The following is a 230,686-nucleotide window of genomic DNA, read 5'->3' on the forward strand; positions in this document are numbered from 1 at the left end:
TTGGCGCCTAGGGTAGCGGGGTCGAGCGTGCCATTCGCCTTCGCTTCCAGGACCCTGAACACTGGACTGACCACGGGCGCGCTGGATGTGATGCGCAATGACATCGGACTGGAGGGGACGGCCGTGCCCGTTCCTGCTTTTTGATAGGTGTAGGAAACCTGTACCGTCTTGCCGATATTTTCCGTCGCCCAGGATTTGGGCACGGCGAAGTCCACCGGTGCGGCGCGATCGACCACTGGTTTGATCTCGGTATTGCGTGAAGGTGACCCACCCCAAGTCACGCGCAAGGTATCGTCCAGTGCCATCCCCGGGTGCAGCACCTGAACCGTGGCAGTGGCGCCCAAGGTATCGGCGTCGAGCGTGCCATCTGTCCCGGCCTCCACCACGCTGAAGACTGGGCTCACCGCGCCTCCAGCGATTCTCAACGTCAAAGGTGCCGAACTGACCTCGGGTCCGGCGCCAGCCGTTTGGTACCAGTAGGTCAGCGTCACGGTTTGCCCCGCGTTCTCCTCGATCCACTGCTTGGGCAAGTCGAACTTCAGGACCTTGGCGATCAGCACCGTTTGTACCGCCGTGCTGTGGGTCTGGCTGCCTAGCCATTCAACGCGCACCTTGTCGCGCGGGCCCATTGGGTAATACACCTCGACTGTCGCTTTATCGGTGATTACYTCGGGATCCAGAACGCCCTCCGGCGCTTCCACCACCGAAAAACGTGACTCGATGGCGCGAGCGCCGAACGTGAAGCGCTCGGACTGCACAGCTTGCGGTTCAGGAGTACGGCTTTCGCAGGCAACCAAACYCAACATCACGCTCAACAGCAGAACCGGCAGCTTTTYGATAGACATATCGACCTCACATCCTTCYCGGTAGCATCGACCTTCATTGAGTGACTTGGTCCAGGCGCTCGTGCGCCTCGTCACTGGTTTCGTGGGGGCCGCGGCCCCTCAACRTTCGCTTTGCATGGCAACGCCAAACCCCATTGCAGACGCGCGCAACTCACTCATCTGCTTTCCTTCGCACGGCATGCGGCCTGGTCCGGTACGGACGTTGCAGTGACACCTTGATCCGCTGCGGCAAATCCTGAAAGACCATCAGCAAAGGNTTCGCTTTGCATGGCAACGCCAAACCCCATTGCAGACGCGCGCAACTCACTCATCTGCTTTCCTTCGCACGGCATGCGGCCTGGTCCGGTACGGACGTTGCAGTGACACCTTGATCCGCTGCGGCAAAGCTGAACGCCGAGGCTGCACCGTCACCCAGGAACAAGCGCAGGATGGGCAGGACACTGCCGGTGCAATTGAAGTAGTCGCGCTGAATGACCTTGGCGCTGGCCAGGCCCGAGGCAGGGTTGCGTTGGGTGCGGTAGAACAGGGCCTCAAGCGGCAATTGCCGGTGCAGGTTCTGCCCCCATACCTGNATCAGTGCCGAATGCCGGTCGCTGGCAAACAATGACCTTGGCGCTGGCCAGGCCCGAGGCAGGGTTGCGTTGGGTGCGGTAGAACAGGGCCTCAAGCGGCAATTGCCGGTGCAGGTTCTGCCCCCATACCTGAAGCATAATTTCGTTGTGATACTGGCGATCGACAGCCGCTGTCTGGAAGTCAGGCCCAAAGTCAGGCTCAACAGCAACATCGACAACTTATTGATGACCATGATCACATTCCTTTGATGTCGGGCAGCTCGGAGCGCAATTGCCCCACCTTCCGGATGAAAATCGAACGCCAACGCCCTATCAGTCGCCCAGGTGCGTATCCCCATCTCGTGGCGATACGAACGTTGACGGCCAAAGGCGGCGGTGAAGAGTTCAAGGCGTGGGCAGGCAGCACCAGGGCCGCCTGCCCAGTGCACACTCAGGCGATGGTGAATCGCCATACCCGCGAGAACAGGAAAGGCTCACCTGACACACGTCGGTAGACGCTGTAGTTGACCAATACCTTGGTACCACGGCTTTCCGTCACCCACTGCGAAGGAATGCTCACCGACACTGGCGTACCTGTGGCACTTACATTGATCTCTGCACCGAAGCGCTCCACTACCCCGCCCCAACGCAGACGTACCGTGTGCCCGCTACGCAAGTTGGTGGTAGGAATACTTGCGGTCCGCGAGTCGCCGCTGACTCGCGGTGCAGGCAGGTCGACGGGATTCGGGCTGACGCGCAAGGTCATCGGGTCTGACCGATCGAGTTGCTGTTGCCCCAGATAAACCGTGTACTCGATCTCGGCCTGGCGGCCAATGATGTCCACCACCTCCATGCGCGGGATGGCTACGTCGATCGGCGCAACGCGTGTCACCGGAATGGCTGCAGAACGCCATACGATCGAGTCATGCTGCCAGCGCACCATGACCGACTGCCCAAGGTCCATGCCGGTGTATTGCGGGATCCGCGCAGTGATCGAAGAGGCTTCGTAGATGTCAGCAAAATTGAGGTAATCGCCAGGCGCCTGGGGGATCCGCAATCGTTGCGCAATAACAGCATTGGCGGCCTTGATGCGCAGCCGACGCAACAAGAACTCAGTGGCGTTGCTGGCCACGCTGCTGCCATCGAAGCTGACCTTCAAGCGCACTACGATTTCGCTGCCTGGTGAGAAGCGTTGCAGTTCGGTCCGCAACAACGGCACGTTGAGGCCGCTTGTCACTTCTTGAGGTGTAATCAGCCGGGCACTGGCCAATGTAAGCGTCAGCGGTCCTTGGGCTGTGACACCTTCTACGGTCAGCCAGATCTTCTGGCCTGCACCGATCAGAGGCCATTCACCGCGAACCACCTGGGCGTCTCCAGTAAAACTGGTCAGGTCCAGTTCAGACTGGGCATTGCCCGCCTGCGGTACGGTTGGCGCATCCAAGGCACTCTGCGGCATCGGACTGACGTTCAGGGACAATTCGAACGGGCCGAACTGCTCGATACCTCTGACCACGAAGTAGGCCAGCTCGACCGTTTTGCCTAGATTGGCGGCAACGGCGGAGGCGGGCACGGAGAACGCGACCACACCCGAGGTACTGCCGTTCTGGGTCTCAATGTCAGGAGTGCCTGGCCCGGCAGTGCCTTGCCATACCAACGCAATCAGATCGTTCGGCGACATTGGAGTGTAGGCGACCCGGACGGTAACACCGTTCTCAGCCAGTACCGGATTCAGCACGTTAGGAGGACTGGCGCCTACGACGACCGGTGGCGGAAAGTCTGTGGAGACGGGGGCCCCGATCCGTACTGGCACTTTGGAAGAAATCGCACTGCCGCCTGCCTCATGCGCCACTCCATACCAGACGTTCACAACCGTACCCAGGTTGGGCACCACGTTGTTGGCCTTGTTGATCAAAAAATCCAAGTCTCTGTTGACGTTGTTATCGGTGACCTTTTTCGAGGAAACGAAAGGGCTGCTGACCGAGCTGTCCCAATGCAACGTCACACGATCACCGACCAGCTTGCCTTGGTACTGGAGAACCTTGACCTGCACCGGCTCGGTGGCCGTCTGGGGATTCAGCACTCCGGCGACCGCACCCACGACCTCAGGAGGTATCAGTCCCCCACCACCGCCACCGCCCACCACAGCCAGCGACAAACGCGGCGACTTGAGTACTGTACCAGGCCGGTTGATCGGCTTGACGCTGTAATACACCTCCAGCGAACCACCAGCGAGTAGGGTCACGTGGCCTTGAGGCACTGGGAACGGCACATCATGATCCAGGTCAGTGTCGGCCAAGTCGTATTCGAAACTGTCATAGAACGACGTGCCGGCTTCTGTAAGACCGTCCCACTCCAGAAGCAGATAGTCACCCTCGGCCATGACATCCCATGCGGGCACATACACGGTGGTGCCACTGGCCGGTACGCTGGCGGGGTCTAGTCGATCGCCTACAGCATGCAACACTCGGGGGGGCTCCAACCCCTTTAGCTGGCCGATGACCGTCAACGACTTGACCAGCGATGTACGCGGTGGCCTCAGACTGGAGGTGACCCTGTAGGAGACTGTCACACTGCCACCAGCCAGACCGACAACTGCGCTATTGGGCACATTGAGTCTGACACCGAAGCCGATGTCTTCGGTCTTCACTGGGTAAGGTGGCGAGATATACTCGACTTGCGGGCCTTGCGCCGGCTGGCCGCGCCATACCAGCACGATCTGCTCCAACGCCACAAGAGCACCCGTAGGGATGATGATCTCGACGTCGGCGGTGCCGACCTCGTTCAAGTCCAGCACGCCGGCTACCGATTTGGGTACCTGCGGTGCCGGCAGAGCATTGGGATCCGGCACCTGGACCAACGCGCTGGGGCTCCACCGCGACCAGTTGTTGACCGTATCGCGCACTTCGTAGCGCACCACCAGATCATCACCCGATTGCTGGCCCACGATGGACGCACTGACAATGATTGTCACTGGGCTGTCCACCTCCTCTTCCTGCACCGTGCGGGTGATCAATATCCCACCCCAGGACAGGGTGATCTTATCGAAGGCGTACATGTTCTCGTACACCGGGATCGTCACGGTTACAGGCATACCGGAAGAGATTGCCCCAACCACCGGAGCCAGAAGCCGATCGTTGACATCGGCAGATTCGGGGTCGGGATCGAAGCCTCCGGGGACGCTACGCTTGACCTTGACCTTGATCGGGTGCGAAGCCTCATCGCTATCGGAGAGCAACCCGTAGACGTGGTAATGGAAGTTTATATCGCCATCGGGAATATCGAGAGGGTAAACACGAAATGTCAGAAGCTCCATTCCCTCCTCGACCGGGAGGCTCTGCAACGCTACGTCATCGCGAAACAGCGCGACCGTGTCGCCGGGAATTATGTCACCGGTGATGAATAGCTGTACCAGTACCCCGCGGGTAGGGTCGACCAGGTGCGAATAGTTGAGTCCACCATCGACTCTGATGGCGGGGATGTCAGGCGGTGGGAGCGAAGCAGGCTCGCCGACGTGACTGGCGAGCACAGCGCTTCGCTGCAGCGATTTGTAGTAATAAGCACTCATAAGGCACCTCGATGCAAAGGGCAAAGGTGCACACAGCCGCTTGCGCAACTGTGTGCTTGTGCAAAACGCTCGACTGTTTCTGGCGAAAACCTTATTCGAGCTGCTTCATATGAGCCTTGAGCTGAGAGTGACTACCGTCGTCAAGCGAGGTTGCAGAAAAGCCGCTGGTACCCGTCCCACTCGTCGCGTTTGAACCTGCTGTAGGATTCTGCAAATCCACCGGTGTCCTGGCAGTCGGCGGCAGCGGCAATGTATTGCCTGTGCCGCCAGCATCGTTGACGATTTGATGGCTGTGATCCAGGTAATGGGTGCGTGGCAGGTTCGTCAACGTGAAATACGTCTGCGGTACCCGGAACCGGTACGTACCGCGCGCAATTTCGGTGGGGGTGAGCGGATCACTGGTTACCTCGTACGCCGTACCAGGCGTTGGCGTTGCGTTCGTACGAGGTTTGTAACCTGCTAATTTGAGAGTGATTTTATCACCCCGAGAGACGTTGATGTAGTCGAGTTTGATCTCATACTCCGCGCCGCCACGGGTATTCTCAAAGGTAAGCGCGCCCCTGTCGGTGAGCGTAACCCACCGGCCACTGGGCAGACCGTTACCACCTCCAGGTACTTCGTCGGCGCCGATGACATCCACATCGACAGTCTTGGATTTGGCGACATTGGTGAACTCAGGGAGCGACCCTGCCGCAGCAAAAACGCGAGCAACGGTGTACTTCAGCTTCAACGTTCCGGTACCTTCGTCGGACATCTGGCTACCCAACAAGGTGAACTTCAAATCTGTCTTATTTGCTACATCCGTCGCTGAGAGCCGGTAGGGTGTGAGATCAAGCGTGCCGTACGTAATCTGTATGATATCGTCCTTGAGCCACCGATTTGCAGCAGCACCCGGTGGCCAAGGCACTGTTATCTGGGCAGGCTCGCCATACTGAAATGCGTAAATCACGTTCTTGACAGCACCGTCTTTGCCCAAGATCCAAGGATCCAGCAAGGCTTCGTCTTCCGGAGTCTCTGGATCAGGGTCCGGGCCGCCCGGCAGCGTGATGTCGAACAGTACGTCGCGCAAGATGGGCGAGGAGGCCATCTGGTGACCGGTACGGGAGACGGTGTATTCGAAGTCGCTGGAAAAGCGAGATACCCCCTTACTGGCGGTTATGACCTGCGCGTAGGTAATGGAAAAAGTCAGAATGGGCTCAGCGTTCTTATCGGAAATTATCGTAGTGCCGACCAGAACACCGTCCAAGAACAAGTCCACCGAATCGCCATTGTTGGCATGGGCAAATTTGGGAATGATGACGGTCAGATTTCGCGCGTCGGCCTCATCGATGATCGAATCGGCGTACAAGGGAATGACCGGTGCGAACAGATCAGGATCGGTAGGCACATCGCTCAGCAGCAGCGTCACCGGCCGGGGCTCACCGTTCACCGTGGAACGGTTGCCCGCGCGATCAGTGATGAAGTAGCCCAGCTTGCGTGGCCCATCGCCCTGAGCCAGAAGGTCGGGGGCAGGAAAGTAGATGGAGACATCGGTGACTTCCGATGCTCCTGGCGGAAGTGTGACTGAATTGCTGGGGAGCGGGATCCAGATAGGGTCACCGTTTGCCTCATCGGCAACCGATATCATCGGCACGATGACATCGCCTGCATGCTGGCCCCCGTATGTGGGCACCCTTGCGAGCAGCCCTTTGATGGGGTCCAAGTCGACAGGGTTGATCACATAGTCGGCGCCCACACCGGGCAGCTCCAACTCCCCAAGCAACGAGCCACCGGGCGCTGTGCGGTCGATATAGATATTGAAATTGATCAGGCATTTGGTAATCGCTTCGCTGTAGTAGCCCTCGAGCTGGTATGAGAGCTTGGCGGGCGATTTAGGCCCCGTCTCAAATCCATCCGCTGGTCCAAGCGGCAACTCGAGGGTAAGTGGGCCTTCAGCCGCGACATCGTCGTCGCTAATCTCGTATTCAGTCTCCTCCAGGACCCTGCCATTCCAGCTCAATTTCAGAAGGTCTTGAGCGTCAAATTTTTCATTCCAGGGAATGATCACATTTACCGGCGCCATAGAAGCCGGCGCTGACACCAAGCCCTCTTCGTAGCCATTCCCCGGCAGGGTGATCGGAACATCCAATGCAGCCAGGACAATGTCATCGTCCGCCAATACGCCAGGTGTCGCTTTTAACTGAGCCATGAAACCCAACTCCTTTGAAGTGCAAGCGGACCTATATATCCAGCCGACACGTCTTAATTAGTGATTCGGGAAGACCCCGACTCAACGACGTCACCGGGCATTCACTTGATCCCTGGCGACACCCTTGAAAAACTAGCAGAGCTTTTGCGACACCACCACGAGATGCATAGATCATTTGGTCTTTATAAAACACGGGATAATCGTGAATAAAACATACCATTAACATTCGAACTGAAAATATAGAGACACTTCTACACTCATTAAACCCCCCTGTGTACGCCGCCTTCCAGACCACATCGAAAAGAATATAAATTTTCATAAGTAACCAACTACTGTGCTTGAACGCCCCGCCTATTTTCCAGAGGGCGCTGGAGAATATGATGACTCTATTATTTGCGGTGAAGCATCCGATAGCGATACTGGTTGCAATGCCATTCGTGTCGATTGGAAGCTTCGATGCACTGGCTGGAAATGTTACAGGTCCGGGCAACGTCAACGTTTATGCGAGTAGTCCGGCGGATTTCTGGACACTGACCAATGGCGCGGTGCTAACCGTCAACCCCGGGGCACAAACGTTGGCCATCAGGTTGCAGAACTCAAGTGGCACGGTGACTGGAGCAACGATCAATGGTGCAGCACAGTCGGCTATGCAGACCAGCGGTCTGGGCGCAGTCAGCAGTGTGATTGACAGCACGTTGAGCAGCAGTAACGGCGGCTATGTGGTCGCGCTCGGCGGCCAGGGCAGCATCAGCGACAGCACTATTGTGACGGCGGGCCGAGGATTGAGTGTCTCGACCGGGAGCCAGCTGACCGCGTCCAATACCCAGGTTACCGCCTCGAGCAATGGCGCTGGGTCATTTCTGGGAGGGGGTCATGGTGTGACCGTGGTTGGGGGTACCGCGACGATCGCCAACGGCAGTGCACTGGCCGGGGTCGATCATGGGGCACTGCTGACACCGGACGGGCCGGCTACAGGTGAACCGGGCCGGATCGCCACCTTGACCGTCGACGATTCGAGTCTTCAAGGGCAGACCGGGAGCGCCTTGATCATTGGCCGCACCAGAGTGGACAGGTCGGCCATTGCGATGATAGATCTGCGTAACGGTGCGGCCTTGACGGGAGGCAACGGCCTGGCTGTGGAGCTGGTCGGCGCATCTGCCGCAACCTTGACAGCAGCGGACACTCAATTCAATGGAGGCATCCTGGCTACAGGGGCATCCACACTTGATGCAACGCTGCTCGACAGTCGCATCATCGGCAATCTGCAGGCCAGCGAACAGTCGCGTTTGGAGTTGAACGCCCAGGCAGGCTCTCTGTCCGGCGACATCAATGTGCTGGATACCTCCACTGCCATTCTGGCGTTTCGTAACGGCGCCAATCTTGCCGGCTCGCTTTACGCCGAGGCCGGCAGCACAGCATCCTTGGGTCTGGATGCCAGCACCATGACCGGCAATATCGCTGCCACCGGCGCTACGACGACGGTGGCCCTGGGCGATGGCTCGACGCTGACCGGTCGAATTACCAATGCCAGCCTGCTGAGCATGCGCGCAGGGTCGGTATGGAACATGACCCAGGATTCACAGGTCGAGGCGTTGGACATCGATGCCAGCCAGATAAACCTCGGGGGCACTGTCGGGGCCTTTCGCACCTTGACCTTGGGTAGACTGGCGGGTGCTGGCGCCTTTGCCCTCAATACCGATATTGCCAATCTGCAAGGTGACAAAGTGGCGGTAACGGGTGAAGCAGAAGGGAACCATGTCTTGGCCGTGGCCAATACCGGGATCGAGCCGCCGTCAGGCAATGACGGCCTGGTGCTGGTCAGTACCGCTGGTGTAGGGGCGGCAGCCTTCGCCTTGCGCGGCGGACAAGTGGACGCCGGTACCTTCGTCTACAACTTGGCGCACGTGGGAAATGACTGGGTTCTGGTGCGCAGAGGTGACCCCATCGACCCCGTAGAACCTGGCGGCCCTGACGAGCCGGGTACGCCTGGAGAACCCGGTGGCCCCGTTGTCACCCCCAGCGCGCGCGCCGTGTTGGGCCTTTTCAGTGCTGCACCCACCGTCTGGTACGGCGAGCTGACCACGTGGCGCAGCCGCATGGGCGACATTCGGGCAAGTAATGGCATCAGCGGGCCTTGGGTACGCGCGTACGGTGGCCGGTCGAACATGTCGGCGGCTGGAGGGGTGGAGTACGGGCAACAGCAACAAGGCATCACATTCGGCATCGACACACCTCTGCCAGCCGGGGACGATCAATGGACACTCGGTGTAATGGCTGGCTACAGTCGCTCGAACCTGGACCTCAAGGCCGGCACTGACGGCCACGTCGACAGCTACTATGCTGGTTTGTACAGCACTTGGTTGAACCAGTCGGGCTATTACCTGGATGCCGTAGTCAAAGTCAATCGCTTCAAAAACAGCTCTGACGTCACCATGAGCGACGGTCAGCGCGCCAAAGGCGACTACACCAACCACGGTGTAGGTGCGTCAGTGGAAGTCGGCAAACGCATTACTGTTGCCAACGACTGGTTCATTGAACCCTACCTGCAAGGCTCGGCACTTTGGGTGCAGGGTGAAGGTTACGGCTTGGATAACGGTATGCAGGCCCATAGCAATAATGCCCACTCGTGGCTGGGCAAAGTAGGCTCCCATGTAGGTCGCACCCTGAAGTTGGAAAAGGGAGGAACGGTACAGCCCTATGTAAAACTAGCGGTGGCGCATGAGTTTGCCAATGCCAATCGAGTACGCGTCAATGACAACTCATTCAACAATGATTTGTCAGGCAACCGAGTGGAACTGGGCGTGGGTATCGCTGCCCAATTGGCCTCCAACTTGCAGCTGCATGCCGATTACGGTTATAGCCGCGGTAAAAACATCGAAGTACCTGCTGAAGTGAGCGTGGGATTACGCTATGCATGGTAAGTCAGATATTTTTTAGATAGCCTTTTTAACAGAGTGACGCTTCCTACAAGTATGTAGGAAGCGTCCTACATAGCGACTGCGAGCAACTACCTTACACTGCGCCGCTTAATGAGCAGGACTCCACTGCCGTTCGATCCGCGCAAACCAAGGTAATAAACCCGTGCCTCACGCTATCACTGTTTCCAACTTATCACGCCTTACATGGGCCATCGCCTTCGCCATGGTGACCGGACCCACGTCCATGGCCAGAGAACTGAACGGCGATACCGCCACGGTCGGCCTCGGTGCTCCGGTGGAGAGCTGGAAGCTGAGCGATGGCGCGGTGTTAACTGTCGAATCTGGCGGAATCACCCAGGGCATCGTCAGTGGCGATTCCACGGTAATCATGAATGGCGCTGCGGCGAACTCCAACTCCACCTTTGCAGTGCATCTGACGCAATCCCAGGCCAGTATCGACGGGAGCCGCCTGACCAGTAGCGCCCGTTCCGCCCTAAATGTGACGCGCAGTAGCACGGTATCGGTTTCCAACAGCGTCATCGAAGGTATCGCACGGGGCGTCAATGTGGCTTGGAATTCCACGGCGGTTCTTAGCAATACCACAGTCTATGGACGAGATGATGGCCAGGACAACACAATGAGCGGTGGCTTCGGCCTCACGTTGGTCAACGGCAATGCACAGCTCGACAACAATACTCAGGTGACGGGTGACAAGCATGGCGTGATGATCATCGCTGATCGCATTGCGGGTCGCGAATCCAACCTGCTGCTCGACAACGCTCACCTCCTTGGGCTCAAAGACAGCGCAATCAGGGTCGATGCGCCCGCAGGCGCAGGTATCGCCCACGCCAACATCAGGATTACCAATGGTTCCACATTGACCGGGGGCAACGGTGTAATCCTCGAAGTGAACGGTGGTACCAGTGCCGATGTCACCGTGGACAATAGCTCCCTGGTAGGCAACGTCGTGGTAGGCGCAGATTCGGTGGTGTCCTTGAATCTGGATGACCAGGCCCGTCTTACTGGGGGCATCGGCAACTTGACCGAGATGAGCGTGAACAACGGCAGCCTGTGGAGGCTCACTCAAGACTCCAACGTGAAAAACCTGACCTTGAACAATGGCCGCGTCGATCTCGGTGGTAGTGATGGCGCTTTTCATCAGCTCGAGCTCGACACCCTCCAGGGCAAGGGCATATTTGGCCTGAACACCGACCTGGCCGCCGGGCAGGGTGACAAACTGGTGATCAGCGGTGAGGCCGCCGGTAATCACCAATTGGCGATCAGGAACACCGGCACTGACGTCGCCGAGGGGCAGGCCCCACATGAAGTGGTCAGAACGGGCGGCGGCACTGCTCAGTTCGATCTCGTGGGGGGCCAAGTGGATCTGGGTACTTACGTCTACGACCTGCAAAAGCAAGGTAACGATTGGTTTCTGGTACAGCGCCCAGGCGAAGTGGTCGCGCCCGGCACGCGCTCGGTGCTGGGCTTGTTCAGCGCCGCACCAACCGTGTGGTACGGCGAAGCCTCGACGCTGCGCTCACGCATGGGTGAATTGCGAATGGGCAGTGGCGAAGGCGGCGTATGGAGCCGCGCATATGGCAATCGCTACGATGTGTCCGCTGGAGGCGGTGTCGACTACCAACAGACCCAACAGGGCGTAAGCGTGGGTGCCGACGGTGCACTGGCTCTGGACAACGGTCGAATGCTGTTGGGTGTGACGGGGGGCTATAGCCGTTCCGATCTGGACCTGGCAGCCGGCACCACCGGCAGCGTCGACAGCTATTACCTGGGGCTTTATGGCACGTGGCTGGCCGATGACGGTTACTACGTCGATGCCCTGATGAAGCTCAACCGCTTCCAGAACGAAGCGGACGTCAGCATGAGCGACGGCCAGCGCAGTGCTGGCAATTACAACAACCACGGTGTAGGTGTATCGGTGGAAGCGGGCAAGCGCTTCGAGCTGGACGATGGTGTGTTCGTCAGTCCTTTCGCGCAAGTATCGGCGCTGTGGGTGCAGGGCGAAAAGTACAGCCTGGATAACGGCATGCAGGCGCGCAGCAACAAGGCTGATTCGCTGCTTGGCAAGGTGGGTACCCAAGTGGGGCAAACCCACCAGATAGACAGTGGAGGCCGCTTCGACTACTACGCCAAGGCAGCCCTGGCCCACGAGTTTGCCGACAACAATCAGGTAAAGATCAACGGCAATCGGTTTTCCAACGACCTGTCCGGCTCCCGGGCGGAGCTTGGCATCGGTGCGGCAGTCCAGCTTTCCGATCGACTGCAACTGCACACCGATCTGGAGTACGCCAAGGGTCGCAACATGGAGCAGCCATGGGGCCTGAGCCTGGGCGCGCGCTATGACTTCTGAAGCCATCACGCATCGGTATTGCCACCTTCGTGCGCCCGGCCCCTCCACTTCGCCCTTCTGAACAGCCAGGCCTGATCAGCGTGTGGAGGTCCAGGAGTGCAGATTCCCGACCTCCACCTCCAGCCTGCCTGCAAACGGAAAGTAATGCTCCACGCAGGCGGTCAGCTGGCGCTCGTAAGCCTGCGAGCTGATGCCCAATGATTGTTTGAGGTCGGCGCGCAGCAGCAGGTCGTAGTAGTCCGGACGGGTTTCGCGCAGGACGTCGTCGAGCAGTTGCGGGCCGGTCATTTCGAAGGTGTCTTTGACGTAGCGCCAGAAGGTCAGGGTTTCGCGGGTACTGGCGTCCTTTTTCAGAACGGGCCGGGGTTTGGCGTAGAAATCGGGCTTGGCCTTGAACCGCGTCTGCATGGCGCGGGTCACGGACTTGAGCACCGGGTTGTTGGCGTGGCTGGCAAACACGTGGCTGTTGTAGCCACTGTAGGGCACGTCGGCCAGCACCACGGCGTCGTCGAGCAGTACATCCTCGGGGCCGGCGTGGAGTTGCAGGTCGGCATGGACGGTGGTGAACCTGTTGTCCACGTCCATGTACAGCCCACCGTGGGCATCGATCAACGGGTAGCGCAGCACGTCGCTGGCGGCGGCATAGTTCCTGGCTTGGCCGTTGCGGCAGGCGCGGTACTGAGGGCCGCTGTCGCCCGCCAGCAGGGTCTGGAAGAAGTCCTGATCGGCCAGAGGCGTGATCGCCACGTCAGGCTTGTCGGCAAAGATGCCCTTGAGTTGCGTCAGCAGTGTTTCGCTTTCCAGGTCCACATGCAGGACCGTGCGCCAGCCTTGCATCGCTGCGGCGTTGCCCACCACATTGTCCAACAGGGCCTGGCTGGGCAGCTCGTGGCCTACCCAGATGTAATGCACCACCCGCGGGATCGCCGACGCGCCGGCAGGCGGTATGGGCAGAGGTGGCAGAACGATGCTCTTGGTGGCGCGGGTCGCCGGTGCATCCTTCGCAGCGGCCTGCCATTGCAGGCGGTCGCCGCTGCGCCAATCGCCATCGGCGCTCAGCCACAGGTAGTCAGTGTTGCCCAGGTGGTTTAGGCGCCAGGTCTGTTCGTCGGCGTCGTACAGGGCCAGCAACGAGCCTCGGCTGGGGATACGGACCATGTAGCGATCGAGGATTTTCTCCACGCCGTCCAGTGGCACGGTCACGCGAATCTGCGTGGCCAACGGCGGTACGTGGACGTCGCTGGCGAGGTCGGTGCGCAGTACATCCCAGGCCGTCACTCGCTGGGCCTCGGCTACCGACGCTGCGGCGATGCGTTCACCTGGATGCCAAACACCTTTGGCGTCCAGGGTCAGCGGGATGCATTCCTCAGCGGCATAGGGGTTGAGCGGATCGACCACCGCCCATTGCTTGAGCGCGACCCTGTAGCGCACGCGATACAGCACATTCTGTACCTGGGCATAGATCTGGTTGCCCTGACGCACGTAGAGCCCGGCCATGGGACCGCGGGTCTGGACCTGCAGGTCGCGGCCGCGGACCACGGCCGGGCGCCATTCGAGCAAGCGATTGGCGACGGACCCATGGCTGGGCGAAGGCGAGTCGCTGGAGGTGGAGGTGCTGGAACGGTCCTCGTCGCTGCCCAGATAGAGCGGATCGAAATCGTCGCCACTGCTGCTGCCACCGCTGGACGTATCACCGGTGTCCTCGACCACGCCGCCCCAGACGCTTTCGCCATCGGTTTCCAGCTCCAGTTGCATGCCGGCTTCGTCATAGTCGCCGATGGCCGTGAGGTCGCCCAGCAAGGGCAGCGTGAGAAACACGTTCAAGGCTTGCAGCACCGCACCGCGGATGGCCTCGGAGCGCTCGCGTTCGTTCACCGCGTTGATGGCCTTGTCGGCGTACAGCCCCACCGCGCCCAGGCCGGCAGCGATGGACAAGGCTGCAATCGGCCAGCCCATCATGCTGAAAATACTGTACAGCTTGAATGAGGCTTCCAGATAACCCAGCCACATGCCTTTGCTGAGCTGATTATTGGAAATCAGCAGGTAACTGGCATCGTTCTCCATGTCGGTTTTCAGGCAATCGGTCAGGAAGGTGAAGGCATAGCCGTCCAGCGTTTGTTCCTCTGCGTTGAGCCGGGTCTTGCGCAGGTTCCAGGGCGTGCTGGCGATGTCGCGCAGATGACCCTGCAGGGTATTCCACAGGCCGTGTCTGTCGTGTTCGGGCCGTGCGAACTGCAAGCCGAAACGGCGCCGGCCCTCTTCGGTCAGCAGGTAGCTTCGTACCCACTCATACATTTGCCGGGCGTTGGCAAAGACCACGAAGGCTGGGTCCTGCATGGCGCAGTAGATGATCTCGCGGCCCGACGCCGTGCGAAAGCGCAACATGGTGTGGCTGACGATGCCTTCGATATCGAAGCTGTGCACCGTAGTGCTGGATGACATCGCCACATCGCCCATGAGCTTTTCCGGCCGGAAAGGCGTGCTGGAATCATTCACCACGGCGGCATACACCTCGATGAAATCTTCGATGCGCAACAGGCCTTTCTGGCAGTTGAGGATGGCGTTGCACAGCATGCTGAGCTTGGACACCATGCAGTACAGGCCATGGTTGTTGATCCAGAAGCCGCGTACCTTGGAGGCGTAGTAGGCGGCGAAGTCGATGCGCCAGAAATACGCATGCACCTGGCGCGGGTCCAGGCGGATTTCGTTATGTTCGTTGAAGGCGTGGGCCGACTGATCGACACGATAGAAACCGCCCATCTGCGCCAGCAGATCGCTGTTGCGTTGCTGGTCCAGGTCAAAGCGGCGCATCACCAGCTCGACCAGGGTCATCGATTGCTTGGGCGTGCCGTAGTGCTCCCAGCCAGTGTAGGTGCGCGAGCTGGAGTTGGCCGAGTCGAACCAGTGCCAATGCACCTGGTAGGGGTCCAGATCGAACAGCCCTGCCCTGGCCAGCACCTGTCGGGCGATCTGCAGCGCGGCACGTTCGATGTCAGGGTACTGTTGCATCAGCTCGGCGATCTTGCGTTCCCAGAAGAGAATGTTGGAGACGATGGGGTCAGGCTGAACGGTGTTGTTGTCGGTAACGGTCGCTGAAGGGGCGGAGGTGGATTCCGGTTCGCTCATGGTCTTGCCTCACAGGTTCGGGAGGCCTAGCTTAAGCAGCCGCGCAAGCAGGGCTGCCTACATGGTTGGCACCCGCAGCGGGGACGAGGCCGAAGCATGAGCCGACGCGCCGGACTGTCGCAGACGTGAGCCGCAGCGATGCTCGCGCCTGCCTGCGCCCCAAGCGTGCTGGTCGGCGGCGAGAATCACGTTGAGCAGCGCCTTGCCCGTCACGACGCCTTCGGGATGGCGCTTGTAGAGCTCCACGCCGATATTGATCGCCAGGCGATCGGCGGGAGTGCGCCAGTGGCGCAAGGTGCGGCGCTGCTCCAGGGGGGTGTGCTCATCGATACCGTCGACCAGCTCGCCGGGACGAAGCCCCACTGCCATGCCCAGGTAGCCGTAGTGGATGCCCGCCCAAAGACCGACGTGATAGAGGTAGCGGCCTTGCTTGTGCCAGGTGGAGCCTTGCAAGTGCGCAACCTTGGCGCGGTAATTCCACTCGCGGTTGTCGTCCATCTGCTCGACCCACAGGGCCACGGCTTCGTCCCTGCAAGCCTTGGCCACTACCTGAGGGTCGCGCGCCCACAAGCGTGCGTGCCAGGGCAGCGCCTTGTAGGTGCGCGTGTCCTGAGTGGCATCGTAGCAATTGAGCTGGCCGATCTTGACGATGGTTGGGTGGCGGACGTTGCTGTTGATTTCGCTCGCCAGGTAGGTGGTGATCGACAGCAATTGGTCTGGATGGCCACAGTTCAACGCCGTGTCTGGCCGCGGCAAGGCGGCCGGCCGGTGTTTGACCTTGCGTACGGACTCGTACTGGGTGCTGAACGACGACGGGATCAGCAGCGCATTGCACTGGCAACTACTGGTGCTGTCGAGACTGCCAGCGACGCGCCGACCGTTGCTCTTGAGCTGGTCGACGCCGCCAACGATGTGAAATTCGCCAGTGCTCTTTCCGCACGACACGCGATCACCTTCGCGCGAGCGCGGAACGCCGAGCAAGGTGACGCCTCGCTCACCACCCAGCACTGTGCCGCCGCACGATGTCTTGTCACCCAAGCGGATGAAGTAGCCTACAGTCATGTCCAAGTCCCCTGCTGTGCCCATGGCCCGCGAGGGACCGCAAAGCGAAAGGAGTTTCCGGGAGTGATGGACACACGTCTGTAGGACTAGTCCGACGTAGATGCAGGAAGAGTCCTGATTTCCCGGAAGGGGCTACACCGCGGCGCGAGGCCTCAGGGCAAACGCTGATCCAGCAGGGTACGCAAGGCGCTGCCTTCGGGCCAGTTGCGCAGCAACCTTTCGCGGTCGCGTTGGTGGGCAGGGGCGAAGCTGCTGTCACTGCCGTGCTGCTGCACGGCGTCCAGGTCGATCAGCGCCCAGCGGCCGTTGTGCCAGAACAGGTTGTGACCCTTGAGGTCGCCATGGCTGATGCGCTCGCGGATCAGATCGGCGAACAGTTGGTCCAGGGCCAGCAGTTGGGCTTCGGGCAGGTCGCCTGTGTCGACATGGGGGGCGAAGGCCTCGAGCAGGTCTGGGCCACTCAAGTGCTCGGTCACCAGGTAGGCCTCGCGGCGTAGCCACAGCACACGTTTTTCCAGCACGCCCAGGGGCTTGGGCGTGGCGATGCCGAGGAACAGCAGGCGGTTGCCCTCGACCCAGGAGTGCCAGGCACGGCTGGGGCGCCAGAAGCGCTTGCCCCAGTGCAGCAGGTTCTTGATGTTGTAGCGCTTGATCAGCAGGTCGCGGCCCTGGCTGTGAACACGGCCGACCGTGGCGGCGCCGCCAGTCTTGTAGATGTGGCCTTGTTCGAGCAGGGCGTCGGCACGCTCCAGCACGGGCAGCATGGCGGCCTCTTCTTCGCGGCGAACGGCACGCAGGCTGGAGGCATTGTCCTGGACACTGAACAGGCTGCAGTCGCGGCCGACTTTGCCCAGATAGTCCTTGAGGCGCCAGGCGCGGACCTTGTCGATCTGCTTCTGCAGCGCTTCCATGGGCAGGCCGTGCTCGCCATTGGCCAGCAGGTAGTAGACCAGCAGCTCTTCGGTGAAGGGTTCCAAGTGCTTGGGTAACTGAGCGAAGAACACACCGAGGTTTTCCAGCACCTTTTGCCGCGACAGGGGCTTGCCCGCCTCTTCGACCTGGATGCCGGCGCCGTCGATCAGGTACACCTGGCCGTTGTGGCGCAACAGGTTGTCCAGGTGCAGGTCCTGTTGCCACAGGCCTTTGCCGTGCATCTGGCCGATGACGCCGAGGGCTTCGCCGAGCACGGCGGTCTGTTCGTCGGCCAAGGGCGGCAGGGCCTCCACGCGGGCCCATTCGTCGGCCAGGCTGTGGGCGTTTTCCAGGTATTCGAACAGTAGCCAGCCGCCCTCGCCTTCCTGCAGGCCGTCGGCGAGCAGCTGGGGAGTGGTCAGGCCCTGTTCGGCGAGCAGGCGCACGCCGGCCAGTTCGCGCTGGAAATGCCGGGCGGCTTTGCTGCCGACCAGAAGTTTGGCGAGCACGGTGCGGCCCCGCCAGATGCCGGCGCCGACGTAGCGCTGACCGGGCAGAACGCGCAGCAGGGTCAGCAGTTGCAGCTCGGCAGGGCCGGCGGCGTCTGCCAAGGTGATGCTCAATGGCAGGGCTGGGGTGCGGCCGGCTTGGGTCAGTTCAGACAGGCGCATCGGCGGGCCTCTTGTTGTAGGTAAGGTGGGGCGCTGGATGGGTGGCTGGCAGGAAGGGCCTCTTCGCGGGCAGAGGGGACTGCGTTGCAGCAGGTATTACTCGGTGTGCCTCTTCGCGGGCAGAGCCCGCTCCCACAGAGTTGATAGTGCGCCTGATATTTATGTGGGACCGGGGCGGGCGGCCGAGCCCTCTGCCCGCGAAGAGGCCAGTTGCAGCGAGATACATCTACCGCCCTTCCTTGTGACTGCGACGGCGGCTCAAGCGTTGAAGCCAGGCGTCGACCAAAGGGCTGGCTTCAGGCTGGGCCAGATACGCGGCGAGCAACACACGAATATCCGCCGCCTGCCAGCGCGGCGCGCGGCGCAGCAGCGGTTCCAGGTCCTTGGCGCGGTCGCGCTGGCCGAACAGCAATGGCCGGGTTTTTTCCAGGTCGATCAACTGCGCCTGGTACCCGCTCGCCGTGGCGCGCAGGAAAATGTGCTTGGGGTAGAAACAGCCATGCACCTGCCCTGCCGAATGCAGGATGCGCCCCAGCTCGCCGACCGCTACCAGCACCGCGCGGCGCGTATCGGGGGCCAAGGTCGGCCATTGCTGCAATACCGCGTCAAGGTCGGACCAGCCGTCCAGCGCGCGGGTCATGAGCATGGCGCGGGTATCGCCCTGAACCTGCCGTTGACCGTAGAACACCGCCTGCAAGGCCGGAATCCCCTGCTTGCGATAGCGGCTGATGTTGCGAAACTCGCGGGCAAAGGTCGGCTCGCCAAACGGTCGGGCCAGGGTCCGGGTCAGGTAGTTGCTCTGGCGCTTGAGGTAGAAGCCACGGCCTTCCAGATCCAGGCGGTACACGCTGCTCCAGCCGCCACGACCGGTGTTGGGTTCATCCACGGCGTCCAGTTGCAGGTTCCACAATGCGTCGAACGCGGCCAGCCCGTGGCGCTCGAGCAAGGCGCGCTCCTCGCTGGCGATGAAGTCGCTCATTCGCGGCCCTCGAAGAATTTGACGATTTTGCGCACGCGCAGCTTGTCCGACGCATTGAGCCTTTCGCGGCGGCGGTACTGCAGGTAGAAGCGCAAACGCTGGGTGTTGGACAGCTCGCGCTTGCCCAGTTTGTCCAGGCAGGCGAGGTCCTTGATGATGCGATAGCGCAGCATGAAGCTGCGCCAGAACGCACCATTGGGACAGTCGATGAAGTACAGCACGTCCTTGTCGTCGACCAGCAGGTTGCGCCACTTCAGATCGTTGTGCGTGAAGTGGTTGTCGTGCAGGGTACGGGTATGTTGCGCCAGCTGGCGGCTGATGTGGTCGACCCAGGCACGGTTGCGCAGGCGTGGATCACCGCTCTGCGCCAGGTGATGCAGATCCTGGGTGTTGGGCAGTTCGCGGGTGATCAGCGCGCCGCGGTCATAGCTGGCGCCATTGCGCTCCAGGCCCCAGGCCACCACCTCGGCGGTCGGGATGCCCCACTTGGCGAAACGCTTGAGGTTCTGCCATTCGGCCTTCACCCGGGGCTTGCCCAGGTGCGCGCGCAAGCCTTTGCCTGCGCCCACGTAGCGCTTGACGTAATAGGTGACGCCGCCGCGCTGGACGCGAATCACTTCGGACAACGGGTCGCGGGTCAGACGCTCGCCGGTCAGGGCGAACACCGCTTCCAGGCTGCCGAAGTCGGTCTGCAGGTGTTCATAGCCCGCCTCCAGATTCCAGCCGGCCATTAGAGCGCATCCCCATAGCGTTGCTTGCGGTCGTACAACTTGTTCGCCTTGCCGTCGAGCCAGCCGAGCAGCTGCGCTTCGTCCTTGAGCACGCGGCGTAGCGGCTGCTGGAAATAGTCACGCAGAAAACGCAGCTTGTCGCGGCGCGTCAGGCCGATGTCCAGCGCCGAGAAATACAGCGCGGCCAGGTCCTTGTCGCGCCAGCGACGAGTGATGCGCGGCCGTACCTGCGCGCGGTGCAGATCGATCACCGACAACTTGAAATCCGTGGCCGTGACCGGCTTGTCGGTGTGCAGCAGAAAGTGGCAGATGTAGCAGTCGCGGTGATTCACCCCGGCGCGGTGCATCATGCCGACCAGGCGCGCCACCTCGGCGATCAGCGCGCGCTTGAGCGCAGGCGCAGGCGGCTGTTTGACCCAGTTCAGGCTCAGCACTTCCAGGTCGATGGTCGGCGCCAGCTCCTGGGTGATGATGAACGAATGCTGATCGGCCGGGTTGCTGCCGCGCTCGCCGTAGGCCACCGCCGTCATGCTCGGCACGCCGGCTTCGCGCAGACGCTGGATGGCCTTCCATTCCTGGCCAGCGCCGAGCACCGGGAGCTTGGCGGTGAACAGGTTCTTGGCGATCTCCGCCCAGCCGATGCCGCGGTGGATCTTGACGAAATAGCCCTTGCCATCGACTTCGGTGCGCAGCGTACGACGCGCTTCGAGTTCACGGAACACTTCGCCTTGCAGCGCTTCGACGGCGACGAACGGATCGCGCCCGGCCCACAGCGTCTTGAACGGCTCGTCGAGCACCAGCTTCATGGTCGCGCCTCCAGAATAACGTCGGCGGCGTGCTCGGGCATGCTGTAGATGTCGGCGCTGTCGGCGAATGCCAGGCCATTTGCCGACCAGGCGGCGCGCGCGTCGTCGTCTTCGAGCATGCGCTGCAGGTAGCGGTTGAGCTCTTCCTGCTCGAAGGGTTCGCTGAGCACCAGCCCGGCGTCGGCCTCGGCGATGTAATGGGCATAGCCACACACCGCCGACACCAGCACCGGCAGGCCGGCCACGGCGGCTTCGAGCAGCACGGTGCCGGTGTTCTCGTTGTACGCCGGGTGGATCAGCACGTCGGCGCCGAGCAGAAAACGCGGGATGTCGCTGCGGCCCTTGAGGAACTGCACCCGGTCGCCCAGGCCGAGCGCTGCGCTCTGCACCTGGAACAGCTTGGGGTCGTCCTGGCCGATGACCATCAGCCGCACGCGCTTGCGCAACGCCGCCGGCAAGGCCGCCATGGCCTTGAGGCTACGATCCACGCCCTTGGTCTTGAACCCCGAGCCGATCTGCACCAGCAGCAGCTCGTCGTCTTCGAGCATGAATTCACCGCGGAACTCGGCGCGGATCAAGGCCGCATCCGGCGGCGCACGGCGGTCCTGGGCAATGCCCGGCGGCAGCAGGTGGAAGCGCGCCAGCGGGGTGTCGTAATGCTTGATGAACAGCGGTTGCTGGACTTCGGAAATCATCAGGATTTCGGTCTTGGCGTCGCGCCCGAACACCGCGCGTTCGTAGTCGGCGAAATGCTTGTAGCGACCCCAGTAGCGGTACAGCGAATGGCGCAGGTTCTGCGCCTTGTCTTCATAGCAGCCATCGGCGGCGTAGTAGACATCCAGGCCGGGCATCTTGTTGAAACCGATCAGGCGGTCGACCGGACGCTTGGCCAGGTCGGCCTGCATCCAGCTCAGCAGTTTCTCGTTGCGCCGATGGTTGAAGAACGCCTTGACCGGCGCGACCTGCACCTCGAAGCCTTCGGGCACCTCGCCCTCCCAGATCAGCGTATAGACGCGGATGCTGTGGCCACGGCGCTGGCATTCCAGGGCAATGCGCATGAAGTCGCGCTGCAGGCCACCGAAGGGAAAATATTTGTAGAGCACGAATGCCAGTTGCATCAACGAAGATCCTCGGCCAGTAACACGGCGCTCAATCGGCTTGCCACGCGCTCGGGATTGAGCCGGGTGAAACACAGCGGCCACTCGCGTTTGAGATCGAACCGACGCTGGTCATCCGGCGTCGGCTGGTAGGTACATTTTTTCTGCATGCAGGGTGCGCATGACGGGTAATCGCTGGCCAGGTGGACCTGGCTGCGACCGTAGGCGCCGGTCAGGCCGACGTTGGTCGGCCCGAACAGGGAGATGGTCGGCACGTCCAGGGCTGCGGCCAGATGACCAAGGCCGGTGTCGACCGCCACGCAGGCACGGGCCTCGGCCAGGGTCTGCGCCATCCCGGCCAGATTCAATCTGGGCAGCACCACGCAATTCTTCAGGCCGGCGGCAATGCGTTGCGCGCGCGCCTGTTCGGCTTCGTTGCCCCACGGCAAGCGCACCTGGATATGGGCATGGCCAAGGCGTTCGGCCAGCTCGCGCCAGTAGATTTCCGGCCAGTGCTTGGTGTCCCAGGTGGTGCCGTGCAGGAACACCACGAACGCCGGGCCGGGAATCAGATCGCGCCATTGCAGGCGATTCAGGCCATAGTCGCCGGTGCCTTCGGGCAGGTCGTAGCCCAACGCCAGGGCGAACAGCTGGCGCACGCGTTCAACCGCATGCTGGCCGCGCGCGACCGCCAGACGCCGGTGATAGAAACGGGCGGCCAGGCCTTCGCGCGCCGAGCCCTTGTCGAGGCCGGCCACCGGGGCCTTGACCAGGCGTGTGAGCCAGGCGCTCTTGAGCAATCCCTGGGCATCGATCACCAGGTCGTAGCGGTTGGCGCGCAGGCGCTGACGCAGTTGCTTGAACTCGCCACTCTTGTAGGCCTGCCAGAGGTTCTTGCGCCAGCGACGGATGGCCACCGGGATGACCGTGTCCACGGCCGGATGCCATTTCGGAATCTCGGCGAAGCCCTCCTCCACCACCCAGTCGAAACGGATGCCCGGCACGGCTCGGGCCGCATCGGTCAGGGCCGGGAGGGTATGAATGACATCGCCCATGGACGAGGTCTTGATCAGCAGTACCCGCAATTCATTCCGCCTTGACTGTCAGTTCGACCGTGGCCGGCCCTTCCACCTGCTGCAACGCATCGGCAACCCGCTGGGGTTCCAGCAGGCGCAGGCAATTGTAGTGGCCGAAGCGGCAGGTGCGGTCGAAACACGGGCTGCAGTCCAGGCCCAGGCGCACCACTTCGACCTTTTCCGCCAAGGGTGGCGTGAAGCCGGGCGAGGTCGAGCCGTACACCGCCACCAGCGGTCGGTTGAGCGCGGCGGCCACGTGCATCAGGCCCGAATCGTTGGAAACCACGGCGTCGGCGCAGGACATCAGGTCGATGGCCTCGGCCAGCGCGGTCTCGCCGGACAGGTTATAGGCTTCCTCGCGCAGGCCCGGAATCAGCCGCTCGCGAATGGCTTCGCCTACCGGGAAATCTTTCTTGGAACCGAACAGCCAGACCTGCCAGCCTTCGCGGATCTTGATCTCGGCCACTTCGGCGTAGTGCTCGGACGGCCAGCGCTTGGCCTCGCCGAACTCGGCGCCGGGGCACAGGGCCAGTACCGGACGGTCCAGGGCCAGGCCGAACTTGGCCAGCGCGGCGTCGCGGCTGGCCGGGTCGATGCGCAGCTCGGGGCGTGGATACGGCTGCGGCAGCAGGGCGCCGGGCTCGAAGGCCAAGGCCATGAAGCGTTCGATCATCAACGGGTAGCGTTGCTTGTCCAGCGTGCGCACGTCGTTGAGCAGGCCATAGCGAAACTCGCCGCGCCAGCCGGTGCGCTTGGGGATGCCGGCGAAGAACGGCACCAGCGCCGATTTCAGCGAGTTGGGCAGCAGGATAGCCTGGTCGTACTGACCCTTGAGGCTTTTGCCGATGCGTCGGCGCGTGGCCAGTTCGAGCGCGCCGTGGCCGAGCGGAAAGCTCAAGGCCGCGCGCACTTGCGGCATGCGCTCCAGGATCGGGCGGCTCCATTCGGGTGCCAGCACATCGATCAGGCAATCGGGGTGCCGTTGCTTGAGGCTCTGGAACAGGGTCTGTGCCATTACCATGTCACCGACCCAGCTAGGCCCAATGATCAGAATTCTCATAGTTTTCCAGAACAGTCAGTCGGGTGGTGCTGGTTTGCAGGTCGGGGTGTTCATGAGGGCCTCTTCGCGGGCAGAGCCCGCTCCCACCAAAGCCCGCGCCACATGAGGTCAACTGTGGAGCAGGCTCTATTGTGGGAGCGGGCTCTGCCCGCGAAGAGGCCCGCACAGGCACCATCGAATTCAGCTCAACCCCAGCTCACCCCAGATCCGCATCACCTCGCGCCGTTCATCGATGAACTGGTCGCCCGGGATCACCCCGGCCTGCTTCTGCAGGGCCTGGCGATGGGCGGCCGAGCGGTAGGCTTTATAGGCTTCGCGCAGCAATCCGGCATCGGCGGCGGGCAACAATCCGGCCTCTTCCAGGCCTTCGAGAATGCGAATGTTGTCGGTATAACGCAGCAGGTCCGGGTGTTTGCCCGACCACGCCAGAGCCGCGTATTGCACCATAAATTCGATATCGACGATACCACCGGCGTCCTGCTTGACGTCAAAGCGCTGGCCAGCGTCGAAGGCATTGGCGCCTCGCCCTGCCGCGGTCTGACGCGTGCCGAGGTTATCGCGCATCTTCGCACGCATGTCGCTGACCTCGGCACGCAAGGTGTCCAGGTCGCGTGGCTTGGCCAGCACGGCGCCGCGCACCTGCTCGAACGCTGCACCGGTCTGGCGACAGCCCACCAGCACCCGGGCGCGCACCAGGGCCTGGTGCTCCCAGGTCCAGGCCTCGGTCTGCTGATAGCGCGAGAACGCCGCCACCGAGCTGACCAGCAGCCCCGCCGCACCGGAGGGGCGCAGGCGCATGTCGACCTCGTACAGCTGGCCGGAGTTGGTCTGCGCGGTCAGCAGGTGGATGATGCGCTGTCCCAGGCGGGTGAAGAACTGGGCGCTGTCGATCGGCTTGGCGCCATCGGTTTCCAGGCTCGGGTCGCCGTCGTGGATGAACACCAGGTCCAGGTCCGAGCCGTGCCCCAGCTCGATGCCACCGACCTTGCCATAGCCGACAATGACGAAGGCCGGATCGCAGTCGCTGCCATCGGGCCGCTTGGGTACCCCGTGGCGGGCCACGGTCTGACGCCAGGCCAGCGCCAGCACCTGCTCCAGAATCGCTTCGGCCAGCCAGGTCAGGTAATCGCTGACCTTCATCAGCGGCAACCCACCGGCAATTTCCGAGGCCGCCACGCGCAGGTTGTGCGCCAGCTTGAAATGACGCAGCGCTTCCATCTGCTGTTCCAGGTCGTCCTCGGGGATGCGGGTGAGCCGTTCACGCAGCTCGGCCGCCAACTCCGGTGCCAATGGCGGGTTGAACAGGCGCGCCTCGTTGAGCAATTCGTCGAGCAGCAAGGGGAAGCGGGCGATCTGCTCGGCGATCCACGGGCTGGCTGCGCAAAGAGTCAGCAAGCGACGCAGCGCATCGGGGTTTTCCGTCAGCAGCACTAGGTACGCCGAACGCCGTGCCACGGCTTCCACCAGCGGTAAGACCCGCTCCAGGATCAGGTCCGGGTCGGCGTGTTCCACCGCCTGGGCCAGCAGCCGCGGGATGAAGGCATCCAGACGTTCGCGGCTCAGGCGCTGCATGGCGCGCAGTTGCGGGCTGGCGCGCAAATCTTCGAGGCGCTTGAGGGCCTGGCGTGCGTCGCTGAAACCGGCTTCCTGCAGTTGTCGGCAGGCCGAATCGGCGTCGTGGGTTTCTTCCCACAACGGCAGCCATTCGCCGCCGATGACCAGAGCATCGCTGGCCTCGGCGTCTTCATCCGGGTCGGCGATCACCTGCGCGAAATGCCAGGCGGTGCGGCTGCGCCAGTGCATCAGGCGCTCATGGAAGGCTGACCAGTCGGCAAAGCCCATCATGAAGGCGATGCGCGCACGGTCCAGCTCGTCATCGGGCAGCATCTGTGTCTGCCGATCGGCGATGGCCTGGATGGCGTGCTCGGTGTAACGCAGGAATTCATAGCCCTCGCGCAACTCATCGACCACCGCAGCCGGCAGGTAGCCCTGCCCCTCCAGGGTCGCCAGCACCTTGAGCAAGGGTCGCTGCTGCAGGCTCAGGTCACGCCCGCCGTGGATCAGTTGGAACGCCTGGGCGATGAACTCGATTTCACGGATGCCACCGGAGCCCAGCTTGATGTTGTCGGCCATGCCCTTGCGTCGCACTTCCTGCTGGATCAGCTGCTTCATGGTGCGCAACGCGTCGATGGCCGAAAAGTCCAGGTAGCGGCGGTAGACGAACGGTCGCAGCAGGTCGAGCAACTGCGCACCGGCCTGCTGGTCACCGGCCACCACGCGCGCCTTGATCATGGCGTAGCGTTCCCAGTCGCGCCCTTGGTCCTGGTAATACTGTTCCAGCGCGTTGAAGCTGAGCACCAGAGCGCCGGACGAGCCATAGGGGCGCAGGCGCATGTCGACGCGGAAGACGAAACCGTCGACGGTGATCGGGTCCAGGGCCTTGATCAGGCGCTGGCCGAGCCGGATGAAGAACTCCTGATTGTCGAGCGGACGCTTGACCCCTTGGGTTTCGCCGCCTTCAGGGTAACCGAAGATCAGGTCGATGTCGGACGACAGGTTCAGCTCCACCGCGCCCAGCTTGCCCATGCCCAGCACGACCATGTGCTGTTGCTCGCCGCTGCGCCGGCCCATCGGCGTACCGAACTGCTGGCAGTGGCGCGGGTACAGCCATTGGTAGGCCTGGTCGATGCAGGCGTCGGCCATGTCCGACAGGTCGCGGCAGGTCTGTACCAGGTCGGCCAGGCGGTTGAGGTCACGCCAGATGATGCGCACCTGTTGCCGCGCACGCTGGCGGCGCAGGGTGCGCGCCAGTTCGTCTTCACTGTCTGCCTGGGCCAGGGCCTGGGCGATCTGTTCGCGCAGTTCACCAGGCTTGAAGGGCCGGTCCAGATCGCCGCTGGCGATGAGGTCGAGCAGCATGGCGGGGTTCTGGATGGCTTGCTGCAGGACGAAGTCGCTGGCGGCGGTGACGCGGTCCCATTGTTGCCAGCGGTCGGTGGGCCAGTCCAAATGTGTGGTGACTGGGGGGGCCTCTTCGCGGGCAGAGCCCGCTCCCACATGAATCCCAGTAGTGCCATGGAGAGTGTGGGAGCGGGCTCTGCCCGCGAAGAGGCCCTCAGCCCCCACCACAGCAGCCTGGAACGACTCGCGATTGCGCGGCACCAAAGGCATGAGAACGGCCGGAATTTCGACCAGCAAAGGCAGGTTCATGGTCTATCCTTGTGCAGCGTGAAGAGCCCAGTAAAGGTCTGTATAGACAGGTTCATCTGTCCCTGAACTGTCGAACAAAGGTGATAAATAGCTAAATCCCGACTGAACTTGGCAGAATTATCTCCAGCACAGCCTGCAGACGAATACATTCGATCACAGGTTGCGATGCAAGCCACAACCGGACAGGGGGCCAAAAGCCTGTATCCTGTGTTTCCCCCGCTGCCCTCCACCCGCAAGGGCATGAAAAGGGCAGGGATTTGTAGTAAAACTACAGCGCGCCGGAAAAGCTGCCGGTAATCCAAGAATTCAATATCGTCTGCCCACAAGGCCAGTCGCAAACTCAGGCTTCGATTCTGGAAGCCTTTCCGCCCTGGAGCAAGCCATGCAAGACCTCGATCCCGTCGAAACCCAGGAATGGCTGGATGCCCTGGAGTCGGTCCTCGACAAAGAAGGCGAAGACCGCGCTCACTACCTGATGACCCGCATGGGTGAGTTGGCCACCCGCAGTGGTTCACAACTCCCTTACGCCATCACCACGCCGTACCGCAACACCATCCCCGTCACCCACGAAGCACGCATGCCTGGCGACCTGTTCATGGAACGCCGCATTCGCTCGTTGGTGCGTTGGAACGCACTGGCGATGGTGGTCCGGACCAACCTGCGCGACCCGGATCTGGGCGGCCACATTTCCAGCTTCGCCTCCAGCGCGACCCTGTACGACATCGGCTTCAACTACTTCTTCCAGGCCCCGACCGACGAACACGGCGGCGACCTCATCTACTTCCAGGGCCACGCCTCGCCTGGTGTCTACGCACGCGCCTTCATGGAAGGCCGCATCAGCGAAGACCAGATGAACAACTTCCGCCAGGAAGTGGACGGCAAAGGCCTGTCCTCGTACCCGCACCCTTGGCTGATGCCTGATTTCTGGCAGTTCCCGACCGTTTCCATGGGTCTGGGTCCGATCCAGGCGATCTACCAGGCACGCTTCATGAAATACATGGAAGCGCGCGGCTACATCCCGGCCGGCAAGCAGAAGATCTGGTGCTTCATGGGCGACGGCGAGTGCGACGAGCCCGAATCCCTGGGCGCGATCTCCCTGGCAGGCCGCGAGAAGCTGGACAACCTGATCTTCGTCATCAACTGCAACCTGCAGCGCCTCGACGGCCCGGTTCGCGGCAACGGCAAGATCATCCAGGAACTTGAAGGCGTGTTCCGCGGCGGTGGCTGGAACGTCAACAAAGTGGTGTGGGGCCGTTTCTGGGACCCATTGCTGGCCAAGGACGTCGACGGCATCCTGCAGCGTCGCATGGACGAAGTCATCGACGGCGAGTACCAGAACTACAAGGCCAAGGACGGCGCGTTCGTCCGTGAGCACTTCTTCAATACCCCGGAACTCAAGGCCATGGTCGCCGACCTGTCCGACGACGAGATATGGAAGCTCAACCGTGGTGGCCACGACCCGTACAAGGTCTATGCGGCCTATCATCAGGCGGTGAACCACAAGGAACAGCCGACCGTCATCCTGGCCAAGACCATCAAGGGCTACGGCACCGGTGCAGGCGAAGCCAAGAATACCGCGCACAACACCAAGAAGGTCGACGTCGACAGCCTGCGCAAATTCCGCGACCGCTTCGACATCCCGGTCAAGGACCAGGATCTGGAAAGCCTGCCGTTCTACAAGCCTGAAGAAGGCAGCGCCGAAGCGCGCTACCTGAGCGAGCGCCGTGCTGCCCTGGGCGGTTTCGTGCCGCAGCGCCGGGCCAAGAGCTTCAGCGTTCCGACCCCGCCACTGGAAACCCTCAAGGCGATCCTGGACGGTTCGGGCGACCGTGAAATCTCCACCACCATGGCCTTCGTGCGGATCCTGTCGCAGCTGGTCAAGGACAAGGAAATCGGTCAGCGCATCGTCCCGATCATCCCGGACGAAGCCCGTACCTTCGGTATGGAAGGCATGTTCCGCCAACTGGGCATCTACTCTTCCGTCGGCCAGCTGTACGATCCCGTCGACAAAGACCAGGTGATGTTCTACCGCGAGGACAAGAAGGGCCAGATCCTCGAGGAAGGCATCAACGAAGCCGGCGCCATGTCGTCGTTCATCGCTGCCGGTACTTCGTACAGCAACCATAACCAGCCGATGCTGCCGTTCTACATCTTCTACTCGATGTTCGGTTTCCAGCGTATCGGCGACCTGGCCTGGGCCGCCGGCGACAGCCGTACCCGTGGCTTCCTGATCGGCGGTACCGCCGGCCGGACCACTCTGAACGGCGAAGGCCTGCAGCACGAAGACGGCCACAGCCATCTGCTTGCCGCGACCATCCCGAACTGCCGCACCTATGACCCTACCTACGGCTACGAGCTGGCGGTGATCATCCAGGACGGCATGAAGAAGATGACCGAAGAGCAACAGGACATCTTCTACTACATCACCGTGATGAACGAAGCCTACACCCAGCCTGCCATTCCGGCCGGCGCCGAGGAAGGCATCATCAAGGGCATGTACCTGCTCGAGGAAGACACCAAGGAAGCGGCGCACCACGTCCAGTTGCTGGGTTCGGGCACCATCCTGCGTGAAGTCCGCGAAGCGGCGAAGATCCTGCGCGAAGAGTTCAACGTCGCCGCCGACGTGTGGAGCGTCACCAGCTTCAACGAACTGCGCCGCGACGGCCTGGCCGTGGAACGCTCGAACCGCCTGCACCCTGGGCAGAAGCCGCAGACCACCTACGTCGAAGAATGCCTGAGCGGCCGTAAAGGTCCGGTCATCGCGTCGACCGACTACATGAAACTGTTCGCCGAGCAGATTCGTCAGTGGGTTCCTTCCAAGGAATTCAAAGTCCTGGGTACCGATGGCTTCGGTCGCAGCGACAGCCGCAAGAAGCTGCGTCACTTCTTCGAAGTGGACCGCAACTTCGTCGTGCTGGCTGCCCTGGAAGCCTTGGCAGATCGCGGCGATATCGAAGCCAAGGTGGTGGCCGAGGCCATCGTCAAGTTCGGTATCGACCCTGACAAACGCAACCCACTGGACTGCTGAGGAGATTTTTTGTGAGCGAACTCATTCGCGTACCTGACATCGGCAGCGGTGAAGGTGAAGTCATTGAATTGCTGGTCAAGGTCGGCGACCGCATCGAGGCAGAGCAGAGCCTGCTGACCCTCGAGTCGGACAAGGCCAGCATGGAAGTGCCGGCGCCCAAGGCGGGCGTCGTGAAAAGTATCAAGGTCAAGCTGGGCGACCGCCTGAAAGAAGGCGACGAACTGCTGGAGCTGGACGTCGAGGGTGCTGAAGAAGCGCCCCAGGCTTCCGAGCCTGCCGCCGAGCCAAAGCTGGAAGAAAAAGCCGAAGCCAAACCAGCCGAGGCACCCGCTTCGGCCCCGGCTGCTGCTTCGAGCCAGGATATCCACGTGCCGGACATCGGTTCGTCGGGCAAGGCGCAGATCATCGAGATTTCGGTGAAGGTGGGTGACACCGTCACCGCCGATCAGTCCTTGATCACTCTGGAATCGGACAAGGCGAGCATGGAGATCCCTTCGCCTGCCGCAGGCGTGGTGGAGAGCATCAGCGTCAACCTGAACGACGAAGTCGGCACCGGTGACCTGATCCTCAAGCTGACGGTCGAAGGCGCAGCCCCCGCTGCTGCCCCGGCCGCCGCCGCTCCCGCGCCTGCCGCGGCGGCGCCTGCACCGGCTGAAAAGCCGGCCGCAGCGCCTGCCGGCGACAGCGTGCAGGACATCCATGTGCCGGACATCGGTTCGGCTGGCAAAGCCAAGATCATCGAAGTACTGGTCAAGGCCGGCGACACGGTCGAGGCCGACCAATCGCTGATCACTCTGGAATCGGACAAGGCCAGCATGGAGATTCCTTCTCCGGCTGCCGGCGTGGTCGAAAGCATCAGCGTCAAGCTGGAAGACGAAGTCGGTACCGGCGATCTGATCCTCAAGCTGAAAGTGGCTGGCGCTGCACCTGCTGCGCCTGCCCAGGCGGCAGCCCCTGCCCCTGCACCCGCTGAATCGAAACCAGCTGCCGCACCTGCACCTGCTGCTGCCGCTGAAAAGCCTGCTGCCGCACCGGCCAAGCCCGCCGGCGCCAAGGTCCATGCCGGCCCGGCCGTTCGCCAGTTGGCGCGCGAGTTCGGCGTCGAATTGAGCGCGGTGAGCCCGACCGGCCCACACGGCCGCATCCTCAAGGAAGACGTGCAGGTCTACGTCAAGGCGATGATGCAGAAGGCCAAGGAAGCACCGGCCGCTGCGGCCGGCGCTACCGGTGGTGCGGGCATTCCGCCGATTCCAGTCGTCGACTTCAGCCGCTTCGGTGAAACCGAAGAGGTGCCGATGACCCGCCTGATGCAGGCCGGTGCCACCAACCTGCACCGCAGCTGGCTGAACGTGCCGCACGTGACCCAGTTCGACCAGGCCGATATCACCGAGCTGGAAGCGTTCCGCGTGGCGCAGAAAGCCGTGGCGGAAAAGGCCGGCGTCAAGCTGACCGTGCTGCCGTTGCTGCTCAAGGCCTGCGCGCACCTGCTCAAGGAACTGCCGGACTTCAATGCTTCGCTGGCCCCCAGCGGCAAGGCGATCATCCGCAAGAAGTACGTCAACGTCGGCTTCGCGGTCGATACGCCGGATGGCCTGCTGGTACCGGTGATCAAGAACGTCGACCAGAAGAGCCTGCTGCAACTGGCAGCTGAAGCCGCGGCCCTGGCTGAAAAAGCCCGGACCAAGAAGCTCTCGGCCGACGACATGCAAGGCGCCTGCTTCACCATTTCCAGCCTCGGGCACATTGGCGGCACCGGCTTCACGCCGATCGTCAACGCGCCGGAAGTGGCGATCCTGGGTGTTTCCAAGGCCACCATCCAGCCTGTTTGGGATGGCAAGGCGTTCCAGCCCAAGCTGATGCTGCCGCTGTCGCTGTCCTACGATCACCGCGTGATCAACGGCGCCGCCGCTGCCCGCTTCACCAAGCGTCTGGGCGAGCTGCTGACCGACATCCGTACCATGCTGCTGTAAGGCTGGCCGGATAAGAAAAACCCACCTCGCGGTGGGTTTTTTTTGCCCCGGATTTGACCCCGAAGTTCATTATTCGCACGCAACCCATACGGTAGATGCCTTCATCACCGGGTATTTTCGGATCCAATTCCAGAATTTTGTGCGCCTGCCGACAACATGGAAGCACCGAGCCACTGTATCGCTTGTAAGCCCGAGCGCCATGATGCAACCTTGCCCCACGCGCGAGCCTGTAGGGACACCAGCCTGTAGGGATTGTTGTCTCTGCGCGACCAGTACTCTTGAAGCGAGTGTTCAATGAAAAGCCAGCCCGATGCCGCCAACCGCATGGTGGCCGAGGTAGTGACGCAGCTGCCGGTGCCCTCGCGCCTGGGCATGCTGCGTTTCGAGCGGCTGAACGAGCCCAGTTGGGCCCTGCTTTTCCTGGATCCGAACTGCGAGCGCGTCTTTGGCCTGCCGGCGGCGGAGCTGTGCTCCCTGACCGGCTCGCCGTATGCGTGCCTGATGGAGCCGGCGGCCCGTCATCGTCTGCACGATGCCATTCAGGCGCAATTGGTCGACAGCACCCATTACGTCGTGCGCTATACCCTGCACAGCAACCAAGGCAGCTTGCACCTGATGGAGTTGGGCGAGGCGTTTCGCCAACGCAATCGACAGCTGTTGCGCGGCTACCTGGTGGTCGTCGACGACGCCGTCGATAGCGTGCTCGACAGCGCTGTGGAGCCGACCGGCGTGAGCAGTCCACTGCAAATGGCGCTTGAACTGAACCAGCTGGCGCAACGCGAACAACTGCAGCATCTGGAGCGCGCCAGCGCCCAGCAGGCCTTGATCCTGAGCCTGGCCCAGCAGCGCTACGGCACTCACAAGCCTTTGCTCGAAGCCGCGGAGCTGATCACGCGCAACGCCTGTGACATCTATGCCGTGGATTGCGCCAGCCTGTGGAATTTGCAGGGTCAGCAATTGCTGCCCATCACTGCTTATTATCGCGAGCGCCAGGCCCATGGCTGCCCGCAGGCGGTAGACCTGAGCGACTACCCGGACTATTTGACGGCGCTGCACACCAGTCGCGCTATCGACGCCAGCGATGTAGCCACCGATCGGCGCACGTGCCAGCTGGCGCCGTTGCTGGCGCTGCGCGACGTTCGCTCCGTGCTCGATGCCAGTATCCGCATCGACGGCCAAGTGGTCGGTGTCCTGTGCCTTGAGCAGAGTGGCGGCGGACGTGCCTGGCGCGCCGACGAGATTGCCTTTGCCGGCGAGCTCGCCGACCACTTCGCCCAGGTGATCAACAACCATGACCGCCGTGCGGCCACCAGTGCCTTGAACCTGTTTCAACGTGCGGTGGAACAAAGTGCCAATGCCTTTCTGCTGGTCAATTGCGATGGCGTGGTGGAGTACGTCAACCCCAGCTTCACCGCGATCACCCAGTACAGCACCGAGGAAGTCCACGGCAAGCGCCTGGCGGATCTACCCGCTCTGGAGAACCTCAGCGAACTGCTGTTCGACGCGCCATCGAGCCTGGCCAACGGCAACAGCTGGCAAGGCGAATTCAAGAGCCGGCGCAAGAACCTGGAGCCCTACTGGGGCCAGCTGTCGATCTCCAAGGTCTACGGCGATGACCGTGAGCTGACCCACTACATCGGTATCTATGAGGACATCACCCAAAGCAAGCTGGCCCAGCAGCGCATCGAGCGCCTGGCTTATACCGACAACCTGACCAATCTGGGCAACCGCCCGGCGTTCATCCGCAGCCTGGACGAAAGCTTCGCTCACGACAGCGACCGGCCGATCAGCCTGATGCTGGTGGACATCGATAATTTCAAGCGGATCAACGACAGCCTCGGCCACCAGACCGGCGACAAGCTGTTGGTCAGCCTGTCGCGTCGCCTGCGCAACAGCCTGAGCCCGGCCGGCAGCCTGGCACGCTTTGCCAGCAACGAGTTCGCCGTGCTGCTGCACGACACCGATCTGGAGGCCGGCCAGCGTATCGCCCAACAGGTGCTGCTGACCCTCGACAAGCCGATGTTCGTGGACAACCAATTGATCAACGTTACAGGCTCCGTGGGCCTGGCCTGTGCGCCGCTACACGGGCGTGACCCGCAGACCTTGATGAAAAACGCCGGCCTTGCCCTGCACAAGGCCAAGGCCAACGGCAAGCATCAAGTGCAGGTGTTCACCGAGGCGCTGAACGCCGAGGCCAGCTACAAGCTGTTCGTGGAGAACAACCTGCGGCGCGCCTTGACCCAGAATGAACTGGATGTGTTCTACCAGCCCAAACTGTGCCTGCGCTCGGGTCGCCTGTTGGGCATGGAGGCGCTGCTGCGCTGGAACCACCCGGAAAAAGGCATGATCCGGCCCGATCAGTTCATCAGCGTGGCCGAAGAGACCGGCTTGATCATCCCCATCGGCAAGTGGATCGCCCGGCAGGCCTGTCGCATGAGCAAGGCCATGACCGCCGCTGGCCTCGGTCGCCTGCAGGTGGCGATCAACCTGTCGCCCAAGCAGTTTTCCGACCCCGATCTGGTCGCTTCCATCGCCAATATTCTGCAAGAAGAAGCGCTGGACGCCTCGTTGCTGGAGCTGGAGCTGACCGAAGGCTTGCTGCTGGAAGCCACCGTGGACACCCATCAGCAACTCGACCAGCTCAAGCGCCTGGGCCTCACCTTGGCCATGGACGACTTCGGCACCGGCTATTCTTCGCTCAGCTACCTGAAGAAATTCCCCATCGATGTGATCAAGATCGATCGCAGCTTCATCCACGAGATCCCGGACAACCAGGACGACATGGAGATCACGTCGGCCGTGATCGCCATGGCGCACAACCTCAAACTCAAGGTGGTGGCCGAGGGCATCGAGACCGCCGAGCAACTGGCATTCCTGCGCCGTCAGCGCTGCGATGTGGGCCAGGGCTATCTGTTCGACAAGCCGATTCCCGGCGCCGAGCTGATCGAACGGCTCAAACGCTACCCCCGCGGCCCGGCGGTCTGACGTTCTCGGCGAATTCGGGCAAACTGCAGGTCTGAGGGTTTGCCCGCACACGAGAGAGGAACAGCACGATGGTCCTGCGTTCGGAAATTCTGGTGAAGAAACAAGACTTGCCCACCGCTCAACAGGCCCTGCCCGGCCGGGACACCGCGATCAGCGTACCGGAGGCGCACTTCGTCAACGGCAAGCCGCTGCAGGGTCCCTTTCCCGAGGGACTGGAAACGGCAATTTTCGGCCTCGGATGTTTCTGGGGCGCGGAACGTCGCCTCTGGCAGCAGCCTGGCGTGTACACCACGGCGGCCGGTTACGCCGGCGGCATGACGCCCAACCCGACCTACGAGGAAACCTGCTCGGGACTGACCGGGCACAGTGAGGTGGTGCTGGTGGTGTTCGACCCGCAGGTGACGTCCTACGAAGCGTTGCTGAAGGTGTTCTGGGAGTCGCACAACCCGACCCAGGGCATGCGCCAGGGCAACGACATCGGAACGCAGTACCGCTCGGTGATCTACTGCACAAGCCCGCAGCAACTGGCCGCTGCCGAGGCGACCCGCGAGGCTTTCCAGGCCGAGCTGACCGCAGCCGGCCACGGCGAGATCACCACACAAATCGAACCGGCGCCGACCTTCTACTACGCCGAGGCGTATCACCAGCAGTACCTGGCCAAGAACCCGCAAGGCTATTGCGGGCTGGGCGGAACTGGGGTGTGCCTCACACTCTGAGGGTCATTCGGCGATCAGCCAGTCCATCTTCCAGCCACCCTGGCTCTGGCCGAGCAGATTGGCCAACCAGGGCATCAGCGTGTTGAGTTCTTCTTCCAGCCCCCATGGTGGGTTGGAAATGACCAGGCCCGAGCCGTTCAGGCTCTGTGGCGTGTCCAGCGGGTGCACCAGCAGCTCCACGCGCAGAAGCTTGGGCGCGCCGCTGCTGGTGAGCTCCTGGTAGAAACGCTTGAGGGCGCGCGCATCGTCCTTGATCGGGTACCAGATGGCGGCCACGGTCTGGCGCATGCGGCCGATGGTTTCCTTCATGGCCTTGGCGCAGCGCTGCAACTCGTCCAGCTGTTCGAACGGCGGATCGATCAGCATCACCGCGCGCTTTTCGGCCACGGGCAGCAAGGCTCGCGGCACGTGCCAGCCCTCGCCCAGGTGCACCGCAACGCGTGGGTCCTTCTTCATGTTGTCCTTGAGCAGCTGGCCATCGTCCGGGTGCTTTTCGTTGAGCAGCACGCGGTCCTGCTGGCGCATCAGCCGCCGCGCCAGCTCGGGCGACCCTGGGTAGTAACGCAGCTCGCCTTCGGCGTTGAGGCGGTTGATCACCTTGACGTAGTCGTCGGTCAGCGCGGGGCGGTCGGTGGCCTGCCACAGGCGGGCGATGCCTTCGAGCCATTCACCGGTGCGGGTCGCCTGGTCGCCGCTCAGGTCGTACAGGCCGAGGCCGGCATGGGTGTCGATATAGGCGAACGGTTGTTCTTTGCGCGACATCAGCGCAATCAACCGGGTGAGGACGATATGTTTGAACACGTCGGCGTGATTGCCGGCGTGGAAGGCATGACGATAGTTCATGGGGACTCCTGCAGATGGGCAGGAGTCTAGCATTTCGGATGGGATTTTTGCGGTGGCTGGACGGGCCCTTTCGCGGCCGATGACCGCTCCTACGGAGGAGACGGTAGCCAGCACTGCATCACTTGCCTTGGTGGAAAGCCGCCTCGGCGCGTTCGAAGCGGCTGATCATGGCCGGTGACGGACCACGGCCCAGCTTGCTGACGATCACGATGGCCAGGCTGGCAAACGCGAAGCCCGGAATGATCTCGTACAACCCCAGCAGCTCGAAGTGTTTCCACAGGATCACCGTCGCCGCGCCGACCAGAATGCCGGCCAGGGCGCCGTTGCGGCTCATGCCTTTCCAGACCACCGAAATCAGCACCACCGGCCCGAATGCCGCGCCGAATCCTGCCCAGGCGTAGCTGACCAGACCCAGCACGCGATTCTCGGGATTGGACGCCAGCCAGATCGCGACCAGCGCCACCAGCAACACCATCATGCGACCGACCCAGACCAACTCGCGCTGAGACGCGCCCTTGCGCAGGAACGCTTTGTAGAAGTCCTCGGTCAGGGCGCTGGAGCACACCAGCAACTGGCAGCTGAGGGTGCTCATCACTGCCGCCAGGATGGCCGACAGCAACACGCCGGCAATCCACGGATTGAAGAGGATCTTGGCCAGTTCGATGAACACCCGCTCGTGGTTTTCATTCACTGCACCTGCCAGCCCGGGGTTGGCCGAGAAATAGGCGATGCCGAAAAAGCCCACGGCCACGGTGCCGCCCAGGCAGAGGATCATCCAGGTCATGGAAATGCGCCGGGCCTTGGCAATGGATTTCACCGATTCGGCGGCCATGAAGCGGGCGAGTATGTGCGGTTGGCCAAAGTAGCCAAGCCCCCAGCCCAACAGCGAAACGATCCCGATGAAAGTCGTGCCGCGCAGCATGTCGAAATTGGCCGGGTTCTGCGCCTCGATGGCCAGGAACGCCGTGTCGACACCGCCGGTGGCCAGCACCACGACGATGGGCGTGAGGATCAAGGCGAAGATCATCAGCGTGGCCTGCACGGTGTCGGTCCAGCTGACCGCCAGGAAGCCGCCGACGAAGGTGTAGGCGATGGTCGCCGCGGCGCCAGCCCACAAGGCCGATTCATAGGACATGCCGAAGGTGCTTTCGAACAACCGCGCGCCGGCGACGATGCCGGATGCGCAATAGATGGTGAAGAACACCAGGATCACGACCGCAGAGATGATCCGCAACAGGCCGCTGGTGTCTTCGAAGCGCCCGGCAAAATAGTCCGGCAAGGTCAGCGCGTCGCCGTTGTGTTCGGTCTGCACGCGCAGCCGGCCCGCGACGAACAACCAGTTCAGGTAGGCGCCGATGATCAGGCCGATGGCGATCCAGACCTCCGAAAGACCCGACAGGTAGATCGCGCCCGGCAGGCCCATGAGCAGCCAGCCGCTCATGTCCGAGGCACCGGCCGACAATGCGGTGACCACGCTGCCAAGGCTGCGACCGCCGAGAATGTAGTCGGAAAGATTGTTGGTGGAACGGTAGGCGAACAGGCCGATCAGGACCATGGCAGCGATGTAGATCACGAAGGTGATCAGAGTGGGGTTGCTGACACTCATGGGGTGTCTCCTTGCTTTGTTTTTATGAGCCTGCGAGCGCGCTTCGGCGTTCATGACGCAGGTCGGCAGATTGCAAAACGTGCGGGTTGACCTGAGGGGGCCGAACTTTAGGCCGGCATTACGGACAGGCGCAACCCTTTTGGCAAGCAAGTTGCACCTTTGGAAACATCTGGATAAACACGACGCATCTGCTTCCTTTCGGAGCATTTGCCTGTTCACGGCTACACACCCGCACCGGATTTGTGCAGATTCAACCCATGCAAAAAGGTTTTCCGTCGAGCGGTGCAACTTTCATCCAGATCAAGGTTGCACCTAGTTGCACCCCGCAAAGCGCACGGCTAATCTTGCCGCCGGCTTTATTGCCACGCACCGTGGCCCTGATGAGGACAAGAAATGGCAACCACTACCCTGGGCGTCAAGCTGGACGACCCGACCCGCGAACGCCTCAAGGCTTGCGCGCAGTCCATCGACCGTACGCCGCACTGGTTGATCAAGCAGGCGATCTTCAACTATCTGGAGAAGCTTGAAGGGGGCGCAACGCTGACCGAGCTATCCGGGGCCGGGGTGAGTGGCAATGACGACGCGGGCGATATTCTGCCGGACCACGCGCACCAGTGCTTCCTAGAATTTGCCGAAAGCATCCTGCCGCAGTCGGTACTGCGCGCTGCAATCACTGGCGCCTATCGTCGTCCCGAGCCCGAAGTGGTACCGATGCTGCTGGAGCAGGCGCGTCTGCCGGCCGACATGGCCGACGCCACCAACAAGCTGGCCGCGCGCATCGCCGAGAAGCTGCGCAACCAGAAGAGCGCCGGTGGTCGTGCCGGGATCGTTCAAGGCCTGCTGCAGGAATTCTCGCTCAGCTCCCAGGAAGGCGTAGCCTTGATGTGCCTCGCCGAAGCACTGCTGCGCATCCCCGACAAGGGTACGCGCGATGCGCTGATCCGCGACAAGATCAGCACCGGCAACTGGCACCCGCACCTGGGCAACAGCCCATCGCTGTTCGTCAACGCCGCGACCTGGGGTCTGCTGCTGACCGGCAAGCTGGTGTCCACGCACAACGAATCAGGCCTGTCGTCTTCGCTCAGCCGCATCATCGGCAAGAGCGGCGAGCCGATGATTCGCAAGGGCGTCGACATGGCCATGCGCCTGATGGGCGAGCAGTTCGTCACCGGCGAAACCATCGGCGAAGCCCTGGCCAACGCCAGCAAATTCGAGAGCAAGGGTTTCCGCTACTCCTACGACATGCTGGGTGAGGCGGCGCTGACCGAGCACGACGCGCAGAAATACCTGGCTTCCTACGAGCAGGCGATCCATTCGATCGGCAAGGCCTCCCACGGCCGCGGTATCTATGAAGGTCCCGGCATTTCGATCAAGCTGTCGGCGCTGCATCCGCGCTACAGCCGAGCCCAGTACGAGCGCGTGATGGAAGAGCTGTACCCGCGCCTGCTGTCGCTGACCCTGCTGGCCAAGCAATACGACATCGGCCTGAACATCGACGCCGAGGAGGCCGACCGCCTGGAGCTGTCGCTGGACCTGCTCGAACGCCTGTGCTTCGAGCCGCAGCTGACCGGCTGGAACGGTATCGGCTTCGTCATCCAGGCCTACCAGAAGCGCTGCCCGTATGTGATCGACTACGTCATCGACCTGGCTCGTCGCAGCCGTCATCGCCTGATGATCCGCCTGGTGAAAGGCGCCTACTGGGACAGCGAGATCAAGCGCGCCCAGGTCGAGGGCCTGGAAGGCTACCCGGTGTACACTCGCAAGGTGTACACCGACGTGTCCTATGTGGCCTGCGCACGCAAGCTGCTGTCGGTGCCGGAAGTCATCTACCCGCAGTTCGCGACCCACAACGCCCATACCCTGGCTGCCATCTACCACATTGCCGGTCAGAACTATTACCCGGGCCAGTACGAATTCCAGTGCCTGCACGGCATGGGCGAACCGCTGTACGAGCAGGTCGTGGGCAAGGTGGCCGATGGCAAGCTGAACCGTCCATGCCGCGTGTATGCACCGGTCGGTACCCATGAAACGCTGCTGGCCTACCTGGTTCGCCGCTTGCTGGAGAACGGCGCCAACACCTCGTTCGTCAACCGTATTGCCGATCAGTCCATCTCCATTCAGGAACTGGTCGCCGACCCGGTGGCCACCATCGAGCGGATGGCGACCCAGGAAGGTCAGTTCGGCTTGCCGCACCCGCGCATTCCCCTGCCGCGCGATCTGTACGGCAGCGACCGGGCCAACTCGGCCGGCATCGACATGGCCAACGAACATCGCCTCGCATCGCTGTCGTCCGCCCTGCTGGCCACGGCTCACAACGACTGGAAAGCCCTGCCGCTGCTGGGCTGCGAGGCCAGCAACGAACCGGCCCAGCCGGTGCTGAACCCGTCCGACCTGCGCGACGTGGTCGGCCATGTCCAGGAGGCTACGGTCACCGACGTCGACAACGCCATTCAGTGCGCGCTGATCAACGGCCCGATCTGGCAGGCCACCCCGCCGGCCGAGCGTGCTGCGGTGCTGGAGCGTGCCGCGGACCTGATGGAAGCCGAGATCCAGCCGCTGATGGGCCTGCTCGCCCGCGAGGCCGGCAAGACCTTCGCCAACGCCATTGCCGAGGTGCGTGAAGCCGTGGACTTCCTGCGCTACTACGCGGTGCAGGCGCGCAATGACTTCAACAACGACGCCCATCGCCCATTGGGGCCAGTGGTGTGCATCAGCCCGTGGAACTTCCCGTTGGCGATCTTCACCGGCCAGGTGGCTGCGGCGCTGGCCGCGGGCAACCCGGTGCTGGCCAAGCCTGCGGAGCAAACCCCGTTGGTGGCCGCTCAGGCCGTACGCCTGCTGCTCGACGCCGGCATTCCGGAAGGCGTGCTGCAACTGCTGCCGGGCCGCGGTGAAACCGTCGGCGCACGGCTGGTGGGCGATGAGCGGGTCAAAGGCGTGATGTTCACCGGTTCCACCGAGGTGGCGCGACTGCTGCAGCGCAACATCGCCGGGCGCCTGGATTCGCAGGGTCGACCGATTCCGCTGATCGCCGAAACCGGTGGCCAGAACGCGATGATCGTCGATTCCTCGGCGCTCACCGAACAGGTGGTGATCGATGTGGTGTCCTCGGCATTCGACTCCGCCGGCCAGCGTTGCTCGGCCCTGCGCGTGCTCTGCCTGCAGGAAGATTCCGCCGACCGCGTGATCGAAATGCTCAAAGGTGCCATGGCCGAAGCACGCCTGGGCAACCCCGAGCGCCTGAGCGTGGACATTGGCCCGGTGATCGACGCCGAAGCCAAGACCGGCATCGAGAAGCACATCCAGGGCATGCGCGACAAAGGCCGTGACGTCTACCAGATGGCCATTGCCGACAGCGCCGAGATCAAGCGCGGCACCTTCGTCATGCCGACCCTGATCGAACTGGAAAGCTTCGATGAGCTGCAACGCGAGATCTTCGGTCCCGTGCTGCACGTGGTGCGCTACAAGCGTCGCGATCTGGATCAGTTGATCGCTCAGATCAACGCTTCCGGCTACGGCCTGACCTTGGGCGTGCACACGCGCATCGACGAGACCATCGCCAAGGTGATCGACAACGTCCATGCCGGCAACGTCTACGTCAACCGCAACATCGTGGGCGCTGTGGTGGGTGTGCAGCCGTTCGGTGGCGAAGGGCTGTCGGGCACAGGTCCCAAGGCCGGTGGCCCGCTGTACCTGTACCGTCTGCTGTCGACCCGACCCAACGATGCCATCGCCCAGTCGTTCCAGCGCAGTGACGCCGGGCTCGCCCCCGACGTGCGCCTGCGCGATGCCCTGGGCAAGCCGTTGCAGGCGCTGCAAGCCTGGGCCGCGAGCACCCAGCAGGCCGAGTTGGCACAACTGTGCGGCGAATTTGCCATTCAGTCGCAGAGCGGCGTGACCCGTCTGCTCGATGGCCCGACCGGTGAACGCAACAGCTACACCATCCTGCCGCGCGAGCACGTACTGTGCCTGGCCGAGGTGGAAGCCGACCTGTTGGTGCAACTGGCAGCGGTGATGGCCGTGGGCTCCAGCGCAGTGCTGCCGGACAATGCCTTGAGCAAGGCCGTGCGCGCCCGTCTGCCCAAGGAAGTCCAGGCACGGGTCAAGCTGGTACCGGAGTGGAACAAGGACGAGGTGCTGTTCGACGCAGTGCTGCATCACGGTGATTCCGATCAGTTGCGCGCGGTCTGCGAGCAGATCGCCAAGCGCGGCGGTGCCATCGTCGGCGTACACGGCCTGTCCCAGGGTGAAACCGGGATCTGCCTGGAGCGTCTGGTGATCGAGCGGGCACTGAGCGTCAACACCGCAGCGGCCGGTGGCAACGCCAGCCTGATGAGCATCGGCTGATGCTGACCGATTGAAGCTGATCGGTTCGACACAACGGGCGCCTCAGGGCGCCCGTTGTGTTTGTGGGCCGCGGACCCTGCGCGCTTGCCTGCGACGTATGGGCGGCGCCGGGCAAATCCTTTGACATACATGTGTTTACACGGGTTAGAATCCGTTGGCACGAGGCCTGCATGTTGCCGGTTCTGCCACTGCTTACGGAGTACTGCCCTTGGACGCCACCTTCATCAACAGCCTGTTCTTGATCGGCGCGTTGCTGGTGGGTGCAAGTATTCTGGTCAGCTCTCTGTCCTCTCGCCTGGGCATTCCCATTCTGGTGATCATCCTCGCCGTCGGCATGGCCGCCGGTGTGGATGGTGGCGGCATCATCTTCAACAACTACCCGACGGCCTATCTGGTCGGCAACCTGGCGCTGGCAGTGATTTTGCTCGACGGCGGCTTGCGCACGCGGGTTTCGAGTTTTCGCGTGGCGTTGTGGCCGGCGCTGTCGCTGGCCACGGTCGGGGTGCTGATCACCACTGCGCTGACCGGTGCGGTGGCGGCCTGGCTGTTCGACCTGAGCATGATTCAGGGGCTGTTGATCGGCGCCATCGTCGGCTCCACCGACGCCGCAGCGGTGTTCTCGCTGCTGGGTGGCAAGGGCCTGAACGAGCGAGTGACCGCAACGCTCGAAATCGAATCGGGCAGCAACGACCCCATGGCGGTGTTTCTCACCGTGACCCTGATCGACATGATCGCCAGCGGCCAGACCGGCCTGCATTGGGGCCTGCTGGGCCATCTGCTGCGCGAGTTCGGCATCGGCGGCGTGATTGGTCTGGGCGGCGGCTGGGTCATGCTGCAACTGGTCAACCGCATCAACCTGGCCACCGGCCTGTACCCGATCCTGGTGGTGGCCGGCGGCCTGCTGGTGTTCGCCTTGACCAACGCCCTGCACGGCAGCGGCTTCCTCGCCGTGTACCTGTGCGGCCTGGTCATGGGCAACAAACCGATCCGCAGCCGCCACGGCATTCTGCACATGCTCGACGGCATGGCCTGGCTGGCACAGATCGGCATGTTCCTGGTATTGGGCCTGCTGGTCACGCCCCACGACCTGCTGCCCATCGCCCTGCCCGCCCTCGCCTTGGCGCTGTGGATGATCCTGGTCGCGCGGCCGCTGTCGGTGATGGTCGGGCTGCTGCCGTTCAAGGCCTTCCACGGCCGCGAAAAGGCGTTCATTTCCTGGGTGGGCCTGCGCGGCGCGGTGCCGATCATTCTAGCGGTGTTCCCATTGATGGCCGGGCTGCCGGATGCGCAGCTGTTCTTCAATCTGGCCTTCTTTATCGTGCTGGTGTCGCTGCTGGTGCAAGGCACCAGCCTGCCGTGGGTGGCCAAGCTGCTCAAGGTCACCGTGCCGCCGGACCCGGCGCCGATCTCCCGCTCGGCCCTCGAAGTGCACATCACCAGCGAGTGGGAGTTGTTCGTCTATCGCCTGGGCGCTGAAAAATGGTGCATCGGCGCTGCTCTGCGCGAACTCAAGATGCCCGAAGGCACGCGCATCGCCGCGCTGTTTCGCGGCCAGCAACTGCTCCACCCCTCAGGCAGTACGGTGCTGGAAGTGGACGACCTGCTGTGCGTGATCGGCCATGAGCACAACCTGCCCGCCCTGGGCAAACTGTTCAGCCGCGCACCACAACGCGGTCTGGACCTGCGTTTCTTCGGCGACTTCGTGCTCGAAGGCGACGCCGAACTGGGCGCTGTCTCGGCGCTCTACGGCCTCAAGCTCGACGGTCTGGATCCGCAGATGCCGCTCAGCCGCTTCATCATGCAGCGTGTCGGCGGCGCACCGATCGTCGGCGACCACGTGGAGTGGAATGGCACGCTGTGGACGGTCGCGGTCATGGACGGGAACCGGATCATGAAAGTGGGCGTCAAATTCCCCGAAGGAAGTCGTCCAGCGCCTGGGCTCTTCCTCTAAACTGCCCATCTCTCTTCGAGCTGTACGACTCTTAACCTATGCGCAATTTTCTTTCCGCAGCCCTGCTGGGGCTGTGCATGGCTGTCGCCAGCGTTCAGGCTGCCGACCCGCTGAACCGCGAAACGGTACAGCAGAACCTCGACAAGATCGCCGAACGCAAGCTGCCAGAAGCCGACCAGAAGGCTCTGCAGCAAGTGTTCGAACAGACCCTGGGCCTGATCGGCAACCAGGAAGACAACGAACGCAAGCTGGCTGATCTCAAGCAGCAACTCACCGATGCACCCAAGCAGACCCTGGAGGCGCAGCGCGAGCTGAGCCGCCTCAAGGGCGCGCCGGTCATCCCGGTGACTCAGCGCTACGCGACCTTGAGTGTGCCGCAGCTGGAGCAGATCTTCAGCGAGCGCACCACCGAACAAGGCGAGCTGCAAAAGGCGCTGTCCGATGCCAACAGCCTGATCATTACCGCGCAGACCCGCCCGGAACGCGCGCAGACCGAGATCAGCGCCAGCCAGAACCGCATCCAGCAGATCAACGGCATCCTCAAGCTGGGCAAGAACGACGGCAAGGCGCTGACGCCCGACACCCGCAACCAACTGGTGGCCGAACAGGCCTCCATCGGTGCCTTGATCAACCTGCGCCGCCAGGAACTGGCCGGTAACAGCACCCTGCAAGACCTGGGTAATGCCCGGCACGATCTGGTGCTGGAGAAAACCACTCGGCTGGATCAGGAAATCCAGGACCTGCAGACGCTGATCAATCAGAAGCGTCTGGCGCAGTCCCAGGAAACGGTCACCAAACAGTCGCTGGAAGCACAGAAAGCCGGCGGCAGCAGCGTGCTGGCCACTGAAAGTGCGACCAACGTCAAACTTTCCGACTACCTGCTGCGCAGCACCGACCGCCTCAACGAACTGACCCAGCAGAACCTCAGGACCCGCCAGCAGCTCGACAGCGTGACCCAGAGCGACCAGGCCCTGGATGAGCAGATCAGCGTGCTCAAGGGCAGCCTGCTGCTGTCCAAGATTCTCTACAAGCAGAAGCAGGCGCTGCCCCACCTGAAGGTCGACCGCGACCTGGCCGACGAGATCGCCGACATCCGTTTGTACCAGTTCGAAGTCAACCAACAGCGGGAAGCCATCAGCAATCCGGCAGCCTATGTGGATAACTTGCTGGCCAATCAGGCACAGGACCAGAACACGCCGCAGTTGCGCAAAAGCCTGCTGGAGCTGGCGGTCACCCGCAGCGACCTGCTCGAACGCTTGAATCGGGAACTCAGCGCGCTTCTCAACGAATCGATCACCCTGCAGCTCAACCAGAAACAGCTGCTCAGCACCGCCCAAAGCCTGCGTGCCACGCTGGACGAGCAGATGTTCTGGATCCCCAGCAACAAGCCGCTGGATGACGAGTGGTTCAAAGCGGTGCCGCGGCGCCTGGAAAACCAGGTCACCACCCTGCCCTGGGCGTCCAGCGTGAGCGAGCTGACCGACGGTCTGGTGCAGCGACCCTTGCTGTTCCTGCCGCTGCTGCTGGTGATCGGCCTGCTGCAGTGGAAGCGCGCGTTTCTCTACCAGAAACTCAATGCGGTGCATCAGGACATCGGCCACTTCAAGCGCGACCGCCAGTGGCATACGCCTGCCGCCATCCTGATCAACATTCTGCTGGCCATGCCTGTGGCCCTGGGCCTGGCCCTGTGCGGCTATGCCCTGTTGATCGATGCCCGCGGGCAGAATGCCGGGTTGGGCGCGGCCATGTTGCAGATCGCCCAGGCGTGGCTGGTGTTCTATACCGCGTACCGCATCCTCGCCCCCGGCGGCGTGGCCGAGCTGCATTTCCGCTGGGAGCGGGCGCAGGTGGCCTTTCTGCAAGGCTGGGTGCGCCGCCTGGGCTTCGTCGTGCTGGCTTTGGTCTCAGTGGTGGCGGTGGCCGAACTGCAACCCTCGGCGCTGGCCGATGACGTGCTCGGCATCGCCGTGGTGCTCACCTGTTATGCATTGATGGCCTGGCTGCTGGGACGGTTGCTGATCAGCAGCCCGACGCACAAGAGCGCTTCACTGTTTCGCCGCGCCATCGGCCTGCTGTTCACCGCGTTGCCGATCGCGCTGTTCGTGGCAGTCTGCTTCGGCTACTACTACACCGCGCTCAAGCTCACCGACCGGCTGATCGACACCCTGTACCTGCTGATGATCTGGCTGGTCATCGAAGCCGCGTTCGTGCGAGGGCTGAGCGTTGCCGCCCGGCGACTGGCCTACCAGCGGGCGCTGGCCAAGCGACAGCTGGCCAAGGACAGCGGCGAAGGTGAACCGGTGGCCGAAGAGCCGACCCTGGACATCGAACAGGTCAACCAGCAATCCCTGCGCCTGGTGCGCCTGGCCTTGCTGGCCGGTTTCATCGGCGCGCTGTATTGGGTCTGGAGCGACCTGATCAGCGTGTTCGCCTACCTGGACAACATCACCCTGTACGAATACACCAGCGGCACCGGCGCCGCCATGAGCATGGTGCCGATCAGCCTGAGCGACTTCATCGGCGCGGCCATGATCATCGGTATCACCATCGTACTGGCCGGCAACCTGCCGGGGCTGCTGGAAGTGCTGGTGCTGTCCAAGCTGAACCTGGCCCAAGGCAGCGCCTACGCCACCACTACCTTGCTGTCCTACGTGATTGCCGGTGTCGGTTTCGTGTCCACGCTGTCGACCCTGGGGGTGAGCTGGGACAAGCTGCAATGGCTGGTCGCGGCCTTGTCGCTGGGCATCGGCTTCGGCATGCAGGAGATTTTCGCCAACTTCATCTCCGGCATCATGATCCTGTTCGAGCGCCCGGTGCGTATCGGTGACACCATCACCATCGGCAACCTGTCGGGCACGGTGAGCAAGATCCGTATCCGCGCGACCACGATCACCGATTTCGACCGCAAGGACATCATCGTCCCCAACAAGACCTTCATCACCGGACAACTGATCAACTGGTCGCTGACCGACACCATCACCCGGGTGACCTTGAAGCTGGGCGTGGACTACGGCTCGGACCTGGACCTGGTGCGGACCCTGCTGCTCAAGGCGGCGCGGGACAATCCACGGGTGCTCAAGGAGCCGGAGCCGCTGGTGTATTTCCTCAACTTCGGCGAGAGCACCCTGGACCACGAGCTGCGCATGCACGTGCGTGACCTGGGCGACCGCAACCCGGTGCTGGACGAAATCAATCGGTTCATCAACAAGGAATTCAAACGCCAGAACATCAATATTTCGTTCCGGCAGATGGAGATCTACCTGAAGAACACCACCGGCAAAGAGTACAAGCTGGTGCCCGCCGAGCCAGGCGAGAGCACCGGCACCCTGCAGCCGGCCGCTATGCCTGCACAGGCGGAGCCGCCGAGCACGCCTCGGGTCGTCGACGCACCCCAGCCGCCCCCCTCGAAACTTGACTGAGCGCACTACGCCCACGGAGAACGCACATGAAAGGCCTCGACGAACTGATCTTCGACAACCGCTTCGCCCGCCTGGGCGACGTCTTTTCCACTCACGTTCTGCCGGAGCCCATCGACAACCCACGGCTGGTGGTGGCCAGCGATGCAGCCATGAGCCTGCTGGACCTGGACCCTGCGTGTGCCCAGACGCCGCTGTTCGCCGAGCTGTTCAGCGGCCACAAATTGTGGAGCGAAACCGAGCCGCGGGCGATGATCTATTCAGGTCATCAGTTCGGCGGCTACACCCCTCAGTTGGGCGACGGCCGCGGCGTACTGCTCGGCGAGGTGTACAACGACGCCGGCGAACACTGGGACCTGCATCTCAAGGGCGCCGGGCCCACGCCCTACTCGCGCCGAGGCGATGGCCGCGCGGTGCTGCGCTCCTCGATTCGCGAATTCCTGGCGTCCGAAGCCTTGCACACCCTGGGCATTCCCAGCAGCCGCGCCCTGTGCGTGATCGCGTCGGACACCCCGGTATGGCGTGAAAAGCAGGAACGCGCCGCCATGCTCCTGCGCCTTGCGCCGAGCCACGTGCGTTTCGGTCATTTCGAATACTTCTACTACACCCGCCAACCCGAACTGCAGAAACAGTTGGTCGACCACGTGCTGGCGGCGCACTTCCCTGGGTGTGCGACCCAGCCCGAACCCTACTTGGACATGTTCCGCGAAATCGTCGAGCGCAACGCCGAGCTGATCGCGCAATGGCAGGCCTACGGCTTCTGTCACGGGGTGATGAACACCGACAACATGTCGATTCTGGGCATCACCTTCGACTTCGGACCGTTCGCCTTCCTGGATGACTTCGACGCGAACTTCATCTGCAACCACTCCGACCACGAAGGCCGCTACAGCTTCAGCAACCAGGTGCCGGTGGCACACTGGAACCTGAGCGCTTTGGCTCAGTCATTGACACCCTTGATCGAGGTGCCGGCGCTGCAGGAAGCATTGGGGTTGTTCCTGCCACTGTACGAGGCTGCCTATCTGGACATCATGCGGCGGCGACTGGGCTTCACCCTGGCCGAAGACGGCGACAAGCTGCTGCTGGAGCGTCTGCTGGGCCTGATGCAGAACAGCGGCGTGGATTACAACCTGTTCTTCCGGCGCCTGGGCGAAGCCGGCGCGCTGTCCGTGCTGCGCGATGACTTCGTCGATATCCAGGGCTTCGATGCCTGGGCGGCCGATTATCAGGCGCGCATGGATCGTGATGTGATCGACGGCCGTACCGAGCGCATGAATCAGGTCAATCCGTTGTACATCCTGCGCAATTACCTGGCGCAGAAAGCCATCGATGCCGCCGAAGACGGCGACTACTCCGAGGTGCGGCGACTGCACCAGGTGCTCTCGAATCCGTTCGAAGCGCAACCGGGCATGGAGCGCTACGCGGAACGGCCACCGGAGTGGGGCAAGCATCTGGAGATCAGTTGTTCGTCGTGAGGGGTGGCTGACTCTCTATTATCAACGGCATGCATCGGACACCGCCTACATCGCTTTCAAGCCTGTCCGACTGCCGTTTCGTTGCAATCAGCCCATCATCGTGTGCCCCGAAACCCATATCTGAAGCGGTACCTTTTTTTGGTACCATTTTAGAGTACGGAGCGCTACGATGAACCCTTCGAAGCTCAAACACATTGACGTGCTTGAGGCGATCTACGCTCGCCCTGTGTCAGGAACGATCCGCTGGTCACGCATCGAGCGATTGTTCATCGAATTGGGTGGCAAGGTGCAAGAGCGAGAAGGCTCCCGAGTGGCGGTAGTCCTTTTCGGGACCGTGCGGGTGTTCCATCGCCCTCATCCGTCCCCGGAAACCGACAAGGCCGCAGTGGCGAGCATCCGCAATTGGCTGGCAGTCAACGGAATCGAACCATGAACAACATCATGATCATCGACGGCCATCGGGCCGTCATCCAGTACGACCCGGAGGTCGGGACTTTTCGCGGGGAGTTCATCAATCTGAATGGCGGTGCGGACTTTCACGCCGACAGCGTCAGCGCATTGAAGACCGAAGGCGCCGAGTCGTTGCGAGTATTTCTGCAAGTGTGCGCAGAGGAAGGGATCGAGCCAGTCAAATGCTACTCGGGGAAATTTCAGCTCCGGCTGCCTGAAACGTTGCATGCCCAGGTCACTGAAGCGGCGGCTGCGCTGGGCGTCAGCATCAATCAGTTCGTGCAGCGCAGCCTTGAGCATGAGCTCAAGACGGTGAAGCCATGATCGACCCGAGCGCTATCGAGCAGTGGCATGATCGATTGAACCTTCAATGTTACAAGCCCTGCTTGGATGCAGCTCGACGAAACGCCACCCCATACCCGATTCACCTGTGCAACCGGAGCCCGGCATGAGCGACTCACTGGTAATCCCCTGCCCGCATTGCAACGGGCTCAACCGCATTCCTGCTTCGCGCCTGACGGACCAGCCCAAGTGCGGGCGATGCAAGGCGGCGGTGTTGCTCGATACACCCTTCGAGCTGACTCAAGGCGACTATGCCAGCCAGATCAAAGGCGATTTGCCGTTGCTGGTGGACGTCTGGGCCGACTGGTGCGGGCCGTGCAAATCCTTCGCCCCGGTGTTCGAACAGGCGGCAAATCAACTGCAGGGCCACTGCCGGCTGGCCAAGCTGGACAGCCAGGCCAACCCGCAGCTGTCCACGCAGCTCGGCATTCGCTCGATACCGAGCCTGATCCTGTTCAAAAACGGTCGAGAGGTCGCGCGACAGAGCGGTGCAATGCCGCTGCCCCAGTTAGTGGGATGGCTACGCGCCCAAGGGATTGTTGATCGGTAGGAACCTGAAGAATCGCATAGCGGCCCTGACGCGGCTTGCACCGCTGCTACAGGGGATCGCGCTTGTGTAGCAGCGGCGCGAGCCGCGTCAGGTCTCACCGCTTGGTATCAGACAGCTCACCTTGTCCGCCGACGCGGCTTGCGCCGCTGCTACAGGGGATCGCGGTTGTGTAGCAGCGGCGCGCGGATTCAGACTTTTTCGAGCAGGTCGTGCAATTCCACGAATTGCTGGGTCAGCTTGTGCCGCGGATCCAAGTGGATCAGCGGGATGTTCAGCTCATGGGACTCGCGCATCTTGACCGAGCTGTTCAGGTACACAGGCAAGACGGGCAAGCCCTCCGCGATGAGCTCGTCGAGCATCTGCTGAGGCAGGCTGGCGCGAGGCTGGAACTGGTTGACCACAATGCCCTCCACTTCCAGGCCTTCGTTGTGGTCTTCCTTCAATTCTGCGATCTCGTCGAGCAGACCATAGAGCGCATGCCTGGAAAAGCTGTCGCAGTCGAAGGGAATCAACACACGGTCCGCCGCGATCAAGGCTGATACCGCATAGAAATTCAGCGCCGGTGGTGTGTCGATATAGATCCGATCGTACTCTTCGCTGAGCTCGTCGAGCAGTTTGCGCAGCTTGTTGATCTTGTGCTTGGCTTCCAGCTTGGGCTGCAGGTCTGCGAGCTCTGCAGAAGCCGTGATGACATGCAGGTTATCGAAAGGCGTCTCGTGAATGTCCACCTTGCCTTTCTTGCTCGCTGGTCCGGACGACAGGATCTGCTTGAAGAAATCCGCGATGCCCATCGGAATGTCGTCACCGGTGAGCCCGGTAAGGTATTGGGTCGAGTTGGCCTGGGCATCGAGGTCGATCAATAACGTGCGAAAGCCCTCGTTGGCACTAACGGCCGCCAGGTTGCAGGCAATGCTGGATTTGCCCACGCCGCCTTTCTGATTGAACACCACGCGCCGCATCGATACCTCTCCATGACAGGCAAAGCCTCGAGTGTAGTGACCAGAGTATTACAGTTGCTAGCGCGCTGGGGCGTTCATTCTCGGATTTCTCCTACAATTTGCTGCAACGAGCGCAGGATGTTGGCAGAAATCATTAGCCAGCTATATAGTTTTCCAACTCCTGCCGCCCCGACTCCGAGGTCACCGTGAAGACTGCTGTCGCGCCTCCTGCGCAAGCTGTTGATACCCCTCATCAAAACGCCAATTCCTTCAACGAACAGTACATCGAAAAAGGCACCCCGCAGTTCCTGCGAACGGTCCTGGCCTTGTTCAGCGGCGGCTTCGCCACCTTTGCCCTGCTCTACTGCGTGCAGCCCATGATGCCGATCCTGTCCCATGAGTTCGGCATCAATGCCGCCCAGAGCAGCCTGGTGCTGTCGGTGGCGACCGGGATGCTGGCCATCGGATTGTTGATCACCGGGCCGATCTCCGACAGCATCGGACGCAAGCCGGTCATGGTGGCGGCCTTGTTCTGCGCTGCAGCATGCACGATCGGCAGCGCCTTGATGCCGAGCTGGGACGGTGTCCTGTTACTGCGCGCGCTCACCGGGCTCAGCCTGAGCGGCCTGGCGGCGGTGGCCATGACCTACCTCAGCGAAGAGATACACCCCCAGCACATCGGCCTGGCCATGGGCTTGTACATTGGCGGCAACGCCATCGGTGGCATGAGCGGACGCCTGATCACCGGCGTGCTGATCGACTTCGTCAGCTGGCACACCGCCCTGCTGGTGGTGGGTGGTCTGGCGCTGATCGCGGCAGCGGTGTTCGTTAAAATCCTGCCCGAATCGCGCAACTTCCGCGCACGCAGAATGAATCCGCGCGGTTTGATCGAAGGCTTCACCATGCACTTCAAGGACGCCGGATTGCCGTGGCTGTTCCTCGAAGCGTTCCTGCTGATGGGCAGCTTCGTCACCCTGTTCAACTATATCGGCTATCGCCTGCTGGCCGAGCCATACAGCCTGAGCCAGGCCTTGGTGGGATTGCTGTCGGTAGTGTACCTGGCTGGCATCTACAGCTCGGCACAGGTCGGTTCCCTGGCTGACAAGCATGGGCGGCGCAAGGTGTTCTGGATGAGCATCGGGCTGATGTTCACAGGTCTGCTGGTGACCCTGTTCAACCCGGTGCCGGTGATTCTGCTGGGGATGCTGATGTTCACCTTCGGCTTTTTCGGCGCGCATTCGGTGGCCAGCAGCTGGATCGGTCGCCGAGCGTTGACGGCCAAGGGGCAGGCTTCTTCGCTGTATCTGTTCAGCTACTATGCAGGGTCTAGCGTAGCCGGCACTGCGGGCGGGATGGCTTGGCACTACGGGGGCTGGACGGGTGTGGGCGGGTTTATCGCGGGGTTGTTGACGGTGGCGTTGGTGGTGGCGGCAAAGTTGGCGAAGTTGCAGCCTGTGGGGATGTCGAAGCTCTAGAGCGGAGGCAACGCGTCAGGCCTCGACGCGGGCCGTCCGGATGCACCGCATACACCGCCGACGCGGCTTGCGCCGCTGCTACAGGGTGTGCGGTGTTTCTGTGGCAGCGGTGCAGGCCGCGTCAAGATTCGACACGGCAGGATGTCAGCCGTGGTATTGCGCCGAAAACTCGTGCACGGCTCTGATGAAGGCACCGGCATGCTCGGGGTCCACTTCCGGCGTGATGCCATGGCCGAGGTTGAACACATGGCCGGTGCCCTGGCCATAACTGGCAAGGATCCGTGCCACTTCGGCGCGGATCGCTTCGGGCTTGGCGTACAGCACGGTGGGGTCCATGTTGCCCTGCAGCGCGACCTTGTGACCCACGCGGCGGCGGGCTTCGCCGATGTCGCAGGTCCAGTCCAGACCCAACGCGTCGGCGCCGGCGTCGGCAATGCTTTCCAGCCACAGGCCACCGTTCTTGGTGAACAGAATGACCGGCACCTTGCGCCCTTCGTGCTCGCGGATCAGGCCGCTGACGATCTTGCGCATGTAGGCCAGGGAGAATTCCTGGTACGCCGCGGCGGACAGGTTGCCGCCCCAGGTATCGAAGATCTGCACCGCCTGGGCACCGGCCAGGATCTGACCGTTGAGGTAGCTGGTGACCGACTGCGCGAGCTTGTCCAGCAGCAGGTGCATGGCCTGGGGCTGGTCGTAGAGCATGGCCTTGGTCTTGCGGAAGTCCTTGGACGAGCCGCCTTCGACCATATAGGTGGCCAGGGTCCAGGGGCTGCCGGAGAAGCCGATCAGCGGCACCCGGCCGTTGAGTTCGCGGCGGATGGTGCTGACCGCGTCCATGACGTAGCCCAGATCCTGCTGCGCGTCGGGGATCGGCAGCGCTTCGATGTCGGCCAGGGTGCTGACGACTTTCTTGAAGCGCGGGCCTTCGCCGGTTTCGAAATACAGACCCTGGCCCATGGCATCGGGGATGGTAAGGATGTCGGAGAACAGGATGGCGGCGTCGAGCGGGTAACGCTCCAGTGGCTGCATCGTGACTTCGCAGGCGAACGACGGGTTCTTGCACAGGCTCATGAAGTCACCGGCCTTGGCACGGCTGGCGCGGTACTCGGGCAGGTAGCGACCGGCCTGGCGCATCATCCACACCGGGGTGACGTCGACGGGTTGCTTGAGCAGGGCACGCAGGAAGCGGTCGTTCTTGAGGGCAGTCATGTCAACATCCGGCAGAAAAGTGGAGGGATTTTCGCAGAGCGCAGGGCAACACGCCACCCGCCAGGGGTGGGCGGCGGACCTCTGTGGGTGCCCGCCCTGCTGCCCGGTTGGATCAGTTTCCAGTGTCGCTGCAACGGCTGACCAGGGCGTCGATCCGGCTTTTGCACTGGTCCATGGCCTGAGCATGGCCTTGGCTAAGTTCGACCTGGCGCTGGCATAGGTTCAGCGCGGCCAGCACCAGCAAGCGGTCGCCCACCAGCGTCGGATGACTTCGTTTGGTCTGTGCCAGGGTGCGTTCGAGCATATCGAATGCCCGGCGCAACGCCTGCTGTTCGCCGGGCGGCGCTTTCACTGAATATTCGTTGCCCAGAATCGAGAAGACCTCGACCCCGTCGTCAAGGTTCATACCGCTGCCGCGGCAGCGCGCTCGACCAGGGCCTGAATGCGCGCAGTGGTCGCGCCCTGCTTCTCTTCATGTTCCAGCAGGCTGAGTTGCAACGTGTCGTTGTCATCCTTGGCCTGAGCCAGCTCGCCGGACAGTTGGGCATTGCGTTCAGCCAGTTCCCGGTTGTGTTGCACCAGCTCGTTTACCAGGTTTTCCAATTGATTCAGAGACGCTTCCAACATTAGCTATTTCCAACACTTTTTCAGGGGCGCGAACGATAAAGAAAAAATCTCGCTCGGGCCAGCTTTGATAGGACCTCGATGGACCTACCGATCGTCATTCGGTTCGCTCCGTTCATCGGTCTTCAGGGGTCTGGCCATTTGCAATGAGGCCAGCCCCTCAAGACTTTTCACGTTCGACCGATAAGCAGCGATGCTCCTTTCTGTGTCGCACGGACCGCGCCCTACCCTTCGGTGTCCCTACATGTCTCTACGCAACATGAACATTGCTCCGCGTGCTCTGCTCGGCTTCTCCCTCATTGGTCTGCTGATGATCGTGCTGGGGGTGTTTTCCCTGAACCAGATGGGCCATATCCGTGCAGCAGGCCAGAACATCGAGAACAACACCGTCCCCAGCATCACCAGCCTGGACGAGTTGACTCAATTGACTCTGCGCCTGCGCGTGCTGTCGTACCGCCTGCTGTTGAATCGCGAAGCCGATACCCAGCAGAAGACCGTGCAGTTGTTCGATCAGCGTAATCAACAGATCAACCAGGCCCAGGCCCGCTACGAGAAAATGATCGCCAGCGCAGAGGAGCAGGCGGCATACGACGACTACACGCGCCTGCTGAGCCAGTACCGTCAGCTCGAGACGCGCATGAAGGGCTTTTCGGCCAACGGCCAGGTGGATGAGCTGCGCACGATGCTCAACAGCGACATGCTGAGCAACTCGGAGCAGGTCAATGCCGCGCTCGAGAAGCTGGTCAAGATCAACAACGCGCAGACCCGCGAGATCAACCAGCAAGCCGATGACGAATACCGCTCGGCGTTCAGCTGGGTGGTGGGCATGCTGATCGTGGCCACGCTGCTGACGTTCCTGTTCGCCTGGCTGCTGACCCGCAGCATCGTCAAGCCGATCGACCAGGCGCTGGTCGCGGCCGAGGCCATCGCCGAGGGCAATCTGACCCAGCCGATCCACGCAGAGGGACGCGACGAAGCCGCGCGTCTGCTGCTGGCCATGCAGAAGATGCAGGGCAAGCTGCGTGACACCCTGCAGCGCATTTCCGGTTCGGCGACGCAACTGGCCTCTGCCGCCGAGGAGCTCAACAGCGTGACTGACGAAGGCGCGCGCGGTTTGACTCAGCAGAACAACGAGATCGAACAGGCTGCCACGGCGGTCAACGAGATGACCAGTGCGGTGGAAGAAGTGGCTCGCAATGCCGTGAGCACTTCCGAGGCTTCCCGGGACGCCACGACGTCGGCCAGCGATGGTCGCGATCTGGTCATGGAAACGGTCAGCGCCATCGAGCGCATGAGTGGCGACGTGCAGAGCACAGCCGATCTGATCGGCCATCTGGCCACCGAATCGCGGGACATCGGCAAGGTGTTGGACGTGATTCGTGGCCTGGCTGACCAGACCAACCTGCTGGCGCTCAACGCTGCCATCGAGGCGGCACGCGCTGGTGAGGCCGGCCGCGGCTTTGCCGTGGTGGCCGACGAAGTCCGTGCCTTGGCCCATCGCACCCAGCAGTCGACCAGCGAGATCGAGCGCATGATCGGCAGCATTCAGGGCGGCACAGAACAGGCGGTTGATTCGATGCGCAACAGCACCGAACGCGCCGAGTCGACCCTCAACATCGCCAAGGGCGCCGGCATGGCACTGGAGACGATCAATGGCGCCATCGTGCAGATCAACGAGCGCAACCTGGTGATCGCCAGCGCGGCCGAAGAACAAGCGCAAGTGGCACGCGAGGTGGATCGCAACCTGGTGAACATTCGCGACCTGTCGGTGCAGACCGCCGCAGGTTCGGCGCAGACCACGGCTGCCAGCGGCGAGCTTGCGCGCCTGGCGGTGGACCTGAACGCGATGGTGGCGCGCTTCAAGGTGTAACCCCCGGACGCCTGGACGCTGCTTGCGCCGCTGCTACAGAAGCACCGCGTTCCCCTGTAGCAGCGGTGCAAGCCGCGTCCGGCTTCAACGCGGTCCTCCAGATGCACCGCATGTACCGCCGACGCGGCTTGCGCCGCTGCTACAGAAGCACCGCGATCCCTGTAGCAGCGGCGCGAGCCGCGTCCGGCCTCAACGCGGTGGTTCAGGTACCCCGTAGAGCACGTCTCAAAACTCGATCCGCACATCCCCCTTCGGCACGCTGCAGCAGGACAGGATGTAGCCCTCGGCTTCGTCATCCTCGGTGATGCCGCCGTTGTGCTCCATCTCCACTTCGCCGCCCAGCTTCAATACCTTGCAGGTGCCGCAGATGCCCATGCCGCACGCCTTGGGGATCATCATGCCGAGCTTGGACGCCGCCGCGTGCACGGTTTCGCCCGGTGCCACACGGATGCTCTTGCCGCTGGCGGTGAACTCCACCAGGTGCAGTTCGGAAACGTCTACCTCCGGCGCATCGGCTGCCTGCTCGGCCTGTTCCACGGCGTCGGCGCGCGCTTCCGGGGGCGTGGCGCCGAACGATTCCTCGTGATAGCGGGTCATGTCGAAGCCAGCGGCTTCCAGCAGGCGCTTGACCGCGTTCATGTAAGGCGTCGGACCGCAGCAGTACACCTCGCGCTCCATGAAGTCGGGCGCGATCAGTTCCAGCAGCTTGTGGTTCAGGTAGCCACGATAGCCCGACCACGGTTCGCCCAGCCCATGCTTCTCGCAGATGATGTGCAGGCTGAAATTGTCGACGCGCGAGGCCATGTGCTCCAGCTCGCGGTGGTAGATGATGTCCTTGGGCGAGCGCGCACTGTGCACGAAGACCATGTCGACGTTGGCATTGGTGTCGTAGAACCAGCGCGCCATCGACATCACCGGCGTGATGCCCACCCCGCCGCTGAGGTAGAGGATCTTCGGCGCTGGAAAATCGATCGCGTTGAACAACCCCACCGGCCCGTGCACCGCCAGCTCCTGACCTTCGTGCAGGGTGTCGTGCAACCAGTTCGACACCCGCCCGCCTGGCACCCGCTTGATGGTGATGGAAAAGCTGTACGGCACCGACGGCGCGCTGGAAATCGTGTACGAGCGCATCACCGGCTCGCCTTCGATTTCCAGCTCCAGGGTCACGAACTGGCCCGGTTTGAAGAAGAACAGAATGGGTTGGTCGGCCATGAAGCAGAAGGTGCGCACGTCCCAGGTTTCCTGGATCACCTTGACGCAACGAACGATGTGGCGCCCGTTGGCCCAAGTCTGGGTATTGACGGGCATCAGGAAGGGGTTGGACATGCTGTTCTCCAAGGTCGACTGCCGACGGTGCGTACAGCGATTCTGCGTGCGCGCTGCCCCTGTCACATTCCCATCCGCGACATCCGCATGCTTATGGCGACCAGGCCCATGCGGCCTAGCCTGCAGCGTCGGGAATGGATTTGGCCATGTCGCCCATGGATAAGGTTACCAACGCGCCGAGTCGCACACTCCACCGCATCTGAACGCAGTTTCAGCCGCCTTGCGTCGACAACCGTAACCGCCACTTTTTTCGCGGCCACATTGCATGGCCATGAGGATCAACACGATGGATGCCACCACTACCCTGAGCCTGGGCGATCCACTGGAACCCGCACGCAAGGCCACCGCCCAGATGCTGCAGGAGCGCGAGCGCACCTTCTCGCTGCCACAGCCGTTCTACAACGACGAGCGCCTGTTCCAGATCGACATGCAGGAGATCTTCAACAAGGAGTGGCTGATCGCCGGCATGACGTGCGAGATCCCGGCCAAGGGCAACTACCTCACCCTGCAGATTGGCAGCAATCCGATCATCCTGGTGCGTGGTGCCGAAGGGGTGGTGCATGCCTTTCACAACGTCTGCCGCCATCGCGGTTCGCGACTGTGCACCAAGGAAAAGGGCAAGGTGGCCAAACTGGTCTGCCATTACCATCAATGGACCTACGAACTCGACGGTCGCCTGCTGTTCGCCGGCACCGAGATGGGCGCCGACTTCAACATGAAGCAGTACGGCCTCAAGCCCGTGCACGTGAAGACGTCCGGCGGCTACATCTTCATCAGTCTGGCCGAGAACCCGCCCGCGATCGACAACTTCCTTAGTACGCTGAACCATTACATGGAACCGTACGACATGGAAAACACCAAGGTCGCGGTGCAGACCGATCTGCTGGAAAAGGCCAACTGGAAACTGGTGCTGGAGAACAACCGCGAGTGCTACCACTGCGGCGGCTCCCACCCCGAATTGCTCAAGACCCTGCTGGAATGGGACGACGTCACCGACCCACGCGCCGACCAGGCCTTCAAGGACCACGTGGCTGCTTCGGCCGCTGCCTGGGATGCCGAGAAGATCCCCTACGCCCACGCCAGCCACGGCCTGCGCAACCGCATCGTGCGCATGCCGCTGCTCAAGGGCACGCTGTCGATGACCATGGACGGCCAGGTCGGCTGCAAGAAACTGATGGGCCGCATCAAGAACCCGGACCTGGGCTCGATGCGCATCCTGCACCTGCCGCACTCCTGGAACCACTGCATGGGTGACCACATCATCGTCTTCACGGTGTGGCCGATCAGCGCCCAGGAAACCCTGGTCACCACCAAGTGGCTGGTGCACAAGGATGCCGTGGAAGGCGTGGACTACGACGTTGCGCGCATGCGCCAGGTGTGGGACGCCACCAACGACCAGGACCGGCGCCTGGCCGAGGAAAACCAACGCGGCATCAACTCCACCGCCTACCAGCCAGGCCCGTATTCGAAAACCTACGAGTTCGGCGTGGTGAACTTCATCGACTGGTACAGCGAGCGCCTGCTGAGCAACCTGGGGGCGGAGCCTGCGGCCTATCTCAAGGGTGTTGCAGTGCACGAGTGACCTTGGCTGCGGCAAAAGCTGCGTCAGTGGCTGAAGCACCGGGCGCAACTGCAACTGCAACTGCAACTGCAACTGCAACTGCAACTGTGTGGAAGGGCTATACCATCGGTGTTCATGGTTGGGGGCTGATCGATCGGAGATAAAGAGGGAAATCTATCCGATCAAGGCAGGCCCCCTATGTCGCCTCACCCTCGTTTATCCGAGCAACTGACCATCCACAGCCGCACGCCAGCACTGGCGGTTTGCGACCCTCGAGGTTTAGCCGTTCGCAGTATTGGCTACTATCGCCGACAAGCCGACACCCCGGCAGTGCCTCGTATCAATGCCCAGTGGCATGACTGCGCCGGGCGTCCCATCGCTCAATGGGATCCGCGCCAGTTCGCGCAGTTCTGCGCCGGCAACAGCGAGACACCCAACCAACGCACGACTTTCAGCCTCTCCGGCGCCACCTTGCGGCAGCACAATGTCGATTCGGGCTGGAAGATCATGCTGCATGAGCCCAACGGGATGCCCACCTCCACATGGGACAGTCGCGAGATTGTGACTCATTGCCACTACGATGATATTGCGCGCCTGGTGGCCACGGTCAAATCCACCGCCGACGGCCAGCCACGCACCGCGCAGCGGGTCACCTACGCCGCAGCGAATGCCGAGCAGGCTTCACGCAATCTATGCGGCGCCATTTACCGACACGATGACGACGCCGGCACCGTGTTCACCGAAGCGCTGGATATCCAGGGCCAGACCATCAGCACTACCCGCCATTATCTGGCCGGCGAGGTCGCTGCCGATTGGCCGCAAGCCCACAGCGAACGCGACGCCTTGCTGGAATCTGGTGCTGGCTATCAAAGCAGGTATCTACATGATGCAACCGGCCAACTGCTGAGCCATGCCGATGCCCTGGGTAATGTCCAGCGGTTCGGTCATGACGTTAGCGGAGCACAGAACGCCGCCGGTCTGGTCACTGCCCAAGGCACGGAGCACGAATTACTACGAGCCACGGTACGCGATGCAGCCGACCGGGTGGTGTCGCAGACGACGGGCAACGGGGTAACCAGCCGCAATGAATATGATCCCATCGACCTGAGATTGCGACGCTCGGTCTCCAGGCGAGCCGATAACACGGTGCTGCAGGACCTGCATTACCTGTACGACCCCATTGGCAACGTCACTCAGATAAGCGATGAGGCCCAACCGGTCCGGTATTTCGCCAATCAGCGTACCGAGCCAACCAACCTTTACCGCTATGACTCCTTCAACCAACTGATCGAAGCCCGCGGCCGCGAAGCGGCCAACACCGGCGGCGACGGGCCGCTGCTACCTCCTCTACTGGCCCTGCCCCAGGATGCTTCGCTGCTGCTCAACTACACGCAACACCTGAGTTACGACGAAGCCGGCAACCTGGTCGAACTTCGACACGTCAACGGCCAACGCAATCGGACCCAGCTCATCGCTGTGGCACGCGCCAACAATCGGTCTTTGGCAGAGCGTAATGGGCAACTGCCCGACGAGACCCAATTGGCTGCCGCGTTCGACCGCAACGGCAATGCCCACGCATTGGAGGCAGGTCAGGCGTTGGCCTGGGACGAGTACAACCAGTTGCACGAGGTGGCGACCGTGCGCCGAGACGATGGCCAGAACGACTACGAGCGTTACTGCTATGACGCTTCCGGCGCTCGGGTGCGCAAGCAGTCCACAGCCCTGCAAAGCCGCGGCTCGCGCGTGTGCGAAGTGCGTTATCTACCCGGCCTGGAAATCCGTACCGATAGCCGCAGCGGCGAACAGCTGCACGTGATCATCGCCCAGGCCGGCAGTAGCGCCGTAAGACTGCTGCATTGGGCAGAGGGCAAACCTGAGGCATTGCCCAACGACCAACTGCGCTACAACCTGAGCAACCATCTGGGTTCGTGCACCCTGGAAGTCGACAAGGATGGGCATCTGCTCAGCCGTGAAGAGTATTACCCATTCGGCGGTACGGCCTGCTGGGCCGGGCGCAGCGCCGTGGAAGCCAAGTACAAGACCGTGCGTTATTCGGGCAAGGAGCGCGATGCCAGCGGCCTTTACTATTACGGCCTGCGCTACTACGCACCCTGGCTGATGCGCTGGATCAACCCCGACCCAGGCGGCGACATCGATGGTTTGAATCTGTATGCCATGGTGGGTAACAACCCGGTCTCCATGGTCGACAGCGACGGCCGAGCCAAGACCCGCTTCGACACGCTCGATGACATGATCGCTGCAGGCCCGACTGCTGAGTATCTGGACGGTCAGCCCAGTTGGGGGCGGGGCTCGAAGGAGGAGCAGGCGCGAAAATACAACAACTGGAAAGGTCACTGCAAAACGTGGTTCAACCGCGCCAGGGACTCACGAGCACGGGTACTGCTAGCGTCGTTCGAAATCACCCATACTCGCAGCGCTGGAGTCATCCAGGCATTGAAAAACATGGAAAGCAACAGTGAGCTGGCCAAGTCGGTAGCCCTGCGCGGGGCAACGATTGCCGTCTCTAACTTGGCGTCCACAGGCGTGGGGGCGGCTACAGGTGCCGTAGTCGGAACTATGGTAATGCCCGGTCCTGGCACCATGGTCGGGACAGGCATCGGCATGGTGGTCGGCAAGCTGGCGAGTGTTGCCGCCGAAAAAGGCATGGAACACGCGGGGAACCATGCGACGCTGGACCTGCATACCGGAAGCCTGGGAGCGTCATCGATCATCCACGATGGCAAGATCCGCAAGAACGGCTTCATCGGCAAGGCGTACGGCAAATTCCGCGGCTTTGTACCGGACAACAAGAAGAACGGCGTAAACCTTGCGACCGAAGCCTTCAAAACCGTCGGTTCCAAAGCTTTGGGCCCCCACGGCATCCTGCTCAAGTTAGGCGTGGACGGGGGTAAGGCGGCCCTTGAAATCGTCAAGACACAGCAAGAAAAGAACCCGGCCAAACTGGATCGTCTGGAAGACGATCCAGACAAAACCTTTGCCATGCTGTACGAACGCACACTTCGTGTGGCGAAAATGTACGGCGCCAGCGAAGCGGATGATCCGCTGCCAGGACTCAATGAAACCTCATCAAGAACCATGACATTGGGTGATCTTGCTGCCAAGTTCGGTGCGGCGGTCGATAGCCTGCACGAGGCCGGCGCAGCGGTAGCAGCGTACCGCCAACGTCATCCAGGCAAGACGCAGGCAGCTTGATTCGGGCATGCTCGAAAGCCCTGGATCGATAGAGGAAACATCCAGACACTGTGGAACATTTCACCCACAGGCTCCCTGAACTAGTGTCGCCCCCCAACAATAAAAAAGGGGCGTCACCATGTCATGCACTTCTCATCTGCCAAGCGCAGGCAATCGATCCACCGGGAGCTATCTACCCGGTATCGACGGCTTGCGCGCCATCGCGGTACTTGCCGTGATCATCTTCCACGTCGAGTTCCTGGGGTTCCTTGAGGGGGGCTTCACCGGCGTGGACATGTTCTTTGTCATTTCCGGTTACGTCATCAGCCAGTCCCTGGCCGAACGAGGTGACCGGCCTGGGCGTGAGTACCTGCTGGAGTTCTATCGCCGCAGGGCCCTGCGTATCCTCCCGGCGCTGTTGGTAGTGCTGTTGGTCAGCGTGATGCTGTCCGCCCTGTTGGTGCCGCCGGTGTGGCTCAGCAACCAGAACGATGAAACCGGCCTGGCCGCGTTTCTGGGCGTCAGCAACTTCACCCTGGCCTGGCAGAGCGACACGTATTTTTCACCCCGTGCCGAGTTCAATCCCTACCTGCACACCTGGTCCCTGGGCGTGGAAGAGCAGTTCTACGTGATCTTTCCAGTGCTGTTTTTCTGCTGGCTGCGCTACCACGCCACTCATCTGCTGGCCAGGATCGCATTGCCACTGCTGACCCTGGCGTCGCTGCTGTGGTGCGCGGTGCAGACCCAGGCCGCACCGTTGTCGGCGTTCTACCTGCTGCCCAGCCGATTTTGGGAGTTGGCGGCTGGAGCGCTGTTGTTTCAGATGTTGAGCGACACCACCGGTGCTCGGCGCGAGGCAACGCGGCCGTTGATTCTGCTGGGCGCCGGACTGGGGTTGCTGGTGGCTGGGTTCATGTGGACGCCCGCGCGCAGCTTTCCCTTTCCCTGGGCGCTGGTCACCGTGGTAGGTACTGCGTCGGCGATTGCCGGCATCGTGCTCGCGGGTGTCGAGCGCTCCAGCTTACTGCACCGAATCGTGAGTGCGCGGCCAGTGACCTACCTGGGGCGCTTGTCCTATTCGCTGTACTTGTGGCACTGGCCGGTGGCCGTGTTCCTGCGCTGGACCGTTGGCCTGGAGACACTGTTCGTGCAGATGCTGTACCCGCTGGTCGTGCTGGGTCTGGCTGCCGCTTCCTACCACTGGATCGAACAACCCATACGCCGTGGCCGCAGCGTGTTTCAACGTCGTGCCAGCCTGACCCTCGGCGCGGCCCTGCTGGCCGTGGGGCTCTCTGCCTGGGCCGCCGTGTGGACGGTGGACAATACCGAACGCCTGTCTTTGAGCACGGTCGCCGACAGTTACACCTGGCATGCCTACAAGCACTACCCCCGCGAGCCCATCGAACCGGTCGAGGACCCTGCCCTGCAAGGTCGCCAATTGTTCGTGCTGGGCGACTCGCACACGGCTGCCTACCGCACGATGCTGAATATCGTCTCGCTACGCTTGGGCATCGAGGTGATGGAATACGAACGCGGCGGCTGCGCGGTGGTGAGTCTGCTGGCGGCCGATCCGCCCGCCTGCAGCGCTTGGCGAGACGCCGCCCTGGCCGATATTCAGGCGCGCGCCAGGCCTGGGGATGTGGTGTTTCTGGCGTCATTGCGCATGCCGGAACTGGCGGGGCGCGACTGGCAGGACGATGAGGAAGCGGTCTTCGCCCAGGCGCTCGGCGAGCGCACCGCGCAAAAGGCACAAGAGGCTCGGGCTGCCGCCGACGTCGTGCTCGCCCCTCTGCAGGCGGCCGGACTGACGGTGCTGATCGACGCGCCGGCGCCGGTGTTCAAGGCACCGGCGAACCGTTGTTCCGATGTGTTCAACCGCATGAATCCTGTGTGCGCACCTGGATTGACGGTGGAGCGTCATCGGGTATTGCAGCTACGCGCGCCGCAAATGCATTTGCTGACGGTGTTGGCCCGCGAATACCCGGCGTTGAAAATCTGGGACCCGTTGCCGATGCTTTGCCCAGGCGCGACCTGCTCGGCGTATGACACGGACGCGCAGCCATTGTTTGCCGATGCCGACCATCTGAGCGGCCATGGCAATCGCATCCTGGAGCCTTCGTTTACCCAGTTGTTGATACGCCTTTACCAACCGCTGTAGCAGCGGCGCGAGCCGCGTCGGCGGTGCATGCGGTGTACTTGGAGGACCGCGTTGAGGCCGGACGCGGCTTGCACCGCTGCTACAGGGGATCGCAGTGTTTCTGTAGCAGCGGCGCGAGCCGCGTCGACGGTGCATGCGGTGTACCTGGAGGACCGCGTTGAGGCCGGACGCGGCTTGCGCCGCTGCTACAGGGGATCGCAGTGTTTCTGTAGCAGCGGCGCGAGCCGCGTCGGCGGTGCATGCGGTGTACCTGGAAGACCGCGTCCGGGGTCGGCGCGTTGGCACTGCAGCAACGCGCGATACGATCAACGCACCACACCTTCCTCGATCAACGCCTTGAGCACCGCCTGCGCGCCCTCTTCGGCGCTCAGGCCCTTGAGCACCTGCCCTCCGCCTCCGCTGGCCTTGGCCGTGGCGGCTTTCATGCGGTCAGCGCCGCTTTTGGCCTTGATCACCTTGAGCCGTTTGGGCCGGGGCTTGGCCGGTTGCAGTTCGGCGCTGTCGAACAGCTCGTCGTTTATCACTTCCACCTCATCGACCGCCAGCCTACCCCGTTGAGCGGGGCCATAGGCGCTTTGCCGAGGTTTGGGCGCCGCGTTGTCGACCGTGGCCAGCAAGGGCAGGCGCACGCTCAACCGACGTCGCTGGCCACGGGGCAAAGCCTGCAACACCTGCGCCACCCCGTTGTCGATGGACTCCACCTCCGCCAAACCCACGATCATCGGCCAGCCGAGCTTTTCGGCTAACAAAAACGGCAACATGCCCGAACCTTCGCCGGTTTCGGCCTGGGTCCCGGTCAGCACCAGCTGGGCGCCGGCGCCTTGCAGGTAGTCACACAGCACCGGCAGCGCATCGGCGCCCTCGGGCTGCTCGAGCACGTGCAACTGTTGCAGGCCCATGCCCAGATAGGCGCGCAGGGCCGGCTCGGTGACGTCACCGGCATGCAGCACCTGCAAGTCGTCGCCCGCCAGTTGCAGGCCTAGTTCTACCGCGCGGGAGTCCTGGTCGGCGCGCCGGGGCCGGCCGGAGGTCGGGTGGGCGCCGATGGAAACCAGACTGATGACCTTGGTGTTCATGATTGAGCCTCTCTCATCGAGTCGTGCCTCAGGCAGCGTCGCATTTGGCCGGGTTGCGATAGGCCTGGATGGCGTCGATCAAGGCCAGCATGATCGCCTGGCTGTCGCCGATCACCGACAGGTCCGCGCGCTTGATCATGTCGCAGCCGGGGTCCAGGTTGATGGCAATGACCTTGTCGCAGCCGCCGATGCCCTGCAAATGCTGGATCGCACCGGAGATCCCTACGGCCACATAGACCCGTGCGGTCACCCAGGTACCACTGGCGCCCACCTGCCGATCGCGAAGCATGAAGCCGTCGTCCACCGCTACCCGTGAAGCCCCTTCGGTCGCCCCCAGCGTCTGGGCGGTGCGGTGGAACAATTCCCAATCCTTCACCCCGTTGCCGCCGGAGAAGATGAATTCGGATTCGGCCATCGGGATGGCCGCAGGGTCGACCGCCACGGCACCCAGGTCCTCGATGCGCGGCAGGCTGCGCGCCATGGCGGTGGACAACGCCACCGGCAGCACTTCGTGACGGGTTTCATCCACCGGTTCGGCGCATTCGGCGGCCGCCAGCATCAAGCGCGGCAGCGGTCGGGCAATGTCCTGCTGGCCGGCACCGGCACGGCTGACGCACTGGCCGTCCTTGACCTGCCATACCCGCGTCGCGGGGCGCTCACCCAGACGGGCGGCAAAACGCCGTCCCAGCTCGCCACCGCCGGTGCGGCTGTCCGGCAGCAGCCAGTGACGGGGTGAAAACTGATTATCCACAGCCTGCAGGCCCTGAATGCGCTGCTCGGGCGCATAGCCTCCGAATTCGTTGCCATCGAGTACCAGCAAGCGATCCACGCCGGCTGTGTCGAAGGCGGTTTCCTTGTGCTCGCCGAAGACGATCGCCAGTACCGCACCGCCCTCTGCGGCCAGTCGATGGGCCAAGCCCAGCAGATCGCGATCGTGACTGCTCAGGCGACCGCCGACCATATCCGGTACCACTGCAACATAGAACGCTGGCGCCGCCACCTGATGCAGCGGCAGTTGCACGGTCGTCGTCGCCGAGCGCTTGCTGCCACCACCTTGTTGAACACCGCTGCGATCGATTCGCTTGACCCCGTTGGGACCGAGGAAACCGATGCCATGGGGGTTCTTGCGCATGACCCCGTTGGGCCCCATCCACACACTGGCCTGTGGCTGCATGGCACTGTGCAACGGATGCAGACGGTTGCGGGCGATCCACTCGGCCCGCGGATCACGGCGAATAATGTCGCTCATCAGTTCACCTCCGCGGCGACTTCACGTTTGGCCGGAGCCGGCTTTACTGGCGCAACAGGCTCTTCCTGCAATGCCTCGGCCACCAGTTCGGCGATGTCCTTGATCAAGGGCCGCGGTTCGACCACGCCTTCGAGCATGGCCGTGCATTGCGGGCAGCCGACGGCGACCAGTTCGGCCTGAGTCTCGCGAATGTCTTCCATGCGCATATCGGGGATCCGCTGCTTGCCGGGAATGTCGGTGATCGGCGCGCCGCCGCCACCACCGCAGCAACGGGAGCGGAAGCCCGAGCGCTGCATTTCCCTGACCTCGATGCCCAAGGCCTTGAGCACGTCGCGCGGCGCCTGGTACTCGCCGTTGTAGCGACCCAGGTAGCACGGGTCGTGGTAGGTGACGCTGCCCCCCTTGTGCTGGCCGAGCTTGAGCTTGCCCGCAGTGACCAGTTCAGCCATGAAGGTGCTGTGGTGCAGCACTTCGTAGTGACCGCCCAGAGCGCCGTATTCGTTCTTCAAGACATGAAAGCTGTGCGGATCGCAGGTGACGATGCGCTTGAAGCTGTACTTGCCCAAGGTGCCGATATTGCGCTTGGCCAGCAGCTGAAAGGTCGCCTCGTCGCCCAGTCGCCGGGCCACGTCGCCGCTGTCGCGTTCTTCGAGACCCAGCACGGCGAAGTCGACCTTGGCCGCTTTCAGCACTTTGACGAAGGCACGCAGCGTGCGCTGGTTGCGCATGTCGAAAGCGCCGTCGCCAACCCAGAACAGCACATCGGCGTTTTTCTTGTCGCCGAACAGCTGCAGATTCAGGTCCGCGGCCCAGTTCATGCGGCCGCCGGGGTTGAAGCCGCCGGGGTTGTCGGTGGCGATCAGGTTGTCCAGCACTTCGGCGCCCTTGTTGGGGGTGGCACCTTTTTCCAGCGTCAGGTGGCGGCGCATGTCGACGATGGCGTCGACGTGCTCGATCATCATCGGGCACTCTTCCACACAGGCGCGGCAGGTGGTGCACGACCACAGCGTGTCGGCATCGACCAGGCCGTTGACGATCGGCTGATGGGGGTTGCCGCCGTGCTCGCCAATGGCCTTGCCAGGGTACGGGCTGCCAGCGAACCTGGCATCGGTGCCACCGGCCAGGCCCACGACCATGTCCTGAATGAGTTTCTTGGGGTTCAACGGCTGGCCAGCGGCGAACGCCGGGCAGGCGGCCTCGCACTTACCGCACTGCACGCAGGCATCGAAGCCCAGCAGTTGGTTCCAGGTGAAGTCCTTGGGCTTTTCCACACCCAGCGGTGCCGTGGGGTCGTTCAGATCCAGCGGCTTCAAGCCGGTCGAGCGGCCGCCGCCGAAGCGCTCGGCGCGGCGGTGCCAGGCCAGGTGCAGGGCGCCGGCGAAGGCGTGCTTCATCGGTCCGCCCCAGGTCAGTCCGAGAAACAACTCGGATACGCCCCAGGCCACACCAATGCCCAGCACCACGGCCAGTACCCAGCCGCCGAAGTTCATCGGCAGAATACCTGCCACCGGCAAGGTGGCGATGAAGAAGGTCGCCGAAAACATCAGCAGGCTTTTCGGCAGGCGCATCCACGGGCCCTTGGACAAGCGCGCGGGCGGGTTGAGGCGGCGGGCGTAGACGAAGCAGGCCCCGACGAACATCAGCGCCGTGGCCAACAGCAGCGCGTAGCCAAGAATACGGTTGTGCAGGCCGAAGCCGTGCACCAGCACCGCCAGCACCGCCGCCAGCACTGCGCCACCGGCCGTGGCCACGTGGGTGTTGGCGATGTATTTGTCGCGGGCGACCACATGGTGCAGGTCGACCATGTAGCGCTTGGGCATGGCCAGCAGGCCGCCCAGCAGATCGACCTGTGAAGGTCGGCCGCGGCGCCACATATTGATTCTCCGCACGGCGCCCAGAACGGCCAGGGCCAGGGCGGCGAACAGCAGGATGGGAAGCAGTGTATTCAGCATGGTGAAGCCCCTGCGGACCAAGAGGTCCCAATAACGGGAAGCCGACGCGGACTGTGTGGAAGCGGGTCGGCCGGCGTTCCGGTCTGCCCGCGAAAGAGGCACCGCGGGGGTCCAATTCGCGGGCAAAGCCCGCTCCCACAGAGATCACAGTGCACCGGGACGGCGTCAAAAATCCTTGCACAGACGCAGCGCGTCGTAGATCGCGGCGTGGGTGTTGCGCTGGGCCACGCAGTCGCCGATGCGGAACAGCAGGTAGTCGTCGCCCGTGGTACTCAACGACGGCTGCGGCTGGATCGCGAACAGGGCATCGATGTCCATCTGACCCTTGTTGCGCGAACCCTGCTTGAGTTCGTAATAGAGCTTCTCGTCGGGCCGCACGCCGTTTTCCACCACCACCTGGTCGACCACCCGTTCTTCCTTGGCGCCGGTGTATTCGTTCTCCAGCACTGCCACCAGCTTGTCGCCCTCGCGGTAGACTTTTTCCAGCATCAGGTCGCCGGTCATGATCACCTCCTTGGGGTACATGCTGCGGTAGTAGGTCGGGAACGACGTACCGCCGATCGCCACGCCCGGCTTGATGTCGTCGGTGACGATCTCGACCTGGCTGCCCTTGTCGGCCAGGAAGTCGGCCACCGACATGCCGGTGAACTCGCAGATGGTGTCGTACACCAGGACGTTCTTGCCCGGCGCGACCTTGCCGTCGAGCACGTCCCAGCTGCTGACCACCAGACCCTCGGCGGCGCCCCAGTGCTCGCCCTGCTCCAGAAACGGATGACCGCCCACGGCCAGCACGACGATGTCCGGGCGCAGGTCCATGATGGTGTCGGCATCGGCGGCAGTGCCCAGGCGCAGATCGACCTTCAAGCGTGCCAGCTCCAACTGGAACCAGCGGGTGATGCCGGCGATCTGGTCACGCTGCGGCGCCTTGGAGGCCGTGGTGATCTGACCGCCGATGAATTCTTTCTTCTCGAACAGGGTCACGTCGTGGCCGCGTTCGGCCGACACCCGTGCCGCTTCCATGCCGGCCGGACCCGCGCCGACCACCACCACCTTGCGCTTTACACCGGTGGACTTTTCGATGATGTGCGGCACGCCCATGTATTCCCGCGACGTGGCGGCGTTCTGAATGCACAGTACGTCCAGGCCTTGATACTGCCGGTCGATGCAGTAGTTGGCGCCCACGCATTGCTTGATCTGATCGACCTGGCCCATCTTGATCTTGGCGATCAGGTGCGGGTCGGCGATGTGCGCGCGGGTCATGCCGACCATGTCCACGTAGCCGCCTTCCAGAATGCGCGTGGCCTGGTTGGGATCCTTGATGTTCTGCGCGTGCAGCACCGGGATGTTCACAACTTCCTTGATACCGGCCGCCAGGTGCAGGAACGGCTCCGGCGGATAACTCATGTTGGGGATGACGTTGGCCAGCGTGTTGTGGGTGTCGCAACCCGAGCCCACCACGCCGAGGAAATCGAGCATGCCGGTGTCGCTGTAGTACTTGGCGATTTCCTTCATGTCCTCGTGGCTGAGGCCGTCGGGATGGAACTCGTCGCCGCAGATGCGCAGGCCCACGCAGAAGTCGTCGCCGACTTCCTTGCGCACGGCCTTGATCACCTCGATGCCGAAGCGCATGCGGTTTTCGAAGCTGCCGCCCCACTCGTCGGTACGCTTGTTGACCCGTGGGCTCCAGAACTGGTCGATCATGTGCTGGTGCACCGCCGACAGCTCCACGCCGTCCAGGCCGCCCGCCTTGGCCCGCGCCGCGGCACTGGCGTAGTTGCCGATCACCCGCCAGATCTCTTCGGGCTCGATGGTCTTGCAGGTGGCGCGGTGCACCGGCTCGCGAATGCCCGAAGGCGACATCAGCGTCGGCCAGTGCTCGCCGTCCCAGCGCGAGCGACGGCCCATGTGGGTGATCTGGATCATGATCTTGGCGCCATGCTTGTGCATGGCATCGGCCAGGTTCTGGAAGTGCGGAATGATCTTGTCGGTGGCCAGGTTCACCGATTTCCACCAGCCCTGAGGGCTGTCGATGGCCACGCTGGAGGAGCCGCCGCAGATGGCCAGGCCTATCCCGCCTTTTGCTTTCTCTTCGTAGTATTTGACGTAACGATCGGTGGTCATGCCGCCATCGGTGGCGTAGACCTCGGCGTGCGCGGTGCTGAGCACGCGGTTGCGGATCGTCAGCTTGCCGATCTGGATCGGCTGGAACATCGCTTCGAAAGCCATGGCGGCGTCTTCCTCGACTTACAACGGTTTCACGGTGAAGAGGCCATCTTCGTGACCTTCTTCGGAGCCGCCGTAGACTTGCTCGGCGACGGTACGAATGCTGCTGCCGCGGGCGGCGAGAATCTGGTCCATGGCCCCGGCGAACCAGCCGGTGAACATGTAGTCGACCTTGCGCCCGACCTTGCCGTACACGTAGACGAAGCAGGAGTGTTCCAGCTTGACGCTGCAGGTGCCTTTATCCAGATCGATGTCCTGGATCTTGAACAGCCCCCAGCCGCGCTGCGACAGACGCTTCATGTAGTGTTCGAACACCGCGACGCCTTCCAGGCCATGGCATTCGGCTTCTTTTTCGCACCAGTGCCAGGCGGATTTGTAGCCGGCCTTGTAGAGGATTTCGGCATAGGCGTCAGCGCCCAGCACTTCTTCGATACCCATGTGGTTGTTGACGAAGAAGTGGCGTGGCACGTACAGCATCGGCAGGGCGTCGGAAGTCCAGACGCCGGTTTCGCTGTCGACTTCGATGGGCAGTTGCGGGGCGATCTTGGCCATGTGCTTGAACTCCGGAATCAGTAGTTGGCTGCCACGAGCAAACACCGGGTTGCGGCGTTCGCGGGCAGAGCCCGCTCCCACAGGGGTAAGCGGCTGGAATAAGAAATGCGGCGTGTCAGGTCGGGCGTTATTCGCCCCAGACGTCCTTGAGGACATTGACCCAGTTCTCGCCCATGATCTTGCGCACCACGCGTTCGCTGTGGCCGCGCTTGAGCAGGGTTTCAGTGAGGTTGGGGAATTCGCCCACGGTACGGATGCCCAGCGGGTTGATGATCTTGCCGAAGCTGGTCAGGCGGCGGGCGTAGCCCTTGTCGTGGGTCAGGTATTCGAAGAAGTCCTGGCCGTGGCCCTGGGTGAAGTCGGTGCCGATGCCGATGGCGTCTTCGCCGACGATGTTCATGGTGTATTCGATGGCTTCGGCGTAGTCGTCGATGGTCGAATCGATGCCCTTGGCCAGGAACGGCGCGAACATGGTCACGCCGACGAAACCGCCATGGTCGGCGATGAACTTCAGCTCTTCGTCGGACTTGTTGCGCGGGTGTTCCTTGAGGCCCGAAGGCAGGCAGTGGGAGTAGCACACCGGCTTCTTGGATTCGAGAATGACTTCTTCACTGGTTTTCGAGCCGACGTGGGACAGGTCGCACATCACACCCACGCGGTTCATCTCGGCGACGATTTCGCGGCCGAACCCGGACAGCCCGCCGTCGCGCTCGTAGCAGCCGGTCCCGACCAGGTTCTGGGTGTTGTAGCACATCTGCACGATGCCCACGCCCAGCTGCTTGAACACTTCCACGTAGCCGATCTGGTCCTCGTAGGCATGGGCGTTCTGGAAGCCGAAAAGGATGCCGGTCTTGCCGATTTCCTTGGCCTTGCGAATGTCGGCGGTGGTGCGCACGGGCATCACCAGGTCGCTGTTCTCGCGCATCAGCTTCTGGCTCTTGCAGATGCTGTCGACGGTGGCCTGGAAGCCTTCCCACACCGACACCGTGCAGTTGGCCATGGTCAGACCGCCCTTGCGCATGTCCTCGAACAGCTCGCGGTTCCATTTGGCAATGATCAGCCCGTCGATAACGATGCTGTCGGCGTGCAATTCGGCTGGGCTCATCAGGCGGTCCCCATCAGGCAAGTCAGGCGCCGAATCGTATGCCGGCGCTTCATGGGGCCAGCATATGCCTGCGCGACACGGCGACCGGATGCAAAAACGACAGGGGAATTGCCGAAAGCGTCAACGCCCGACGCAAAACGGAACCGCGTCCGGCCACTCCATGAAAAATGCTGCCTGCCATCGCTCTGCCCCTATGCTTTGCCCCGCCCCTGAGACAGAATCACCGGTAATCATCACTGTTCAACGGGTTAGGTAGATCCTCATGAGATTCACGCTGCTGATGCTTGCCCTGCTGTCCTTCGCCGCCCAGGCCGAAGAGGCCGATGGCCCCACCCCGTGCGACAACGTGGAGACCGATCAGCAGAGCTACGATTGCTCGGCCTACAACCGCAAGACGTCGGAAACCGAAATGAGCGAGTCGTACACCGACCTGCTCGACCGCATCAATTCCCAGTTTCCCAAGGGCTCACCCGAGCTCAAGGCGTTCACCGACAAGCTCAAGGCGGCCCAGGACCTGTGGACCAAGTCGCGTGATGCCGATTGCGACGTGTACACGGTCAATGCCGGCAAAGGCACCAAGGCCTATGAAATCGCCCAGAACGACTGCCGTGCGCAGAAGAGCGACGAGCGTTCCGAGTTCCTGCAATCGGTGGGCCTGGAGTGAGCGTGAAAATAGCCGGGGTCGAGATCAAGGGCAGCGAAGCGATCTTCGCGGTGGTGGAATACGGTGATGCCGCGTTGGCGCATCTGCCCACCTCCCTGAAGAAGATTGCCCTGGAAGACGATGACATCGCCGCGAACGTGCGGCAGTTCCAGGGACAGGTGGCCGCTTTCGTCCGCGATAACGGGTTGAAGATGCTCGCCGTCAAGAAACGTGGCAAGAAAGGCGAGTTCGCCGGCGGGCCGACCACCTTCAAGATCGAAGGCGTGCTGCAGCTGCTCGAAGGCTGCGAGGCGGTGCTGGTATCGCCGCAGACCATCAGCGCCCAGGCCAAGAAGCTGGCCGAGCTGCCGGGTACCTTGAACAAGTACCAGCACGAGGCCTACAAGGCCGCCTGCGCAGTATTGCTCAAGGCCCGGTGATCAAGGGAGCATCAGCCACCCTTCACTCCTCCTCGTTTACCCGGCAATTCAGGCTGATGTCGGTCGGATTGCCAGGGTCCTGCGCCATGAAGGCGCGGGTCTTGCCCTCGGCATCCGCCAGGTTGTCGGCCTCCACGGGCAGGTCCACCAGCGTGTTGTCCCAGGCGTCGGCCGCCTGATTGTCGATAACGCGACAGTCGTACCAGGCGGCCGATGCCGGCCCGGCCAAGGTCAGAAGCGCCGCGGTAACCAGGCTCGATGCAATGACGTGCTTGCCCATTTCGATGATTCCTTTATCGATGAATGAGCGCGCAGGTTAGCGGCCGCATGGCGTGCAGGAACGGTACATATGCATTGGCTTTACTGGCGCCGATCCTCCCTCGGACAGCGGGCAAAGCGCGCCCGATAGCTGCGGGTGAAATACGACGGTGAATCGAAACCACAGGCGATGCTGACTTCCAGCACACTCATCGGCGTCTGCCGCAGCAGTTGCCGGGCTTTCTCCAGACGCAGTCGCAGGTAGAAATTGCTTGGCGTGTCGTTCAAGTGCAGCCGGAACAAGCGCTCCAACTGGCGTCGCGTGACCTTGGCCAGCTCCGCCAGTTGCAGCGTGCTCAGCGGCGGTTCGGTGTGCTGTTCCATCTCGCCGATCACTTGCACCAGCTTCTTGTTGCCGATGCCGTAGCGCGAGGCGATCTGCATGCGCTGATGATCCTTGCGCGGCCGGATGCGGCCGACCACGAATTGCTCCGACACCTGGATCGCCAGCTCGCTGCCATGGGCCTGGCCGATCAGATCGAGCATCAGATCGATGCAGGCGGTACCACCGGCGCAGGTGATGCGCGCGCTGTCGGTTTCGAACAGTTCCTGGCTGGCGCTCAGCGCCGGATAGGACTCGCGGAAGGCGTCCAGAGCCTCCCAGTGCAGCGCGACCCGGTGGCGCTCGAGCAGGCCCGCTTCGGCCAGGACGAAGCTGCCGGTGTCGATGCCGCCCAGGGTCACCCCTTCGCGATCCAGACGGCGCAGCCAGTCGCGCAATGCCCCATCGAAGGTCGCCAACGGCTCGAAGCCGGCCACCACCAGCAATGTCGCGCCTTTGGCCAGCGACCCGAGCGCGCTGTCGGCATTCACCGACATACCGTTGCTGGCCAGCACCGCGCCGCCATCCAGGCTCAGCACCTGCCAACGGTAAAGCTCGCCACGAAAGCGGTTGGCCACACGCAGCGGCTCGATGGCCGAGATGAAACCCATCGCAGAAAAGCCGGGCAGCAGCAGAAAGTGGAAGTCTTGGGCCATGGCGTGCTCTGTGATTTCTGCGGCGCAATCCTGTGGGCGCGGGGCGGGCGGCGAGCCCTCTACCCGCGAAGAGGGCTTTGTGAAACACCACTAATACCCAGCACGTCGCCACTGTGCAAGCGCCGGTCGCCGCAGTGCGATTTTTCCCGCAGCAGGCTGCGTACCTTATGCAAACGGTGCGTAGACACCGCCCCCATAACAATTCGAACTGCCGCTTGAGGGAGCCATCATGAACAGACTGATCAGCTGCTGCCTGCTGATGCTTACCGGTACCGCACTGTTGACCAGCATCGCCAGCGCTGCGGAACCGGCCAGCTGCAAGAACGTGCGCCTGGGCGTGGTCAACTGGACCGATGTGATCGCCACCAGCGCCATGACCCAAGTGCTGCTTGAAGACCTGGGCTACAACGTCAAACAGACCAGCGCTTCCCAGCAGATCATCTTCGCCGGGATTCGCGACCAGCGCCTGGACATGTTCCTGGGCTACTGGAACCCGCTGATGACCCAGACCATCACGCCCTTCGTGGAGCAGAAGCAGGTGCGCGTGCTCGACCAACCGAGCCTCAAGGACGCCCGCGCCACCCTGGCCGTACCGACCTACCTGGCCGACAAGGGCCTGAAAAGCTTCGCCGACATCGCCAGATTCAAGAAGGAGCTGGGCGGCAAGATCTACGGCATCGAGCCGGGGTCCGGCGCCAATACCCAGATCAAGGACATGATCGCCAGGAACCGCTTCGGCCTGGGCGACTTTCAACTGGTGGAGTCGAGCGAGGCCGGGATGCTGTCGGCGGTGACCCGCGCGGTGAAGCGCAACGAGGCCATCGTGTTCTTCGGCTGGGCGCCGCATCCGATGAACGTCAACCAGGACATGACCTACCTGACCGGCAGCGAAGACGCCCTGGGTCCGAACGAAGGCATGGCCACGGTGTGGACGGTGACCGCGCCGGACTACGCCAGCCGCTGCCCGAACGCGGACAAATTGCTGAGCAACCTGACCTTCACGGCCGCAGACGAGAGCCGAATGATGCAACCGTTGCTGGAGCACAAGGACGCCTTCGACTCCGCCCGGCAATGGCTCAAGGACCACCCGCAAGACCGCCAGCGCTGGCTGCAAGGCGTGACCACCTTCGACGGCAAACCCGCCTCCTGAGCAATCCCTGTAGCAGCGGCGCCTGTAGGAGCGATTTCTACCCGCGAAGGGTTCACCACCGTAGATGGACAAGACCGCGCTGCACCAGCCACACAGCACAGACCCATAAGGATCCCTGCAATGAACCACGACGTCATCATCACCTGCGCCTTGACCGGTGCTGGCGATACCACCGCCAAAAGCCCTCACGTTCCCGTTACGCCGAAGCAGATCGCCGCTGCGGCCGTGGAAGCCGCCAAGGCCGGGGCCACCGTGGTGCACTGCCACGTACGCGACCCACAGACCGGCCGCTTCAGCCGCGACGTGGCGCTGTACCGGGAAGTGATGGAGCGCATCCGCGAAGCCGATATCGACATCATCGTCAACCTCACCGCCGGCATGGGTGGCGACCTGGAAATCGGCCCCGGAGAAACGCCGATGGCCTTCGGTGCTGGCACCGACCTGATCGGTCCCCTGGCGCGCCTGGCCCATGTCGAAGCGCTGCTGCCGGAAATCTGCACCCTGGACTGCGGCACCCTGAATTTCGGCGATGGCAACAGCATCTACGTATCCACTCCCGAACAACTACGTGCAGGCGCCCGGCGCATCACCGAGCTGGGGGTGAAGGCGGAGCTGGAAATCTTCGACACCGGCCACCTGTGGTTCGCCAAGCAGATGATCAAGGAAGGACTGCTGCACGATCCGCTGTTCCAACTGTGCCTGGGCATCCCGTGGGGCGCGCCGGCCGATACCACCACCATGAAGGCCATGGTCGACAACCTGCCGGCGGAGGCGGTGTGGGCCGGCTTCGGTATCGGCCGCATGCAGATGCCCATGGCCGCGCAGGCCGTGCTGCTGGGCGGCAACGTGCGGGTCGGGTTGGAAGACAACATCTGGCTGGAGAAAGGCGTGCTGGCCACCAACGGTCAACTGGTGGAACGGGCCAGCGAGATTCTGACCCGGCTCGGGGCACGGGTGCTGACACCGGCCGAGGGGCGGCAAAAGATGAGCCTCGTTCGGCGGTGATTTTTTTGGTGCTCCCGGAGGGCCTCTTCGCGGGCAGAGACCCGCTCCCACACGGTTCGTGCTCATCTTATGGGAGCGCGAAGAGGCCCTCACCCCACACACTTCTCCAGGAACAACCCATGACCTACATCACCCACATCAACACCTTCGCTGCCCTGGGCAGCGGAGTCATCGGCAGCGGCTGGGTTGCCCGCGCCCTCGCCCATGGCCTGGACGTCGTCGCCTGGGACCCGGCGCCCGGCGCCGAAGCTGCCTTGCGCCAGCGCATCGCCAATGCCTGGCCTGCCTTGGTCAAACAAGGTCTGGCGGCGGGTGCGGCGCAATCGCGGCTGCGCTTCGTGGCCACCGTCGAGGACTGCGTGCGCGACGCCGACTTCATCCAGGAAAGCGCGCCGGAGCGGCTGGAACTGAAGCTGGAACTGCACGCTCGCATCAGCGCCGCCGCCAAGCCCGACGCCTTGATCGGCTCCAGCACCTCGGGCCTGCTGCCCAGCGAATTCTACGAGGGCGCCACACACCCGGAACGCTGCGTGGTCGGGCATCCGTTCAACCCGGTCTACCTGCTGCCGTTGGTGGAAGTGGTCGGCGGCCGACACACCGCACCCGAGGCAGTCCAAGCGGCCATTAGCGTTTACGAAAGCCTGGGTATGCGCCCGCTGCACGTGCGCAAGGAAGTGCCCGGTTTCATCGCCGACCGCCTGCTCGAAGCGCTGTGGCGCGAAGCCTTGCATCTGGTCAACGACGGTGTAGCCACAACGGGCGAGATCGACGACGCCATTCGTTTCGGCGCCGGCTTGCGCTGGTCGTTCATGGGCACCTTTCTGACCTACACCCTGGCGGGCGGCGACGCCGGCATGCGGCACTTCATGAACCAGTTCGGCCCAGCCCTGAAGCTGCCCTGGACCTACCTGCCCGCGCCGGAGCTGACCGACACGCTGATCGACGATGTCGTGGCCGGGACCTCGGCGCAACTGGGGGAACACAGTATCGGCGCCCTGGAGCGTTACCGCGACGATTGCCTGCTGGCAGTGCTGGACGCGGTACGGGTGACCAAGGCCCGCCACGGCATGAGTTTCGCCGAATGATCACTTACCAGACGCCCGTGCTCGCGGAGTGGGTGGACTACAACGGCCATCTGCGCGATGCGTTCTACCTGTTGATCTTCAGCTACGCCACCGACGCATTCATGGCCCGCATCGGGGTCGATCCGCAGCGTGACCAGCACTCGCTGTTCACCTTGGAATGTCATCTCAACTACCTGCATGAGGTCAAGCTGGGGACGGAGGTGCAGGTGCGCACGCGGGTGCTGGCCCATGACCGCAAGCGGGTGCAGGTGTATCACACGCTGCACTTGCAAGGCGCAGACGAGGTACTGGCAGCCAGCGAGCAGATGCTCTTGCATGTGGATCTGCAGGGGCCGAAGTCGGCGGTGTTTGGAGAGGCTTCGCTCGCGGCGCTGGCCGAGGCTTTCGAGGCGCAGCGGCATCAGCCTGCAGCCGAGTATGCCGGGCGACGGATTGCGTTGCCTGGCTGAATACCGTGTTGCGTGGTTCGCGGCCACGGACCGCTCCTACGGAGTTTGGGTTGCACCGTAGGAGCGGTCATCGGCCGCGAAAGCTGCACCACGCACTTCCTGCCGCTCCACCGCCGCGGCAATCAGCGGCGCCATCTCGCGCAGCCCTTCGAGCCCGATCTTGCCCTCCTTGAACAAGCGCAACCACTGCCGCCGCACGCGCATCACGCGCTCGTCATCGCGCAATGGCAGGTGCTTGAGGGTGTACTCGGCCCGCGCCCTCACCGCTTCCGGCACTTTGTCGGTCAGCACCAGTTGTAGCGACGGCAGCAACACCTCGAACCACCCCTCGCGCACCTCGAACGGATCGAGAAAGTCCTCGGCTTTCTTGCTGCCCTTGGCACTGTTCATCCAGGCATCGACATAGCGGTAGTTGCTCCACTCGTAGGCCATGCCGCGGTCCTCATCACAGCTGATGAAATGCTCCACGGTGCCGCTGGGAATGTACATGGCGCCGAAGGCACAGCGGTTGGCAAAGCCCTCGCCCAGTTGCGGACGGAACGGCGACCAGTAGTCCCGCGGCCTGCCAACGTCAGGATTGTCCTGCAACCAGGCGTTGCCGCGCTGGCGGCAGCGCTCGTCGAAGCCGTGGGGCTCGGGCAGTGGATGAACGAGTTCGATCATGCCTGCACCCCTCCTTTGGCAACGACCCAGACCGGCCAGAAGTGATCCCCGGCAGGCAAGGCTCGCAGCAGCTGCGACTCGATAGCTGCTTCACTGTCCAGCCCCTCGGGCAAGCCCGATCGCTCGCCGCGCATCCAGGCCTCGGCGGCGCCGATCGCCGCTTCCGCTTCCACCGAGCGGGCCTGGCGCAGACCGAAGCTCTGGGACACCAGCCAGTTCACCGCATCGCCCTGAGCCGCCCAGGTTTGCTGGTGCAACTGCACCTGGCCTTCCTCCACGCTCAAGGTGAACAGCGCATCGCGCGCCTCGACGAACTGGGTCTCCATGGAGGCCAGCACCAGCGGCGAATGGGTGGCCACGATCATCTGCACCGCCAGGCGCTGGCGAGTCAGCGCGCCGACTACGTCCATCAGCGCAGGGACGATACGGCGCTGCCACTGCGCATGCAGATGGCACTCGACCTCATCCACCAGAAACACCAGCTCATCGCTCGGCCGTACTCCGGCCAGGCGACAGGCGCGGCGGTGCCCTTCCCAGGTCCAGACCAGCATGTAGGCCAGGGCCACCACGCGGCGGATCGCACTGGAAGTTTCAGGCAAGGGCACCCGTCCCTGGGGCCGCTGCAGGGTCGGGTATTCGGTTTCATCGAGCAGGCCGATGTGGCACGGCCGACCGGGCAGCAGCAACTCCTCACGCGACGGCGACAGTGCGCGCAGGACCTGCTTCAAAGCGGCGAACGCCTTGCAGCCGTAAGTACGCTGCCAGCGTACCCAGTCGTTGATCAAGCCGTTGCACAAGCGCCCCTGCCCCGCCATCGACGTACCGTGCCACAGCTGGTTTTCATCGAAGTGATAGGCCGCCAGCTCACCCGCGTTGCGCACCGGATCCCAAGCGCTGAAGGTGCCATTGGCATGGGCATACACCACCAGCGAACGGTTCGGCGTGGCGTCGCCTACCGGTGTCCAGCGGTCTCGCTGCCAGGCCCATTGCCCGGCGCTGCGGTCTGCGCCGGTGAAACGATAATCGATGACCGGCAGCGCCGACGACTCGCGCGCCTTGATCGGCTTGCCTGCGGCCCAGGTGCGGGTCAGCACCCACCATGCCGTATCGAGCACGAAGCTCTTGCCCAGACCGTTGTCGCCGGTGATGAAGTTCAGCCGTGGCGCCAGTCCGATCGGGCCCAGAGCTGCAGAGGGGCCGACGCCTTGAAAGGAGAGAAAGTCGAGCATGTCCATTGCCGTCCATTGAAAGTGAACGGCAAGGGTATTCAGGCCCGCCCCGCCAGGTGCCATACCCGGTTGCTACATGGCTGGCTTACAGCCGCTGCGAATACGGCGAAAAACGACCTGTTCGTGTGCAATCCGGCCATGCTGACCACCGCCTCTTGCTCAGCGCGTGCGCGGCTACCAGAATCCGGACAACGTCACGCCACCCATAAAAAGGATCAGCATCATGATGCATGCGGACTTGATTGATCAGGAGGACCTGCTGGGCCAGCTGCGCGCACTGGGTTTCGAGATGCCCGCAGGCGCCACGGCCGAGCAGGCCTGTGAATGCGCAGTGCGCGGCCTGGACAGCGGCCGGGCCCAGGCCCTGCGCAAGATGGTGGAACAGATGCTGACCGGCAGCGCGACCATCCTGCCGGCGGTCCGCCAGGCGATCGACCGGACCTTGCTGCCGGCATTGGCCCAGCATTCGAAGCGGGCCTGAATTTCAATGCAGCCCCTGCTGAGCCCATTGTGGGAGCGTGGCGGGTAGTCTGACCTATCGCGGTGGACCCTTCGCGGGCAGAGCCCCGCTCCCACAGGGTTTACATCACACAGAGCGTGCATCACACCTGTGGGAGCGGGGCGGGCGGCGAGCCCTCTGCCCGCGAAGGTCGCGCCGCGGTGTCAGATCCTCACACTGGCGAACGTCGATTCGTTGCGCGCCTGGCTCAATGCCGACAACGGTCCGGCCAGGACCATGGCCTGGGGGATCGGCAGCATCGCCACCTGCTGGGTGGTATTGGAGCCGACGCGTTCGTCACGCGGCGGAATGCCGAAATACTCGCGATAGCACTTGGAGAAATGCGGCGTGGACACAAAGCCGCACACCGACGCCACCTCGATGATCGACATGGGCGTCTGCTTGAGCAACTGCCGGGCGCGAATCAGGCGCAACTTGAGGTAGTAGCGCGACGGCGAACAATGCAGGTATTTCTGGAACAGCCGCTCCAGCTGGCGTCGCGACACCGCCACATACACCGCCAACTCGTCCAGGTCGATCGGCTCTTCCAGGTTCGCCTCCATCAACGCGACGATCTCCTGCAGCTTGGGCTGGTTGGTGCCCAGCATGTGCTTGAGCGGCACCCGCTGATGATCCTGTTCGTTGCGGATACGCTCGTAGACGAACATCTCGGAAATCGCCGCCGACAGCTCGCGGCCGTGATCGCGGCTGATCAGGTGCAGCATCATGTCCAGCGGCGCCGTGCCGCCCGAACTGGTGAAGCGATTGCGGTCCAGGGTAAACAGGCGCGTGCTCATGGCCACACGTGGAAAGGCTTCCTGCATCGAGGCCAGGCATTCCCAGTGCACGCTGCACTCGAAACCATCGAGCAGACCGGCGCAGGCCAGCGCCCAACTGCCAGTACAGACCGCACCCAGGCGCTTGGACTGCCGGGCCTGGCTCTGCAGCCAGCTGACGTGATCACGACCCACCGCACGCTGGATACCGACGCCGCCACAGACGATCACCGTGTCCATCGGCGCGGCCTTGTGCATGGCCGAATCCGGAGTGATCTGCAGGCCGTCACTGGCCCACACCTGGCCACCGTCCGCGCTCAGGGTGGTCCATCGATACAGCTCGCGCCCGGACAACTGGTTGGCCATGCGCAGCGGTTCGACTGCCGAGGCCAGGGAGATGAGGGTGAAGTTGTCGAGCAACAGGAAGCCGATGGACTGAGGACTGCGAGTCTGCGGCTGAGCGCCGGTGGTGAAGGATGTCATTGCGGTATCTCCTTACGCGAAGCGGATGGTGGCCTCAGGCAGGCTCTTGTTATTGCCCTCTGTTTAACAGGGGCTTTGCTTTGCTACGCAAACCCCATGCCGACAATTGGTCGGGAACTCCACCGCGCCTGAAAACGACGTCGCGCAGGGCTATGCAGAGCGCTGCGAAAGACCTTCGCGGGCGACCGTCGATTCTCCTCAAAAGCATACCCGCCGTGGGGTCTGAGCAATTCGGTAGCAACCGCTGGGGTCGCGCACCGCCAAGTGTCACCACAAGCACGCTGTTCGCCGCAGCCCACTGCGGAGCGCGGTCGAAGGCACCGGTGATGAGCTGCGCGCGAAAAAGAGGCGTGCAGCTCGCCTCTGCACGTTCGTGTGGCAACTTCATATAAGTGGATGTGCGCAGGTGTCGCGGGTAAGGTCGCTGCTGCAAGCCCATGAGCTGTAAGCGACGTCACCGACACTGGATGCGACTCTGCCCGCACTGGATACGACGCACCCGGTAGGCGGCTGATTTGCGCTGGTACATGATCACTCACGGCCCGATCGCCTGGCACCTTGGCGGCGCACCCGTCGCGGACGGGGCGATCGAGCATTCAAACAAGCGTGGCATGCCCTTGCGCCCCACGCCGAGAAAACCAGGAGCACACCATGAAAGGTCCAACATCGATTCTGCTGGCCACCCTGCTGGGCCTGCCTGTATTGGCTCAAGCAGCGGAACCGGCGCGATGCGCCACTGTGAATTTCTCCGATGTCGGCTGGACCGACATCACCGTCACCACCGCCGTCACCAGTGCGGTGCTGCAGTCACTGGGCTACAAGACCAAGACCACGATGATTTCCGTGCCGGTGACCTACAAGTCCCTGGCCGACGGCAAGAACATGGACGTTTTCCTGGGCAACTGGATGCCGACCATGGAAAACGACATCAAGCCCTACCGCGACGCTGGCACTGTGGAAACAGTGCGGGCCAACCTGGAAAACGCCAAGTACACCCTGGCCGTTCCCCAGGCGCTGTACGACAAGGGCCTGAAGGATTTCGCCGACATCGTCAAATTCAAGAAGGAACTGGACGGCAAGATCTACGGCATCGAACCGGGCAACGACGGCAATCGCTTGATCCAGAGCATGATCGACAAGAACGCCTTCGGCCTCAAGGACGCCGGTTTCAAAGTGGTCGAATCGAGCGAGGCCGGCATGCTGTCCCAGGTCGATCGCGCCCAGCGGCGCAACACCGACGTAGTGTTCCTGGGCTGGGAACCGCACCCGATGAACACCCGCTTCAAGCTGCAGTACCTGACCGGTGGCGATGACTTCTTCGGCCCCAACTTCGGCCAGGCCACCATCTATACCAACACACGCAAGGGCTACACCCAGGAGTGCAGCAACGTTGGCCAGTTGCTGAAGAACCTGCAGTTCAGCCTGGCCATGGAAAGCACGCTGATGGGCAACGTCCTGGACGACAAGCAGAAACCCGACGCCGCTGCACGAGCCTGGCTGAAAAACAACCCACAGGTGCTCGACACCTGGCTCGCGGGCGTCACCACTATCGATGGCAAGCCGGGTCTTGAAGCCGTCAAGGCCAAGCTCGCGCAATAACGCTGGCAGGCGGGCCGGCGGTTGCCGGCCTCACCCGCCGGCCCTTCGTTTCCTCGCATGCGGACACTCACTACCATGCTGACAGACCACAAGATCCCCCTGGGCGAGTACATCGCGGCCTTCGTCGACTGGCTCACCCAACACGGGGCTTCGACGTTCGATGCCATCGCGTCCACGCTCGAAGCGATCATTCATGGTTTTACCGCCGGTCTGACTTGGTTCAACCCCTATGTACTGACCGCCCTGATCGCTGCGCTGGCGCATTTCATCCAGCGCAAATGGGGCCTGACGCTGTTCGTGGCGCTGTCGTTCCTGCTGATCCTCAACCTGGGGTACTGGCAGGAAACCATGGAGACCCTGGCGCAGGTGCTGTTCGCCACCCTGGTCTGCGTGATCATCGGCGTGCCGTTGGGCATCGTCGCCGCGCACAAGCCGATGTTCTACACCATGATGCGGCCGGTCCTCGACCTGATGCAGACGGTACCGACCTTCGTCTACCTGATCCCCACGCTCACCCTGTTCGGGCTGGGCGTGGTACCGGGCCTGATTTCCACGGTGGTGTTCGCCATCGCCGCGCCCATTCGCCTGACCTACCTGGGCATCCGCGACGTGCCGCAGGAACTGATGGACGCCGGCAAGGCCTTCGGCTGCTCGCGCCGCCAGCTGCTGTCGCGCATCGAATTGCCGCACGCCATGCCGAGCATCGCCGCGGGCATCACCCAGTGCATCATGCTGTCGCTGTCGATGGTGGTGATCGCCGCCCTGGTCGGCGCCGATGGCCTGGGCAAGCCGGTGGTCAACGCACTGAACACCGCCGATATCGCGCTGGGCTTCGAAGCCGGTCTGGCCATCGTGTTGCTGGCGATCATGCTCGACCGTATCTGCAAACAACCCGACGTCAAGATAGGGGGTGATGCATGAGCATTATTCGATTCGACAACGTCGATGTGATCTTCGCCAAGGACCCACGCGAGGCGTTGAAGCTGCTCGACCAAGGGCTGACCCGCAACGAGATCCTGAAGAAGACCGGGCAGATCGTTGGCGTGGAAAAGGCCAGCCTGGACATCAACAAGGGCGAGATCTGCGTGCTGATGGGGTTGTCCGGCTCGGGCAAGTCGAGCCTGCTGCGCTGCATCAACGGGCTGAACACGGTGAGCCGCGGCAAGCTGTTCGTCGAGCATGAAGACCGCCAGATCGACATCGCCTCGTGCACGCCGGCAGAACTGAAGATGATGCGCACCAAGCGTATCGCCATGGTGTTCCAGAAGTTCGCCCTGATGCCCTGGCTGACGGTGCGCGAGAACATCAGTTTCGGCCTGGAGATGCAGGGCCGTCCGGAAAAGGAACGGCGCAAGCTGGTCGACGAGAAGCTCGAACTGGTGGGTCTCACCCAGTGGCGCAACAAGAAGCCCGACGAGCTGTCCGGCGGCATGCAGCAGCGCGTGGGCCTGGCCCGGGCGCTGGCGATGGACGCCGACATCCTGCTGATGGATGAACCCTTTTCGGCGCTCGACCCGTTGATCCGCCAGGGTCTGCAGGACGAGTTGCTGGAGCTGCAACGCAAATTGAGCAAGACCATCGTCTTCGTCAGCCATGACCTGGACGAAGCGCTGAAGCTGGGCAGCCGCATTGCCATCATGAAAGACGGGCGGATCGTCCAGTACAGCGTGCCCGAGGAGATCGTCCTCAACCCGGCCGACGATTACGTGCGGACCTTCGTCGCTCACACCAATCCACTCAACGTGCTGTGCGGGCGCAGCCTGATGCGCACCCTGGACAAGTGCACCCGCGTCAACGGTTCGGTGTGCCTGGATCCGGGCGTGGATTCATGGCTGAACCTGGGCGCCGGCAATTCGCTGACCAGCGCACGCCAGGGCGACACCGTGCTCGACGTGCAAGGCTGGGCGCCCGGGCAAGCGATGGAAGGCCTGGGCCGCCGGCCAACACTGGTCAGTGCCGACATCGGCATGCGCGACGCCTTGCAGATCCGCTATCAGACGGGCCACAAACTGGTCCTGCAGGACAGTGACAAACAGGTGGTGGGTATTCTTGGGGATACCGAGCTGTACCATGCCCTGCTGGGCAAGAACCTGGGCTGATCCTCGCTGGCAGGAGCCCTGACGCGGTTGGTCTGATACACCGCGGCGTCTTCTTCGCGGGCAGAGACCCGCTCCCACAAGGTTGATCCAAGCCGTGTGGGAGCGGGTCTCTGCCCGCGAACGCCTCACCGCAATCTCCCTGATACCCCCCCGCTCAAACCTTATTGCCTTCCCCTCCCCGATCCTCTAAAAACCCTGCACACATTCCCCCATCCTTTTTTATTGATTGATCGTTCAATCAAAATAAACTAGACTGGCCTCAGTCGGCTGTCACTCACTGCCCGTACTGCAGGCCCAAGGAGATTCGCGCAATGCCCAAGGTCGGTATGCAACCCATCCGCCGCCAACAGTTGATCGAAGCCACGCTCCAGGCTGTCGACCAGGTCGGCATGAGTGACGCCAGCATTGCTCTGATCGCCCGCCTGGCGGGTGTGTCGAACGGCATCATCAGTCACTACTTTCAGGACAAGAACGGCCTGATCGCAGCGACCATGCGCCATTTGATGAACATGCTGATCGACAACGTCGCCACGCGCCGAAAGGCCTTGACCGACGACAGCGCCAGGGCGCACCTGCAGGTGATCATCGAAGGCAACTTCGACGCCAGCCAGGTCAACGCTCCGGCCATGAAGACCTGGTTGGCCTTCTGGGCCACCAGCATGCATCAGCCGTCCTTGCACAGGTTGCAGCGGATCAACGACCACCGCCTGTATTCCAACCTGTGTTGCCAGTTCCGCCGTGAATTGCCGGTGGAACAGGCACGCAGCGCCGCACGCGGCCTGGCTGCACTGATCGACGGTCTGTGGTTGCGCGGCGCCCTGTCGGGCGATGCTTTCGATACCGCGCAGGCACATCGCATCGCCTGCGAATACATGGACATGCAACTGGCAAAACAGCAGCGCTGAAGCTTCGCGCCTCGCCTGCTGCCACCTTAACTGCACCGCGAGGATCTTATGGCCCGTTTCCCAACGCAAAAACTCTACATCGATGGCGGCTACGTGGACGCCAGCGGCAGCGGCACCTTCGATGCCGTCAACCCGGCCACCGGTGAAGTGCTGGCGCAGGTCCAGCGCGCCACCGCCGAGGACGTCGAGAAAGCCGTCGCCAGCGCCGAAAAGGGCCAGAAGATCTGGGCCGCGATGACCGCCATGGAGCGCTCGCGCGTGCTGCGCAAAGCCGTCGACATCCTGCGTGAGCGCAACGACGAACTGGCCCTGCTGGAAACCCTGGACACCGGCAAGGCCTACTCGGAAACCCGCTACGTCGACATCGTCACCGGTGCCGACGTGCTCGAATACTACGCCGGCCTGGTGCCCGCCATCGAAGGCGAGCAGATCCCGCTGCGCGACACGTCCTTCGTCTACACCCGCCGCGAGCCCCTGGGCGTGACCGCCGGTATCGGTGCCTGGAACTACCCGATCCAGATCGCTCTGTGGAAGTCCGCTCCAGCGCTGGCCGCCGGCAACGCGATGATCTTCAAGCCCAGCGAAGTCACCTCGCTGACCACCCTCAAGCTGGCCGAGATCTACACCGAGGCCGGCCTGCCCGCTGGCGTGTTCAATGTGCTGACCGGTAGCGGCAGCGAAGTCGGCGCCTGGCTCACCGAGCATCCTGGCATCGAGAAAGTCTCGTTCACCGGCGGCGTCAGCACCGGCAAGAAAGTCATGGCCAGCGCCTCGAGCTCTTCGCTCAAGGAAGTGACCATGGAACTGGGCGGCAAGTCGCCGCTGATCATCTTCGACGATGCCGACCTCGACAAGGCCGCCGGCATCGCCATGATGGCCAACTTCTACAGCTCCGGTCAGGTCTGCACCAACGGCACTCGGGTGTTCGTGCCCAATGCCCTCAAGGCGCAACTCGAAGCCAAGATCCTGGAGCGCGTACAGCGCATCCGCATCGGCGATCCTGAAGACGAAAACACCAATTTCGGTCCGCTGGTGAGCTTTGCCCACATGGAAAACGTGCTGGGCCATATCGCCAAGGGCAAGGCCGAAGGCGCGCGGCTGCTGTGCGGCGGCGAGCGGCTGACCGACGGTGAGCTGGGTCGGGGCGCGTTCGTCGCACCCACCGTGTTCACCGATTGCAGCGACGAGATGACCATCGTGCGCGAAGAAATCTTCGGCCCGGTGATGAGCATCCTCGGCTACGACAGCGAAGACGAAGTGATCCGCCGCGCCAATGCCACCGAGATGGGCCTGGCCGCCGGAGTGGTCACCCGTGACCTGAACCGTGCGCACCGCGTGATCCATCAGCTCGAAGCAGGCATCTGCTGGATCAACGCCTGGGGCGAATCCGACGCGAAGATGCCGGTGGGTGGCTACAAACAGTCCGGCGTGGGCCGCGAAAACGGCATCAGCTCGCTGGCGCAATACACCCGGATCAAATCGGTACAGGTGGAACTGGGCGATTACGTTTCGGTGTTCTGAGCCGAGACCCTTGTGGGAGCGGGGCGGGCGGCGAGCTCTCTGCCCGCGAATAGGCCAGACCTGACACCCTGCCCACCTTGCCATTTTTCAAAGAGGGAACCTCCATGTCCCAGGAATTCGACTACATCATCATCGGCGCCGGCTCGGCCGGTAACACCCTGGCCACGCGCCTGACCGAAGATCCAGGCGTCACCGTCCTGCTGCTCGAAGCCGGCGGCCCGGACTATCGCCTGGACTTCCGTACCCAGATGCCCGCCGCCCTCGCCTTCCCCCTGCAGGGCCGCCGCTACAACTGGGCCTACGAGACCGAGCCCGAGCCGCACATGAACAACCGGCGCATGGAGTGCGGCCGCGGCAAGGGCCTGGGTGGCTCTTCGCTGATCAACGGCATGTGCTACATCCGCGGTAACGCCATGGACTACGACGGCTGGGCCAAGCTGCCCGGCCTTGAAGACTGGAGCTACCTGGACTGCCTGCCGTATTTCCGCAAGGCCGAAACCCGTGACATCGGCCCCAACGATTACCACGGTGGCGAAGGTCCGGTGAGCGTCACCACGCCCAAAGCCGGCAACAACCCACTGTTCGCCGCCATGGTCGAAGCCGGCGTGCAGGCAGGCTTTCCGCGCACCGACGACCTCAATGGCTACCAGCAGGAAGGCTTCGGTCCCATGGACCGCACCGTGACGCCCAAGGGCCGCCGCGCCAGCACCGCACGTGGCTATCTGGACCAGGCCAAGCAGCGCGACACCCTGACCATCGTCACCCACGCCCTGACCGACAAGATCGTCTTCGAAGGCAAGCGTGCGGTCGGCGTCAGCTACCTGGTCGGTGACAGCGACGAGCGCATCCAGGCCCGTGCCCGCAAGGAAGTTCTGCTGTGCGGCGGCGCGATCGCCTCGCCACAGATTCTCCAGCGCTCCGGCGTGGGCCCTGCCGAGGTGCTGCAGCCGCTGGGCATCGACGTCGTGCACGACCTGCCAGGCGTCGGCCAGAACCTGCAGGACCACCTGGAAATGTACCTGCAATACAGCTGCACCCAGCCGGTCTCGCTGTACCCGTCGCTGAAGTGGTGGAACCAGCCGCAGATCGGCGCCGAATGGATGTTCCTGGGCACCGGTATCGGCGCCAGCAACCAGTTTGAGGCCGGTGGTTTCATCCGTTCGCGCCCTGAGTTCGAATGGCCGAACATCCAGTACCACTTCCTGCCGGTGGCGATCAATTACAACGGCACCAAGGGTGTTCAGGAGCACGGTTTCCAGGCCCACGTCGGCTCCATGCGCTCGCCGAGCCGCGGCCGGGTCAACGTCAAGTCGAAGAACCCGCGCGACTATCCGAGCATCCTGTTCAACTACATGGCCAGCGAACAGGATTGGCAGGAATTCCGCGACGGCATCCGCCTGACCCGCGAAATCATGCAGCAACCCGCGCTGGACCAGTACCGCGGCCGCGAAATCAGCCCCGGCATCGACGTGCAGACGGACGAGCAGTTGGATCAGTTCATCCGCGAGCATGCCGAAACCGCCTATCACCCGTCGTGCTCGTGCAAGATGGGCACCGATGAGATGGCTGTGGTCGATGGTCAGGGCCGCGTGCATGGCCTGCAAGGCCTGCGTGTGGTCGACGCCTCGATCATGCCGATCATCACCACCGGCAACCTGAATGCGCCGACCATCATGATCGCCGAGAAGATCGCCGACCGTATTCGTGGCCGCAAGCCCGAAGCACGCTCGACCGCGGCCTACTACGTGGCAGGCGATGCGCCGGTGCGTGGCAAGCCGATGCGCGAAGTGGGTGCGCCTCACAGCTGATATGGATTTGCCCCATGGCGGCGGTGGGGCCTAAGCTGTGGGCCTGCTCAACTCGGCTCGGCATGCCGGCCCCTTCGCGGCTGCTAGCCGCTCCTACATAGGATCGCGTTTCCTCCGTAGGAGCGGCTAGCAGCCGCGAAGGGGCCGAAACTGCCCCACCACAGAGGCCTCTGAATGTTCGATTCCACCGCGCTGTTGCAACGACGCTTCGCCGCCCTGCGCACTCACGCCGAATTCTTCTCCCTACGCCATGTGCGCCAATCCAGCCAACACCTGGCGGTGCGCAAGAACATCGCCGAGCCGCCCAGCCTGAGCAGCGACGAAGGCGTGATGATCACCGTGCGCGTCAACGGCGTGGAAGCCTATGCCGCGACGGGCAACCTGTCCCAAACCGGTCTGCAACAGGCCCTCGAGCGTGCCGAGAGCCAGGCCCGCGGCATCTCCGCCCATGCCCTGCTCGACCTGCGCGAGCAGCCCGTGGCCGATGCCCGCTTCGACTACCTCTCGCCTGACCTGCAGCAACCCTTTCCCAACCTCGCCGACTGCTACCAATTGCTCGCCGACGAGTCCGCCCGCGTGCCGGACGATCCGCGGCTGGTCAGCTGGTATGCCGGCCTGGGCATCACCGATGTCGAACAGATCTACCTCAACAACGCCGGTGCGCAGATTCGCCAGGCGCAACGCTTCGTCTTCCCTGGCCTGAGCGTGACGGCCTTCGACGGCAGTGACAGCCAGACCCGCAGCCTGGGCCGCGAGAACTTCGGCCAGCAAGGTGGTGTCGACGTGATCGAGCGCTGCGGCATTGTCGGCGCCGGCCGCCAGGTCGCCGACCAGGCCCTGCAGTTGCTGTTGGCGCCCAATGCCCCGCAAGGTCCGCGTGACCTGCTGCTGACGCCCGACCAGATGATGCTGCAGATCCACGAATCCATCGGCCACCCCCTGGAGCTGGACCGTATTCTGGGCGACGAGCGCAACTACGCAGGCACCAGCTTCGTCAAGGTCGAGGACTTCGGCCACCTGCGCTATGGCTCGCCGTTGCTCAACGTGACCTTCGACCCCGATATCCCGCACGAACTGGCCAGCTACGCACACGACGACGATGGCACCCCAGCCAGCAAGCAGTGGCTGATTCGTGATGGCGTGCTGGTGCGCCCACTGGGCGGCGCGCTGTCGCAATACCGCAGCGGCATGGACGGCGTCGCCAACAGCCGTGCCAGCAGCTGGAACCGGGCCCCGATCGATCGCATGGCCAACCTCAACATCGAACCGGGCGAGCACAGCCAGGCGCAGCTGATCGCCGGCATCGAGCACGGCATCCTGATGTCCACCAACCGTTCCTGGTCGATCGATGACGCGCGCAACAAATTCCAGTTCGGCTGCGAGTGGGGCCAACTGATCGAGAACGGCGAACTCAAGGGCGTGGTCAAGAACCCCAACTATCGGGGTATCTCCGCCAGTTTCTGGAAAAACCTGCGGGCGGTCGGCGACGCCAGCACCCTGCAGGTGCTGGGTACGCCCAACTGCGGCAAGGGCGAACCCAACCAGGTGATCCGTGTGGGGCATGCATCGCCCAGCTGCGTGTTCAGCCAGATCGACGTGTTCGGAGGTGACGCATGAGCCATCATGCCGAGCATTTCCAAGCACTGGTGCAAGGGTTGCGACACACCGTCGCCCCGAGCCAGCGCTTCACCCTGAGCTACAACGCCGAAGCCTCGGATTTCATCCGTTTCAACCATGCCAAGGTGCGCCAGGCGGGACAGGTGGCCCAGGCTACGGTGTCGCTGAAGTTGATCGAAGATGGCCGCCAGGCCGAGTTGCAGCTGACCCTGTCCGAGGATCTGGAGGTGGACCAGCAGCGTCTGGCCCAGGCCGTGCACCAGCTGAGCCAGACCCTGCCGCTGCTGCAACCGGACCCTTACCTGCAACTCAACACTTCGCAATGGCAGACGCGCCATGTCGACGACACGCCCTTGCCCGACGCGGCTGCAGTCGTCGAACAGATCGGCGCGGCGGCCCGTGGTCTGGACCTGGTCGGCATCTATGCCGCGGGCACGATCTGCCGGGGTTTCGCCAGCAGCGACGGGGCCACTGGCTGGCATCAGGCCAACAGCTTCAATTTCGATTTCAGCCTGTTCCATGCCAATGGCGAAGCGGTCAAGGCCAACTACGCCGGCCAGCAGTGGCAGGCACAGGCCTTCGCCGACCGCCTGGCCCAGGCCCGCGTGCAACTGGAGCACCTGAGCCGTCCGCTCAAGGTGCTGCCGCCGGGCGCCTATCGCGCCTACCTGGCACCGGCTGCGCTGGATGAAATCATCGGTATGCTGGGCTGGGGCGGCTTCTCGGCGCAGGCCATCGCCAGCAAGAACAGCCCGTTGCAACGACTGTATGCAGGCGAAGCCCGGTTGAGCGCGCAGGTGAGCTTCGAGGAGCGCGTCAGCGGTTCGTTGACCCCGGCGTTTTCCCAGGAAGGCTATCCGCGCAAGGACCTTTCGCTGGTCAGCCACGGGCTCGCCGCCGAGCGCCTGGTGGACTCGCGCAGCGCGGCCGAATACGGCTTGCAGGGCAACGGCGCGGACAACTCGGAGATGCCGGGCGCGCTGCAGATGGCAGCGGGCGACCTGCCCGTGGCCGACGTGCTGCAACGCCTCGGAACCGGGTTGTACATCAGCAACCTGTGGTACCTGAACTACTCCGACATGCCAGCGGCGCGCATGACCGGGCTGACCCGCTTTGCCACTTTCTGGGTGGAGGACGGTCACATCGTTGCACCGGTCAATACCATGCGTTTCGACGACAGCGTCTACAGTGTCCTGGGTGACCAGCTGGAAGCCTTGACGGCCGAGCGCGAGCTGATTCTTTCGACCAGCACCTACGGCGAGCGCCAGACCCATTCCAGTTTGCTCCCTGGCGCGTTGGTGAAGCGATTGCTGTTGACCCTGTAGGAGCGGTCCGTGGCCGCGAAAAGTGCACCACGCAGTGTCAGCTACACCGCAGTGCATGTTTCGCGGCCGATGACCGCTCCTGCCGGCTGGCCATGAACATTCATCATCAACCTCAAACAACAAGAGGCCCCATGTCCACGCGCCCAACACTGGATCCCGTTACCGCTCGCTGGCTGCCCTGGGTCATCGCCATTGCCTTCTTCATGCAGGCCCTGGACGGCACCATCCTCAACACCGCGCTGCCGGCCATGGCCAGCGACCTGGCGGAAAACCCGTTGCGCATGCAGTCGGTGATCATCGCCTACATGCTGACAGTCGCGCTGCTGATTCCGGCGTCCGGGTGGATTTCCGACCGCTTCGGCACGCGCAAGGTGTTCTTCAGCGCCATCATGCTGTTCAGCATCGGCTCGCTGTTGTGCGCGCTGTCTCAAAGCCTGGCGATGCTGGTGGTGGCCCGAGTGATCCAAGGCCTGGGCGGTGCCTTGATGCTGCCGGTGGGGCGGCTGGTGGTGCTGCGCGCCTACCCGCGTTCGGAGCTGGTGCGCATCCTCAGCTTCATCACCGTGCCAGCGTTGCTCGGCCCCCTGCTCGGGCCGACCCTGGGCGGCTGGATGGTGGAATGGTTGAGCTGGCACTGGATCTTCCTCATCAACCTGCCGGTGGGCGCACTGGGCTGCTGGGCGGTCTGGAACCTGGTGCCCGACCTGCGCGGCGCCGAACGCACGCGCTTCGACGGTATCGGCTTCCTGCTGTTCGGTGCCGCCATGGTGCTCATCACCATCGCCATGGAAGGCCTGGGCGAGCTGCATCTGCCGCACTTGCGGGTGATGCTGCTGCTGTTCGTCGGCATGGCTTGCCTGGCCGCCTACTGGCTGCGTGCGGGCAAGATCGACAACCCGCTGTTCTCGCCGAAACTGTTCCACACGCGCACCTTCGCCATCGGCATTCTGGGCAACCTGTTCGCGCGCCTGGGCAGCGGCGCCCTGCCCTTCATGGTGCCCTTGCTGCTGCAAGTGGCGCTGGGTCACTCGCCTTCGGAAGCCGGCATGAGCATGATTCCGCTGGCGGCGGCGGCCATGGTGGCCAAATCGTTTTCCCGGCCGATCATCGAGCGCTTCGGCTATCGCATCGTGCTCACCGGCAACACCCTGCTGCTGGGCCTGTTGCTGGCCAGCCTCGGCCTGGTCTCGGAAACCACCCCCTACTGGCTGCTGCTGACCCAGCTGGGCCTGCTCGGCGCGGTGAACTCGTTGCAGTTTGCGGCGATGAACACCGTGACCCTGATCGACCTGGACGACGAAAGCGCCAGCAGCGGCAACGGTCTGCTGTCGGTGGTGGCGCAGCTTTCCCTGGGCTTGGGCGTGGCCTGCGCCGGTGCTCTGCTGGGCGGTTTCACCGCGTCCTTGGGCAACGAGGGCGTGGACACGGTGCTGGGTGCTTTCCAGGCGACCTTCCTGACCATCGGCCTGATGGCAATGCTGGCCGCCGGGATCTTCGTGCAGCTGTCCGACAGCGATGGACGGCGCGCACCTCGTCAGGAACCTCCGGTTGAGCACTAAGCAGGTTTAGGGCGAAAGGTCACGGGGCTGATACACTACGCGACATTTTGTTTTGCAGGCCCGTCCCGTGACCACCATTGCCACTGCTTTCAACACGCTGCCCCTGTCCGCCGCCATGCTGGCCAACCTGGAATCCCTCGGGTATGCCCAGATGACGCCGATCCAGGCGCAGAGCCTGCCGGTGATTCTCAAGGGCATGGACCTGATCGCCCAGGCCAAGACCGGCAGCGGCAAGACGGCCGCGTTCGGCATCGGCCTGCTGAACCCGATCAATCCGCGCTATTTCGGCTGCCAGGCGCTGATCATGTGCCCCACCCGCGAGCTGGCCGATCAGGTGGCCAAGGAAATCCGCCGCCTGGCGCGCGCCGAAGACAACATCAAGGTGCTGACCCTGTGCGGCGGCGTGTCGTTCGGGCCGCAGATCGCTTCGCTGGAGCACGGCGCGCACATCATCGTCGGCACACCGGGACGCATCCAGCAGCACCTGCGAAAGGGCTCGCTGGTGCTCGACGGGCTCAACACCCTGGTGCTCGACGAAGCCGATCGCATGCTCGACATGGGCTTCTACGACGCCATCGCCGACATCATCGAGCAGACCCCGGAACGCCGGCAGACCCTACTGTTCTCGGCCACCTACCCGGTCGGGATCAAGCAGCTGTCGTCCAAGTTCATGCGCGATCCGCAGCAGGTCAAGGCCGAGGCCCTGCACGCCGACAGCCAGATCGAGCAGCGTTTCTACGAGATTTCGCCGGATGACCGCATGGCTGCCGTGGTGCGTGCCCTGGGTCACTTCCGCCCGCAGTCGTGCGTGGCGTTCTGCTACACCAAGCAGCAGTGTCAGGAAGTGGTCGATCACCTGACCAGCAAAGGCATCAGCGCCGTGGCGCTGCATGGCGACCTGGAGCAGCGCGACCGTGATCAGGTCCTGGCGATGTTCGCCAACCGCAGTACGTCGGTGCTGGTGGCGACCGACGTGGCTGCCCGTGGCCTGGACATCGATGCCCTGGACATGGTGATCAACGTCGAACTGGCGCGCGATTCGGAAATTCACATCCACCGTGTGGGCCGTACCGGTCGCGCCGGGGAGAAAGGTTTGGCGATCAGCTTCGTCGCTCCGGCCGAGGCGCATCGGGCGCAGGCCATCGAGCAGTTGCAGAAATCGCCACTGGCCTGGGCCGAGCTCGACAGCCTGACGTCCAAGGGCGGCGAGCCGCTGCTGCCACCGATGAGCACCCTGTGCATCGGTGCCGGACGCAAGGACAAGGTGCGTCCGGGCGATATCCTCGGCGCACTCACCGGCGATGCGGGCATTCCCGGCACCCAGGTCGGCAAGATCGCCATTTTCGATTTCCAGGCCTACGTGGCCGTGGAACGCGGGATCGCCAAGCAGGCGCTGCAGCGTCTGAACAGCGGCAAGATCAAGGGCCGTTCGCTGCGCGTGCGGATTTTGTAAGCGGCAGGTATGGCCTCTTCGCGGGCAGAGGGCTCGCGAAGAGGCCTCCCCTGACACCCCGATTCGAGAGGACCCAGCAGTGCGCTCTACCCCCGTCATCATCATCGGCGCCGGCGCCGCAGGTCTCATGTGCGCCCTGAGCGCCGCACAGCGAGGCCGTGAAGTGCTGCTGATCGACCACGCCAACAAGCCAGGCAAGAAGATCCTCATGTCCGGCGGCGGTCGCTGCAACTTCACCAACCTGTACACCGAACCTGCCAACTTCCTCTCGCAGAACCCGCATTTCTGCAAGTCGGCCCTGGCCCGCTACACCCAATGGGATTTCATCGCCCTGGTGGCCAAGCACGGCGTGCCCTATCACGAGAAGAAACTGGGCCAACTGTTCTGCGACAACAAGTCCAGCGACATCCTTGGCCTGCTCCTGGCCGAGTGTGAAAGCGCAGGGGTCGAGCTGCGCATGGACACCTCGGTGCAGGCCATCGAGAAAACCGCCGAAGGCTATCGCTTGCAGACGTCAATGGGGCCGTTGGCGTGCCAGTCCTTGGTGGTGGCCACCGGTGGCCTGTCGATTCCGACCCTGGGCGCCACCGGCTTCGGCTACCAGATCGCTCGCCAGTTCGGCCACAGCATCCTGCCCACCCGCGCCGGCCTGGTACCGTTCACCATCACCGACCAGCTCAAGGATATCTGCGCCGAGCTGTCCGGGACGTCGGTGGATTGTCTGGTGAGCTGCAACGATCAGGCGTTTCGCGAGAACCTGCTGTTCACCCATCGCGGCCTGAGCGGCCCGGCGATCTTGCAGATTTCCTCGTTCTGGCAGCCTGGCGACAGCGTCGAGATCAACCTGCTGCCGGATCACGATGCACTGGCCTGGTTGCAGCAACAACAGGCCGAACGACCCAATTCGGAGCTCAAGACCCTGCTGGGTGAGGTCTTTACCAAGAAAATGGCCAACCTGCTGGCCGAGCACTGGTTCGTGTCCAAGCCGATGAAGCAGTACACCCCGGCCGAGCTGCAGGCGGTGGCGAACGCGTTGGGCGCCTGGCAACTGGTGCCCGCCGGCACCGAAGGCTATCGCACTGCCGAGGTAACCCTGGGCGGGGTCGACACCCGCGAGGTATCGTCCAAGACGATGGAATCGTTGAAGAGCCCGGGTCTGTATTTCATCGGCGAAGTGCTCGACGTCAGCGGGCACCTGGGCGGGTTCAATTTCCAATGGGCCTGGGCCTCAGGCTACGCGGCCGCGCAGTACGTGTAGCCCAGCACGAGGTGTCGGACGAATCGCGGTACAGGTGGGAGCGGGGCTCTGCCCGCGAAGAACGCAGCGCGGTGTCTCAGGTAAATCGCAATGCAGTCAAAACCGCCCCACCTCCACGCAGTACCCGTCCACCGCCGACAATGATAAATTGACGCCGTTCATCAGCTCCCTCGCCTACAGGTCGATTCCCTCTTCATGGCATCCAGGTCGTTCCGCCAATCCATGCGCCGCTTGTGGGCGCTGGACAAGTTCAGCTACAGCGTCCGGGTGTTCATCGCCCTGTCCGGCAGCATGGCGCTGTGCTGGTATGAAAACGAGATGCGCCTGCTGGTCCCGCTGTTCCTGGGCATCATCGCCTGCGCCCTGGCCGAGACCGACGACAACTGGCAAGGCCGCATCCGCGCCCTCGCGGCCACGCTGACCTGCTTCACCGTCGCCGCCTTCGCCGTCGAGCTGCTGTTCCCCTACCCCTATGTGTTCGTCACGGCCCTGGCCGTGGCCAGCTTCGCCTTGACCATGCTCGGCGCGCTGGGCGAACGCTACGGAGCGATCGCCTACGCCACGCTGATCCTCTCGGTGTACACCATGATCGGTGTCGACCAGCGCGGTGGCGAGGTCAGCAACCTGTGGCGCGAGCCGTTGCTGCTGGTCGCCGGTGCCGCCTGGTACGGCCTGTTGTCGGTGCTGTGGCAGGTGCTGTTTTCCAACCAGCCGGTGCAACAGGCCCTGGCGCGGCTGTTCAGCGAACTGGGACAGTACCTCAAGCTCAAGGCGAGCCTGTTCGAACCGATTCGCCAACTGGATGTGGAAGCCCGCCGCCTGGAGCTGGCCAAGCAGAACGGTCGAGTCGTGGCGGCGCTCAACGCTGCCAAGGAGATCATCCTGCACCGGGTCGGCAACGGCCGCCCCGGCTCCAAGGTCAGCCGCTACCTGAAGCTGTATTTCCTCGCCCAGGACATTCACGAACGCGCCAGCTCCTCTCACTATCCGTACAACGCCCTGGCCGAGGCGTTCTTCCACAGCGACGTGCTGTTCCGCTGCCAGCGCCTGCTGCGCCAGCAAGGTGTCGCCTGCCAGCGGTTGGGCGAGTCGATCCAGTTGCGTCAGCCGTTCATCTACGACGACAGCTTCGCCGAAGCACTGAGCGACCTGCACGCCTCGCTCGAACACCTGCGCATCCAGAGCAACCCCGCCTGGCGCGGTCTGCTGCGATCGCTGCGCGCGCTGGCCGCCAACCTCGGCACCCTCGACCGACTGCTCAGTGACGCCGGCAACCCCGACCGTCTCGCCGACGCCCGCGACAGCAGCCTGCTGGATCGCTCGCCGCATACCCTCAAGGACTTCTGGGGCCGCATTCGGCAGAACCTCACGCCCACCTCGCTGCTGTTCCGCCACGCCCTGCGCCTGCCCCTGGCGCTGGTGATCTGCTATGCCATGGTCCATCTGATCCACCCCAGCCAAGGCTACTGGATCATGCTGACCACCCTGTTCGTGTGCCAGCCCAGCTACGGCGCCACCCGCCGCAAGCTGGGCCAGCGCATCATCGGCACCGCCATCGGCCTGACCGTGGGCTGGGCGCTGTTCGATCTGTTCCCCAGCCCCATCGTGCAATCGCTGTTCGCCATCGGCGCCGGCCTGGTGTTCTTCGTCAACCGCACCACGCGCTACACCTTGGCCACGGCAGCCATCACGCTGATGGTGCTGTTCTGCTTCAACCAGACCGGCGACGGCTACGGCCTCTTCCTGCCGCGCCTGTTCGACACCCTGCTCGGCAGCCTGATCGCCGGCCTTGCGGTGTTCCTGTTTCTGCCTGACTGGCAGGGCCGCAAACTGAACAAGGTGCTGGCCAATACCCTGACCTGCAACAGCATCTACTTGCGCCAGATCATGCAGCAGTACGCCAACGGCAAGAGCGACGACCTCGCCTACCGCCTGGCCCGGCGCAACGCGCACAATGCCGACGCCGCGCTCTCCACCACCCTGGCCAACATGCTCATGGAGCCGGGGCACTTCCGCAAGGAAGCCGACGTCGGCTTCCGCTTCCTGGTGCTGTCGCACACCTTACTCAGCTACCTGTCCGGACTGGGCGCGCACCGTGGCACCGAGTTGCCAGCCGAGGCGCGTGAGCAACTGATCGGCGAGGCCGGCGAAAGCCTGGCGAGCAGCATCGATGAAATCGCCACGGGCCTGGCCACGCGTGAACCGGTGCAGGTGCAAAGCGACAGCGAGGAAGCGCTGGCCAACACGCTGGAGCAGATGCCCGACGAGGTCGACGAAGGCCAGCGCCTGGTGCAGACCCAACTGGCGCTGATCTGTCGTCAATTGGGGCCATTGCGAACCCTGGCCGCACACCTGATCAAAGGGCCGACCGCAGTCGTCACCTGATGGCGCTGCGGCTTGCCGGAATCGAAACACGGAACGAGGTAAACATGGCCATCGAATGGATGTGCATGCACCACCGCGAGCTGGATATCCACCAGCTGTACGAAATCCTGCGCCTGCGCAGCGAGGTCTTCGTGGTCGAGCAGCAATGCCCCTATCAGGACGTCGACGGGCAGGATCTGCACGCCGACACCTGCCATCTGCTGGGTCGGGACAACGGCCAACTGGTGGCCTACCTGCGCCTGCTGGATCCCTCGACCCAGGGCGGCGACGTGGTGATCGGCCGGGTGATCACCGCCGCATCGGCCCGCGGCACCGGACTGGGCCACGCGCTGCTGACCCAGGCACTGGAGCAGGCCGCCCAACGCTGGCCGCAGGTGCCGATCCAGCTATCGGCCCAGGCCCACCTGCAGGGCTATTACGGCCGCTACGGTTTCATCGCCCAAGGCCAGGAATACCTGGAGGACAACATCCCACACATCGCCATGCGGCGCGAGGTCGGGGCCGCTCAGGGGTAACCGAGCACCTGGCGGATCTGGCCCAGGTTCTGGCCGATCCATTCGCGATCGATCGCACCCCACTGCCTGATCACATAGCGACCGATGTGGTTGCGCTCGCCGTCCTGCTGCTCGAACTCGCAGGCAATGTCCAGATCGGCGAGGGCCGCAATGGTGTCCTGAGCGGTACGCCGAGGCATGCCGGTCGCCTCGATGAGGGCCGGCACGGTGGCCGCCTGGCCACTGTCGATCAGCCAGGCCACGTAGAGCCGGCGGTAGAAACTGCTGCGGGTCTTGCTGACTTGCATGGGAATATCCTTCACGTCGGCGGGGGCAGATCACGGTAGGTCAGGTAGACGCGCAGGTCGAATTCCAACTGGTGATAACCGGGCAGCATGTGCTCGCACAGTTGATAGAACGCCTTGTTGTGGTCACTCTCGCGAAAGTGCGCCAGCTCGTGCACCACGATCATTTCGAGAAACTGCGGCGCCGCGTCCTTGAACAATGAAGCGATGCGGATTTCCTTCTTGGCCTTGAGCTTGCCGCCCTGCACCCGCGACACCGCAGTATGCAAGCCCAGCGCGCGGTGCGTGAGGTCCAGGCGGTTGTCGAACAGCACCTTGTCGATGGCCGGTGCATTGCGCAAGTGCGCCTGCTTCAAGGCCACGGCATAGTTGTAAAGCGCCTTGTCGCTCTGCACGGCGTGACGATCGGGGTAGCGCTGGCTGAGATAGTCCGCCAACTGCCCGCGCTCGATCAGTTGCCGTACCTGCTCCTGCAGTGCGGGTGGGTAGGCTTGCAGGTACTTCAGCGCGCTCATGATGCCCGTTTCGACTTGAGAAAAGCGACCAGTGTAACGCCTGCCCGGGGCCGGCGTCACACCGCCGCCGGCTGCACGCCTGCGCTGACCAATGGAAAATCGCTGGCGGCCTGTGCGGTCAACGGCCGGGCAATGACAAAGCCCTGGATCCACTCGCAGCCAGCAGCGCGTAGCCACCGACATTGCTCGGCGGTCTCCACGCCTTCGGCGATCACCGTGATGTCGAAAGCAGTGCAGGCCTGAATCACGCTGCGCACGAAGACACCGTCAGGGTGCGAGTCGGGCAACTTGGCAATCAGGTGACGGTCCAGCTTGAGCGTGTCGATGGGCAGATCGCGCAGCAGTTTCAGCGAGCACGGGCCGGTGCCGAAATCGTCCAGGGCGATGCGCACGCCCAGGTTGCGTAGTTGGTCCAGTTGCCCGGTGGCCTGGGTCAAGTTGTGCATCAGGGAACATTCCACCACTTCCACTTCGAGCTGCTGCGGGCGCAAGCCGTGCAAGGCGATCGCACGCTGCAGCTCGGAGACCAGATTGGGCATGGCGAACTGGGCATTGCTCAGGCTGATGCTGAGCACCAGTTCGTCGGGAAAGCGGCTGGACCAGGCGCGACGCTGGGCGGCGCCCTCGGTGTAGATCCAGCTCGACAGGCGACTGATCAACCGCGCCTGTTCGAGCAGGGGAATGAACAGCCCCGGCTGCACGTCGCCAACACTGGGATGGCACCAGCGCAGCAGCGCTTCGAAACCACGCAGGCGACCGTCGAGCAGTGACACCTGCGGCTGGTAGACCAGGCTGAAATCGCGGTTCTCGATGGCTTCGCCGACACTGGTTTCCAGCAGCAGACGCGATCGCGCCCGACCGTTCAAGTCCTGGTCGTAGTAACGGTATTGCTGACGGCCTGCCTGCTTTGCGGCATACATGGCAATGTCGGCGGCGCGCAGCAGGCTGTCCAGGTTGGCGCCGCACTCGGGATAGGTGGCGATGCCGATGCTCACGCCCAGATTGATGTCCACCCCGTCCACGGTCTGTTCCATGGCGATGCGTTCCATGAGCTTTTCGGCCACCTTGGCGGCCTGCTCGGGGTAGTCGAGGTTGTCCAGCAGCGCGGTGAATTCGTCACCGCCCAGGCGGGCTACCACGTCGAAGGGGCGCAGCACGGCCTTGATCTGTTCGGCCACCCAGCGCAAGGCCCGGTCGCCCGCGTCATGGCCATGGCGGTCGTTGATCCGCTTGAAACCGTCCATGTCCAGATACAGCAAGGCCTGGGCCTTTTCCGCACGCTCGTTGCGCACCAATGCGCTCTCCACCGCCTGATAGAAACCGCGGCGGTTGAGCAGCCCGGTCAACGGATCCGTGACGGCCTGGTATTCGAGCTGCTGGTGCAGGCTGCGCACCACCGACATGTCCAGGATCGTCACCACCATCGCACGCTGCTCGCCGGGCAACGGCGCGCACGACAAGGCCACCGGCAGTTGCTGGCCATTGGCCGTTCGCATCAGCCCATCGTGAACGCGGTACGTCGTGCGCGTGCTGTAGGCGCGATAGAAGTCGGACTCGAACCACACGGGGATTTGCGGCTTGTGCAGATGGTCGGTCAAGGCACCACCCTGCAGTTGCTCGACACTGGCACCGAGCAGGCGCGAGATGGCCGGGTTGGCGAAGGTGATCAATCCTTGATCGTTGACCACCAGAATGCCTTCCCCGGCGTTTTCGAGGACCGAGGCGTTGAAGGCGCGAGCCGCTTCCAGGTCCCGGCTCAGGCGCTGCAAGTCGCGTCGGTTGCGCTGCTGCTCGAGCAGGGCCTGGACCTTGGGGCGCAGAATCTGCGGATCGAACGGCTTGAACAGATAGTCCACCGCGCCCGTGGCGTAGCCCTTGAGCACGGCGGCCTGCGACTGCTCGTTGGCGGTCAGGAAAATAATCGGGGTCAAGCGCGTACGCTGGCTGCCGCGCATCAGGCGCGCCACTTCGAAGCCGTCCATGCCCGGCATCTGCACGTCCAGCAGAACCAGATCGACCTCATGCTCCAGCAGCTTGCCCAGCGCCTCCACACCGGAAGCGGCAGTGATCACCTGCCAGTCCTGGCGTTCGAGCAGAGCTCTCATGCTCAGCAGGTTTTCTGGATAGTCGTCGACGACCAGCAGTGTAGAGCCACCTTCAAGGGGCAAGTTGGGGGCGCATTCCATGCTTTTTTTCTCGTTCTACATGGTTCGGTCCGGTTCTACCCAGACATTGAAGACCTCACTCTAGACAGGGTTCCAGAAAAGGCTGAAGCATGATTACCAAGTGACCGTTAAATGTGACACACCTCCGACAAGCGGTAAAACTCCAGCTACGCAAAAAATCGCCAGAGGCCCGCCCGGCCTGTTGGCGATTTGGATGCGTTGGCTGGCTGGCAGCAGGAAATTGCAACCTGCTGCCAGGCGGCAAATGTCGGCGACTTGAACGGACCACCGACAGCTTGCATTTCGCTCAAGAACAGATCAATGGCGTTGGCCGATCAGTTTCCATTTGCCTGGGCCAATGAACTCCAACGCGCATTGCGCACCCGACGAGAGTGCTACCGGCTGGTTGTCATTCATCTGCTCGCCCAGAACGGTCAGCGCCAGTGCTGAATTGCACATCACGATGATGACGGCTCCGGTGTGGGCGGTCGCTGGTAGCCTCAAGCGCGGTGCCCAAGCTGCATCGGCGGTCTGGAAGTAGGTGATCTTGTCACCGCGCACGGGCGTGGGGATCTGTGCGATCTCGACGTTGGGGCACAGGTATCGCGGTGCGCGTATATTCCATCCCAGAGGGCTGTTTCTGTCACGCCACACGCTCAATCTGTCACCGGTTTCCATGCGTAGGCTGATCAGCCCTCCATTATCATTGATATTGCTCATTGAAAAATCGACGCCCCACGTCGCTTCATTTATATAAACCAGGTGGGAGTCGATGGGATGAGTGGCTTTCGTCACCGCCAAGCGCGCCTGATAATTACCGTCGTACGAGCGGAAAATACAATACATCGCCAGCGGAATGATTTCAGGGTTTTGAGCTTGGTTAGGAGAGCTGATTAAAAGGGATTGGCCGAAGGTGCTGTGCCGCACCGAATTGCCAGCAATGCAGTTATCCACCATGCGGTGACGCAGCGCCCAGTCGGTGTTCAATATGTAGATACCTCGAAGCTTTTGCGCTGGATTGGAAAAAGCCGAACGGCTCATGACTCGATCCGAGATATCGTCAGGTACATACGACACTTGTACATGCTTGTGATACTGCAATGCCCGCAATGCGTAGCGCGGTTTTTTCTCCGCCACCGCTCGATTGGCAAACCGTTCCAGCTCATTTGGATCGGTGACTGAATAACCGATCCACTGCTGCTCTACCCGCGGCCAGAAATCAGGCCCGACACCGCCGGCCAAGGCAACTACCGTTTTCTTCCCCAACGCCATGAGTTGAGGGATGGCGAATCCACGCAGGTGGTAGGGCACCAACTCCTCGCGTCCCCAGGTTTTAATCAACTCCATGAATTCGCGCTGGCCGGCATCCGTGAAGTTCTTGCGTTCGTGGACGTCGAGCACAAAGATTTCCCGACTGCCGCGGCCGCCGTTGGCCGCGCGAAACCGAGTGATTGCATCCAGTATATCGCCTTTGAACGTACGCCCTGACGAGAGGCCGTGGATAATCTGGAAACGGCGTGGATCGCCAGCGCCATAGCCGGAAAAGAACTGAACGCGCAGATCGAACGCGCGAATGCCTGCATGCATCTGCTCGTAAGGCGGCACATCCTGGCAGGTTTCATTGGAGGCTGTATAAGGCGCTTTCTTGTCGCAGCCAGCGTTGTGCGCGCCTGGCAGGATCATCTCCTCGATTGGCAACACACAGTACGAAAAGTAGCGAGCCATCCAATCGTCACGAGAGTTGTTGGGTGGATTGCATATGCCACCCGCCCAACTCCCACCCGGACACCAACCGGCACGTGGCTGTACATCTACGATGCTGTCCGGTTCAAAAACGGATACCTCTGGACATTCGTCTCCCGCAACGGCAACACCGTCGAGCGGAAGTTTCGAAGTATAGGAAAGCAGGTCAGGCATTTCAAAGACAGGGGCTATATACGGCTTGAGACTCCCCTCCGCGTTCAAGTCGGCAGGATTGACATCCAGCAACGCCGCAGTGTGAACAGGCGAATCATCCACCTCACACTCATCAACGAATATGGGCGACTCAATATCTGCAGTGTCAATAGTTTTCATGGCTTACCTCGAATGGTGAATACGAGGTTTGAGCTTATCTTCGAAAATGGTCACGCCTAAGCTAGCACTTATGCATATTGACAAATCACTCATGCACCGTTATGCACGCCCACTGTTATATTATTGTCATCCACATCGATACAAGAAACTTGGGCCAGCGACGACGAGCATGTTCACCTTCAAAGGATAGAATCGGCTTTTATTCGAAGGGGCAAAAAAAACCCGCCGAAGCGGGTTTAAATGAAGTCAGTACTTAGTTGACCTTCGCGTTCAACTCGCCGCTGGCGTAGCGTTGGAACATGCCTTCCAAGGAGATCGGCTTGATCTTCGAGGCATTGCCCGCAGTACCGAACGCTTCGTAGCGCGCGATGCAGACGTCACGCATGGCTTTCACGGTTTCGGCGAAATACTTGCGTGGGTCGAACTCGGCCGGATTCTGCGCCATGAAGCGGCGAATCGCACCGGTGGAGGCCAGACGCAGGTCGGTATCGATGTTGACCTTGCGCACGCCGTACTTGATGCCTTCGACGATTTCCTCGACCGGCACGCCGTAGGTTTCCTTGATGGCGCCACCGTACTCGTTGATGATCGCCAGCCATTCCTGCGGTACCGAGGAGGAGCCGTGCATCACCAGGTGAGTGTTGGGAATGCGCGCATGGATCGCCTTGATGCGGTCGATGGCCAGAATGTCGCCGGTGGGCGGCTTGGTGAACTTGTAGGCGCCGTGGCTGGTGCCGATGGCAATGGCCAAGGCGTCGACCTGGGTCTTGGCGACGAAGTCAGCCGCCTCTTCCGGGTCGGTCAGCATCTGGCTGTGATCCAGGATGCCTTCGGCACCCACGCCGTCTTCTTCACCGGCCTGGCCGGTTTCCAGCGAACCCAGGCAGCCCAGCTCGCCTTCTACCGACACGCCGCAGGCGTGGGCGAAGGAAACGGTCTGCGAGGTCACGCGCACGTTGTAGTCGTAATCGGTCGGGGTCTTGCCGTCGGTGCCCAGGGAGCCGTCCATCATCACCGAGCTGAAGCCCAGTTGAATCGAACGCTGGCAGATGTCCGGGCTGGTGCCGTGGTCCTGGTGCATGCACACCGGGATGTGCGGGAATTCCTCGATCGCCGCCAGGATCAGGTGGCGCAGGAACGGGGCACCGGCGTATTTGCGGGCGCCAGCCGAGGCCTGCACGATGACGGGGGAGTCGGTCTTGTCGGCCGCTTCCATGATGGCGCGCATTTGCTCGAGGTTGTTGACGTTGAAAGCTGGTACGCCATAGCCGAATTCGGCGGCGTGATCCAGCATCTGCCGCATGCTGATAAGTGCCATTGTTATATGTCTCCCGGTTCAGGGTCGTTGATCGTTGCAGCTCACCGCAGGCGGCCGCTATTGAAGTAATGCCTATCATCGGGCAGGCCCTGAGGCCCAGCCGTCACGGAGCCTTGCAACCCCGGCCAATCAAATCGTCGGTGGCGACCCAGTACACCAGGCCTTCGTCACCTTTCTTGTGGAATGCCAGCACGCCATCGCTGAACAATTCACCCTCGGCACCGGCCTGAGGAGTCAACGCATAGACCTTGTCGCTGCCCGCCAGGCGCACTTGCATCGCGCTCTTGTCGGCGGCGCTGTAGCGCCATTGCACATCGACCTGGCTGTCACATTGCCAGCGTGTCCAATTAGGGGACACCGGCATCTGTTTGTCCATATAGGCGCAGCCTGACAGCAGCGCCAATACCATTATCGCCATACCGCCTTTCATTCACATACCTCGGAGCGCGGGGCACTGCGGCCACTTGCAGCACAGGCTTACGACCCGCAATTCTGTGCCGTGTTCTGGGAACCGGCCACCTCGCCGGTGGAGTTGGTCTGCACGCGCTGGTCATCCTGAGTGGTGGGCGTGACCACCGACACCGGGCTGAACACTTCACAGGCGCTACCTGCGCCTGAACTCATGCAGCCACTGGACAGCACCGCTGCCAGCAGGGTGGCCGAACCGAATGTCGCGGAACCGATCTTCAAGGTGAACTCCTTGTGCCAAAGGCGGTGATAATCGTGAAACTCACCACAGAAGACCCCTGACGAGCACCATTGGTTGCCCTCAAGGACAACCCGGTGCCTGCGCCTGCTGTTCCGGCTCGTAGCGCTCCAACGCCTCGGGCCCCATGCGCTTGCCGACCACCGGGATGCTTTCGGCCTGCCACTGCGACTGCGAACAGCCTCCAGGGGTCGCCGCCGGCTCGTCGTCAACCGAGGTTGCCGGCGCACCGGAACAACCGGCCAGCAGACCGATCACCAACGCCATCGTGGCAGCCTTGAGCATCCGTTTCTCCTCGAAACTCACAGGGCGTCAGGCCTTGGCCCGCTGTTCCAGCATTTCCACGGCCGGCAGGACCTTGCCCTCGACGAATTCGAGGAATGCACCGCCACCGGTCGAAATATAGGAAATGTCTTCGGCGACGCCGTACTTGTCGATGGCCGCCAGGGTGTCGCCGCCACCGGCGATGGAAAACGCCGGGCTCTGCGCGATCGCCTTGGCCAGCACCTGGGTACCGTTGCCGAACTGATCGAACTCGAATACGCCCACCGGGCCATTCCACAGGATGGTCTTGGACGACTTGAGCAGCTCGGCGAACTGTTCGGCGGTTTGTGGGCCAATGTCGAGGATCATGTCGTCATCGGCCACATCGGCGATGAGCTTGACCGTGGCTTCGGCGCTTTCGGCAAACTCCTTGGCCACCACCACGTCGACCGGCAACGGCACGCTGACCTTGGCAGCGATGGCGCGCGCGGTGTCCAGCAGGTCAGGCTCGTACAGCGACTTGCCGACCTTGTGCCCGGCCGCGGCCAGGAAGGTGTTGGCGATGCCACCGCCGACGATCAACTGATCGCAGATGGCGCTAAGGCTGTTGAGCACGTCCAGCTTGGTCGACACCTTGGAACCGGCGACGATGGCCGCCATCGGCTTGGCCGGGGCGCCCAGTGCCTTGCCCAGTGCCTCCAGCTCGGCGGCCAGCAGCGGACCGGCAGCGGCCACCTTGGCGAACTTGGCCACGCCATGGGTGGAGCCCTCGGCGCGGTGCGCGGTGCCGAACGCGTCCATCACGAACACGTCGCACAGGTCGGCGTACTTCTGCGCGAGCTCATCGGCGTTCTTTTTTTCGCCCTTGTTGAAGCGCACGTTCTCGAACAGCACGACAGAGCCGGGCTCGACCTGAACGCCGTCCAGATAGTCGGCCACCAGCGGCACGTCGCGGCCCAGTGCCTTGCTCAGGTACTCGGCGACCGGCTTGAGGCTGTTCTCGGCCGAGAACTCGCCCTCGGTGGGCCGGCCCAGGTGCGAGCAGACCATTACCGCTGCGCCCTTCTCCAGAGCCAGCTTGATGGTGGGCAACGAGGCGAGGATGCGCGCGTCGCTGGTTACCTTGCCATCCTTGACGGGCACGTTGAGGTCTTCGCGAATCAATACGCGCTTACCTTGCAGGTCGAGGTCGGTCATCTTCAACACGGTCATTGCGTTCAGTCCTTTCAAGCTCGTTTGGAATTGTTCATGACGCGCAGGTAGTGCCCCGCGACGTCGAGCATACGATTGGCGAAGCCCCATTCGTTGTCGAACCAGGCCAGCAGGTTCACCAGGCGCGGCCCGGAAACACGGGTCTGGCTGGCATCGACGATGGCCGAATGGGGGTCGTGGTTGAAATCACAACTGGCGTGCGGCAGTTCAGTGTAGGCCAGCAGACCTTGCAGCGGGCCACTGCCTGCGGCTTCTCGCAGAACCCGGTTGACCTCGACGGCACAGGTATCGCGCGCCATCTGCAGGGTAATGTCCAGGCATGACACGTTGACGGTCGGCACGCGCACAGCTTTGGCCTGGATCCGGCCGGCAAGTTCCGGCAACAACCGTTCGATACCGCGGGCCAGGCCGGTGGAAACCGGAATGACCGACTGGAAGGCCGAGCGCGTGCGGCGCAGGTCTTCGTGGTGATAGGCATCGATCACCGGCTGGTCGTTCATGGCCGAGTGAATGGTGGTGATGGACACGTATTCCAGGCCAATGGCCTGATCCAGCAGGCGCAGCAGCGGCACGCCGCAATTGGTGGTGCAGGACGCGTTGGACACCAGCTTTTCGTGCCCGGTGAGACAGTCCTGGTTGATGCCGAACACGATGGTGGCATCGACATCTGCCTCGCTGGCCATGGGCTGGGAAAACAGCACGGCCGGTGCGCCGGCAGCCAGGAAACGCTGGCCGTCGGCGCGGGTGTTGTAGGCCCCGGAGCATTCGAGCACCAGGTCGATGTCCAGCGCAGCCCAGTCGATCGCCTCGGGCGTGGCGCTGCGGATGACCCTTATGGGGCGCCCGTTGATCAACAGATGGTCGGCTTCGACCGTGACTTCACCGGGAAAACGTCCGTGGGTCGAGTCGAAGCGCGTGAGGTATTCGAGACTGGCCATGTCGGCCAGGTCGTTGATCGCCACTACCTCGAAGTCAGCCTGCGCGCCGCGCTCGCACAACGCACGCAGCACGCAACGGCCAATCCGGCCGTAACCGTTGAGGGCGACTCTGTAGGGGCGTTTCTGAGACATGGAGAGTTACGCCTGAAGTCATTCAGATCATGTGGGAGCGGGTTCTACCCGCGAAGAGGACACTGCGGCAGCACATGACTGCGTGTTGTGTTCTTCGCGGGTAGAACCCGCTCCCACAGGGGTGTGGATCAGTCTTCGAGCAATTCTTCGGCGGTGGCCAGGATGTTCTCCAGGGTGAAGCCGAACTCTTCGAACAGCGCCGGTGCCGGTGCCGACTCGCCGAAGCTGGTCATGCCGATCACCCGACCTTCCAGGCCCACGTACTTGTACCAGTAGTCGGCATGCGCCGCCTCGATGGCGATGCGCGCGCTGACCTGAAGCGGCAGGACCGATTGCTTGTAGCCTGCATCTTGCGCGTCGAACACGCTGGTGCACGGCATCGACACGACGCGCACGTTGCGGCCCTGTTCGGTCAGCTTGTCGAAGGCTTTGACGGCCAGCCCCACTTCGGAACCGGTGGCGATCAGAATCAGCTCAGGCTCGCCAGCACAATCCTTGAGCACGTAACCGCCACGAGTGATATCGGCCAACTGGGCCTGATCGCGTGCCTGGTGATCGAGGTTCTGACGCGAGAAGATCAGCGCCGACGGACCGTCGTTGCGCTCCAGGGCGAATTTCCATGCTACCGCCGACTCGACCGCATCGGCAGGACGCCAGGTGTCGAGGTTCGGGGTGCAGCGCAGGCTCGCCAGCTGTTCGATCGGCTGGTGGGTCGGGCCATCTTCGCCCAGACCGATGGAGTCGTGGGTGAACACGTAGATCACGCGCTTCTTCATCAGCGCCGACATGCGTACCGCGTTGCGGGCGTATTCCATGAAGATCAGGAAGGTCGCACCGTACGGCACGAAGCCGCCGTGCAGGGCGATCCCGTTCATAATCGCGCTCATGCCGAATTCGCGTACACCATAATAGATGTAGTTGCCGGCGGCGTCATCCGCTTCGACACCCTTGCAGCCTTTCCACAGGGTCAGGTTGGAACCGGCCAGGTCGGCCGAGCCGCCGAGGATCTCAGGCAGCAGAGGACCGAAGGCATTCAAAGCGTTCTGGCTGGCCTTGCGGCTGGCGATGGTCTCGCCCTTGGCGGCTACTTCGGCGATGTAGGCACTGGCCTTTTCGGAGAAGTCGGCAGGCAGCTCGCCACTCATGCGGCGCACGAATTCGTTGGCCAGTTCAGGGTAGGCAGCGGAGTAGGCGGCGAAGCGCTGGTTCCACTCGGCTTCCAGGGCCACGCCGGCTTCCTTGGCGTCCCATTCCTTGTAGATGTCGGCCGGGATTTCGAACGGGCCGTGGTTCCACTTCAATGCTGCGCGGGTGAGGGCGATTTCCTCGGCACCCAGTGGCGCGCCGTGGCAGTCTTCCTTGCCCTGCTTGTTCGGCGAGCCGAAACCGATGGTGGTCTTGCAGCAGATGAGCGTCGGCTGCTCGCTCTTGCGTGCAGTCTCGATGGCAGTCTTGATTTCATCCGCATCGTGGCCGTCGACGTTGCGAATCACCTGCCAGCCGTAGGCTTCGAAGCGTTTCGGCGTGTCGTCGGTGAACCAGCCTTCGACTTCGCCGTCGATGGAAATGCCGTTGTCATCGTAGAAGGCGATCAGCTTGCCCAGGCCCAGAGTGCCGGCCAGCGCGCTGACCTCGTGGGAGATGCCTTCCATCATGCAGCCGTCGCCAAGGAACACGTAGGTGTTGTGGTCGACGATCTTGTGGCCGTCGCGGTTGAACTGCGCTGCCAGCACTTTTTCCGCGAGCGCAAAACCTACCGCGTTGGCCAGGCCTTGGCCCAATGGACCGGTGGTGGTCTCGACGCCTGGGGTGTAGCCGTACTCGGGGTGACCCGGCGTGCGGCTGTGCAGTTGGCGGAAGTTTTTCAGGTCTTCGATGCCCAGGTCATAGCCGGTGAGGTGCAGCAGCGAATAGACCAGCATCGAGCCATGACCGTTGGACATGACGAAACGGTCGCGGTTGGCGAACGCCGGGTTGGCCGGGTTGTGCTTGAGGAAGTCACGCCACAGCACTTCGGCGATATCCGCCATACCCATGGGGGCACCTGGGTGACCGCTGTTGGCTTTTTGCACGGCATCCATGCTCAGTGCACGAATGGCATTGGCGCGCTCACGACGGCTGGGCATCGCTTATCTCCTGGGGTCTGTGTAGGCAGGGATACAACAAAGGAGGGCATTTTCCCCCACCGGCGGGGGATTGGGCAATCGGACATTTGCCCTGAGCGGTAATTGCCGGGTCATGAACGGACACAACCAATATCAAAACTTTTTGATATTGGTCTTGCGACGCCGCCCGTCGCTCTCTAGACTGCCAAGCCTATGAACCTTCGTGCCCCTGCGTTCGACCATCAGGCAAGTGACGATCTGGCCGCCCTGTGCAAGGCCGGTGGCGATCCCCTGCGCCTGAACGTGCTGCGCGCGCTGGCCAGCGATTCGTTCGGCGTGCTGGAGCTGGCGCAGATCTTCGCGGTGGGCCAGTCGGGGATGAGTCATCACCTCAAGGTGCTCGCCCAGGCCGATCTGGTGGCCACACGGCGTGAAGGCAACGCGATTTTCTATCGTCGCGCCCTGCCCAACGGTCGTGTGCTGGGCGGACGCCTGCACAGCGCCCTGCTCGAGGAAGTCGACGGGTTGAGCCTGCCGGCCGAGGCGCAGGCGCGCATGGCCGTGGTGCAGCGCCAGCGCGCCGCGGCCAGCGAAGACTTCTTCTCGCGCATGGAAGAGAAGTTCCGCGCCCAGCAGGACCTCATCGCCGGCCTGCCGCAGTACCGCGAAAGCCTGCTGGCCCTGCTCGACAAACTGAGCTTCGCCCAACAGGCCAGTGCCCTGGAAGTGGGTCCGGGCGATGGCGGCTTTCTGCCCGAGCTGGCCCGACGCTTTGCCCACGTCACGGCGCAGGACAACAGCCCGGCGATGCTCGAACTGGCCCGCCAGGTCTGCCTGCGCGAGCAGTTGAGCAACGTGCGCCTGGAACTGGCCGATGCCTTGGCCCCTACCAGCCTGCGCGCCGACTGCGTGGTGCTGAACATGGTCCTGCACCATTTCAGCGACCCGGCTCAGGCGCTTGGCCATCTGGCGCAGCGGGTGCAGCCAGGCGGCAGTCTTTTGGTAACAGAATTGTGCAGCCACAATCAGAGTTGGGCCAAAGAGGCCTGCGGTGATCTCTGGTTGGGGTTCGAACAGGAAGATCTGGCCCGTTGGGCCATCGCTGCGGGGCTTGTTCCCGGAGAGAGCCTCTACGTGGGCTTACGTAATGGTTTCCAGATTCAGGTCCGCCATTTCTCGCGGCCGGCTGGCGACACTCACCATCGGTCAATTTAGGAAACCGTCGAGATGAGCGAATACTCCCTTTTCACCTCCGAGTCCGTCTCCGAAGGACACCCGGACAAGATCGCCGACCAGATTTCCGACGCGGTGCTGGACGCCATCATCACCCAGGACAAGTTCGCCCGCGTGGCGTGCGAAACCCTGGTCAAGACCGGCGTGGCGATCATCGCCGGCGAAGTCAGCACGTCGGCCTGGGTCGACTTGGAAGACATCGTGCGCAAGGTCATCGTCGACATCGGCTATAACAGCTCCGATGTCGGCTTCGACGGTGCCACCTGTGCGGTCATGAACATCATTGGCAAGCAGTCGGTGGACATCGCCCAGGGCGTGGACCGCAGCAAGCCTGAAGATCAGGGCGCTGGCGACCAGGGCCTGATGTTCGGTTATGCCAGCAACGAAACCGACGTGCTGATGCCTGCCCCGATCTGCTTCTCGCACCGTCTGGTCGAGCGCCAGGCCGAAGCACGCAAGTCCGGCCTGCTGCCGTGGCTGCGCCCCGATGCCAAGTCCCAGGTCACCTGCCAGTACGAAGGCGGCAAGGTCGTGGGTATCGACGCCGTGGTGCTGTCGACCCAGCACAACCCGGACGTGTCCTACGCCGACCTGCGCGAAGGCGTCATGGAGCTGATCGTCAAACACGTGCTGCCGGCCGAACTGCTGCACAAGGACACCCAGTTCCACATCAACCCCACCGGCAACTTCATCATCGGTGGCCCGGTGGGTGACTGCGGCCTGACCGGGCGCAAGATCATCGTCGACAGCTACGGCGGCATGGCTCGTCACGGCGGCGGCGCCTTCTCCGGCAAGGACCCGTCCAAGGTCGATCGCTCGGCCGCCTACGCCGGTCGTTACGTGGCCAAGAACATCGTCGCCGCCGGCCTCGCCGAGCGTTGCGAGATCCAGGTGTCCTACGCCATTGGCGTGGCCCAGCCAACGTCGATCTCGATCAACACCTTCGGCACCGGCAAGATCAGCGATGAGCAGATCGTCAAGCTGGTACGCGCGCACTTCGACCTGCGCCCGTATGCCATCACCACCATGCTCGACTTGCTGCACCCGATGTACCAGGCCACCGCAGCCTACGGCCACTTCGGCCGTGCGCCGGTGGAAATGACCGTCGGCGACGACACTTTCACCGCGTTCACCTGGGAGCGCACCGACCGTGCCGCCGCCCTGCGCGATGCCGCCGGCCTGAAATAAGCGCCTCGCAGCACCACGTAAAAAGCCCCGACCAGGCGACTGGCCGGGGCTTTTTTTCGTGTCGGCGCCAACGTTGCGGGACTGATCAGGGCGCGATCGCTTTGACCTGGCTGGCAAAAGGTCCTTCAATAGGTGGATCTCGTCGCCGGCGACTGCACCCTCTCGATCTATCCAGCCGTGAATAAGACGCGTCCTACAGACAGCTACTTCAATTCATCGTCAACTATTCAAAATCACATTCTCGGAGTCACCATGAACACGTTTTCCTCGCTGTGCGCCGTACTGGTCGCCGGTGTGCTGGCCGGCCCGGCAATCGCAGCACCCGCCGCTCCTGCCTCGGCACCTGCAGCCACCGGCTGCGCCGCCAAGCAGCAGCATGTACAGGCGCAGATCGACATCGCCAAGGCCAACGGCAATCAAAACCAGGTCGACGGGCTGAGCACCGCGCTACGGGAGATCCAGAACAACTGCACCGACAACGGACTGCGCAAGGAGCGTGAAGGCAAGGTGCTCGATGCCAAGCGCGAAGTCAGCAAACGCCAGAGCGATCTGGACAAGGCCATGAAGAAAGGCGATTCGGAGAAGATCAACAAGCGCAAGGACAAACTTGCCGAGGCCCGCAAGGAACTGCAAGATGCCATGGATGAACTGGACAAGTAACGAACATGCGACGGCGGGTCATCGCAATGACCCATCGTCACTGCCGTACCGTGTTGGCTACATCGAAACGAAGAAGTAACTGACGATGATCGCAAATCCGGCGAACCATACCAGCGATCGCAACGTCGCCCAGTCGGCCAGATAGCAAATGATGTACAGCAGACGCGAAGTGATGAACACCACTGCCAGTACATCCAGCGTCACCTGCTGCGCATTGCCGACGATATCGGAAATCACCACGGCGGCAATGAAGCCGGGAAGAATCTCGAAACTGTTCAACTGGGCCGCATGCGCCCGCTTGGGCAGGCCCTCGAGGGCATCGAGATACGTGCGCGGATCATGGTTCTGCTTCAGGCCGAACCGGCCGCCCGTGAACTTGGCGATATACGCGCAACCGTAGGGCAATATCAACGCGATCAAGACACACCAGAAGGCGACGGTCATACAGAGTTCCTTGTCCAAGTAGTCCACCGTGAGGTGCCCATGCACGGCCGGTACCGAGTAAGAGGACAACTGCCGTGAAAGGTTCGCTGGCGCAGAGTTCCATTGCAATTATCAATTTTGCCGACTTTAGCCGTCTCCCTATAATGAGCGCCGCTGTATCGTTACAGCTTTTTGCGCACCCATTCCAATAAATCGTGTTCTCTGCAGCTCATGCGGAGGCTGGCGCATGCCCTCTTCGGGCAACTCACCTCCTACTCGAGAGAATCCGTATGCCACTTGCATTGTTTGCATTGGCCGTCGCCGCATTCGGCATCGGCACCACCGAATTCGTCATCATGGGCCTGTTGACCGATGTGGCCCAGGACCTGTCCGTCAGTATCCCGGACACTGGCCTGCTCATCACCGGCTACGCGCTGGGCGTGGTGTTCGGCGCGCCGGTGCTGGCGGTGCTCACTGCCAACCTGCCACGCAAGGCTACCCTGCTGGGCATGACCCTGATGTTCATCGTCGGCAACGTGCTGTGCGCGATGGCGCCCAACTACGCCACGCTGATGGGTGCACGGGTCATCACGGCCCTGTGCCACGGGGCCTTCTTCGGGATCGGCTCGGTGGTCGCCGCAGGGCTGGTGGCGCCGACCAAGCGAGCTCAGGCCATCGCCCTGATGTTCACCGGACTGACCCTGGCCAACGTGCTGGGTGTACCGCTGGGGACCGCTCTGGGCCAGTTCGCGGGCTGGCGCTCCACGTTCTGGGCGGTTTCGGTCATCGGCGTCATCGCCCTGCTGGCGCAGATCGTCTGGCTGCCCAAGGCCATTCCCATGGAGCGCGGCAACCTGGCGCGCGAGTTCCGCGTGTTGCGCAAACCCAACGTGTTGCTGCCGCTGGCGATGAGCGCGATGGCCTCCTGCAGCCTGTTCAGCGTGTTCACCTACATCGCGCCGATCCTGCAGGACGTTACCGGCGTCAGCGCCCACGGCATCACCGTGATGCTTCTGCTGTTCGGCGTCGGCCTGACGATCGGCAGCATGCTCGGGGGGCGTCTGGCCGACTCACGCCTGTTGCCTTCGTTGCTGGGCATGGCGATCGCGGTGGTGTTGATCCTGGCCCTGTTCACCCAGACCAGCGGCTCGCTGATCCCGGCCGCGATCACCTTGCTGGCCTGGGGCGTGTTCGCCTTCGCGCTGTGCCCTATCCTGCAATTGCTCATCATCGACCAGGCGCACGAGGCGCCGAACCTGGGATCGACGCTGAACCAGAGCGCCTTCAACCTCGGTAACGCAGCAGGCGCCTGGGTCGGCGGCCTGGTCGTGGCCAGTGGTGCGCCGCTGGTGGACCTGCCCTGGACCGGCGCCATCACCGGTCTGGGTACGCTTGCCCTGGCATTGGTGTTCATCTATTGGCAGCGACGGCCAGTGGCGGTCAACGCTGCGGGATAAATGAAGTGTGCCGTGCGGGCATGCGGCAACATCCAACCATAGCAGGGCGCTTGATAGGCGCCCTCTATCGATAGATCTTCACCATCTGACCCAGGGAGCCCGGATGCTCGAGATAGTCGCGACATTCATTTGCCTCACCACACTGCTCACCTACGTGAACTTCCGCTTCATCGGCCTGCCGCCGACCATCGGCGTGATGGTCACCGCCCTGATGTTCTCGCTGATCCTGCAAGGCCTGAGTTTCATCGGCTACCCAGGCCTCGAGGATCGCGTCGAAGCACTGATGAACCAGATCGACTTCGGCGACCTGCTGATGAACTGGATGCTGTCGTTTCTCCTGTTCGCCGGCGCGCTGCACGTGAATCTGGCTGACCTGCGCAACTACCGCTGGCCCATCGGTCTGCTGGCCACCTTCGGCGTATTGATCGCCACCTTCGTGATCGGCACCCTGGCCTTCTGGATCTTCGGCCTGTTCGGCTGGCACGTCAGCTTCCTGTATTGCCTGCTGTTCGGCGCCCTGATATCACCGACCGATCCGATTGCAGTGTTGGGCGTACTGCGTACGGCCAACGCCTCCAAGCCACTGAAGACCACCATCGTCGGCGAATCGCTGTTCAATGACGGCACGGCAGTCGTGGTGTTCACCGTCCTGCTGGGCATCGCCCAGTTGGGCGAAACCCCCACCGTCGGCGCGACGGCCATGCTGTTTCTGCATGAAGCAGTGGGCGGCGTACTGTTCGGCGGCCTGATCGGCTACATCGTCTACCGCATGATCAAGAGCATCGAGCAGTACCAGGTCGAGGTCATGCTGACCCTGGCGCTGGTCATCGGCGGCTCGGCCATGGCTTCCGAGCTGCATGTCTCGGCGCCGATCGCGATGGTGGTGGCCGGGCTGATCATCGGCAACCTGGGACGCAACCTGGCGATGAACGACATGACCCGGCGCTACATGGACGGTTTCTGGGAGCTGCTCGACGACATCCTCAACGCCCTGCTGTTCGCCTTGATCGGGCTGGAGCTGTTGCTGCTGCCGTTCTCCTGGCTGCACCTGTTGGCGGCCTCCCTGCTCGCCGTAGCGATCCTGCTGTCGCGGTTGCTCACCGTGGCCCCGGCGATTCTGCTGCTGCGGCGCTTTCGCAGCGTCCCGCGCGGCACCATTCGCGTGCTCACCTGGGGCGGCCTGCGCGGCGGCGTCTCGGTCGCCCTGGCCCTGGCCCTGCCCATCGGCCCGGAGCGCGACCTGCTGCTGAGCATCACCTACATCGTCGTGCTGTCCTCGATCCTGCTGCAAGGCCTGAGCATCGGCAAGCTGGTCAAGGCCGTCACCCGCGAACCCGACACGCAGGCAGTGCGCGAGCACTGATTCAATGACACAAGGATAGCGACAGCCCACACGTGCGAGTAGCAACTTGCCGGTCCGGCTGTCCTACCCTGTCGATGAAGACCGCGTAGACGGTACGTGCTGCACACCAAGATGAGATGCCTTCGACGTTGAGCGCGCTGGATGAAGCTCGAGCAGCCTTTAACAAGGTTGCAAGGTGTAGATCGCTCTGCGCTTGCCATAAACTGCGATTTTCATGACACCATCGTGATCACTGGCAGCCTGCGCGACTCTGACAAGCTTGGGCATGCTGTTGATGGTTGTGGTTTTCGACCGGTATTTGAACCTCTCGATCTCGTCCAATGAACACGCGCGGTAAGCATTTCTGATAGCACCACACTTTTCCAGAAGATCGATTTTCTCGGGCGATATCCAGGAAAGCAGCTGCGTTATCCTGGCGATTTTTTCATGAAGGTGAGTCACTGCCTGCCGCTCATTGGTGATTCCAGAGCGTTTCCATGCCGGCTCGTGATGGAAAATCCGATTTCGAAAGTGTCGGACAAGAGAGACACGCTCCCTGCATTGCTTGAGCATGCTCGCGGCGGCCGTGGTGGGCCACTCTCCTCTGAAGACCGCACCCAGATGCTTGGGCCAAATCAGGTGGTTCCCCATGTACTCGCTTTCGAGGATGAATTCCCACGTCGAGAAATCGGTCTGCGAAACGATCTCATGGTGATCCGGAGCGCCTTTGAACGTCTTGCCGATTCGCCTGGAACGCTCACGCTGTGCGGCGTTGTAAGCCGACGCAAAATTCCCGGCCAAATGACTTACCGGATACGGTTCCTTTGAAGTCCCAGGCGTGTAACTCTTGAATCTCAGCGTACCCTTTCTCCACCAGAACTTTCCCAGGTCCGCCGTCAAGGCCACATCGATAGCATTCCTGAGGGTAATCTCCGCTGCCCCGAGCAACGGATACAGCGCCGCACAAACGTGCGAATTCCATAAATAGGCGCCTACCAGCTCTGAGTCGCTTCTTATGGAAAATACCCTGCTGTAGCTCGCAATTCGGTGTGCACTGATCAGCTCATCGATCAGCAGAGGTCGGTATTGGACGGTATGCGGCATGCTCAGCTTCCTTCTGGCAACGCGTTTTTTCCCTTGTATATCGATGGGTTGACACGTGTGTCAACCGGCCGTAGCATCGGTACACAGGTTGGCAGTGAGCTCCAATTGGCGACAGCTTACGACTCACTGCAAAGACCACGAAACACCCGCCCCGGCCTCGAGCCGGGGTTTTCGTTTCTGGCGCATGCGTACTCACAAAACAAAGAACCCCGCGAATGCGGGGTTCTTGTTCAGCGCCGGGTCGACATCAGAAGATGTTGATCGGGTACTCGACGAAGGCGCGTACTTCGTTGCCGTCGTCGTTGTAGCCCGAGGCACGGACGTTGTCCGAGGTGCGCAGCCACGAGCCGCGCAGGCGCAGGGTCAGGTCCTTGGCCGGGCCGTTCTGTACCACGTACTGGAGCTGGTTGAAGATCTCGCGCTCCTGACCGTCGCCGGTCGGGGTGCGGATGTTGTCGCCACGCACGTAGGCCACCTTGTAGGTCAGGCCCGGCACGCCGAATGTGCGGAAGTCGATGCCGTAGCCCAACTGCCAGGAGACTTCGTCTTCGGCGTTGAAGTCCGACCAGTACGAGTTGGCCAGGAAGATGGTCGAGCCACCGTCACCCACACCGCCGGCGTTCTGGTAGAAACCGTAGTTGTAGCCAGTGTCGCCGGTGCTGCGTTGATGTGCCAGGGTCAGCGAGTGCGGGCCGAAGGCCCAGGTAGCGGCCAGGCTCCAGATCTTGTTGTCGCGGCCGGTGCCCAAGGTGCTGGCGTAGTCCTTGTCCAGGTGCGAGCGATAGCCGTTGAAGTCGAACGTCAGCGATTGCTCGCTCGGCAGGGCCAGCACGTAGTTGAGGTTGATGTACTGCTTCTTCAGCCGATCTTCGACATCCGAGGCATACAAGGCACCGGTCAGGCTGTCGGTGAACTGGTAGCTACCGCCGTACACGTCGATCTTCTTCAGGCCGCCGCTGTCGCGGGCTTCGGCGCTCTTGCGCGCTTCCTGGGTGAAGCGCCCGGCGTTGAGCACCAGGCCGTCGATTTCCTTGGAGGTGATCAGGGTGCCGGTGAAGCTTTCCGGCAACAGGCGTGAATCGTCGAAGTTGAGCACCGGCAGTGCTGGCATCTGATCGCCGTACTTGATCACGGTGTTGGAGATACGCACTTTCACCGCGGCCCCGGCGCGGGCCAGGTCGTGGGGGGCGCTGCTCGGATCATCCGAAGTACCGCCACGCTTGAAGAAGTCGATGCCGCCAGCACCGGCGCGACCGGTGCCGCCATCCAGGCGCAGAGCATACAGACCGAAGGCATCGACGCCGACGCCAACCGTGCCCTGAGTGAAACCGGAGTTGAACTTGGCGATCACGCCCTGGCCCCACTCGGCCTTGTCCTGCCCGCCATGCTTGTAGTCACGGCTGATATAGGCATTGCGCAGCAGTACATTGAGGTGGCTGTCTTCGACGAAACCCTTGGCATCGGCCTGCTCGTTGGCCATGGCTTGGGTAGCCGCCATCACGCCCAGGGCGAGGACAGCCCATTTCTTGTTCAACATCTTGTTTTCCCTAATCACCAGTGAGGACGCTACACGACCACCCGCTTGTTTTCCGTCGTTCGTGCGACCTGCGCAGCGCTCTGCAACAGGCGTTCGAACGGTGGGGCAGGGTCTATGAGGATCCGTGTGCGGGGTCGGATCCTAGCGATGGGGGACAACAAAAGTCAAAATTTCGTGAAACTTTGTGGCTATAAGAAGGTCTCGCGATGGAATAACGCCCATGAAAAAGCCCGGCATCAGGCCGGGCTTTTCAGGGCGACTCAGGCCAACTCAACCGCGCACAGGTGCCGGCTGCTGCTGGGTCAGGCAGTGGATGTTGCCGCCGCCGAGCAGCAGTTCGCGGCCTGGCACCATGACCACTTCATGCTCTGGAAACAGCTTCTGCAGCAAGGCCTGCGCCTCGCCGTCGAGCGGATCGTCGAAGCTTGGGGCGATGATGCCGCCGTTGACGATCAGGAAGTTCACGTAGGAACCGGCCAGACGCACGGACGGATGACGCTCCTGGCTGCCGGCAACCAGGTCGACGCCGTCGCATTCCTCCTGAGTGGCGTAGAGAGGCCCGGGAATCGGCATCTTGTGCACTACCAGCGCCCGGCCCTTGGCATCGACGCTGTTTTCCAGCACCTGCAAAGCGGCCTGGCAACGCGGATAGTTCGGGTCGCTGGCGTCGTCGGTCCAGGCCAGCAGCACTTCACCGGGGCGCACGTAGCAGCAGAAGTTGTCGACGTGGCCGTCGGTCTCGTCGTTGAACAGGCCGTCGGGCAGCCAGATGATCTTCTCCACTGCCAGATGATCGGCCAGGATTTGTTCGATCTGGCCGCGGTCCAGGTGTGGGTTGCGATTGCGGTTGAGCAGACACTCTTCGGTGGTGATCAGCGTGCCTTCGCCGTCAACGTGGATGGAGCCACCCTCGAGCACGAAACCGTGGGTGTGATAACGCTGGCAGCGTTCCATGTCCAGGACCTTGCTGGCGACCTGCTCGTCGCGGTTCCAGGGCGCGTAGAGTCCGCCCAGAAAGCCACCCCAGGCGTTGAAGGCCCAGTCCACGCCGCGGACTTCGCCACCGTGGTCGACGACGAAGGTCGGCCCGGTATCGCGCATCCAGGCATCGTCGCTGCTGATCTCGACCACGCGAATGTTGGGCACGTCCAGGCGTGCGCGCGCGTTGTCGTATTGCCCGGCAGACACACCGACCGTGACCGGTTCGAAACGCGCGATGGCCTTGGCCAGGGCGACATGCGCCGCCTGCACCGGCTTGCCACCCAGGCGCCAGTTGTCCGGGCGCTCGGGCCACAGCATCCAGGTCTGGGTATGGGGTGCCCATTCGGCCGGCATGTGGAAACCGTCGGCGCGAGGGGTACTGTCGAGCGTGGTCATGGGTCAGGGCTCCGGTGGTCCATGAAAAGGTATGGGCGCACTCTACAGGTTGTCGGGCGGATCGTGAAACACACCCGCCGCAGGGCGCGCCAGCGACTGATTCAGCAGGCCATTTCGTCCAGCACCCGCGCCACGCTGTCGACGAAGAAGTCCACGCTCTGCCGGGTAGTCACCATCGGTGGCTTGATCTTGAGGATGTTCAGATAGTCACCGGTGGGTTGCATGAAGATACCCAGTTCCCGCAGCCGCTCGCACAACAGCGCCGTCTCCTGGGTCGCCGGCTCCAGGCTGTGGCGGTCGCGCACCAGCTCCAGGCCCAGATAGAAGCCGGAACCGTGCACGGCACCTACCAGCGGATGCTCATCGAGCAAGGCCAGCAGGCGGGCCTTGAAGTGTCCGCCGACCACCCGCGCGTTTTCCCACAATCCCTCTTCGGCCATGACGTCGAGCACCGCCATGCCAATGCGGCAACTCACCGGGCTGCCACCGGCCGACGAGAAGAAATAACCCTCGGCCTCCAGCGCCTCGGCAATCTCGCGACGGGTGATCACCGCACCCAATGGATGACCATTGCCCATGCCCTTGGCCATGGTGATGATGTCCGGCACGACGCCTTGCTGTTCGAACCCCCAGAAATACTCGCCGAGTCGGCCATAGCCGACCTGCACTTCGTCGGCGATGCACACGCCTCCGCGGGCGCGGACTCGTTCGTAGACCTGTTGCAGGTACCCCTCGGGCAGGGCGATGCCACCGGCATTGCCGTACACCGGCTCGCAGATGAAACCGGCCAGTTGACGCCCCTGCGCATCCAATCGATGCAAGGTATCGTCGACGCTACGCACGTAGCCCGCGGTGCTGTCGGCGCCGCGGAAGGTGCCGCGGTAGCTGTTGGCCGCCATCACCGGATGGACCCAGTCCGGACGCGTGCTCAAGGCCTGCGGGTTGTCGGCGATGGAGGTGGAAATGGCATCGGTGGCCACCGACCAGCCATGGTAGGCCTCAAACATGCTGAGCATGTCACGGCCACCGCTGGCCGCCCAGGCCAGCCGAATCGCCAGGTCGTTGGCCTCCGTGCCGCTGTTGACCAGAAACACCCGATCGAACCCTTCGGGGGCCAACGCCAGCAGGCGCTCGGAAAACTCGGCGATCGCGGCATAGTGAAAACGTGAGTTGGTGTTGAGCAACGACCATTGTCGCGCCGCCACCTGGGCCATGCGCGGATGCCCATGGCCAAGTACCGCGACGTTGTTGAGCATGTCCAGATACGCCTGGCCGTGCATGTCGATCAGGTGGTTGCGCCAGCCGCGCTCGATCTGCGGCGGCGCCTGGTAATAATGCTTCTGCGAACGCGCGAAGCTGGCGTCGCGCCGCTGCAGCAGAAGGTCCGCGTCCGGAGGTGGCGGCGCATCGCAATCGATGCCCAGCACAAGCGCCGGCGAAAGGCACAGACGCTGCCAGACTGCTGCCCGCGCCGGCGTACAGAACAGCGGCGGACTCAGCTCGGGAATGCGGCACAGTTGCACCAGCAGCGAACCGTCGACCTGACCCAGCGGGGCGCCCGCCGCCAGCACCGTCCCGGCTGGGCCAGGACAATCGAGCCCCCACAGGTGCAGGCTCGCGAAGATGCCTTCGAGCACCACGCTGGCATCGGCCAGTCGCCGCAGCGTGCCAGCCCAGGGCGCTTGCAGGGATGTGCCCGGCGGCGCCTGGACCTGCACATGCAGTGCGCAGGTCGCCGATGCCGAGCAGGTGTCGATGCGGGTACGCGAGAGGCGGAACTCGCCATACCGGGTGCAGGCCCAGCCACCGACCGCTGCAGCATTGATCAGCAGCCGTTCGTCGATATTCGCTTGCTCCCAATTGCCGTCCGCGAAATGCTCGCTGAGCACGCTCAAATCCACGGGGCAAACTGTCGAGTGCGTCACGCCGACGAACAACGGCAATATGCCATCGCTTGAAGATTCGGGTATGCTTCGACCCACACTGCTGAAAATTGCCGCTTCCATCAATTCGAATGGTTCTGCGGTAGCTATGTCGAAGATCTCCCACTCGTGCTCGACATTGGCCCGGATGTAGTCGTTATCCGGCGCCACGCTCAACTGCCGGGCGCTGCTGGTCACCAGCACCGCCGCTCGCAGTACCACCAACGGCCACAGCGCACGCAACTCGGCTTCGCTCAGCGGATTGGCCTGATGATAGGCCGTCACTGCCGGCAACATCGCGAACGGATCGCCATGGGCATGATGCAGCAGCGCGGCGCAGGTTGCCGCCAGGTCCGCCACACGCCAGGTGTGCACCAGATCACCAAAATCGATCAGACCCGCCAGTTGCCAGTGCAGATTCACATCGCGCTGCCAGACACTGTTGTCGTCGGTGATGTCCAGGTGCACCGCCTGCATCGGCAGATCGGCGCCCACCTCCCCCAGGCGACGCTGGGCCTCGAACGCCATTTCAACCACACGGCCACGTTGCCGTGGGTCATCGAGCGTCGGCAACAGGCGATCAAGCAACTTATGCGCGTGGCGCGGGTCCCATTGCAGCGTGCGCGCAAGGCCTGGGTGCTGAAAGTCGATCAAGGCGCGGTCCACCTCGCCGCACAATCTGCCGATGCGGGCGATCGGTTCGGGCCCCAGGTGCTTGAGACGGGTCAGCGGCTGGCCTTCCAGATAGCTCAACACGCGCATCTGCAGGCGCTGTTGGCCGAGCGTCACGGCCACGGTGTCGCGACCGTCGGTCGCCAGCAGCACATGAGGCACTGACAGGCCACTGCGGGCCAGATGCAGCATCGCGGCATGCTGGGCAGCCAGTGCCTGACGGGCTCCCTCATCGTGACAGAACTTCAACACCCAGCGGCCCTGTGGGTTTTCGACCCGAAAGTTCAGGTCCTGCTGGCTACCCAGGCTGTACAACTGGCCCTGCAGGCCGTAGTGCTCGAACAACAATGCCTGCGCCTGTTCGATACTCACCACGGGGTTGGGAAGACTGGCACGTTGCACGAGCGAGTCGAGCGGCATGAGTGAAACCTCGATGGCCTGATTTGCAAGTACTGTAGCGGTTCGCCGCGCGACATTTCCACCATCGGCAACGTTGTCTGACGCGACGCGATCGCGCAGGCCGGTGGCTACTGAACCATGCTGCACAACCATGCTGCACATTCGTTTAACCAATCGGGCTTGCACCGCCGCGCCCATCCACACAAGCTAGGCTGCAACGAATCTTTGTCAGCTAAGGAAGAAGGCTTTCGACATGCGCATTCTCATCACCGGCGGCGCCGGTTTCATCGGCTCGGCACTGGTTCGGCACCTGATCGCCAACACCGAGCACGAAGTTCTCAACCTCGACAAGCTGACCTACGCCGGCAACCTCGAATCACTGACCGAAATCGCCAACGACAGCCGTTACGAATTCGTCCAGGCCGACATCGCCGACCAGGCAGCGGTCGCCGCCGTACTGGCGCGTTTCCAGCCCCACGCGATCATGCACCTGGCCGCCGAATCCCACGTCGACCGCTCCATCGACGGGCCGGGCGAGTTCATCCAGACCAACGTGGTCGGCACCTATGCCCTGCTCGAAGCCACCCGTGGCTACTGGCAGCAGCTGCCCGCAGCCGAACGCGAAGCCTTCCGCTTCCACCATATTTCCACCGACGAGGTCTATGGCGACCTGCATGGCGTGGACGACCTGTTCACCGAAACCACGCCGTACGCGCCAAGCTCGCCCTACTCGGCCAGCAAGGCAGCCTCCGACCATCTGGTACGCGCCTGGCAGCGCACCTACGGCCTGCCGGTGCTGATCACCAACTGCTCGAACAACTACGGCCCGTATCACTTCCCAGAGAAACTCATTCCGCTGGTGATTCTCAACGCCCTGGCCGGCAAGCCGCTACCGGTGTACGGCAATGGCATGCAGGTGCGTGACTGGCTGTACGTCGAAGACCATGCCCGCGCCCTGTTCAAGGTCGTCACCGAAGGCGTTGTCGGCGAGACCTACAACATCGGCGGCCACAACGAGCAGAAGAACATCGACGTGGTGCGCAGCATCTGCGGCCTGCTCGATGAGCTGGCACCGCAGCGTCCGGACGGTGTGGCGCACTATGCCGACCTGATCACCTTCGTCAAGGATCGCCCGGGCCACGATCTGCGCTACGCCATCGATGCCAGCAAGATCGAGCGCGAACTGGGCTGGGTCCCGCAGGAAACCTTCCAGACCGGCCTGCGCAAGACCGTGCAGTGGTATCTGGACAATCTTCAATGGTGTCGTCGCGTGCAGGACGGCAGTTATCAAGGTGAACGCCTGGGCTTCACCGAACCTAAGGACTTGATCGCATGATGAAAGGTATCGTTCTGGCCGGGGGCTCCGGCACCCGCCTGCACCCTATTACCCTGGGTGTTTCCAAGCAGTTGCTGCCCATCTACGACAAGCCGATGATCTACTACCCGATCTCGGTACTGATGCTGGCCGGCATCCGCGAGATCCTGCTGATCTCCACGCCCCAGGACCTGCCGCAATACCGCCAGTTGCTGGGCGATGGCAGCCAGTTCGGGATCAACATCCAGTTCGCCGAACAACCGGCGCCGGACGGCCTGGCCCAGGCGTTCCTGATCGGTGAGGAATTCATCGGCGACGACCCGGTGTGCCTGATCCTGGGCGACAACATCTTCCACGGCCAGCACTTCAGCGATCAGCTCAAGCGCGCCTCGGCGCACCCTACCGGCGCTACCGTGTTCGGTTACTGGGTCAAGGACCCCGAGCGTTTCGGCGTGGTCGAGTTCGACGAGGACGGTCGCGCACTGTCCATCGAAGAAAAGCCGGCCGAGCCCAAGTCCAGCTACGCGGTCACCGGCCTGTACTTCTACGATAACGACGTGGTGCGCATCGCCAAGGACGTCCAGCCTTCGCCGCGCGGCGAGCTGGAAATCACCGACGTCAACAATGCCTACCTGGAACGCGGCGACCTGCGCGTCGAACGCTTCGGCCGTGGCTTCGCCTGGCTCGACACCGGTACCCACGACAGCCTGCTCGATGCCTCGCAATACGTGCAGACCATCGAACACCGTCAGGGGCTGAAAGTGGCCTGCCTGGAAGAAATCGCCTACCAGAACCACTGGATCGACCGCGAACAGCTGCTGGTACGCGCCAAGTACTTCGGCAAGACCGGCTACGGCCAGTACCTGTACGCGCTGGCCGGAGAAACCCGATGAACGTGATCGCTACCGAACTGCCCGATGTATTGATCATCGAGCCGAAGGTTTTCGGTGACGAGCGCGGCTTCTTCTACGAAAGCTTCAATGCACGGGCTTTCAAGGAAGCGACTGGCATCGACCTGCCGTTCGTCCAGGACAACCACTCGCGCTCGGCCCGTGGCGTGCTGCGCGGGCTGCACTATCAGGTGCAGCATGCCCAAGGCAAGCTGGTGCGCGTGGTTGCAGGGCAAGTGCTGGACGTGGCGGTGGACATCCGCCGCAGTTCGCCCAACTTCGGCAAGTGGGTGGCCGTCGAGCTGTCCGCGCAGAACAACCGCCAGCTGTGGATTCCGCCGGGCTTCGCCCACGGCTTCGTGGTCCAGAGCGAGTACGCCGAATTCCTCTACAAGACCACCGACTACTACGATCCGTCTTCGGAACGCAGCATCGCGTGGGATGACGAGCAATTGGCAATCGATTGGCAGCTGGATACAGCGCCATCGCTCTCGGCCAAGGACCTGGCCGGCAAGCGCCTGGAAGAGGCCGACGTGTTTCCGTGATCGGCCTGTGGCAACGTCGCGATGCATGTCACCCGTGCTTCGCGGCAGCTGCCTGACGCATAATACGCCGGTCCATCCCGGCGTGTTGTCCTATGACCTCCAGATCTTCCTCCACTCGCAGACCCCGCTGGCGCAGCCTGGCGATCCTCGCTTTGTGCCTGGCGCCGCTGTTGTGGCCGCTGGAACACCTGGCCGAGCGCTATTACAAAAGCGAGCTGGTCAGCCAGAACCGGCAGACGTTGGACCTCTACGTCGCCAACCTGCTGGGCACCCTGCACCGCTACGAAACCCTGCCGCAGATCCTCGGTGACCTGCCTGCGCTGCGTGCGCTGCTGGCTGCACCTCGTGACGCCCAGGCGATCCTCGACGCCAATCACCTGCTCAAAGACATCCGCGAACAGACCGGGGCGGAAGTCATGTACCTGCTGGACGCCGACGGCAATACGTTGGCCGCCTCCAACTGGGAGCAGCGCGACAGTTTCGTCGGTCGCAACTTCGCCTTTCGCCCCTATTACAGCGATGCCGTCGCCGGGCGCCTGGGACGCTTCTTCGGGCTCGGCACCACGTCGGCAAAACGCGGCTACTTCTTCGCCGCTGCCGTACATGACCAGGACAAGGTCATCGGCGTACTGGTGGTGAAGGTCGACCTTGATCACACTGAAACCTTGTGGGGCAAGACGCCCGAACAGCTCCTGCTCACCGACCACAACGGCGTGGTCATCCTCACTTCGCGCCCCGAATGGCGCTTCCGGGCCACACGCCCGCTCAGCGACGGCGAGCGTCAGGCCATCGTCTCGATCCTGCCCTACCCCACCCGTGACCCGCAGCCGCTGAACCTGGAAGCCGACGCCTGGCTTACCCAGACACGGACCATTGCCGAAACCGGCTGGAACGTCAGCATCCTCGCCCCCAAGACCTTGCTCGATCGCCCGGTGCGCACCGTCGTAGCGGTGGGCGGAGCCCTGCTCCTGGCATTGATGCTGCTGCTTGGTCTGATGATGCAGCGTCGCCGCCACTACCTTGAGCGCATCGAATTCGAAGGCCGCACCCGGCACGAGCTGGAAACACGGGTGGTGGAACGCACCAGCGCGCTGGAAGGGCTCAACAGCAAGCTGCGCCAGGAAGTGCTCGAACGCGAGCAGGCCCAGCAGGAGCTGGTGCGTGCCCAGGACGAACTGGTGCAGGCCGGCAAGCTGTCGGCGCTGGGCACCATGTCGGCCAGCATCAGCCATGAGCTCAATCAGCCCCTGGCGGCCATTCGCAGCTACGCCGAGAACACCGAAGTGCTGCTCGACCACGAGCGCATCGAGGATGCGCGGGGCAACCTCAAGTTGATCAGCGAACTGACCGGCCGCATGGCGTCGATCATCGCGCACCTGCGTGCCTTCGCCCGTCGCGACCGCCACGCCCTGGAAAGCGTCGCCCTGCAGCCGGCCCTCGACGATGCCCTGGCGCTGCTCGCCAAGCGCCGCCGGGCCATGGCCGTCGAGCTGATCCGCGACCTGCCCGATGCGCCGCTCTGGGTCCAGGCCGGCGAAACCCGGCTGCGTCAGGTGCTGGGCAACCTGCTGGCCAATGCCCTCGATGCCCTGACCGAAAAAGCCACGCCACGATGCCTCTGGCTCAGCGCCGAACAGACCGCCGACGGCGTGGAGCTGCGCATCCGCGACAACGGCCCCGGCTTTACCAGCGAGGCCATGGCCCGGGCACGCGAGCCGTTCTTCACCACCAAGACACGCACACAAGGGCTTGGCCTGGGCCTGGCGATCTGCGATACGCTGATGCGCGCACTGGGCGGCGAACTGCTGCTGTCCAACCATCCCCAAGGCGGCGCCCTGCTGATCCTGCGTTTACGCGCTGGAGAGCCGGGCGTCAGCCTGCAAGCCCCCGAGGACCCATCGGCATGACCAGCGACAGCGCCATCGACAGCAAGATCCAGGTCGTGCTGATCGACGACGATCCCCACTTGCGTCAGGCCTTGAGCCAGACCCTGGACCTGGCCGGCCTCAAGGTGCTGGCCCTGGCCGATGCCCAGGGCCTGTCCGCACGCATCGAGCGCGACTGGCCTGGCGTGGTGGTCAGCGATATCCGCATGCCGGGCATCGACGGCCTGCAATTGCTCGAACAACTGCATGCCCGCGATACCGAGCTGCCGGTCTTGCTGATCACTGGCCACGGCGACGTGCCGCTGGCCGTGCAGGCGATGCGCGCCGGGGCCTACGACTTCCTCGAAAAACCGTTCGCCAGCGACGCGCTGCTCGACAGCGTACGCCGCGGCCTGGCCGTGCGCCGCCTGGTGCTGGACAACCGCAGCCTGCGCATGGCTCTGAGCGATCGGCAGCAATTGAGTACGCGACTGGTCGGCCAGTCGGCCTCCATGGCGCGCCTGCGCGAGCAGATCGGCGCGCTGGCCGGGACCCGCGCCGACGTGCTGATCCTGGGCGAAACCGGTGCCGGCAAGGAAGTCGTAGCGCGCGCCCTGCACGACCTGTCCAGCCGCCGCAGCGGCCCTTTCGTGGCGATCAACGCCGGCGCCCTCGCCGAATCGGTGGTGGAAAGCGAGCTGTTCGGCCATGAACCCGGCGCCTTCACCGGCGCGCAGAAACGCCGCATCGGCAAGTTCGAGTTCGCCAACGGCGGCACCCTGTTCCTCGACGAAATCGAAAGCATGAGTCTGGACGTTCAGGTCAAGCTGCTGCGTCTGCTGCAGGAACGGGTGGTCGAACGCCTGGGGGGCAACCAGCAGATCCGCCTGGATATCCGGGTGATCGCCGCGACCAAGGAAGACCTGCGCCAAGCCGCCGATCAGGGACGCTTTCGCGCCGACCTGTATTACCGCCTCAATGTTGCCTCGCTACGCATCCCGCCCTTGCGCGAGCGGGGCGAAGACGTGCTGATGCTGTTCCAGTACTACGCCGATGCCGCGGCCGAACGCCACGGCGTGCTGGCCAACGAACTCTCCGCAGCGCAACGCGCGTTGTTGTTGCGACACAGCTGGCCGGGCAACGTGCGCGAACTGCAGAACGCTGCCGAGCGCTTCGCCCTGGGCCTGGAACTGGCATTGGACAACGGCGAGCCCGGCCCGGTGGAGATGACCCGCACGGTCACGGGCGGGCTCAGCGATCAGGTCGAGCATTTCGAACGCGCCTTGATTGCGGCCGAGATGAGCCGCTCGCACACCTCCGTTCGCAGCCTGGCCGAAGCCCTCGGCATCCCCCGCAAGACCTTGCACGACAAGCTGCGCAAGCACGGCCTGAGCTTTGGTGGAGGCGAGGAACATGAGTGAAATCCAGGCCCTCGAGCGGCTGCTGCATCACGACATTCCGCTGACCGGCGACATGGGCCTGCGCGTGCGGGCCTGGGACAACCATTGCCTGCGCCTGCATGTGCCGCTGGCACCGAACGTCAACCACAAGAGCACGATGTTCGGCGGCAGCCTGTACTGCGCCGCCGTGCTGGCGGGCTGGGGTTGGCTGCACCTGCGCCTGGGCGAGGCCGGCCTGAACGGTGGCCATATCGTCATCCAGCAGGGTCAGATCGACTATCCCCTGCCGGTGGCCGGCGACGCCCTGGCCGTGTGCGAAAACATCGACGAGGCCCTGTGGCAGCGCTTTCTCAAGACCTACCGACGCCATGGCCGGGCGCGTCTGCAACTGCAGACCCAGGTGCTGGATGGCGAGCGCTGTGCGGTCACGTTCAGCGGTCAGTACGTGGTGGTTGCGCACACCCCGCCTGCGCCAGCGTAACCAGCGACTGACGCCAGGGCACATTGCTGGGCAGCGCCAGGAACGACGGATTGAGCAGTGACTCGCGGGCCGCATAGACAAACGGCTGTCCGTCGATCTGCAACACTTCGCCACCCGCGCCTTCGAGCACGCCCTGGGCCGCCGCGGTGTCCCACTGCGAGGTTGGCGCCAGGCGCGGATAGCAATCGGCGGCGCCTTCGGCCAACAGGCAGAACTTCAGCGAACTGCCGACACTGACCAGCTCCAGCGGGCCCACCACGGTGCTCAGACCGGCCAGCAGGTGCTCCTGCTCGGGGCTGGAATGTCGCCGACTGGCGACCACGGTAAACGCGCTGCCGGGCGCAGGCACCCTGCGCACGCCGATCGGCTGAGCCGGTTGTCCGCCCGCTGCATGCCAGGCACCCAGCCCGGCACCGCCATAGTAGGCACTGCCCGTTGTCGGCACGGTGACTACGCCGAACACCACCCGACCGCTCTCGATCAACGCGATGTTGACGGTGAATTCTTCGCTGCCGTTGATGAACTCCTTGGTGCCGTCCAGCGGATCGACCAGCCACCAGCGCGTCCACTGTTCACGCACCGCGAGGGCGATGTCCGCATCTTCTTCGGACAGGATCGGGATATCGGGCGCCAGTGCCGTCAACCCGTCGACGATGATCTGATGCGCCGCCAGATCGGCAGCAGTCACCGGCGACTCGTCGGCCTTGGCCATGACCTGCACATCGGCCCGCCAGAACGGCAGGATCGCCGCGCCGGCCTGATGGGCCAGCGCCACGACTTCGGGCAACAGACGTTCGACGTCGCTCACAGGCTGAACGCTCCGCGCTGGATCAACAGGTCGCGCGCCAGGTACAGGGCGGCCAATGCGCGGCCTTCGGAAAACTGCGGATGCTGGGCCAGGCCGGACAGGTCACGCAGGTTGACCCGTTCGACGCGCATCGGCTCCGGCTCGTCGCCCTCGAGCCGCTCCTCGTACAGCCCCTGCGCCAGCACGACCTGGATCTTCTGGCTCATGTACCCAGGCGACAGCGACAGTTCGGTGAGGTGCTCCAGTTCACGTGCGCCGAATCCGGCCTCCTCCTTGAGCTCGCGGTCGGCGGCCGCCAACACGTCTTCACCCGGCTCGATCAAACCCTTGGGCAACGACAGTTCATAAGCATCGGTCCCGCCGCAATATTCCTCGACCAGCAGGGCATGCTCGGCGTCGGCCATCGCCACGATCATCACCGCGCCATACCCATTGCCGCGGCCCACGAGACGCTCGTAGGTGCGCTCCACACCGTTGGAGAAGCGCAACTGCACTTCCTCGACACGGAACAGGCGACTGCTGGCAACGATTTCGCGGGCGAGGACTTCGGGTTTCTGGCGCATCGGGCAGCTCCTGGACGTGAACGGGTTACTATACCGTGGCTTGGCCTGCGGCAGGCCACCCTTGATCCACCACTGCCCGAGAATCTTCGCTATGCCTTGCCTCGCCTGGAGCACCATCGACACTGTCCTGCTGGACATGGACGGCACCCTGCTCGACCTGCATTACGACAACCACTTCTGGATGGAACATCTGCCGCAACGCTATGCGCAGCTGCACGGGGTCAGTCTGGCGATGGCGCAGCTGGAGCTCCAACCGTTGTTCACCGACAACGCCGGCAAGCTGAACTGGTACTGCCTGGATTTCTGGACCCGCGAGCTGAACATCCCGGTGCGCGAGCTCAAACGCGAAACCGCCGAGCTGATCGCCCTGCGGGCCGACGCCGACACGTTCCTGGCCGCCATCAAGCAGGCCGGCAAGCGCGTGATCATGATCACCAACGCCCACCGCGACTCGCTGTCGCTGAAACTGGAGCGCATCGAGCTGGCGCCCTATTTCGAGCGGCTGATCAGCTCCCACGACTACGGCTACCCCAAGGAAAACGCGCAGTTCTGGGACGCCCTGCAGGCCGACATCGGCTTCGACCCGGCGCGCAGCCTGTTCATCGATGACACCCTGCCCGTGCTGCGCAGCGCCCGGGCCTACGGGATCAAGCACCTGCTGGCGGTCAGCGAGCCCGACAGCCGCAAGGGCGCCAAGGACACCGAGGAGTTCGCGGCGGTGGGTGACTACCGCGAGCTCATCGCGGGTTTGTGACCCGCCCGGCTGGCCAGGGACCTACCGCCAGCGCGTGTCGCTATACTGCGCATCGCCAACCCAGGAGCGAGCATGGACATCAAGCAACTCAAATTCCTCATTGCGTTGGATGAAACCCGGCACTTCGGCCAGGCCGCAGCGCGCTGTCACATCACCCAGCCGACGCTCTCTATGCGTTTGCGCAACCTTGAAGAAGAACTCGACTTGCCGTTGGTGAAACGCGGCCAGCGCTTCGAAGGGTTCACCGCGCCCGGCGAGCGCGTGCTGGCCTGGGCGCGTACCGTCCTGGCCGCCTACGATGGCCTGCAGGCCGAAGCGGCGGCCTGTCGCGGCCACCTGGTCGGGACGCTGCGTCTGGGTGTGGTGCCACTGTCCAGTTTCGACCCGGTGCCGCTGCTGTACACCCTGCACGGCAAGCACCCCAACCTGCGCTTCGAACTCAGCTCGCTGAGCTCCGAGCAGATCCTCGAACAGCTCGCGAGCAACCGCATCGACCTGGGCGTCTCGTTTCTGGAGCGGCTGGACCAGGAGCGCTTCGAATCGCGCGCACTGGGCGAAACGCGCATGGGCTTGCTGTTCGATCAACGTCACTACGATTTCGGCGAGCAGGCCCTGAGTTGGGAAGCCCTGACCGAACTGCCCTTGGGCATGCTCACCACTGGCATGCATTTTCGCCAGTCCATCGACCACAACTTCCACTCGCGCGGACTCGCACCGCAACCGCTGCTGCAGACCGATGCCGTCCATCAATTGATCCAGGCCGTTCATGGTGGCCTGTGCTGCGCGATCATGCCGCTGGCGGGCGGGCTCGAAGGCTTGACCGAGCACCTGCGCCTGCAACCCATCGCCGAGGCCCACACGCTGGCGCCTCTGGGCTTGATCATGCGCCGCGCGGCGCCCCGTTCGGCACTGGCCGAAGCCTGCTTCAAGCTCTATGACGCGCCATGATCAATGCGGTCTATCGTCGCATCGGTAATAGCAATTAGACGCTAGGCAATCCTGCGCCTAGGCTTAAAGCTGAATTCATTGCCGGTCCATTCCCATGAACGCCAAGCACCCGGCCAGCGCGGTGCCCGTTTCTACCTCGGCTGCCCCTCTCGCCAGTCCCACCGCCAGCCAGACCTACAGTTACTGCAGCTTGAGCCTGGACGAACCCGGCAGCACGCCACTGGCCGAAGAAGTGGCGCTGGCGATCGCTTACAACGGCATCAGCCAGGCCGTCATGCTGGTCACCCCCACCGACCTCGAAGACTTCGTCACCGGTTTCAGCATCGGCAGCGGTATCGTGGCTGGCGCCGATGAAATCTACGACATCAAGCTCAGCGGTGCAGGCTCGGCACGTCACGCCGAGGTGCAGATCGCCAATCGTGCCTTCTGGAACCTCAAGACCCAGCGTCGGCAATTGGCCGGCAGCAGCGGCTGCGGGCTGTGTGGCGTAGAAGCCGTCGAACAGGCATTGCCGGACCTGGCGGTATTACCCGGCGCGGCCCTGCCGCCAGCGCAATGGCTCGAAGGCCTGCGCCAGCGCATCGGTGCCTTCCAGCCACTGGGCCAGCGCAGCGGCGCGGTCCACGCGGCGCTGTTCATGGACGCTACCGGCACCCTGCTGCTGGGCCGCGAAGACATTGGCCGCCACAACGCGCTCGACAAAGTGATCGGCGCCCTGGTACGGCAGAACATCGACAGCACCGGCGGGCTGGCCATCGTCACCAGCCGCTGCAGTCTGGAACTCATTCAAAAAGTATTGCGCGCCGGCATCCAGACCCTGGTCAGCCTGTCGTCGCCGACCGGCCTGGCCCTGCAATGGGCACGCCGGCACAACCTGAACCTCATCCACCTGCCGCAGCACAGCGCGCCGCGGGTCTATAGCCCTGCGTTGGAGAATCAAGCGTGAGCATTCACAATCAAGCCGACAAGACTCCTGTACCCCGCTACAAGCCCTACAAGGGCGCAGCCGGCGGCTGGGGCGCACTGATCAGCGTGACGCAGTTCTGGCTGAGCAGCGACAACGCCCTGAAGAACATCCGCACCATGCTCAAGACCAACCAGAACGGCGGTTTCGATTGCCCGGGCTGTGCCTGGGGCGACTCGCCGGAAAGCGGCATGGTGAAATTCTGCGAAAACGGCGCCAAGGCCGTGAACTGGGAGGCGACCAAGCGCCGCGTCGACCCGGCCTTCTTCGCCAAGCACAGCGTTACCTCTTTGTTGGAGCAGAGCGACTACTGGCTCGAATACCAGGGCCGCCTGACCGAGCCGATGGTCTATGACGCCGCCAGCGATCGCTATGTCCCGATTGCCTGGGACGATGCCTACGCGCTGGTCGCCAAGCACCTGCTCAATCTGGAAAGCCCTGACCAGGCCGAGTTCTACACCTCGGGCCGGGCCAGCAACGAAGCAGCCTATCTGTACCAGCTGTTCGTGCGCGCCTACGGCACCAACAACTTCCCGGACTGCTCGAACATGTGCCACGAGGCCAGCGGCGTGGCCTTGTCGCAGAGCGTCGGAGTGGGCAAGGGTACGGTGACGTTCGACGACTTCGAGCATGCCGATGCCATCTTCGTCTGGGGCCAGAACCCCGGCACCAACCACCCGCGCATGCTCGAACCGCTGCGTGAAGCGGTCCAGCGCGGCGCGCAGGTGGTTTGCATCAACCCGCTCAAGGAGCGTGGTCTGGAACGCTTCCAGCACCCACAGCACCCGATCGAGATGCTCACCAACGGTGACCGTCCGACCAACACTGCCTACTTCCGTCCGGCCCTGGGCGGCGACATGGCGATGATGCGTGGCATGGCCAAGTTCCTGCTGCAATGGGAGCGCGAAGCTCAGGCCAACAATGCACCGTCGGTGTTCGACCACGACTTCCTCAACGAGCACACCGCCACCGTGCTCGAATACCTGGCGGCGATCGATGAGACGTCGTGGGAGCACATCGTCGACCAATCCGGCCTGCCGCTGGAAGATATCGAACTGGCCGCGCGCATGTACCTCAAGGGCAAGAACGTCATCATGTGCTGGGCCATGGGTATCACCCAGCACCGCCACTCGGTGCCGACCATCCAGGAAATCGCCAACCTGATGCTGTTGCGCGGCAACATCGGTCGCCCAGGCGCCGGTCTGTGCCCGGTTCGTGGCCACAGCAACGTGCAGGGCGACCGCACTATGGGCATCAACGAGCGGCCACCGGCCTTTCTGCTCGATGCCCTGGAGAAGCGCTTCGGTTTCAATGTGCCGCGCACCAACGGCCACAACGTGGTTGAAGCCATCCACGCCATGGCCGAAGGCCGAGCCAAGGTGTTCATCGCGCTGGGCGGCAACTTCGCCCAGGCCACGCCGGACAGCACCCGCACGGCGCAGGCGCTGCGCAACTGCGATCTCACCGTGCAGATCAGCACCAAGCTCAACCGCAGCCACCTGATGCATGGCAAGCAGGCACTGATCCTGCCGTGCCTGGGCCGTACCGACATCGACCAGCAAAGCGAGGGCCCGCAAGCGGTCACCGTGGAAGATTCGTTCAGCATGGTGCACGCGTCCAATGGCCAACTGCAGCCGCTGTCCAAGCAGATGCGCTCCGAGCCTGCGATCATTGCCGGCATCGCCGCCGCCACGCTCGGTGCGCAGCCGGTGGACTGGAACTGGCTGATCGCCGATTACGACCGCATCCGCGACCTGATCGCCGACACCCTGCCCGGCTTCAAGGACTTCAACGAACGCCTCAAGCATCCAGGTGGGTTCTATCTGGGCAACAGCGCTGGCGCACGTCGCTGGAACACGCCCACCGGGCGCGCCAACTTCAAGCCCAACCGCCTGCCGCTGGACCTGATCGACGAGCGAGTACGCGCCACTGGCCAGGTGCCGGATCTGATCATGCAGTCGATGCGCTCTCACGATCAGTACAACACCACCATCTACGGCCTGGACGACCGCTACCGGGGCGTACGTGGCCAGCGTGACGTGTTGTTCGCCAATGAGGCGGACATCATTCGCCTAGGCTTCCGCCCGGGTCAGAAAGCCGATCTGGTATCACTCTGGGAAGACGGCCGCGAACGCCGCGTGAAGGGCTTTACGCTGCTGGCGTTCGACATTCCGGCCGGTCAGGCAGCGGCGTACTACCCCGAGGTCAACCCGCTGGTGCCGCTGGAAAGCGTTGGCGACGGCAGCAGCACGCCAACTTCGAAGTTCGTCGCCATTCGCCTGGAGCAACCCGCCCCAAGCGCCCGCATCGCCTGAGGCCCCACGCAAACCCTTGTCGCGGCTCGTGCCGCGACAAGCCCTCACGCCAATCCAGCATACCCAGCACCCAAGGATGCGCGCCAATCAAGGATGAACGCCCCCAAGGTGCACGCCCCCCCTGTAGCAGCGGCGCAAGCCGCGTAGCTCTTGATCTCGATCCTAGGCCGCCCCCAAAAGGACGCCACTCCTGTAGCAGCGGCGCAAGCCGCGTAGCTCTTGATCTTGCTCTTACCCCTTCAACGCCATCAAAAGACACAACTCCGGAAGTACGTGCGACCACCCTCCCCGCTCAAAGTTTCCCCATGAAACTTCAGAATCTCAGAACTGCGCACCCATCGTGCTTTCCATCACATCGCGCTTGTCGGACGACCGATCGCATAGCAAAGTCGCGCCGTCATCCCTCTGAGATCTGATCGATGAAATTTCCCTCGATACTTTTGTTGACCCTCGGCCTGGTGACAGGCGCTGCCTCTGCTGGCAGCAACACCGAAGCCGGTGTAGGGGGCGCATTGGGTGGGGTACTGGGCGCGGTGGTCGGCCAACAACTGGGCGGCAGCACCGGCTCGACCATTGGCGCAGGCCTGGGTGGTGCGGCAGGTAGCGCAGTCGGCGCCGACAAGCGCAGCCGTGGCCAGGCCGCCATCGGTGGCGCCCTGGGTGCTGCAGGCGGCAACGTGGTGGGCCGCAACGTAGGCGGCAGCACCGGCGGCCTGATCGGCGCCGCCACCGGCGGTGGTGCCGGCGGCGCGCTGGGCAACTACATGGGCACCTCGTCCGACCGCGACGATCGTGACGATCGTCGCTATCGCGGCCACGACAACCGCGGCAAATGGAAACACCGCGACCGCGGCCGCCATGTCGGCCACAACAAGCATTGGCGTGATCGCTGAGTCACGATCATGGTAGAGAGCTTCTCTACGCAAGCGGGCAGATGGCATGGCCACTGCCTGCGACACCTCTCCCGCTTTCCTTGTCTTCAAATGCCTCCACAGTCGCTTTTAGGCCTAGCCTTGCCTATGTGCAGCAATCAAGTTTCTACCAATCGCTTGGCAGCGCCCGTCGTGTATGGAAGATATGGAGGATGATCAATCGATCAGCTTCGATTCGATAGGGAATCACGTATGGCCAGTCGGGCATTATCCACTCATGTGTTCCCTCCACGCGGCCCTTGCGACCCAGCGCCGGGAACCTGGATAGGCGATCCACGCCTTCGCGCACCGCTGATACGAATTGACTCGCCGCCAATTCATTGTCCTTGGCTATGAAACTGGCTTCGTGATCGAGGTGTTTGAGGGCTTTGGTCAGCCACTCAATTCGCACCCTTACCCCACTTTTCCCACAGGGCGTTTACCTCTTCGGCACTGGCGGTGTTGCCTGCTTCCAATTCCCGAAGGCTGTCCTTGATCTCTTCTATCTGCCAACTCTCGCGCTGCAGGTATTCGCGCATGGCCTCAAGCACTAAAAAAGATTCGCTATGGCCCGTATCACGCGCGAGGCGCGACAAAGACTCTGCCATATCGTCAGGTATGGGAAATGACATAGGCGACATGCTTGCCTCCATTTGGTCAGTCGACGTCAGCAAGGATACACCGCGTTTTTGCTAGATGGATGGGTATCTTGTCGCCAACGATGTCGTGTTGATCTTGTGAAAATCGAAGACCAAGAAACGAAAAAACCGCCCACAAAGGGGCGGTTTCTTTCGCAAGCTGCTACTTACAACTGCGGACCGGCAGCCTTGATCGAGTCGCTCACGTCGAACTTCTTGAAGTTCTCGATGAACAGCGAAGCCAGGCCTTTGGCGGCTTCGTCGTAGGCGGCTGGGTCAGCCCAGGTGTTGCGTGGGTTGAGCAGGTTGGTGTCGACGCCTGGGACAACCTTTGGCACGTCCAGGTTGACGATGTCCAAGTGCTCGGTCTCGGTGCCGATCAGGGCGCCGCTCTGGATCGCTGCGATCACGCCACGGGTGGTAGGGATGTTGAAGCGCTTGCCAACGCCGTAGCCGCCGCCGGTCCAGCCGGTGTTGACCAGGTAGACCTTGGAGCCGAAGCCACGAATACGCTTGATCAGCAGCTCGGCGTACTCGCCAGCCGGACGCGGGAAGAACGGTGCGCCGAAGCAGGTCGAGAAGGTCGACTTGATGCCGCTGCCCGAACCCATCTCGGTCGAACCGACCAGCGCGGTGTAACCCGACAGGAAGTGATAGGCCGCCTGCTCTTCGCTGAGGATGGACACGGGCGGCAGTACGCCGGTCAGGTCGCAGGTCAGGAAGATCACGGCATTGGGCTCGCCACCCAGGTTCTTCGGCGCGCGCTTTTCGATCAGCTCACGCGGGTACGCGGCACGGCTGTTCTGGGTCAGGCTGTCATCGGCGTAGTCGGCCTTCTTGTCGGCATCGAGCACGACGTTCTCCAGCACGGCACCGTGCTGAATGGCTTTCCAGATGACCGGCTCGTTCTTCTCGGACAGGTCGATGCACTTGGCGTAGCAGCCGCCTTCGATGTTGAACACCACGCCCACACCCCAACCGTGCTCGTCGTCACCAATCAGGTAACGGCTTTCGTCGGCCGACAGGGTGGTCTTGCCGGTGCCCGACAGGCCGAAGAACAGGGTGACGTCGCCGTCTTCGCCCATGTTGGCGGCGCAGTGCATCGGCAGCACGTCGGCGGCCGGCAGCAGGAAGTTCTGCACCGAGAACATCGCCTTCTTCATTTCGCCGGCATAGCGCATGCCTGCGATCAGCACCTTGCGCGCCGCGAAGTTGATGATCACGGTACCGTCGGAGTTGGTGCCATCGCGCTCGGGCACGCACTCGAACTCAGGCGCGTTGAGCACCTGCCATTCATCCTTGCCACCGGCGTTGTACTGCTCCGGGTTGATGAACAGGCAACGCCCGAACAGGTTGTGCCAGGCCGTCTGAGTGGTCATCTTGACCGGCAGGTAGTGCGCCGGATCGGAGCCTACATGCACATGGGAAACGAACCGCTCACGCTCGCCCAGATAGGCTTCGACGCGATCCCACAGGGCATCGAACTTGTCGGCGGGGAATTTGCGGTTGATCGGGCCCCAGGCAATGGCGTCCTGGGTAGTGGGCTCTTCGACGATGAAACGGTCGACTGGCGAACGACCGGTACGATGACCGGTACGCACCACCAGAGCCCCGGTATCGGCAAGCTCGCCTTCACCACGATTCAGGGCTTCTTTAACCAGATCGTCTACAGTCAGATCGGCGTACACGGCGTTCTTGGCTTGCGTCATGAGGTTCCCCGTCGGCTCTGGGCCGAGTGCTCCAAACGTTTTGTAGTAAGTTTACAACAACCACTACAGCTAAAAAGTGGGCCGGATTATGCCAGAAACGCCCGAAAAGAATAGCGTCCTCCTGTCGGTAACGGCGTTATTCCGGCGTCCGTTTGTTAATTTAGCGAGACTAAATCGCTTCAGTGACGGGTATCTGACGGAGCGTCCACACCGGCGCCACTGAAGAGCTGATCGACGTCGGTGGCGTCAAACAAGTAGCGCTGGTTGCAGAACTGGCAGTCGATTTCCACCGTACCGCCATGCTCCTTGAGCAATTCGCGTGCATCGTCGTGCCCAAGACTGACGAGCGCTCGTGCCGAACGCTCCCTGGAACAGCTGCAGCGAAACCGAATCGGCTGGGTATCGAAAAGCCGCAATGCCTGCTCGTGGTACAGGCGGTACAACACGGTTTCGTTATCCAGGCCCAACAGTTCTTCGGCCTTGAGGGTATCGGCCAGGGTGATGGCGGTCTTCCAGCTCTCGGCGCGGTCGTCCTCGTCCTTGATCACAGCGGCAGGCAATTGCTGCAACAGCAGGCCACGGGCACGCTGGCCATCGGCCTTGAGCCAGAAGCGCGTACCGAGCTGTTCGGAGAGGGCGAAGTAATTGGAGAAACTTGCCGACAGGTCGGCACCTTCCAGATCCACGATGCCTTGGTAGCGCTGACCTTCGGTAGGGTCGATGGTCATCGCCAGGGTACCGGCGGGCATCAATTCGGGCAGGCCATCGGTGTCGTTGATCTGCTCGGCGTGGAAACGCGCCAGGCCGCGGATATCACGCTCGCTGGAGCATTCGATCATCAGCAATGGCACGGGGCCTTCGGAGCGGGCCTGGAGAATCAGCAAGCCATCGAACTTGAGCGTCCCTACCAGCAGGGCCGCGGCAGCCATGAACTCGCCCAGCAGCAACTGCACCGGCAGCGGGTAATCGTGCTTGGCCAGGACCTCGGCGTAGCTGCGTTCCAATGCTACCGCCTCACCGCGTACATCGGCGTCGTCGAAAATAAAGCGTTGGGTGAAATCGGCTTCAGGAAGATCGTGCATAAGTCCAGTATCTGAGAATGGTGACAAAATGTGTAGCGGCTTTTATAAAGCCCGCTTCAGAGCGTTCGTTTGATCGCTCACTGCCCTGTGGATGTAGAGGTATCTTATGAACAAAGCCCCACTGTTCCAAGCCAGGTGGAACGTTAGCGGCTTGCTGCTGTGCAATTCAATCCCGATCGTGCTGTTGTGCTTCTGGTTATGGCCCATTGGCCATCATTTGTGTACAGCATTCGACGAATGGCTGTTTCGCCTGCTCAACACGCCCCTGGCCAGCAATGCCGCGTGGCGTTACGTGTGGACCCTGGGCAGCTTGCGACCCTTCGACATCGTGGTCGGTGTGATCATGCTGGCGCTGCTGATCCGCGGCAATTGGGTGTTCAAGGCCGGACAGGTTCGCCAGGCCTTTTTCGGCTTCATGGCCGTGCTGCTGCTCTTAGTGGTGGTGCGCGCGCTGTTTTCCAAGTGGATACACGCAATGGGATGGGACCATGACAGTCCGAGCATGGTCCTGACCGATCCGGTACTGCTCAGCGACTGGTACCCGGACCTGGAACGCCACTGGGAACTCAAGGACCGCTCCAGCCAGAGCTTTCCGGGCGATCATGCTTCGGTGCTGCTGATCTGGGCGCTGTTCATGAGCGTCTGTACCCGTCGAATCGGCCAGTGGCTGTGCATCTGGGCCTTGGCCCTGGTGTTCATGCTGCCGCGCCTGGTTGCCGGCGCCCACTGGGGGCAGGACGATTACATCGGCGGTGTACTAATGGCGGTCTGGGCATTGGGCTGGGGCTACTACACGCCATTCGCGGCGCATACTTCGCAGTGGCTGGTACGGGTCACCGAGCCATTGTTCAGGTTGCTGGCGAAGCTGCCGGTGCTGGGACGGTTGAGTATCGTCGCGGGATGACGCGGTGTCTGTGCTGGCCTCTTCGCGGGCAGAGCCCGCTCCCACAGGCCAGCGCAGTTCAAGGAAGGTGTGGGGGCAGAGGGCTCAGCTACCCGCCCAGTCCCTACAGCACATTGTGGGAGCGGGGCAGGCGGCGAGCTCTCTGCTCGCGAAGAGGCCAGCACTGCGCCCCATCAATCCCCTGAACGAAAACTGAACAACTGCCGACGCTGCTTCTTCGAAGGCTTGCCGTCGGTGGTCACGCCCAGCGCGCCGGCCTTGCGCATGGCCGCAGCGGCTTCGCGCCTGGCCTGGCTCTGCTCGGTTTCGCGGTAGAGCGTCTGCGCTTCGGGCGCACCACGGCGCACGATGGACAGCGCCTCGATGATCACGCTGCGCTCATCGAAACCGGTGCGTATCTGCAACTCATCGCCCACGTGCGGCTCCTTGCCCGGCTTGCAGCGCTCGCCGCGGTAATGCACCTTGCCGCTCTCGATGGCTTCCTTGGCCAGGGCACGGGTCTTGTAGAAGCGCGCAGCCCACAGCCATTTGTCCAGACGGACCTTATCCTCTTCTTCCTGCTTTTGCTTCTGTGCCACAGGCTCACCTCACGAAATGCCGTCATCGAACTGTACTACCGTGCCTGTCGGATGCAAGCGACGGTCTTTGCGATTACAGTGCACGCACGCTTGCCAAGCGGCGTCGGGCTGGGTTGAATTGATCCGGGCCGCGCCGGTCTGAAGCTTGCGTATATGGGTCCACCCCTACCTCTTGCGGTTTGCCGAATTTGAAAACATTTGATCACCTGACCGTCATCGGTCTGCGCGAGTGGGTGGCGCTGCCCGACCTGGGTGTCGCCGGCCTGCGCGCCAAGATCGACACCGGCGCCAGCACCTCCAGCCTGCACGCCACGGACATCGAACCGTTCACCCGTGCCGGTGAGAAGTGGGTGCGTTTCACCGCCCATCTGGGCACCGTGGTGCAACTGCGCCACAGACGCTGTGAAGCGCCGCTGGTGGCCTTGAAGACCATCAAGAGCTCCAATGGCCATGCGCAGACGCGCTACGTGATCAAGACCACCCTGGCCCTGGGCGACCGGGTCTGGACGGTCGAATTCACCCTGGCCTGCCGTAAATCCATGCGTTACCGCCTGCTGCTGGGTTCCAAGGCGCTGGTCCATGGCCAACTGGTCGTGAACCCTGGCGTCACCTACGTTCAAGACAAGCCGGTGTTCCCGGCCTCTACTACCTCTGCCACAGGTGTTGCATGAAGATCGCTGTGCTGTCGCGCAATCCGCGTCTGTATTCCACTCGTCGTCTGATCGAAGCCGGCACTGCCCGTGGCCATGAAATGGTCGTGATCGACACACTGCGCGCGTACATGAACATCGCCAGTCACAAGCCGCAGATCCACTACCGGGGCAAGCCGCTGCAGGGCTTCGATGCGGTCATTCCGCGCATCGGTGCGTCGGTTACCTTCTATGGCTGTGCGGTGCTGCGTCAGTTCGAAATGATGGACGTCTTTCCGCTGAACGAATCGGTGGCCATCGCCCGCTCGCGCGACAAGCTGCGCTCGCTGCAACTGCTGTCGCGGCGCGGCATCGGCCTGCCTGTCACCGGCTTCGCCCACTCGCCGGACGACATCCCCGACCTGATCAGCATGGTCAATGGCGCCCCGCTGGTGATCAAGGTGCTCGAAGGCACCCAAGGCATCGGCGTGGTGCTGTGTGAAACCGCTACCGCCGCCGAGTCGGTGATCGAGGCGTTCATGGGCCTCAAGCAGAACATCATGGTTCAGGAGTACATCAAGGAAGCCGGCGGCGCCGACATTCGCTGCTTCGTGGTGGGTGACAAGGTGATTGCAGCCATGAAACGCCAGGCCAAACCCGGTGAGTTTCGCTCCAACCTGCATCGTGGCGGCAGCGCCAGCCTGATCAAGATCACCCCGGAAGAGCGCATGACCGCGATCCGCGCAGCCAAGGTGATGGGGCTCAGCGTCGCCGGCGTGGACATCCTGCGCTCCAACCACGGCCCCCTGGTGATGGAGGTGAACTCATCCCCTGGCCTGGAAGGCATCGAGGTGACTACCGGCAAGGACGTGGCCGGGATGATCATCGAGCACATCGAAAAGAACAGAGGCCCGAACATGACCCGCACCAAGGGCAAGGGCTAGTTCCTAGACGGCATCCCTGGGCAGCATCAGGCCCAGTGGCAGCCGCACCCGCGCCTCCAGCCCGCCCGTCGAGCGATTGCGCAGTTCCACGTTGCCGCCATGCATGGCGGCAATGCGCTTGACGATCGCCAGACCCAAACCGGTGCCCTTGCCACTGCGCGCGCGATCGCCGCGGATGAACGGGTCGAAGATGCCAACCAGTTCCCCCGGATCGATACCGGCGCCACGGTCCAGCACACTGAGCACCACATAGGGCGCGTTGTCGTCGCCCGAAACGTTGACCGCCACCTCCACACCGCTGCCGGCATGGTAGAGCGCGTTGCCGATCAGGTTGTTCAACAGCCGCTTCATCGACACCCGGCGCAGCGGGAACGGCGGGATCGGTTCCAGGCGAAGCAATACCTGCTCCTGCGCCTGGTTGTAGGGCGCAACGACTTCCTGCACCAGATTCCCCAGGTCGACGACCTCGACTTTTTCGTCGCGCCCGTCGCGAATGAAGGCCAGGAACTGATCGAGGATCGCGTCCATGTCCTCGATGTCGCGGACCATGTCGGGGGTGAATTCGTTGTCCGAGGTCATCAGTTCCAGCGACAGCCGCAGCCGAGTCAGCGGCGTGCGCAGGTCGTGGGAGACGCCGGCAAGCATCAGCTCGCGCTCGCGACCGGCCTGTTCGACGTCTTCGGCCATCTGGTTGAACGCCCGGTACACCTCGGTCATCTCACTGGGCGTATCGCTCACCGGCAGGCGCACGCTGCGGCCCTGCCCCAGCTGACGGGCAGCGAACACCAGACGCTTGAGCGGCTGGTTGAGCTGACGCACGAAGATCCAGGCCGAAGCGGTCGACAACAGGCCGATCGCCAGAAACCAGCCCAGCACGCTCCAGATCTTCTGCCCGCGCAACGGGTGCGGGTACAAAGGCACCTTCAACCAGCCAGCGCCCAGGCTCGGCGCACGCACCCACAGGGCGGGCGGCGCATGGACGCGCAAGCGCACTTCGGTGTCCTCGCCCAGCTCGGCCTGCATCTGGCGTTGGTAGATTTCACTGTACGGCCAATGCTGTTCGCCTTCCGGCACACCGCCGCCGACCACGCGGATCAAGCCTGCGGCGTCGGCGATCTGGTCGCGGTTGTTCTCGTCCGCCGCCCAGTAGGCACGCAGGGTCAGCGCCACACCGTGACTGTACTGGCGGTCGACCAGCACGTCTTCGTTCATCAACAGGTAGACCAGGGTCAGGGCCTTGGAAAACAGGACGACGACCAGCACCAGCCAGAGGGTTCGGGCGAAGAAACTTTGGGGAAACCAGACAGGGGTCTTCATTGCGCGGCGGTCACATACGTTGCAGGAGCGAGCAGGCTCGCAGACATTCTGAATGACGAATATCCCGAATCAACATGTGATTCAGGATATCGACCCTACAAAAACCCCTGAAGTCTACCGGGCGGCGTTGCCATCGGGCACAAATACGTAACCCACGCCCCAGACCGTTTGGATGTAGCGCGGCTTGGACGGATCGGGTTCGATCATGCGGCGCAGGCGCGAGATCTGCACGTCGATGGAGCGTTCCAGAGCATCCCATTCACGTCCGCGGGCCAGGTTCATCAGCTTGTCGCGAGTCAGCGGCTGGCGAGCGTTCATCACCAGAGCCTTGAGCACGGCGAACTCGCCGGTGGTGAGCATGTGCACTTCGTCGCCGCGCTTGAGCTCGCGGGTGGCCAGGGACAGCTCGTAGTCGCCGAAGGACACCGATTCGTCCTCGCTGCCTGGCGCGCCCGGCACAGGCGCCGACTGACGACGCAACACGGCCTTGACGCGGGCCATCAGCTCGTCGGGGTTGAAGGGCTTGGCCAGGTAGTCGTCCGCGCCCAGCTCCAGGCCTTTGATGCGGCTGAGTTCGTCACCCTTGGCGGTCAACATGATGATCGGGACCTGATTGTTGCCGGCACGCATGCGGCGGCAGGCGGACAGGCCGTCTTCGCCGGGCAGCATCAGGTCCAGCACCACCAGATGGAACACTTCGCGAGCCAGCAGGCGGTCCATTTGCTCGACATTGGGCACGGCGCGCGCACGGTAGCCTTTGCTGGTGAAGAATCGCTCCAGCAGGCTGCTCAATCCCGGGTCGTCATCGACGATGAGGATCTTTTCACCTTCGGCTGCTTGTGCGGTACTGCTCATGGGTTGCTCCTCTGATCTCGGCGCGCATTATGGCGTAGCTGCCGACGCTCGTGCCGTGTGCATTGTTAGCAGATTTTTCCTCGGCCGCCAGTCACATTCCTTCATCGTCCAGGCTTGGGGTTCGCGCCGAGACGATATCGCTGGGTATACTGCGCGGCTCGTCAGCGGCAACGTTCGCATGAAAGCGTCCGCTGCCACGATGCCCGAAACGTGCCCATACACCAGGCATATGGGGGACTGCACCTTGTACCTATCATTTTTCAGGTGGTTATCATGATCAGCATAAACAGCCGCATCGCCGAGGAACTCGGCGTCCGCCCTCAACAGGTCGAAGCGGCCGTCGCACTGCTGGATGAAGGTTCGACCGTGCCTTTCATCGCTCGTTACCGCAAGGAAGTGACCGGCAGCCTGGACGACACCCAGCTGCGTCACCTCGAAGAACGCCTGCGCTACCTGCGCGAACTCGACGAGCGCCGCACCAGTATCCTGGCCAGCATCGAGGAACAGGGCAAGCTGACGCCCGAGCTGACCCGCGAGATCCAGCAGGCCGACACCAAGACACGCCTGGAAGACCTCTACCTGCCGTACAAGCAGAAGCGCCGCACCAAGGGCCAGATCGCACTGGAAGCCGGCCTTGGCGAGCTGGCCGACGGCCTGTTCGCCGACCCGACGCTGAACCCGGAAACCGAAGCAGCCCGCTTCGTCGACGGCGATAAAGGTGTGCTCGACGTCAAGGCAGCACTGGAAGGCGCCAAGTACATCCTGATGGAGCGCTTCGCCGAAGACGCCACACTGCTGGCCAAGCTGCGCGGCTTCCTCAAGCAGGAAGCGGTACTCAGCGCCCGAGTGCTGGCAGGCAAGGAAGAAGAAGGCGCCAAGTTCCGCGACTACTTCGAGCACGACGAGCCGCTCAAGAGCATGCCCTCGCACCGCGCCCTGGCCATTTTCCGCGGGCGCAACGAAGGCATTCTCGGCTCGTCGCTGAAGGTAGGCGAAGAAATTCCGGGTACCCTGCACCCGTGCGAGATGATGATCGGCGAGCACTTCGGCGTGAAAAACCAGCAGCGCGCCGCCGACAAGTGGCTCGGCGAAGTGGTGCGCTGGACGTGGAAGGTCAAGCTCTACACGCACCTGGAAACCGACCTGCTGAGCGAGCTGCGCGAGAACGCCGAAAGCGAAGCCATCAACGTCTTCGCACACAACCTGCATGACCTGCTGCTGGCCGCCCCGGCGGGTCCGCGCGCCACCCTCGGCCTGGACCCTGGCCTGCGTACCGGCTGCAAGGTGGCGGTGGTGGATGCGACCGGCAAGCTGCTCGATCACGCCACGGTGTACCCGCACGTGCCGCATAACAAATGGGACCAGACCCTGGCCACGCTGGCGGCACTTTGCGCCAAGCATGCCGTGGACCTGATCGCCATCGGCAATGGCACTGCCAGCCGCGAGACCGACAAGCTGGCCGCCGAGCTGATCAAGAAATACCCCGGTCTGAAAATGACCAAGGTCATGGTCTCCGAAGCCGGTGCCTCGGTGTATTCGGCCTCGGAGCTGGCGGCGCGCGAGTTTCCCGACCTGGACGTATCGATCCGCGGTGCGGTGTCCATCGCTCGGCGCCTGCAGGATCCACTGGCCGAACTGGTCAAGATCGATCCGAAATCCATCGGTGTGGGTCAGTACCAGCACGACGTCTCGCAGCTCAAGCTGGCACGCGGCCTGGATGCCGTGGTGGAAGACTGCGTGAACGCCGTGGGCGTGGACGTCAACACCGCCTCCGTGGCCCTGTTGGCGCGTATTTCCGGGCTCAATGCCACGCTGGCGCAGAACATCGTCGCCCACCGCGATGAGCACGGTGCGTTCCGGACCCGCGCAGCACTGAAGAAAGTCTCGCGCCTGGGCGAAAAAACCTTCGAACAGGCGGCCGGCTTCCTGCGCGTCATGAACGGCGACAATCCGCTGGACGCCTCGGCCGTGCACCCCGAAGCCTATGTGCTGGTGCAGCGCATCGCCGCCGGTACCGATCGGGATATCCGTTCGCTGATCGGCGACAGCGGTTTCCTCAAGCGCCTGGACCCGAAAAAATTCACCGATGAAACCTTCGGCCTGCCGACCGTGACCGACATCCTGCAGGAGCTGGACAAGCCGGGCCGCGACCCGCGTCCGGAGTTCAAGACCGCCGAGTTCCAGGACGGTGTGGAAGAGCTCAAGGACCTGCAACTGGGCATGGTGCTCGAAGGCGTGGTGACCAACGTGACCAACTTCGGCGCCTTCGTCGATATCGGCGTACACCAGGACGGTCTGGTGCACATCTCGGCGCTGTCGGAAAAATTCATCAAGGATCCGCGTGAAGCGGTGAAGGCCGGCGACGTGGTCAAGGTCAAGGTGATGGAAGTGGACATTCCGCGCAAACGCGTGGGGCTGTCGATGCGCATGGGCGACACGCCCGGCGAGAAGATCGACGGTGCACGGGGCAGTCGTCCCGGTGCCGCAGCCCGTCAGCAGGCCGCTCCGACCCGCGTCAAGGAAGCCGCCGCGCCCGCCAACGGCGCCATGGCGTCGTTGTTCGCCAATGCCAAACAGTTGAAGAAACGCTGATGCAGATCGACGACGATCTGACCCAGAGCGCCTACTTTCGCGAGCTCGGCTGCCAGGTGCGACGCTTGGATGCCGGTGTGGCGGAAGTGGCACTGCCCATGGCCGAGCACCTGCGCAACCGCGGCCAGGTGATGCACGGCGGGGCCATCTTCAGTCTGGTCGACATTGCCATGGGCCTGGCGTGCTCGACCTCCCACGGTTTCGATAATCAAAGCGTCACGCTCGAATGCAAGATCAATTACCTTCGCGCGGTGTCAGAAGGTGAGGTGATCTGCAAGGCCCAGGTATTGCACGCCGGCCGACGCACGATGGTGGTGGAGGCCGAGGTGCTTCAGGGCGAAAAACTGATGGCAAAGGCACAAGGTACTTTCGTGGTTCTCTAGCCCGAAGGGGTCGTTCTGCGGTAATTTCGGCACGGCGCAGGCGGTGTCGATCGCAGTACGGCCTGCACCTTGCCCGATCGAAACCAGGCGACGACGCCGGTTCCTTTTTGTCTTCACCCTTGCAGACCGTCCGCTCCACCCCCATATCGGGGCGACTGACGCGTGAAGGAATCCAACTTGAGCGAATTTCTCAACCGCCGCCTGACTCTGCTCGGCGAGCCTGCCACCCTTTCTCTGCTCGCGCAGTGCCTGCATGGCATCGAGCGTGAGTGCCTGCGCGTCAACCACGAGGGTCGTCTGGCGCAGACGCCGCACCCCGAGGCGCTGGGGTCGGCGCTGACCAATGAACAGATCACCACGGACTATTCCGAGTCGCTGCTGGAGTTCATCACGCCCGCACTCGAAGACCCCGCACAGACCCTGCACAGCCTGGAGCAGATCCACCGCTTCGTGTACAGCAAGCTGGGCAGCGAGTACCTGTGGAGCCCCTCCATGCCCTGCCCGCTGCCGGCCGAGGAAGATATTCCGCTGGCCTACTACGGCACCTCGAACATCGGCCGCCTCAAGTACGTCTATCGCCAGGGCCTGTCCCTGCGTTACGGCCGCACCATGCAGTGCATTGCCGGCATTCACTACAATTTCTCCCTGCCCGAGCAGCTGTGGCCGGTTCTCAAGCAGGCTGATGGCTATGTCGGCACCGATCGTGATTATCAGTCCTCCGCGTACATCGCGCTGATTCGAAATTTCCGTCGCTACAGCTGGCTGCTGATGTACCTGTTCGGCGCCTCGCCGGCACTGGATGCCGGCTTCCTGCGCGGCCGCGCCCATCAGCTCGAGCAGTTGGATGCACAAACCCTGTACCTGCCCTACGCCACCAGCCTGCGCATGAGCGACCTGGGGTACCAGAGCAATGCCCAGGCCGGCCTGACGCCCTGCTACAACGATCTGGCCAGCTACACCGACAGCCTGCGCAAGGCGGTGGCCACGCCGTATCCGCCGTATGTGCAGGTGGGCACGCACAAGGACGGCGAATGGGTGCAGTTGAACACCAACATCCTGCAGATCGAGAACGAGTACTACTCCAACATTCGTCCCAAGCGGGTGACCTACAGTGGCGAGCGGCCGATCCAGGCATTGATGGCTCGCGGTGTGCAATACATCGAAGTGCGCTGCCTGGACATCAATCCGTTCCTGCCCACCGGGGTCGACCTGACCGAGTCGCGCTTCCTCGATGCGTTCCTGCTGTTCTGTGCGCTGGAAAGCAGCCCGCAGATCGACAGCAACGAATGCGCGGCCTGTACCGGCAACTTCCTCAGCACGGTCAAGGAAGGTCGTCGGCCGGGCCTGCAGTTGCAGCGCAATGGCGAGGCGGTCGAGCTCAAGGCGTGGGCCGGCGATTTGCTGGAGCGTATCGACGCGGTCGCTGCCCTGCTCGATCGCAGTACCGGTACCGATGAGCATGCCCAGGCGATGGCGGCGCAGCGCGCCAAAGTCAGCGATCCGTCGCTGACGCCATCGGCGCAGGTCCTGGCGAAGATGGCCGAGCAGAAACAGAGCTTCGCCGAGTTTTCCTTCAGCCAGAGCCAGGCCCATGCCGAGTACTTCCGGCAACAGCCCCTGAGCAGCCAAGACCAGGCGCACTTCGAAGAGCAGGCGCGCGATTCACTGGCTGCCCAGGCGACGCTCGAGGCCGAGGAAGTGGGCGATTTCGATGTGTTCGTCGGTTCCTATCAGGCAAGCATCCTGGCCATCAGCAACTGACAGCGCTCAATACCCTGCGGTATCTCTGCTGCACCGCAGCGCCCTTTTCGCGGGAAGAGCCCGCTCCCACAATGGATATGTGCTTATCTCATGTGGGAGCCGGGCTCTGCCCGCGAAGAAGGCGCCACCGGTCGGCCTGATGCGCCGCTATAGCGCCTTTTCGAAGATCTTCGAATTACGCTGATAGTTGTACAGCGAGGCGCGTGCCGCCGGCAGGCGTTCGACGCCGCTGGGCACGAAGCCACGCTCGCGGAACCAGTGCGCCGTGCGGGTGGTGAGCACGAACAAGGTGTTCAACCCCAACGCCCGCGCCCGCTCTTCGATACGCTCGAGCAACTCGTCGCCACGACCGCCATGGCGGTATTCCGGATTCACCGCCAGGCACGCCAGTTCGCCGGTCTGTGAGTCGGCGATCGGGTACAGCGCGGCGCAGGCGATGATCATGCCTTCACGCTCGACCACGCTGAACTGGGTGATCTCGCGCTCCAGCACTTCGCGAGAGCGGCGTACCAGGATGCCCTGCTCTTCCAGCGGGCTGATCAAGTCCAGCAAGCCACCGACGTCTTCGATGTTGGCTTCGCGTACCTGTTCGAACTGCTCCTGCGCCACCAGGGTACCGCCACCATTGCGGGTGAACAGCTCGGTGAGCAATGCGCCATCTTCGGCGTAGCTGACGATGTGCGCGCGGCTGACGCCCCCCTTGCACGCCTGGGCGGCCGCATCGAGCAGTTCCCCCTGGTAATCGTTGCCCAGTCGCAACAGGTGCGCCGGCACCTGCTGCGGGCGCAGTTCGCGCACCAGGTGACCGGTTTCATCGAGCAGCCCCGGCTCGGCACCGAACAGCAGCAGCTTGTCGGCCGCCAGGTCGATGGCGGCCCGTGTTGCCACGTCTTCACAGGCAATGTTGAAGATCTCGCCGGTAGGCGAGTAACCCAGCGGCGACAACAGCACGATCGAGCGTTCGTCGAGCAGGCGGTTGATGCCCTTACGATCGACCCGACGCACTTCGCCGGTGTGGTGATAGTCGACACCCTCGACCACGCCGATCGGCCGCGCCGTGACCAGATTGCCGCCGGCCACGCGCAACCGCGAGCCCTGCATCGGCGAGGACGCCATGTCCATGGACAGGCGCGCCTCGATGGCGATCCGCAGATGGCCCACCGCATCGATGACGCACTCGAGCGTGGCCGCATCGGTAACCCTGAGGTTGCGATGATAGTGCGGGCTCAGGCCGCGCGCGGCCAGACGGCTTTCGATCTGCGGGCGCGATCCGTGGACCAGCACCAGGCGCACGCCCATGCTGTGCAACAGCACCAGGTCGTGGACGATATTGCCGAAGTTGGGGTGGGCAACGCCCTCGCCGGGCAGCATCACCACGAAGGTACAGTCACGGTGGGCATTGATGTAGGGAGAAGCGTGGCGAAGCCAATTCACGTAGTCGGGCATAACGGCAGAAGCCTGTAGAAAAGTGGGACGAAAAGCATCACTCGGCGCACAGCGGTATGAGGGTTATCGTCGTGACAGGCTTGGCAACACGCGCGCACTCCTTGCAGGGATGACGGCCCGCAGGCAGGCCGATTTAGGCAATCACCGATTCGAGGCAGTAATGCTCGATCAGTTCACGCAATAGACGCACGGTAGGCTGCAAACGTGACATTTCCAGGTATTCGCCGGGCTGGTGCGCACAGGCGATGTTGCCTGGCCCCAGCACCAGGGTTTCACAGCCCATGCTCTGGAAGTACGGCGCCTCGGTACCGAAGCCCACGGCCGCCGCCGTGTACCCCGTCAGCCGCTCGGCAACCCGCACCAGCTCGGTGTCGGCACGCTGCTCGAAGGGTGGCACCTCGGCGAACAGCGGGGCATAGTCGATCTTCACCTGGTGCAACTCGGCCAACGGCGCAAGCTTGCTGCGAATGGCGGTGCGCAGGACCTGTGGGTCCATGCCCGGCAACGGCCGCAGGTCGAACTCCAGCGAGCATTGCCCACAGATGCGGTTGGGGTTGTCGCCGCCATGGATGCAGCCCAGGTTCAGGGTCGGTTGGGGCACGCTGAACTGCGCGTTGTTGTATTCGCGCTGCCATTGCCGACGCAGGTTCATCAGCTCGCCGATTGCACCGTGCATTGCTTCAAGGGCGCTGTGACCAAGGCTTGGGTCCGAGGAATGGCCACTGCGGCCAAGGATGTCGATGCGCTCCATCATCACCCCCTTGTGCAGGCGGATCGGCTTGAGCCCGGTCGGCTCGCCGATGACCGCGGCACGGCCCAGCGGCCGGCCGGCGGCGGCCAGCGCCTTGGCACCGGACATCGAGCTTTCTTCGTCACAAGTCGCAAGGATGATCAGCGGCTGCTTGAACGGCTGATCAATCAGGCCACGCACCGCCTCGATCGCCAGTGCGAAGAAGCCCTTCATGTCGCAGCTGCCCAGCCCGACCCAGCGTCCATCGACTTCGGTGAGCTTGAGCGGGTCGGTGTTCCACAGCGCCTCGTCGTAAGGCACCGTGTCGCTGTGCCCGGCCAGCACCAGACCGCCAGGGCCGCTGCCGAACGTGGCGATCAGGTTGAACTTGCCGGGCTCGACCTGCTGGATCTCGCAGGCGAAGCCCAGCTCGGTCAGCCAGTCGGCCAGCAGATCGATCACCGGGCCGTTGGACTGATCCAGGCTGGGCTGGGTGCAACTGACCGAAGGCGCCGCGATGAGGGCGGCGAATTGTTCCTGCATGGACGGCAATGGCATGGCGATCCTCCCGAGGCGAGCCCCATCATAGAGCCATCGGGCGCCAAGAATAAACCGCCACGGCACGACTGCTGTACACTGCACGGCCTTATCTAGTCATCAGCGCGTTGTTGTCCGCCAGCGCTTGGATTGCCCCCTCATGCACAAAGAAACCGAAATCAAACTGCGCGTCAGCCGCGAAACGCTCGCTGCTCTGCGTGAGCATCCCCTGCTGAAAAAGCGCAACAAAAGTGGCTGGGAGCGCCGAGAGCTGTTCAACCAGTACTTCGATACGCCTGCCCGCGAGCTGGCAGCGGCCAAGGTCGCGCTGCGCCTGCGCCGCGATGGCGAAGAGGTCATCCAGACCCTCAAGACCCGTGGCAGCAGCGTGGCCGGGCTGTCGCAGCGCAACGAATACGACTGGAACCTGCCCAAGGCCAAGCTCGACCTGAAGAAGCTCGACGGCGAATGCTGGCCCGAGCAACTGGCCGAGTTGGACAAGAAGACCATCAAGCCGGTATTCACCACCGACTTCGTCCGCGAGCGGGCGGAAATCGCCTGGGGCCGCGGCAAGGCCCGGGTGGTGATCGAAGCGGCCCTGGACCTGGGCAAGGTCATCGTCGGCAAGCAGTCCGAAGAGATCTGCGAGCTGGAGCTGGAACTGCGTGAAGGCGAGCCGGCGGCATTGCTGGAGCTGGCCGCCGAGCTGGCCGAAAAACTGCCCCTGATGCCCTGCGACATCAGCAAGGCCGAGCGCGGCTATCGCCTCAGCGATCCGGACAGCTACGCGCTGAGTCTGCCCGCCCCCGAGCTGGGCGCCGAGACGACGCTCGACGATGCCTTTACCGCCCTGGCCTGGCACCTGTTGGCAAACAGCCAGCGACTGGCCGAGCAGTACCGCTTCAACGGCCACTGGCGCCTGCTGCAGGACTGGGTGCAACAGCTCATCGAGTTGCGCGGGTTGGTCGGCAGCCTGGGCCAGGCCGCACCGCGCGCCAGCAGCAACGAACTGCGCACTGCCCTGGACGCCCTGCTCGAAGACTGGCGCCCGCTGGTGCAGGCCGGGCAGGAAGACGAAGACGTGCGCAAGGCCGCACCCGAGCAGTTCGCCGAAGAGCTGCTGGACGTGCGCTGGGGCCAGTTCTCGCTGAACACCTCGCGCTGGCTGATGGGCCGCCTGTGGACGGTCGAGCGCAACAACCGCGGCAACCGTCAGGGCGCCGCTCAGCTGCAAAGCTGGCTAGGCCATCTGCTGGCCGAGGAAGGCGCAGCGCTGCAACTGCCCCGCTACCAGCAGCAACCTGAGGATCTGGCCGAGCAGTTGCCGCGTATCGAGCGGATCCAGAGCTGGCTGCATCTGGCCCGTGGCGTACTGGACGTGCCGGAAGTCGATCGCCTGTTCGGCGAGCTGAACAAGCTGCACGCTCTGGCCAGCCTGGACATCACCGATGAAGTGCTGGATGCGCGGATGCAACAGGCCATCGCCGTGAGTCAGAATCGCGCGTGGAAACTGTTGCTGCGCAAGTAAGCTTTGTGGTGTTTGTTCTGACCTCTTCGCGGCTGCTAGCCGCTCCTGCAGGGTGTTGTGAACCTGTAGGAGCGGCTGATCTCGCTAGTCACCGATCCACCGGCAGGCTGGTGGTCGACTTGATTTCGGACAGCGCCACCGTCGAATTCACCTCCTGAATGCCCGGCACCATCGACAACTTCTCGAAGAAGAAACGCTCGTAGGCCTCGATGTCCGGTGTGACGATGCGCAGCAGGAAATCGACATTGCCCATCAGCACATAGCACTCCAGCACCTCTGGAAAGCCCCTTATGGCCTCCGTGAATTCGGTGAAGTTCGACCGGCCGTGGGCGTTGAGTTTCACCTCGGCGAATATCTGAGTATTCAAGCCGATCTTCTTGCGATCCAGCAGGGTCACCTGCGCCCGGATGACCCCCTCTTCCTTGAGCCGCTGGATGCGCCGCCAGCAAGGCGACTGCGACAACCCCACCTGCTCGGCAATCTGCGCGCTGGACAGCGTGGCGTCCTCTTGCAGCAACGCCAGAATGCGCCGGTCGTAAGCATCCAGCGGGCTGTGCATAATTATTTCTCCATTGTTCGAATTGTAAAATTGTTTGATTCAAGATAGCCCCATAACGAGCAAAGTTGGGCAAGAAATACCGTGTTGGCCATGGGAGACTTTCCCCATTGACCACGGAGATCACCCATGTCTGCCTTTGAATCGCTGACCCCGCTACGCCCGGATGTCTGGGCCGCTGGCAATCTGACCACCACCGTGCAGTTCAACCTGAGTGCAGAGATCGAAGCCGACGTGCTTTGCCGGGTGCTCAACCTGTTTGCCATGCAGTACCTGATTCCCTGTCAGCTCGCGGCCCGCCAGGTGGCGGACAGCCTGGAAATCCAGGTGCAAGTGAGCGAGTTGAGCTGGCATCGCGCACAGGTGATCGCGGAAAAGATGCGCAACCTGATCAGTGTCCTTGATGTGCAACTGGCCGATGCTCAGCATCCGGCCCAGGTGCAATCGTACGCTTGAGTCGGCGACAAATGCGGCAATGGTTGCCATGAGGGCAATTTCCGGCATGGGCGCTAGGCTATGTGGCACGACAGATCGCGCACCGCCAAGGAGGCCCCCGCATGACCCTCGTCGCCACGACCCTGCGGCATCGCCCTGACTGCGACCTGTGCTTGCGTGAGCTGGTCGACGACTTGCTGGCCGACGGCCTTATCGGGCTGGAGCGCGCCCAGGCACTGCGCGACAGCCTCGACTACAAGGAACCGCTTCAGACACACCCCCTGCAACAGCTCGCCGACTACCGATTACCCGATCTCCGCCAACCCGGACAATTGCTGACCCTCGAAGCGCTGACCCAATGGCTGGCACAGCGTGCCGACCAACCGTACCTGCGCATCGATCCGTTGTGCATCGACGTACCCACCGTGGTGGCCTTGATGCCCCAGGCCTTTGCTCAGCGCCATGGAATCCTTGCCGTGGCCGTGGACGAGCACAGTGTCACCATCGCCAGCGCGCAACCGTGGCAGCGTCAATGGGAAGCCGACCTGGCCCAGGTGCTCAAGCGCACGATCAGGCGTGTAGTGGCCAATCCCGTCGACATCCAGCGCTTCACCGAACAGTTCTTCCAACTGGCCCGCTCGGTCAGCGGCGCTAAGGTCCAGGGCCAGTCAGGCCATGTGGGCAACCTGGAGCAACTGCTGCAGCTGGGCGACATGGTCGCGCCTGCCGCCAGCGACCAGCACGTGGTCAACATCGTCGACTGGCTGTTCCAATACGCGTTCGAGCAACGCGCCAGCGATATCCATATCGAGCCTCGACGAGACTTCGGAGCGTTGCGCTTTCGCATCGACGGCTTGCTGCATTGCGTGTACCGGTTCCCCGAACAGGTCACGCTGGCCATCGTCAGTCGCCTGAAAAGCCTGGGTCGCATGAATGTCGCCGAGAAGCGCAAGCCTCAGGATGGGCGGATCAAAACCCGCCTGCCCGAGGGCCAGGAGATCGAGTTGCGCCTGTCCACCCTGCCCACGGCCTTCGGTGAAAAGCTGGTGATGCGCATCTTCGACCCACAGGTGCTGCTCAAGGATTTCGCCCAGCTCGGCCTTGTGGCCGACGACCTGAGTCGCTGGCGGCAGATGACCACCCAGGCTCATGGCATCGTGCTGGTCACCGGCCCCACCGGCTCGGGCAAGACCACCACGCTGTACACCACCCTCAAGCAGCTGGCGACGCCGCAGATCAACCTGTGCACCATCGAAGACCCGATCGAGATGGTCGAACCGGCTTTCAATCAGTTGCAGGTACACCACAACATCGATCTGGACTTCGCCAGCGGCTTGCGTGCGCTGATGAGGCAGGATCCGGACATCATCATGATCGGCGAGATCCGCGACCTGGAGACGGCCGAGATGGCGATCCAGGCCGCCCTGACCGGCCATCTCGTGGTGTCGACCCTGCACACCAATGATGCCGTGGGCGCGATCACCCGGCTGCTGGAGCTGGGCGTCGCGCATTACCTGATCAAGGCCACGGTGCTGGGCGTCATGGCGCAGCGACTGGTACGCACGCTGTGCGTTGACTGCAAGGCGCCCACGCATATCGATCCGACAAGCTGGCAGGCCCTCATCGGGCCCTGGCGCATGGCTGTCCCGGAGGGTGCCCAGCGCGCCGTCGGTTGCCCGCGTTGTCGAGACACGGGTTACTGCGGGCGCGCCGGCGTGTATGAAGTGCTGCTGCTGAGTGATGGTGTGAAAGCCTGCATCGGCGCCAATACCGACTTCACTGCGCTCAGGCGTCAGGCGTGCAAGGAAGGTATGCGCAGCCTGCGCCTGGGGGGTGCGCGGCAGATCGCTGCCGGCCTGACCACGCTCGAGGAAGTACTGCGCGTGACCCCGCGCATCGACGCGATGTGAAGCCGCCACTACGGGCCGCTCGACCACCTCGGGGAACTTGAATGACATTGACCCTATCCAACGAGCAGAACGACAACTGCCCCGGATCACATTCGTACCGGATCACACTGTGGAGTCTCGATCATGCGCCTCAAAACCGCTGTTGCTACCCTAGCGTTGCTATCCCTGCCCGTCAGCTCGGCCATGGCCGATCCCTTCTGGCGCAACGTGCTCTCCTCTGGCGCCACGACCGGCTCCTCCTACCTGACCTTCAAGGATCACAAGCTGATCATCGCCGCACAGGACGATGCCGGCAGCTTCGTGGCCAGCGAAGGCGGTATCCGCGGCCCGTATCTGGAAGCGGCGATCCAGAAAGTCCGTGCGCAGAACCCTGGTCTGGAAGCGTCCGACATGGACCTGGCAAACGCCATTCTGGCCAAGAACGCCGTCGCCGATAACTGACAGCGCGACCATGAAAAAACCCTCGCACATCGGTGCGAGGGTTTTTTTATGCGTGCAGCTTTTCGGTACCAGGTCGAGCGAGGGGCCTTGCGGCCCCTCTATGACGGTCAACGTACCAGATGCAGGAACTGCATGTGCCGTTCGTACTGATCGAGGATGTCGTTGATGATCTGCTCCTTGCTGTAGCCGACCAGATCGTAATCCTGGCTGCCTTCGGACAGATGCACCTCGGCTCGATAGTAGCGGCGGTTCTTGAGCTCCTGGTTGCCCATCCCGCCACGGGCGAAGGATGGCGTGAAGTAACCGCGCATCTGCACCTGATAGATGAATGGCCGCTCCTCGCCGTGCCCGATTTCGAACGTCACGTTGTCGTGGCTGGTGTCCTCCTGGGTCACGGCATCCAAGCCCTTCTCGGCGAACGAGGCGGTCACTTCGGCCACTGCCGGGCGCACATGGGTGTCCATGAACCGGTACACCTCGTCACGCGAGGGGAAGCTCACGGCCTGGCTCAGGCGCTGTCGCCAGCCGCCGCGCCCAGGCCGCGAGCTGGCAACCGGGGCCAGCGAATACAACTGGGCGATCTTGCGCTGGCCTTCCATGTGGAACGCCTTGTGCAGCCCCCACATCATCGCCAGCAGGATGATCGAGAACGGCAGCGAGGTCAGCACCACCGCCGATTTCAACGAATCGATGCTGCCGGCGAACAGCAGGCCACTGGTGACCAGCGCCGTCATCGCGCCCCAGAATACCCGCAGCCATTTCGGACCGTCTTCGTCCGGGTTGCCACCGCGTGCGGACAACGTCGAGAGCACGACAGTGCCCGAGTCGGCCGAGGTGACGAAGAACACGAAGCTGATGAACACGGTGACCGCGATCACTGTCCGCGCCCAAGGGTAGGTTTCCAGCAGCAGGTAGAGGGTCATCGACGGGTCGGTGATGGCCGACTGGCCGATCGCGGCCATGCCGTGATTGATCACCTGATCGATCGCGCTGTTGCCGAAGATCGACATCCACGCCAGGGTGAAACCCAATGGAATCAGCAGCACGCCGAAGACGAACTCGCGAATGGTGCGTCCTCGCGAGATGCGCGCGATGAACAGCCCCACAAACGGCGACCAGGCAATCCACCAGGCCCAGTAGAACACCGTCCAGTTGCCCAGCCAGTCACTGGGTTTGTCATAGGCATAGACGTCGAAACTCTTGCTGGGCAGCGCGCCCAGATAGTCGCCGACGTTTTGCACCAGAGTGCTGAGCAGGTGCTGGGTCGGCCCCGCGAACAGCACGAACAGCAGCAGCGCACAGGCCAGCAGCATGTTGATGTCGGACATCACCCGCACGCCCTTGTCGACGCCGGAAACCGCCACCAGAATGGCTGCGCCCATCATCAGGGTGATCAGGATCACCTGGACCCATTGGGTATGGGCCACACCGAACAGGTAATCCAGGCCCGAATTGAGGTGCAGGACGCCAAAGCCCATGTCGGCACCCAGGCCGAAGATGGTAGCAATGATGCCAAAGCCATCCACGGCGTAGCCGATCGGCCCGTTGATGCGTTTGCCGATCAGCGGGTAGAGCGCCGAGCGCAGCGCCAGCGGCAGGTTGTGACGATAGGCGAAATAAGCCAGCGCCATACCGACGAAGGCGAACACGCCCCAACCGTGCAAACCCCAGTGCAGGAACAGCAGCTGCATGGCCTGACGTGCGGCCTCCTGGGTACCCGCCTCGCCCTGCGGTGGTTGCAGCATGTGGGTCAGCGGTTCGGACACGCAGAAGAAGAACAGGGTGATGCTGATGCCGGCGGCGAACAGCATGCCGGCCCAGGACAGATAGCTGAATTCGGGCTCGTCGTGATCGGCCCCCAGCTTGATCTTGCCGTAGCCCGACAGCGCGGTCACCACTACGAATACCAGGTACAGCGTCATAGCCAGCATGTAGTACCAGCCAACGGTGTTGGCCGCCCAGCTCTGCGCGGCCAGCAGCCATTGGCCGGCCGCCTGCGGGAAGGAAATGACGACGATGCCGAAAATCAGAATGAAGCTGGCGGCAAAGTAGAACACCGGAGGGTTCATGCGCACGTTGCCGCTAGGTGTCGATGAAGATGCACTCATGCGTTGTGCACTCCACACGTTCGGTAATGGAAGAAACTGGGCGTTTTCAGCAAGGGATGGCCTCCTGTTGAACGCGAATCGCGATCCATGGTTTTATTGAACGAGCGTTCAATTAAAACACGAGTGATGGGTAGATGGCCAATTGATGGGCCAAACGGTCCTGTTGAACAGGCCGCTGGCCGTGCGCCGTGTACGCTTATTTCTGGCTGCTGTCGTGCTGCACCAGATTGGCTTGGGTCAGGTTGCTGCCGGCGGGCACGGTGCGCGTGAGCCACACGTTGCCGCCGATGGTCGAGCCCTTGCCGATGGTGATGCGACCCAGAATGGTCGCCCCGGCATAGATGACCACATCGTCCTCGACGATCGGGTGGCGAGGATGACCTTTCTGCAATTGTCCGGACTCGTCCGCCGGGAAGCGCTTGGCGCCCAGGGTGACCTGCTGGTAGATACGCACCCGTTCGCCGATGACGGCGGTTTCGCCGATCACCACGCCTGTGCCATGGTCGATGAAGAAACTCGGGCCGATCCGCGCGCCGGGGTGAATGTCGATACCGGTCGCCGAATGGGCCAGTTCCGAGCTGATGCGCGCCAGCAACGGCAGGCCGGCCAGATACAGATGGTGAGCCAGACGATGATGAATCACGGCCAGCACGCCGGGGTAGCAGAGCAGCACCTCATCGACGCTGCGCGCCGCCGGATCGCCATGGTAGGCCGCCAGCACATCGGTATCGAGCAACCGCCGCAGGCCCGGCAGGGCGGCGGCGAAATCCTGGATCAACTGCAACGCTTTGGCGTCGACGGCCGGCAGGTCGCAGTCACCATTGCGCGCCGCATAACGCAGCTCCAGGCGAGCCTGGGTCAGCAGTTCGTTGAGCGCGGCGTCCAGGGTGTGGCCGACGTAGAAATCTTCGCTTTCCTCGCGCAGGTCCACCGGCCCCAGGCGCATCGGGAACAACGCACCGCACAACTGTTCGAGCACCTGGGCCATGGCCTCGCGTGAAGGCAGCTCGCGACCGCCCTGCATGCCGCAGCTGCGCCCGTTCTGCCGACGCCAATCGGACCGCGCCTCATGCAACTGGCCGACGATGGACTGTAACTGCCAATGGCCTTTGCGTGCCTGAGGAATGTCGTTCACGGTTATGTCCTGCCCTGTGCGAAAACAGCGATGGCCGCCGATAGGCGCCCACCATACGGGAAAAATCCTGGCACCAAAAAGAACGCTTTGGATCGATCGTGGAGCATCTGAACATAAGCCGGGGTCATACGTTCCGTGGCTACCGTTGGGACTTGTGGGCCAGCGTGGCGGTGCCTATAGTCCTTTTTTCCGATCGCGCCCCTCCTTCATCACGATCATCCATTACAACAAGGATTCGCCATGAATTTTCCCGCATTGCGCAAACACCTGCTGATCGCCGGTCTGGTTCTGGGCAGCTCGCTGCTGGGCCAGGCGGTCGCCGGCGAACAGTTGCAGAAGATCAAGGACGCCGGTGTCATCAACGTCGGCCTGGAGGGTACCTATCCACCGTTCAGCTTCGTCGATGAAAACGGCAAGCTGACCGGTTTCGAAGTGCAGCTTTCCGAGGCGTTGGCCAAGGAGCTGGGCGTCAAGGTCAAACTGCAGGCGACCCCGTGGGCCGGCATCCTCGCGGCGCTGGATTCCAAGCGTCTGGACATCGTGGTCAATCAGGTGACCATCTCCGAGGAGCGCAAGAAGAAGTACGACTTCTCCACGCCCTACACCATTTCGGGTATCCAGGCGGTGGTCGCCAAGAAGAACGCCGACAGCATCAAGCAGGCGTCGGACCTGGGGGGCAAGAAAGTCGGCATGGGCCTGGGCACCAACTACGAGCAGTGGCTCAAGGACAACGTGCCGAGCGCCATCGTGAAGACCTATGACGATGACCCCACCAAGTATCAGGACCTGCGCGTCGGCCGCATCGATGCCATCCTGGTGGATCGCCTGGCGGCCTTCGACCTGATCAACAAGACCAACGAGACTCTGGCCCTGGCCGGCGACGCGTTCTCGCGTCAGGAATCGGGGATCGCCGTGCGCAAGGGCGAACCGGAGCTGCTCAAGGCCATCGACGACGCTCTGGAGAAACTGCGCAAGGACGGCACCCTGGCCAAGCTCTCCAAGCAATGGTTCAGCGCTGACGTCACCCAATGATCGAGAGCAGCCTGCAGCTGATGCTCGATTCGGCGCCCTTTCTGCTCAAGGGCGCCTACTACACGATATTTCTCAGCCTGGGCGGCATGTTCTTCGGCTTGCTGCTGGGTTTCGGCCTGGCGCTCATGCGCCTGTCCAGAAGCCGGTTGCTGAGCTGGCCGGCGCGGGTCTACGTGTCGTTCTTCCGCGGCACACCGTTGCTGGTCCAGCTGTTCGTGATCTATTACGGCCTGCCCCAGGTCGGTATCGAGCTGGACCCGCTGTCGGCGGCGCTGATCGGGTTTTCCCTGAACATGGCAGCCTATGCCTGTGAAATCCTGCGCGCAGCGATTGCGTCCATCGAGCGCGGTCAGTGGGAAGCAGCCGCCAGCATCGGCATGACCCGCGCGCAGACCCTGCGCCGGGCCATCCTGCCGCAGGCCATGCGCACCGCGCTGCCGCCGCTGGGAAACAGCTTCATCTCGCTGGTCAAGGACACGGCGCTGGCCGCCACCATCCAGGTACCGGAGCTGTTCCGTCAGGCGCAGTTGATCACAGCACGCACGTTCGAGATCTTCACCATGTACCTGGCGGCCGCATTGATCTACTGGCTGTTGGCAAGCATTCTGGCGCACCTGCAGAATCACCTGGAACGGCGGGTCAACCGCCACGACCAAGAGGCGTGAAGCAATGATCGTGGTAAAGGGCCTGACCAAGCAGTTCAATGGTCACACGGTGCTCAAGGGCATCGATCTGGAGATCGCCGCCGGCGAAGTGGTGGCCATCATCGGCCCCAGCGGTTCGGGCAAGACGACCTTCCTGCGCTGCCTGAACCTGCTGGAAACACCCACCAGCGGCCGCATCCGCGTGGGCGACATCGAAATCGACGGTGCCCGCGTGGCACAGCAGCAAGGCTTGATTCGCGAGCTGCGCCAGCAAGTGGGCTTCGTCTTCCAGAACTTCAACCTGTTCCCCCATCGCACGGCATTGGAAAACGTCATCGAAGGGCCGGTGGTGGTCAAGAAAACGGCCATGGCCGAGGCGGTCGAACTGGGCCGCAGCCTGTTGGCGAAGGTGGGTCTGGCCGGCAAGGAGGACGCCTATCCCAGGCGGCTGTCGGGGGGCCAGCAGCAGCGCGTGGCGATTGCCCGGGCACTGGCTATGCAGCCGCAGGTGATCCTGTTCGACGAGCCGACTTCGGCGCTCGATCCGGAGTTGGTCGGCGAGGTGCTGGCGACCATTCGAGGCCTGGCGCAGGAACGGCGGACCATGGTCATCGTCACCCACGAGATGCAGTTCGCCCGGGACGTGGCCAACCGCGTGGTGTTCTTCGACCAAGGCGTGATCGTGGAGCAGGGCCCGGCCCGTGAGCTGTTCGCCAACCCGCAGCAGGCGCGGACCCGGCAGTTTCTCGATAAATTCCTGCACCCCGAGCGGTAATACCGCTCAGGGTTTGCGGAACACGTAGAACAGGTTCGGTTCGCTGACCATGTACAGGTTGCCATCGTCGTCCATGGCGATGCCTTCGGGTTGCGGCACGCTCTTGCTCAAACCCTGGTGGCCCTTGCGCAGCGACATGGTGCTCAGGGGCCGCCCCTGCACGTCCAGTTCGACCACCAGCAGCGACTCGTCCGAGAGTGCCAGCAGGTGACCACTGCGCTCGTCATACTGCAGGCTGGAAAGATCGCGCACGAACAGCCCGGCATCGCGCCGACGGTCCTGGGTGACCTGCACGTCCAGCGGCTTGTCACTCACCCCCCGTGGAAAACCCTGCACCTCGTAGATCAGCATGGGGTCGCGCTCGCGCGCCACGAACAGGCGCTTGCCGGCCGAATCGTAGGCCAGCCCTTCGAAGCCCTTGTTGCTTCGGCCACCGAAGTTGAGGCTCAACTGCTCGGCGTGCTGCGCATCGAGGATCTGCGTGGTGTCGTCGATGTTGATCTTGATAAGCCGTTGCTGGCGCTCGTCGGTGATCACATAGACACCGGGGCTGATGTACTCGACCGCTTCCGGGTCACCGAATCCGACCAGCTCGATCCGCCGCAGGATTTTGCCCTGCAGCGACAGTTCGATCAGCTCCGAGCGCTGGTTGGTGACGGTGAACAAGGTCTTGCGCGACGGGTCGAAGGTCAGCGCCGAAATGTCGTCGTCCAGACCTTCGATCACCTTCGCTTCGATATCCACCTGATAGCTGTCCAGATCGATCGCACCCGGCAGGGGCCCGCCCAGCCAGCGCTCGACATTGAAACTGGCGCGTTCGAGCCAGCGAAAGTGGTGCAGCGCGGCGAAGGCGCAGATCAGCGTGAGCAGTGCCGCGATCAGCAGCAGGTGTACGGGTCGAACGAAGAAACGCATCGCGTCGGGCTCTTGAATGAAGTGTGCGCATCAAACCATTAAATGATGAAGCCAAGCTTAAGTTTCTACGGATAAACCTGTAGGAAGTTTCCGCAACATCACTGTACTGAAAACGCGCTCGCCGCCTCAGTGCTTGCGCAACACGTAGAACAGATTTGGCTCGCTTACCAGATAGAGGGTGCCCTCGTCATCGATGGTCACCCCTTCAGCACGCGGGATGGTGTCCTTGAGTCCGTTCATGCCGCCCAGCAACGTCATGAAGCTCCATTGCTTGCCCGCTTCGTCATACTCCATCAGCAAGTGCGAGTCGGCCGACAGCAGCAGGCGGTGGCCGGTACGAGGATCCACTGCCAGCGCCGAGAGGTTGCGCATGTCCAGGTCGGACGCATCCAGGCGTTGTTTCTCGCCGATGGGCTGGCCATCGCTGCCCAGCTTCAGCGAGAACAGCGCCGGTGGTCGCTCCTCACCCAGCAGCAGGCGCTGGTTGCGCGGATCCCAGGCCAGCCCTTCGAAGGCCTTGTTCTGATCCGTCGAAGGGCCGAGGTCGAACGATGCGAAATCGGCGATGTTCAGCTCGCGGGTATCGGCGTCGACCTTGACCACGGTCAACTGGTGCTGGCGCTCGTCGATGATCGCCAGACGCCCGTCGGGCAGCGCCGTGACCGCCTCCGGATTTTTCCAGCCGTTGAGTGGCATCTTGCGCAACACGTCGCCCTGTAGGCTCAATTCGGTCAGGTAGGGATTCTTGCCCATGACCGCGAACAGCGTGCGGGTGCCAGAGTGATAGGTGATGTCCGAAGCCTCGTCGCCTTCCATGCCCGGCAAGTGCTTGCCGTCGATCACGGCCTTGTAGTCGGGCAACCAGATGCTGGCCTTGCGCTGCGCGCTGTTCTGCGTCCACTCCTGCACCCACAGCTCGGCCCGGTCGTCCCAGTGCAGGACCACGGCGACGATGTAGCCGCTCAGCAGCACCAGCAGGGTCCACAGGTACCAACGTTTATACAGGGGGCGGGATGAATGCAGCGCGGCGCGGACCATGGAGTACCCTTGCTGGAGATGGATTCATGCGGGCACATCTGGACGATGCACCCACTGGGGTGGGGGCATTATCCAGATCGAATGTCAAAAAAAAGTGAGGCGCGGCGCGACTACTGAACGCAGCTTTCGAAGCGGCTGACACCCGGCAGTTCCAGCACGATATCGGCGCCGACTTCAAGCGGACCGACCCCGGCCGGGGTGCCGGTGAGAATGACGTCGCCGGCCTGCAGCGAGAAACATCCGGCCATGTACTGGATCATCGGCACGATGGGGTTGAGCATCAGGCTGCTGTTGCCGTCCTGGCGCACTTCGCCGTCGATGGTCAGGCGTATCGGGATGTTGGTGAGGTCGGGGAAGCTTGCCGCCGACACGAAGGGTGCGATCACCGCGGCGCCGTCGAACGACTTGGCGATCTCCCACGGCAGGCCTTTCTCGCGCAGGCGTGACTGGACGTCGCGCAGGGTCAGGTCCAGCGCCGGAGCGAAACCGGAGATGGCATCGATGACTTCTTCGACACTGGGCCGGGTGCTCAGGGATTTGCCCAGCAGCACCGCGATCTCGGCCTCGTAGTGCACCGCGCCGCGGTCGGTGGGAATGCTGAAGGTTTCCTGCAACGGCACCACGCAGCTGCTGGGCTTGATGAACAGCAGCGGTTCGGTCGGGATCGGGTTGTCCAGTTCCTTGGCGTGCTCGGCGTAGTTGCGGCCGATGCACACCACCTTGCCCAGCGGGAAGTGGATACGGGTGCCATCGATGTACTGGTGCTGGTAGCTCATTGCTCGAACCTCTGCTCAGATGAACGCATCAAATGGAAAAGATCTTGCCCGGGTTCATGACCCCGTTGGGGTCGAACACGGCCTTCATGGCCTTCATGTACTGGATTTCGACCGGCGAACGGCTGTACTGCAGGTAGTCGCGCTTGACCATGCCCACGCCATGCTCGGCGGAGATGGAGCCGTTGTACTTGCGTACGGTTTCGAACACTTCGGTATTGACCAGCGCGCACTCGGCGAAGAACGCGTCCTTGTCCATGTGCTCGGGCTTGAGGATGTTCAGGTGCAGGTTGCCGTCGCCGATGTGGCCGTACCACAGCACGTCGAAGGCCGGGTACCGTTCGCTGACGATGGCGTCGATTTCGCGCAGGAAGGCCGGCACTCTGGAAATGGTTACCGAAATGTCGTTCTTGTACGGCACCCAATGGGAAATGGTTTCGGAAATGTACTCGCGCAGCTTCCACAGGTTGCGCAGTTGCTGCTCGCTCTGGCTCATCACGCCATCCAGCACCCAGCCCTGCTCCACGCAGTGCTCGAAGGTGGCCAGCGCGGTGTCGGCGATGTCATCGGTGGTGGCTTCGAATTCCAGCAGGGCATAGAACGGGCAGGCCGTTTCGAACGGCGCCGGCACGTCGCCGCGGCCCAGCACCTTGGCCAAAGCCTTGTCGGAGAAGAACTCGAACGCCGTGAGGTCGAGCTTGCCCTGGAACGCGTGCAGCACCGGCATGATCGCGTCGAAGTCGGCGGTGCCGAGCACCATCGCGGTGAGGTTCTTCGGCGCGCGGTCCAGACGCATGGTGGCCTCGACGATGAAGCCCAGGGTGCCCTCGGCACCGATGAACAGCTGACGCAGGTCGTAGCCGGTGGCGTTCTTGACCAGGTCCTTGTTCAGCTCCAGCAGATCGCCCTGGCCGGTGACGACCTTGAGGCCCGCCACCCAGTTGCGCGTCATGCCGTAGCGAATGACCTTGATGCCGCCAGCGTTGGTGCCGATGTTGCCACCGATCTGGCTGGACCCCGACGAGGCGAAGTCCACCGGGTAGTACAGGCCATTCTCTTCGGCCAGGTTCTGCAACTGCTTGGTGATGACCCCCGGCTGGCACACCACGGTGCGGTCGGTGGCGTTGAATTCGAGCACCTTGTTCATGTAGTCGAACGACACCACCACTTCGCCGTTGGCCGCCACTGCTGCCGCCGACAGACCGGTGCGGCCGCCGGAGGGCACCAGCGCGACCTGGCGCTGGTTGGCCCAGCGAACGATGGCCTGGACCTGTTCGATGGTCTTGGGAAAGGCGATGGCGCTGGGGGCCGGGGCGTACTGTTTGGTCCAGTCCTTGCCGTAGGTGTCGAGGGAGGCGGCATCGGTGAGGACCTTGCCGGGCTCGAGCAGGGTCTTGAGTTCATCGATCAAGGCGTGGCTGTTCATGGACGCGACTCTGGAAGTGAAGGTTTCACGAATCGAGCGGTTCGCGGCCCGTCAAACCTCGAACCATTCATAGTCACCCTGAGAACGGCTCATGACCCAGGATGGGCGTACGACAGGGAGGCTATGCTAGCATACGCACCCCGCCAATCGAGCTCTGGCCCGGTGCGCGCCGCTTCACTTCCTGCCATTTTTTTCGGGACACAGGTTTACGCAGATGAGCAAGACTTCCCTCGACAAGAGCAAGATCAAGTTCCTTCTTCTCGAAGGCGTCCACCAATCCGCCGTGGACGTCCTCAAGGCTGCCGGCTATACCAGCATCGAGTACCACACCAAGTCGCTGCCCGAAGCCGAACTCAAGGAAAAGATCGCCGACGCGCACTTCATCGGCATTCGCTCACGCACCCAGCTGACCGAAGAGCTGTTCGACTGCGCGAAGAAACTGGTGGCCGTGGGCTGCTTCTGCATCGGCACCAACCAGGTCGACCTGGCCGCTGCCCGCGAACGCGGCATCGCCGTGTTCAATGCGCCGTACTCCAACACCCGCTCCGTGGCCGAACTGGTACTGGCCGAGGCCATCCTGCTGCTGCGCGGCATCCCCGAGAAGAATGCTTCCTGCCACCGTGGCGGCTGGATCAAGAGCGCGGCGAATTCCTTCGAGATCCGTGGCAAGAAGCTGGGCATCATCGGCTATGGCTCGATCGGTACCCAGCTCTCGGTCCTGGCCGAAGGCCTGGGCATGCAGGTGTACTTCTACGACACCGTGACCAAGCTGCCGCTGGGCAACGCCACTCAGGTCGGCAGCCTGACCGACCTGCTGGGCATGAGCGACATCGTCACCCTGCATGTGCCTGAAACCGCCGCCACCCAGTGGATGATCGGCGAGAAGGAAATCCGCGCCATCAAGAAGGGCGGCATCCTGATCAACGCCGCGCGCGGCACCGTGGTCGAGCTCGACGCACTGGCCGAGGCGATCAAGGACAAGCACCTGATCGGCGCCGCCATCGACGTGTTCCCGGTCGAGCCACGCTCCAACGACGACGTCTTCGAAAGCCCGCTGCGTGGCCTGGACAATGTCATCCTGACCCCGCACATCGGCGGTTCCACGGCCGAAGCACAGGCCAACATCGGTCTGGAAGTGGCCGAGAAACTGGTCAAGTACAGCGACAACGGCACCTCGGTGTCGTCGGTCAACTTCCCCGAAGTGGCTTTGCCGGCGCATCCGGGCAAGCACCGCCTGCTGCACATCCACGAAAACGTGCCGGGCGTGATGATGGAGATCAACAAGGTCTTCGCCGAGAACGCCATCAACATCTCCGGCCAGTTCCTGCAGACCAACGAAAAGGTCGGCTACGTGGTGATCGACGTCGACGCCGAATACTCGGATCTGGCGCAGGAAAAACTGCAACAGGTCACCGGGACCATTCGTTGCCGCGTACTGTTCTGATAGCGACCGGATTGCGGTGTGCCTGGCACACCGCGTCGTCTGGTTCGCGGCTGCTAGCCGCTCCTACAATCAACCCAGATCTCCTGTAGGAGCGGCTGGTAGCCGCGAACCAGGCGACGCGGTGTATCAGAACGGCTCATTGCCTCGCCGCCGAAACCAGCCCGTCAGCGACAATCGATTGCGCTGTGCCGGCATCACTTCGTGCGGCACCTCTCCGGAAAGAAACACCACCAGCGTGCCACCGATCGGCTGCACGTCGTACGCCGTGTCGCCTTGCAGGTACATGCGCAATTGCCCCCCATCCGCTTCGCTCCAGTCCGCATCGTTCAGGTACAGCACCGCTGAAACCATGCGCCGGTCATCGTCGCGAAAGCGGTCCAGATGACGCAGGTAGACACTGCCCGGCGGGTACAGGGCGAAGTGGCATTCGAAGTCTTCCAGCCCCAGGAACAGACCCCGGTTCAGGGCTTCGCGCAGGCTGTCCATGACTGACAGGTAGGTGTCGCACGGCAGCGCTTCGCCCGGCTCGATCCACTGGATGCGATCACCGCGAATGCCTTCACGAATCTCCTGGGACGGGCCACGCCCGACGGCCGCTGGCGCCAGCTCGCCCTGGGCATGACGGGTACGGCATTCGGCCGCCAGCGCCAGGGTCAACGCCTGGGGCACGAAGAGTTCCTGCTGCGACCAACCCTGCTCGGCCAGGTCGTCGACGATGCGCAGCAGCAGCGGATGGTCAGAAGGTATTTGCATGCCCGGCATAGTATCCATACGCCCGCAAAACCGACAGAGGCTTGCACAGTGTCGATGCATCCAAGCGCGATGCCTGTGTCACTTCTCGACAAAGCCTGGCAATGCCACGGACAATGGCCCCTTGCCGACAGGAGTCCCTATGCGCCGCGTCCTTGTGTTCTTGATGATGTTCAGTACGACGCCTGCCTGGGCCGACGACCACGACTTGCTGTACAAGGCCGCTGGCTGGCCTGAACAAAGAGCGCATTTCAGCGATGCCCTCAAGGCTGCCCAGCAGCGCTACCAGAGCAGCCTGCCACCGGCTGTGTTTCAGGCACTGGTGAGCAACAGCGACCAACGCTTCGCGGCCCAGGCCATGGACCAGCGTGCCGAAGCGCGGCTGCGCCAGGGGTTGGCCGATCCCAAGCCTGCCCTCGCCTTCTTCGAATCGCCATTGGGCCGCAAGATCGTCGCCGCCGAACTGCTCGCCACCCGCAGCGACCAACTGGCCAAGAACGCCCAGGGCTTGCCGAAACTGCAGGTCGAGTCCACCCGCGCGCTGTTGATCGGCCACCTGGCCCAGGCCCTGCCCGCCCGCCAGGCCGGTGCAGAGGTCAGCCTGGCGATCGCCGGGGTGGCCGCCGACAGCCTCAGCTCGATGATTCCAGGTCTGCTGGGGGCCGGTCAGGCCGCGGGTTTGCTCGATGGCCAGCGTGAGCGGCTGCAGCAGCAGATCGGCATCGATTTGAACAACACGCTGCTGTACGTGTACCGCGATCTGTCCGATCCGGAACTGGAAGAGTTCGTCGACTTCGCCGAGTCTGCCGCCGGGCAGGCTTATTATCAGGCCGCCCTGGAGGCGGTACGGGCAGGATTGGCGGTTGGACAGGCGCAAGGCCGCCCTGGGGCTTAGCGTGGCCACGCGGGCCTATTCGCGGGCAGAGCTCTCACAGGATCCACTAATGCCTGTGTGGGAGCGGGGCGGGCGGCGAGTCCTCTGCCCGCGAATGGAGCGACGCGGTTACAGATTCTGATCAAAAAACCCGAAGCACTGCGCCCGAATCGGCGGCACCTCATTGACCAGATGATGCTTGCCCCCCGCCACTTGCAACAGCCGCACTTCAGCGAACTTGCCGCGAAGTACCTTGAGGTTATGCCGCCAATCCACGGTGTCATCGTCATCCCCCTGCACGATCACCACCGTCCGCGGACTGCGCGGCGCGGCTTCGATGTGTTGCACCCACTGAACCAGCGCACCTACCCATGCCGTTGGCAGGCGCCGGGGTTGCAACGGATCGGCCTGCAGAAAAGGCAGAAAATCCACGTCGTTGCTATTGGCGCTGAAACGCCGCGCAATGCCGTTGACGAAAGGCTTGAGCAGGCGATAGCTGAGCTTGGACAGGCCCCACGCCACCGGCCGCACCAAAGGCGCCATCAACAGCACCTGCCCCTGTGCCGGTGACCGTGCCCCGTGGTACAGCAGATGGTCGATGATGATCGCGCCACCGGTGCTCTGGCCTAGCAAATGCCACGGCTGGGGCAACTGCAGCAGGCTCGCTTCGGCGAACAGGCCATTGAGGGTCGCCTGGTAATCGGCGAAGTTGTGAATGCTGGCCCGCTCTCCGCTGGACAGGCCATGACCTGGCAAATCGCAGGAAATGACCGCGAAGCCGCGCTCCAAAGCCCATTGCACGGCGTGCCGATACAGCCCCATGTGGTCGTAGAAACCGTGCATGACGAAGAGCGTGGCAATGGGTTGTTGCGGTATCCAGACCTGAGCGACGAGGTCGAAACCTGCTACCTTGAAGCAGCCCAGCCAGCTTTGCGCGGGAAGGTCGAGCTGGTAGAAGCGTTGATAGCCCTGGGCCTCGGCTGACAGTGGCTGTCGGGCGCTCAGGGGTTGCAGGGAGTTGCGCAGGGAATCGGGTTGGAATGCATGGGGCATGAGTGAGTATTCCAAGGCAATACGTGTGCTGGCTGTGTGGGCCTCTTCGCGGGCAGAGACCCGCTCCCACAATAAACCCGCGCTGTACCGTACCTGTGGGAGCGGGCTCTGCCCGCGAAGAGGCCCCTCCCACAATAAACCGCGCTGTACCGTACCTGTGGGAGCGGGGCGGGCGGCGAGCCCTCTGCCCGCGAAGAGGCCCTCGAGGGCGCTGACGATCCAGCGCCCTACCTCATCAAACCGACGCCACCGGCCGCTGCGCTTTGGGCTGCTGCCAGGAGTTGGCTGCACTTTCCTCGATGGCTTGCTGGATCGCCTTGCGGCGCCGCTCTTCGGCCTGACGACCGAAATACCAGACCAGGAATGTCACCAGCGACACCGCCAGCAGAATCAGGCTGGCCACCGCGTTGATCTCGGGCTTCACGCCCAGGCGCACCGCCGAGAACACTTCCATCGGCAGCGTCGTGGAGCCCGGTCCGGATACGAAGCTGGCCAGTACCAGGTCATCCAGCGACAGAGCGAACGACATCATCCCACCCGCCGCCAGCGATGGTGCGATCATCGGGATGGTGATCAGAAAGAACACCTTCCACGGCCGTGCGCCCAGGTCCATGGCGGCCTCTTCGATCGACAGGTCCAGTTCACGCAGCCGCGAGGACACCACCACCGCCACGTACGAAGCGCAGAAGGTGGTATGGGCGATCCAGATCGTGGCGATGCCGCGTTCCTGCGGCCAGCCGATCACCTGGGCCATGGCCACGAACAGCAGCAGCAACGACAGGCCAGTGATCACCTCGGGCATCACCAGTGGCGCGGTCACCAGGCCGCCGAACATCGTGCGGCCCCTGAAGCGACTGATGCGGGTCAGCACGAACGCCGCCATGGTGCCCAGCGCCACAGCCGTTACCGCCGTATAGCAGGCGATTTCCAGAGAACGCATGACGGCGCCCATCAGCTGGGCGTTGTCCAGCAGGCCAACGTACCACTGCACCGACCAGCCGCCCCATACCGTCACCAGACGCGAGGCGTTGAAGGAGTAGATCACCAGGATCAACATCGGGGCATAGATGAAGATCAACCCCAGTATCAGGATCAGTTTGGAGAACCCGAAACGCTTCATGCCTTGCCCTCCAGCTCTTTGGCCTGGCTGCGATTGAACAGCACGATGGGCACGATCAGAATCGCCAGCATCAGCACCGCCAGCGCCGAGGCGACGGGCCAGTCGCGGTTGTTGAAGAACTCCTGCCACAACACGCGGCCGATCATCAGGGTTTCCGGACCACCGAGCAGTTCGGGAATCACGAACTCGCCGACCACTGGAATGAACACCAGCATGCAGCCGGCGATGATGCCGTTCTTGGACAGCGGCACGGTGATTTTCCAGAAGCTGTTGAACGTGCTGGAGCCCAGGTCGGAAGCCGCTTCCAGCAGGCTGTTGTCATGCTTCACCAGATTGGCGAACAACGGCAGGATCATGAACGGCAGGTACGCATAGACCACACCGATGTACACCGCCAGGTTGGTATTGAGGATCTGCAAGGGCTGATCGATCACCCCCAGCCACAGCAGAAAGGCGTTGAGCAGACCGTTGTTGCTCAGGATGCCCATCCAGGCATACACGCGAATCAGGATGGCGGTCCAGGTCGGCATCATGATCAGCAGCAACAGCACGGTTTGCAGGTCCTTGCGCGCCTTGCTGATGGCATAGGCCATGGGGTAGCCGACCAACAGGCAGATCAGCGTGCTGAAGAAGGCCATCTTCAGCGAGCCCAGGTAGGCCGAGATGTACAGGTCGTCTTCGGTGAGCAGCGCGTAGTTGGCGAAATTCAGAACCAGCTGGAATTTCTGTTCGGCGTAGCTCCAGATCTCGGTGTACGGCGGAATCGCCACGTCGGCTTCGGCGAAGCTGATCTTGAGCACGATGAAGAACGGCAGCATGAAGAACAGGAACAGCCACAGGAACGGTACGCCAATGACCATCTGGCGCCCGTCGGGGATGATCCGCTTGAGCTTGCGTTTGATCTTGCGCAGCTTCATGAGCGCAGTACCACGCCGCTGTCGTCTTCCCACCAGACGAACACTTCGTCGTCCCAGGTCGGGCGGGCGCCGCGGCGCTCGGCGTTGGCCACGAACGACTGCACCAGCTTGCCGCACGGCAACTGCACGTGGAACACCGAATGACCGCCCAGGTAGGCGATGTCATGGACCTTGCCGCGCGACCAATTGTGCTCGGTGGCCGGTTGCTCGGTGGTCACCAGCATCTTTTCCGGACGAATCGCGTAGGTCACGTTCTTGTCTTCGGCAGCGGTACTCACACCATGGCCGACATAGATGCTGCGTTCCAACTCCGGGCTGCTGATCAACGCGTAGCCTTCCATGTCCTCGACCACCTGGCCTTCGAACAGGTTGACGTTGCCGATGAACTCGCACACTAGGCGGCTGGTGGGGGTTTCGTAGATGTCGATCGGGCTGCCGATCTGGGCGATCCAGCCCAGGTGCATGATGGCGATGCGCTGGGCCATGGTCATGGCCTCTTCCTGGTCGTGGGTCACCATCACACAGGTCACACCGACCCGCTCGATGATCTCCACCAGCTCCAGCTGCATCTGCGAGCGCAGCTTCTTGTCCAGCGCACCCATCGGCTCGTCGAGCAGCAACAGCTTGGGCTTCTTCGCCAGCGAGCGGGCCAGCGCAACGCGCTGACGCTGACCGCCGGACAACTGGTGAGGCTTGCGCTTGCCGTACTGGGTCATCTGCACCAGCTTGAGCATTTCCGCCACGCGTGCGTCGATCTCGGCGGCCGGCAGCTTGTCCTGCTTGAGGCCGAAGGCGATGTTCTGCGCCACCGTCATATGCGGGAACAACGCATAGGACTGGAACATCATGTTGATCGGCCGCTCGTAGGGCGGCATGTCGGTGATGTCCACGCCATCGAGGAAGATGCGCCCCTCGGTCGGCCGTTCGAAGCCTGCCAGCATGCGTAGCAAGGTGGACTTGCCGGAGCCGGAACCACCCAGCAAGGCAAAGATCTCACCCTGATTGATTTCCAGGGACACGTCGTCCACGGCCACCGTTTCGTCGAATTTCTTCGTGACCTTTTCGATCCGGACCAGCACCTTCTTCGGTTGCTGGCTGCCTTCTAGGGCTTTTTTGTAGGCGCTGGAGGCAACAGCCATTCACGAAACTCCCAAACTTGAGTGAGGGCGGCTCTGGATCCGGCCGCCCCGAGTATTTATTTGCCCGACTTGACCTTGGTCCAGCTGCGGGTCATCAAGCGCTGCACCTTGGGCGGCAGCTCGACGTTGACGTAAAGCTTGTCCTGAATGGCCTGTGGCGGATAGACCGACTCGTCGTTGCGCACATCCTGATCCATGAACTCGCCGGACTTGAGGTTGGGGTTGGCATAGCCGACATAATCGCTGACCTTGGCAATCACTTCCGGTTTCAACAGGTAGTCGATGAACGCCAGGCCCTGCTTGGCATCCGGCGCATCGGCGGGGATGGCCAGCATGTCGAACCACAGGTTGCCGCCTTCCTTGGGAATCGAATAGGCCAGTTTGATGCCCTTGCCCGCTTCCTCGGCACGCGACTTGGCCTGGAACACGTCGCCGGAATAGCCCACGGCTACGCAGATGTTGCCGTTGGCCAGGTCGCTGATGTACTTGGAGGAATGGAAGTAGGTCACGTAGGGACGGACCTTGAGCAGCTTCTCCTCGGCTTTCTTGTACAGCTTCTCGTCGGTGGTGTTGGGGTCCAGGCCCATGTAGTTGAGCACGGCTGGAAACATCTCGTCGGGCGAGTCGAGGAAAGCGACGCCGCACTTGGACAGTTTCTTGATGTTTTCAGGCTCGAACACCATGGCCCAGGAATCGATCTTGTCGACACCCAGCACTTCCTTGATCTTGTCCACGTTGTAACCGATGCCGTTGGTGCCCCACAGATAGGGCACGGCGTACTGGTTGCCCGGATCGTTCTTTTCCAGGCGCTTGAGCAGCACCGGATCCAGGTTGGAGTAATTTGTCAGCTGGGTCTTGTCCAGTTTCTGGAAAGCCCCGGCCTTGATCTGTTTGCCCAGGAAATGGTTGGACGGCACTACCACGTCGTAGCCGGTATGGCCCGCCAGCAACTTGCCTTCCAGGGTTTCGTTGGAGTCGAACACGTCGTAGATCGGCTTGATACCGGTCGCGGCTTCGAAATCCGCCAGGGTGCTTTCGCCGATGTAATCGGACCAGTTGTAGATGTGCACGGTGCCTGCCGCTTGGGCATTGAGCGCCAGGGTCAGACCCGCACCGATCAGCATGGCCTTGCGAAACAAAGAGTGTGACAAGTGCAGGTCCTCTCAATAGTCTGTTTTATATAATAAAACCGGCGCGCAACTTACCGTTCATGTCCTTGCGCCGCAATGATTGATTCCGCGAATCCCAGTCACAGCCTGGCTTCACTGACGCAGGATGAGTGATCAACGCCAGACCTGTGGGAGCTGGCTCTGCCTGCGATGAGGCCATCACTGGCTTACCGCTCCCACAGGGCCGATGCTTACTTGCCCGACTTAATCTTCGTCCAGCTGCGCGTCATGATGCGCTGCGTTGCCGCAGGCAGATCGGCGATGGCATACAGCTTGGCCTGCACGTCAGCTGGCGGGTAGATACCAGGATCTTCGCTGATGGCTTTATCCACCAAAGCCGTTGCAGCCTCGTTACCGTTGGGGAATTGCACGCTGTTGGTGATCTCGGCCATGACTTCCGGCTTCATCAGGAAGGTCATGAACTTGTAGGCGCCTTCGACGTTCTCGGCATCCTTGGGAATGGCGACCATGTCGAAGAAGCTGCCAGCGCCCTCCTTGGGAATGTTGTAGCTGACCTTGACCTTGCCCCCGGCCTCTTCGGCGCGCGACTTGGCCTGGTAGATGTCACCCGAGTAACCCACGGCTACGCAGATGTTGCCGTTGGCCAGGTCGGAGATGTACTTGGAGGAGTGGAAGTAGCCGATCGAAGGACGCACCTTGAGGAACAGCGCTTCGGCTTCGGCGAGCTGCTTCTTGTCCTGGGAGTCGGTCGGATAGCCCAGGTAATGCAGGGCGATCGGCAGCATCTCGGTCGGCGAATCGAGGAAGCTGATGCCGCACGACTTCAGCTTGGCTGCGTTTTCCGGTTTGAACAGCAGGTCCCAGCTGTTGGTCGGCGCGTCGGCGCCCAGGGCAGCCTTGACCTTGTCTGGGTTGAAGCCGATGCCGATCGAGCCCCACATGTACGGGAAGGCATGCTTGTTGTCCGGATCGCTCACCGACACTGCCTTGAGCAGCGATTGATTGAGGTTCTTCCAGTTCGGCAGCTTGGAGCGGTCCAGTTCCTGGTAAACGCCGGCCTTGATCTGCTTGGCCAGGAAATTGTTGGAAGGCACGACGATATCGTAGCCGGACTTGCCGGCCAACAACTTGGCTTCCAGGGTTTCGTTGCTGTCGAATACGTCGTAGACGACCTTGATCCCCGACTCCTCCTCGAACTGCTTGATCGTGTTCGGCGCAATGTAGTCCGACCAGTTGTACACGTGCAGAACCTTGTCGTCCGCCTGCGCAGCACTGGCCATCGCCCCCATCAGGGCCGCGGCGAGGAGGGTCTTGCCAAATATCTTCATGCGTTGTGCTCCAATTTTATCGAAATCCGATGTCGAGATTGCTGGGGAAGCTGCCGATGCCCTGTGGGCGCTGGCGCTGTCTGCGAACGGCGTGAATCGGTGTCGCGGCCATTCGCGGGCAGAGCCCGCTCCCACAGGGGGTACGAACCTTCGCGGGCATAGCCTGTTCCTACAGGGGCAGGCATCAATTCGTCAGCCTCGGCAAGACTAGCATTTAGCCACCTAGCGCTTCGAGTGTCAGGTCAAGGCAAAGGCGTGCCTTGCTCACCAGCTCGTCGATCTCGGCATGGCTGATGACCAGCGGCGGAGCAATGATCATGGTGTCACCCACCGCGCGCATGATCAGTCCGTTGTCGAAGCAGAACTGCCGACAGATCATGCCGGCACCCCGGCCCTCGTGACGGCTGCGCGTGGCCTTGTCCTTGACCAGTTCGATCGCCCCGAGCATGCCCAGGCCGCGGACCTCACCCACCAATGGATGGTCCAGCAGCTCCCGCAGACGCTTTTGCAAATACGGTGCCGCCTCGGCCCTGACGTTGTCGACGATGTGCTCGTCGCGCAGGATGCGCAGGTTTTCCAGCCCCACCGCTGCCGCGACCGGGTGCCCGGAATAGGTGAAGCCGTGGTTGAAGTCGCCGCCCTGGTTGATCACGTTGACCACCTCGTCGCGCACGATCACCCCGCCCATGGGGATATAGCCGCTGGTAAGGCCCTTGGCGATGGTCATCAGGTCGGGCGCCAGGTCATAGTAATCGCTGCCGAACCAGTGGCCGGTACGGCCAAAGCCACAGATCACTTCATCGGCGACGAACAGGATGTCGTAGCGCGCCAGCACTTCCTTGACCTTCGGCCAGTAGGTGTCGGGCGGAATGATCACTCCGCCAGCGCCCTGGATCGGCTCGGCGATGAACGCCGCGACGTTCTCTTCGCCCACTTCCAGGATCTTCTTTTCCAGTTGCTCGGCGGCCCAGACACCGAACTCGTCGGGGGTCATGTCGCCACCTTCGTCGAACCAGTAGGGCTGGGCGATGTGCACGATACCCGGGATTGGCAGGTCACCCTGCTCGTGCATGCCCGACATGCCGCCCAGGCTGGCGCCAGCCACGGTGGAGCCGTGGTAGCCATTCACGCGGCTGATGATGACCTTCTTCTCGGGCTTGCCCTTGAGCGCCCAGTAATGGCGCACCAGGCGCAGCACGGTGTCGTTGCCTTCGGAGCCCGAACCGGTGAAGAACACATGGTTCATGCCCGCCGGCGCCAGGTCGGCGATGGCCTTGGCCAGCTCCAGCGCAGGCGGGTGGGCGGTCTGGAAAAACAGATTGTAATAAGGCAGCTCGCGCATCTGCGCGCTGGCGGCCTGCACCAGCTCTTCGCGACCGTAGCCTATGGCCACGCACCACAGGCCCGCCATGCCGTCGAGGATCTTGTGCCCTTCGCTGTCCCACAGGTACACGCCGTCGGCCTTGGTGATGATCCGCGGACCCTTGTTCTTGAGCTGCGTGTAATCGCTGAAAGGCGCCAGGTGATGGGCGCTGCTCAAGTCCTGCCAGTGCTGGGTCTGGGGGTTGTTGTTGCTCATCTGTAGCTCCTTTTTCTCACACCGCGAACAGCAGGAACTCACGTTCCCACGAGCTGATCACGCGCTTGAAGTTCTCGTGTTCGGCGCGCTTGACCGCGACATAGCCGACGACGAATTTCTTGCCCAGGTATTTCTCCACCGTCTTGCAGTTTTCCATGCGTTCCAGCGCATCCTCGATGGTCAACGGCAGACGCAGGTTGCGACGTTCATAGCCACGCCCCTGGACCGGGGCGCTCGGGTTCAAGCCCTCGACCATGCCGATGTAGCCGCACAGCAGGCTGGCGGCGATGGCGAGGTACGGGTTGGCATCGGCGCCCGGCAGGCGGTTCTCGACTCGCCGGTTCTGCGGCGTCGCATCGGGCACGCGCAGGCCCACGGTGCGGTTTTCCTCACCCCACTCGACGTTGACCGGCGCCGAGGTGTCGGGCAAGAAGCGGCGGAAGGAATTGACGTTAGGCGCGAACAGCGGCAGCAGTTCGGGAATGAATTTCTGCAGACCGCCGACGTGGTGCAGGAACAGCTGGCTCATGGAGCCGTCTTCGTTAGCGAAGATGTTCTTGCCGGTGGCCGAATCGACGATGCTCTGGTGCAGGTGCATGGCGCTGCCCGGCTCGCCGGTCATGGGCTTGGCCATGAAGGTCGCGGCCACGTTGTGCTTGAGCGCGGCCTCGCGCATGGTGCGTTTGAACACCAGGATCTGGTCGGCCAGGTGCAGGGCATTGCCGTGCCGGAAATTGATTTCCATCTGCGCCGTGCCGTCTTCGTGGATCAGCGTGTCGAGGTCCAGGTTCTGCGCTTCGCACCAGTCGTAGACGTCTTCGAACAACGGATCGAACTCGTTCGCCGCCTCGATGGAAAACGACTGTCGACCGGTTTCGGGACGCCCGGAGCGGCCGATCGGCGGCTGCAGCGGAAAGTCCGGGTCCTCGCAGCGCTTGGTCAGGTAGAACTCCATCTCCGGCGCCACGATCGGCTGCCAGCCCTTGTCCGCGTACAGTTTCAAGACCTTCTTGAGCACGTTGCGCGGCGACAGCTCGATGGGGTTGCCCTGCTTGTCGTAGGTGTCGTGGATGACCTGCGCGGTGGGCTCGATGGCCCAGGGAACGAGAAACACCGCGTTCTCGTCGGGGCGGCAGATCATGTCGATGTCGGCGGGGTCGAGCAACTCGTAGTAGATCTCGTCTTCCACGTAATCGCCGGTCACAGTTTGCAATAAAACACTTTCCGGCAAGCGCATGCCCTTTTCGGCGATGAACTTGTTGGTCGGGGAGATCTTGCCGCGGGTGATCCCGGTGAGGTCGCCGATCAGGCATTCGACTTCGGTGATCTTGTGTTCTTTCAACCAATCGGTGAGCTGGTCGAGGTTGGGACTCATAAATACCTCAGGAGGCCATTAACCCGGCTCGCGGCGAGCCAGGCACTTGTTGACGCATGGGCGTCGTTGGAAAAGCGGTCAAGCGAGGGCACCACGATGCCCGCCCGGCCTTTCGATACCCGGCCGGAACGTGAGGCTCAGGGTAGCGGTTTCAGGGCAAAGGCAGTACATGACGGACAAAAAAACAGAGACGCAACGCCGTGGGCTGTCAATTATTCTGGCCGCTGGCAACCGGCGGCTGCAGCGACTGAAATCAGATAATGGCAGGCGTGCCATGATTCACCCTCGGTCTTATTGAAATGACGGGTTGAAAACGAGCTTAGCCTTGTTCATTTTTTTCCACAACTCTCGACCTGCAAACTTCATCGTGCACTTTTCATGCAGTTGCAAAGTGCCTTAATTGCCTGTCACGCGCGCCCTGATATGCAGCAAAAGAGGCTCAACAGCGCCCTTTCAGGGCAAAACCTGGCTCGCTTGACTTCATGTTGGCTTTCGGATTGACTGAAACCTGCTCAACCCAATGATTGATATTTTTAACAACAAAGGTGTTGCATCATGTCGGTACCCCCGCGTGCCGTTCAGCTCAACGAAGCGAACGCATTCCTTAAGGAACATCCTGAGGTTCTGTACGTCGACCTTCTGATTGCAGATATGAATGGTGTGGTGCGCGGCAAGCGCATCGAACGCACCAGCCTCCACAAGGTTTACGAGAAAGGCATCAACCTGCCCGCCTCGCTGTTTGCTCTGGACATCAACGGCTCTACCGTGGAAAGCACCGGCCTCGGCCTGGACATCGGCGATGCCGATCGGATCTGCTATCCCATCCCCGACACCCTGTGCAACGAGCCTTGGCAGAAGCGCCCTACCGCGCAACTGCTGATGACCATGCACGAACTCGAAGGCGAACCCTTCTTCGCCGATCCGCGTGAAGTGCTGCGCCAGGTCGTCGAGAAATTCGACGCCATGGGCCTGACCATCTGCGCCGCGTTCGAGCTGGAGTTCTACCTGATCGACCAGGAGAACGTGAACGGTCGCCCTCAACCACCGCGCTCACCCATTTCCGGCAAGCGTCCGCATTCGACCCAGGTGTATCTGATCGACGATCTGGACGAGTACGTGGACTGTCTGCAGGACATTCTGGAAGGGGCGAAGGAACAAGGCATTCCGGCCGACGCCATCGTCAAGGAAAGTGCGCCGGCGCAGTTCGAGGTCAATCTGCACCACGTTGCCGATGCGATGAAGGCCTGTGATTACGCAGTGCTGCTCAAGCGCCTGATCAAGAACATCGCCTACGACCATGAGATGGACACCACGTTCATGGCCAAGCCTTACCCGGGCCAGGCAGGTAACGGCTTGCACGTGCACATCTCGATCCTGGACAAGGACGGCAAGAACATTTTCACCAGTGAGGATCCCGAGCAGAACGCCGCATTGCGTCACGCGATCGGCGGTGTGCTCGAGACCCTGCCCGCGTCGATGGCGTTCCTGTGCCCGAACGTCAATTCGTACCGCCGCTTCGGTGCTCAGTTCTATGTGCCCAACTCCCCGTGCTGGGGCCTGGACAATCGGACCGTGGCGCTGCGCGTGCCCACCGGGACGCCGGATGCCGTGCGCCTGGAACACCGCGTCGCCGGTGCCGATGCCAACCCGTACCTGCTGATGGCTGCGGTTCTGGCCGGCGTGCACCATGGCCTGACCAATCAGGTCGAGCCCAACGAGCCGGTGACGGGCAACTCCTACGAGCAGAACGAGCAGAGCCTGCCGACCAACCTGCGCGATGCCCTGCGCCTGCTGGACGACAGCGAAGTGCTGGCCAAGTACATCGATCCGAAATACATCGATATCTTCGTGGCCTGCAAGGAAAGCGAGCTGGAAGAGTTCGAACACTCCATCTCGGATTTGGAATACAACTGGTACCTGCACACGGTGTAACGGCCGGGTGCCGCAACGCGGTTCCTGGACCGCGGTGCGGCAGGTACACCGCGTCGCAACCGGACGCGGCTTGCGCCGCTGCTACAGGGGATCACCGTATCTTCTGGATATGCAATCCCTGTAGCAGCGGCGCGAGCCGCGTCGGCGGTATGTGCGGACTACCTGACGTACCGCGTCCGGTTCAACGCGCCCAGCGCAACTGGGTCGGCAATGGTGACGGGGGCTCTGGCTCCGGTGGATTGCTCGGTAACGCCAATACCCGATTGAGTACTTCGGTTTCCAACGCCGCCAGGCGATGAGAACCGCGAGCCCGCGGCCGCGGCAGCTCGACGGCCAGATCCAGACCGATACGCCCCTCCTCGATCAGAATCACCCGGTCGGCAATCGCCACGGCTTCGGACACATCATGGGTCACCAGCAACACGGTGAAGCCGTGCTTGCGCCACAGGTTCTCGATCAACTGCTGCATCTCGATCCGCGTCAGGGCATCCAAAGCACCCAAGGGTTCATCCAGCAGCAACAGCCGCGGCTTGTGGATCAGCGCCCGCGCCAAGGCCACACGCTGCTTCTGCCCTCCCGACAGCGCCGCCGGCCATTCATTGGCACGTTCGGCCAGCCCTACCGCTTCGAGCGCCTGCAGGGCCTGCTCGCGCCAGTTGCCGGACAGCCCCAGGCCAACGTTGTCGATGACCCGTTTCCATGGCAACAAGCGAGCTTCCTGAAACATCAGCCGGGTATCGTTGCGCGCCTCGCTGAGCGGACCGGAGCCGGCCAGCAACTGGCCGCTGGTGGGCTGGTCGAGGGCCGCCAGCAGGCGCAGCAAGGTGCTCTTGCCGCAACCGCTGCGACCGACGATGGCCACGAACTGGCCGGCCGGAATGTTCAGGTCGATGTCGCGCAGCACCTCGCGCTCGCCAAAGGTCTTGCGCAACTGCCGGACCGCCAGGGGAATCCCGCGCCGCAGGTTCTGCGGTTGTTCCTTGAGAACGGTCATGCCGAACCTCCCTTGGTTTGATAGGCCGGATGCCAGCGCAACCACACCCGTTCCAGCCCACGCGCCGCCAGATCAGCCAGTTTGCCGAGAATCGCATACAACACGATGGCCAGGACCACGACGTCGGTCTGCAGGAATTCACGCGCGTTCATGGCCAGGTAGCCGATGCCCGAGCTGGCGGAAATGGTTTCCGCCACGATCAGCGTCAGCCACATCAGACCCAGGGCGAAACGCACGCCGACCAGAATGGAAGGCAAGGCTCCGGGCAGAATCACCTGCCAGAACAGACGAAACCCGGACAGGCCATAGCTGCGAGCCATTTCTACCAACGCGGGGTCGGCGTTCTTGATGCCGTGGTAGGTGTTCAGGTAGATCGGGAACAATGTGCCCAAGGCCACCAGAAAGATCTTCGCCGACTCGTCGATACCGAACCACAGGATCACCAGCGGAATGAGCGCCAGGTGCGGGACGTTGCGGATCATCTGCACCGAGGTGTCGAGCAGGCGCTCGCCCCAGCGCGACAGGCCGCTGATCAGCCCCAATACCAGGCCGATGCCGCCACCGATGGCAAAGCCGATGCCGGCGCGCCAGCCACTGATGGCCAGATGCGTCCAGATCTCCCCGGACTTGAACAACGCCACACCCGCCTCGAACACTGCGCTGGGCGCCGGCAGGATACGCGTCGACAGCCAGCCGACGCTGACCGCCACCTGCCAGATCAACAGCAGGCCCACTGGCAGCGCCCAGGGCGCCAGCCGGTGGATGATTTTGCTTGATGTACTCATGACAGATTCTCAGCGCTTGGCCGCGGCCTTGGGCAAGATGTCATTGGCCACCATCTCACCGAAGGGGCTGACGTAATTGGCGCCGGTCGGTGTCTCGGGGCGCTGCACGTCCAGGTGCGGGAACAGCAACTCGGCCACGCGGTACGACTCTTCCAGATGCGGGTAGCCGGAGAAGATAAAGGTGTCGATGCCCAGCGCGGCGTACTCCTTGACCCGCTCGGCCACGGTCGGACCGTCACCCACCAGCGCAGTGCCGGCGCCGCCACGAACCAGGCCGACGCCGGCCCACAGGTTGGGGCTCACCTCCAGCTTGTCCTTGCTGCCGCCGTGCAACGCAGCCATGCGCTGTTGGCCTACCGAATCGAAGCGCGCCAGCGAGGCCTGGGCACGGGCAATGGTGTCGTCGTCGACATGGGCGATCAGCCGTTCGGCGGCGTGCCAGGCTTCTTCATTGGTTTCCCGCACGATCACGTGCAGACGAATCCCGAACCGCACGGTGCGGCCGAGCTTGGCCGCCTTCTCGCGTACTTGGGCAATCTTCTCGGCCACGGCCGCTGGCGGTTCACCCCAGGTCAGGTACATCTCCACCTGTTCGGCGGCAAGGTCTTGGGCTGCGTCGGAAGAGCCGCCGAAGTACAGCGGCGGACGTGGCTGCTGCACCGGGGGATAAAGCAGCTTGGCGCCTTTGACGGTGAGGTGCTTGCCATCGTAGTCGACGGTTTCGCCTTCCAGCACACGACGCCAGATGCGGGTGAATTCCACCGATGCTTCATAGCGTTCCTCATGGGTGAGGAACAGCCCGTCGCCGGACAGCTCATCCGGGTCGCCGCCGGTGACCAGGTTGAACAGTGCGCGGCCATTGGACAGCCGATCCAGAGTCGCGGCCTGACGCGCCGCCACAGTGGGCGAAATGATGCCCGGACGCAGGGCTACCAGAAACTTCAGGCGCTGGGTGACTGGAATCAATGAGGCCGCCACCAGCCAGGAGTCTTCGCACGAACGCCCGGTCGGAATCAGTACGCCGCCGTAACCCAGGCGATCGGCGGCCTGGGCGATCTGTTGCAGATACCCGTGATCGACCGCCCGCGCGCCTTCGGCGGTGCCTAGGTAATGGCCGTCGCCGTGGGTGGGAAGAAACCAGAAAATGTTGAGGCTCATGGAGTTGTCTCCTGACGTGGCTCGAAACCGGTGCCGGGGCACCGGTGCAATTGTGCGGTGGTTGAAACGGGGCGATTTAGGGCGCCTTGGCTACATTGGCCGGCGGTGTCCAGATCACATCCTGAATGCGCAGCGGCTTGGGGATCAGCTTGAGCTGATGGAAGCTGTCGGCGATCTTCTGCTGCGCGGCAACGGTCTGCGGATTGAGAAACTGCGCACCGTAACCCTGGCGCTTCACCGAGGTCAGGGTGATGTCGGCCGGCAGGCCCAGCAGCGGTGCGACCTGGGCGGTCACTTCTTCGGGGTGGGCCTTGGACCATTCACCCACCGCGCGGACTTCTTCGACCAGGGCGGTGATCACCTCCGGGTGCTTCTGGGCATAGGGCTTGGTCGCGAGGTAGAACTGCAGGTTGTCGACGATGCCTTGACCGTCACGCAGGGTGCGGGCCTGCAACTGCTGTTCCGCAGCGGCCTGGTAGGGGTCCCAGATGACCCACGCATCGACGCTGCCGCGCTCGAAGGCGGCACGCGCGTCGGAAGGCGGCAGGTAGACGGTCTGGATGTCGGAATACTTGAGCCCCGCCTCTTCCAGCGCACGAACCAACAGGTAATGCACGTTGGAACCCTTGTTCAGCGCGACCTTCTTGCCTTTGAGCTCACTGACCGAGCGGATGGTCGAATCCTTGGGCACCAGGATCGCTTCGCTGGTCGGGGCCGGTGGCTCATAGGCCACGTACAGCAGATCGGCACCGGCTGCCTGGGCGAACACTGGCGGGGTTTCCCCGGTCACGCCGAAATCGATCGAGCCGACGTTGAGGCCTTCGAGCAGTTGCGGCCCGCCGGGAAACTCGGTCCATTTGACGTCCACGCCTTGGGCGGCCAGGCGCTTCTCCAGCGTGCCCTTGGCCTTGAGCAGGACCAGCGTGCCGTATTTCTGATAACCGATGCGCAGGGTTTCAGCCTGGGCCTGGGTAATGGCGCCGAACGACACAGCCGCAGCAAACAGTGCGACCACACCACGACGCAAGAACAGGGTGCGCATGGCACTCTCCTTTTGCAGAGGGAATTGGGTTGCACCTGCTTGCCCGTTGGCGGGCGAGTAAGGTGGATACGACAGTTCGAATCAGATGCTCCAGCGGGCGCTGCGCAGGCTTTGCGTGAGCAAGGCCGGGTCATGGGTCTGGGGTCGACGCAGCAGGAAAGCGTGGAATTCCTCCAGGGCGCTCTCCAGCCGCTGCTCGAGGGCCGGTGCCAACTGGGCCGCGACACTGCCTTCGCCGTAGGCGATCTGGCTATCGTCGGCGAAGATCCCCTGAAGCATTTCCTGCGCCTTGAGCGAGGCCAGCACGGGCTTGAGCGCGTAGTCCACCGCCAGCATGTGGGCGATGCTGCCGCCGGTGGCGACGGGCAGCACCACCTTGTTGCTCAGGGCGCGCTCGGGGAGCAGGTCCAGCAGCGTCTTCAGCGCACCGGAGAACGAGGCCTTGTACACCGGTGTTGCCACGATGAGGCCGTCGGCCTTGCCGACCAACTCGATGAAATGCAATACGTGCGGGCTGTCGAAACGGGCGTGCAGCAAGTCTTCGGCCGGGAAGTCCCGTACCTGGAACGTCACTACTTCGACGCCTTTACGCTGCAGCCACTGCTTGCCGCGTTCCAGCAGTACACCGGAGCGCGAGCGCACGCTTGGGCTGCCGCCCAGAGATACGACGAGCATGGGGTAAATCCTTGAATAGCGAAGTCGGAGCGCTTCTGGAGAAGTCGCCGGAATGGAGGGAACAGTAACAGGCAGGATTTATATCTTTAAATCATATTTATTCATTTGGTTATTCGATAAAAACATATCCAAGCCACTGCGCCCCCTGTAGCAGCGGCGCAAGCCGCGTGGGCCGTAAACGCGGTACATCTGACGCACTGCAAAACGCCGGACGCGGCTTGCACCGCTGCTACAGGGCAGGTGCTCAGCGGTTGGGCTGTGGGGTCAGGCGCAGGTACGGCTTCACCGCCTTGTAGCCCTTCGGAAAGCGCTGCTTGATCTCTTCTTCGTCCTTGAGCGAAGGCACGATCACCACATCGTCACCATCCTGCCAGTTGGCCGGAGTCGCCACCTTGTGGTTGTCCGTGAGTTGCAGCGAGTCGATCACCCGCAGGATCTCGTGGAAGTTGCGCCCGGTACTGGCTGGATAGGTGATGGTCAACCGGACCTTCTTGTTCGGATCGATGACGAACAGCGAGCGCACGGTCAGGGTGTCGTTGGCATTGGGGTGGATGAGGTCATAAAGCTCGGACACCTTGCGGTCGGCATCGGCCAGGATCGGAAAATTCACCGTCGTGCCTTGGGTCTCGTCGATGTCGCCGATCCAACGCTGGTGGGACTCGACCGGATCCACCGACAAGGCGATGGCCTTGACGTTGCGCTTGGCGAACTCGTCGGCCAGCTTGGCGGTAAAGCCCAGCTCGGTGGTGCAAACAGGTGTGAAGTCGGCCGGGTGCGAAAACAGCACGCCCCACTGATCACCCAGCCACTGATGAAAACTGATGCTGCCCTGGCTGGATTCCTGGCGGAAGTCGGGGGCGATGTCGCCGAGTCGAATGGTCATGGTGCTGCTCCTGGACTGTTGTGCGCATGACTGTGCACCGAGCAGCAGGGAAACAAAAAGAATGGATGGTACTGGTGCTAGGCGAATCTGGAATAACGCTGCGCCACAAACGAAAAAGCCCGCACGAGGCGGGCTTTTTCCAACGGCACGTATTACTTGAAAGCGTACGTGTAGTTGAAGATCAGACGGGTCTGATCGACGTTGGTGCCCACGTCGCTGCGATAGGTACCGTTACGCAGGGTGGCGCCGAAGTTCTTCAGCAGGCCGCTCTGGATCACGTAGTCGACGCGCATGTCGCGTTCCCACTCGGAGTTGTCCGAATCACCGGTACCGGCTGCCTTGATGTCATCGGCATGCAGGTAGGCGATCGAAGCCTTCAGGCCCGGTACGCCGACGCGGCTGAAGTCGTAGGAGTACTGGGCGAACGTGGTGTTCTCGCCAGCGCGGGTGAACGAGTTGACCATACTGTCGGTGAACAGATAGACGCTGGAACCGCCGTTGCCTTCGTTACGACCGTTGCCATCGACGACGTTGCCGTTGTTGATGAACGGCATGCCGCCGTCATCACCCACTTGCTGGTAGCCGGCGAGGAACGCGTGACCAGCGATGCTGTAGGTGAAGATGGCACTCCAGGTCTTGTTGTCGATTTCACCTGGGGTCCTGGCGTAGCCGCTGTTGTTGTTGAAGCGGTAGCCGACGTCACCGTTCTTGCCGTCGGAGCGGCTGTCGAAGTAGCGCAGGTCGGTCTTGAACGACTGGTCTTCACCCAATGGCAAGACGTGCACGGCGCCCAGGAAGGTCTGCTTGTAGAAGTCTTCCAGCTGCGCGTGGTAGACCTGCAGGGTCAGGTCCTTGGTCGCTTTCCAGTCCACACCGGCGAACTGGAAGTTGTTGGTGTCTTGAGTGGCACCGCCGACGCCCAGACCCGAGTAGTTACTGGTAGCACGACCCGCGGACTTGTTCAGTCGACCAACGGTGAAGGTGAAGTTGTCCAGGTCCTTGGAGGTCAGGATACCGCCCTGGTAGGTAGCAGGCAGCAGGCGACCATCGTTGGACACCAGGATCGGCAGGTTGGGCTGCAGTGCGCTACCCACCTTGAGTTCGGACTTGGCGAACTTGACCTTGCCGTTCGCGCCCAGACGCGACCAGGTCTTCTCGGCCGAGCCATCGGTGTCGCTCGGGAAGAAGCTGTTGTTGTTCGGGTGGTGACCGCGGCCGCCGTCCAGGTGAATACCGCTCATGGCCTGTACGTCCAGACCGAAGCCGACGGTGCCGGGGGTGTAGCCAGAGATGAAGTTGAAGAGGAAGCCTTGAGCCGATTCTTCCTGATCGTTCGCTGTGCCTTCACGGGTATCGTTGCGGAAGTACATGGTCCGCGAGCTCAGCGTTGCCTTGCTGGCTTCGAGGAAACCCGAGGGTGCCGGATCGGCGGCGTAAACACTGGTGGAGATGCTGGCGAGCGCGATGGCTACGGCGAGCGACTGCTTGTACATGTGATGCTCCTCTGGTTTCTAATTTTTGTGGTGTCTTTGGTCGGGGTCTGGCGCCCCTTGTCCGCCGATGCGCGATTAGCGCTAAAGCGTGACCAGTTAGTCAATGTTTACAAGCCGATTCGAGACCTTGGTCTAAGCCAAACTCTGGGTGCCGAGATTAACGAAATTTTCACAAAACCAAAAAGAATTGTTTCAAGTTTTTTTAGAATTTAATCGCATAACAGCTACAACCTTCCAAACAAAAAAGTTCAATCCAGTTATCAAACATAAGCTAATTCCCAAACGGTATTTCAAAGCCGTTTCTTATATCGTTTAGATTCCTTCTCGTTCCCTGATTCCAGCTCCTTACTTTGCGCTCGCCAACAGCGGGTGCTGGAAACTCACCGCCCCTGACTCTTGCAAAAGGCAGCCACCCATGGCCAAGCAGCGCTTCGCACGAAAACTGTTCACCACTTTGGCCCTGACCGGCCTGGCCATGGGTATCCAGGCCGCGCCGCTGACCGTCGGTTACCAGACCGGCATCGACCCCAGCAAGGTGCCCCAGGCCGATGGTGTCTATGAAAAGGCCATTGGCGAGAAGATCGACTGGCGCCGCTTCAACAGCGGCCCGGAAGTGGTCACGGCCATCGCCTCGGGCGATGTGCAGATCGGCAACCTGGGGTCGAGTCCGCTGGCGGCTGCCACTTCACGCAAACTGCCCATCGTCGCCTTCATCGTTTCGGCGCAGATCAATTCCGCTGAAGCCTTGGTAGTGCGCAACGGCAGCAGTATCGACAACCCCCAGCAACTGGTGGGCAAAACCATCGCCACGCCCTTCGTTTCCACGTCCCACTACAGCCTGCTCGGCGCGCTGAAGCACTGGGGCCTGGAGGGCAAGGTCAAGGTGGTGAATCTTCAGCCCGCTGAAATCGCCGCCGCGTGGAAGCGTGGCGACATCGATGGCGCTTTCGTCTGGTCGCCGGCATTGGGCGAGATCCGCAAGAGTGGCAAGACCTTGACCGATGCCTCGCAGGTCGGCCAATGGGGCGCACCGACCTTCGAAGTCTGGGTGGCGCGCAAGGATTACGCCGAGAAGCATCCTGAAGTGATCGCCAAATTCGCCAAGGTCACCCTGGATTCGTTTGCCGACTACGCGAAAAACCAGGCGCAGTGGACCGCCGACTCCGAGCCGGTGCGCAAGATCGCCAAGCTGACGGGCGCCAATGCTGCGGATGTTCCCGACTTGCTCGCCGGCTCCACCTATCCCGACGCCGAGGCCCAGGCTTCGGACGCGCTGCTGGGTGGCGGTACCGCCAAGGCGGTGGCCAAGACGGCCGAGTTCCTCAAGGAACAGGGCAAGCTGGAAGCTGTGCTGCCCGATTACACGCCTTACGTCAGCGCCAAGTTCGTTCAGTGATCCCGCGCACGCCCAACGGAGTTCGACCGTGGCCCAATTGATTCTCGACCGTATCAGTGCCCACTACCCGGGCGCTGCGCAGCCGGTGTTGCAGGACATCTCCCTGAGCCTGGGCCCACAGCAACTGTGCGTGGCGCTGGGTCCCTCGGGCAGCGGCAAGACCTCGTTGTTGAACCTGATCGCCGGTTTCGTGCCGCCCAGCAGTGGCCGCATCACCCTGGACGGGGTCGCGGTAAAAGGTCCAGGGGCGGACCGTGGCGTGGTGTTTCAGGATGACGCCCTGCTGCCTTGGCAGGACGTGCTGGCCAATGTCGCTTTCGGTCTGCAACTGGCGGGCATCGCCCGGCCGCAGCGTGAAGCGCGGGCGCGTGAAATGCTCGCGTTGGTCGATCTGGCCGGTTTCGCCGAGCGGCAGGTGTGGCAGCTATCCGGTGGTCAGCGGCAACGCGTGGGTCTGGCCCGAGCGCTGGCGGCCGATCCGCAGGTGCTGTTGATGGACGAACCCTTTGGCGCATTGGATGCGTTCACGCGGGAGCAGATGCAGGAACTGCTGCTGCAGGTCTGGCAACGGACCGCCAAGCCGGTATTTCTGATCACCCATGACATCGAAGAAGCGGTGTTTCTGGCCACCGACCTGATTCTGCTCGCACCCAATCCGGGGCATGTCGAGGAGCGTCTGAGCCTGGATTTCGGCCAGCGCTACGCCGCAGGCGAGAGCGCCCGGGCGATCAAGTCCGACCCCCGATTCATCGAGACCCGCGAGCACGTCCTGGCTCAGGTATTTGCACAACGAGAATCTGCACAACGAGAGTTCGCCCAGCGTGTTTCTCCACAGGGCCCCACTGCACGCGAGGCACTGGCATGAGCCACTATCCGACCGAAGCCATCGACCGCACGCGCAAGCCCGCTGCGCGCCGACCCTGGCGTCTGAGTACGCGAGCCATCAGCACACTGACCCTGGCCGGCGTGCTGCTGCTCTGGTGGGCGGTCACCGCCAGCGAATTGATCGAACCGCTGTTCCTGCCATCGCCGGGTGCCGTGCTGGACAAAGCCTGGCTGCTGGCAACCCAAGGCTACATGGACGCAACCTTGTGGCAGCACCTGGGTGCCAGCCTGGGGCGCATCGGCCTGGCCCTGGTCTTTGCCGTTTTGTTCGCCATCCCGGTGGGCATCGCCATCGGCCACAACCGCATTGCCCAAGGCATCCTCGACCCATTGATCGAGTTCTATCGGCCCATTCCACCGCTGGCCTACCTGCCGCTCATCGTGATCTGGTGCGGTATCGGCGAGACCTCGAAGGTGCTGCTGATCTACTTGGCGATCTTCGCTCCGATCGCCATCGCCACGGCCACCGGTGTGCGCAACGTCGATCCGGCCCGGCTGCGCGCTGCGCAGTCGCTGGGTGCCACACGGGCGCAGCTGATTCGTCATGTGATCGTGCCCAGCGCCCTGCCGGAGATCCTCACCGGTATCCGCATCGGCCTGGGCGTCGGTTGGTCGACCCTGGTCGCCGCCGAGTTGATTGCCGCCACCAGCGGCCTGGGTTTCATGGTGCAGTCGGCCGCGCAGTTTCTGGTCACCGATGTGGTGGTACTGGGCATCCTGGTGATCGCGCTGATCGCCTTTGGCCTGGAAATGGGCTTGCGCGCCCTGCAACGACGGCTGGTGCCCTGGCACGGCCAAAGCCACTGAATCACCGATTTCACCAACAGAGCTGACCAACATGACTCTGCACATTACCCCCTTGAGCCCCACCATCGGCGCGGTCATCGCAGGCGTCGACCTGAGTCGCGAGCTGACCCCGGCGCAGCAACGCGAGATCGACGCCGCGCTGCTCGCCCACCAGGTCTTGTTCTGGCGCGACCAGCCACTGACGCCGGCCCAGCAGGCCCGGCTGGCGCACCAGTTCGGTGACCTGCATATCCATCCGATCTACCCCAGCGTGCCGGGGCAACCCGAAGTGCTGGTGCTCGACACCGCCGTGACCGATGTGCGCGACAATGCCATCTGGCACACCGATGTCACCTTTCTCGCGGAACCGGCAATGGGCGCGATACTGACGGCCCAACAGGTACCGCCCTTTGGCGGCGACACCTGCTGGGCCAACGGCATAGCCGCGTTCGAGGCCTTGTCCGCACCGTTGCAGACCTTGCTCGACGGCTTGACTGCCACCCATGATTTCGCCAAGTCGTTTCCGCTCGAACGCTTCGGCAACGATGCCCAGGCCCTGGCACGCTGGGAGCAGACCCGGCAGCAGCATCCGCCGCTGTCGCACCCGGTGGTGCGGACCCATCCGGTCAGCGGGCGCAAGGCCTTGTTCGTCAATGACGGCTTCACCACCCGTATCAACGAGCTGTCGGCGGCGGAAAGTCGGGCGCTGCTCGACTTGCTGTTCGCCCACGCCACGCGACCCGAGTTCTGTGTGCGCTGGCAATGGCGTCAAGGGGATGTGGCATTCTGGGACAACCGCGTGACCCAGCATTACGCGATCGACGACTACCGACCGCAGCGACGCGTGATGCATCGAGCGACGATATTGGGGGATCGACCGTTCTGAACGGGCGGGGGTGGCAATGGCCGCCCCCGCTGACCGTCATTCGCCGATGGCGGCCTTGTAGCCTGCGGCATCGAGCAGCTTGTCCAGCTCACCGGCAGCGCTGGGCTTGAGCTTGAAGAACCAGGCGCCGTAGGGTTCGCCATTGACGCTCTCGGGAGCGTCGGCGAGTGCCTCGTTGATGGCGATCACTTCACCGCCTACCGGCGAGTAGATATCGGACGCCGCTTTCACCGACTCCACCACACCGGCTTGATCACCAGCGACGAACACCTTGCCGACTTCCGGCAGCTCGATGAACACCACGTCACCCAAGGCTTCCTGGGCATGGTCGCTGATGCCTACGGTCACCGTGCCATCAGCTTCCAGACGGGCCCACTCGTGGCTTTCGGCAAAACGGAGTTCAGCAGGGATATCGCTCATATCATTGTCCTCAACAAGGGTCAGCGGCCAGCCCGCCATACGATTCAGATCAGGGTGCTACCATGCCGGACGAAGGTCGGCTTGACCACCCGTACCGGGTACCATTTGCCGCGTATCTCGACTTCCGCACGGTCAGCGGTCGCCATGGGTACACGCGCCAGTGCAATCGACTTGCTCAGCGTAGGTGAGAAACTACCACTGGTGATCTCCCCTTCGCCAACTCCGGCGATCCGCACTACCTGATGCGCACGCAGCACGCCGCGCTCCTCGAGCACCAGACCGACCAGTTTCATCGCCGGTCCGACAGCCCGTTCGCGCTCCAGCGCCTCACGCCCGATGAAGGCCCGCGAGATCGGTTGCCACGCCACGCTGCCGGCCATGTTCGACGCCAATGGCGAGTTCGCCTCGTCCATGTCCTGGCCATACAGATTCATGCCTGCTTCCAGACGCAGCGTATCGCGCGCGCCCAGGCCAATGGGCGAGATACCGGCGCCGATCAATTCGTTGAAGAAGTCGGCGGCCTGGGCCGCAGGCAAGACGATTTCGATGCCGTCTTCACCCGTATAGCCGGTGCGAGCAATGAACCAGTCGCCCTGGTGGCGCCCTTCGAAGGGTTCCAATCGCAGCAGCAATTCGCGGCGTTGGTTGCCCAACAGATCGGCGACCTTGCGCCGCGCCTCGGGCCCTTGCACCGCCAGCAGCGCCAACTCGGGACGCTCGCGCCACTGCACATCGAACCCATCGGAGTGAGTGCTCAGCCAGGCCAGGTCCTTGTCGCGGGTGGCGGCATTGACCACCAGGCGATAGCCATCCTCGGTGAGGTAGGCGATCAGATCATCGACCACCCCGCCCTGCTCATTGAGCATGGCACTGTACAAGGCCTGGCCGGTTGCGGTCAGGTTCCCCACATCGTTGCTCAGCAGGTGTTGCAGGAACGCCCGGGCATCCGGCCCGTGGATATCGATCACGGTCACATGCGACACGTCGAAGACGCCGCAATCGCGACGTACCTGATGATGTTCTTCGACTTGCGAGCCGTAATGCAGGGGCATGTCCCAACCGCCAAAATCGACCAGCTTTGCGCCGAGGGCAAGATGCAGGTCATACAGAGGCGTACGCTGTCCCATGGGTTTCTCCTTCCGGGCGTGGCGAAAGCGCAGGCGGATTGTCCTTGGTGCCTGCGCCGGATGCGGCGCATTGTAGCGACAAGGTCGCGGTGGTGATATCTGAAGCTTGGATCAGTGAGTTCGACCCAGCTGGCGCGCCGAACGTCGAATCAACCCGATGACCGGCAGCAGGCCGACCAGCACCAGGGTCAGGGCCGGCAGCGAAGCGCGAGCCCACTCGCCTTCGCTGGTCATTTCGAAGACGCGCACCGCGAGCGTATCCCAGCCGAACGGACGCATCAGCAAAGTGGCCGGCATCTCCTTCAACGTGTCGACGAACACCAGCAGCGCTGCGCTGAGCGTGCCAGGCAGCAGCAGTGGCAGGTAGACCTTGAAGAACAGCCGCGCACCGCCCACACCCAGGCTGCGCGATGCTTCGGGCAGGGATGGGCGAATGCGTGCCAGGCTGCTTTCCAGGGGCCCGTAGGCCACCGCGATGAAGCGGACCAGGTAGGCGACCAGCAGCGCCGCCACACTGCCCAGCAGCAACGGCCGACCGGCGCCGCCCAGCCAGCTGGACACTGGCACCACCAGTTCGCGGTCGAGAAAACTGAAGGCCAGCATCAGCGACACCGCCAGCACCGATCCCGGCAGGGCATAGCCCAGGTTCGCGATCGCCACACCGGCGCGAACGCCCGGCATGGGCGCCTGACGCCGCGCGAACGCCAGCAACAACGCCACCGCGACGGTGATCAGCGCGGCCATGGCGCCCAGGTACAGGGTATGCAGGATCAGCTCACGATAGCGCTCGTCGAGGTCGAAGCGTCCGCGCTGCCAGCACCATGCGACCAACTGCACCATGGGCACGACAAAGGCGCAGGCGAACACCAGCGCGCACCAGCCACTGGCCAGCCATGCCTTGAATCCGCTCAGCCGATACAGCGCCTGCCCGCGCGGGCGCTCGCTGGCCGCATGATCCTGGCCACGGGCGCGACGCTCGCCATAGAGCACCAGCATCACGGCCAGCAATAACAAGCTGGCCAACTGCGCCGCGCTGGAAAGGCTGAAGAAGCCGTACCAGGTCTTGTAGATGGCGGTGGTGAACGTATCGAAATTGAACACCGCCACGGCGCCGAAATCCGCCAGGGTTTCCATCAATGCCAGGGCCACACCGGCCCCGATGGCGGGCCGGGCCACCGGCAGGGCGACTCGCCAGAAGGCCTGCCAGGGTGATTGGCCAAGCATGCGCGCCGCTTCCATCAAGCCCTTGCCCTGGGCCAGGAACGCGGTCCGTGCCAGCAGATAGACGTAGGGATAGAACACCAGCACCAGCACAATGATCACTCCGCCCGTGGAGCGCACCCGCGGCAGGCGCAGGCCGTTGCCGAACCACTCGCGCAGCAGGCTCTGCAGGGGGCCGGCAAAATCCAGCAGGCCCACGAACACGAAGGCCAGCACATAGGCAGGAATGGCAAACGGCAGCATCAATGCCCAGTCAAGCCAGCGCCGCCCGGGGAATTCACACAGGCTGGTGAGCCACGCCAGGCTGACGCCGATCACCGTCACACCCGTACCTACGCCCACCACCAGAGTCAGCGTGTTGCCCAGCAGCCGCGGCATCTGCGTGTCCCACAAATGGGACCAGATCTGCAGGTCGATGCTTTGCCAGGACAGCGCCAGCACACTCAGCGGCAACAGCACGAGCCCGACCACGGCCAAGACCAGCGGATACCAACGGCGTTGGACGGAAGAGGACAATGGAATCACTCGAGGTTTTCAGATTGCGGGCTTTCTCAACGACAGCCACTCCTGTGGAGAGCTTACTGCGCTGTGTCAGCATGTACGGTGGTGCGCCGTTCGCGGGCAGAGACCCGCTCCCACACAGAAAGCACAAAAGCACCTGTTCTTCTGTGGGAGCGGGTCTCTGCCCGCGAAGGCCGCACCACCGATATCAGCTCAGTTCCACCCGGCACGGTCCATCAACCGGATCGCCTCGGCCTGACGCTTGCCTGCCACTTCCACGGGGAGGGTGTCGGCCTTGAACTCGCCCCAACTGGCGACTTCCGCAGAGGGAGCCACCGCCGGATTGGCTGGAAACTCCTGGTTCACCCCGGCGAAGATTGCCTGCGCCTGCGGTCCGGTCATCCACTCGACCAGAGCGATGGCCGCCTGGGGGTGCGGCGCATACTTGTTCAGGCCAATGCCCGAAAGGTTCACGTGCACACCGCGATCGCCCTGGTTCGGCCAGAACAGCTTCACACCCAGGTCCGGTTGCTGCTTGTGCAGGCGGCCATAGTAGTAGCTGTTGACGATACCCACGTCGCACTGCCCGGCATCGATGGCCTGCAGCACCGCGATGTCATCGGAGAACACGTCGGTGGAAAGGTTGTTCACCCAGCCCTTGAGAATCTGCTCGGTTTTCTCGGCGCCGTGGGTCTCGATCAAGGTAGCGGTCAGGGACTGGTTGTACACCTTCTTCGCCGTACGCAGGCACAGGCGTCCTTCCCATTGCTTGTCGGCCAGCGCCTCGTAGGTGCTCAGCTCCTGCGGTTTGACGCGCTCGCTGGCGTAGGCGATGGTCCGCGCACGCAGGCTCAGGCCGGTCCACTGGTGGGACGCAGCACGGTATTGCGGGGGAATGTTGCCGTCGATGACGGTGGACTGGATGGGCTGTAGGATGCCCATCTGCTCGGCTTGCCACAGGTTGCCGGCATCGACGGTGAGCAGCAGGTCAGCCGTGGCGTTCTGCCCTTCGGCCTTGATGCGCTGCATCAACGGCGCTTCCTTGTCGGTGATGAACTTGACCTTGACCCCGGTTTTCGCGGTGTAGGCGTCGAAAACCGGCTTGATCAGCTCGTCGATGCGCGACGAATAGACGACCACTTCATCGGCAGCGTGGGCGTTACCACCCAGCAGGCAGAGCGCCAGTGCAGCGAGAAGACGTTTGCGCACCATCATGAGGGAAACCTTGCCGTTGGAGTGAGGCCGAAATGGTAGTGAATCACATTTACCTTCTCAACCGAACTCGGGGGCCAGCCGTTACCAAATGTTGCAGGCAAGCGCAGCAAACGGCTGTCTCAGGGGCGCGCCAGCTCCGGTAGATCGCCGGCCAGGCCCAGCGCCTGGCAGACGAACAACGCCTTGGCTTCCGGCAGTCGCTCCACCCACTTCAAGCCGGTGTTGCGCAACCAGCGCAGCGGCAGCGGGTCGGCCTGGAACAGGCGCTCGAAGCCTTCCATGGCCGCCATCAGTGCCAGGTTGTGTGGCATGCGTCGGCGCTCGTAGCGCGTCAGCACCGGCAGGCCCGCCAGCCGCTCACCTCGCTGCCGGGCATGGATCAGTTCTTCGGCCAGCACCGCCGCGTCGAGCAGGCCCAGGTTGACCCCCTGCCCGGCCAGCGGATGGATGGTGTGCGCGGCATCGCCGATCAGTGCCAGACCGGTTTCCACGTAGCGCTTGGCATGTCGCTGACGCAACGGGACGCACAAGCGAGGATCGGCAGCGATGACCTCCCCCAGACGTCCCTCGAAGGCTTGACCCAGCGCTCGGCAGAAAGCCGCGTCGTCCAAGGCCATCAGGCGTTCGGACTGCTCCGGCGTGGTCGACCAGACGATCGAGCACCAATGCTTGCCATCACCGCGCTGCAAAGGCAGAAAGGCCAGCGGGCCCTCGTCGGTGAAGCGTTGCCAGGCCGTATCGCGATGGCCCTCGCTGCACTGCACGCTGGTGACGATGGCATGGTGCAGGTAGTCCCATTCGCGTGTCTCGCAGCCAGCCAGCCGGCGCACTGCCGAATGCGCGCCATCCGCGGCGATCACCAGCGGGGTGCGTACGGTCTGACCGCCGGCGAGGGTCAACAGACGATCGTCACCCGAATGGCGCAGCTGCTCCAGTCGCGCATTGGCCAGCAGCCGGATTCCGCTGTCCTGCAGGCGTTCGAGCAAGGCGTCCTGAACCACGCGGTTCTCGACGATATGCCCCAGAGTGTCGGCATGCACGCTGGCGGCGGAAAAATTGATCTGCCCGGTGCCGCTGCCGTCCCACACGCTCATGTGTCGATAGGGGTTGGCACGCCGCGCCTGGATACCATCCCAGGCGCCCAGGCGCTGAAGGATGCGCTGGCTGGCCATGGACAGTGCACTGACCCGCGCTTCGAAGGGTGCCAGTGCGTCGAAAGGCTTGCCGGTCAGCGGCCCGCCGTCGATCAGCAGGATGTCCAGGCCGCTGTCGCGCAGGGCGAGCGCCAGGGCGCTGCCGACCATGCCAGCGCCGACGATGACCAGGCCGGCGCGCAATTCGTTGGTGTGGGTCACTGTATTCATTGCCCTTTGATGTCCGACCGAGTGCCCAGGCCCATGGCCTGGCGTGCGAACCAGCGCTTGGCCGGCGGCAGCAGATCGAGCCCCAGCAGGCCCAGATTGCGGCCCACCGCGACCCATGGATCGGGTGTCGCGAACAAACGCGTCAGCTGGTCCGAAAAGCCCACGGTCAGGTTCTGATCCAGGCGCTGGCGTTGCTCATAGCCACGCAGCAGCGACAGCTCGCCCACATGGCCAGTGCTGGCGAGCAAGGCATCGGCCAGTGCCTGCACGTCGCGCATCGACAGGTTGAAACCCTGTCCGGCAATGGGGTGCAAGGCATGCGCCGCGTTCCCCAGGACCACCAGATTGGAACGCACCTGCTCCTCGGCCCGTACCAGCGACAACGGATAGACATGTCGGGCGCCCACGCGCTGCAGCGTACCCAGGCGGTAGCCGAACACCCCCTGCAGCTCCTGCAGAAACGCATGATCGGACAACCCCTGCAGGCGGCGGATATCGGCGGGCGTACGGGTCCAGATGAGTGCGCAGCGGTTGTCGGGCAACGGCAGCAAGGCCATCGGCCCATCATCGGTGAAGCGCTCGAACGCCTGCCCCTGATGCGGATTGCCGGGGGTGATGTTGGCGATCAGGGCGTCTTGATCGTAGCGCGTGTGCTGCACGGCAATGCCCAACTGTTCGCGCAGCTCGGAACGACCACCGTCGGCCAGCACGGCCAGGTCGCACTGCACCTGAGTGCCGTCGTTCAAGGTCAATGCGTAACCATCCGCCAAGGCCTGGGTGCCGGTGACTTCCGCCGGACAGCGCCAGCTCACCACCTCTCGGTCAAGCGCCTGCCACAGGCACTGGCCGAGCCAGGCGTTCTCCACCACATAGCCCAAGGCCGGTACGCCTTCGTCTTCGGCGCGAAGCCGCGCGGTGCCGAAGCGACCGCGGTCGGACACATGGATCTGACGAATCGCTTCGGCACGCTGGCTGATCGCCGGCCACAAGCCCAGGCGCTCATAGATCTGCCGGGTGCCGTAGGACAATGCTGAGGAGCGCGCATCATAGCTGGGCTGGTAGGCGTCGCCGGGGGCGAAGCGCTCGATCAGGACGATGTTCCAACCGCGAGCCTTGGCACCAGCCTGCAACGCCAGGGCCAGGCTCGCGCCGACCAGTCCGCCACCGATGATGGCCAGATTGAAGCGGCTCATGCCTCGGCCCGCGCGGTCGCCATCAGCGCCTCGATATCGGCGACCGACTTGGGCACCGCCCCGGTTAGAATTTCGCAGCCTTTCTTGGTCACCACCACATCGTCCTCGATTCGTACGCCAATGCCCCGCCACTTCTTTGCAACGCTTAGGTTGTCGGGCGCAATGTAGATGCCGGGCTCGACGGTCAGGGTCATGCCGGGTTCGAGCACCCGCCACTCGCCACCCACCTTGTACTCACCGACATCATGCACATCCAAGCCCAGCCAGTGGCCGGCGCGGTGCATGTAGAACGCGCGGTGCGCGTCGCGGGCGATCAGCTCGTCGACCTCGCCCTTGAGCAGACCCAGCCGCACCAGCCCCTGGGTTATGACCTGGACCGTGGCTTCATGGGCCTGGTTCCAGTGCTTGTCGGGACCGATCGCGGCGAAGGCCGCCTGCTGCGCCTCGAGCACCAGCTCGTAGATGGCTTTCTGCTCGGGCGAAAAGCGACCGCTCACCGGGAAAGTACGGGTGATGTCGCTGGCATAGCATTCAATTTCGCAACCGGCGTCGATCAACACCAGGTCGCCGTCGCGCAGCACCGCATCGTTCTGTTGGTAATGCAGGATGCAGGCATTGCGACCCGCAGCCACGATCGAGCCATAGGCCGGCATCTTCGCCCCGCCCTTGCGAAACTCGTAGTCCAGCTCGGCTTCCAGGCTGTACTCGTGCAGCCCGGCGCGGCAGGCCTGCATGGCGCGGACGTGGGCACGCGCAGAAATATCAGCGGCCCGGCGCATGACCTTGATCTCGGCCGCCGACTTGTACAGACGCATGTCGTGCAGCAGATGGTCCAGCGCTTCGAATTCATTGGGCGGCTGGGCACCCAGGCGCGCCTTGGAGCGGATGCTGTTGATCCAGTCCATCAGGTGCCGATCGAACTCCGGGTGGCTGCCGATCGAGGAGTAGACGCGGTCGCGTCCCTCAATCAGGCCGGGCAGGATGTCGTCGATATCGCTGATGGGAAAGGCGTCATCGGCGCCGAAATCGCGCACCGCCCCTTCCTGCCCGGCCCGCAACCCATCCCACAGCTCGCGCTCCGGGTTGCGCTCGCGGCAGAACAGCACGTACTCGCCATGCTCGCGCCCCGGAATCAAGGCGATCACCGCTTCGGGCTCGGGAAAGCCGCTCAGGTACTGGAAATCGCTGTCCTGGCGGTAGACGTGTTCCACGTCGCGATTGCGGATGGCCACCGCGGCGGCGGGCAGAATGGCGATGCTGTTTGGCACCATCTGCGCCATCAGTGCCTTGCGGCGGCGGGCATATTCCGATTTCGGGATGTGGCTCATGGGCAGACGCAGGCTCCGGGGTCAGGTCAGTGCAGCGACGGCTTGGCGCTGGCCGCGGTCGGGTGCTTGGCCGACTCGGTGTAGAGCAGCAGCGGCGCAACGCGCAGGTATTCCATGACTTCCATGTAGTCGGTCTCGCCGTCTTCGGACTCTTCCAGCGCGTCCTGCACCTGGGCGATGGCCGCCAGATCCTGCAGCACTTCCATGGCTTCGGTGCTCAGCGCCGTGTCGCGGGCGGTCAGACCGAACCCGGCCAGGAAACCCTGGCACCACTGGCCCAGGGCGGCAGCCCGCTCGGGCAACGGCGACTCGTCGCTGGGGACCAGCAGTACCACGGTCATGTCGTCGCTGGTGAGCTCGCCCTTGACCATTTCCTGCAGGCCGATCAAGGCCTGGCGAACATTGTCTTCGGCGGGTGCGCCAAGCAGGTCGGCGGCATCGACCAGCCATGGCTCGACCTCGAAGCCGGCCCCGGCGCAACTGCGCCCCAGCAACAGGCCGTGCAGTTCGGCAGGTGAAACGGTGTGGCCGCTGCTGTTGAGCAGGGTGGCAAACGCGTGATAGGGGGAATTCTGAATAGGCATGGGCAACTAGGCGCCAGACGGCGCAATGACTAGAATGAAGGCCTTGTATCCTAGCACCGGCAACCGCGCCAGACTATCGACGCGGCCAACTACGTGTTCATCTTCACCGGACCTGCCAGTTCAGCGGCAGGCGACTTTTTCCAACCGTACCTACCGGGACTCCATGGAACACAACGACCTGCAAGCGCTGATGAGCCGACTCGAATCATTGATCGGACGAGTCGAGCAACTTAAACGACAAAACGGACTCCTATTAGCGCAGGAAAAGACCTGGCGCGAGGAACGCGCAAGTCTCATCGAAAAGAATGAAATCGCCCGGCGTAAGGTCGAGTCCATGATTTCGCGCCTCAAGGCCCTGGAGCAAGACTCATGAGTTCAAGCAATAGCGTCACCGTCCAGATCCTGGACAAGGAATACTCGATCATCTGCCCGCCGCAGGAGCGCAGCAATCTGGTCAACGCCGCCCGCTATCTGGATGGCAAGATGCGCGAGATCCGCAGCAGCGGCAAGGTGATCGGTGCCGACCGCATTGCTGTCATGGCCGCGCTGAACATCACTCACGACCTGCTGCACCGCCAGGACACACCGGCGCTCCCGGTCAATGACAACACCCGCGAACAGGTCCGCGATCTGCTCGAACGTGTGGATCTGGTGCTTGCCACCGATCCGGAAACGCCCAAGGGCTGAAATCCGCAAAGCTTTTCTGTATACTGGCGCCACTCCCTGGAGTGCTTGCCAGTCGGTCATGTCCCTGAGCCGATACGCACAACCACGGGGGTTGCACGTGGGGTTGGTGTGCATGTCCGCTCGACGGAAAGCCTTAAAACCTCCTGTGATCTCCACCTTGAACTTTCGGGTTCAAGGGCTACACCGACAGCGGTTCGTCGGGGAGTACCTGAATTTCCAGCCCATGCCAGCTCGACTCGGCGTGGGCTTTTCATTTGTCGCTGGGCAGCACAGCCCCGGTGGCGTCCGTGATCAGGATCGACCGCGCCCATGACCGCCTCCGCGCCGCTGCCTCGTCAACAACCGTCTCGTCAGCAATTGCGCCGCCAGCTGCGTGCCACGCGTCGCGCACTTACCCCCGCACAACAGCGTCAGGCTGCCCAGGGCCTCTATCGGCAACTGGCTCAGCATCCGTTGTTTCGGCGTGCCCGGCACATTGCGCTGTACCTGCCCAACGACGGCGAGATCGACCCACGGCCCTTGCTGCGCGAGGCCCAGCGGCGCGGCAAGCGGACCTACCTGCCGGTGCTCAGCGATTGGCCGCGCACCAAAATGGTGTTTCAGCAGGTACGCCGAGGCGAAAAGCTTCGTCCCAACCGCTTTGGCATCCCCGAGCCCCGTATCCAGCGCGCCCGCCAACGCACCATCTGGGCGCTGGATCTGATCCTGCTGCCGCTGGTGGGGTTCGATGACGAAGGCGGGCGTTTGGGCATGGGCGGCGGCTTCTACGACCGCAGCCTGGCCTATCGCGCTCGGCGCACGGCCTGGCAGGCCCCGGTGCTGCTGGGGCTGGCCCATGAATGCCAGAAGGTGGAGCGCCTGGCGCAGGCCAGTTGGGATGTACCGTTGCAGGGCACGGTCACGGACAGGGGTTGGTATCTGACTTGAAACCTGTTGGAGCGGTCAGTGGCCGCGAAAGCCGCGCCGCCGTTACCGCGAGCTCACCACCAAAGTCTGCACCACGGTCAACTCAACACCCGTATCCGCCTTGCTCGCCCACAGACTCTGCGCGTATCCGGTGGTGACCACACCCAGGCCAAACAAGATCACCAATGTCCACAACAAATCCGGCTTACGGCGCATCGACGCTGCCCCCCTACAAGGCAATTCAAGAATCAACGGAACGGTATTCTGGCCTGCCGAACAGCAGCGCCGGGCTTAAATTTGCGCGCATTCTGGGGCAAGCTTCAACGACAAGCAAACTTTGTGCGCAACCAATTGTCGGCTGCTTTTCAACCCCCCAAAAGCTGGCCATTTCGTATCACTGAGGAACCCCTGTCATGGCCTACTGGCTGATGAAATCCGAACCTGATGAGCTGTCCATCCAAGGCTTGGCCACGCTTGGCCAAACGCGCTGGGACGGTGTGCGCAACTACCAGGCGCGCAATTTTCTGCGCGCCATGGCGGCGGGCGATGAATTCTTCTTCTACCACTCCAGCTGCCCCGAACCTGGCATAGCCGGTGTAGGCAAAATCGTGGCCGCCGACTATCCAGACCCTACCGCCCTGGACCCGGACAGCCCCTACTTCGACGCCAAGGCCAGCGCCGAGAAGAACCCTTGGACCTCGGTCGACGTCGCGCACGTCGAGACCTTCGGCAAAGTGCTCGGGCTTGGTTATCTGAAGCAGCAAGCAGGTCTGGCCGAAATGCCCCTGGTGCAAAAAGGTAGCCGCCTTTCGGTGATGCCGGTGACGGCAGAGCAGTGGGCAATTGTGCTGGGATTGCGCTAGAAGGCCATGTCGCATTGGCCACACATAGCACGGTGCCGGCTTATTTTAGCGAACGTGCCATGACGTCACGCATCCGGTACTCGCTTCATATATTCCCCTTGCCGCGTAGGAATCGCCCTACACCAGAGTCGGGGTTGGCTGACATCCATCGGTTTCCAAGACGTCCAGCATGATCACTTGAATTTCAAGGAGATCCTGCATGACACAATGGAAACCAGGCGATCCAGTGGTCCTCGACCCGCTGGTCATCACCCCCGACCCTATCAATATCCCTCCACTGGACCTGCAAGGCTTCAACGGCCCAGGGTTTTATGGCGACGGCCACAACTTCAGCCTTCAGACCCCAGGTATCCCCTGGATTATCTAGGCCAGATCAAGAACCTGAGCTCTGCAATTCATTCGAGGCTACGTATCAACAGCGCTCCAACCCAGATTGAGCTAGCGCTGCACTACGAAGCTGCTTTCAAATCGATGCAAGGCAACCATCCAAATTTATCGGCGATGATTCCGACACGCACACAGTTGCGTGTTCGTGCGCTGCTGGAAGAGCGCCTGCCCAACGGTGCTGGTCGGGAATCGCATCTGATAGAGGCGCAGCTGGCGATCCTGCAACAGTTGATCGCCGACAATGCAGCTCAGCGTGACCAGCAGCTTGCCATTGCCGAAGGCACGTCTGCTTTGGGCAGTGACAAAGATGCCGTCGCGCATATGATGCGCCGTACCAATGAGGTTACCCACCCTTCATACAGGGGGGACAACCTCGCAAGGCCGTTCTTCGAAAGAGAAATAAGCCGCCTATCGGCAGCGTTTTCCGCACGCTTGCTGACAGAAGCAATCAGCTACATCGAAGGCCTGCAGCCTGGCTTGCGCGAGCATTTGGCCAACGTTCAGCGTGCGGAGCAACAGGCTGAAGAGGCTGCACGATTGCTCGCCCAGCAACAGGCCGAAGAAGCCGCACGACTGCTCGCCCAGCAACAGGCCGAAGAAGCCGCACGACTGCTCGCTCAGCAACAGGCCGAAGAAGCCGTCCGACTGCTCGCTCAGCAACAGGCCGAGGAAGCCGCACGACTGCTCGCTCAGCAACAGGCCGAAGAAGCCGCACGATTGGAACTCGAGGCACAGAGAATCAGGAATGGGTATGCCCTGCCTGATACCACTTCCTTGGCGGCGTTCTCCGCCATGGGCGGTGCTGCCATTGTTGTCGGCGAAGCCTCCTTGAACGCCTTGCAGACCGCGATCCGAACCGCCACCGCAGGGCTAACGACAGCGGCGGTCGGTACGTCTGCGATGCTGGCCTCAGTCGTTGGCGCGCTGACTCTGCTATGGCCTGGCAGTGTGGGGACAGCGAGCGACGGCTGTCTCTTAGCGTACCGCTCAAGGATCTCTCCCCACCTGAGGGGGTCGACTGGGTCGCCCTTGCCGCTCAAGGTGGGTCGGTTGATCTGCCCTACGTCATGCTCAACGAGACTTATGGCGATCAGACGAAGATCGTGGTCGCCAAATCCGACGGCGCACTCATCCCCTCCAAAGTGCGTGTCGTCGCTGCACAGCTGGATGCGGTCCAGAATCTATACACGGTCCAACTGGATTCACCGCCTCGAACCCTTGTGTGGCGGCCGCTAAAAGATCCAGGCACCGACACCTCGTCATCGACGGCACTTCCAAGCGACCCATCAAAACCCGCGATCTACAGCGGCGCCACGCTCGAGGTGATCGAGCCGCACATTGAATCGTATCCGGCACTCGATGGATTGGGTGTCGAACAGATCATCGTCGACTTCCCGATCGATAGCGGGCTTGAACGTGTGCTGATCATGTTCAAGGATCGGCGGTTGGAGCCGGGGGTTGCAACTGGCAACGGTGGAGCGATTGAAGAGTTATGGCTGGGGGAGCAAAGTCGAGGTCTAGGCGCAGCAATCCCTACGCGCATAGCCGATCAGCTCAGAGATAAGGAATTCAGGACCTTCAATCAGTTTCGTGAGGAATTTTGGAAGACTGTGGCTCGCGACGCAGAGCTTTCCGCACAGTTTTCGAAAGGTAACCTCAGCGGTATGACAATGGCTGGATACGCACCAAACGTCCGTACAATTGATCAGCATAAGAGTTTAGACACATACGTGCTTCACCACAGAGTTCCTATCTCCGAGGGGGGTGGGGTATATGACATTGACAATATTCGTATCGTGACGCCAAAGGCCCACCACGCCATCCACTATAAGGAAGGAAAATGAGAATTTACCCAGCGATTTCGGACTACACCGAAGCCGAGTTCCTTGAATTCCTGAACAGACTTTTTTACATAGAGGGTACGGAAGGCGAGGAAACATTCCGTCAATGGCGTGCCCACTTCCGTATGATAACGGAGCATCCTGCTGGCACTGATCTCATCTACTGGCCAGAAACAGGAAAAACTGGAGAACCTGAAGAGGTGCTGAAGGAAATCAAAGAATGGCGTGAACAAAACGGCAAGCCTGGTTTCAGGCAAGCCGAATAATATACAAGCCTCCTGACCTTCCCACAATGCGCTGTGAATACCTTAATAGCGCATTGTGGGGACAGGGTATACCTTTCAACATCTAACGACGCTGCTCTATTGGTGCTAGGGAAATACCCATTTCGATCGTTTCTGCACTTCAAAAGCAAGCGCAGAGAAATTGAAGGGTTATGAATGGTGAAACAGAGTCGGCCGCTGAATGCCGTAATTCCTACGCGCATAGCTGATCAGCTCAGAGTAAGGAATTCAAAACCTTCAATCACTTTAGTGAAACGTTTTGGCGCTTGGTCGCGGTGGATGCTGAGCTAGCTAAACAGTTTTCAAGCCGTAGCCTTGTACGCATGACGCAAAAAGGATATGCGTCTTGGGCTCCAAAACTGGAAAAACACAGGGGGCTTGAGACCTTTATCCTTCATCACGTTCAACCGATCAGCCAAGGCGGTGCGGTGTACGATATCGACAACATAAGGGTTGTCACGCCGAAGGCCCATCAGACCATTCATTCCAAGGTGAAATCATGACTTTAAAGACATCTTTTGCAGAATATACAGAATCAGAGTTCTTGGAACTGATTTATGAAATCGACGCCGTCAACGGCGTGCAAGGCGATGAGGTGCTCAAACCACTTATGGACCATTTTAGAGGCATAAGTGAACACCCGGCAGGCTCTGACCTGTTTTTTTGGCCAGCCCCAGGTCATGGGGACACTCCCGAGGATATTTTGCGAGAGGTCAAGGCATGGCGTGAACAAAACGGCAAGCCTGGCTTCAAGCAAGTCGGATGATTTCCACACTGACTAAACCTGCTGCAGCGCGCTGTGAGTATCACCACAGCGCGCTGTTTCGATAAGGCTTACTCTTTCAGCGTCGAATGGCCAGCGCCGTCCAATGGAGAGACCCACTCCCGTCCATCCCTGAACCCTTGTGTGGCGGCCGCTCAAAGATCCAGGCACCGACACCTCGTTATCGACGGCACTTCCAAGCGACCCATCGAAACCCGCGTTCTACAACGGCGCAACGCTTGAGGTGATTGAGCCGCACATTTAATCGTATCCGGCACTCGATGGATTGGGTGTCGAACAGATCATCGTCGATTTCCCGATTGATAGTGGGCTTGACCGTGTGCTGATCATGTTCAAGGATCGGCGGTTAGAGGCGGGGGTTGCAACTGGTAATGGTGGCGATATTGAAAAGTTATGGCTGGGGGAGCAGAGTCAGGGTCTGGGCGCAGCAATTCCTGTGCAGATCGCAGAGCAGCTGATAGGCCGAGAGTTCAAAACCTTCAACAATTTTCGCGAAGCGTTTTGGAAAGCTGTAGCGGCTGATCCGGCTTTGTCTGCTCAATTCAATGAAAATAACCTTACGCGCATGAGAGATAGAGGTTATGCGCCTAAAACAACTTCTGCCCAACAGCATAAAAGTCAAATATCTTTCATACTGCACCATGTGCAACCAATTGCAGCTGATGGCGGAGTATACGACATGGACAATATTCGCATTGTGACACCGGCCGCTCATCAAAAAATTCACTCAAAGGTAAATCCATGACTAAGCAGAAATTTGAAGAATACACAGAGTCTGAGTTCTTGGATTTCCTTCAAGAAATTTACAGAGCCAACGAAGATCAGCCTGATCACATTCTTGATCCACTACTGATGCACTTCAAGCACGTCTCTGAACATCCATCTGCCACTGACCTTATCTATTGGCCAGCGGCAGGGAAAAACGGCACAGTCGAGGAAGTCATTAGAGAAGTGAAAGAATGGCGCGAACAAAACGGCAAGCCTGGCTTCAAGCAAGTCGGATAATCTCCACACTGCCTAACCCTGCTGCAGCGCGCTGTGAGTATCACCACAGCGCGCTGTTTCGATAAGGCTTACTCTTTCAGCGTCGAATGGCCAGCCCCGTCGGCACCAACGAAAACACCCACTCCCGCCCATTCTTGCGTTTTCGAAACACACCTAAATCCACAAGACCATTGAGTACCGAAGCTGCCGTGTTGTAAGAGCAGCCCAAGCTCTCTTTCAGGTTCACCGCCGTGAACGCCATCCCCTTCTCACCGCTAGCCACCTGCAGTACGGTTTTCTGCTTGTCGCTCAGTTGCGCATACAAACCGCTGTCGAAGAGGAAGCGATTGAATGAGTTCATATCGGCCAGCGTCTTCTCGTAAGCTTCTTTGAAATCGGCGATTGCGCGAATGATCGTCCGGCTCTGGTAGTCGACGAAATACGTCAGATCCATGTCATCGGTTTCGGTATAAAGATAACTTTTGCCGTACTGCACAGGAGCGGCCTTGAGCAGCTTGCTGATGGCTATGTACCGAAAGGCGGCGAAGTCATGCTTGAACATGAACCAGTAGAACAATGAGCGGGCCACCCGACCGTTACCGTCATGGAAGGGATGCTCATAGCCAATGGCGAAGTGCAGGACGATCGCCTTGATCAGCGGATGCAGATAACGGTTGGTCCTGAACTCACCATGGTTACTGTTGGCCCAGTCGGCCAAGGCTTCCAGCCGCGACTCCAGGCCGCGCGCCGGCGGTGGTGTATGGACGACATTGCCATCGCCGTCCTGAACCACGACCTCATCGCTAACCCGGAACACACCTGGGTAGTAATGCTCATCATCGATGTTTTCCACACCCACCTGGTGGATCTCGGCGATCAACTCAGCGCTCAGCGGCCGTGTGCGATGCGCCCACACGAACTGCATCATCCGATAATTACCCAGAATCATCTTCTCGTCGGGAGTGCGCGGACCGCGACGACGCTTGAGTAAATCCTTGGCCACTTGGGTGGTGGTCGATGCGCCTTCTAACTGGCTACTGCTGATGGCCTCATCCTCAATGAGATCGTTGAGCAGGTACGTCACGTGTTTCTGCTCACCGATCTTGTTGCTCATCCACTCAAGGGCAGCACCTGTGGTGTGTCGATCACACTCCGAAGTCGCAGCGTAGATGGCTGGCGTCAGTAGCAGTTGGCATTGATGTGCAGGTTGGCCCAGTACGACGACATCACCCAGTTGCCGTTCACGTGCCAGCTTCACCAGCGACCAGACCAGCTCGTGATTCAATCCCTCGGGAATGCGGAAACGAAGCTTGTCGAAGTGCTGATACCGGCCCTTGCCATCCAGAGGCGCGTTGAGCGCCAGGTACTCCGCTATGCGCTCCGGACAATCTCGAGCAATGCGTTGAAGCGGATCGCGGATAACGGCAGGAGGGACCTTGAACATCGCTGTCTCAAAACTCAATGATTTTGAGACAGCCTACGCCCATATCAGGCGTCTGTCCGCCTGCTTGCTGAACAATCGGTTCACTGCACAATCAAGTTATTGAACAGCAAGTCTTCCACGATGGGCTTGCCCTCTTCGTCGTTCATCACTTGCTGCAATTGCTTGAGGGCTTCCTGGCGCAGCTTTTCCTTGCCCTCGACATTGCTCATCGAGTCGGAAGTCTGTTGCGCGAACAAGGCCACCAGTTGATTGCGCAAGAGCGGATCCTGGCGCTTCACCGCAGCCTCCGCCTCCGCCCCTGTCACCTTCAAGGCAATGTCTGCCTTGTACACGTGCAGCTTGGGGCCGCCATCGAGGGCATAGTTGCCCACGAACGGCGGGGTCATGCCGATATAGGCCACCTTGGGAGCGGCATTCTCACCTTCTTTGGCCGCCTCATTGGCCATCACGGCGGTTGGCAGGGCCAACGCCAGCACTATGGATACCCAGGCTTTCATCTTTCATTTCTCCGCAAGGTCGTGTCCTGGCCGCGGCTGTCATGCCGGCCAGCGCTGTTACCTGTCTGTATCGGCCAGTACAGGTGATTCAATAGCTCGTGCGCATCCGAAGAGCTGAAACGGTTCTTCTAGAACATCAAGCCAAATGGCGAGCAGAACTGAACCGCTTAAGTTCGCTTTGCAACATTTTCGCGCACTCCATTGGGCGGTAATCGATTTTATTTTCGGTAATGAAACTGTAACATTCGAATCCACAGCAAATAACAATAAATGGAGCTTGTGCATGTTCGCCTTCTTCCGCCCCGCCCCTCATCGCGCCGCCCTGCCCGATGACAAGATAGACAGCACCTACCGCCGCCTTCGCTGGCAGATCTTCGCCGGGATATTCATCGGTTACGCCGGTTATTACCTGCTGCGCAAGAACTTCTCGCTGGCCATGCCCTACTTGATTGAAGAGCAAGGCTACACCCGTGGCCAGCTGGGTTTGGCGATGTCTGCCATCGCCATTTCCTACGGCCTGTCGAAGTTCCTCATGGGGATCGTCTCCGACCGCTCCAACCCGCGTTACTTCCTGCCGTTCGGCCTGCTGATTTCGGCCGGCGTGATGTTCGTGTTCGGCTTCGCACCCTGGGCTACGTCAAGCGTCACCATGATGTTCATATTGCTGTTCATCAACGGTTGGGCCCAGGGCATGGGCTGGCCGCCCAGTGGACGGACCATGGTGCACTGGTGGTCGCAGAAGGAGCGTGGCGGCGTGGTGTCGGTGTGGAACGTAGCGCACAACGTCGGCGGTGGCCTGATCGGGCCGCTGTTCCTGCTCGGCATGGGCCTGTTCAACGATTGGCACGCGGCATTCTACGTGCCGGCGGCAGTTGCATTGCTGGTGGCCCTGTTCGCCTTCGCGACCATGCGCGACACGCCGCAATCGGTGGGCTTGCCGCCGATCGAACAGTACAAGAACGATTACCCGGAAGGCTACGATGCCAGCCACGAAGAAGAATTCACCGCCAAGGAAATCTTCGTCAAGTACGTGCTGCGCAACAAGATGCTGTGGTACATCGCCCTGGCCAACGTGTTCGTCTACCTGCTGCGCTATGGCGTACTGGACTGGGCGCCGACCTACCTCAAGGAAGCCAAGCACTTCACCGTGGACACCACCTCATGGGCGTACTTCTTCTATGAGTGGGCCGGCATTCCCGGCACCTTGCTGTGCGGCTGGATGTCGGACAAGATCTTCCGCGGCAATCGCGGGCTGACCGGCGTGGTGTTCATGGCCCTGGTGACCGTTGCCACCCTGGTGTACTGGCTCAACCCACCGGGCAACCCGACCGTGGACATGATCGCGCTGTTCTCGATCGGCTTCCTGATCTACGGCCCGGTGATGCTGATCGGCCTGCAGGCCCTGGAATTGGCACCGAAGAAAGCGGCAGGGACCGCTGCAGGCTTCACCGGCCTGTTCGGCTACCTGGGTGGCTCGGTCGCCGCCAGCGCCGCGATGGGCTACACCGTGGACCACTTCGGCTGGGACGGTGGTTTCGTCCTGCTGATCGGCGCCTGCCTGCTGGCAATCGTCTTCCTGATCCCCACGCTCTGGCACAAGCAAGTGGCCAGCGCCGAGCGCCATGCCTGATTGACCCAGGCTACGCCGTCAGGGCAGGAATTGCTGCGAAGCCTGAGTGCAGCTGCCCTGATGGCAACGCTTGAGCCTGGCTTCCAGGTTCTTGTCCGGCATTGCGTGATTGCGCAGGGCACTGACGGTCTGCTCGACGTAATCGCGAGTGCTGCCGAAGCGCCCACTGGCACTGTCCAGAATCTGCGTCAGCAGGTTGTCGGGGAGGTTGCCGGCATAGCTAGGCAAATGCCGCTCCAATACGAAACCCAACGCCTGCACCTTGGTGCCATCCTCCAGACGACAGTTGAGCCAGTGTGGACGGTATGAGGGATAGGGCATTTCACGCTGCCAAAGCGCCAAAAGCGAGTCTTCGAGATTTTCCTGCGGCAGGCGGTAGGCGAAGCCGGCGCAGGAGCCGCCACGGTCCAGACCAAACACCAGGCCCGGCCGCTCGGGCGTGCCTCGGTGCTCGTGGGACCACAGATAAAGGCCCCGATGATAGCCATGGACTCGAGCGCGACGACGCTCCGCGGCGCTGCACTCAGGCCGCCAGATGAGCGAGCCGTAGGCGAACAGCCAGACCGGACCGCCACGATGACGTCGCATCGTCGTATTCAGTGAATGAAGAAGTTGCTCGTGGGTCAGTTGTGGCCCGAGATCGAGCGACGGTGGATAGACCACATTCAAGTGCGCAGTTTCGAGTACCGACATAAGCAGTCGCCTGTTATCCCCGTAAGATTGCAATGAACCCTTACTCTAACGCATTGCAACTGCCGCGCCCCTACCGTATGGCAGATTGGTCAATAAATACAAGCGCTTATAATCAACTTCAAATAGATTGGTTATAAGCACCAAAGCAGCACAGGCACAAAACTCTGTGCACGATTACACGGCGTCGTATTCGACGCCGGCCATGCAGTGAAGAAGTTCAAGCCACGAAATGAAGCAGTGGCGAAGAAACTAGAGTGGGCGCGGCGCGTAGGCGAAGACATCCGCACGCATCTGGTGCGCATCCATACCCGCTTCGACCAGGGCATCGAGCGTGGCGTAGATCATCGCCGGTGAGCCGCTGCCATAGACATGCACCCCGCTGAGGTCGGCGATGTCTTCGCAGACCGCTTCGTGCAGCAGGCCGCAGCGCCCTTCCCAACTGCACAGGTCGCTCACCACCTTGTTCAGGAACAGGTTGGGCAACTGCTTCCATTGCTCCCAATGTTCCAGCGCGTAGAAATCCTCGGGGCGACGCACACCCCAGTACAGATGCACCGGGTGCTTGAAGCCCTGGGAACGGCAGTGCTCGATCAGGCTGTTCATTTGCGCCATGCCAGTCCCCGCGGCAATCAGCACCAACGGCCCGTCGGGCAACTCGGACAGGTGCGTATCGCCGTAGGGCATGTGCACACGGGCCATGCCATTGCGCTGCAATTGTTCGATCAGGCTCTGTGCGCTGGCCTCGCGCACCAGCACGTGCAGTTCCAGGTCGCGCCCGCTATGGGGTGCAGACGCCAGGGAAAAGGCTGACTTTTCGCCGTTGTCGCGCTCGATCATCAGGTATTGCCCGGCGTGGTAGCGCGGCGACTTGCCAGCCGGCGCGCGCAGGCGCACACGCCAGACGTCGCCGCCGATATCGACGCAGTCGACCAGTTGGCAGGCGAGGCTGCGCACCGGCAGCTCGCCTTTGGCAAGCACACCGTCCCAGAGGATCACGCAGTCCTCCAACGGCTCTGCGATGCAGGTGTGAAACTCGCCATGATCGATCACGACACCTTCCTCGCGAACGCTGCCTTCCACCAGCACCGCGCTGCACACATGGCAATTGCCGTTGCGGCAGCTCTGCGGACACTCGTAGCCCAGGCGCTGCGCGGCAGCCAGGATCCCCTCGCCAGGCAGGGTTTCCAGCACCACGCCCGAAGGTTGCAAGGTCACACGCATCAATCTATTCCCAACTGATTCCAGAGTTCATCGATACGTCGAGTCACGGCCTCGTCCTTGACGATGACCCGCCCCCATTCACGCGTCGTCTCGCCTGGCCATTTATGCGTGGCATCCAGGCCCATCTTCGAGCCCAGACCCGACACCGGCGAGGCGAAGTCCAGGTAGTCGATCGGGGTGTTGTCGATCATCACGGTATCGCGCTTGGGGTCCATGCGCGTGGTGATGGCCCAGATCACGTCGTTCCAGTCCCGGGCATTGATGTCGTCGTCGGTGACGATGACGAACTTGGTGTACATGAACTGGCGCAGGAACGACCACACCCCGAGCATGACCCGCTTGGCGTGTCCCGGATACTGCTTCTTCATGGTCACCACCGCCATGCGGTACGAGCAGCCTTCGGGCGGCAGGTAGAAGTCGGTGATTTCCGGGAACTGCTTCTGCAGGATCGGCACGAACACTTCGTTCAGCGCCACGCCCAGAATGGCGGGCTCATCCGGTGGTCGGCCGGTGTAGGTGCTGTGGTAGATCGGCTTGATCCGGTGGGTGATGCGCTGCACGGTGAAAACCGGAAACTTGTCGACTTCGTTGTAGTAGCCGGTGTGATCACCGTACGGCCCTTCGTCGGCCATCTCGCCCGGATGGATCACCCCTTCCAGGATGATCTCGGCGGTGGCCGGCACCTGCAGGTCGTTGCCGCGGCACTTCACCAGCTCGGTGCGGTTGCCGCGCAGCAGTCCGGCGAAGGCGTATTCGGACAGGCTGTCGGGAACCGGCGTCACCGCACCGAGGATGGTCGCAGGGTCGGCGCCCAGGGCCACGGCCACGGGGAAAGGTTGCCCCGGATGCTTGTCGCACCACTCATGGTAATCCAGAGCGCCGCCGCGATGGCTCAGCCAGCGCATGATGACCTTGTTGCGGCCGATCACCTGCTGACGATAGATACCCAGGTTCTGACGCTCCTTGTTCGGCCCCTTGGTGACCGTCAGGCCCCAAGTGATCAACGGCGCGACGTCTCCGGGCCAGCAATGCTGCACGGGCAGCATGCCAAGGTCGACGTCGTCACCTTCCACAACGATCTCCTGGCAGGGCGCGTCCTTGATCACCTTGGGCGCCATGGCGATGATCTTCTTGAAGATCGGCAGCTTCGACCAGGCATCGCGCAGACCCTTGGGCGGCTCGGGCTCCTTGAGGAACGCCAGCAGCTTGCCGATCTCGCGCAGCTCGCTCACCGATTCGGCGCCCATGCCCATGGCCACCCGCTCGGGCGTGCCGAACAGGTTGCCCAGCACCGGGATATCGAAGCCGGTAGGCTTTTCGAATAGCAACGCCGGCCCTTTTGCGCGCAGGGTGCGGTCGCACACCTCGGTCATTTCGAGCACCGGCGAGATGGGCACCTGAATGCGTTTCAACTCTCCGCGCTGCTCAAGCTGCTGCACGAAATCCCGAAGATCCTTGAATTTCATCGACCATGCCAGTTAGAAAATAAGCGTACATCCTACCTGCTCTGACGGGCAAACAGCAGCCCGTCAGTGCCTGGCATCGCTCAGTTGTGGCTCGTGCCCAGCAACACGGGCGCAAACAGTGGGCTGAGCCGCGCGCCGCCTGCGTCGGACAAGTGATCTTCGTCCTTGTACTGCGAAGCTCCGTTGACCTCTATGCTGCAGACACCATCGGTACACATCATCGGCGTCGGATCAATGACGTGGACACCCGGATCGGCCTTACTCAGGGACGCGAACAAGTCGCCGAGGAAGCGCTGCCGCGCTAGATGCTCCTGGAGCGGACGCCCCAGGCCATCGGCCGAACGCCCTATCCGCGCCAGACTGGTCAGACGATCGATGATGCCCTTGCGCTGCAGCGGCACTTCCTTGAACAGCCAGACCTGCACCCCTGCCTCTCGCAAGGCAGCCACACGCGCCTTGATGGCGGCGGCGATGCGTTGCTCGGCCTGGGCGGTATCGTCGTGGGCGTTGAGCAGGACCTTTTTGTCGCCGTCCTCGCGCCCGTAGACGTACAGGCTCCAGTTGGAGGCCAGCACGACGTCCTTGATACCGAGGCTGAGCACCTTGTCCATGGTTTGCTGGTTGAAGTCCTTGCAACGCTGACGCGGCTCATCGCTCAGAATCGGTGGGCAGGCGCTCATGCTGAACAGCCACACCGACCGCCCTTCAGTACGCGCATTGCGCTCGATGGCCGGCATCAATGCGGCGGCGTGGCTGTCACCCCAAAACGCCTGCGTCGGCGGCTTGTCTTGCTCTCCGCCGACCAGACACGCCTTGTCTATCGACTTGTCCTGCGTCACCACCATACATTTCATCTGCCCGGCTCGCCATTCGCGGGTCTGCGCGTACTCCAGGGCCTTGCCGCTCAGACGCCCCGGCACGCCATCGGCGGAGCGAATCGCCGAACCGATCGTCACCAGTACGACGATGGCCGCCAAGCCGCCTGCCAATATGGATGTGCGCCCTGCCAGCAGACGTTTTTCTCGAAACGGTAATTCGACATACCGCAGGCTCAGCCAGGCCAGACCCAGTGCCAGGGCCATCCAGCCCAGTGCCTCGAACGGCTGGATCCCGTCGATGGAAACGGCATTGGCGTACACGTAGACCGGCCAGTGCCACAGATACAGTGAATAGGAGAGCAACCCCACCCAGACCAGCGGCCGCAGGCTCAGCAGCCATGCCGCCGGGCCCGGACCCTGCGCGCCGGACCAGATCAGGGCAGTGGTACCCAGAACCGGCAGCAGGGCCGCCCAACCGGGAAACACCGTAGATCGATCGAACGTGAACACGGCAAGCAGGACCGCCACCATCCCGGCGAGCCCGACCAGCTGGTAGAGCCAAGGCCGCACAGCCCGCTTGGGCACAGGCATTACCGCAAGCATGGCGCCACACAGCAGCTCCCAGGCACGGGTGGGCAGCGAAAAGAAGGTGAATGCCGGCTTGTGCTCGATGCAGGCGATGTTCAGGCCGAATGAAACCAGCAACAAGCCCAGCAAGATCCAGCACCAGTACCTGAAAAAGCGGATCAGCACCACCATGATCAGCGGAAAGAAGATGTAGTACTGCTCTTCGACCGCCAGTGACCAGGTATGCAACAGTGGCTTGAGATCCGAGGCGGGCTCGAAGTAGCCGTGCTCGCGCATGAACAGGATGTTGGAGATGAACAGCGACTGATACCGCACGGTTCGGCCAAGCTCGGAGAAATCCTTCGCGGTCAGCAACACCCAACCCATCGCCAAGGTCGCCAGAATGACCACGCTCAAGGCTGGAATGATGCGGCGCGCGCGGCGTGCCCAGAAGTCGACGAAACTGAAGCGCCCGGCGCTGATCTCGCGAAACAGAATCGAGGTGATCAGAAACCCCGAGATGACGAAAAACACATCCACGCCGACGAAACCGCCGCTGAATGCATCGAATCCGAAATGAAACAGTACGACGGGGATAACCGCCAGCGCCCGTAATCCGTCGATATCACGGCGATTGCCAAACGTGTGCATGAAAAAACCTTACCTGTTCTCGAGACAGAGTTCCTTGGAGGCGCGAAGTTATCAGCCGCGCAAATATCAATCCAGATGCAAACAATACGGGACAAAAAAAAGCGCCCTCACGGGCGCTCTTCTCGAACAGCAGACGTTACTTGCGTTTCATCGACAGGAAGAACTCGTCGTTGGTCTTGGTCTGCTTGAGCTTGTCGATCAGGAACTCGATGGCCGCCACTTCGTCCATCGGGTGCAGCAGCTTGCGCAGGATCCACATGCGCTGCAGCTCGTCGTCGGCGGTCAGCAGCTCTTCGCGACGGGTACCGGAACGGTTGATGTTGATGGCCGGGAAAACGCGCTTTTCGGCGATCTTGCGGTCCAGGGGCAGTTCCATGTTGCCGGTACCCTTGAACTCTTCGTAGATCACTTCATCCATCTTCGAGCCGGTTTCGACCAGCGCGGTGGCGATGATGGTCAGCGAACCGCCTTCCTCGATGTTACGCGCAGCACCGAAGAAACGCTTCGGCTTCTCCAGGGCGTGGGCGTCGACACCACCGGTCAGGACCTTGCCGGAGCTCGGGATCACGGTGTTGTAGGCACGCGCCAGACGGGTGATCGAGTCGAGCAGGATAACCACGTCCTTCTTGTGCTCGACCAGGCGCTTGGCCTTCTCGATCACCATCTCGGCCACTTGCACGTGGCGGGTTGGCGGCTCGTCGAAGGTCGAGGCGACCACTTCGCCGCGCACGGTGCGCTGCATCTCGGTCACTTCTTCCGGACGCTCGTCGATCAGCAGAACGATCAGGTGGCATTCGGGGTTGTTGCGCGTGATGTTCGAAGCGATGTTCTGCAGCATGATGGTCTTGCCCGCTTTCGGCGGAGCGACGATCAGGCCGCGCTGGCCCTTGCCGATCGGGGCGCACAGGTCGATGACACGACCGGTGAGGTCTTCGGTGGAACCGTTGCCGGCTTCCATCTTCATGCGCACCGTGGGGAACAGCGGCGTGAGGTTTTCGAAGAGAATCTTGTTTTTCGCGTTTTCCGGACGGTCGAAGTTGATGGTATCGACTTTCAACAGGGCGAAATAACGCTCGCCTTCCTTCGGCGGGCGGATCTTGCCGACGATGGTGTCGCCGGTACGCAGGTTGAAGCGGCGGATCTGGCTAGGCGACACATAGATGTCGTCTGGGCCGGCCAGGTACGAGGCGTCAGCCGAACGCAGGAAGCCGAAGCCGTCCTGGAGAATCTCCAGCACGCCATCACCGGAGATTTCCTCACCGCTTTTGGCGTGCTTCTTCAACAGGGAGAAAATCACGTCCTGCTTGCGCGAACGGGCCATATTTTCTATGCCCATCTGTTCGGCCATTTCGAGCAGATCGGTGATCGGCTTTTGCTTGAGTTCAGTCAGGTTCATAAGGGAATGACGTAATCATGTATGGAGGGGAGAAATTAAGCTTTGGGCTTAATGAGGCCGCGCCGCAGAGAAGGCGACAGGATCGCGTACTGATTCGAGTAGGAGTGCGTCGGCGACGGCTTGCAGGGGGCAGAGGAGAAACCAATGCGAGGCCGAATGTAACACCTGGATTTGCAGGCGTCCAGTATCCCGGCCAGAAAAAGGCCCCGACGAATGCGGGGCCTTTCGGGTGTCAGATGTTGGCGTCCAGGAAGGCTGCCAGCTGCGACTTGGACAGTGCGCCGACCTTGGTCGCTTCGACGTTGCCGTTCTTGAACAGCATCAGCGTCGGGATGCCACGCACGCCGTGCTTGGCCGGGGTTTCCTGATTCTCGTCGATGTTGAGCTTGGCGACGGTCAGCTTGCCCTTGTAGGTTTCGGCGATCTCGTCGAGTACCGGGGCGATCATCTTGCACGGGCCACACCACTCGGCCCAGTAGTCGACGAGTACAGCACCGTCAGCCTTCAGTACATCTGCTTCGAAGCTGGCGTCGCTGACGTGCTTGATAAGGTCGCTGCTCATGGAGTGTCTCCGTGGTCATATTCGGAAAGAAAAACGTGGCCCATCATAGCGGCACAGCGCCGCCACAGGAAGCCGATGATCATTGATCATCACTATGAACATCGGTGATACAGCCAATGGAACCCTACTCGACGCACCAGGAATGACCGCAGGTGCAGTGCAGCGCGCTCCGCAACGGTGCGTACCGTGCCCCCGGATGGGCAGCCCCCACACGCCAATACCCATGGCAAGCCAGCGCAATCCGCGCCCTGCCCCATTCTGGCACGCGCTGTGCTACCACCCCTGGCAACCTCGACTCGATCGCAATCGGAGTACTGCCATGATTTCGCGCTGCAGACTGCTGTTCACTGCCCTGGCCGCCAGCTTCATGCTCGCTCAGGCCGTTCACGCCGACGGCCTGAGCGACATCACCGAGCGCGGCACCTTGCGTGTCGCCGTGCCGCAGGACTTCCCACCGTTCGGCTCGGTCGGCCCCGACATGCAACCCCGTGGCCTGGACATCGACACCGCCAAGCTGATCGCCGATCAGTTGAAGGTGAAGCTGCAGCTCACGCCAGTGAACTCCACCAACCGCATTCCCTACCTCACCACCGGCAAGGTCGACCTGGTGATCTCGAGCCTGGGCAAGAACGCCGAGCGTGAACAGGTCATCGACTTCTCCAGTGCCTACGCGCCCTTCTACCTGGCCGTGTTCGGCCCGCCAGAAGCACCGATCGCCACTCTGGACGACCTCAAGGGCAAGACCATCAGCGTGACCCGCGGCGCCATCGAAGACATCGAGCTGAGCAAGGTCGCTCCCGAAGGCCTCACCATCAAACGCTTCGAGGATAACAACTCGACCATCGCCGCCTACCTCGCCGGCCAGACCGACCTGATCGCCAGCGGCAACGTGGTGATGGTGGCCATTTCGGAAAAGAACCCCAAGCGCATTCCGGCCATGAAGCTCAAGCTCAAGGACTCGCCCGTGTACGTGGGCATCAACAAGCAACAGCCGGAGCTCCTGGCCAAGGTCAACGAGATCATCGCCGCAGGCAAGAAAGACGGCAGCCTGGAAAAGAATGCGCAGACCTGGCTGAAGCAGCCGCTGCCCGCCGATCTCTGATTGTCGAGCGTACGCAATGGCCTATCAGTTCGCTTTCGCCCCGGTGCTCGCCCAGGCCGACCTGCTGCTCAAGGGTGCACTGTTCACCCTTGAGCTGACCGCCATCGGCGCGCTGCTCGGGGTGGCCGTGGGCATCGTTGGCGGCGCCGTGCGGGCCTGGCAGATCAAGCCGTTCGCCGGCCTGTTCGGGGTCTACGTGGAGTTGATCCGCAACACGCCCTTTCTGGTGCAGCTGTTCTTCATCTTCTTCGGCCTGCCCAGCCTGGGCGTGCAGATCAGCGAATGGCAGGCCGCGGTGCTGGCCATGGTGGTCAACCTGGGGGCCTACTCCACCGAGATCATCCGTGCCGGCATCCAGGCCGTACCCAAGGGCCAGCTCGAAGCGTCGGCGGCCCTGGCCATGAGCCGGTTCGAAGCCTTCCGCTACGTGGTCCTGCAGCCGGCGCTGGCCAAGGTCTGGCCGGCGCTGAGCAGCCAGATCATCATCGTCATGCTGGGTTCGGCGGTGTGCTCGCAGATCGCCACGCAGGAGCTGAGCTTCTACGCCAACTTCATCCAGTCACGTAATTTCCGCGCCTTCGAGACGTATCTGCTGACCACCCTGGTGTACCTGGTCATGTCGATCCTGATCCGCATGCTGCTGAACTGGTTGGGTCGGCGTTTCATCATGAGGAACAGTTGATGGATTTCACCCTGTGGGACATCGTGCGCAATCTGCTCACCGGCCTGCAATGGACCCTGGCCCTGAGCCTGGTGGCGTTCATCGGCGGCGGGCTGATCGGCTTGCTGGTGATGACCCTGCGTATTTCCCCCATGCATCCGCTGCGCACCGTAGCGCGCTGCTACATCGAAGTGTTCCAGGGCACGCCGCTGCTGATGCAGCTGTTTCTGGTGTTCTTCGGCGTGGCGCTGATGGGCGTGGACATTTCGCCCTGGGTAGCCGCAGCCCTGGCCCTGACGCTGTTCACCAGCGCCTATCTGGCCGAGATCTGGCGCGGTTGCGTGGAGTCCATCGGCAACGGCCAGTGGGAAGCCTCGGCCAGCCTGGCGCTGACCCGGACCGAGCAACTGCGCTACGTGATCCTGCCCCAGGCCTTGCGCATCGCCGTGGCGCCGACCGTGGGCTTCTCGGTGCAGGTGGTCAAGGGCACTGCGGTGACCTCGATCATCGGCTTCACCGAGCTGACCAAGACCGGCAGCATGCTGGCCAACGCCACCTTCGAACCCTTCATGGTCTACGGCTTCGTCGCCCTGGGCTACTTCGCCCTGTGCTACCCGCTGTCGCTCAGTGCCCGTTATCTGGAAAGGAGGCTGCATGCCGCTGCTTAGGATTTCCGCCCTGCACAAGTACTACGGCGATCATCATGTGCTCAAGGGCATCGACCTGAGTGTGGACGAAGGTCAGGTGGTCGCGATCATCGGCCGCAGCGGTTCGGGCAAGAGCACCTTGCTGCGCACCCTGAACGGCCTGGAATCGATCAACGACGGCGTCATCGAAGTCGATGGTGAATACCTGGACGCCGCGCGCGCCGATTTGCGCAGTCTGCGCCAGAAGGTCGGCATGGTGTTCCAGCAGTTCAACCTGTTCCCGCACCTGAGCGTGGGCGAGAACGTCATGCTCGCCCCGCAGGTGGTGCAGAAGGTGCCCAAGGCCCGCGCCCGCGAACTGGCCCGTGAGATGCTCGAACGCGTCGGTTTGGGCGAGAAGTTCGATGCGTTCCCCGATCGGCTCTCCGGTGGCCAGCAGCAACGGGTGGCGATCGCCCGGGCCCTGGCCATGTCGCCCAAGGTGCTGCTGTGCGACGAGATTACCTCGGCGCTCGACCCGGAACTGGTCAACGAAGTGCTCAGCGTGGTGCGCAAGCTGGCCGAGGATGGCATGACGCTGATCATGGTCACCCATGAAATGCGCTTCGCCCGCGAAGTCGGTGACAAGCTGGTGTTCATGCACCACGGCAAGGTGCACGAAGTGGGCGACCCCAAGGACTTGTTCGTCAATCCGCGTACGCCCGAGCTGGCGCAGTTCATCGGTATGCAGCCGGCTTGAAGGTCGCCTGGGCTCGCCAGAGCTCGGGCCTGGGGGCAAAGATCAGGATGGCGCGTTGGCGCCGTCGCCTGATCGTGGCACGATGCGGGGGTTAACGACCGAGATCCTTTGACCATGCCGCAGACCAAAGCCAAGAACCTGTCCCTGATCGCCGCCATCGACCTGGGCTCGAACAGCTTTCATATGGTGGTGGCCAAGGCCCACGTCAATGAAATCCGCATCCTCGAACGTCAGGGGGAAAAGGTCCAGCTTGCCGCCGGCATCGACGAGGAGCGCAAGCTCAGCGAAGAGTCGATGCAACGCGGCCTGGACTGCCTCAAGCGCTTCGCCCAGCTGATCAACGGCCTGCCCTTGGGCGCCGTGCGCATCGTGGGCACCAACGCCCTGCGCGAAGCCCGCAACCGCAATGAATTCATCGTCCGCGCCGAGCAGATCCTGGGCCATCCGGTGGAAGTCATCTCCGGCCGCGAAGAAGCTCGCCTCATCTATCTGGGCGTTTCCCACACCCTGGCCGACACCCCGGGCAAGCGCCTGGTTGCCGACATCGGCGGCGGCAGCACCGAGTTCATCATCGGCCAGCGGTTCGAGCCATTGCTGCGCGAAAGCCTGCAGATGGGCTGCGTTAGCTATACGCAGCGCTACTTCCGCGACGGCAAGATCACCCCCGCCCGCTATGCTCAGGCCTACACGGCGGCGCGTCTGGAGATCATGAGCATCGAGAACGCTCTGCATCGGCTCAGTTGGGACGAGGCCATCGGCTCGTCCGGCACCATCCGCGCCATCGGCCTGGCACTGAAGGCCGGCGGTCAGGGCAGCGGCGAGGTCAACGCCGACGGGCTGGCCTGGCTCAAGCGCAAGCTGTTCAAGCTGGGCGATGTCGACAAGATCGATTTCGACGGCATCAAGCCGGATCGGCGGACCATCTTCCCGGCGGGGCTGGCGATTCTCGAGGCGATCTTCGATGCGCTCGCCCTGCAGCGCATGGACCACTGCGATGGCGCCCTGCGCGAAGGCGTGCTGTACGACCTGTTGGGTCGTCATCACCACGAGGACGTGCGCGAGCGCACCCTGAGTTCGCTGATGACCCGCTACCACGTCGACGTCGAGCAGGCCGAGCGCGTGGAGCGCAAGGCCCTGCATGCCTTCGACCAGGTAGCAGCGGACTGGGGGCTGGAAGATGGGGTCTGGCGCGAATTGCTGGGCTGGGCGGCGAAGGTCCACGAGATCGGCCTGGACATCGCCCACTACCATTACCACAAGCACGGCGCCTACCTGATCGAACACTCGGATCTGGCCGGTTTCTCGCGTGAAGACCAGCAGATGCTTGCGCTGCTTGTACGTGGCCACCGACGCAACATCCCCAAGGACAAGTTCGCCGAGTTCGGTGATGACGGGGAGCAGCTGATACGGCTGTGCGTACTGCTGCGCTTCGCCATCCTGTTCCACCACATTCGCGGCACGCAGGCGATGCCGGCGGTTTCCCTGCATGCCAAGGCCAAGAGCCTGGACGTGGTGTTCCCCGATGGCTGGCTGGAAAACAACCAACTGACCCAGGCCGATTTCGCCCAGGAAGCCGAATGGCTGACTCGGGTGGGCTTTACCCTGACCGTTCGCTGAGGACCGCGCAGGCCCTTTCGCGGGCAGAAACCCGCTCCCACATTGGAATGCGATCCCTGTGGGAGGTGGGNGGTGGGCTTTACCCTGACCGTTCGCTGAGGACCGCGCAGGCCCTTTCGCGGGCAGAAACCCGCTCCCACATTGGAATGCGATCCCTGTGGGAGGTGGGTTTTACCCTGACCGTTCGCTGAAGACCGCACAGGCCCTTTCGCGGGCAGAGACCCGCTCCCACATTGGCATGCGATCCCTGTGGGAGGTGGGTTTTACCCTGACCGTGCGCTGAAGACCGCGCAGGCCCTTTCGCGGGCAGAGACCCGCTCCCACATTGGAATGCGATCCCTGTGGGAGGTGGGTTTTACTCTGACCGTTCGCTGAAGACCGCACAGGCCCTTTCGCGGGCAGAGACCCGCTCCCACATTGGCATGCGATCCCTGTGGGAGGTGGGCTTTACCCTGACCGTTCGCTGAGGACCGCGCAGGCCCTTTCGCGGGCAGAGACCCGCTCCCACATTGGAATGCGATCCCTGTGGGAGGTGGGNGCCCTTTCGCGGGCAGAGACCCGCTCCCACATTGGAATGCGATCCCTGTGGGAGCGGTTCTCTGCCCGCGAAGGGGGCACTGCCGATCGTGATGTCTGCTAGCGCACCGGCAGGATCGGGTTGCTCAGACGTTCCAGCAGGGTGTCCTGTGCACTGCGGGCGTTCTGGTTTCCGGTCGGCGTGTTGCGCACGTAGCGCCCGTCGGCCTGCAGGATCCATGAATGGGTGTTGTCGGTCAGGTAGCTCTCCAGCTCCTTCTTGACCCGCATGATCAGCTTCTTGCCTTCGACCGGGAAACAGGTCTCCACACGCTTGTCGAGGTTGCGCTCCATCCAGTCGGCGCTGGACAGGAACATCTGCTCCTCGCCACCGTTGAGGAAGTAGAACACCCGCGTGTGCTCCAGGAAGCGCCCGATGATCGAGCGCACATGGATATTGTGCGACACCCCAGGAATGCCCGGCCGCAGGCAGCACATGCCGCGCACCACCAGATCGATGCGCACGCCGGACTGGCTGGCCTTGTACAGGGCGCGGATGATCTTCGGATCGGTCAGCGAGTTGAACTTGGCGATGATGTGCGCCGGCTTGCCATCAAGCGCGTACTGAGTTTCGCGCGCGATCATGTCGAGCATGCCCTTCTTCAGTGTGAAGGGTGCATGCAGCAGCTTCTTCATGCGCAGCGTCTTGCCCATGCCGATCAACTGGCTGAACAGTTTGCCGACGTCTTCGCACAGTGCATCGTCCGAGGTCAGCAGGCTGTAGTCGGTGTACAGCTTGGCGTTGCCGGCGTGGTAGTTACCGGTACCCAGATGCGCATAGCGCACGATTTCACCGCCCTCGCGACGCAGGATGAGCATCATCTTGGCGTGGGTCTTGAACCCCACCACACCATAGATGACTACCGCGCCAGCGGCCTGCAGGCGGCTGGCCAGCTGCAGGTTGGATTCTTCATCGAAGCGCGCGCGCAATTCGACGACTGCGGTCACTTCCTTGCCGTTGCGCGCGGCATCCACCAGCGCATCGACGATCTCGGAGTTGGCACCGCTGCGGTACAGCGTCTGCCGCACGGCCAACACATGGGGATCCTTGGCGGCCTGGCGCAGCAGATCGACCACCGGCGTGAACGACTCGAACGGGTGCAACAGGAGGATGTCCTGCTTGCTGACCACGCTGAAGATGTTCTCGCTGTTCTGCAGCAATTTCGGAATCTGTGGCGTGAACGGCAGGTATTGCAGTTCTGGGTGGCTGTCCAGACCGGTGATGCTGAACAGACGCGTCAGGTTGACCGGGCCATTGACCTGATAGAGCTCGGTCTCGGACAGGTTGAACTGCTTGAGCAGGTAGTCGGACAGATGCTTGGGGCAGGTGTCGGCCACTTCCAGGCGTACCGCATCACCGTAGCGCCGCGAGAACAACTCGCCGCGCAGGGCACGCGCCAGGTCTTCGACGTCTTCGGTGTCGACGGACAGGTCGGCGTTACGGGTCAGGCGGAACTGGTAGCAGCCCTTTACCTTCATGCCCTGGAACAGGTCATCGGCGTGGGCATGGATCATCGAGGACAGGAAGACGAAATTGTCGCCTGGTCCACCGACGTCCTCGGGCACCTTGATCACCCGTGGCAACAAGCGCGGCGCCGGTATGATCGCCAAGCCCGAATCACGGCCGAAGGCGTCGATGCCTTCGAGCTCGACGATGAAGTTCAGACTCTTGTTCACCAACAGCGGGAACGGGTGTGTGGGATCCAGCCCGATCGGCGTGATGATCGGGGCGATTTCATCGCGGAAATAACGACGCACCCAAGTCTTGAGCTTGGTTGTCCAGTGCCGGCGGCGAATGAAGCGAACCTGGTGCTTCTCCAGCTCCGGCAACAGGATGTCGTTGAGGATCGCGTACTGGCGATCGACGTGCCCATGCACCAGCTCGCTGATTCGCGCCAGCGCCTGATGTGGCTGCAGACCATCGGCCCCGGCCTGCTCACGGGCGAAGGTGATCTGCTTCTTCAGGCCCGCCACGCGGATCTCGAAGAACTCGTCGAGGTTGCTGGAGAAGATCAGCAGAAACTTGAGCCGCTCGAGCAGCGGATAGGATTCATCCAGTGCCTGCTCCAGCACGCGGATATTGAACTGCAGTTGCGACAGCTCGCGATGGATGTACAGACTGCTGTCGTCCAACCCTGGCACGACGATGTGCGGCGCCGGCGCAAGGGCCTCGCTCGGGTGCGCGGGTTCGACGATGGCTTCTATGACCAACGGCGCTTCTACCGGGGTTTCGACCACCGGCTGGTCTTGAGTGAGAGCGACTTGCGTCTGGGCTTCGTTGTTCATCTGGCGTTCCCGGGGGCGTAACTGCCCTCTGCAATTGAGCGGCACGGATCGCGTAATGCGTCAGGATGCCATTGG

General features: G+C 62.5%; 190 protein-coding genes, 1 other RNA gene and 4 pseudogenes. 93 read left to right on the forward strand and 102 right to left on the reverse strand.

Going from position 1 to position 230,686, the window contains the following annotated elements:
• From ASF66_RS16440 to ASF66_RS16460, 4 genes and pseudogenes are all read right to left on the reverse strand, one after another.
• On the reverse strand, positions 1-845 hold an 845-nt coding region (locus tag ASF66_RS16440; RefSeq protein ID WP_156463215.1), incomplete at its 3' end, for a hypothetical protein.
• 307 nt (positions 846-1,152) lie between these two features.
• Positions 1,153-1,416 (reverse strand): annotated as a pseudogene (locus ASF66_RS16445) (hypothetical protein); the annotation flags it as partial.
• A 431-nt stretch (positions 1,417-1,847) separates the two neighbouring features.
• On the reverse strand, positions 1,848-5,009 hold the full coding sequence (locus ASF66_RS16455) for a hypothetical protein (RefSeq protein ID WP_156463216.1): 3,162 nt from the start codon (positions 5,007-5,009) through the stop codon (positions 1,848-1,850).
• 43 nt (positions 5,010-5,052) lie between these two features.
• Complete coding sequence (locus tag ASF66_RS16460) at positions 5,053-7,149, reverse strand: hypothetical protein (protein WP_056844619.1); 2,097 nt, start codon at positions 7,147-7,149, stop codon at positions 5,053-5,055.
• 380 nt (positions 7,150-7,529) lie between these two features.
• Here ASF66_RS16460 and ASF66_RS16465 point away from each other — a divergent pair, with 380 nt between their 5' ends.
• Together ASF66_RS16465 and ASF66_RS16475 are read left to right on the forward strand one after the other, a co-directional pair.
• Positions 7,530-10,070 carry an autotransporter outer membrane beta-barrel domain-containing protein gene (locus ASF66_RS16465; RefSeq protein WP_162240090.1) on the forward strand — a complete coding sequence of 847 codons (2,541 nt, stop codon included), beginning with the start codon at positions 7,530-7,532 and terminating at the stop codon, positions 10,068-10,070.
• A 241-nt stretch (positions 10,071-10,311) separates the two neighbouring features.
• Positions 10,312-12,435 (forward strand): autotransporter outer membrane beta-barrel domain-containing protein, encoded by a 2,124-nt coding sequence (locus ASF66_RS16475; protein ID WP_162240091.1) that lies wholly within the window; start codon positions 10,312-10,314, stop codon positions 12,433-12,435.
• Between the two features lie 75 nt (positions 12,436-12,510).
• Here the strand turns inward: ASF66_RS16475 and ASF66_RS16480 are convergent, their stop codons facing one another.
• The 10 genes from ASF66_RS16480 to glnE form a co-directional block, all read right to left on the reverse strand.
• Complete coding sequence (locus ASF66_RS16480; protein ID WP_056844623.1) at positions 12,511-15,561, reverse strand: dermonecrotic toxin domain-containing protein; 3,051 nt, start codon at positions 15,559-15,561, stop codon at positions 12,511-12,513.
• 57 nt (positions 15,562-15,618) lie between these two features.
• Complete coding sequence (locus ASF66_RS16485; RefSeq protein ID WP_056844624.1) at positions 15,619-16,623, reverse strand: PAAR domain-containing protein; 1,005 nt, start codon at positions 16,621-16,623, stop codon at positions 15,619-15,621.
• Between the two features lie 152 nt (positions 16,624-16,775).
• Positions 16,776-18,206: a lipopolysaccharide kinase InaA family protein gene (locus ASF66_RS16490; protein WP_056844625.1), complete on the reverse strand. Its 1,431-nt coding sequence runs from the start codon at positions 18,204-18,206 to the stop codon at positions 16,776-16,778.
• Between the two features lie 226 nt (positions 18,207-18,432).
• On the reverse strand, positions 18,433-19,185 hold the full coding sequence (locus ASF66_RS16495; RefSeq protein ID WP_049861445.1) for a lipopolysaccharide kinase InaA family protein: 753 nt from the start codon (positions 19,183-19,185) through the stop codon (positions 18,433-18,435).
• Entirely contained in the window at positions 19,182-19,916 is a 735-nt protein-coding gene (locus tag ASF66_RS16500; protein ID WP_056844626.1) for a lipopolysaccharide kinase InaA family protein, read from the reverse strand. Before ASF66_RS16500 ends, ASF66_RS16495 begins: the two co-directional genes overlap by 4 nt.
• A complete protein-coding gene (gene rfaP / locus ASF66_RS16505) occupies positions 19,916-20,722 on the reverse strand; it encodes a lipopolysaccharide core heptose(I) kinase RfaP (RefSeq protein WP_056844627.1) in 807 nt (268 codons plus the stop codon). Before rfaP ends, ASF66_RS16500 begins: the two co-directional genes overlap by 1 nt.
• Positions 20,719-21,840 carry a glycosyltransferase family 4 protein gene (locus ASF66_RS16510; RefSeq protein ID WP_056844628.1) on the reverse strand — a complete coding sequence of 374 codons (1,122 nt, stop codon included), beginning with the start codon at positions 21,838-21,840 and terminating at the stop codon, positions 20,719-20,721. Before ASF66_RS16510 ends, rfaP begins: the two co-directional genes overlap by 4 nt.
• Positions 21,840-22,904, reverse strand: a complete 1,065-nt coding sequence (gene waaC / locus ASF66_RS16515) for a lipopolysaccharide heptosyltransferase I (protein ID WP_056844629.1) — start codon at positions 22,902-22,904, stop codon at positions 21,840-21,842. Before waaC ends, ASF66_RS16510 begins: the two co-directional genes overlap by 1 nt.
• Position 22,905: 1 nt before the next feature.
• The gene (gene waaF / locus ASF66_RS16520) at positions 22,906-23,955 is read right to left on the reverse strand and encodes a lipopolysaccharide heptosyltransferase II (protein ID WP_049861450.1); all 1,050 of its coding nucleotides are present in this window, start codon (positions 23,953-23,955) and stop codon (positions 22,906-22,908) included.
• Positions 23,956-24,135: 180 nt separating this feature from the next.
• A complete protein-coding gene (gene glnE / locus ASF66_RS16525; RefSeq protein ID WP_056844630.1) occupies positions 24,136-27,165 on the reverse strand; it encodes a bifunctional [glutamate--ammonia ligase]-adenylyl-L-tyrosine phosphorylase/[glutamate--ammonia-ligase] adenylyltransferase in 3,030 nt (1,009 codons plus the stop codon).
• A 382-nt stretch (positions 27,166-27,547) separates the two neighbouring features.
• Between glnE and aceE the strand changes: the two genes are divergently transcribed.
• The 4 genes from aceE (at position 27,548) to msrA (ending at position 35,864) form a co-directional block, all read left to right on the forward strand.
• Positions 27,548-30,193 carry a pyruvate dehydrogenase (acetyl-transferring), homodimeric type gene (gene aceE / locus ASF66_RS16530; RefSeq protein WP_056844631.1) on the forward strand — a complete coding sequence of 882 codons (2,646 nt, stop codon included), beginning with the start codon at positions 27,548-27,550 and terminating at the stop codon, positions 30,191-30,193.
• An 11-nt stretch (positions 30,194-30,204) separates the two neighbouring features.
• Complete coding sequence (gene aceF, locus ASF66_RS16535; protein ID WP_056844632.1) at positions 30,205-32,163, forward strand: dihydrolipoyllysine-residue acetyltransferase; 1,959 nt, start codon at positions 30,205-30,207, stop codon at positions 32,161-32,163.
• Positions 32,164-32,457: 294 nt separating this feature from the next.
• The gene (locus ASF66_RS16540; protein ID WP_056844633.1) at positions 32,458-35,148 is read left to right on the forward strand and encodes a putative bifunctional diguanylate cyclase/phosphodiesterase; all 2,691 of its coding nucleotides are present in this window, start codon (positions 32,458-32,460) and stop codon (positions 35,146-35,148) included.
• Between the two features lie 68 nt (positions 35,149-35,216).
• Positions 35,217-35,864 carry a peptide-methionine (S)-S-oxide reductase MsrA gene (gene msrA / locus ASF66_RS16545; RefSeq protein ID WP_056844634.1) on the forward strand — a complete coding sequence of 216 codons (648 nt, stop codon included), beginning with the start codon at positions 35,217-35,219 and terminating at the stop codon, positions 35,862-35,864.
• Between the two features lie 3 nt (positions 35,865-35,867).
• Here the strand turns inward: msrA and ASF66_RS16550 are convergent, their stop codons facing one another.
• Both ASF66_RS16550 and putP read right to left on the reverse strand, forming a co-directional pair.
• Complete coding sequence (locus ASF66_RS16550) at positions 35,868-36,707, reverse strand: 23S rRNA (adenine(2030)-N(6))-methyltransferase RlmJ (protein ID WP_056844635.1); 840 nt, start codon at positions 36,705-36,707, stop codon at positions 35,868-35,870.
• 118 nt (positions 36,708-36,825) lie between these two features.
• Positions 36,826-38,313 carry a sodium/proline symporter PutP gene (putP, locus tag ASF66_RS16555; RefSeq protein WP_056844636.1) on the reverse strand — a complete coding sequence of 496 codons (1,488 nt, stop codon included), beginning with the start codon at positions 38,311-38,313 and terminating at the stop codon, positions 36,826-36,828.
• Positions 38,314-38,706: 393 nt separating this feature from the next.
• On the opposite strand from putP, the gene putA reads away from it, so the two are divergent.
• The 7 genes from putA (at position 38,707) to trxC (ending at position 50,844) form a co-directional block, all read left to right on the forward strand.
• A complete protein-coding gene (putA, locus tag ASF66_RS16560) occupies positions 38,707-42,660 on the forward strand; it encodes a trifunctional transcriptional regulator/proline dehydrogenase/L-glutamate gamma-semialdehyde dehydrogenase (protein ID WP_056844637.1) in 3,954 nt (1,317 codons plus the stop codon).
• Positions 42,661-42,868: 208 nt separating this feature from the next.
• A complete protein-coding gene (locus tag ASF66_RS16565; protein WP_056844638.1) occupies positions 42,869-44,611 on the forward strand; it encodes a potassium/proton antiporter in 1,743 nt (580 codons plus the stop codon).
• Between the two features lie 38 nt (positions 44,612-44,649).
• Positions 44,650-48,030, forward strand: a complete 3,381-nt coding sequence (mscK, locus tag ASF66_RS16570) for a mechanosensitive channel MscK (RefSeq protein ID WP_056844639.1) — start codon at positions 44,650-44,652, stop codon at positions 48,028-48,030.
• Between the two features lie 26 nt (positions 48,031-48,056).
• On the forward strand, positions 48,057-49,502 hold the full coding sequence (gene selO, locus ASF66_RS16575; RefSeq protein ID WP_056844640.1) for a protein adenylyltransferase SelO: 1,446 nt from the start codon (positions 48,057-48,059) through the stop codon (positions 49,500-49,502).
• A 169-nt stretch (positions 49,503-49,671) separates the two neighbouring features.
• The gene (locus ASF66_RS16580; RefSeq protein WP_049861461.1) at positions 49,672-49,935 is read left to right on the forward strand and encodes a type II toxin-antitoxin system HicA family toxin; all 264 of its coding nucleotides are present in this window, start codon (positions 49,672-49,674) and stop codon (positions 49,933-49,935) included.
• Positions 49,936-49,943: 8 nt separating this feature from the next.
• Positions 49,944-50,276: a type II toxin-antitoxin system HicB family antitoxin gene (locus tag ASF66_RS16585; protein ID WP_236707120.1), complete on the forward strand. Its 333-nt coding sequence runs from the start codon at positions 49,944-49,946 to the stop codon at positions 50,274-50,276.
• A 124-nt stretch (positions 50,277-50,400) separates the two neighbouring features.
• The gene (trxC, locus tag ASF66_RS16590; protein ID WP_056844642.1) at positions 50,401-50,844 is read left to right on the forward strand and encodes a thioredoxin TrxC; all 444 of its coding nucleotides are present in this window, start codon (positions 50,401-50,403) and stop codon (positions 50,842-50,844) included.
• A gap of 188 nt (positions 50,845-51,032) precedes the next feature.
• On the opposite strand, the gene ASF66_RS16595 is transcribed toward trxC, so the two are convergent.
• Complete coding sequence (locus ASF66_RS16595) at positions 51,033-51,803, reverse strand: ParA family protein (protein ID WP_056844643.1); 771 nt, start codon at positions 51,801-51,803, stop codon at positions 51,033-51,035.
• A 185-nt stretch (positions 51,804-51,988) separates the two neighbouring features.
• Between ASF66_RS16595 and ASF66_RS16600 the strand changes: the two genes are divergently transcribed.
• Complete coding sequence (locus ASF66_RS16600) at positions 51,989-53,257, forward strand: MFS transporter (protein WP_056844644.1); 1,269 nt, start codon at positions 51,989-51,991, stop codon at positions 53,255-53,257.
• Between the two features lie 144 nt (positions 53,258-53,401).
• On the opposite strand, the gene hemE is transcribed toward ASF66_RS16600, so the two are convergent.
• From hemE to ASF66_RS16615, 3 genes are all read right to left on the reverse strand, one after another.
• Entirely contained in the window at positions 53,402-54,466 is a 1,065-nt protein-coding gene (gene hemE / locus ASF66_RS16605) for a uroporphyrinogen decarboxylase (RefSeq protein WP_049861374.1), read from the reverse strand.
• 112 nt (positions 54,467-54,578) lie between these two features.
• Positions 54,579-54,872 carry a cell division protein ZapA gene (locus tag ASF66_RS16610; RefSeq protein ID WP_056844645.1) on the reverse strand — a complete coding sequence of 98 codons (294 nt, stop codon included), beginning with the start codon at positions 54,870-54,872 and terminating at the stop codon, positions 54,579-54,581.
• Positions 54,869-55,093, reverse strand: a complete 225-nt coding sequence (locus ASF66_RS16615; RefSeq protein ID WP_056844646.1) for a hypothetical protein — start codon at positions 55,091-55,093, stop codon at positions 54,869-54,871. Before ASF66_RS16615 ends, ASF66_RS16610 begins: the two co-directional genes overlap by 4 nt.
• Positions 55,094-55,400: 307 nt before the next feature.
• Between ASF66_RS16615 and ASF66_RS23315 the strand changes: the two are divergent.
• Together ASF66_RS23315 and ASF66_RS23320 are read left to right on the forward strand one after the other, a co-directional pair.
• Positions 55,401-56,057: pseudogene (locus ASF66_RS23315) on the forward strand (MCP four helix bundle domain-containing protein); the annotation flags it as partial.
• A 303-nt stretch (positions 56,058-56,360) separates the two neighbouring features.
• Positions 56,361-56,960, forward strand: a pseudogene (locus ASF66_RS23320) (methyl-accepting chemotaxis protein); the annotation flags it as partial.
• Between the two features lie 225 nt (positions 56,961-57,185).
• Here ASF66_RS23320 and gbcB read toward each other — a convergent pair.
• On the reverse strand, positions 57,186-58,286 hold the full coding sequence (gene gbcB / locus ASF66_RS16625) for a glycine-betaine demethylase subunit GbcB (protein WP_049861377.1): 1,101 nt from the start codon (positions 58,284-58,286) through the stop codon (positions 57,186-57,188).
• Between the two features lie 286 nt (positions 58,287-58,572).
• Between gbcB and gbcA the strand changes: the two genes are divergently transcribed.
• The 3 genes from gbcA to ASF66_RS16640 all read left to right on the forward strand — a co-directional run bounded on the left by gbcA (position 58,573) and on the right by ASF66_RS16640 (position 65,197).
• Positions 58,573-59,868: a glycine-betaine demethylase subunit GbcA gene (gbcA, locus tag ASF66_RS16630; protein ID WP_056844648.1), complete on the forward strand. Its 1,296-nt coding sequence runs from the start codon at positions 58,573-58,575 to the stop codon at positions 59,866-59,868.
• 177 nt (positions 59,869-60,045) lie between these two features.
• Positions 60,046-63,060 (forward strand): RHS repeat domain-containing protein, encoded by a 3,015-nt coding sequence (locus ASF66_RS16635; protein WP_056844649.1) that lies wholly within the window; start codon positions 60,046-60,048, stop codon positions 63,058-63,060.
• Between the two features lie 118 nt (positions 63,061-63,178).
• Positions 63,179-65,197: an acyltransferase family protein gene (locus ASF66_RS16640; protein WP_056844650.1), complete on the forward strand. Its 2,019-nt coding sequence runs from the start codon at positions 63,179-63,181 to the stop codon at positions 65,195-65,197.
• Positions 65,198-65,502: 305 nt separating this feature from the next.
• On the opposite strand, the gene etfB is transcribed toward ASF66_RS16640, so the two are convergent.
• The 6 genes from etfB to ASF66_RS16670 all read right to left on the reverse strand — a co-directional run bounded on the left by etfB (position 65,503) and on the right by ASF66_RS16670 (position 73,354).
• Positions 65,503-66,273, reverse strand: a complete 771-nt coding sequence (etfB, locus tag ASF66_RS16645) for an electron transfer flavoprotein subunit beta (protein WP_056844651.1) — start codon at positions 66,271-66,273, stop codon at positions 65,503-65,505.
• 28 nt (positions 66,274-66,301) lie between these two features.
• The gene (gene etfA / locus ASF66_RS16650; protein ID WP_056844652.1) at positions 66,302-67,522 is read right to left on the reverse strand and encodes an electron transfer flavoprotein subunit alpha; all 1,221 of its coding nucleotides are present in this window, start codon (positions 67,520-67,522) and stop codon (positions 66,302-66,304) included.
• The gene (dgcB, locus tag ASF66_RS16655; RefSeq protein ID WP_056844653.1) at positions 67,522-69,474 is read right to left on the reverse strand and encodes a dimethylglycine demethylation protein DgcB; all 1,953 of its coding nucleotides are present in this window, start codon (positions 69,472-69,474) and stop codon (positions 67,522-67,524) included. The genes etfA and dgcB overlap by 1 nt, the downstream gene beginning before the upstream one ends.
• A gap of 165 nt (positions 69,475-69,639) precedes the next feature.
• On the reverse strand, positions 69,640-71,700 hold the full coding sequence (gene dgcA / locus ASF66_RS16660) for a dimethylglycine demethylation protein DgcA (RefSeq protein WP_056844654.1): 2,061 nt from the start codon (positions 71,698-71,700) through the stop codon (positions 69,640-69,642).
• A gap of 18 nt (positions 71,701-71,718) precedes the next feature.
• Positions 71,719-72,249 carry a DUF5943 domain-containing protein gene (locus ASF66_RS16665; RefSeq protein ID WP_049861387.1) on the reverse strand — a complete coding sequence of 177 codons (531 nt, stop codon included), beginning with the start codon at positions 72,247-72,249 and terminating at the stop codon, positions 71,719-71,721.
• 127 nt (positions 72,250-72,376) lie between these two features.
• Positions 72,377-73,354, reverse strand: a complete 978-nt coding sequence (locus ASF66_RS16670) for a dipeptidase (protein WP_049861388.1) — start codon at positions 73,352-73,354, stop codon at positions 72,377-72,379.
• Positions 73,355-73,616: 262 nt separating this feature from the next.
• Between ASF66_RS16670 and ASF66_RS16675 the strand changes: the two genes are divergently transcribed.
• Positions 73,617-74,018, forward strand: coding sequence for a lysozyme inhibitor LprI family protein (locus ASF66_RS16675; RefSeq protein ID WP_056844655.1), 402 nt, complete (start codon positions 73,617-73,619; stop codon positions 74,016-74,018).
• A gap of 2 nt (positions 74,019-74,020) precedes the next feature.
• Complete coding sequence (locus tag ASF66_RS16680) at positions 74,021-74,437, forward strand: DUF3010 family protein (RefSeq protein ID WP_056844656.1); 417 nt, start codon at positions 74,021-74,023, stop codon at positions 74,435-74,437.
• A 22-nt stretch (positions 74,438-74,459) separates the two neighbouring features.
• Here the strand turns inward: ASF66_RS16680 and ASF66_RS16685 are convergent, their stop codons facing one another.
• Together ASF66_RS16685 and ASF66_RS16690 are read right to left on the reverse strand one after the other, a co-directional pair.
• Positions 74,460-74,717, reverse strand: coding sequence for a hypothetical protein (locus ASF66_RS16685; protein WP_056844657.1), 258 nt, complete (start codon positions 74,715-74,717; stop codon positions 74,460-74,462).
• 80 nt (positions 74,718-74,797) lie between these two features.
• Positions 74,798-75,733, reverse strand: a complete 936-nt coding sequence (locus ASF66_RS16690; protein ID WP_056844658.1) for a GlxA family transcriptional regulator — start codon at positions 75,731-75,733, stop codon at positions 74,798-74,800.
• Positions 75,734-75,962: 229 nt separating this feature from the next.
• Here ASF66_RS16690 and choX point away from each other — a divergent pair, with 229 nt between their 5' ends.
• The 4 genes from choX to ASF66_RS16710 all read left to right on the forward strand — a co-directional run bounded on the left by choX (position 75,963) and on the right by ASF66_RS16710 (position 79,422).
• Positions 75,963-76,883 (forward strand): choline ABC transporter substrate-binding protein, encoded by a 921-nt coding sequence (gene choX, locus ASF66_RS16695; protein ID WP_056844659.1) that lies wholly within the window; start codon positions 75,963-75,965, stop codon positions 76,881-76,883.
• 120 nt (positions 76,884-77,003) lie between these two features.
• A complete protein-coding gene (locus tag ASF66_RS16700; RefSeq protein WP_056844660.1) occupies positions 77,004-77,888 on the forward strand; it encodes a 3-keto-5-aminohexanoate cleavage protein in 885 nt (294 codons plus the stop codon).
• 119 nt (positions 77,889-78,007) lie between these two features.
• Positions 78,008-78,973 (forward strand): L-carnitine dehydrogenase, encoded by a 966-nt coding sequence (locus ASF66_RS16705; RefSeq protein ID WP_056844661.1) that lies wholly within the window; start codon positions 78,008-78,010, stop codon positions 78,971-78,973.
• Positions 78,970-79,422, forward strand: coding sequence for a thioesterase family protein (locus tag ASF66_RS16710; protein ID WP_056844662.1), 453 nt, complete (start codon positions 78,970-78,972; stop codon positions 79,420-79,422). The genes ASF66_RS16705 and ASF66_RS16710 overlap by 4 nt, the downstream gene beginning before the upstream one ends.
• Positions 79,423-79,458: 36 nt before the next feature.
• Here the strand turns inward: ASF66_RS16710 and ASF66_RS16715 are convergent, their stop codons facing one another.
• Complete coding sequence (locus ASF66_RS16715) at positions 79,459-80,085, reverse strand: hypothetical protein (RefSeq protein ID WP_056844663.1); 627 nt, start codon at positions 80,083-80,085, stop codon at positions 79,459-79,461.
• The gene (locus ASF66_RS16720) at positions 80,082-81,314 is read right to left on the reverse strand and encodes an AAA family ATPase (RefSeq protein WP_056844909.1); all 1,233 of its coding nucleotides are present in this window, start codon (positions 81,312-81,314) and stop codon (positions 80,082-80,084) included. The genes ASF66_RS16715 and ASF66_RS16720 overlap by 4 nt, the downstream gene beginning before the upstream one ends.
• A gap of 223 nt (positions 81,315-81,537) precedes the next feature.
• Between ASF66_RS16720 and ASF66_RS16725 the strand changes: the two genes are divergently transcribed.
• On the forward strand, positions 81,538-81,795 hold the full coding sequence (locus ASF66_RS16725; protein ID WP_056844664.1) for a hypothetical protein: 258 nt from the start codon (positions 81,538-81,540) through the stop codon (positions 81,793-81,795).
• 182 nt (positions 81,796-81,977) lie between these two features.
• On the opposite strand, the gene ASF66_RS16730 is transcribed toward ASF66_RS16725, so the two are convergent.
• Positions 81,978-83,072 carry a GlxA family transcriptional regulator gene (locus ASF66_RS16730; RefSeq protein ID WP_049861400.1) on the reverse strand — a complete coding sequence of 365 codons (1,095 nt, stop codon included), beginning with the start codon at positions 83,070-83,072 and terminating at the stop codon, positions 81,978-81,980.
• A gap of 651 nt (positions 83,073-83,723) precedes the next feature.
• On the opposite strand from ASF66_RS16730, the gene ASF66_RS16735 reads away from it, so the two are divergent.
• The 13 genes from ASF66_RS16735 (at position 83,724) to ASF66_RS16795 (ending at position 101,116) form a co-directional block, all read left to right on the forward strand.
• Positions 83,724-84,671, forward strand: a complete 948-nt coding sequence (locus ASF66_RS16735) for a choline ABC transporter substrate-binding protein (RefSeq protein WP_056844665.1) — start codon at positions 83,724-83,726, stop codon at positions 84,669-84,671.
• Between the two features lie 75 nt (positions 84,672-84,746).
• Positions 84,747-85,592, forward strand: a complete 846-nt coding sequence (gene choW / locus ASF66_RS16740; protein WP_043192362.1) for a choline ABC transporter permease subunit — start codon at positions 84,747-84,749, stop codon at positions 85,590-85,592.
• On the forward strand, positions 85,589-86,770 hold the full coding sequence (gene choV, locus ASF66_RS16745) for a choline ABC transporter ATP-binding protein (protein WP_056844666.1): 1,182 nt from the start codon (positions 85,589-85,591) through the stop codon (positions 86,768-86,770). Before choW ends, choV begins: the two co-directional genes overlap by 4 nt.
• 311 nt (positions 86,771-87,081) lie before the next feature.
• Positions 87,082-87,675, forward strand: a complete 594-nt coding sequence (gene betI, locus ASF66_RS16750) for a transcriptional regulator BetI (RefSeq protein ID WP_056844667.1) — start codon at positions 87,082-87,084, stop codon at positions 87,673-87,675.
• A gap of 48 nt (positions 87,676-87,723) precedes the next feature.
• On the forward strand, positions 87,724-89,196 hold the full coding sequence (gene betB, locus ASF66_RS16755; protein WP_056844668.1) for a betaine-aldehyde dehydrogenase: 1,473 nt from the start codon (positions 87,724-87,726) through the stop codon (positions 89,194-89,196).
• Between the two features lie 104 nt (positions 89,197-89,300).
• Entirely contained in the window at positions 89,301-91,004 is a 1,704-nt protein-coding gene (gene betA / locus ASF66_RS16760) for a choline dehydrogenase (RefSeq protein ID WP_056844669.1), read from the forward strand.
• A 174-nt stretch (positions 91,005-91,178) separates the two neighbouring features.
• Entirely contained in the window at positions 91,179-92,621 is a 1,443-nt protein-coding gene (locus tag ASF66_RS16765) for a TldD/PmbA family protein (protein WP_056844670.1), read from the forward strand.
• A complete protein-coding gene (locus tag ASF66_RS16770; RefSeq protein ID WP_056844671.1) occupies positions 92,618-93,946 on the forward strand; it encodes a TldD/PmbA family protein in 1,329 nt (442 codons plus the stop codon). Before ASF66_RS16765 ends, ASF66_RS16770 begins: the two co-directional genes overlap by 4 nt.
• Positions 93,947-94,038: 92 nt before the next feature.
• A complete protein-coding gene (mdtD, locus tag ASF66_RS16775) occupies positions 94,039-95,505 on the forward strand; it encodes a multidrug transporter subunit MdtD (RefSeq protein ID WP_139211034.1) in 1,467 nt (488 codons plus the stop codon).
• A 115-nt stretch (positions 95,506-95,620) separates the two neighbouring features.
• The gene (gene dbpA, locus ASF66_RS16780) at positions 95,621-96,958 is read left to right on the forward strand and encodes an ATP-dependent RNA helicase DbpA (RefSeq protein ID WP_236690533.1); all 1,338 of its coding nucleotides are present in this window, start codon (positions 95,621-95,623) and stop codon (positions 96,956-96,958) included.
• A 79-nt stretch (positions 96,959-97,037) separates the two neighbouring features.
• Positions 97,038-98,216 carry an NAD(P)/FAD-dependent oxidoreductase gene (locus ASF66_RS16785; protein WP_056844672.1) on the forward strand — a complete coding sequence of 393 codons (1,179 nt, stop codon included), beginning with the start codon at positions 97,038-97,040 and terminating at the stop codon, positions 98,214-98,216.
• Between the two features lie 195 nt (positions 98,217-98,411).
• Positions 98,412-100,601 (forward strand): YccS family putative transporter, encoded by a 2,190-nt coding sequence (gene yccS / locus ASF66_RS16790; protein ID WP_056844673.1) that lies wholly within the window; start codon positions 98,412-98,414, stop codon positions 100,599-100,601.
• A gap of 44 nt (positions 100,602-100,645) precedes the next feature.
• Positions 100,646-101,116 carry a GNAT family N-acetyltransferase gene (locus ASF66_RS16795; protein ID WP_056844674.1) on the forward strand — a complete coding sequence of 157 codons (471 nt, stop codon included), beginning with the start codon at positions 100,646-100,648 and terminating at the stop codon, positions 101,114-101,116.
• Here the strand turns inward: ASF66_RS16795 and ASF66_RS16800 are convergent.
• The 11 genes from ASF66_RS16800 to tkt form a co-directional block, all read right to left on the reverse strand.
• A complete protein-coding gene (locus ASF66_RS16800; RefSeq protein ID WP_049861413.1) occupies positions 101,107-101,403 on the reverse strand; it encodes a winged helix-turn-helix domain-containing protein in 297 nt (98 codons plus the stop codon). The two genes, ASF66_RS16795 and ASF66_RS16800, sit on opposite strands and share 10 nt — an antisense overlap.
• Before the next feature lie 11 nt (positions 101,404-101,414).
• Positions 101,415-101,915, reverse strand: a complete 501-nt coding sequence (locus tag ASF66_RS16805; protein WP_056844675.1) for a M48 metallopeptidase family protein — start codon at positions 101,913-101,915, stop codon at positions 101,415-101,417.
• Positions 101,916-101,971: 56 nt separating this feature from the next.
• Positions 101,972-104,101, reverse strand: coding sequence for a putative bifunctional diguanylate cyclase/phosphodiesterase (locus ASF66_RS16810; RefSeq protein WP_056844676.1), 2,130 nt, complete (start codon positions 104,099-104,101; stop codon positions 101,972-101,974).
• 297 nt (positions 104,102-104,398) lie between these two features.
• Positions 104,399-106,156, reverse strand: coding sequence for a hypothetical protein (locus ASF66_RS16815; protein ID WP_056844677.1), 1,758 nt, complete (start codon positions 106,154-106,156; stop codon positions 104,399-104,401).
• A 253-nt stretch (positions 106,157-106,409) separates the two neighbouring features.
• Positions 106,410-107,474, reverse strand: a complete 1,065-nt coding sequence (gene fba / locus ASF66_RS16820; RefSeq protein ID WP_049861417.1) for a class II fructose-bisphosphate aldolase — start codon at positions 107,472-107,474, stop codon at positions 106,410-106,412.
• A gap of 103 nt (positions 107,475-107,577) precedes the next feature.
• A complete protein-coding gene (locus ASF66_RS16825) occupies positions 107,578-107,904 on the reverse strand; it encodes an MliC family protein (RefSeq protein WP_056844678.1) in 327 nt (108 codons plus the stop codon).
• A gap of 47 nt (positions 107,905-107,951) precedes the next feature.
• Positions 107,952-108,164 carry a hypothetical protein gene (locus ASF66_RS16830; protein WP_049861419.1) on the reverse strand — a complete coding sequence of 71 codons (213 nt, stop codon included), beginning with the start codon at positions 108,162-108,164 and terminating at the stop codon, positions 107,952-107,954.
• A 79-nt stretch (positions 108,165-108,243) separates the two neighbouring features.
• Positions 108,244-108,465 carry a hypothetical protein gene (locus ASF66_RS16835; protein ID WP_056844679.1) on the reverse strand — a complete coding sequence of 74 codons (222 nt, stop codon included), beginning with the start codon at positions 108,463-108,465 and terminating at the stop codon, positions 108,244-108,246.
• Between the two features lie 27 nt (positions 108,466-108,492).
• Positions 108,493-109,656 carry a phosphoglycerate kinase gene (locus tag ASF66_RS16840; RefSeq protein WP_049861421.1) on the reverse strand — a complete coding sequence of 388 codons (1,164 nt, stop codon included), beginning with the start codon at positions 109,654-109,656 and terminating at the stop codon, positions 108,493-108,495.
• A 14-nt stretch (positions 109,657-109,670) separates the two neighbouring features.
• Positions 109,671-110,726 (reverse strand): erythrose-4-phosphate dehydrogenase, encoded by a 1,056-nt coding sequence (gene epd / locus ASF66_RS16845; RefSeq protein ID WP_049861422.1) that lies wholly within the window; start codon positions 110,724-110,726, stop codon positions 109,671-109,673.
• A gap of 128 nt (positions 110,727-110,854) precedes the next feature.
• Positions 110,855-112,852, reverse strand: a complete 1,998-nt coding sequence (tkt, locus tag ASF66_RS16850) for a transketolase (RefSeq protein ID WP_049861423.1) — start codon at positions 112,850-112,852, stop codon at positions 110,855-110,857.
• Positions 112,853-113,044: 192 nt separating this feature from the next.
• Here tkt and ASF66_RS16855 point away from each other — a divergent pair, with 192 nt between their 5' ends.
• The 3 genes from ASF66_RS16855 (at position 113,045) to ASF66_RS16865 (ending at position 115,912) form a co-directional block, all read left to right on the forward strand.
• On the forward strand, positions 113,045-114,046 hold the full coding sequence (locus ASF66_RS16855; protein ID WP_056844680.1) for an ArsR/SmtB family transcription factor: 1,002 nt from the start codon (positions 113,045-113,047) through the stop codon (positions 114,044-114,046).
• Positions 114,047-114,058: 12 nt separating this feature from the next.
• Positions 114,059-115,252, forward strand: coding sequence for a methionine adenosyltransferase (gene metK / locus ASF66_RS16860; RefSeq protein WP_049861425.1), 1,194 nt, complete (start codon positions 114,059-114,061; stop codon positions 115,250-115,252).
• 252 nt (positions 115,253-115,504) lie between these two features.
• On the forward strand, positions 115,505-115,912 hold the full coding sequence (locus ASF66_RS16865; protein WP_056844681.1) for a DUF1090 domain-containing protein: 408 nt from the start codon (positions 115,505-115,507) through the stop codon (positions 115,910-115,912).
• A 57-nt stretch (positions 115,913-115,969) separates the two neighbouring features.
• On the opposite strand, the gene ASF66_RS16870 is transcribed toward ASF66_RS16865, so the two are convergent.
• Positions 115,970-116,356, reverse strand: coding sequence for an MAPEG family protein (locus ASF66_RS16870; protein ID WP_056844682.1), 387 nt, complete (start codon positions 116,354-116,356; stop codon positions 115,970-115,972).
• A 269-nt stretch (positions 116,357-116,625) separates the two neighbouring features.
• On the opposite strand from ASF66_RS16870, the gene ASF66_RS16875 reads away from it, so the two are divergent.
• Positions 116,626-117,792 (forward strand): MFS transporter, encoded by a 1,167-nt coding sequence (locus tag ASF66_RS16875; protein WP_056844683.1) that lies wholly within the window; start codon positions 116,626-116,628, stop codon positions 117,790-117,792.
• Between the two features lie 103 nt (positions 117,793-117,895).
• Positions 117,896-119,155 carry a cation:proton antiporter gene (locus ASF66_RS16880; RefSeq protein WP_049861429.1) on the forward strand — a complete coding sequence of 420 codons (1,260 nt, stop codon included), beginning with the start codon at positions 117,896-117,898 and terminating at the stop codon, positions 119,153-119,155.
• Positions 119,156-119,314: 159 nt separating this feature from the next.
• Here ASF66_RS16880 and ASF66_RS16885 read toward each other — a convergent pair whose 3' ends face one another.
• The 4 genes from ASF66_RS16885 to ASF66_RS16900 all read right to left on the reverse strand — a co-directional run bounded on the left by ASF66_RS16885 (position 119,315) and on the right by ASF66_RS16900 (position 126,166).
• Complete coding sequence (locus ASF66_RS16885; RefSeq protein WP_056844684.1) at positions 119,315-120,238, reverse strand: CAAX protease; 924 nt, start codon at positions 120,236-120,238, stop codon at positions 119,315-119,317.
• 247 nt (positions 120,239-120,485) lie between these two features.
• On the reverse strand, positions 120,486-121,775 hold the full coding sequence (locus ASF66_RS16890) for an OprD family porin (RefSeq protein ID WP_049861430.1): 1,290 nt from the start codon (positions 121,773-121,775) through the stop codon (positions 120,486-120,488).
• Positions 121,776-122,045: 270 nt separating this feature from the next.
• Entirely contained in the window at positions 122,046-123,152 is a 1,107-nt protein-coding gene (aguA, locus tag ASF66_RS16895) for an agmatine deiminase (protein ID WP_056844685.1), read from the reverse strand.
• Between the two features lie 101 nt (positions 123,153-123,253).
• On the reverse strand, positions 123,254-126,166 hold the full coding sequence (locus ASF66_RS16900) for an aminotransferase (RefSeq protein WP_056844686.1): 2,913 nt from the start codon (positions 126,164-126,166) through the stop codon (positions 123,254-123,256).
• A 232-nt stretch (positions 126,167-126,398) separates the two neighbouring features.
• Here ASF66_RS16900 and rfbB point away from each other — a divergent pair, with 232 nt between their 5' ends.
• The 6 genes from rfbB (at position 126,399) to ASF66_RS16930 (ending at position 132,641) form a co-directional block, all read left to right on the forward strand.
• Entirely contained in the window at positions 126,399-127,481 is a 1,083-nt protein-coding gene (gene rfbB, locus ASF66_RS16905; protein ID WP_049861433.1) for a dTDP-glucose 4,6-dehydratase, read from the forward strand.
• Entirely contained in the window at positions 127,478-128,353 is an 876-nt protein-coding gene (gene rfbA, locus ASF66_RS16910) for a glucose-1-phosphate thymidylyltransferase RfbA (RefSeq protein ID WP_049861434.1), read from the forward strand. The genes rfbB and rfbA overlap by 4 nt, the downstream gene beginning before the upstream one ends.
• The gene (gene rfbC / locus ASF66_RS16915; protein ID WP_056844687.1) at positions 128,350-128,895 is read left to right on the forward strand and encodes a dTDP-4-dehydrorhamnose 3,5-epimerase; all 546 of its coding nucleotides are present in this window, start codon (positions 128,350-128,352) and stop codon (positions 128,893-128,895) included. Before rfbA ends, rfbC begins: the two co-directional genes overlap by 4 nt.
• Before the next feature lie 92 nt (positions 128,896-128,987).
• The gene (locus ASF66_RS16920; RefSeq protein WP_056844688.1) at positions 128,988-130,802 is read left to right on the forward strand and encodes a sensor histidine kinase; all 1,815 of its coding nucleotides are present in this window, start codon (positions 128,988-128,990) and stop codon (positions 130,800-130,802) included.
• A complete protein-coding gene (locus ASF66_RS16925) occupies positions 130,799-132,181 on the forward strand; it encodes a sigma-54-dependent transcriptional regulator (RefSeq protein WP_049861437.1) in 1,383 nt (460 codons plus the stop codon). The genes ASF66_RS16920 and ASF66_RS16925 overlap by 4 nt, the downstream gene beginning before the upstream one ends.
• Positions 132,174-132,641 carry a thioesterase domain-containing protein gene (locus ASF66_RS16930; protein WP_056844689.1) on the forward strand — a complete coding sequence of 156 codons (468 nt, stop codon included), beginning with the start codon at positions 132,174-132,176 and terminating at the stop codon, positions 132,639-132,641. The genes ASF66_RS16925 and ASF66_RS16930 overlap by 8 nt, the downstream gene beginning before the upstream one ends.
• On the opposite strand, the gene cysQ is transcribed toward ASF66_RS16930, so the two are convergent.
• Positions 132,592-133,449, reverse strand: coding sequence for a 3'(2'),5'-bisphosphate nucleotidase CysQ (gene cysQ, locus ASF66_RS16935; protein ID WP_056844690.1), 858 nt, complete (start codon positions 133,447-133,449; stop codon positions 132,592-132,594). The two genes, ASF66_RS16930 and cysQ, sit on opposite strands and share 50 nt — an antisense overlap.
• A complete protein-coding gene (gene nudE, locus ASF66_RS16940; protein ID WP_056844691.1) occupies positions 133,446-134,012 on the reverse strand; it encodes an ADP compounds hydrolase NudE in 567 nt (188 codons plus the stop codon). The genes cysQ and nudE overlap by 4 nt, the downstream gene beginning before the upstream one ends.
• 91 nt (positions 134,013-134,103) lie before the next feature.
• On the opposite strand from nudE, the gene yrfG reads away from it, so the two are divergent.
• From yrfG to ASF66_RS16965, 5 genes are all read left to right on the forward strand, one after another.
• On the forward strand, positions 134,104-134,766 hold the full coding sequence (gene yrfG, locus ASF66_RS16945; protein ID WP_056844692.1) for a GMP/IMP nucleotidase: 663 nt from the start codon (positions 134,104-134,106) through the stop codon (positions 134,764-134,766).
• A gap of 72 nt (positions 134,767-134,838) precedes the next feature.
• Positions 134,839-135,714 carry a LysR family transcriptional regulator gene (locus ASF66_RS16950; protein ID WP_056844693.1) on the forward strand — a complete coding sequence of 292 codons (876 nt, stop codon included), beginning with the start codon at positions 134,839-134,841 and terminating at the stop codon, positions 135,712-135,714.
• A 94-nt stretch (positions 135,715-135,808) separates the two neighbouring features.
• Positions 135,809-136,660 (forward strand): formate dehydrogenase accessory sulfurtransferase FdhD, encoded by an 852-nt coding sequence (gene fdhD, locus ASF66_RS16955; RefSeq protein ID WP_056844694.1) that lies wholly within the window; start codon positions 135,809-135,811, stop codon positions 136,658-136,660.
• Positions 136,657-138,993: an FdhF/YdeP family oxidoreductase gene (locus ASF66_RS16960; protein WP_056844695.1), complete on the forward strand. Its 2,337-nt coding sequence runs from the start codon at positions 136,657-136,659 to the stop codon at positions 138,991-138,993. Before fdhD ends, ASF66_RS16960 begins: the two co-directional genes overlap by 4 nt.
• A 419-nt stretch (positions 138,994-139,412) precedes the next feature.
• Positions 139,413-139,886: a glycine zipper 2TM domain-containing protein gene (locus ASF66_RS16965; RefSeq protein ID WP_056844696.1), complete on the forward strand. Its 474-nt coding sequence runs from the start codon at positions 139,413-139,415 to the stop codon at positions 139,884-139,886.
• 145 nt (positions 139,887-140,031) lie between these two features.
• On the opposite strand, the gene ASF66_RS16970 is transcribed toward ASF66_RS16965, so the two are convergent.
• From ASF66_RS16970 to hslO, 4 genes are all read right to left on the reverse strand, one after another.
• The gene (locus tag ASF66_RS16970) at positions 140,032-140,316 is read right to left on the reverse strand and encodes a type II toxin-antitoxin system RelE/ParE family toxin (RefSeq protein ID WP_056844697.1); all 285 of its coding nucleotides are present in this window, start codon (positions 140,314-140,316) and stop codon (positions 140,032-140,034) included.
• The gene (locus ASF66_RS16975; RefSeq protein ID WP_056844698.1) at positions 140,306-140,545 is read right to left on the reverse strand and encodes a CopG family ribbon-helix-helix protein; all 240 of its coding nucleotides are present in this window, start codon (positions 140,543-140,545) and stop codon (positions 140,306-140,308) included. Before ASF66_RS16975 ends, ASF66_RS16970 begins: the two co-directional genes overlap by 11 nt.
• 164 nt (positions 140,546-140,709) lie before the next feature.
• Positions 140,710-142,251, reverse strand: coding sequence for a phosphoenolpyruvate carboxykinase (locus tag ASF66_RS16980; RefSeq protein ID WP_049860236.1), 1,542 nt, complete (start codon positions 142,249-142,251; stop codon positions 140,710-140,712).
• A 179-nt stretch (positions 142,252-142,430) separates the two neighbouring features.
• Positions 142,431-143,333 (reverse strand): Hsp33 family molecular chaperone HslO, encoded by a 903-nt coding sequence (gene hslO, locus ASF66_RS16985; protein WP_049860237.1) that lies wholly within the window; start codon positions 143,331-143,333, stop codon positions 142,431-142,433.
• A 106-nt stretch (positions 143,334-143,439) separates the two neighbouring features.
• Between hslO and ASF66_RS16990 the strand changes: the two genes are divergently transcribed.
• Positions 143,440-144,237, forward strand: a complete 798-nt coding sequence (locus ASF66_RS16990; protein ID WP_056844699.1) for a phosphatase PAP2 family protein — start codon at positions 143,440-143,442, stop codon at positions 144,235-144,237.
• A 173-nt stretch (positions 144,238-144,410) separates the two neighbouring features.
• On the opposite strand, the gene ASF66_RS16995 is transcribed toward ASF66_RS16990, so the two are convergent.
• On the reverse strand, positions 144,411-144,815 hold the full coding sequence (locus tag ASF66_RS16995; RefSeq protein WP_049860239.1) for an RNA-binding S4 domain-containing protein: 405 nt from the start codon (positions 144,813-144,815) through the stop codon (positions 144,411-144,413).
• A 188-nt stretch (positions 144,816-145,003) separates the two neighbouring features.
• On the opposite strand from ASF66_RS16995, the gene rimB reads away from it, so the two are divergent.
• Positions 145,004-145,486: a retropepsin-like aspartic endopeptidase RimB gene (gene rimB, locus ASF66_RS17000; RefSeq protein WP_056844700.1), complete on the forward strand. Its 483-nt coding sequence runs from the start codon at positions 145,004-145,006 to the stop codon at positions 145,484-145,486.
• Positions 145,483-146,388, forward strand: a complete 906-nt coding sequence (rimK, locus tag ASF66_RS17005) for a 30S ribosomal protein S6--L-glutamate ligase (RefSeq protein WP_049860240.1) — start codon at positions 145,483-145,485, stop codon at positions 146,386-146,388. The genes rimB and rimK overlap by 4 nt, the downstream gene beginning before the upstream one ends.
• A gap of 3 nt (positions 146,389-146,391) precedes the next feature.
• Here rimK and ASF66_RS17010 read toward each other — a convergent pair whose 3' ends face one another.
• Positions 146,392-147,705 carry an ATP-binding protein gene (locus ASF66_RS17010; RefSeq protein ID WP_049860241.1) on the reverse strand — a complete coding sequence of 438 codons (1,314 nt, stop codon included), beginning with the start codon at positions 147,703-147,705 and terminating at the stop codon, positions 146,392-146,394.
• 114 nt (positions 147,706-147,819) lie between these two features.
• On the reverse strand, positions 147,820-148,560 hold the full coding sequence (gene ompR, locus ASF66_RS17015; RefSeq protein ID WP_043192310.1) for an osmolarity response regulator transcription factor OmpR: 741 nt from the start codon (positions 148,558-148,560) through the stop codon (positions 147,820-147,822).
• Between the two features lie 273 nt (positions 148,561-148,833).
• On the opposite strand from ompR, the gene ASF66_RS17020 reads away from it, so the two are divergent.
• From ASF66_RS17020 to gshA, 3 genes are all read left to right on the forward strand, one after another.
• Positions 148,834-151,152 (forward strand): Tex family protein, encoded by a 2,319-nt coding sequence (locus tag ASF66_RS17020; RefSeq protein ID WP_056844701.1) that lies wholly within the window; start codon positions 148,834-148,836, stop codon positions 151,150-151,152.
• Positions 151,152-151,535: a PaaI family thioesterase gene (locus ASF66_RS17025; RefSeq protein WP_049860243.1), complete on the forward strand. Its 384-nt coding sequence runs from the start codon at positions 151,152-151,154 to the stop codon at positions 151,533-151,535. Before ASF66_RS17020 ends, ASF66_RS17025 begins: the two co-directional genes overlap by 1 nt.
• A gap of 177 nt (positions 151,536-151,712) precedes the next feature.
• Positions 151,713-153,296, forward strand: a complete 1,584-nt coding sequence (gshA, locus tag ASF66_RS17030) for a glutamate--cysteine ligase (protein WP_056844702.1) — start codon at positions 151,713-151,715, stop codon at positions 153,294-153,296.
• Between the two features lie 147 nt (positions 153,297-153,443).
• Here the strand turns inward: gshA and argA are convergent, their stop codons facing one another.
• Entirely contained in the window at positions 153,444-154,742 is a 1,299-nt protein-coding gene (argA, locus tag ASF66_RS17035; protein WP_049860245.1) for an amino-acid N-acetyltransferase, read from the reverse strand.
• Positions 154,743-154,875: 133 nt separating this feature from the next.
• Complete coding sequence (gene argE, locus ASF66_RS17040) at positions 154,876-156,030, reverse strand: acetylornithine deacetylase (protein WP_056844703.1); 1,155 nt, start codon at positions 156,028-156,030, stop codon at positions 154,876-154,878.
• 139 nt (positions 156,031-156,169) lie between these two features.
• On the opposite strand from argE, the gene ASF66_RS17045 reads away from it, so the two are divergent.
• Positions 156,170-157,537: a CYTH domain-containing protein gene (locus ASF66_RS17045; RefSeq protein WP_056844704.1), complete on the forward strand. Its 1,368-nt coding sequence runs from the start codon at positions 156,170-156,172 to the stop codon at positions 157,535-157,537.
• A gap of 88 nt (positions 157,538-157,625) precedes the next feature.
• Here ASF66_RS17045 and ASF66_RS17050 read toward each other — a convergent pair whose 3' ends face one another.
• Positions 157,626-158,096 carry an Lrp/AsnC family transcriptional regulator gene (locus ASF66_RS17050; protein ID WP_049860248.1) on the reverse strand — a complete coding sequence of 157 codons (471 nt, stop codon included), beginning with the start codon at positions 158,094-158,096 and terminating at the stop codon, positions 157,626-157,628.
• Between the two features lie 126 nt (positions 158,097-158,222).
• Between ASF66_RS17050 and ASF66_RS17055 the strand changes: the two genes are divergently transcribed.
• From ASF66_RS17055 to ASF66_RS17065, 3 genes are all read left to right on the forward strand, one after another.
• Positions 158,223-158,549, forward strand: a complete 327-nt coding sequence (locus ASF66_RS17055; RefSeq protein WP_049860249.1) for a hypothetical protein — start codon at positions 158,223-158,225, stop codon at positions 158,547-158,549.
• Between the two features lie 101 nt (positions 158,550-158,650).
• On the forward strand, positions 158,651-160,438 hold the full coding sequence (locus tag ASF66_RS17060; RefSeq protein ID WP_056844705.1) for a GspE/PulE family protein: 1,788 nt from the start codon (positions 158,651-158,653) through the stop codon (positions 160,436-160,438).
• A 123-nt stretch (positions 160,439-160,561) separates the two neighbouring features.
• Positions 160,562-160,879: a DUF2388 domain-containing protein gene (locus ASF66_RS17065; protein ID WP_043192301.1), complete on the forward strand. Its 318-nt coding sequence runs from the start codon at positions 160,562-160,564 to the stop codon at positions 160,877-160,879.
• A 107-nt stretch (positions 160,880-160,986) separates the two neighbouring features.
• On the opposite strand, the gene betT is transcribed toward ASF66_RS17065, so the two are convergent.
• Positions 160,987-162,948: a choline transporter BetT gene (gene betT / locus ASF66_RS17070; protein WP_177331308.1), complete on the reverse strand. Its 1,962-nt coding sequence runs from the start codon at positions 162,946-162,948 to the stop codon at positions 160,987-160,989.
• Between the two features lie 235 nt (positions 162,949-163,183).
• A complete protein-coding gene (gene epsC, locus ASF66_RS17075) occupies positions 163,184-164,113 on the reverse strand; it encodes a serine O-acetyltransferase EpsC (RefSeq protein WP_376787067.1) in 930 nt (309 codons plus the stop codon).
• Positions 164,114-164,362: 249 nt separating this feature from the next.
• Here epsC and tcyJ point away from each other — a divergent pair, with 249 nt between their 5' ends.
• Genes tcyJ through tcyN form a run of 3 tightly spaced genes read left to right on the forward strand, consistent with a single transcriptional unit; the run spans position 164,363 to position 166,573 of the window.
• Entirely contained in the window at positions 164,363-165,154 is a 792-nt protein-coding gene (gene tcyJ / locus ASF66_RS17080) for a cystine ABC transporter substrate-binding protein (RefSeq protein ID WP_049860253.1), read from the forward strand.
• Positions 165,151-165,819, forward strand: a complete 669-nt coding sequence (gene tcyL / locus ASF66_RS17085) for a cystine ABC transporter permease (RefSeq protein ID WP_122742938.1) — start codon at positions 165,151-165,153, stop codon at positions 165,817-165,819. Before tcyJ ends, tcyL begins: the two co-directional genes overlap by 4 nt.
• A 4-nt stretch (positions 165,820-165,823) precedes the next feature.
• Positions 165,824-166,573: an L-cystine ABC transporter ATP-binding protein TcyN gene (gene tcyN, locus ASF66_RS17090; protein ID WP_056844707.1), complete on the forward strand. Its 750-nt coding sequence runs from the start codon at positions 165,824-165,826 to the stop codon at positions 166,571-166,573.
• 6 nt (positions 166,574-166,579) lie between these two features.
• Here tcyN and ASF66_RS17095 read toward each other — a convergent pair whose 3' ends face one another.
• The 4 genes from ASF66_RS17095 to ASF66_RS17110 all read right to left on the reverse strand — a co-directional run bounded on the left by ASF66_RS17095 (position 166,580) and on the right by ASF66_RS17110 (position 170,725).
• Entirely contained in the window at positions 166,580-167,488 is a 909-nt protein-coding gene (locus ASF66_RS17095) for an SdiA-regulated domain-containing protein (protein WP_056844708.1), read from the reverse strand.
• Positions 167,489-167,614: 126 nt separating this feature from the next.
• Entirely contained in the window at positions 167,615-168,526 is a 912-nt protein-coding gene (locus tag ASF66_RS17100; RefSeq protein ID WP_049860257.1) for an SdiA-regulated domain-containing protein, read from the reverse strand.
• Positions 168,527-168,636: 110 nt separating this feature from the next.
• Positions 168,637-169,302 carry a fumarylacetoacetate hydrolase family protein gene (locus ASF66_RS17105; protein ID WP_056844709.1) on the reverse strand — a complete coding sequence of 222 codons (666 nt, stop codon included), beginning with the start codon at positions 169,300-169,302 and terminating at the stop codon, positions 168,637-168,639.
• Positions 169,303-169,330: 28 nt separating this feature from the next.
• The gene (locus ASF66_RS17110; protein ID WP_056844710.1) at positions 169,331-170,725 is read right to left on the reverse strand and encodes an FAD-binding oxidoreductase; all 1,395 of its coding nucleotides are present in this window, start codon (positions 170,723-170,725) and stop codon (positions 169,331-169,333) included.
• Between the two features lie 214 nt (positions 170,726-170,939).
• Here ASF66_RS17110 and serA point away from each other — a divergent pair, with 214 nt between their 5' ends.
• Positions 170,940-172,169, forward strand: coding sequence for a phosphoglycerate dehydrogenase (gene serA, locus ASF66_RS17115; RefSeq protein WP_049860260.1), 1,230 nt, complete (start codon positions 170,940-170,942; stop codon positions 172,167-172,169).
• Positions 172,170-172,295: 126 nt separating this feature from the next.
• Here serA and ASF66_RS17120 read toward each other — a convergent pair whose 3' ends face one another.
• A complete protein-coding gene (locus ASF66_RS17120; protein WP_056844711.1) occupies positions 172,296-172,931 on the reverse strand; it encodes a 2OG-Fe(II) oxygenase in 636 nt (211 codons plus the stop codon).
• Between the two features lie 130 nt (positions 172,932-173,061).
• On the opposite strand from ASF66_RS17120, the gene ASF66_RS17125 reads away from it, so the two are divergent.
• Complete coding sequence (locus ASF66_RS17125) at positions 173,062-173,814, forward strand: DUF2059 domain-containing protein (protein WP_056844712.1); 753 nt, start codon at positions 173,062-173,064, stop codon at positions 173,812-173,814.
• Between the two features lie 108 nt (positions 173,815-173,922).
• On the opposite strand, the gene ASF66_RS17130 is transcribed toward ASF66_RS17125, so the two are convergent.
• The 8 genes from ASF66_RS17130 to ASF66_RS17165 form a co-directional block, all read right to left on the reverse strand.
• Positions 173,923-174,846 carry an alpha/beta hydrolase gene (locus ASF66_RS17130; RefSeq protein WP_056844713.1) on the reverse strand — a complete coding sequence of 308 codons (924 nt, stop codon included), beginning with the start codon at positions 174,844-174,846 and terminating at the stop codon, positions 173,923-173,925.
• A gap of 235 nt (positions 174,847-175,081) precedes the next feature.
• Entirely contained in the window at positions 175,082-175,966 is an 885-nt protein-coding gene (locus tag ASF66_RS17135) for an ABC transporter permease subunit (protein WP_049860264.1), read from the reverse strand.
• Positions 175,963-176,844: an ABC transporter permease subunit gene (locus tag ASF66_RS17140; RefSeq protein WP_162240092.1), complete on the reverse strand. Its 882-nt coding sequence runs from the start codon at positions 176,842-176,844 to the stop codon at positions 175,963-175,965. The genes ASF66_RS17135 and ASF66_RS17140 overlap by 4 nt, the downstream gene beginning before the upstream one ends.
• A gap of 35 nt (positions 176,845-176,879) precedes the next feature.
• A complete protein-coding gene (gene potA, locus ASF66_RS17145) occupies positions 176,880-178,022 on the reverse strand; it encodes a polyamine ABC transporter ATP-binding protein (RefSeq protein WP_049860266.1) in 1,143 nt (380 codons plus the stop codon).
• Between the two features lie 56 nt (positions 178,023-178,078).
• Entirely contained in the window at positions 178,079-179,173 is a 1,095-nt protein-coding gene (locus ASF66_RS17150) for a polyamine ABC transporter substrate-binding protein (RefSeq protein WP_152965726.1), read from the reverse strand.
• 209 nt (positions 179,174-179,382) lie between these two features.
• Positions 179,383-180,480 carry a polyamine ABC transporter substrate-binding protein gene (locus ASF66_RS17155; RefSeq protein ID WP_056844715.1) on the reverse strand — a complete coding sequence of 366 codons (1,098 nt, stop codon included), beginning with the start codon at positions 180,478-180,480 and terminating at the stop codon, positions 179,383-179,385.
• A gap of 214 nt (positions 180,481-180,694) precedes the next feature.
• Positions 180,695-182,059 carry an aspartate aminotransferase family protein gene (locus ASF66_RS17160; protein WP_056844716.1) on the reverse strand — a complete coding sequence of 455 codons (1,365 nt, stop codon included), beginning with the start codon at positions 182,057-182,059 and terminating at the stop codon, positions 180,695-180,697.
• 16 nt (positions 182,060-182,075) lie between these two features.
• On the reverse strand, positions 182,076-183,434 hold the full coding sequence (locus ASF66_RS17165) for a glutamine synthetase family protein (protein ID WP_056844717.1): 1,359 nt from the start codon (positions 183,432-183,434) through the stop codon (positions 182,076-182,078).
• A 555-nt stretch (positions 183,435-183,989) separates the two neighbouring features.
• Here ASF66_RS17165 and ASF66_RS17170 point away from each other — a divergent pair.
• Positions 183,990-185,366, forward strand: a complete 1,377-nt coding sequence (locus ASF66_RS17170; RefSeq protein WP_043192283.1) for a glutamine synthetase family protein — start codon at positions 183,990-183,992, stop codon at positions 185,364-185,366.
• A 181-nt stretch (positions 185,367-185,547) separates the two neighbouring features.
• Here ASF66_RS17170 and ssuB read toward each other — a convergent pair whose 3' ends face one another.
• The 7 genes from ssuB to ASF66_RS17205 form a co-directional block, all read right to left on the reverse strand.
• A complete protein-coding gene (gene ssuB, locus ASF66_RS17175) occupies positions 185,548-186,360 on the reverse strand; it encodes an aliphatic sulfonates ABC transporter ATP-binding protein (protein ID WP_056844718.1) in 813 nt (270 codons plus the stop codon).
• Positions 186,357-187,145, reverse strand: a complete 789-nt coding sequence (gene ssuC, locus ASF66_RS17180; protein WP_056844719.1) for an aliphatic sulfonate ABC transporter permease SsuC — start codon at positions 187,143-187,145, stop codon at positions 186,357-186,359. Before ssuC ends, ssuB begins: the two co-directional genes overlap by 4 nt.
• Positions 187,146-187,154: 9 nt before the next feature.
• Positions 187,155-188,303 (reverse strand): FMNH2-dependent alkanesulfonate monooxygenase, encoded by a 1,149-nt coding sequence (gene ssuD / locus ASF66_RS17185; protein ID WP_049860272.1) that lies wholly within the window; start codon positions 188,301-188,303, stop codon positions 187,155-187,157.
• Positions 188,304-188,379: 76 nt separating this feature from the next.
• On the reverse strand, positions 188,380-189,345 hold the full coding sequence (locus tag ASF66_RS17190; protein ID WP_056844720.1) for a sulfonate ABC transporter substrate-binding protein: 966 nt from the start codon (positions 189,343-189,345) through the stop codon (positions 188,380-188,382).
• An 81-nt stretch (positions 189,346-189,426) separates the two neighbouring features.
• On the reverse strand, positions 189,427-190,020 hold the full coding sequence (ssuE, locus tag ASF66_RS17195) for an NADPH-dependent FMN reductase (protein WP_049860274.1): 594 nt from the start codon (positions 190,018-190,020) through the stop codon (positions 189,427-189,429).
• Positions 190,021-190,264: 244 nt separating this feature from the next.
• The gene (locus ASF66_RS17200; RefSeq protein ID WP_056844721.1) at positions 190,265-190,903 is read right to left on the reverse strand and encodes a peroxiredoxin; all 639 of its coding nucleotides are present in this window, start codon (positions 190,901-190,903) and stop codon (positions 190,265-190,267) included.
• A 152-nt stretch (positions 190,904-191,055) separates the two neighbouring features.
• A complete protein-coding gene (locus ASF66_RS17205; RefSeq protein WP_056844722.1) occupies positions 191,056-192,396 on the reverse strand; it encodes an OprD family porin in 1,341 nt (446 codons plus the stop codon).
• Between the two features lie 475 nt (positions 192,397-192,871).
• Between ASF66_RS17205 and tauA the strand changes: the two genes are divergently transcribed.
• Genes tauA through tauD form a run of 4 tightly spaced genes read left to right on the forward strand, consistent with a single transcriptional unit; the run spans position 192,872 to position 196,349 of the window.
• A complete protein-coding gene (gene tauA, locus ASF66_RS17210; protein ID WP_442962785.1) occupies positions 192,872-193,792 on the forward strand; it encodes a taurine ABC transporter substrate-binding protein in 921 nt (306 codons plus the stop codon).
• A 28-nt stretch (positions 193,793-193,820) separates the two neighbouring features.
• Positions 193,821-194,657 carry a taurine ABC transporter ATP-binding subunit gene (tauB, locus tag ASF66_RS17215; RefSeq protein WP_056844724.1) on the forward strand — a complete coding sequence of 279 codons (837 nt, stop codon included), beginning with the start codon at positions 193,821-193,823 and terminating at the stop codon, positions 194,655-194,657.
• Positions 194,654-195,484, forward strand: a complete 831-nt coding sequence (gene tauC / locus ASF66_RS17220; RefSeq protein WP_049860279.1) for a taurine ABC transporter permease TauC — start codon at positions 194,654-194,656, stop codon at positions 195,482-195,484. The genes tauB and tauC overlap by 4 nt, the downstream gene beginning before the upstream one ends.
• 31 nt (positions 195,485-195,515) lie before the next feature.
• The gene (tauD, locus tag ASF66_RS17225) at positions 195,516-196,349 is read left to right on the forward strand and encodes a taurine dioxygenase (RefSeq protein ID WP_049860280.1); all 834 of its coding nucleotides are present in this window, start codon (positions 195,516-195,518) and stop codon (positions 196,347-196,349) included.
• Between the two features lie 36 nt (positions 196,350-196,385).
• On the opposite strand, the gene gcvH is transcribed toward tauD, so the two are convergent.
• From gcvH to ASF66_RS17265, 8 genes are all read right to left on the reverse strand, one after another.
• Entirely contained in the window at positions 196,386-196,769 is a 384-nt protein-coding gene (gene gcvH, locus ASF66_RS17230; RefSeq protein WP_056844725.1) for a glycine cleavage system protein GcvH, read from the reverse strand.
• Between the two features lie 44 nt (positions 196,770-196,813).
• On the reverse strand, positions 196,814-197,896 hold the full coding sequence (gene gcvT, locus ASF66_RS17235; RefSeq protein ID WP_056844726.1) for a glycine cleavage system aminomethyltransferase GcvT: 1,083 nt from the start codon (positions 197,894-197,896) through the stop codon (positions 196,814-196,816).
• 111 nt (positions 197,897-198,007) lie between these two features.
• Positions 198,008-199,633 (reverse strand): ABC transporter permease, encoded by a 1,626-nt coding sequence (locus ASF66_RS17240; protein WP_056844727.1) that lies wholly within the window; start codon positions 199,631-199,633, stop codon positions 198,008-198,010.
• A gap of 198 nt (positions 199,634-199,831) precedes the next feature.
• The gene (locus ASF66_RS17245) at positions 199,832-200,833 is read right to left on the reverse strand and encodes an extracellular solute-binding protein (RefSeq protein WP_049860284.1); all 1,002 of its coding nucleotides are present in this window, start codon (positions 200,831-200,833) and stop codon (positions 199,832-199,834) included.
• Positions 200,834-200,952: 119 nt separating this feature from the next.
• Positions 200,953-202,170, reverse strand: a complete 1,218-nt coding sequence (locus ASF66_RS17250; RefSeq protein WP_162240093.1) for a 2-octaprenyl-3-methyl-6-methoxy-1,4-benzoquinol hydroxylase — start codon at positions 202,168-202,170, stop codon at positions 200,953-200,955.
• Positions 202,171-202,193: 23 nt separating this feature from the next.
• A complete protein-coding gene (ubiH, locus tag ASF66_RS17255; protein ID WP_056844729.1) occupies positions 202,194-203,390 on the reverse strand; it encodes a 2-octaprenyl-6-methoxyphenyl hydroxylase in 1,197 nt (398 codons plus the stop codon).
• Complete coding sequence (gene pepP, locus ASF66_RS17260) at positions 203,387-204,718, reverse strand: Xaa-Pro aminopeptidase (protein WP_056844730.1); 1,332 nt, start codon at positions 204,716-204,718, stop codon at positions 203,387-203,389. Before pepP ends, ubiH begins: the two co-directional genes overlap by 4 nt.
• A 26-nt stretch (positions 204,719-204,744) precedes the next feature.
• The gene (locus ASF66_RS17265; protein WP_056844731.1) at positions 204,745-205,302 is read right to left on the reverse strand and encodes a YecA/YgfB family protein; all 558 of its coding nucleotides are present in this window, start codon (positions 205,300-205,302) and stop codon (positions 204,745-204,747) included.
• 163 nt (positions 205,303-205,465) lie between these two features.
• On the opposite strand from ASF66_RS17265, the gene ASF66_RS17270 reads away from it, so the two are divergent.
• The 4 genes from ASF66_RS17270 (at position 205,466) to ASF66_RS17280 (ending at position 206,916) form a co-directional block, all read left to right on the forward strand.
• The gene (locus ASF66_RS17270) at positions 205,466-205,675 is read left to right on the forward strand and encodes a TIGR02449 family protein (protein ID WP_043193782.1); all 210 of its coding nucleotides are present in this window, start codon (positions 205,466-205,468) and stop codon (positions 205,673-205,675) included.
• A complete protein-coding gene (locus ASF66_RS17275; protein ID WP_056844732.1) occupies positions 205,672-205,989 on the forward strand; it encodes a cell division protein ZapA in 318 nt (105 codons plus the stop codon). Before ASF66_RS17270 ends, ASF66_RS17275 begins: the two co-directional genes overlap by 4 nt.
• A 30-nt stretch (positions 205,990-206,019) precedes the next feature.
• Positions 206,020-206,197, forward strand: a non-coding RNA gene (gene ssrS / locus ASF66_RS22185) — 6S RNA.
• A gap of 101 nt (positions 206,198-206,298) precedes the next feature.
• Positions 206,299-206,916 (forward strand): 5-formyltetrahydrofolate cyclo-ligase, encoded by a 618-nt coding sequence (locus tag ASF66_RS17280; RefSeq protein ID WP_056844733.1) that lies wholly within the window; start codon positions 206,299-206,301, stop codon positions 206,914-206,916.
• Positions 206,917-206,958: 42 nt separating this feature from the next.
• On the opposite strand, the gene ASF66_RS22750 is transcribed toward ASF66_RS17280, so the two are convergent.
• Positions 206,959-207,111: a hypothetical protein gene (locus tag ASF66_RS22750; protein ID WP_177331306.1), complete on the reverse strand. Its 153-nt coding sequence runs from the start codon at positions 207,109-207,111 to the stop codon at positions 206,959-206,961.
• Between the two features lie 197 nt (positions 207,112-207,308).
• On the opposite strand from ASF66_RS22750, the gene ASF66_RS17285 reads away from it, so the two are divergent.
• Together ASF66_RS17285 and ASF66_RS22545 are read left to right on the forward strand one after the other, a co-directional pair.
• Positions 207,309-207,758 (forward strand): EVE domain-containing protein, encoded by a 450-nt coding sequence (locus ASF66_RS17285; protein WP_056844734.1) that lies wholly within the window; start codon positions 207,309-207,311, stop codon positions 207,756-207,758.
• A 199-nt stretch (positions 207,759-207,957) separates the two neighbouring features.
• On the forward strand, positions 207,958-208,125 hold the full coding sequence (locus ASF66_RS22545) for a hypothetical protein (RefSeq protein ID WP_156463218.1): 168 nt from the start codon (positions 207,958-207,960) through the stop codon (positions 208,123-208,125).
• Positions 208,126-208,250: 125 nt separating this feature from the next.
• Here the strand turns inward: ASF66_RS22545 and ASF66_RS17290 are convergent, their stop codons facing one another.
• Positions 208,251-208,466, reverse strand: coding sequence for a hypothetical protein (locus tag ASF66_RS17290; protein ID WP_056844735.1), 216 nt, complete (start codon positions 208,464-208,466; stop codon positions 208,251-208,253).
• An 87-nt stretch (positions 208,467-208,553) separates the two neighbouring features.
• Positions 208,554-208,841 carry a hypothetical protein gene (locus tag ASF66_RS17295; protein ID WP_056844736.1) on the reverse strand — a complete coding sequence of 96 codons (288 nt, stop codon included), beginning with the start codon at positions 208,839-208,841 and terminating at the stop codon, positions 208,554-208,556.
• Between the two features lie 239 nt (positions 208,842-209,080).
• Here ASF66_RS17295 and ASF66_RS17300 point away from each other — a divergent pair, with 239 nt between their 5' ends.
• From ASF66_RS17300 to ASF66_RS17320, 6 genes and pseudogenes are all read left to right on the forward strand, one after another.
• The gene (locus ASF66_RS17300) at positions 209,081-209,989 is read left to right on the forward strand and encodes an S-type pyocin domain-containing protein (protein ID WP_056844737.1); all 909 of its coding nucleotides are present in this window, start codon (positions 209,081-209,083) and stop codon (positions 209,987-209,989) included.
• Positions 209,986-210,252, forward strand: coding sequence for a bacteriocin immunity protein (locus ASF66_RS17305; RefSeq protein ID WP_056844738.1), 267 nt, complete (start codon positions 209,986-209,988; stop codon positions 210,250-210,252). Before ASF66_RS17300 ends, ASF66_RS17305 begins: the two co-directional genes overlap by 4 nt.
• Positions 210,253-210,497: 245 nt before the next feature.
• Positions 210,498-210,773: pseudogene (locus ASF66_RS23325) on the forward strand (S-type pyocin domain-containing protein); the annotation flags it as partial.
• Positions 210,770-211,036 carry a bacteriocin immunity protein gene (locus tag ASF66_RS22190; protein ID WP_082484706.1) on the forward strand — a complete coding sequence of 89 codons (267 nt, stop codon included), beginning with the start codon at positions 210,770-210,772 and terminating at the stop codon, positions 211,034-211,036. The pseudogene ASF66_RS23325 and the gene ASF66_RS22190, both read left to right, overlap by 4 nt.
• Positions 211,037-211,319: 283 nt before the next feature.
• Entirely contained in the window at positions 211,320-211,799 is a 480-nt protein-coding gene (locus ASF66_RS17315) for an HNH endonuclease signature motif containing protein (RefSeq protein ID WP_056844740.1), read from the forward strand.
• Entirely contained in the window at positions 211,796-212,059 is a 264-nt protein-coding gene (locus ASF66_RS17320) for a bacteriocin immunity protein (RefSeq protein WP_056844741.1), read from the forward strand. The genes ASF66_RS17315 and ASF66_RS17320 overlap by 4 nt, the downstream gene beginning before the upstream one ends.
• A 76-nt stretch (positions 212,060-212,135) precedes the next feature.
• Here ASF66_RS17320 and ASF66_RS17325 read toward each other — a convergent pair whose 3' ends face one another.
• Both ASF66_RS17325 and ASF66_RS17330 read right to left on the reverse strand, forming a co-directional pair.
• Positions 212,136-213,482 (reverse strand): Fic family protein, encoded by a 1,347-nt coding sequence (locus ASF66_RS17325; protein ID WP_056844742.1) that lies wholly within the window; start codon positions 213,480-213,482, stop codon positions 212,136-212,138.
• 80 nt (positions 213,483-213,562) lie between these two features.
• A complete protein-coding gene (locus tag ASF66_RS17330; protein ID WP_056844743.1) occupies positions 213,563-213,979 on the reverse strand; it encodes a flagellar basal body-associated protein FliL in 417 nt (138 codons plus the stop codon).
• A 283-nt stretch (positions 213,980-214,262) separates the two neighbouring features.
• Between ASF66_RS17330 and glpT the strand changes: the two genes are divergently transcribed.
• Positions 214,263-215,609, forward strand: coding sequence for a glycerol-3-phosphate transporter (gene glpT / locus ASF66_RS17335; protein WP_056844744.1), 1,347 nt, complete (start codon positions 214,263-214,265; stop codon positions 215,607-215,609).
• A gap of 18 nt (positions 215,610-215,627) precedes the next feature.
• Here the strand turns inward: glpT and ASF66_RS17340 are convergent, their stop codons facing one another.
• The 6 genes from ASF66_RS17340 to trxA all read right to left on the reverse strand — a co-directional run bounded on the left by ASF66_RS17340 (position 215,628) and on the right by trxA (position 222,983).
• A complete protein-coding gene (locus ASF66_RS17340) occupies positions 215,628-216,302 on the reverse strand; it encodes a gamma-glutamylcyclotransferase (protein ID WP_049860294.1) in 675 nt (224 codons plus the stop codon).
• A gap of 249 nt (positions 216,303-216,551) precedes the next feature.
• Positions 216,552-217,523 (reverse strand): CDP-6-deoxy-delta-3,4-glucoseen reductase, encoded by a 972-nt coding sequence (locus ASF66_RS17345; RefSeq protein WP_056844745.1) that lies wholly within the window; start codon positions 217,521-217,523, stop codon positions 216,552-216,554.
• Complete coding sequence (ubiD, locus tag ASF66_RS17350) at positions 217,523-218,989, reverse strand: 4-hydroxy-3-polyprenylbenzoate decarboxylase (RefSeq protein WP_056844746.1); 1,467 nt, start codon at positions 218,987-218,989, stop codon at positions 217,523-217,525. Before ubiD ends, ASF66_RS17345 begins: the two co-directional genes overlap by 1 nt.
• 80 nt (positions 218,990-219,069) lie before the next feature.
• A complete protein-coding gene (locus ASF66_RS17355) occupies positions 219,070-221,025 on the reverse strand; it encodes an acyltransferase family protein (RefSeq protein WP_056844747.1) in 1,956 nt (651 codons plus the stop codon).
• Positions 221,026-221,161: 136 nt separating this feature from the next.
• Positions 221,162-222,421: a transcription termination factor Rho gene (rho, locus tag ASF66_RS17360; protein ID WP_043192255.1), complete on the reverse strand. Its 1,260-nt coding sequence runs from the start codon at positions 222,419-222,421 to the stop codon at positions 221,162-221,164.
• Between the two features lie 232 nt (positions 222,422-222,653).
• Positions 222,654-222,983, reverse strand: coding sequence for a thioredoxin TrxA (gene trxA, locus ASF66_RS17365; protein ID WP_043192254.1), 330 nt, complete (start codon positions 222,981-222,983; stop codon positions 222,654-222,656).
• 319 nt (positions 222,984-223,302) lie between these two features.
• On the opposite strand from trxA, the gene ASF66_RS17370 reads away from it, so the two are divergent.
• The 5 genes from ASF66_RS17370 (at position 223,303) to ppx (ending at position 227,749) form a co-directional block, all read left to right on the forward strand.
• Complete coding sequence (locus ASF66_RS17370) at positions 223,303-224,085, forward strand: transporter substrate-binding domain-containing protein (protein ID WP_056844748.1); 783 nt, start codon at positions 223,303-223,305, stop codon at positions 224,083-224,085.
• A 16-nt stretch (positions 224,086-224,101) separates the two neighbouring features.
• Entirely contained in the window at positions 224,102-224,767 is a 666-nt protein-coding gene (locus ASF66_RS17375; protein WP_056844749.1) for an amino acid ABC transporter permease, read from the forward strand.
• The gene (locus ASF66_RS17380; RefSeq protein WP_082223624.1) at positions 224,764-225,414 is read left to right on the forward strand and encodes an amino acid ABC transporter permease; all 651 of its coding nucleotides are present in this window, start codon (positions 224,764-224,766) and stop codon (positions 225,412-225,414) included. The genes ASF66_RS17375 and ASF66_RS17380 overlap by 4 nt, the downstream gene beginning before the upstream one ends.
• Positions 225,401-226,132 (forward strand): amino acid ABC transporter ATP-binding protein, encoded by a 732-nt coding sequence (locus tag ASF66_RS17385; RefSeq protein ID WP_056844750.1) that lies wholly within the window; start codon positions 225,401-225,403, stop codon positions 226,130-226,132. The genes ASF66_RS17380 and ASF66_RS17385 overlap by 14 nt, the downstream gene beginning before the upstream one ends.
• A gap of 114 nt (positions 226,133-226,246) precedes the next feature.
• Entirely contained in the window at positions 226,247-227,749 is a 1,503-nt protein-coding gene (ppx, locus tag ASF66_RS17390; RefSeq protein WP_056844911.1) for an exopolyphosphatase, read from the forward strand.
• A gap of 636 nt (positions 227,750-228,385) precedes the next feature.
• On the opposite strand, the gene ppk1 is transcribed toward ppx, so the two are convergent.
• Positions 228,386-230,611: a polyphosphate kinase 1 gene (gene ppk1 / locus ASF66_RS17395; RefSeq protein ID WP_049860302.1), complete on the reverse strand. Its 2,226-nt coding sequence runs from the start codon at positions 230,609-230,611 to the stop codon at positions 228,386-228,388.
• Between the last annotated feature and the right edge of the window lie 75 nt (positions 230,612-230,686).

Origin of the sequence: Pseudomonas sp. Leaf129, from assembly GCF_001423465.1 — a bacterium.
In the GTDB taxonomy this organism is placed as follows: Bacteria; Pseudomonadota; Gammaproteobacteria; order Pseudomonadales; family Pseudomonadaceae; genus Aquipseudomonas; species Aquipseudomonas coleopterorum.

Bases quoted from the DNA above. Each gene is read 5' to 3' on its own strand.
- ASF66_RS16460 (WP_056844619.1), bottom strand. From the start codon at position 7,149: ATGGCTCAGTTAAAAGCGACACCTGGCGTATTGGCGGACGATGACATT.
- ASF66_RS16465 (WP_162240090.1), top strand. From the start codon at position 7,530: ATGACTCTATTATTTGCGGTGAAGCATCCGATAGCGATACTGGTTGCA.
- ASF66_RS16475 (WP_162240091.1), top strand. From the start codon at position 10,312: ATGGCCAGAGAACTGAACGGCGATACCGCCACGGTCGGCCTCGGTGCT.
- ASF66_RS16480 (WP_056844623.1), bottom strand. From the start codon at position 15,561: ATGAGCGAACCGGAATCCACCTCCGCCCCTTCAGCGACCGTTACCGAC.
- ASF66_RS16485 (WP_056844624.1), bottom strand. From the start codon at position 16,623: ATGACTGTAGGCTACTTCATCCGCTTGGGTGACAAGACATCGTGCGGC.
- ASF66_RS16490 (WP_056844625.1), bottom strand. From the start codon at position 18,206: ATGCGCCTGTCTGAACTGACCCAAGCCGGCCGCACCCCAGCCCTGCCA.
- ASF66_RS16495 (WP_049861445.1), bottom strand. From the start codon at position 19,185: ATGAGCGACTTCATCGCCAGCGAGGAGCGCGCCTTGCTCGAGCGCCAC.
- ASF66_RS16500 (WP_056844626.1), bottom strand. From the start codon at position 19,916: ATGGCCGGCTGGAATCTGGAGGCGGGCTATGAACACCTGCAGACCGAC.
- rfaP (WP_056844627.1), bottom strand. From the start codon at position 20,722: ATGAAGCTGGTGCTCGACGAGCCGTTCAAGACGCTGTGGGCCGGGCGC.
- ASF66_RS16510 (WP_056844628.1), bottom strand. From the start codon at position 21,840: ATGCAACTGGCATTCGTGCTCTACAAATATTTTCCCTTCGGTGGCCTG.
- waaF (WP_049861450.1), bottom strand. From the start codon at position 23,955: ATGAGAATTCTGATCATTGGGCCTAGCTGGGTCGGTGACATGGTAATG.
- glnE (WP_056844630.1), bottom strand. From the start codon at position 27,165: ATGAACCTGCCTTTGCTGGTCGAAATTCCGGCCGTTCTCATGCCTTTG.
- aceE (WP_056844631.1), top strand. From the start codon at position 27,548: ATGCAAGACCTCGATCCCGTCGAAACCCAGGAATGGCTGGATGCCCTG.
- ASF66_RS16540 (WP_056844633.1), top strand. From the start codon at position 32,458: ATGAAAAGCCAGCCCGATGCCGCCAACCGCATGGTGGCCGAGGTAGTG.
- msrA (WP_056844634.1), top strand. From the start codon at position 35,217: ATGGTCCTGCGTTCGGAAATTCTGGTGAAGAAACAAGACTTGCCCACC.
- ASF66_RS16550 (WP_056844635.1), bottom strand. From the start codon at position 36,707: ATGAACTATCGTCATGCCTTCCACGCCGGCAATCACGCCGACGTGTTC.
- putP (WP_056844636.1), bottom strand. From the start codon at position 38,313: ATGAGTGTCAGCAACCCCACTCTGATCACCTTCGTGATCTACATCGCT.
- putA (WP_056844637.1), top strand. From the start codon at position 38,707: ATGGCAACCACTACCCTGGGCGTCAAGCTGGACGACCCGACCCGCGAA.
- mscK (WP_056844639.1), top strand. From the start codon at position 44,650: ATGCGCAATTTTCTTTCCGCAGCCCTGCTGGGGCTGTGCATGGCTGTC.
- selO (WP_056844640.1), top strand. From the start codon at position 48,057: ATGAAAGGCCTCGACGAACTGATCTTCGACAACCGCTTCGCCCGCCTG.
- ASF66_RS16580 (WP_049861461.1), top strand. From the start codon at position 49,672: ATGAACCCTTCGAAGCTCAAACACATTGACGTGCTTGAGGCGATCTAC.
- ASF66_RS16585 (WP_236707120.1), top strand. From the start codon at position 49,944: ATGATCATCGACGGCCATCGGGCCGTCATCCAGTACGACCCGGAGGTC.
- trxC (WP_056844642.1), top strand. From the start codon at position 50,401: ATGAGCGACTCACTGGTAATCCCCTGCCCGCATTGCAACGGGCTCAAC.
- ASF66_RS16595 (WP_056844643.1), bottom strand. From the start codon at position 51,803: ATGCGGCGCGTGGTGTTCAATCAGAAAGGCGGCGTGGGCAAATCCAGC.
- hemE (WP_049861374.1), bottom strand. From the start codon at position 54,466: ATGACTGCCCTCAAGAACGACCGCTTCCTGCGTGCCCTGCTCAAGCAA.
- ASF66_RS16610 (WP_056844645.1), bottom strand. From the start codon at position 54,872: ATGAACCTTGACGACGGGGTCGAGGTCTTCTCGATTCTGGGCAACGAA.
- ASF66_RS16615 (WP_056844646.1), bottom strand. From the start codon at position 55,093: ATGTTGGAAGCGTCTCTGAATCAATTGGAAAACCTGGTAAACGAGCTG.
- gbcB (WP_049861377.1), bottom strand. From the start codon at position 58,286: ATGTCCAACCCCTTCCTGATGCCCGTCAATACCCAGACTTGGGCCAAC.
- gbcA (WP_056844648.1), top strand. From the start codon at position 58,573: ATGGATGCCACCACTACCCTGAGCCTGGGCGATCCACTGGAACCCGCA.
- ASF66_RS16635 (WP_056844649.1), top strand. From the start codon at position 60,046: ATGTCGCCTCACCCTCGTTTATCCGAGCAACTGACCATCCACAGCCGC.
- ASF66_RS16640 (WP_056844650.1), top strand. From the start codon at position 63,179: ATGTCATGCACTTCTCATCTGCCAAGCGCAGGCAATCGATCCACCGGG.
- etfB (WP_056844651.1), bottom strand. From the start codon at position 66,273: ATGAACACCAAGGTCATCAGTCTGGTTTCCATCGGCGCCCACCCGACC.
- etfA (WP_056844652.1), bottom strand. From the start codon at position 67,522: ATGAGCGACATTATTCGCCGTGATCCGCGGGCCGAGTGGATCGCCCGC.
- dgcB (WP_056844653.1), bottom strand. From the start codon at position 69,474: ATGCTGAATACACTGCTTCCCATCCTGCTGTTCGCCGCCCTGGCCCTG.
- dgcA (WP_056844654.1), bottom strand. From the start codon at position 71,700: ATGGCTTTCGAAGCGATGTTCCAGCCGATCCAGATCGGCAAGCTGACG.
- ASF66_RS16665 (WP_049861387.1), bottom strand. From the start codon at position 72,249: ATGGCCAAGATCGCCCCGCAACTGCCCATCGAAGTCGACAGCGAAACC.
- ASF66_RS16670 (WP_049861388.1), bottom strand. From the start codon at position 73,354: ATGAGCCCAGCCGAATTGCACGCCGACAGCATCGTTATCGACGGGCTG.
- ASF66_RS16675 (WP_056844655.1), top strand. From the start codon at position 73,617: ATGAGATTCACGCTGCTGATGCTTGCCCTGCTGTCCTTCGCCGCCCAG.
- ASF66_RS16685 (WP_056844657.1), bottom strand. From the start codon at position 74,717: ATGGGCAAGCACGTCATTGCATCGAGCCTGGTTACCGCGGCGCTTCTG.
- ASF66_RS16690 (WP_056844658.1), bottom strand. From the start codon at position 75,733: ATGGCCCAAGACTTCCACTTTCTGCTGCTGCCCGGCTTTTCTGCGATG.
- choX (WP_056844659.1), top strand. From the start codon at position 75,963: ATGAACAGACTGATCAGCTGCTGCCTGCTGATGCTTACCGGTACCGCA.
- ASF66_RS16700 (WP_056844660.1), top strand. From the start codon at position 77,004: ATGAACCACGACGTCATCATCACCTGCGCCTTGACCGGTGCTGGCGAT.
- ASF66_RS16705 (WP_056844661.1), top strand. From the start codon at position 78,008: ATGACCTACATCACCCACATCAACACCTTCGCTGCCCTGGGCAGCGGA.
- ASF66_RS16710 (WP_056844662.1), top strand. From the start codon at position 78,970: ATGATCACTTACCAGACGCCCGTGCTCGCGGAGTGGGTGGACTACAAC.
- ASF66_RS16715 (WP_056844663.1), bottom strand. From the start codon at position 80,085: ATGATCGAACTCGTTCATCCACTGCCCGAGCCCCACGGCTTCGACGAG.
- ASF66_RS16720 (WP_056844909.1), bottom strand. From the start codon at position 81,314: ATGCTCGACTTTCTCTCCTTTCAAGGCGTCGGCCCCTCTGCAGCTCTG.
- ASF66_RS16725 (WP_056844664.1), top strand. From the start codon at position 81,538: ATGATGCATGCGGACTTGATTGATCAGGAGGACCTGCTGGGCCAGCTG.
- ASF66_RS16730 (WP_049861400.1), bottom strand. From the start codon at position 83,072: ATGACATCCTTCACCACCGGCGCTCAGCCGCAGACTCGCAGTCCTCAG.
- ASF66_RS16735 (WP_056844665.1), top strand. From the start codon at position 83,724: ATGAAAGGTCCAACATCGATTCTGCTGGCCACCCTGCTGGGCCTGCCT.
- choW (WP_043192362.1), top strand. From the start codon at position 84,747: ATGCTGACAGACCACAAGATCCCCCTGGGCGAGTACATCGCGGCCTTC.
- choV (WP_056844666.1), top strand. From the start codon at position 85,589: ATGAGCATTATTCGATTCGACAACGTCGATGTGATCTTCGCCAAGGAC.
- betI (WP_056844667.1), top strand. From the start codon at position 87,082: ATGCCCAAGGTCGGTATGCAACCCATCCGCCGCCAACAGTTGATCGAA.
- betB (WP_056844668.1), top strand. From the start codon at position 87,724: ATGGCCCGTTTCCCAACGCAAAAACTCTACATCGATGGCGGCTACGTG.
- betA (WP_056844669.1), top strand. From the start codon at position 89,301: ATGTCCCAGGAATTCGACTACATCATCATCGGCGCCGGCTCGGCCGGT.
- ASF66_RS16765 (WP_056844670.1), top strand. From the start codon at position 91,179: ATGTTCGATTCCACCGCGCTGTTGCAACGACGCTTCGCCGCCCTGCGC.
- ASF66_RS16770 (WP_056844671.1), top strand. From the start codon at position 92,618: ATGAGCCATCATGCCGAGCATTTCCAAGCACTGGTGCAAGGGTTGCGA.
- mdtD (WP_139211034.1), top strand. From the start codon at position 94,039: ATGAACATTCATCATCAACCTCAAACAACAAGAGGCCCCATGTCCACG.
- dbpA (WP_236690533.1), top strand. From the start codon at position 95,621: ATGCTGGCCAACCTGGAATCCCTCGGGTATGCCCAGATGACGCCGATC.
- yccS (WP_056844673.1), top strand. From the start codon at position 98,412: ATGGCATCCAGGTCGTTCCGCCAATCCATGCGCCGCTTGTGGGCGCTG.
- ASF66_RS16795 (WP_056844674.1), top strand. From the start codon at position 100,646: ATGGCCATCGAATGGATGTGCATGCACCACCGCGAGCTGGATATCCAC.
- ASF66_RS16800 (WP_049861413.1), bottom strand. From the start codon at position 101,403: ATGCAAGTCAGCAAGACCCGCAGCAGTTTCTACCGCCGGCTCTACGTG.
- ASF66_RS16805 (WP_056844675.1), bottom strand. From the start codon at position 101,915: ATGAGCGCGCTGAAGTACCTGCAAGCCTACCCACCCGCACTGCAGGAG.
- ASF66_RS16810 (WP_056844676.1), bottom strand. From the start codon at position 104,101: ATGGAATGCGCCCCCAACTTGCCCCTTGAAGGTGGCTCTACACTGCTG.
- ASF66_RS16815 (WP_056844677.1), bottom strand. From the start codon at position 106,156: ATGAAAACTATTGACACTGCAGATATTGAGTCGCCCATATTCGTTGAT.
- fba (WP_049861417.1), bottom strand. From the start codon at position 107,474: ATGGCACTTATCAGCATGCGGCAGATGCTGGATCACGCCGCCGAATTC.
- ASF66_RS16825 (WP_056844678.1), bottom strand. From the start codon at position 107,904: ATGAAAGGCGGTATGGCGATAATGGTATTGGCGCTGCTGTCAGGCTGC.
- ASF66_RS16835 (WP_056844679.1), bottom strand. From the start codon at position 108,465: ATGCTCAAGGCTGCCACGATGGCGTTGGTGATCGGTCTGCTGGCCGGT.
- ASF66_RS16840 (WP_049861421.1), bottom strand. From the start codon at position 109,656: ATGACCGTGTTGAAGATGACCGACCTCGACCTGCAAGGTAAGCGCGTA.
- epd (WP_049861422.1), bottom strand. From the start codon at position 110,726: ATGTCTCAGAAACGCCCCTACAGAGTCGCCCTCAACGGTTACGGCCGG.
- tkt (WP_049861423.1), bottom strand. From the start codon at position 112,852: ATGCCCAGCCGTCGTGAGCGCGCCAATGCCATTCGTGCACTGAGCATG.
- ASF66_RS16855 (WP_056844680.1), top strand. From the start codon at position 113,045: ATGAACCTTCGTGCCCCTGCGTTCGACCATCAGGCAAGTGACGATCTG.
- metK (WP_049861425.1), top strand. From the start codon at position 114,059: ATGAGCGAATACTCCCTTTTCACCTCCGAGTCCGTCTCCGAAGGACAC.
- ASF66_RS16865 (WP_056844681.1), top strand. From the start codon at position 115,505: ATGAACACGTTTTCCTCGCTGTGCGCCGTACTGGTCGCCGGTGTGCTG.
- ASF66_RS16870 (WP_056844682.1), bottom strand. From the start codon at position 116,356: ATGACCGTCGCCTTCTGGTGTGTCTTGATCGCGTTGATATTGCCCTAC.
- ASF66_RS16875 (WP_056844683.1), top strand. From the start codon at position 116,626: ATGCCACTTGCATTGTTTGCATTGGCCGTCGCCGCATTCGGCATCGGC.
- ASF66_RS16880 (WP_049861429.1), top strand. From the start codon at position 117,896: ATGCTCGAGATAGTCGCGACATTCATTTGCCTCACCACACTGCTCACC.
- ASF66_RS16885 (WP_056844684.1), bottom strand. From the start codon at position 120,238: ATGCCGCATACCGTCCAATACCGACCTCTGCTGATCGATGAGCTGATC.
- ASF66_RS16890 (WP_049861430.1), bottom strand. From the start codon at position 121,775: ATGTTGAACAAGAAATGGGCTGTCCTCGCCCTGGGCGTGATGGCGGCT.
- aguA (WP_056844685.1), bottom strand. From the start codon at position 123,152: ATGACCACGCTCGACAGTACCCCTCGCGCCGACGGTTTCCACATGCCG.
- ASF66_RS16900 (WP_056844686.1), bottom strand. From the start codon at position 126,166: ATGCCGCTCGACTCGCTCGTGCAACGTGCCAGTCTTCCCAACCCCGTG.
- rfbB (WP_049861433.1), top strand. From the start codon at position 126,399: ATGCGCATTCTCATCACCGGCGGCGCCGGTTTCATCGGCTCGGCACTG.
- rfbA (WP_049861434.1), top strand. From the start codon at position 127,478: ATGATGAAAGGTATCGTTCTGGCCGGGGGCTCCGGCACCCGCCTGCAC.
- rfbC (WP_056844687.1), top strand. From the start codon at position 128,350: ATGAACGTGATCGCTACCGAACTGCCCGATGTATTGATCATCGAGCCG.
- ASF66_RS16920 (WP_056844688.1), top strand. From the start codon at position 128,988: ATGACCTCCAGATCTTCCTCCACTCGCAGACCCCGCTGGCGCAGCCTG.
- ASF66_RS16925 (WP_049861437.1), top strand. From the start codon at position 130,799: ATGACCAGCGACAGCGCCATCGACAGCAAGATCCAGGTCGTGCTGATC.
- ASF66_RS16930 (WP_056844689.1), top strand. From the start codon at position 132,174: ATGAGTGAAATCCAGGCCCTCGAGCGGCTGCTGCATCACGACATTCCG.
- nudE (WP_056844691.1), bottom strand. From the start codon at position 134,012: ATGCGCCAGAAACCCGAAGTCCTCGCCCGCGAAATCGTTGCCAGCAGT.
- yrfG (WP_056844692.1), top strand. From the start codon at position 134,104: ATGCCTTGCCTCGCCTGGAGCACCATCGACACTGTCCTGCTGGACATG.
- ASF66_RS16950 (WP_056844693.1), top strand. From the start codon at position 134,839: ATGGACATCAAGCAACTCAAATTCCTCATTGCGTTGGATGAAACCCGG.
- fdhD (WP_056844694.1), top strand. From the start codon at position 135,809: ATGAACGCCAAGCACCCGGCCAGCGCGGTGCCCGTTTCTACCTCGGCT.
- ASF66_RS16965 (WP_056844696.1), top strand. From the start codon at position 139,413: ATGAAATTTCCCTCGATACTTTTGTTGACCCTCGGCCTGGTGACAGGC.
- ASF66_RS16975 (WP_056844698.1), bottom strand. From the start codon at position 140,545: ATGTCGCCTATGTCATTTCCCATACCTGACGATATGGCAGAGTCTTTG.
- ASF66_RS16980 (WP_049860236.1), bottom strand. From the start codon at position 142,251: ATGACGCAAGCCAAGAACGCCGTGTACGCCGATCTGACTGTAGACGAT.
- hslO (WP_049860237.1), bottom strand. From the start codon at position 143,333: ATGCACGATCTTCCTGAAGCCGATTTCACCCAACGCTTTATTTTCGAC.
- ASF66_RS16990 (WP_056844699.1), top strand. From the start codon at position 143,440: ATGAACAAAGCCCCACTGTTCCAAGCCAGGTGGAACGTTAGCGGCTTG.
- rimK (WP_049860240.1), top strand. From the start codon at position 145,483: ATGAAGATCGCTGTGCTGTCGCGCAATCCGCGTCTGTATTCCACTCGT.
- ASF66_RS17010 (WP_049860241.1), bottom strand. From the start codon at position 147,705: ATGAAGACCCCTGTCTGGTTTCCCCAAAGTTTCTTCGCCCGAACCCTC.
- ompR (WP_043192310.1), bottom strand. From the start codon at position 148,560: ATGAGCAGTACCGCACAAGCAGCCGAAGGTGAAAAGATCCTCATCGTC.
- ASF66_RS17020 (WP_056844701.1), top strand. From the start codon at position 148,834: ATGATCAGCATAAACAGCCGCATCGCCGAGGAACTCGGCGTCCGCCCT.
- ASF66_RS17025 (WP_049860243.1), top strand. From the start codon at position 151,152: ATGCAGATCGACGACGATCTGACCCAGAGCGCCTACTTTCGCGAGCTC.
- argA (WP_049860245.1), bottom strand. From the start codon at position 154,742: ATGCCCGACTACGTGAATTGGCTTCGCCACGCTTCTCCCTACATCAAT.
- argE (WP_056844703.1), bottom strand. From the start codon at position 156,030: ATGCCATTGCCGTCCATGCAGGAACAATTCGCCGCCCTCATCGCGGCG.
- ASF66_RS17045 (WP_056844704.1), top strand. From the start codon at position 156,170: ATGCACAAAGAAACCGAAATCAAACTGCGCGTCAGCCGCGAAACGCTC.
- ASF66_RS17050 (WP_049860248.1), bottom strand. From the start codon at position 158,096: ATGCACAGCCCGCTGGATGCTTACGACCGGCGCATTCTGGCGTTGCTG.
- ASF66_RS17055 (WP_049860249.1), top strand. From the start codon at position 158,223: ATGTCTGCCTTTGAATCGCTGACCCCGCTACGCCCGGATGTCTGGGCC.
- ASF66_RS17060 (WP_056844705.1), top strand. From the start codon at position 158,651: ATGACCCTCGTCGCCACGACCCTGCGGCATCGCCCTGACTGCGACCTG.
- ASF66_RS17065 (WP_043192301.1), top strand. From the start codon at position 160,562: ATGCGCCTCAAAACCGCTGTTGCTACCCTAGCGTTGCTATCCCTGCCC.
- betT (WP_177331308.1), bottom strand. From the start codon at position 162,948: ATGAACCCTCCGGTGTTCTACTTTGCCGCCAGCTTCATTCTGATTTTC.
- tcyJ (WP_049860253.1), top strand. From the start codon at position 164,363: ATGAATTTTCCCGCATTGCGCAAACACCTGCTGATCGCCGGTCTGGTT.
- tcyL (WP_122742938.1), top strand. From the start codon at position 165,151: ATGATCGAGAGCAGCCTGCAGCTGATGCTCGATTCGGCGCCCTTTCTG.
- tcyN (WP_056844707.1), top strand. From the start codon at position 165,824: ATGATCGTGGTAAAGGGCCTGACCAAGCAGTTCAATGGTCACACGGTG.
- ASF66_RS17095 (WP_056844708.1), bottom strand. From the start codon at position 167,488: ATGCGTTTCTTCGTTCGACCCGTACACCTGCTGCTGATCGCGGCACTG.
- ASF66_RS17100 (WP_049860257.1), bottom strand. From the start codon at position 168,526: ATGGTCCGCGCCGCGCTGCATTCATCCCGCCCCCTGTATAAACGTTGG.
- ASF66_RS17105 (WP_056844709.1), bottom strand. From the start codon at position 169,302: ATGAGCTACCAGCACCAGTACATCGATGGCACCCGTATCCACTTCCCG.
- ASF66_RS17110 (WP_056844710.1), bottom strand. From the start codon at position 170,725: ATGAACAGCCACGCCTTGATCGATGAACTCAAGACCCTGCTCGAGCCC.
- serA (WP_049860260.1), top strand. From the start codon at position 170,940: ATGAGCAAGACTTCCCTCGACAAGAGCAAGATCAAGTTCCTTCTTCTC.
- ASF66_RS17120 (WP_056844711.1), bottom strand. From the start codon at position 172,931: ATGCCGGGCATGCAAATACCTTCTGACCATCCGCTGCTGCTGCGCATC.
- ASF66_RS17125 (WP_056844712.1), top strand. From the start codon at position 173,062: ATGCGCCGCGTCCTTGTGTTCTTGATGATGTTCAGTACGACGCCTGCC.
- ASF66_RS17130 (WP_056844713.1), bottom strand. From the start codon at position 174,846: ATGCCCCATGCATTCCAACCCGATTCCCTGCGCAACTCCCTGCAACCC.
- ASF66_RS17135 (WP_049860264.1), bottom strand. From the start codon at position 175,966: ATGAAGCGTTTCGGGTTCTCCAAACTGATCCTGATACTGGGGTTGATC.
- potA (WP_049860266.1), bottom strand. From the start codon at position 178,022: ATGGCTGTTGCCTCCAGCGCCTACAAAAAAGCCCTAGAAGGCAGCCAG.
- ASF66_RS17155 (WP_056844715.1), bottom strand. From the start codon at position 180,480: ATGAAGATATTTGGCAAGACCCTCCTCGCCGCGGCCCTGATGGGGGCG.
- ASF66_RS17160 (WP_056844716.1), bottom strand. From the start codon at position 182,059: ATGAGCAACAACAACCCCCAGACCCAGCACTGGCAGGACTTGAGCAGC.
- ASF66_RS17165 (WP_056844717.1), bottom strand. From the start codon at position 183,434: ATGAGTCCCAACCTCGACCAGCTCACCGATTGGTTGAAAGAACACAAG.
- ASF66_RS17170 (WP_043192283.1), top strand. From the start codon at position 183,990: ATGTCGGTACCCCCGCGTGCCGTTCAGCTCAACGAAGCGAACGCATTC.
- ssuB (WP_056844718.1), bottom strand. From the start codon at position 186,360: ATGACCGTTCTCAAGGAACAACCGCAGAACCTGCGGCGCGGGATTCCC.
- ssuC (WP_056844719.1), bottom strand. From the start codon at position 187,145: ATGAGTACATCAAGCAAAATCATCCACCGGCTGGCGCCCTGGGCGCTG.
- ssuD (WP_049860272.1), bottom strand. From the start codon at position 188,303: ATGAGCCTCAACATTTTCTGGTTTCTTCCCACCCACGGCGACGGCCAT.
- ASF66_RS17190 (WP_056844720.1), bottom strand. From the start codon at position 189,345: ATGCGCACCCTGTTCTTGCGTCGTGGTGTGGTCGCACTGTTTGCTGCG.
- ssuE (WP_049860274.1), bottom strand. From the start codon at position 190,020: ATGCTCGTCGTATCTCTGGGCGGCAGCCCAAGCGTGCGCTCGCGCTCC.
- ASF66_RS17200 (WP_056844721.1), bottom strand. From the start codon at position 190,903: ATGACCATTCGACTCGGCGACATCGCCCCCGACTTCCGCCAGGAATCC.
- ASF66_RS17205 (WP_056844722.1), bottom strand. From the start codon at position 192,396: ATGTACAAGCAGTCGCTCGCCGTAGCCATCGCGCTCGCCAGCATCTCC.
- tauA (WP_442962785.1), top strand. From the start codon at position 192,872: ATGGGTATCCAGGCCGCGCCGCTGACCGTCGGTTACCAGACCGGCATC.
- tauC (WP_049860279.1), top strand. From the start codon at position 194,654: ATGAGCCACTATCCGACCGAAGCCATCGACCGCACGCGCAAGCCCGCT.
- tauD (WP_049860280.1), top strand. From the start codon at position 195,516: ATGACTCTGCACATTACCCCCTTGAGCCCCACCATCGGCGCGGTCATC.
- gcvH (WP_056844725.1), bottom strand. From the start codon at position 196,769: ATGAGCGATATCCCTGCTGAACTCCGTTTTGCCGAAAGCCACGAGTGG.
- gcvT (WP_056844726.1), bottom strand. From the start codon at position 197,896: ATGGGACAGCGTACGCCTCTGTATGACCTGCATCTTGCCCTCGGCGCA.
- ASF66_RS17245 (WP_049860284.1), bottom strand. From the start codon at position 200,833: ATGATGGTGCGCAAACGTCTTCTCGCTGCACTGGCGCTCTGCCTGCTG.
- ubiH (WP_056844729.1), bottom strand. From the start codon at position 203,390: ATGAGCCGCTTCAATCTGGCCATCATCGGTGGCGGACTGGTCGGCGCG.
- pepP (WP_056844730.1), bottom strand. From the start codon at position 204,718: ATGAGCCACATCCCGAAATCGGAATATGCCCGCCGCCGCAAGGCACTG.
- ASF66_RS17265 (WP_056844731.1), bottom strand. From the start codon at position 205,302: ATGCCTATTCAGAATTCCCCCTATCACGCGTTTGCCACCCTGCTCAAC.
- ASF66_RS17270 (WP_043193782.1), top strand. From the start codon at position 205,466: ATGGAACACAACGACCTGCAAGCGCTGATGAGCCGACTCGAATCATTG.
- ASF66_RS17275 (WP_056844732.1), top strand. From the start codon at position 205,672: ATGAGTTCAAGCAATAGCGTCACCGTCCAGATCCTGGACAAGGAATAC.
- ASF66_RS17280 (WP_056844733.1), top strand. From the start codon at position 206,299: ATGACCGCCTCCGCGCCGCTGCCTCGTCAACAACCGTCTCGTCAGCAA.
- ASF66_RS22750 (WP_177331306.1), bottom strand. From the start codon at position 207,111: ATGCGCCGTAAGCCGGATTTGTTGTGGACATTGGTGATCTTGTTTGGC.
- ASF66_RS17285 (WP_056844734.1), top strand. From the start codon at position 207,309: ATGGCCTACTGGCTGATGAAATCCGAACCTGATGAGCTGTCCATCCAA.
- ASF66_RS22545 (WP_156463218.1), top strand. From the start codon at position 207,958: ATGACACAATGGAAACCAGGCGATCCAGTGGTCCTCGACCCGCTGGTC.
- ASF66_RS17290 (WP_056844735.1), bottom strand. From the start codon at position 208,466: ATGCGCGACGGCATCTTTGTCACTGCCCAAAGCAGACGTGCCTTCGGC.
- ASF66_RS17300 (WP_056844737.1), top strand. From the start codon at position 209,081: ATGGCCTGGCAGTGTGGGGACAGCGAGCGACGGCTGTCTCTTAGCGTA.
- ASF66_RS17305 (WP_056844738.1), top strand. From the start codon at position 209,986: ATGAGAATTTACCCAGCGATTTCGGACTACACCGAAGCCGAGTTCCTT.
- ASF66_RS22190 (WP_082484706.1), top strand. From the start codon at position 210,770: ATGACTTTAAAGACATCTTTTGCAGAATATACAGAATCAGAGTTCTTG.
- ASF66_RS17320 (WP_056844741.1), top strand. From the start codon at position 211,796: ATGACTAAGCAGAAATTTGAAGAATACACAGAGTCTGAGTTCTTGGAT.
- ASF66_RS17325 (WP_056844742.1), bottom strand. From the start codon at position 213,482: ATGTTCAAGGTCCCTCCTGCCGTTATCCGCGATCCGCTTCAACGCATT.
- ASF66_RS17330 (WP_056844743.1), bottom strand. From the start codon at position 213,979: ATGAAAGCCTGGGTATCCATAGTGCTGGCGTTGGCCCTGCCAACCGCC.
- glpT (WP_056844744.1), top strand. From the start codon at position 214,263: ATGTTCGCCTTCTTCCGCCCCGCCCCTCATCGCGCCGCCCTGCCCGAT.
- ASF66_RS17340 (WP_049860294.1), bottom strand. From the start codon at position 216,302: ATGTCGGTACTCGAAACTGCGCACTTGAATGTGGTCTATCCACCGTCG.
- ASF66_RS17345 (WP_056844745.1), bottom strand. From the start codon at position 217,523: ATGCGTGTGACCTTGCAACCTTCGGGCGTGGTGCTGGAAACCCTGCCT.
- ubiD (WP_056844746.1), bottom strand. From the start codon at position 218,989: ATGAAATTCAAGGATCTTCGGGATTTCGTGCAGCAGCTTGAGCAGCGC.
- ASF66_RS17355 (WP_056844747.1), bottom strand. From the start codon at position 221,025: ATGCACACGTTTGGCAATCGCCGTGATATCGACGGATTACGGGCGCTG.
- rho (WP_043192255.1), bottom strand. From the start codon at position 222,421: ATGAACCTGACTGAACTCAAGCAAAAGCCGATCACCGATCTGCTCGAA.
- trxA (WP_043192254.1), bottom strand. From the start codon at position 222,983: ATGAGCAGCGACCTTATCAAGCACGTCAGCGACGCCAGCTTCGAAGCA.
- ASF66_RS17370 (WP_056844748.1), top strand. From the start codon at position 223,303: ATGATTTCGCGCTGCAGACTGCTGTTCACTGCCCTGGCCGCCAGCTTC.
- ASF66_RS17375 (WP_056844749.1), top strand. From the start codon at position 224,102: ATGGCCTATCAGTTCGCTTTCGCCCCGGTGCTCGCCCAGGCCGACCTG.
- ASF66_RS17385 (WP_056844750.1), top strand. From the start codon at position 225,401: ATGCCGCTGCTTAGGATTTCCGCCCTGCACAAGTACTACGGCGATCAT.
- ppx (WP_056844911.1), top strand. From the start codon at position 226,247: ATGCCGCAGACCAAAGCCAAGAACCTGTCCCTGATCGCCGCCATCGAC.
- ppk1 (WP_049860302.1), bottom strand. From the start codon at position 230,611: ATGAACAACGAAGCCCAGACGCAAGTCGCTCTCACTCAAGACCAGCCG.